The sequence below is a fragment of the Castellaniella hirudinis genome, assembly GCF_042651965.1.
Lineage (GTDB): Bacteria > Pseudomonadota > Gammaproteobacteria > Burkholderiales > Burkholderiaceae_B > Castellaniella > Castellaniella hirudinis.
Genome location: NZ_JBHSDY010000005.1, coordinates 225720 through 442017, shown reverse-complemented (window position 1 = coordinate 442017; position 216298 = coordinate 225720). Strand labels below are relative to the sequence as shown.

Annotated in this window: 205 protein-coding genes, 1 other RNA gene and 2 pseudogenes (1 of these 208 running past the window's edge); 92 read left to right on the top strand and 116 right to left on the bottom strand. The window is 64.4% G+C overall.

Annotated elements, in window-relative coordinates:
- Positions 1–78 precede the first annotated feature (78 nt).
- The 3 genes from ACFO0J_RS10310 (at position 79) to ACFO0J_RS10300 (ending at position 2263) form a co-directional block, all read left to right on the top strand.
- Entirely contained in the window at positions 79–705 is a 627-nt protein-coding gene (locus ACFO0J_RS10310) for a LysE family translocator (protein ID WP_376812978.1), read from the top strand.
- A gap of 132 nt (positions 706–837) precedes the next feature.
- Positions 838–1617: a MipA/OmpV family protein gene (locus tag ACFO0J_RS10305; protein ID WP_376812977.1), complete on the top strand. Its 780-nt coding sequence runs from the start codon at positions 838–840 to the stop codon at positions 1615–1617.
- Positions 1618–1648: 31 nt separating this feature from the next.
- Positions 1649–2263, top strand: coding sequence for a hypothetical protein (locus tag ACFO0J_RS10300; RefSeq protein ID WP_376812976.1), 615 nt, complete (start codon positions 1649–1651; stop codon positions 2261–2263).
- A gap of 21 nt (positions 2264–2284) precedes the next feature.
- Here ACFO0J_RS10300 and ACFO0J_RS10295 read toward each other — a convergent pair whose 3' ends face one another.
- Complete coding sequence (locus tag ACFO0J_RS10295) at positions 2285–3091, bottom strand: sulfite exporter TauE/SafE family protein (RefSeq protein ID WP_376812975.1); 807 nt, start codon at positions 3089–3091, stop codon at positions 2285–2287.
- A 120-nt stretch (positions 3092–3211) separates the two neighbouring features.
- Between ACFO0J_RS10295 and ACFO0J_RS10290 the strand changes: the two genes are divergently transcribed.
- Positions 3212–3997 carry an AraC family transcriptional regulator gene (locus ACFO0J_RS10290; RefSeq protein ID WP_376812974.1) on the top strand — a complete coding sequence of 262 codons (786 nt, stop codon included), beginning with the start codon at positions 3212–3214 and terminating at the stop codon, positions 3995–3997.
- A gap of 277 nt (positions 3998–4274) precedes the next feature.
- Here ACFO0J_RS10290 and ACFO0J_RS10285 read toward each other — a convergent pair whose 3' ends face one another.
- From ACFO0J_RS10285 to ACFO0J_RS10275, 3 genes are read right to left on the bottom strand one after another with little or no spacing between them, the layout of a single operon-like run.
- Positions 4275–4889: an ABC transporter ATP-binding protein gene (locus tag ACFO0J_RS10285; RefSeq protein WP_376812973.1), complete on the bottom strand. Its 615-nt coding sequence runs from the start codon at positions 4887–4889 to the stop codon at positions 4275–4277.
- A gap of 44 nt (positions 4890–4933) precedes the next feature.
- On the bottom strand, positions 4934–5803 hold the full coding sequence (gene bla, locus ACFO0J_RS10280; protein ID WP_376812972.1) for a class A beta-lactamase: 870 nt from the start codon (positions 5801–5803) through the stop codon (positions 4934–4936).
- Between the two features lie 32 nt (positions 5804–5835).
- Positions 5836–6789: a LysR family transcriptional regulator gene (locus tag ACFO0J_RS10275; protein ID WP_376812971.1), complete on the bottom strand. Its 954-nt coding sequence runs from the start codon at positions 6787–6789 to the stop codon at positions 5836–5838.
- 154 nt (positions 6790–6943) lie between these two features.
- Here ACFO0J_RS10275 and ACFO0J_RS10270 point away from each other — a divergent pair, with 154 nt between their 5' ends.
- The 4 genes from ACFO0J_RS10270 (at position 6944) to ACFO0J_RS10255 (ending at position 12278) form a co-directional block, all read left to right on the top strand.
- On the top strand, positions 6944–8224 hold the full coding sequence (locus ACFO0J_RS10270; RefSeq protein WP_376812970.1) for a gallate dioxygenase: 1281 nt from the start codon (positions 6944–6946) through the stop codon (positions 8222–8224).
- 104 nt (positions 8225–8328) lie between these two features.
- The gene (locus ACFO0J_RS10265; protein WP_376812969.1) at positions 8329–9483 is read left to right on the top strand and encodes a GGDEF domain-containing protein; all 1155 of its coding nucleotides are present in this window, start codon (positions 8329–8331) and stop codon (positions 9481–9483) included.
- A gap of 216 nt (positions 9484–9699) precedes the next feature.
- Positions 9700–9921: a YgdI/YgdR family lipoprotein gene (locus ACFO0J_RS10260; protein WP_376812968.1), complete on the top strand. Its 222-nt coding sequence runs from the start codon at positions 9700–9702 to the stop codon at positions 9919–9921.
- A gap of 74 nt (positions 9922–9995) precedes the next feature.
- Positions 9996–12278, top strand: a complete 2283-nt coding sequence (locus ACFO0J_RS10255) for an FdhF/YdeP family oxidoreductase (protein WP_376812967.1) — start codon at positions 9996–9998, stop codon at positions 12276–12278.
- Here the strand turns inward: ACFO0J_RS10255 and ACFO0J_RS10250 are convergent.
- From ACFO0J_RS10250 to ACFO0J_RS10235, 4 genes are all read right to left on the bottom strand, one after another.
- Positions 12271–12546 (bottom strand): chaperone modulator CbpM, encoded by a 276-nt coding sequence (locus ACFO0J_RS10250; RefSeq protein WP_376812966.1) that lies wholly within the window; start codon positions 12544–12546, stop codon positions 12271–12273. The two genes, ACFO0J_RS10255 and ACFO0J_RS10250, sit on opposite strands and share 8 nt — an antisense overlap.
- Positions 12543–13445 carry a DnaJ C-terminal domain-containing protein gene (locus tag ACFO0J_RS10245; RefSeq protein ID WP_376812965.1) on the bottom strand — a complete coding sequence of 301 codons (903 nt, stop codon included), beginning with the start codon at positions 13443–13445 and terminating at the stop codon, positions 12543–12545. The genes ACFO0J_RS10250 and ACFO0J_RS10245 overlap by 4 nt, the downstream gene beginning before the upstream one ends.
- Positions 13446–13552: 107 nt before the next feature.
- Positions 13553–14362, bottom strand: coding sequence for a family 1 encapsulin nanocompartment shell protein (locus ACFO0J_RS10240; RefSeq protein WP_376812964.1), 810 nt, complete (start codon positions 14360–14362; stop codon positions 13553–13555).
- Positions 14355–15383, bottom strand: coding sequence for a Dyp-type peroxidase (locus ACFO0J_RS10235; protein WP_376812963.1), 1029 nt, complete (start codon positions 15381–15383; stop codon positions 14355–14357). Before ACFO0J_RS10235 ends, ACFO0J_RS10240 begins: the two co-directional genes overlap by 8 nt.
- A 180-nt stretch (positions 15384–15563) precedes the next feature.
- Here ACFO0J_RS10235 and ACFO0J_RS10230 point away from each other — a divergent pair, with 180 nt between their 5' ends.
- Both ACFO0J_RS10230 and ACFO0J_RS10225 read left to right on the top strand, forming a co-directional pair.
- Positions 15564–16232 carry a 7-cyano-7-deazaguanine/7-aminomethyl-7-deazaguanine transporter gene (locus tag ACFO0J_RS10230; RefSeq protein WP_376812962.1) on the top strand — a complete coding sequence of 223 codons (669 nt, stop codon included), beginning with the start codon at positions 15564–15566 and terminating at the stop codon, positions 16230–16232.
- Between the two features lie 89 nt (positions 16233–16321).
- Positions 16322–17230, top strand: coding sequence for a LysR family transcriptional regulator (locus ACFO0J_RS10225; protein ID WP_376812961.1), 909 nt, complete (start codon positions 16322–16324; stop codon positions 17228–17230).
- A 6-nt stretch (positions 17231–17236) separates the two neighbouring features.
- On the opposite strand, the gene cuyB is transcribed toward ACFO0J_RS10225, so the two are convergent.
- From cuyB to ACFO0J_RS10150, 15 genes are all read right to left on the bottom strand, one after another.
- Positions 17237–17983, bottom strand: coding sequence for a cysteate racemase (gene cuyB, locus ACFO0J_RS10220; protein ID WP_376812960.1), 747 nt, complete (start codon positions 17981–17983; stop codon positions 17237–17239).
- Between the two features lie 12 nt (positions 17984–17995).
- Positions 17996–18913, bottom strand: a complete 918-nt coding sequence (locus ACFO0J_RS10215) for a polysaccharide deacetylase family protein (protein WP_376812959.1) — start codon at positions 18911–18913, stop codon at positions 17996–17998.
- Positions 18914–18975: 62 nt separating this feature from the next.
- Complete coding sequence (locus ACFO0J_RS10210) at positions 18976–19938, bottom strand: asparaginase (protein WP_376812958.1); 963 nt, start codon at positions 19936–19938, stop codon at positions 18976–18978.
- Positions 19928–21262 (bottom strand): MmgE/PrpD family protein, encoded by a 1335-nt coding sequence (locus ACFO0J_RS10205; protein ID WP_376812957.1) that lies wholly within the window; start codon positions 21260–21262, stop codon positions 19928–19930. The genes ACFO0J_RS10210 and ACFO0J_RS10205 overlap by 11 nt, the downstream gene beginning before the upstream one ends.
- An 11-nt stretch (positions 21263–21273) precedes the next feature.
- Positions 21274–21981, bottom strand: a complete 708-nt coding sequence (locus ACFO0J_RS10200; protein WP_376812956.1) for an ABC transporter ATP-binding protein — start codon at positions 21979–21981, stop codon at positions 21274–21276.
- Positions 21981–22703, bottom strand: a complete 723-nt coding sequence (locus tag ACFO0J_RS10195) for an ABC transporter ATP-binding protein (RefSeq protein ID WP_376812955.1) — start codon at positions 22701–22703, stop codon at positions 21981–21983. The genes ACFO0J_RS10200 and ACFO0J_RS10195 overlap by 1 nt, the downstream gene beginning before the upstream one ends.
- Positions 22700–23665: a branched-chain amino acid ABC transporter permease gene (locus tag ACFO0J_RS10190; protein WP_376812954.1), complete on the bottom strand. Its 966-nt coding sequence runs from the start codon at positions 23663–23665 to the stop codon at positions 22700–22702. The genes ACFO0J_RS10195 and ACFO0J_RS10190 overlap by 4 nt, the downstream gene beginning before the upstream one ends.
- A 38-nt stretch (positions 23666–23703) precedes the next feature.
- Positions 23704–24585, bottom strand: a complete 882-nt coding sequence (locus tag ACFO0J_RS10185) for a branched-chain amino acid ABC transporter permease (protein WP_376812953.1) — start codon at positions 24583–24585, stop codon at positions 23704–23706.
- Between the two features lie 130 nt (positions 24586–24715).
- On the bottom strand, positions 24716–25960 hold the full coding sequence (locus ACFO0J_RS10180) for an ABC transporter substrate-binding protein (RefSeq protein WP_376812952.1): 1245 nt from the start codon (positions 25958–25960) through the stop codon (positions 24716–24718).
- A gap of 117 nt (positions 25961–26077) precedes the next feature.
- Complete coding sequence (locus ACFO0J_RS10175; protein WP_376812951.1) at positions 26078–27031, bottom strand: ornithine cyclodeaminase family protein; 954 nt, start codon at positions 27029–27031, stop codon at positions 26078–26080.
- Positions 27016–27162 (bottom strand): hypothetical protein, encoded by a 147-nt coding sequence (locus ACFO0J_RS10170; RefSeq protein ID WP_376812950.1) that lies wholly within the window; start codon positions 27160–27162, stop codon positions 27016–27018. The genes ACFO0J_RS10175 and ACFO0J_RS10170 overlap by 16 nt, the downstream gene beginning before the upstream one ends.
- Before the next feature lie 34 nt (positions 27163–27196).
- Positions 27197–27397 (bottom strand): hypothetical protein, encoded by a 201-nt coding sequence (locus tag ACFO0J_RS10165; protein ID WP_376812949.1) that lies wholly within the window; start codon positions 27395–27397, stop codon positions 27197–27199.
- 67 nt (positions 27398–27464) lie between these two features.
- Positions 27465–28970 (bottom strand): dihydropyrimidinase, encoded by a 1506-nt coding sequence (gene hydA / locus ACFO0J_RS10160; protein WP_376812948.1) that lies wholly within the window; start codon positions 28968–28970, stop codon positions 27465–27467.
- A complete protein-coding gene (locus ACFO0J_RS10155; protein WP_376812947.1) occupies positions 28967–29902 on the bottom strand; it encodes an N-carbamoyl-D-amino-acid hydrolase in 936 nt (311 codons plus the stop codon). Before ACFO0J_RS10155 ends, hydA begins: the two co-directional genes overlap by 4 nt.
- A 415-nt stretch (positions 29903–30317) precedes the next feature.
- Positions 30318–31160, bottom strand: coding sequence for a PhzF family phenazine biosynthesis protein (locus ACFO0J_RS10150; protein WP_376812946.1), 843 nt, complete (start codon positions 31158–31160; stop codon positions 30318–30320).
- A gap of 98 nt (positions 31161–31258) precedes the next feature.
- Between ACFO0J_RS10150 and ACFO0J_RS10145 the strand changes: the two genes are divergently transcribed.
- The 5 genes from ACFO0J_RS10145 (at position 31259) to ACFO0J_RS10125 (ending at position 36785) form a co-directional block, all read left to right on the top strand.
- Positions 31259–31696 (top strand): LexA family protein, encoded by a 438-nt coding sequence (locus ACFO0J_RS10145; RefSeq protein ID WP_376812945.1) that lies wholly within the window; start codon positions 31259–31261, stop codon positions 31694–31696.
- Positions 31654–32961, top strand: a complete 1308-nt coding sequence (locus ACFO0J_RS10140; RefSeq protein WP_376812944.1) for a Y-family DNA polymerase — start codon at positions 31654–31656, stop codon at positions 32959–32961. The genes ACFO0J_RS10145 and ACFO0J_RS10140 overlap by 43 nt, the downstream gene beginning before the upstream one ends.
- 326 nt (positions 32962–33287) lie before the next feature.
- Complete coding sequence (locus ACFO0J_RS10135; RefSeq protein ID WP_376812943.1) at positions 33288–34496, top strand: hypothetical protein; 1209 nt, start codon at positions 33288–33290, stop codon at positions 34494–34496.
- 184 nt (positions 34497–34680) lie between these two features.
- A complete protein-coding gene (locus ACFO0J_RS10130; protein ID WP_376812942.1) occupies positions 34681–35460 on the top strand; it encodes a DUF5677 domain-containing protein in 780 nt (259 codons plus the stop codon).
- Between the two features lie 221 nt (positions 35461–35681).
- A complete protein-coding gene (locus tag ACFO0J_RS10125; RefSeq protein WP_376812941.1) occupies positions 35682–36785 on the top strand; it encodes a hypothetical protein in 1104 nt (367 codons plus the stop codon).
- 218 nt (positions 36786–37003) lie between these two features.
- On the opposite strand, the gene ACFO0J_RS10120 is transcribed toward ACFO0J_RS10125, so the two are convergent.
- The 3 genes and pseudogenes from ACFO0J_RS10120 to ACFO0J_RS10110 all read right to left on the bottom strand — a co-directional run bounded on the left by ACFO0J_RS10120 (position 37004) and on the right by ACFO0J_RS10110 (position 39662).
- On the bottom strand, positions 37004–37483 hold the full coding sequence (locus ACFO0J_RS10120; protein ID WP_376812940.1) for a VOC family protein: 480 nt from the start codon (positions 37481–37483) through the stop codon (positions 37004–37006).
- Positions 37480–39057: pseudogene (locus tag ACFO0J_RS10115) on the bottom strand (S10 family peptidase); the annotation flags it as partial. The gene ACFO0J_RS10120 and the pseudogene ACFO0J_RS10115, both read right to left, overlap by 4 nt.
- Positions 39058–39152: 95 nt before the next feature.
- Complete coding sequence (locus ACFO0J_RS10110) at positions 39153–39662, bottom strand: winged helix-turn-helix transcriptional regulator (protein ID WP_376812938.1); 510 nt, start codon at positions 39660–39662, stop codon at positions 39153–39155.
- Positions 39663–39837: 175 nt separating this feature from the next.
- Between ACFO0J_RS10110 and ACFO0J_RS10105 the strand changes: the two genes are divergently transcribed.
- Positions 39838–41001 carry an MFS transporter gene (locus ACFO0J_RS10105; protein WP_376812937.1) on the top strand — a complete coding sequence of 388 codons (1164 nt, stop codon included), beginning with the start codon at positions 39838–39840 and terminating at the stop codon, positions 40999–41001.
- Between the two features lie 25 nt (positions 41002–41026).
- Here ACFO0J_RS10105 and ACFO0J_RS10100 read toward each other — a convergent pair whose 3' ends face one another.
- Positions 41027–41854: a transporter substrate-binding domain-containing protein gene (locus ACFO0J_RS10100; RefSeq protein WP_376812936.1), complete on the bottom strand. Its 828-nt coding sequence runs from the start codon at positions 41852–41854 to the stop codon at positions 41027–41029.
- A gap of 165 nt (positions 41855–42019) precedes the next feature.
- Here ACFO0J_RS10100 and ACFO0J_RS10095 point away from each other — a divergent pair, with 165 nt between their 5' ends.
- Positions 42020–42871: a HalD/BesD family halogenase gene (locus ACFO0J_RS10095; protein ID WP_376812935.1), complete on the top strand. Its 852-nt coding sequence runs from the start codon at positions 42020–42022 to the stop codon at positions 42869–42871.
- Here ACFO0J_RS10095 and ACFO0J_RS10090 read toward each other — a convergent pair.
- From ACFO0J_RS10090 to ACFO0J_RS10080, 3 genes are read right to left on the bottom strand one after another with little or no spacing between them, the layout of a single operon-like run.
- On the bottom strand, positions 42841–43407 hold the full coding sequence (locus ACFO0J_RS10090; protein WP_376812934.1) for a chemotaxis protein CheW: 567 nt from the start codon (positions 43405–43407) through the stop codon (positions 42841–42843). The genes ACFO0J_RS10095 and ACFO0J_RS10090 overlap by 31 nt on opposite strands.
- On the bottom strand, positions 43404–44759 hold the full coding sequence (locus tag ACFO0J_RS10085; RefSeq protein ID WP_376812933.1) for a putative bifunctional diguanylate cyclase/phosphodiesterase: 1356 nt from the start codon (positions 44757–44759) through the stop codon (positions 43404–43406). The genes ACFO0J_RS10090 and ACFO0J_RS10085 overlap by 4 nt, the downstream gene beginning before the upstream one ends.
- Positions 44760–44771: 12 nt before the next feature.
- Positions 44772–46478: a methyl-accepting chemotaxis protein gene (locus ACFO0J_RS10080; RefSeq protein ID WP_465251284.1), complete on the bottom strand. Its 1707-nt coding sequence runs from the start codon at positions 46476–46478 to the stop codon at positions 44772–44774.
- A gap of 254 nt (positions 46479–46732) precedes the next feature.
- Between ACFO0J_RS10080 and ACFO0J_RS10075 the strand changes: the two genes are divergently transcribed.
- Positions 46733–47350 carry a recombinase family protein gene (locus tag ACFO0J_RS10075; RefSeq protein WP_376812932.1) on the top strand — a complete coding sequence of 206 codons (618 nt, stop codon included), beginning with the start codon at positions 46733–46735 and terminating at the stop codon, positions 47348–47350.
- Positions 47351–47420: 70 nt separating this feature from the next.
- Here ACFO0J_RS10075 and ACFO0J_RS10070 read toward each other — a convergent pair whose 3' ends face one another.
- A complete protein-coding gene (locus tag ACFO0J_RS10070) occupies positions 47421–47807 on the bottom strand; it encodes a hypothetical protein (protein ID WP_376812931.1) in 387 nt (128 codons plus the stop codon).
- 657 nt (positions 47808–48464) lie between these two features.
- Between ACFO0J_RS10070 and ACFO0J_RS10065 the strand changes: the two genes are divergently transcribed.
- The 3 genes from ACFO0J_RS10065 (at position 48465) to ACFO0J_RS10055 (ending at position 52045) form a co-directional block, all read left to right on the top strand.
- Positions 48465–48797, top strand: a complete 333-nt coding sequence (locus tag ACFO0J_RS10065) for a hypothetical protein (protein WP_376812930.1) — start codon at positions 48465–48467, stop codon at positions 48795–48797.
- A gap of 555 nt (positions 48798–49352) precedes the next feature.
- Positions 49353–50291, top strand: coding sequence for a hypothetical protein (locus ACFO0J_RS10060; RefSeq protein ID WP_376812929.1), 939 nt, complete (start codon positions 49353–49355; stop codon positions 50289–50291).
- 317 nt (positions 50292–50608) lie between these two features.
- Positions 50609–52045, top strand: a complete 1437-nt coding sequence (locus tag ACFO0J_RS10055; protein WP_376812928.1) for a hypothetical protein — start codon at positions 50609–50611, stop codon at positions 52043–52045.
- 68 nt (positions 52046–52113) lie between these two features.
- Here the strand turns inward: ACFO0J_RS10055 and ACFO0J_RS10050 are convergent, their stop codons facing one another.
- Positions 52114–55950 (bottom strand): SIR2 family protein, encoded by a 3837-nt coding sequence (locus ACFO0J_RS10050; protein WP_376812927.1) that lies wholly within the window; start codon positions 55948–55950, stop codon positions 52114–52116.
- A gap of 292 nt (positions 55951–56242) precedes the next feature.
- Between ACFO0J_RS10050 and ACFO0J_RS10045 the strand changes: the two genes are divergently transcribed.
- Together ACFO0J_RS10045 and ACFO0J_RS10040 are read left to right on the top strand one after the other, a co-directional pair.
- Entirely contained in the window at positions 56243–56560 is a 318-nt protein-coding gene (locus tag ACFO0J_RS10045) for a hypothetical protein (protein ID WP_376812926.1), read from the top strand.
- Positions 56561–56625: 65 nt separating this feature from the next.
- Positions 56626–57207: an Ig-like domain-containing protein gene (locus ACFO0J_RS10040; RefSeq protein WP_376812996.1), complete on the top strand. Its 582-nt coding sequence runs from the start codon at positions 56626–56628 to the stop codon at positions 57205–57207.
- A 679-nt stretch (positions 57208–57886) separates the two neighbouring features.
- Here the strand turns inward: ACFO0J_RS10040 and ssrA are convergent.
- Positions 57887–58251, bottom strand: a transfer-messenger RNA (tmRNA) gene (ssrA, locus tag ACFO0J_RS10035).
- A gap of 125 nt (positions 58252–58376) precedes the next feature.
- On the opposite strand from ssrA, the gene ACFO0J_RS10030 reads away from it, so the two are divergent.
- The 3 genes from ACFO0J_RS10030 (at position 58377) to ACFO0J_RS10020 (ending at position 60473) form a co-directional block, all read left to right on the top strand.
- Positions 58377–59243: a M90 family metallopeptidase gene (locus ACFO0J_RS10030; protein ID WP_376812925.1), complete on the top strand. Its 867-nt coding sequence runs from the start codon at positions 58377–58379 to the stop codon at positions 59241–59243.
- 17 nt (positions 59244–59260) lie between these two features.
- On the top strand, positions 59261–59932 hold the full coding sequence (locus ACFO0J_RS10025; protein ID WP_376812924.1) for a dienelactone hydrolase family protein: 672 nt from the start codon (positions 59261–59263) through the stop codon (positions 59930–59932).
- Between the two features lie 226 nt (positions 59933–60158).
- Positions 60159–60473 (top strand): hypothetical protein, encoded by a 315-nt coding sequence (locus ACFO0J_RS10020; protein ID WP_376812923.1) that lies wholly within the window; start codon positions 60159–60161, stop codon positions 60471–60473.
- A 70-nt stretch (positions 60474–60543) separates the two neighbouring features.
- On the opposite strand, the gene ACFO0J_RS10015 is transcribed toward ACFO0J_RS10020, so the two are convergent.
- Together ACFO0J_RS10015 and lipA are read right to left on the bottom strand one after the other, a co-directional pair.
- On the bottom strand, positions 60544–61407 hold the full coding sequence (locus ACFO0J_RS10015) for a pirin family protein (RefSeq protein ID WP_376812922.1): 864 nt from the start codon (positions 61405–61407) through the stop codon (positions 60544–60546).
- A gap of 53 nt (positions 61408–61460) precedes the next feature.
- The gene (gene lipA, locus ACFO0J_RS10010) at positions 61461–62447 is read right to left on the bottom strand and encodes a lipoyl synthase (RefSeq protein WP_376812921.1); all 987 of its coding nucleotides are present in this window, start codon (positions 62445–62447) and stop codon (positions 61461–61463) included.
- 182 nt (positions 62448–62629) lie between these two features.
- Between lipA and ACFO0J_RS10005 the strand changes: the two genes are divergently transcribed.
- Positions 62630–64210 (top strand): glycosyltransferase family 39 protein, encoded by a 1581-nt coding sequence (locus ACFO0J_RS10005; RefSeq protein WP_376812920.1) that lies wholly within the window; start codon positions 62630–62632, stop codon positions 64208–64210.
- A 25-nt stretch (positions 64211–64235) separates the two neighbouring features.
- Here the strand turns inward: ACFO0J_RS10005 and ACFO0J_RS10000 are convergent, their stop codons facing one another.
- Positions 64236–66398, bottom strand: a complete 2163-nt coding sequence (locus tag ACFO0J_RS10000; RefSeq protein ID WP_376812919.1) for a putative bifunctional diguanylate cyclase/phosphodiesterase — start codon at positions 66396–66398, stop codon at positions 64236–64238.
- A gap of 80 nt (positions 66399–66478) precedes the next feature.
- On the opposite strand from ACFO0J_RS10000, the gene ACFO0J_RS09995 reads away from it, so the two are divergent.
- Positions 66479–66640: a hypothetical protein gene (locus ACFO0J_RS09995; protein WP_376812918.1), complete on the top strand. Its 162-nt coding sequence runs from the start codon at positions 66479–66481 to the stop codon at positions 66638–66640.
- A 157-nt stretch (positions 66641–66797) separates the two neighbouring features.
- Here the strand turns inward: ACFO0J_RS09995 and ribA are convergent, their stop codons facing one another.
- On the bottom strand, positions 66798–67445 hold the full coding sequence (gene ribA / locus ACFO0J_RS09990; protein ID WP_376812917.1) for a GTP cyclohydrolase II: 648 nt from the start codon (positions 67443–67445) through the stop codon (positions 66798–66800).
- A gap of 56 nt (positions 67446–67501) precedes the next feature.
- A complete protein-coding gene (locus ACFO0J_RS09985) occupies positions 67502–67996 on the bottom strand; it encodes a DUF2938 domain-containing protein (protein WP_376812916.1) in 495 nt (164 codons plus the stop codon).
- Positions 67997–68077: 81 nt separating this feature from the next.
- On the opposite strand from ACFO0J_RS09985, the gene ACFO0J_RS09980 reads away from it, so the two are divergent.
- The gene (locus tag ACFO0J_RS09980; RefSeq protein WP_376812915.1) at positions 68078–68503 is read left to right on the top strand and encodes a helix-turn-helix domain-containing protein; all 426 of its coding nucleotides are present in this window, start codon (positions 68078–68080) and stop codon (positions 68501–68503) included.
- On the opposite strand, the gene ACFO0J_RS09975 is transcribed toward ACFO0J_RS09980, so the two are convergent.
- A complete protein-coding gene (locus ACFO0J_RS09975) occupies positions 68463–69362 on the bottom strand; it encodes an AraC family transcriptional regulator (RefSeq protein WP_376812914.1) in 900 nt (299 codons plus the stop codon). The two genes, ACFO0J_RS09980 and ACFO0J_RS09975, sit on opposite strands and share 41 nt — an antisense overlap.
- Before the next feature lie 166 nt (positions 69363–69528).
- Between ACFO0J_RS09975 and ACFO0J_RS09970 the strand changes: the two genes are divergently transcribed.
- Both ACFO0J_RS09970 and ACFO0J_RS09965 read left to right on the top strand, forming a co-directional pair.
- Positions 69529–70407, top strand: coding sequence for a DMT family transporter (locus tag ACFO0J_RS09970; RefSeq protein WP_376812913.1), 879 nt, complete (start codon positions 69529–69531; stop codon positions 70405–70407).
- On the top strand, positions 70404–70937 hold the full coding sequence (locus tag ACFO0J_RS09965; RefSeq protein WP_376812912.1) for an AAA family ATPase: 534 nt from the start codon (positions 70404–70406) through the stop codon (positions 70935–70937). The genes ACFO0J_RS09970 and ACFO0J_RS09965 overlap by 4 nt, the downstream gene beginning before the upstream one ends.
- Positions 70938–71087: 150 nt before the next feature.
- On the opposite strand, the gene ACFO0J_RS09960 is transcribed toward ACFO0J_RS09965, so the two are convergent.
- The 13 genes from ACFO0J_RS09960 to ACFO0J_RS09900 form a co-directional block, all read right to left on the bottom strand.
- Positions 71088–71792, bottom strand: a complete 705-nt coding sequence (locus tag ACFO0J_RS09960) for an ABC transporter ATP-binding protein (protein WP_376812911.1) — start codon at positions 71790–71792, stop codon at positions 71088–71090.
- Positions 71779–73590, bottom strand: coding sequence for a branched-chain amino acid ABC transporter ATP-binding protein/permease (locus ACFO0J_RS09955; RefSeq protein ID WP_376812910.1), 1812 nt, complete (start codon positions 73588–73590; stop codon positions 71779–71781). The genes ACFO0J_RS09960 and ACFO0J_RS09955 overlap by 14 nt, the downstream gene beginning before the upstream one ends.
- Positions 73591–73658: 68 nt before the next feature.
- Positions 73659–74525, bottom strand: coding sequence for a branched-chain amino acid ABC transporter permease (locus ACFO0J_RS09950; protein ID WP_376812909.1), 867 nt, complete (start codon positions 74523–74525; stop codon positions 73659–73661).
- A gap of 73 nt (positions 74526–74598) precedes the next feature.
- Positions 74599–75960, bottom strand: a complete 1362-nt coding sequence (locus ACFO0J_RS09945) for a substrate-binding protein (RefSeq protein ID WP_376812908.1) — start codon at positions 75958–75960, stop codon at positions 74599–74601.
- A 469-nt stretch (positions 75961–76429) separates the two neighbouring features.
- A complete protein-coding gene (locus ACFO0J_RS09940; RefSeq protein ID WP_376812907.1) occupies positions 76430–76840 on the bottom strand; it encodes an HIT family protein in 411 nt (136 codons plus the stop codon).
- Entirely contained in the window at positions 76837–77859 is a 1023-nt protein-coding gene (locus tag ACFO0J_RS09935; RefSeq protein ID WP_376812906.1) for a peptide ABC transporter ATP-binding protein, read from the bottom strand. Before ACFO0J_RS09935 ends, ACFO0J_RS09940 begins: the two co-directional genes overlap by 4 nt.
- Complete coding sequence (dppD, locus tag ACFO0J_RS09930; protein ID WP_376812905.1) at positions 77856–78851, bottom strand: dipeptide ABC transporter ATP-binding protein; 996 nt, start codon at positions 78849–78851, stop codon at positions 77856–77858. The genes ACFO0J_RS09935 and dppD overlap by 4 nt, the downstream gene beginning before the upstream one ends.
- Before the next feature lie 11 nt (positions 78852–78862).
- Positions 78863–79756, bottom strand: a complete 894-nt coding sequence (dppC, locus tag ACFO0J_RS09925) for a dipeptide ABC transporter permease DppC (protein ID WP_376812904.1) — start codon at positions 79754–79756, stop codon at positions 78863–78865.
- 1 nt (position 79757) lies between these two features.
- Entirely contained in the window at positions 79758–80786 is a 1029-nt protein-coding gene (gene dppB / locus ACFO0J_RS09920) for a dipeptide ABC transporter permease DppB (protein ID WP_376812903.1), read from the bottom strand.
- 112 nt (positions 80787–80898) lie between these two features.
- A complete protein-coding gene (locus ACFO0J_RS09915; protein ID WP_376812902.1) occupies positions 80899–82500 on the bottom strand; it encodes an ABC transporter substrate-binding protein in 1602 nt (533 codons plus the stop codon).
- Positions 82501–82774: 274 nt separating this feature from the next.
- Positions 82775–84217 carry a YdgA family protein gene (locus tag ACFO0J_RS09910; RefSeq protein WP_376812901.1) on the bottom strand — a complete coding sequence of 481 codons (1443 nt, stop codon included), beginning with the start codon at positions 84215–84217 and terminating at the stop codon, positions 82775–82777.
- Between the two features lie 129 nt (positions 84218–84346).
- A complete protein-coding gene (gene ispH, locus ACFO0J_RS09905) occupies positions 84347–85336 on the bottom strand; it encodes a 4-hydroxy-3-methylbut-2-enyl diphosphate reductase (RefSeq protein ID WP_376812995.1) in 990 nt (329 codons plus the stop codon).
- A gap of 23 nt (positions 85337–85359) precedes the next feature.
- Positions 85360–85830: an FKBP-type peptidyl-prolyl cis-trans isomerase gene (locus ACFO0J_RS09900; RefSeq protein WP_376812900.1), complete on the bottom strand. Its 471-nt coding sequence runs from the start codon at positions 85828–85830 to the stop codon at positions 85360–85362.
- A gap of 81 nt (positions 85831–85911) precedes the next feature.
- Between ACFO0J_RS09900 and radC the strand changes: the two genes are divergently transcribed.
- The 4 genes from radC to ACFO0J_RS09880 all read left to right on the top strand — a co-directional run bounded on the left by radC (position 85912) and on the right by ACFO0J_RS09880 (position 90417).
- A complete protein-coding gene (radC, locus tag ACFO0J_RS09895; RefSeq protein WP_376812899.1) occupies positions 85912–86589 on the top strand; it encodes a RadC family protein in 678 nt (225 codons plus the stop codon).
- Positions 86590–86735: 146 nt separating this feature from the next.
- A complete protein-coding gene (locus ACFO0J_RS09890; RefSeq protein ID WP_376812898.1) occupies positions 86736–86996 on the top strand; it encodes a type B 50S ribosomal protein L31 in 261 nt (86 codons plus the stop codon).
- 205 nt (positions 86997–87201) lie between these two features.
- Positions 87202–88947 (top strand): ArnT family glycosyltransferase, encoded by a 1746-nt coding sequence (locus ACFO0J_RS09885; RefSeq protein ID WP_376812994.1) that lies wholly within the window; start codon positions 87202–87204, stop codon positions 88945–88947.
- A gap of 66 nt (positions 88948–89013) precedes the next feature.
- Positions 89014–90417 (top strand): MATE family efflux transporter, encoded by a 1404-nt coding sequence (locus tag ACFO0J_RS09880; protein WP_376812897.1) that lies wholly within the window; start codon positions 89014–89016, stop codon positions 90415–90417.
- Between the two features lie 39 nt (positions 90418–90456).
- On the opposite strand, the gene ACFO0J_RS09875 is transcribed toward ACFO0J_RS09880, so the two are convergent.
- From ACFO0J_RS09875 to ACFO0J_RS09860, 4 genes are all read right to left on the bottom strand, one after another.
- Entirely contained in the window at positions 90457–91683 is a 1227-nt protein-coding gene (locus ACFO0J_RS09875; protein WP_376812896.1) for a quaternary amine ABC transporter ATP-binding protein, read from the bottom strand.
- A gap of 1 nt (position 91684) precedes the next feature.
- Complete coding sequence (locus tag ACFO0J_RS09870; protein WP_376812895.1) at positions 91685–92539, bottom strand: ABC transporter permease; 855 nt, start codon at positions 92537–92539, stop codon at positions 91685–91687.
- A 9-nt stretch (positions 92540–92548) separates the two neighbouring features.
- Positions 92549–93604 carry an ABC transporter substrate-binding protein gene (locus ACFO0J_RS09865; protein WP_376812894.1) on the bottom strand — a complete coding sequence of 352 codons (1056 nt, stop codon included), beginning with the start codon at positions 93602–93604 and terminating at the stop codon, positions 92549–92551.
- Positions 93605–93950: 346 nt separating this feature from the next.
- On the bottom strand, positions 93951–95162 hold the full coding sequence (locus ACFO0J_RS09860) for a class I SAM-dependent methyltransferase (protein WP_376812993.1): 1212 nt from the start codon (positions 95160–95162) through the stop codon (positions 93951–93953).
- Positions 95163–95317: 155 nt separating this feature from the next.
- Here ACFO0J_RS09860 and ACFO0J_RS09855 point away from each other — a divergent pair, with 155 nt between their 5' ends.
- The 9 genes from ACFO0J_RS09855 (at position 95318) to ACFO0J_RS09815 (ending at position 104875) form a co-directional block, all read left to right on the top strand.
- Positions 95318–96523, top strand: a complete 1206-nt coding sequence (locus ACFO0J_RS09855; protein WP_376812893.1) for a Bcr/CflA family multidrug efflux MFS transporter — start codon at positions 95318–95320, stop codon at positions 96521–96523.
- A gap of 64 nt (positions 96524–96587) precedes the next feature.
- A complete protein-coding gene (rpmB, locus tag ACFO0J_RS09850) occupies positions 96588–96824 on the top strand; it encodes a 50S ribosomal protein L28 (protein WP_376812892.1) in 237 nt (78 codons plus the stop codon).
- Positions 96825–96847: 23 nt separating this feature from the next.
- Positions 96848–97015: a 50S ribosomal protein L33 gene (gene rpmG / locus ACFO0J_RS09845; protein ID WP_301115899.1), complete on the top strand. Its 168-nt coding sequence runs from the start codon at positions 96848–96850 to the stop codon at positions 97013–97015.
- Positions 97016–97189: 174 nt separating this feature from the next.
- Complete coding sequence (leuS, locus tag ACFO0J_RS09840) at positions 97190–99841, top strand: leucine--tRNA ligase (RefSeq protein WP_376812891.1); 2652 nt, start codon at positions 97190–97192, stop codon at positions 99839–99841.
- A 6-nt stretch (positions 99842–99847) separates the two neighbouring features.
- Entirely contained in the window at positions 99848–100468 is a 621-nt protein-coding gene (locus ACFO0J_RS09835) for an LPS-assembly lipoprotein LptE (protein WP_376812890.1), read from the top strand.
- 19 nt (positions 100469–100487) lie between these two features.
- Positions 100488–101537, top strand: coding sequence for a DNA polymerase III subunit delta (gene holA, locus ACFO0J_RS09830; RefSeq protein WP_376812889.1), 1050 nt, complete (start codon positions 100488–100490; stop codon positions 101535–101537).
- Between the two features lie 22 nt (positions 101538–101559).
- Positions 101560–102825 carry a glutamate-5-semialdehyde dehydrogenase gene (locus ACFO0J_RS09825; RefSeq protein ID WP_376812888.1) on the top strand — a complete coding sequence of 422 codons (1266 nt, stop codon included), beginning with the start codon at positions 101560–101562 and terminating at the stop codon, positions 102823–102825.
- Between the two features lie 7 nt (positions 102826–102832).
- Entirely contained in the window at positions 102833–103249 is a 417-nt protein-coding gene (locus ACFO0J_RS09820) for a CopD family protein (protein WP_376812887.1), read from the top strand.
- A 6-nt stretch (positions 103250–103255) separates the two neighbouring features.
- Positions 103256–104875, top strand: a complete 1620-nt coding sequence (locus tag ACFO0J_RS09815) for a THUMP domain-containing protein (RefSeq protein ID WP_376812886.1) — start codon at positions 103256–103258, stop codon at positions 104873–104875.
- Here the strand turns inward: ACFO0J_RS09815 and ACFO0J_RS09810 are convergent.
- Positions 104872–105870, bottom strand: coding sequence for a LysR family transcriptional regulator (locus tag ACFO0J_RS09810; protein ID WP_376812885.1), 999 nt, complete (start codon positions 105868–105870; stop codon positions 104872–104874). The two genes, ACFO0J_RS09815 and ACFO0J_RS09810, sit on opposite strands and share 4 nt — an antisense overlap.
- A 107-nt stretch (positions 105871–105977) precedes the next feature.
- Here ACFO0J_RS09810 and ACFO0J_RS09805 point away from each other — a divergent pair, with 107 nt between their 5' ends.
- The 9 genes from ACFO0J_RS09805 to ACFO0J_RS09765 all read left to right on the top strand — a co-directional run bounded on the left by ACFO0J_RS09805 (position 105978) and on the right by ACFO0J_RS09765 (position 116410).
- Positions 105978–106751, top strand: a complete 774-nt coding sequence (locus ACFO0J_RS09805) for an enoyl-CoA hydratase/isomerase family protein (protein WP_376812884.1) — start codon at positions 105978–105980, stop codon at positions 106749–106751.
- Between the two features lie 10 nt (positions 106752–106761).
- The gene (locus ACFO0J_RS09800; RefSeq protein ID WP_376812883.1) at positions 106762–108906 is read left to right on the top strand and encodes an acetate--CoA ligase family protein; all 2145 of its coding nucleotides are present in this window, start codon (positions 106762–106764) and stop codon (positions 108904–108906) included.
- Positions 108907–108985: 79 nt separating this feature from the next.
- On the top strand, positions 108986–110002 hold the full coding sequence (locus tag ACFO0J_RS09795) for a TAXI family TRAP transporter solute-binding subunit (protein WP_376812882.1): 1017 nt from the start codon (positions 108986–108988) through the stop codon (positions 110000–110002).
- A 9-nt stretch (positions 110003–110011) separates the two neighbouring features.
- Complete coding sequence (locus ACFO0J_RS09790) at positions 110012–111976, top strand: TRAP transporter permease (protein WP_376812881.1); 1965 nt, start codon at positions 110012–110014, stop codon at positions 111974–111976.
- A 195-nt stretch (positions 111977–112171) separates the two neighbouring features.
- Positions 112172–112360, top strand: coding sequence for a hypothetical protein (locus ACFO0J_RS09785; RefSeq protein ID WP_376812880.1), 189 nt, complete (start codon positions 112172–112174; stop codon positions 112358–112360).
- A gap of 127 nt (positions 112361–112487) precedes the next feature.
- Positions 112488–113006, top strand: coding sequence for an RDD family protein (locus ACFO0J_RS09780; RefSeq protein ID WP_376812879.1), 519 nt, complete (start codon positions 112488–112490; stop codon positions 113004–113006).
- 37 nt (positions 113007–113043) lie between these two features.
- On the top strand, positions 113044–113976 hold the full coding sequence (gene hslO / locus ACFO0J_RS09775; RefSeq protein ID WP_376812878.1) for an Hsp33 family molecular chaperone HslO: 933 nt from the start codon (positions 113044–113046) through the stop codon (positions 113974–113976).
- A 117-nt stretch (positions 113977–114093) separates the two neighbouring features.
- Positions 114094–115278 carry a diguanylate cyclase domain-containing protein gene (locus ACFO0J_RS09770; protein ID WP_376812877.1) on the top strand — a complete coding sequence of 395 codons (1185 nt, stop codon included), beginning with the start codon at positions 114094–114096 and terminating at the stop codon, positions 115276–115278.
- 229 nt (positions 115279–115507) lie between these two features.
- Positions 115508–116410, top strand: a complete 903-nt coding sequence (locus tag ACFO0J_RS09765) for a TadE/TadG family type IV pilus assembly protein (protein WP_376812876.1) — start codon at positions 115508–115510, stop codon at positions 116408–116410.
- Positions 116411–116428: 18 nt separating this feature from the next.
- Here the strand turns inward: ACFO0J_RS09765 and ftsB are convergent, their stop codons facing one another.
- The 5 genes from ftsB to ACFO0J_RS09740 form a co-directional block, all read right to left on the bottom strand.
- Positions 116429–116704, bottom strand: coding sequence for a cell division protein FtsB (gene ftsB, locus ACFO0J_RS09760; RefSeq protein WP_376812875.1), 276 nt, complete (start codon positions 116702–116704; stop codon positions 116429–116431).
- A gap of 6 nt (positions 116705–116710) precedes the next feature.
- Positions 116711–117997, bottom strand: coding sequence for a phosphopyruvate hydratase (gene eno, locus ACFO0J_RS09755; RefSeq protein WP_376812874.1), 1287 nt, complete (start codon positions 117995–117997; stop codon positions 116711–116713).
- A 138-nt stretch (positions 117998–118135) separates the two neighbouring features.
- Complete coding sequence (gene kdsA / locus ACFO0J_RS09750; RefSeq protein ID WP_376812873.1) at positions 118136–118990, bottom strand: 3-deoxy-8-phosphooctulonate synthase; 855 nt, start codon at positions 118988–118990, stop codon at positions 118136–118138.
- A 24-nt stretch (positions 118991–119014) separates the two neighbouring features.
- Positions 119015–120682 carry a CTP synthase gene (locus tag ACFO0J_RS09745; protein ID WP_376812872.1) on the bottom strand — a complete coding sequence of 556 codons (1668 nt, stop codon included), beginning with the start codon at positions 120680–120682 and terminating at the stop codon, positions 119015–119017.
- A 66-nt stretch (positions 120683–120748) separates the two neighbouring features.
- Positions 120749–121978 carry an MFS transporter gene (locus tag ACFO0J_RS09740; RefSeq protein ID WP_376812871.1) on the bottom strand — a complete coding sequence of 410 codons (1230 nt, stop codon included), beginning with the start codon at positions 121976–121978 and terminating at the stop codon, positions 120749–120751.
- A 161-nt stretch (positions 121979–122139) separates the two neighbouring features.
- On the opposite strand from ACFO0J_RS09740, the gene yghX reads away from it, so the two are divergent.
- From yghX to ACFO0J_RS09725, 3 genes are all read left to right on the top strand, one after another.
- Positions 122140–123027, top strand: coding sequence for a YghX family hydrolase (gene yghX / locus ACFO0J_RS09735; protein WP_376812870.1), 888 nt, complete (start codon positions 122140–122142; stop codon positions 123025–123027).
- A gap of 182 nt (positions 123028–123209) precedes the next feature.
- On the top strand, positions 123210–123563 hold the full coding sequence (locus ACFO0J_RS09730; RefSeq protein WP_376812869.1) for a type II toxin-antitoxin system RelE/ParE family toxin: 354 nt from the start codon (positions 123210–123212) through the stop codon (positions 123561–123563).
- A complete protein-coding gene (locus ACFO0J_RS09725; protein ID WP_376812868.1) occupies positions 123556–123891 on the top strand; it encodes a helix-turn-helix domain-containing protein in 336 nt (111 codons plus the stop codon). The genes ACFO0J_RS09730 and ACFO0J_RS09725 overlap by 8 nt, the downstream gene beginning before the upstream one ends.
- An 8-nt stretch (positions 123892–123899) precedes the next feature.
- Here the strand turns inward: ACFO0J_RS09725 and ACFO0J_RS09720 are convergent, their stop codons facing one another.
- From ACFO0J_RS09720 to ACFO0J_RS09705, 4 genes are read right to left on the bottom strand one after another with little or no spacing between them, the layout of a single operon-like run.
- Positions 123900–125708 (bottom strand): aminopeptidase P family protein, encoded by a 1809-nt coding sequence (locus tag ACFO0J_RS09720; RefSeq protein ID WP_376812867.1) that lies wholly within the window; start codon positions 125706–125708, stop codon positions 123900–123902.
- Positions 125709–125739: 31 nt separating this feature from the next.
- Positions 125740–126393: a CoA transferase subunit B gene (locus ACFO0J_RS09715; protein WP_376812866.1), complete on the bottom strand. Its 654-nt coding sequence runs from the start codon at positions 126391–126393 to the stop codon at positions 125740–125742.
- Between the two features lie 11 nt (positions 126394–126404).
- Positions 126405–127100: a CoA transferase subunit A gene (locus ACFO0J_RS09710; RefSeq protein WP_376812865.1), complete on the bottom strand. Its 696-nt coding sequence runs from the start codon at positions 127098–127100 to the stop codon at positions 126405–126407.
- Positions 127101–127141: 41 nt separating this feature from the next.
- Positions 127142–127579 carry an acyl-CoA thioesterase gene (locus tag ACFO0J_RS09705; protein ID WP_376812864.1) on the bottom strand — a complete coding sequence of 146 codons (438 nt, stop codon included), beginning with the start codon at positions 127577–127579 and terminating at the stop codon, positions 127142–127144.
- Positions 127580–127711: 132 nt separating this feature from the next.
- On the opposite strand from ACFO0J_RS09705, the gene ACFO0J_RS09700 reads away from it, so the two are divergent.
- On the top strand, positions 127712–129358 hold the full coding sequence (locus ACFO0J_RS09700; RefSeq protein ID WP_376812863.1) for an electron transfer flavoprotein-ubiquinone oxidoreductase: 1647 nt from the start codon (positions 127712–127714) through the stop codon (positions 129356–129358).
- A 72-nt stretch (positions 129359–129430) separates the two neighbouring features.
- Positions 129431–130102 (top strand): MarC family protein, encoded by a 672-nt coding sequence (locus tag ACFO0J_RS09695; RefSeq protein WP_376812862.1) that lies wholly within the window; start codon positions 129431–129433, stop codon positions 130100–130102.
- Between the two features lie 61 nt (positions 130103–130163).
- Here ACFO0J_RS09695 and ACFO0J_RS09690 read toward each other — a convergent pair whose 3' ends face one another.
- Positions 130164–131582 carry an MFS transporter gene (locus tag ACFO0J_RS09690; protein WP_376812861.1) on the bottom strand — a complete coding sequence of 473 codons (1419 nt, stop codon included), beginning with the start codon at positions 131580–131582 and terminating at the stop codon, positions 130164–130166.
- 127 nt (positions 131583–131709) lie between these two features.
- Between ACFO0J_RS09690 and ACFO0J_RS09685 the strand changes: the two genes are divergently transcribed.
- Positions 131710–132060, top strand: a complete 351-nt coding sequence (locus ACFO0J_RS09685) for an ArsR/SmtB family transcription factor (protein WP_376812860.1) — start codon at positions 131710–131712, stop codon at positions 132058–132060.
- 13 nt (positions 132061–132073) lie between these two features.
- On the opposite strand, the gene ACFO0J_RS09680 is transcribed toward ACFO0J_RS09685, so the two are convergent.
- Positions 132074–133720 (bottom strand): methyl-accepting chemotaxis protein, encoded by a 1647-nt coding sequence (locus tag ACFO0J_RS09680; protein ID WP_376812859.1) that lies wholly within the window; start codon positions 133718–133720, stop codon positions 132074–132076.
- A gap of 311 nt (positions 133721–134031) precedes the next feature.
- Here ACFO0J_RS09680 and ACFO0J_RS09675 point away from each other — a divergent pair, with 311 nt between their 5' ends.
- Positions 134032–134970, top strand: coding sequence for a pyridoxal-phosphate dependent enzyme (locus ACFO0J_RS09675; protein ID WP_376812858.1), 939 nt, complete (start codon positions 134032–134034; stop codon positions 134968–134970).
- A gap of 18 nt (positions 134971–134988) precedes the next feature.
- Here ACFO0J_RS09675 and ACFO0J_RS09670 read toward each other — a convergent pair whose 3' ends face one another.
- Positions 134989–135426, bottom strand: a complete 438-nt coding sequence (locus tag ACFO0J_RS09670; protein ID WP_376812857.1) for an Lrp/AsnC family transcriptional regulator — start codon at positions 135424–135426, stop codon at positions 134989–134991.
- A gap of 128 nt (positions 135427–135554) precedes the next feature.
- On the opposite strand from ACFO0J_RS09670, the gene ACFO0J_RS09665 reads away from it, so the two are divergent.
- A complete protein-coding gene (locus ACFO0J_RS09665) occupies positions 135555–136445 on the top strand; it encodes a DMT family transporter (protein ID WP_376812856.1) in 891 nt (296 codons plus the stop codon).
- Between the two features lie 38 nt (positions 136446–136483).
- On the opposite strand, the gene ACFO0J_RS09660 is transcribed toward ACFO0J_RS09665, so the two are convergent.
- From ACFO0J_RS09660 to ACFO0J_RS09640, 5 genes are all read right to left on the bottom strand, one after another.
- Positions 136484–136756, bottom strand: coding sequence for a hypothetical protein (locus ACFO0J_RS09660; RefSeq protein WP_376812855.1), 273 nt, complete (start codon positions 136754–136756; stop codon positions 136484–136486).
- The gene (locus ACFO0J_RS09655; RefSeq protein WP_376812854.1) at positions 136743–138278 is read right to left on the bottom strand and encodes a Fic family protein; all 1536 of its coding nucleotides are present in this window, start codon (positions 138276–138278) and stop codon (positions 136743–136745) included. Before ACFO0J_RS09655 ends, ACFO0J_RS09660 begins: the two co-directional genes overlap by 14 nt.
- 288 nt (positions 138279–138566) lie before the next feature.
- Positions 138567–140546 carry an acetate--CoA ligase gene (acs, locus tag ACFO0J_RS09650; RefSeq protein ID WP_376812853.1) on the bottom strand — a complete coding sequence of 660 codons (1980 nt, stop codon included), beginning with the start codon at positions 140544–140546 and terminating at the stop codon, positions 138567–138569.
- A 111-nt stretch (positions 140547–140657) separates the two neighbouring features.
- On the bottom strand, positions 140658–141986 hold the full coding sequence (locus ACFO0J_RS09645; protein WP_376812852.1) for an MFS transporter: 1329 nt from the start codon (positions 141984–141986) through the stop codon (positions 140658–140660).
- Positions 141983–143869 (bottom strand): propionate--CoA ligase, encoded by a 1887-nt coding sequence (locus tag ACFO0J_RS09640; protein ID WP_376812851.1) that lies wholly within the window; start codon positions 143867–143869, stop codon positions 141983–141985. The genes ACFO0J_RS09645 and ACFO0J_RS09640 overlap by 4 nt, the downstream gene beginning before the upstream one ends.
- A gap of 487 nt (positions 143870–144356) precedes the next feature.
- Between ACFO0J_RS09640 and ACFO0J_RS09635 the strand changes: the two are divergent.
- Positions 144357–144995, top strand: a pseudogene (locus ACFO0J_RS09635) (C40 family peptidase); the annotation flags it as partial.
- A 470-nt stretch (positions 144996–145465) separates the two neighbouring features.
- Here the strand turns inward: ACFO0J_RS09635 and ACFO0J_RS09630 are convergent.
- Positions 145466–145855, bottom strand: a complete 390-nt coding sequence (locus ACFO0J_RS09630; RefSeq protein WP_376812850.1) for a DUF2325 domain-containing protein — start codon at positions 145853–145855, stop codon at positions 145466–145468.
- Positions 145856–146107: 252 nt separating this feature from the next.
- On the opposite strand from ACFO0J_RS09630, the gene ACFO0J_RS09625 reads away from it, so the two are divergent.
- Genes ACFO0J_RS09625 through ACFO0J_RS09605 form a run of 5 tightly spaced genes read left to right on the top strand, consistent with a single transcriptional unit; the run spans position 146108 to position 150692 of the window.
- Positions 146108–147325 (top strand): amino acid ABC transporter substrate-binding protein, encoded by a 1218-nt coding sequence (locus ACFO0J_RS09625; RefSeq protein WP_376812849.1) that lies wholly within the window; start codon positions 146108–146110, stop codon positions 147323–147325.
- A 31-nt stretch (positions 147326–147356) separates the two neighbouring features.
- Positions 147357–148220 (top strand): branched-chain amino acid ABC transporter permease, encoded by an 864-nt coding sequence (locus ACFO0J_RS09620; RefSeq protein WP_376812848.1) that lies wholly within the window; start codon positions 147357–147359, stop codon positions 148218–148220.
- A complete protein-coding gene (locus ACFO0J_RS09615) occupies positions 148217–149164 on the top strand; it encodes a branched-chain amino acid ABC transporter permease (RefSeq protein ID WP_376812847.1) in 948 nt (315 codons plus the stop codon). The genes ACFO0J_RS09620 and ACFO0J_RS09615 overlap by 4 nt, the downstream gene beginning before the upstream one ends.
- Positions 149161–149949, top strand: coding sequence for an ABC transporter ATP-binding protein (locus ACFO0J_RS09610; protein ID WP_376812846.1), 789 nt, complete (start codon positions 149161–149163; stop codon positions 149947–149949). Before ACFO0J_RS09615 ends, ACFO0J_RS09610 begins: the two co-directional genes overlap by 4 nt.
- Positions 149946–150692, top strand: coding sequence for an ABC transporter ATP-binding protein (locus ACFO0J_RS09605; RefSeq protein WP_376812845.1), 747 nt, complete (start codon positions 149946–149948; stop codon positions 150690–150692). The genes ACFO0J_RS09610 and ACFO0J_RS09605 overlap by 4 nt, the downstream gene beginning before the upstream one ends.
- A 102-nt stretch (positions 150693–150794) precedes the next feature.
- Here ACFO0J_RS09605 and ACFO0J_RS09600 read toward each other — a convergent pair whose 3' ends face one another.
- The 4 genes from ACFO0J_RS09600 to ACFO0J_RS09585 form a co-directional block, all read right to left on the bottom strand.
- On the bottom strand, positions 150795–151757 hold the full coding sequence (locus tag ACFO0J_RS09600) for a CysB family HTH-type transcriptional regulator (protein ID WP_376812844.1): 963 nt from the start codon (positions 151755–151757) through the stop codon (positions 150795–150797).
- Positions 151758–151849: 92 nt separating this feature from the next.
- The gene (locus tag ACFO0J_RS09595; RefSeq protein WP_376812843.1) at positions 151850–152155 is read right to left on the bottom strand and encodes a hypothetical protein; all 306 of its coding nucleotides are present in this window, start codon (positions 152153–152155) and stop codon (positions 151850–151852) included.
- Positions 152156–152360: 205 nt separating this feature from the next.
- Positions 152361–153854: a CoA-acylating methylmalonate-semialdehyde dehydrogenase gene (locus ACFO0J_RS09590; RefSeq protein ID WP_376812842.1), complete on the bottom strand. Its 1494-nt coding sequence runs from the start codon at positions 153852–153854 to the stop codon at positions 152361–152363.
- Positions 153855–153895: 41 nt separating this feature from the next.
- Positions 153896–155110, bottom strand: coding sequence for an ABC transporter substrate-binding protein (locus tag ACFO0J_RS09585; protein WP_376812841.1), 1215 nt, complete (start codon positions 155108–155110; stop codon positions 153896–153898).
- A 138-nt stretch (positions 155111–155248) separates the two neighbouring features.
- On the opposite strand from ACFO0J_RS09585, the gene ACFO0J_RS09580 reads away from it, so the two are divergent.
- Positions 155249–156226, top strand: coding sequence for a LysR family transcriptional regulator (locus ACFO0J_RS09580; RefSeq protein WP_376812840.1), 978 nt, complete (start codon positions 155249–155251; stop codon positions 156224–156226).
- Here the strand turns inward: ACFO0J_RS09580 and ACFO0J_RS09575 are convergent.
- Entirely contained in the window at positions 156184–157002 is an 819-nt protein-coding gene (locus ACFO0J_RS09575) for a nucleotidyltransferase domain-containing protein (RefSeq protein ID WP_376812839.1), read from the bottom strand. The two genes, ACFO0J_RS09580 and ACFO0J_RS09575, sit on opposite strands and share 43 nt — an antisense overlap.
- Before the next feature lie 42 nt (positions 157003–157044).
- Entirely contained in the window at positions 157045–158163 is a 1119-nt protein-coding gene (gene lptF / locus ACFO0J_RS09570; protein ID WP_376812838.1) for an LPS export ABC transporter permease LptF, read from the bottom strand.
- 73 nt (positions 158164–158236) lie between these two features.
- Between lptF and ACFO0J_RS09565 the strand changes: the two genes are divergently transcribed.
- The 3 genes from ACFO0J_RS09565 to ACFO0J_RS09555 all read left to right on the top strand — a co-directional run bounded on the left by ACFO0J_RS09565 (position 158237) and on the right by ACFO0J_RS09555 (position 161076).
- Positions 158237–159739, top strand: a complete 1503-nt coding sequence (locus tag ACFO0J_RS09565) for a leucyl aminopeptidase (protein ID WP_376812837.1) — start codon at positions 158237–158239, stop codon at positions 159737–159739.
- Positions 159740–159746: 7 nt separating this feature from the next.
- On the top strand, positions 159747–160208 hold the full coding sequence (locus tag ACFO0J_RS09560; RefSeq protein ID WP_376812836.1) for a DNA polymerase III subunit chi: 462 nt from the start codon (positions 159747–159749) through the stop codon (positions 160206–160208).
- A 166-nt stretch (positions 160209–160374) separates the two neighbouring features.
- Positions 160375–161076 (top strand): Bax inhibitor-1/YccA family protein, encoded by a 702-nt coding sequence (locus tag ACFO0J_RS09555; protein ID WP_376812835.1) that lies wholly within the window; start codon positions 160375–160377, stop codon positions 161074–161076.
- 72 nt (positions 161077–161148) lie between these two features.
- On the opposite strand, the gene ACFO0J_RS09550 is transcribed toward ACFO0J_RS09555, so the two are convergent.
- From ACFO0J_RS09550 to ACFO0J_RS09515, 8 genes are read right to left on the bottom strand one after another with little or no spacing between them, the layout of a single operon-like run.
- Positions 161149–161919, bottom strand: a complete 771-nt coding sequence (locus tag ACFO0J_RS09550) for an alpha/beta fold hydrolase (protein ID WP_376812834.1) — start codon at positions 161917–161919, stop codon at positions 161149–161151.
- Between the two features lie 38 nt (positions 161920–161957).
- Positions 161958–163493, bottom strand: a complete 1536-nt coding sequence (locus tag ACFO0J_RS09545) for a GMC oxidoreductase (protein ID WP_376812833.1) — start codon at positions 163491–163493, stop codon at positions 161958–161960.
- A 23-nt stretch (positions 163494–163516) separates the two neighbouring features.
- Positions 163517–164224: an ABC transporter ATP-binding protein gene (locus ACFO0J_RS09540; protein ID WP_376812832.1), complete on the bottom strand. Its 708-nt coding sequence runs from the start codon at positions 164222–164224 to the stop codon at positions 163517–163519.
- Complete coding sequence (locus tag ACFO0J_RS09535; protein WP_376812831.1) at positions 164211–164987, bottom strand: ABC transporter ATP-binding protein; 777 nt, start codon at positions 164985–164987, stop codon at positions 164211–164213. Before ACFO0J_RS09535 ends, ACFO0J_RS09540 begins: the two co-directional genes overlap by 14 nt.
- The gene (locus ACFO0J_RS09530) at positions 164980–165939 is read right to left on the bottom strand and encodes a branched-chain amino acid ABC transporter permease (protein WP_376812830.1); all 960 of its coding nucleotides are present in this window, start codon (positions 165937–165939) and stop codon (positions 164980–164982) included. The genes ACFO0J_RS09535 and ACFO0J_RS09530 overlap by 8 nt, the downstream gene beginning before the upstream one ends.
- A gap of 5 nt (positions 165940–165944) precedes the next feature.
- Positions 165945–166811 (bottom strand): branched-chain amino acid ABC transporter permease, encoded by an 867-nt coding sequence (locus ACFO0J_RS09525; protein WP_376812829.1) that lies wholly within the window; start codon positions 166809–166811, stop codon positions 165945–165947.
- A gap of 8 nt (positions 166812–166819) precedes the next feature.
- Entirely contained in the window at positions 166820–167995 is a 1176-nt protein-coding gene (locus ACFO0J_RS09520; RefSeq protein WP_376812828.1) for an ABC transporter substrate-binding protein, read from the bottom strand.
- A 26-nt stretch (positions 167996–168021) separates the two neighbouring features.
- On the bottom strand, positions 168022–168345 hold the full coding sequence (locus tag ACFO0J_RS09515; RefSeq protein ID WP_376812827.1) for a hypothetical protein: 324 nt from the start codon (positions 168343–168345) through the stop codon (positions 168022–168024).
- A gap of 182 nt (positions 168346–168527) precedes the next feature.
- Here ACFO0J_RS09515 and ACFO0J_RS09510 point away from each other — a divergent pair, with 182 nt between their 5' ends.
- A complete protein-coding gene (locus ACFO0J_RS09510; protein WP_376812826.1) occupies positions 168528–169487 on the top strand; it encodes a LysR family transcriptional regulator in 960 nt (319 codons plus the stop codon).
- Here ACFO0J_RS09510 and rarD read toward each other — a convergent pair.
- From rarD to ACFO0J_RS09420, 18 genes are all read right to left on the bottom strand, one after another.
- Positions 169473–170366, bottom strand: a complete 894-nt coding sequence (rarD, locus tag ACFO0J_RS09505; RefSeq protein WP_376812825.1) for an EamA family transporter RarD — start codon at positions 170364–170366, stop codon at positions 169473–169475. The genes ACFO0J_RS09510 and rarD overlap by 15 nt on opposite strands.
- A 15-nt stretch (positions 170367–170381) precedes the next feature.
- A complete protein-coding gene (gene recO, locus ACFO0J_RS09500; RefSeq protein ID WP_376812824.1) occupies positions 170382–170972 on the bottom strand; it encodes a DNA repair protein RecO in 591 nt (196 codons plus the stop codon).
- Positions 170965–171858 carry a GTPase Era gene (era, locus tag ACFO0J_RS09495; RefSeq protein WP_376812823.1) on the bottom strand — a complete coding sequence of 298 codons (894 nt, stop codon included), beginning with the start codon at positions 171856–171858 and terminating at the stop codon, positions 170965–170967. Before era ends, recO begins: the two co-directional genes overlap by 8 nt.
- Positions 171855–172631 carry a ribonuclease III gene (gene rnc / locus ACFO0J_RS09490; protein ID WP_376812822.1) on the bottom strand — a complete coding sequence of 259 codons (777 nt, stop codon included), beginning with the start codon at positions 172629–172631 and terminating at the stop codon, positions 171855–171857. Before rnc ends, era begins: the two co-directional genes overlap by 4 nt.
- Complete coding sequence (lepB, locus tag ACFO0J_RS09485) at positions 172631–173518, bottom strand: signal peptidase I (protein WP_376812821.1); 888 nt, start codon at positions 173516–173518, stop codon at positions 172631–172633. The genes rnc and lepB overlap by 1 nt, the downstream gene beginning before the upstream one ends.
- 13 nt (positions 173519–173531) lie before the next feature.
- The gene (lepA, locus tag ACFO0J_RS09480; RefSeq protein ID WP_376812820.1) at positions 173532–175325 is read right to left on the bottom strand and encodes a translation elongation factor 4; all 1794 of its coding nucleotides are present in this window, start codon (positions 175323–175325) and stop codon (positions 173532–173534) included.
- A gap of 97 nt (positions 175326–175422) precedes the next feature.
- Positions 175423–176910 (bottom strand): Do family serine endopeptidase, encoded by a 1488-nt coding sequence (locus ACFO0J_RS09475; protein ID WP_376812819.1) that lies wholly within the window; start codon positions 176908–176910, stop codon positions 175423–175425.
- Positions 176911–176936: 26 nt separating this feature from the next.
- A complete protein-coding gene (locus tag ACFO0J_RS09470; protein ID WP_376812818.1) occupies positions 176937–177884 on the bottom strand; it encodes a MucB/RseB C-terminal domain-containing protein in 948 nt (315 codons plus the stop codon).
- 35 nt (positions 177885–177919) lie between these two features.
- Positions 177920–178426, bottom strand: a complete 507-nt coding sequence (locus tag ACFO0J_RS09465) for a sigma-E factor negative regulatory protein (RefSeq protein WP_376812817.1) — start codon at positions 178424–178426, stop codon at positions 177920–177922.
- A gap of 9 nt (positions 178427–178435) precedes the next feature.
- Positions 178436–179035 carry an RNA polymerase sigma factor RpoE gene (gene rpoE / locus ACFO0J_RS09460; RefSeq protein ID WP_376812816.1) on the bottom strand — a complete coding sequence of 200 codons (600 nt, stop codon included), beginning with the start codon at positions 179033–179035 and terminating at the stop codon, positions 178436–178438.
- A gap of 15 nt (positions 179036–179050) precedes the next feature.
- On the bottom strand, positions 179051–180280 hold the full coding sequence (gene fabF / locus ACFO0J_RS09455; protein ID WP_376812815.1) for a beta-ketoacyl-ACP synthase II: 1230 nt from the start codon (positions 180278–180280) through the stop codon (positions 179051–179053).
- A gap of 178 nt (positions 180281–180458) precedes the next feature.
- Entirely contained in the window at positions 180459–180698 is a 240-nt protein-coding gene (gene acpP / locus ACFO0J_RS09450; protein WP_043680887.1) for an acyl carrier protein, read from the bottom strand.
- Between the two features lie 187 nt (positions 180699–180885).
- Positions 180886–181626 carry a 3-oxoacyl-ACP reductase FabG gene (gene fabG, locus ACFO0J_RS09445; RefSeq protein WP_376812814.1) on the bottom strand — a complete coding sequence of 247 codons (741 nt, stop codon included), beginning with the start codon at positions 181624–181626 and terminating at the stop codon, positions 180886–180888.
- A gap of 1 nt (position 181627) precedes the next feature.
- Complete coding sequence (fabD, locus tag ACFO0J_RS09440) at positions 181628–182560, bottom strand: ACP S-malonyltransferase (protein WP_376812813.1); 933 nt, start codon at positions 182558–182560, stop codon at positions 181628–181630.
- Between the two features lie 10 nt (positions 182561–182570).
- Complete coding sequence (locus tag ACFO0J_RS09435) at positions 182571–183545, bottom strand: beta-ketoacyl-ACP synthase III (protein ID WP_376812812.1); 975 nt, start codon at positions 183543–183545, stop codon at positions 182571–182573.
- 22 nt (positions 183546–183567) lie between these two features.
- The gene (plsX, locus tag ACFO0J_RS09430) at positions 183568–184605 is read right to left on the bottom strand and encodes a phosphate acyltransferase PlsX (protein ID WP_376812811.1); all 1038 of its coding nucleotides are present in this window, start codon (positions 184603–184605) and stop codon (positions 183568–183570) included.
- Between the two features lie 31 nt (positions 184606–184636).
- Positions 184637–184819: a 50S ribosomal protein L32 gene (gene rpmF, locus ACFO0J_RS09425; RefSeq protein WP_376812810.1), complete on the bottom strand. Its 183-nt coding sequence runs from the start codon at positions 184817–184819 to the stop codon at positions 184637–184639.
- Positions 184820–184885: 66 nt separating this feature from the next.
- Entirely contained in the window at positions 184886–185386 is a 501-nt protein-coding gene (locus ACFO0J_RS09420) for a YceD family protein (protein ID WP_376812809.1), read from the bottom strand.
- Between the two features lie 112 nt (positions 185387–185498).
- On the opposite strand from ACFO0J_RS09420, the gene ACFO0J_RS09415 reads away from it, so the two are divergent.
- On the top strand, positions 185499–186101 hold the full coding sequence (locus ACFO0J_RS09415) for a Maf family nucleotide pyrophosphatase (RefSeq protein WP_376812808.1): 603 nt from the start codon (positions 185499–185501) through the stop codon (positions 186099–186101).
- On the top strand, positions 186098–186808 hold the full coding sequence (locus ACFO0J_RS09410; protein ID WP_376812807.1) for an SAM-dependent methyltransferase: 711 nt from the start codon (positions 186098–186100) through the stop codon (positions 186806–186808). Before ACFO0J_RS09415 ends, ACFO0J_RS09410 begins: the two co-directional genes overlap by 4 nt.
- On the opposite strand, the gene ACFO0J_RS09405 is transcribed toward ACFO0J_RS09410, so the two are convergent.
- The 4 genes from ACFO0J_RS09405 to ACFO0J_RS09390 form a co-directional block, all read right to left on the bottom strand.
- Positions 186805–187437: a protein-methionine-sulfoxide reductase heme-binding subunit MsrQ gene (locus ACFO0J_RS09405; RefSeq protein ID WP_376812806.1), complete on the bottom strand. Its 633-nt coding sequence runs from the start codon at positions 187435–187437 to the stop codon at positions 186805–186807. The two genes, ACFO0J_RS09410 and ACFO0J_RS09405, sit on opposite strands and share 4 nt — an antisense overlap.
- A gap of 20 nt (positions 187438–187457) precedes the next feature.
- Positions 187458–188420 carry a protein-methionine-sulfoxide reductase catalytic subunit MsrP gene (gene msrP / locus ACFO0J_RS09400; RefSeq protein WP_376812805.1) on the bottom strand — a complete coding sequence of 321 codons (963 nt, stop codon included), beginning with the start codon at positions 188418–188420 and terminating at the stop codon, positions 187458–187460.
- A 72-nt stretch (positions 188421–188492) separates the two neighbouring features.
- Positions 188493–189218 carry an HAD-IA family hydrolase gene (locus ACFO0J_RS09395; RefSeq protein WP_376812804.1) on the bottom strand — a complete coding sequence of 242 codons (726 nt, stop codon included), beginning with the start codon at positions 189216–189218 and terminating at the stop codon, positions 188493–188495.
- Positions 189215–190174 (bottom strand): RluA family pseudouridine synthase, encoded by a 960-nt coding sequence (locus tag ACFO0J_RS09390; protein WP_376812803.1) that lies wholly within the window; start codon positions 190172–190174, stop codon positions 189215–189217. The genes ACFO0J_RS09395 and ACFO0J_RS09390 overlap by 4 nt, the downstream gene beginning before the upstream one ends.
- A 483-nt stretch (positions 190175–190657) precedes the next feature.
- Between ACFO0J_RS09390 and ACFO0J_RS09385 the strand changes: the two genes are divergently transcribed.
- Positions 190658–193618, top strand: a complete 2961-nt coding sequence (locus ACFO0J_RS09385) for an Rne/Rng family ribonuclease (RefSeq protein WP_376812802.1) — start codon at positions 190658–190660, stop codon at positions 193616–193618.
- Between the two features lie 125 nt (positions 193619–193743).
- On the top strand, positions 193744–195141 hold the full coding sequence (locus ACFO0J_RS09380; protein ID WP_376812801.1) for an MFS transporter: 1398 nt from the start codon (positions 193744–193746) through the stop codon (positions 195139–195141).
- 157 nt (positions 195142–195298) lie between these two features.
- Here ACFO0J_RS09380 and ACFO0J_RS09375 read toward each other — a convergent pair whose 3' ends face one another.
- On the bottom strand, positions 195299–196252 hold the full coding sequence (locus tag ACFO0J_RS09375) for a LysR family transcriptional regulator (protein ID WP_376812800.1): 954 nt from the start codon (positions 196250–196252) through the stop codon (positions 195299–195301).
- Positions 196253–196393: 141 nt separating this feature from the next.
- Between ACFO0J_RS09375 and ACFO0J_RS09370 the strand changes: the two genes are divergently transcribed.
- Genes ACFO0J_RS09370 through ACFO0J_RS09350 form a run of 5 tightly spaced genes read left to right on the top strand, consistent with a single transcriptional unit; the run spans position 196394 to position 201552 of the window.
- Positions 196394–197458: an extracellular solute-binding protein gene (locus tag ACFO0J_RS09370; protein WP_376812799.1), complete on the top strand. Its 1065-nt coding sequence runs from the start codon at positions 196394–196396 to the stop codon at positions 197456–197458.
- 34 nt (positions 197459–197492) lie between these two features.
- Positions 197493–198728: a metal-dependent hydrolase family protein gene (locus tag ACFO0J_RS09365; RefSeq protein ID WP_376812798.1), complete on the top strand. Its 1236-nt coding sequence runs from the start codon at positions 197493–197495 to the stop codon at positions 198726–198728.
- Between the two features lie 13 nt (positions 198729–198741).
- Entirely contained in the window at positions 198742–199605 is an 864-nt protein-coding gene (locus tag ACFO0J_RS09360) for an ABC transporter permease (protein ID WP_376812797.1), read from the top strand.
- A 3-nt stretch (positions 199606–199608) separates the two neighbouring features.
- Positions 199609–200658, top strand: a complete 1050-nt coding sequence (locus tag ACFO0J_RS09355; protein WP_376812796.1) for an ABC transporter ATP-binding protein — start codon at positions 199609–199611, stop codon at positions 200656–200658.
- A gap of 15 nt (positions 200659–200673) precedes the next feature.
- A complete protein-coding gene (locus ACFO0J_RS09350) occupies positions 200674–201552 on the top strand; it encodes an ABC transporter permease (protein ID WP_376812795.1) in 879 nt (292 codons plus the stop codon).
- Positions 201553–201644: 92 nt separating this feature from the next.
- Here ACFO0J_RS09350 and accD read toward each other — a convergent pair whose 3' ends face one another.
- The 4 genes from accD to ACFO0J_RS09330 form a co-directional block, all read right to left on the bottom strand.
- Entirely contained in the window at positions 201645–202523 is an 879-nt protein-coding gene (accD, locus tag ACFO0J_RS09345; protein ID WP_376812794.1) for an acetyl-CoA carboxylase, carboxyltransferase subunit beta, read from the bottom strand.
- A gap of 2 nt (positions 202524–202525) precedes the next feature.
- Positions 202526–203356 carry a tryptophan synthase subunit alpha gene (gene trpA, locus ACFO0J_RS09340; RefSeq protein ID WP_376812793.1) on the bottom strand — a complete coding sequence of 277 codons (831 nt, stop codon included), beginning with the start codon at positions 203354–203356 and terminating at the stop codon, positions 202526–202528.
- A 19-nt stretch (positions 203357–203375) separates the two neighbouring features.
- Positions 203376–204575, bottom strand: coding sequence for a tryptophan synthase subunit beta (gene trpB, locus ACFO0J_RS09335; protein ID WP_376812792.1), 1200 nt, complete (start codon positions 204573–204575; stop codon positions 203376–203378).
- Positions 204576–204741: 166 nt separating this feature from the next.
- The gene (locus ACFO0J_RS09330; RefSeq protein ID WP_376812791.1) at positions 204742–206937 is read right to left on the bottom strand and encodes a RelA/SpoT family protein; all 2196 of its coding nucleotides are present in this window, start codon (positions 206935–206937) and stop codon (positions 204742–204744) included.
- Positions 206938–207049: 112 nt separating this feature from the next.
- Here ACFO0J_RS09330 and ACFO0J_RS09325 point away from each other — a divergent pair, with 112 nt between their 5' ends.
- From ACFO0J_RS09325 to ACFO0J_RS09275, 11 genes are all read left to right on the top strand, one after another.
- Positions 207050–207553: a flavodoxin family protein gene (locus ACFO0J_RS09325; RefSeq protein WP_376812790.1), complete on the top strand. Its 504-nt coding sequence runs from the start codon at positions 207050–207052 to the stop codon at positions 207551–207553.
- 281 nt (positions 207554–207834) lie between these two features.
- Complete coding sequence (gene fdxA / locus ACFO0J_RS09320) at positions 207835–208161, top strand: ferredoxin FdxA (RefSeq protein WP_376812789.1); 327 nt, start codon at positions 207835–207837, stop codon at positions 208159–208161.
- A 283-nt stretch (positions 208162–208444) separates the two neighbouring features.
- Complete coding sequence (locus tag ACFO0J_RS09315; RefSeq protein WP_376812788.1) at positions 208445–209662, top strand: polyhydroxyalkanoate depolymerase; 1218 nt, start codon at positions 208445–208447, stop codon at positions 209660–209662.
- 145 nt (positions 209663–209807) lie between these two features.
- The gene (locus tag ACFO0J_RS09310; protein WP_376812787.1) at positions 209808–210416 is read left to right on the top strand and encodes an RnfABCDGE type electron transport complex subunit B; all 609 of its coding nucleotides are present in this window, start codon (positions 209808–209810) and stop codon (positions 210414–210416) included.
- A complete protein-coding gene (gene nth, locus ACFO0J_RS09305) occupies positions 210413–211051 on the top strand; it encodes an endonuclease III (protein ID WP_376812786.1) in 639 nt (212 codons plus the stop codon). The genes ACFO0J_RS09310 and nth overlap by 4 nt, the downstream gene beginning before the upstream one ends.
- Positions 211052–211215: 164 nt before the next feature.
- Entirely contained in the window at positions 211216–211998 is a 783-nt protein-coding gene (locus ACFO0J_RS09300; protein WP_376812785.1) for an ABC transporter ATP-binding protein, read from the top strand.
- Positions 211995–212708 (top strand): ABC transporter ATP-binding protein, encoded by a 714-nt coding sequence (locus ACFO0J_RS09295; protein WP_376812784.1) that lies wholly within the window; start codon positions 211995–211997, stop codon positions 212706–212708. Before ACFO0J_RS09300 ends, ACFO0J_RS09295 begins: the two co-directional genes overlap by 4 nt.
- A gap of 65 nt (positions 212709–212773) precedes the next feature.
- Positions 212774–213979, top strand: coding sequence for an ABC transporter substrate-binding protein (locus ACFO0J_RS09290; RefSeq protein ID WP_376812783.1), 1206 nt, complete (start codon positions 212774–212776; stop codon positions 213977–213979).
- A gap of 84 nt (positions 213980–214063) precedes the next feature.
- Positions 214064–214951 carry a branched-chain amino acid ABC transporter permease gene (locus tag ACFO0J_RS09285; RefSeq protein WP_376812782.1) on the top strand — a complete coding sequence of 296 codons (888 nt, stop codon included), beginning with the start codon at positions 214064–214066 and terminating at the stop codon, positions 214949–214951.
- Positions 214948–215919 carry a branched-chain amino acid ABC transporter permease gene (locus ACFO0J_RS09280; RefSeq protein WP_376812781.1) on the top strand — a complete coding sequence of 324 codons (972 nt, stop codon included), beginning with the start codon at positions 214948–214950 and terminating at the stop codon, positions 215917–215919. Before ACFO0J_RS09285 ends, ACFO0J_RS09280 begins: the two co-directional genes overlap by 4 nt.
- Positions 215920–215951: 32 nt before the next feature.
- Positions 215952–216298, top strand: the 5' portion of a protein-coding gene (locus ACFO0J_RS09275; protein ID WP_376812780.1) for a hypothetical protein. It continues 439 nt past the right edge of the window; the window shows 347 of its 786 coding nt (coding positions 1–347); the start codon lies at positions 215952–215954; the stop codon falls past the right edge of the window.

Sequence of the window (216298 nt, the reverse complement as noted above, 5' to 3'; positions counted from 1 at the left end):
GTGCTCATGACAACTCCTCATCGCCTCATTATGAGGCACGTGGGTGTCTAGAGGTTCCGGGGCGATTCACTCAAAACCATGGATTACATCCCCCAGCTCCTCGCCCTCTCAGGCATCGTGCTTCTGGCTTGCGCCAGCCCCGGTCCGGACTTCGTGGCGGTGACTTCGCATGCCTTGAGCGAACGTCGCAGCGGCGTCTTCGTCGGCCTGGGAATCACGTGCGCCGTGGCCCTCTGGGCCAGCCTGGCCGTGTTCGGCTTCGGGCTGCTGATTCAACAGTTTTTCTGGCTCTACGAAAGCATCCGTCTTGCCGGAGCGGCTTACTTGATCTACCTGGGCGCGCGCATGCTGATGGCGGCCCTGCGCACGCAGGCCAAGGGCCAGGATGATGTTGCCCAGGCCCCGTGCGTGAGCGCGAAACAGGCGTGGTCGCGGGGATTCATCGTGGGCATCACCAACCCCAAGACGGCCACCTTCTTTGCCACCCTGTTCGTCACCTTGCTGCCCGTGGGGGCGCCGCTGTGGGTGTACGCGGCCGTGGTGGCCGTGGTGGTCTGCATCACCGCCACCTGGATGTGCCTGCTGGCCTCGTTCTTTTCGGTGGCCATCGTGCGCACCGCCTATGCACGCATCCGCCGGCCCGTCGATGCGCTGATGGGCGCTGCGCTGGTGGGATTGGGAATCCGCATGGCGACCAGCCGGTAAACCCGCGCCAGAGGCCCCCTCCCCCCGCGGGATGCAGCAAGCAGAAATGGTACATTGTGGTCCCATGAGTCATGACGCAGTGCCCTGCAGTGAGCTGATGTGCCCGCTTCCGGTCCTGCCCAAGGATAGGTAATGAAGTTTCTTTCCACACGGGCTTCCCGATCATTGATTTTTGCACCGCTCATTCCGCTGGCGCTGTCCCTCTTCCCGACGGGAGCCCAGGCCAAAAATGCAATCGGCCTGGGTGTCGGCATCATCCCCAAATATGAAGGCTCGGAAGATTACCGGGCGCTCCCCGTCCCGCTGATCAATTACACCAACGGGCATTTCTTCATTTCCCCGCGTGCGGGCCTGCCGAGCATGGGCCTGAAAACCGACCTCACCACGGATTGGAGCGCCGGTGTTTTCCTGGGCATGGCGTTAGGCAGAAAAGCAAGCTGGTCTTCGCGGCTGGACGGCACCGACGACATTGATTTCCATGGCGTGGCGGGCGTCTATACGGAATGGCGTCCGGGGCCGTTTTCCATCGGCGCCGCGTACTATCAAGCGCTGCACAGCGGCTACGGCGCCACGGCGGAACTGCGCGCCAGCTATCTCGCCTGGAAGTCGGGATACGACGCGTTGAGAGTGGGCGTCAGCACCCAGTGGGCGAACAGCGACTCCATGCAAACGTATTTCGGCGTCACCGAGCGCGAGGCGAAAGCCAGCCAAGGCAGACTGCATCCCTACTCCCCCTCCGCCGGTTTCAAATCAGCCTCCGTCTTCGGCACCTGGAACCATCAACTCAGTGACAGTTGGAGCATGAACGCCACGCTGGGCGTCAGGACATTGCTGAACCACGCCGGCGACAGCCCCATCGTCGAGGATAAAACCGGCGTCTTCGGCAGCGCCGGCCTCATGTACTCGTTCTAGAAACGATGAGGTAAATCCCTCGACACGCACCATGAACATCGCGCTCACCCTGCTGGCCCTCATCGTGGCCTGGCGACTGCTGTGCCTGCGCTATCAGCGCGCCCACATCGCATTGCTGGGGCGTCACCTGGCCGACTTGCAGCTCGAACGTCACATGGAAACCCTCACCGAGGGCTACACCCGCGCCATCCACGAGAAAGAAGCCAGCCGCCAGCTTCAGGTGCTGGACACGTTCGCCCAGACCGAACGCAGCGTGGCGGCGCAAAGCCGCACGCTGGCGGACACGCTGCAAAAAGAAGACGCGCTGGCGACCCGCATGGGCACGCTGCCGTTCTGCGTGCCGTACATCGAACGCTGGCTGCCCGCCTCGACGCGGGATTTCCGCGCGCTGCTGCACGTCCACGCCGCCGGACTGCGCTACGTCGTCGACAATGAGGGTCGCTGGAATCCGAAAGACCGCGCCTACCACCTGTCCGCAGAACTCTATCTGTTCCAGCACAGTTGCCACTGGTTCTGCAAATCCCGCGCCGTGGCCGACGCGCGGCTGGCGCTGCGCCACCAGGTCCAGCACCAGAAAGTGCTGGAATCCGTCTCCTCGGTGACCCGCGCCGCCTACCAGAAATGGCTGCAGGGCGACGAACGCTAAGCCCGGCAACGCACCGCAGGCCTAGACCGCCAGCATCACGACCAGGACGGCGCACAGCAGGACCAGGTACGTCTTGGCATGCACGCTGTCGGGGATCTTGCCGATCCACCGCGACGTGATCCGGATCCCCAGCCACGAGCCGGCCGCCAGCGCCAGGCAGGCGCGCAAGTCGATGAAGCCGGCGTGCCAGTCCCCCAAGGGCGCGGCGTCCCACGCCAGCAGCGCGTAGGTTGCCGAGCCGGCCACCGCCATCGGCAAGGACAAGGGATTGGCCGCCGCCGTCGCGGCGGTCATGCTGGCGCCACGGCGCCGCATCAGCGGCACCGTCATCACACTGCCGCCCACGCCCAGGAACGCGGCGATCGCGCCGATCACCACACCGATGCCGACTGTCGCTCGTTTTCCCAGCGGACGGATTCCGCTGGCCGTGTGCCGGGTAAAGCCGGGCCGCAGCAGACCGTCGAGTATCGTCACCCCCAGATAGACGATGAACGCCCAGCGCACCCAGCCACCGCTCAAGGCCATCGCTGCAGCAGCGCCCGGGACGGCGCCCACGGCGATGGACGCCAGCAACGGGCGCACCTGAGCCCACGGCACGGTCCCGGCCTTGTGATGGCGCAATGTCGCCAGGCCGGCGCCGAAGATCATCACGGCCGTCGAGGTGGCGACGGCGATGTGCATGGCGGCCTGGCCCATCCCGCTATCCGCGCCGTAGGTCGCCAGCAGCACCGAATACAGCACGGGGACGACGACGAAGCCGCCCCCAAAACCGAACAACACCGTGGTCACACCGGCCAAGGCGCCAAAGCACAGCAGCAGCACATACATACGCAATCCATCATCACATCAGAGCAAAGTCCCACCATAAAGAAGGCAGCCCTGGCCTGCTTTCGATAAACAGTCAATAATCCTTTCATTCAGGCCAAATTGCAGGCCCTCTCAATCTTCATGCACAACATCCCGCTCGATTCCGTGGATGCCGTGGCGCGGCCCCTGCTGGCCATCGGCACCGATTACCCGCCCGGCACGCTGCTGGATTCGCACACGCATCGGCGCGCGCAGATGCTCTACGGGATGACGGGACTGATGGAGGTTGAAACAGAGGACGGCGCCTGGGTCATTCCGCCCTACAGCGGCGTATGGATTCCCGCCGGCAAGCGCCATCGGGTGCGCATGCAGGGCGTCAGCACCCGCAGCCTGTATATCGAGCCGGACGCGGCGCCGCGCCCGGGCACGCAGTGCGAGGCGCTGGTCGTCACCCCGCTGCTGCATCAACTGCTGCTGGCCTCGCTGGCCCTGCCCGCGCACTACGACGAGCAGGGGCGCGACGGCGCCCTGGCGCGCCTGCTGCTGCACGAAGTCGGCCTGGCGCGAACCATGCCGCTGTGCGCGCCCATGCCGCAGGACCCGCAGTTGGCGGCACTGTGCAAGGCGTTCCTGGAAACGCCCCACATCCGGGCCACCCCGCAGGCATGGGCGCGGCAGTCGCACAAAAGCCTGCGCACCTTCACCCGCTTGTTCCGGCAGCAGACCGGCATGAGCTTCGGCGCCTGGCGGCAGCAGGCCTGCCTGCTGGCCGCGCTGCCTCGATTATTGGCAGGGCGGTCGATCACGCAGGTCGCGTTGGATCTCGGCTACGACAGCCCCAGCGCCTTTTCGACCATGTTCCGCAAGCGGCTCGGACGCGCTCCCAGCGACTTCATCCGCGCCTCGCTGACCGGCGACGAGCGATAAACGCCGGTGCGCAGCCCGGCCGGCCTGCGATGCGCCGGAGCCAACGGCCTGCCTGCCTTACTTCACGAACACCACCTCGACCTGCCGCGTGGCGCTGCGGCCTGCAGGCTGAGAGACGCGTCCGGCTCCTGGGCGCGGAAGGTATAGGCCGCGGATCGTCCGGCTATCTGGGCGTGCAGGGCCTGTCGCAGCGCGGCAGCAAACTGTACTGGAGCCAGGGCAACTGGTACAGCAACGACGAACCCGTGCAACGGCACTACGATCTGGCGCAATAAGATCAGCGCAGCGCGGCCACCTGGATCTGCCTCGCTCCGCAGGCCTGTACCAGCGCATCGTCATAGCTGGCGAACAGCACCACACGGTCCCGCCCCCACCGCCTGAACTGCTCGGCCAGCGCGATGCGGGCCTGCGTGTCCAGGCCATTGCTGGGGCCGTCCGCCACGATGACGGCCGGATCGCCCAGCATGGCGGCGGTCAGATAGACCTTGCGGCGCGTGCCCGTGGACATCTGCTCGAAGCGCTTGTCCAGGTGCGGACTCAAGCCCAGACGCTCGGCCAGATCGAACACGGCCTCATCCAGAGACGCCTGTTTTTCCGCCGCAGCCTGCTCCAGCAGTCCCCGCCCCGTCAGGGTCGGAAATGCCAGGCAGTCGTCGGGCACATACGCCAGGCGGGCCTTGGCCTGCAGCGGCTCACGGGCCATCGAATGCCCGTCGATCCAGACCTCGCCCTCATCCGGCGCGAACACGCCCGCGATGAGACTCAGCAGGCTGGATTTGCCGGTGCTCTCTTCCTCGCACAGCGCCACGCAGCCAGGCCCGAAGGTCTGGCTCAGCCCCTGGAAGACGAGGTAATCGCCGTAGCGCTTGGTGAGTTTGTCGAGTCGCAGCATGGCGGGAAGTGTAGCAGCGGGGCTGCGGCCAGGGATTCCCGGCGTCATCGGGTGATCGCCTCGGCCAGCGCCGCGCCCAGCTCAGCGATGGCCGCATTGCGTTCATCCATCGAGGCCTCGGTGTCAGTGATGTAGATCGCCGCCACGATCGGCGCATGCGCGGGCGGCCACATCACCGCGATCACACCACGCGAGCCATGCCCGCCCGCCCCCGTCCGGTCGCCGATACGCCATGCCCTGGGAATGCCCGCGCGCAGAAGCGGACCACCGACCTCGTTGCCGATCAGCCACTCGGTCAGTTGCGCTTTCGAAGCGGCTGACAACACGCGATCGAGCACAAGCGCACGCAGGGTATTTGCCATCGTCGCAGGCGAGGTCGTATCCCTGGCGTCACCCGGCGTTCCTTCATTCAGATCGGGCTCATATCGATCGAGACGCGTCACCCGATCACCGACGCCGCGCACGAATGCCGTCACGGCCTGAGGGCCGCCGATGTGCTCCAACACTTTATTGGCGGCTACATTGTCGCTGGTGCGCATCGTGGCCGCGCAGAGATCGCGCAGGCCGACCCGCTGGCCGACCCAGGCTTTCGAGACGGGCGCATAAGGCACCAAGTCGGCTTGCGTGACCTGCACCGCCGTTTCCAGATCGATCCTGCCTTCGTCCGCCTGGTGAAGCAGCGCACCGCAGGCGAGCGTCTTGAAGGTGCTCATCATGGGGAACCTTTCGTCGGCCCGATAGCGCCAACTGCGGCCGTTCCCCGTGTCCTGAATGGCCAGGCCGACACGCGCATCCAGTCGAGTTTCTATCTCGCGGGCCTTGGCGAGAATACCGTCGTCGGCCGCCGAAGCCGCGTGGCTGCAGCCCCCCGCCCCCAGCGCGGCGATGCACAGCAGAATGGCTGGAAATTTCATGCATACCCTCTCTTTTCATCAATGCCTGTGCATCACACGTCCGTCCGCCGCCGCTCCGCCTGCTTTCTAGACCGAACCCGGTCCGGCGGCGCCAGCGGCGCGCACACCTCCAGCAGGAAATCCAGGAGCGCCCGGATTCGGGGCGAGAGCAGGCGGCGGCTGGGGTAGACGGCGGTCAGGCGCGCGCTGGCCCGGCTGAGGCGGACATGCGGCAAGACCTGGGCGAGCCGACCGTCGGCCAGAGGCTCGGCGCAATATTGGTGCGGCAGCATCGACAGGCCGCCGCCGGCCATGACCATGCGGCGTACGACCAGCGGATCGTTGACCCGGGTGATGCCCCGGGACAGGTCCAGGTGCGCCGCCTCGCCCTGGATGTCGACCGGCATGCGCCGCAACGCATAGCGCGTCTCGCAGACCTGGATCTGCGCGCGCACGACGTCCAGCGTCTCGCCCGGCCGATGATCGGCCAGCCAGCGCGGGCTGGCCACCCAGATCAGGTCGCCCTCGATCAGGGTGCGGGAAACGAGTTCGCTGTCTTCCAGCGGCCCCACCACCACGGCCAGATCGACCCGGTCACGCACCAGGGCCGCGCCCTGGCTGGTGACCAGGATGTCCAGTTCAAGGCCGGGATGGCGGGTGCGAAATTCAGGCAGGCGCGGCGCCACGATGTCCAGGCTGAACGCCGGCGGCAGCGCCACCGACACCCGGCCCGCCGGAGCCGATCCAAGGCCCGCCATCAAATCATCCGCCTCCCGGGCCTGTTCCAGGATCAGCAGCGCCTGGCGATGAAAGGCCTCGCCTTCGGCGGTGACGCGCAGGCTGCGCGAGGACCGGTCGATCAGGCGCAGACCCAGCGCCCGCTCCAGCCGGGCCAGGGCCGAGCTGACCGTCGATTTCGGCATGCCGAGCTCTCGCGCGGCGGCCGAGATCCCATCCTGCTGGATGACGGCCACGAACACAGGCAGGTCGTCGAGGCTCCATTTCATGATCGTTCAATACACCAGTACCATCAGCATCATCTTCGTTCAGCAATCTGAACGAACCATTCGAATTTACATGATTGTTCAAAAAATATCATATCTCTAATATGTCCAACTGAAATATGACCACCTGAAATCTTTATCCGACAAGGACACGCACATGGCTCGCATCGTCGGCGGCATCGGCGCCTCGCACTCCCCCACCATCGGCTACGCCAAGGACACCGGCAAGCAGGACAGTCCGGCGTGGAAACCGATCTTCGAGGGCTTCGACCGCATCCGCGCCTGGGTCAAGGATCAGCGGGTCGACGTGCTGTTCATGATCTACAACGACCACGTCACCTCTTTCTTCTTCGACCATTACTCGGCCTTCGCCCTGGGCATCGACGATCATTACGCGGCTGCCGACGAAGGCGGCGGCCCCCGTGACGTAGCGCCCGCACGCGGCCACCTGGGCCTGTCGCAGCACATCGCCCAGTCGCTGGTGGCCGACGAGTTCGATCTGTCGGTCTTCCAGGGCAAACCCGTCGATCACGGCATCCTGTCGCCGCTGTCCATGCTGGGCGACGCGCAGGGCCCCTGGCCCGGCCAGGTGGTGCCGCTGCAGGTGGGCGTATTGCAATTTCCCATCCCCAGCGCCAAACGCATGTGGAAGCTCGGCAAGTCGCTGCGCCAGGCGATCGAAAGCTATACCGAAGACCTCAACGTCGCCGTCATGGCCACCGGCGGCCTGTCCCACCAGGTGCACGGCGAACGCGCCGGCTTCATCAACGAGGCCTGGGACGACGAATTCCTGGAACTGCTGGAAAAGACGCCCGAACAACTGGTGAACATGCGCATCGCGGAATTCGCGGCCAAGGGCGGCATGGAAGGCGCCGAGGTCGTCATGTGGCTGATCATGCGCGGCGCCCTGTCCGACCAGGTTCGGCTGGTGCACAAGCAAACCTACGCCCCCTCGGTCACCAACATCGCCACGCTGATCTTCGAGGACCTGGGCGGCGCGCCCGACCCCGCCGCCGTCGAGGCCCACCGCCGGCACATCGGCCATGAACTCGAGGGCGTGGGCGACATTCCCGGCTCCTACCCCTTCACCCACGCGCGCAGCCAGGCCAATCTGCGCATCAACCGCTTCCTGCACGACCTCGTCGAGCCCGGCCACCGCGCGCGCTTCGCGGCCGATTTCGAGACCCTGGCGGATGAATACGGACTGTCCAACGAGGAAAAACACCTGATCCGCGACCGGAAATGGATCGAGATGATACGCCGGGGCGTGAGCTTCTTCGTGCTGGAAAAAACGGCTGCCGTGCTGGGCGTGTCCAATCCCGAGGTCTACGCCGCCTTTCGCGGCGAGACGCTGGAGCAGTTCCTGGCGACGCGCAAGGTGCCGATCACGTATTCAGTGGCCGGGGGCGAGCAGGCACGGAAAATGGACGGAAGCTGAGCGCGGCGCGCCCAGCCTCCCCGGGGTATCGCCTGGGGTCGAGAAACGAGGCATTACAATCCGGCAAGCAGGGCACAGCCGCCCCCAAGCTCGGAGAGCGTCTCATGCATGCAATCGATCCGGCCACGCTGGTGGTGGTCATCACGCTTCTGGCCGTCCTCCTGGCTGCCATCATGCTGACCATGCGCACCAGCTTCCCGCGCACCATCGGCGGCATCGATCAATGGTCGGCGGCGACGGTGCTGGTCATCGTCGCCGCGGCGCTGTTCACCCTGCGCAAGACGCCGCCCTTCTTCCACGTCACCCTGGCCAACGGCTTCATGCTGCTGGCCATGATCTACATGGCCTCCGGCATGCTGCGCATGTTCCGCCTCCGGCTGCCCCCGCGGCGGCCGGTGTTGGCTGCAGCCGCCGGCATCACCCTGGCCATGGCGTGGTACACCTACGTCCAGCCTTCATTCCAGGCCCGGCTGTTCATCATGGCGCTTCTGGGCGTTTGCGCATTCGGGTACATGAGCTGGCTTCCCCTGCGCCACGGCCGGCGCGGCATCGGCAGCCTCGTCACCGCATTCGCCTTCGGCCTGACCGCGCTCAGTTGCCTCGTGCGCCTCTCGACCCTCATGATCCGGGTGGACGACCCCGGCGGCCTGTTCGACCCGGGGACGCTCCAAGTCATCTATCTGGCCACATTCAACGTCACCCTGCTCATCGCCACCGTGGGCTTCATCCTCATGGCCAACGAGCAACTGCGAGACACCCTGGAATTCAGCGCCACGCACGACGCGCTGACCGGCGTCCTGAACCGGGGCGCGTTCTTCGAACGGGCAAACACCGAGTTCGAACGAAGCCGCCGCGATGCCAGGCCGCTCGCGATCGCGCTGATGGACCTGGACCACTTCAAGCAAATCAACGACAAGCACGGCCACCAGGCAGGCGACCGGGTGCTCATGGACTTCTGCACGACCGTGCGCGCCGCGCTGCGCCCCGGCGACTTCCTGGGCCGCTACGGCGGCGAGGAATTCATCGTGCTGCTGCCCGACGCCACGCATGCGGAAGCCGCCGCCGCGATGCAGCGGCTGCTCGACACCGTCCGGCCGGGGCTGGATCTGCCGCTCTATACCTTCAGCATCGGTTACGCTGCCCTGGAACCCGGCACGGCCGGGATCGATGACCTGCTGATCGCCGCGGACAAGGCCCTGTACCAGGCCAAGGAGAACGGTCGCGGCCGCGCGGAAGCGGGAGGCGCACCCGGGGCCTGACGGCGCCAGGCGCGTCGTTCCGGACCGCTCCGTCCGGACACATGTCCGAACCTCCGTTACATACCGCCCGCAAGCGTCGCCGCTTCCGTATGATTTTGTCAGCAGCGCCTACAGCCGTGTCCGCGGCCACGGCCGGCCGCTGTCGGACCCGCTTACAGTGCCGCCCGGAAGACCTTGATAAGGTGCCCTTGAGACCATTCTTTTCAGGAGGCGCTCATGTTCAAGACCCTATCCGCATTCCTTGCCATCCTCGCGAGCGGCAGCATCCTGGCCGCCTGCTCGACGCCGTCCACCGTGAGCACGCGTGACGGCCAGGTCGACTACACCGCTGATGCGCCGGTCACGGACACGGACGACGGCTTCGTCACCTACCAAAAGGGCGGCCGCGACGTGAAGGTCAACAAATCCGAGATCAAGCGGATCGAGGAAGTGGACTAGGCCTGTTCACATCCGGGGAAGGCCGGTGATCCACGGCCCTATATCGAGGCGTAAACTGTCCATGGAGGTGGTTTATGTCTCAACGAAACAAGGTGCCCGGAGTCCGCCCCTATGACGGCCCGGCGGGCGGCTGGGGCGCCCTGAAGGCCACCGCCCAGGCCGTGCGCCGGCAGATGGACGTCGTCGAGGCTCCGGGCCTGCTGTTGCGCACCAACCAGCCCGCGGGCTTCGATTGCCCGGGTTGCGCCTGGCCCGACAAGGAACATCGCTCGACTTTCCAGTTCTGCGAGAACGGCGCCAAGGCCGTGACCTGGGAGGCCACGAGCAAGCGCGTGACGCCCGAGTTCTTCCAGCAGCACACGGTGTCCTCGCTGCTGGAGCTGCCCGATTTCGATCTCGAGAACTTCGGCCGCCTGACGCACCCGATGGCCTACGACGCCGCGACGGACACGTTCCAGCCGATCGCCTGGGAGACGGCCTTCGCGCGCATCGGCGAAACGCTGCGCGGCCTGGAGTCCCCCGACGAGGTCGAGTTCTACACCTCGGGACGCGCCTCGAACGAGGCGGCCTACCTGTTCCAGCTCTTCGCGCGGGAACTGGGGACGAACAACTTTCCCGACTGCTCGAACATGTGCCACGAGGCGACCAGCGTCGGCCTGCCGCAATCGATCGGCATCGGCAAGGGCACGGTTTCCCTGGACGACTTCGATCTCACCGATTTCGTGATCTCGATCGGGCACAACCCGGGCACCAACCACCCGCGCATGATGGGCACGCTGCACGAGGTGGCGCGCCGCAAGGTGCCGATCATCGTCTTCAACCCCCTGCGCGAGCGGGCGCTGGAGCGCTTCGCCGATCCGCAGAACGTCGCGGAGATGGCCACCTACGGCTCCACCGACATCGCCTCGTCCTACTACCAGGTCAAGGCCGGCGGCGACGTGGCGGCGCTCAAGGGCATCATGAAGGCGCTCCTGGCGCTGGACGCCCGGGACGGCGATGCGCTGGACCATGCGTTCATCGCGGAACACACGCTCGGCTTCGGCGCGCTGGCCGCCGACCTGGCCGCGACCGGCTGGCCGGACATCGAACGGGAAAGCGGCCTGAAGCGCGTGGACCTGGAACAGGTCGCCCGGGCCTATGCGAAATCGACGGCGGCCATCGTGACCTACGGCATGGGGATCACGCAGCACAACACGGGCACCGCCAACGTCAAGCTGATCGCCGACCTGCTGCTCCTGCGGGGCAACATCGGCAAGCCCGGCGCCGGCATCTGCCCGCTGCGCGGCCATTCGAACGTGCAGGGCAACCGCACGGTCGGCATCACGGAGAAACCCGGTGCGGACTTCCTGCGCCGCCTAGAGGAAGTCTTCGGCTTCACGCCGCCCCGGGAACGCGGCCACGACGCGGTCCAGGCGATGCAGGCCATGGTTCGGGGCACGACCAAGGCGCTGATCTGCCTGGGCGGCAACCTGGCGGTGGCGATGCCCGATCCCGAACAGTGCTTCACGGCGATGAAGCGCCTGCGGCTGAGCGTGCACCTGGGCACGAAACTGAACCGCTCGCACCTGCTGGTGGGCGAGGAAACCTACCTGCTGCCGGTGCTGGGCCGCACCGAGATCGACCTGCAGGCCGGCGGCCCGCAATCGGTCACGGTCGAGGACTCCATGTCCATGGTCCACGCCTCGGCCGGCAAGCTCAAGCCGGCATCGGAGTTCCTGCGTTCGGAAGCGGCCATCGTCGCCGGCATGGCCCGCGCGACGCTGCCGGCCAGCAAGGTGAACTGGCTGGAACTGATCGACGACTACGACCGCATCCGCGACCTGATCGAACGCACGATTCCGGGCTTCGACGACTACAACCGGCGCATCCGCGTGCCCGGCGGTTTCCGCATGCCGCTGCCGGCGACCGAGCGCACCTGGAACACCCCCAGCGGAAAAGCCATGTTCTCCGTCTTTCCGGGCGTGCGCGAACGCTACGAGCCCTGGCCGGACGACGTGCTGCGGCTCGTGACGATCCGCAGCCACGACCAATACAACACCACGATCTACGGCATGGACGATCGCTACCGGGGCGTGTTCGGCCGGCGCGACGTGCTGTTCATGAATGCCGGGGACCTGGCCGCCCACGGTCTGGCCCATGGCGATCTGGTGGACATCGAAACGGTTTCGTCGTCTCGCAGGCTGCGTCTGGAGAACATCACCGCGATCGAATACAACATCGCGCGCGGCTCGGTGGCCGCCTACTATCCCGAAGCCAACGTGCTGGTCCCGCTGGACTACATCGACAAGGAATGCGGCACGCCTTCCTACAAGTCCATCCCGGTGCGGATCCACCGGGCCGCGGCACGCGTCACTTGAATCGCGGCGACTCGCGCAGCAGGCTCAGCGCCTGCCGCGTGCCATGGAGCTGGTCCATCAGGTGCAGGATGAGTTCGATGCCTGCGTCGTTGACGCCGAAATCCCGCTGCAGATCCTGGATCAGGCCCGCCCGGGCGATCGCGCATTCCGAGAACCGGACCTCGGGAACGGTTTCGTCCGGAATGAGCCACCGCTGCTCCAGCCAGAACTCCAGGGTCTGCTCCCGAAGATTCGCACTGATCAGGAATTCCTGCTTGGTCATGATCATGATGATTCACCTCCGCGCGGATCGTGGGCCTTGCCCTTTTCCCACTGGGAAACGAACGCGTCGAGATCGGGATCGGGCGACTTCGGCAGCACGATCTTCAGCTTGACGAGTTCGTCCCCGAATCCCCCTTCGCGGCGCGGCGCGCCCTTGCCCTTCAGGCGCAGCGTGGTGCCGCTGTTGGAATGCCCCGGAATCGTCAGCATCACGTCGCCTGTCGGGGTCGGGACCCGAACCTCGCCGCCCAGGACCGCCTCGGACAACGAGACCGGCAATTCCACGATGACGTTGACGCCATCCAGCCTGAAGCGCGGATCGGGCAGCACTTCGATCTGGATCAGCGCATCGCCCGGCCCGCCGGCGCCCCGTCCGGGCGCGCCCTTGCTCTTCAGCCGCAGCATCTGGCCATCGAGCATGCCGGGAGGGATCGTGACGTCCAGCGTGCCGCCGTCGGGCAGCGTGATCCGCTTTTCCGTCCCCGTCACGGACTCGACGAAGCGGATGGACAGGCCGTAGCGCAGGTCCTCGCCGCGCTGGTTGGCGCGGGCCTCGCGCCCGCGGCGCAGGATTTCGGCGAACACGTCGTTGTCCGCGAAATCCGCGTAGCCCGCGTCGCTGGTGTAAGGATTTCCGTGATTGTCCGCGGCGAAGTCGCGGTAGAACCGGCGCTTGGGCTGTTCCACGCCGCCGGCGTCGATCTCGCCCGCATCGAAGCGTTTGCGTTTTTCTGGATCGCCGAGCAGCCCGTAGGCCACGGAGACGTCCTTGAATTTTTCTTCGGCCGCCTTGTCGCCCGGGTTCAGGTCCGGATGCAGTCTCTTGGCCAGGCCTCGATAGGCCTTCTTGATCTCGTCGAGCGACGCGGTTCGCACCACGCCGAGTACCTGGTACGGATCCTGCATGATCAGCCCCGCAAGCGCATCACGACAAAATCCAGATTACCACAGCGCGCGCGGCCGCCAGGCGCCCGGTTTCCGGGCCGGGGCCGGGCCGCGCCGGCCCCCGGTCCTCATTTCGTGGGGGATGGCGTCAGGGCCACGGCGGCCTCGGGCGCCAGCAGCCGGAACGTGAAACTTTCCTGCAGGTACAGGCGCACGACGCTGTCCGTGTGCGACAGATAGCCGATCGAGACATCCTGGCCGAGATGCAGGGAAAAGTCCCCGCCGCGGGTGCTGAGCAGCACGCCGCCCTCGATGCCCGGCGCCCAGACGATGTCGCCGTCCAGCAGCGGCCGGATATGCTTGAGCAGCGGGTAGCCTTCGTCGCTGGCGCCGCTGACGGCGGCGTAGGCCTTTTCGCCGAGGACCAGGACGTACGGGCCGTTGACGCCCGCCAGGCGCAACTGGCTCAGGGCCTGCGCCACGATGGCCGGATAGCGCTTGATGTCGGCCGGCAGCTTCGCCGCCGGGTTGTCGGCGCCCGGGCGGATGCCCTGGATGCCCGCCGCCGCGTAGCCGTCGAACACGGCCCGATCTTCCGCATAGGCAATCTTGCGCGCGGCGTCCTTGAGCGGCTGCAGGTCGGGATCGTCGGAACCGCGCTCGACGCCGTCGAGCGCCTGGCGCGACAGTTCGAACGGCACGCGCAGTTCCACCAGGGACTGGACCTGGTGCTGTCCGGCCAGGACGCCGGCGTCCGGCGCCTCGATGGCCTTGAGATGGCCGGTGCCGACGGCGGCCAGGGCGGCCCCTTGCGGCTCGACGACGTCCACGACGCGACGCGCGGCCAGGTAGCGCTTGAGCGTCCGGGAGGCCTCTTCTTCGATCTGGGCCCACGCCGCATCCGAGATCGGCGCCAATTCACGATGCAGGTTATTCATGCGAGGATTCTCCTTTGAGTGAGCCGATGCCCAGCGAGCCGTCGGGCGCGCCGGCGCCCGGCGAGGATGTGTCAGGAGTTTGCGGCGCCCCGAAATCGGGCGCGTTTTCGAGGAAGCCGGCCGAGGGAACGAAGAACAGCGAACCCGTGACGGCGCGGCTGAAATCCAGCAGCCGGTCGTAGTTGCCCGGCGGACGCCCGATGAACATGTTTTCCAGCATCCGTTCGATGCGGCTCGGGGATCTGGCGTAGCCGATGAAATAGGTGCCGAATTCACCCTTGCCCACGTCGCCGAAAGGCATGTTGCCGCGCACGATGTCCAGTTCCTCGCCGTCTTCCTCGATCACGGTCAGCGCGTTGTGGGCCCAACTGGGCTTGACGTCGTCGGCCAGTTCGATGTTGGTCTGCTTGGTGCGGCCGATGATCCGTTCCTGCATTTCCACCGGCAGCGCGTTCCAGCCGGCCAGGTCATGCAGGTACTTTTGCACGATCACGTAGCTGCCGCCGACGAAATCGCCGTCCTCGTCGCCGATGACCGTGGCGGCGACCGCGTCGGGGCCGTCGGGATTCTCCGTGCCGTCCACGAAACCGATCAGGTCACGGGCGTCGAAATACTTGAAGCCGTGAACCTCGTCCACGACGGCCGCCGCGTCACCCAGCCGCGTCGTCACCTGGGTGGCCAGTTCGAAGCACAGGTCCATGCGCGTGGCGCGGATGTGCAGCAGGATGTCGCCCGGCGTGGAAACCGCATGGTGCACGCCCTGGATTTCCTTGAAGGGATGCAGTTCTTTGGGCCGGGGCGAACCGAACAGACGATCCCAGGCGCTGGAGCCGAAGCCCATGATGCAGGACAGGCGGCCGTCGAGGTCGCGGAATCCGACCGAGCGCAGCAGCCCGGGCAAGTCCGCGCAGAGCGAGCGCACGGCATCCAGGGGCTCGGATCCGGGATTGATGGTCAGGACCAGATACATGGCCGCCTGCGTGAGCGGCGCGTCGACGGGCTGGTGCGTCACGGAAGACAAATCTTTCTCCTTGCGGGCTCGGAAGACCCAGGCAAATAGTTTACCTTGCCATCGACCCTGTTTCAGGACGTTGTCCGGACCGCCTGCCGCCGGACGGGCGGAGCCGGATCAGCGTTATAATGCCCCCCTGCAGCACCGCCATCCATGGGTTCCCTCACCCCATCCAGCAAAAAGGTCCACATGAAATCCATCGCCGTTCCGCCATCGCGGGCATCGTCCTATCTTGCCCTGCTGGTCGCATTCCACATCCTGGTCATCATCGCCAGCAACTATCTGGTGCAGTTGCCCATCGAGCTGCTCGGCTTCCACAGCACCTGGGGCGCCTTCAGCTTCCCCTTCATTTTCCTGGCGACCGACCTGACTGTGCGCCTGATCGGCAAGGCCCCGGCGCGCCGGGTGATCCTGCGCGCCATGGTTCCGGCGCTGATCGTCTCCTACATCGTGTCGGTGCTGTTCCACGAAGGCGGCTTCAACGGCCTGGCCGCGCTGGGCGAATTCAACACCTTCGTATTCCGCATCGCCTTTGCCAGCTTCGCGGCCTACGTCCTGGGCCAGTTGCTGGACGTGCACGTGTTCGACCGCATGCGGCGCGGCTACGTGCAGTGGTGGGTGGCGCCGGCCGCGTCCGCCGTGCTCGGCCAGGCGCTGGATACGATCGCCTTCTTCGGCATCGCCTTCTGGCGCAGCGACAACGCTTTCATGGCCGCCAACTGGATGGAAATCGCCGCCGTGGACTACGCCATCAAGCTGACCGTCAGCCTGCTGCTGTTCGTGCCGATGTACGGCGTCGCCCTGAATGCGATCGTCCGCAGCATGAAGCGGCGCGAGGCGTTGCCCGCTGCGGCCTGACACCCGCCCGCCGGGTCCGAAGCCGGGCAATCGGGCCGCCGCCAAGTCATAATGCTCGTCTTGATCGATACGGCCATGATGGAGAATGGATGAACCTGCGGCAGATCGAAGTTTTCAGAGCCATCATGATCACGGGCTCGGTCAGCGACGCGGCCCGCCTGCTGCACGTCTCGGCGCCCGCCGTCAGCCGGGTGCTGTCCCATACCGAAAGCCGGCTGAGCTTCCCGCTGTTCGAAAGAATCAAGGGCCGCCTGCATCCCACCGAAGAAGCCCGCCGCCTCTATCACGAGATCGAACTGGTCTACCGCGGCGTGCAGCGGATCGACCGCCTGACCCACGAACTGGCGGAACAGCGCCAGGGGATGCTCAGCATCGTCACCAGTCCCAGCATCGGGCAAACGCTGGTGCCGCTGGCCATCGCCCGCTTCTGCGCCAAATACCCGAACGTGCGCGTGCACTTCCACTGCCTGAGCTATCAACTGCTCAAGGAACGCCTGCTGAGCCGCCAGTCGCAGGTGGGCGTGTCGATCCTGCAGGTGGACCACCCCAGCCTGACCGCGACACCGATCGCCCGGGGCCGCCTGCTGTGCATCTGCCCGCGCCAGCATCCGCTGGCGGCCCGGGCGTCCGTCACGCCCCGGGACCTGCAGCCTTATCCGCTGATCACGTACCCGCCCGACACGCCCTTTGGCGCCCGCATCGAGCAACTGTACGCCCAGTCGAACGAAATCCTGAAGATCGCCATGGAGGTGGGATCGCCGCAGAACGCCTGCTCGCTGATCAATGCAGGCGCGGGGATCGCGCTGGTGGACGAATTCTCGCTGCAAGCCTGGCCGACGGCCGATTTTGCCGTCATCCCGGTGGCCGACGCGCCCGACATCGTCGCCGATCTCGTCTACCTGCGCACCGAACCCCTGTCGCCCGCAGCGACCTCCTTCGTCAAGGAGTTCAACAGCGTGCTGGCCGAGCGCGGCCTGGAGCCGCCCGTCACTGACTGAACCGGCTCAGGCGCTGCAGGCTTCGATGCGCCGGCCGACCCACTCGATGGCCTGAAGCGCCAGCGCATCGATGGAATCCGTCAGCACGATGCCCAGGCCGGGCCTGCGATCGTGGGGTACGGCCAGCGGCAATTCCGTGCACCCCAGCACGATCGCCCGCGCGCCGCGCCGTTCGAGCGATTCGATGGCCTGGACGACGAGCGGATAGGCGTCCTCGATCCGGTTGGCCTTGACGGCCGCGATCGCCGGCACGAGCAGCGACTGGATTTCGTCCTGACCCGGGATGAGGGCCTGGTAGCCGGAAGCGGCCAAGCGATCCTGGTACAGACCGAGCCGCAGCGTCGCGGGCGTGCCCAGCACGCCGATCTCGCCGCCCGAAACACCCTGGCGCCGCAGATCGTGGATGACCGAATCGACGATGTGCAGGATCGGCTTCGGGCACGCAGCCTGCAATTGATCGAACCACAGATGCGCCGTATTGCACGGCACGACGACGCAATCCACCCCCGCGCTCACCAGGGTCTCCACGCCGCGCAGCATGGCCGGCAAGGGGCTCTGGCCGCCCTCCGTCCGGGCAGCCGAACGGTCCGGCACATGCGGATCGTTGACCAGGACGACGGCAATATGCTCCTGGTCCCGCGCGGCCCGCGTCAGTTCGACGATACGCAGCGCGAGCGTGGCGCCGGCCAGCGGCCCCATGCCGCCGAGCACCCCCACGGTGGGTTCCATGACACTGCTGGAAGATGCGTTCATGATCCATCCGCCTCAGGCGTCATCCCCGGGCACCGTACCGGCAGGCAAGGTCTTCACATGCGCCGCGATCTGTCCGGGCGTCGCCATCCAGATGTCGTCGCGGTGCCGGACGATGTGGTCCAGGACCCTGCGGAACTGCCTCAGGCGGTAAGGCTGCCCCAGGATGAAGCTGTGCAGCACGATGCACATGACGAGCGGCCGCCTGCGCGACTCGTCGAGCATCTCGTCGAACTGGTCGATGAGGTTGTCGCAAAACGTCTGCGACGGCGTGCGCCGCGACACGCACTCGATGGAATCGTTCAGGTCGTGGGAATACGGGATGGACAGGATGCGGCCATGCCGGGTGGAGAACCAGATCGGCTGATCATCGATCGGCCAGTCCATCATGTACTCGTATCCCTGCGCCTTGAGCAGCTCCAATGACCGGCTCGTCTGGCAGATGTACGGCGCAAGCCAGCCGCGAGGCGGCACCCCCTCGCGCGCGCGCAGGGTCTCGGTCACTTCCCGGATGCACGCGATCTCTTCTTCCTCGGACATGTCGATCTGCCGCTCGGAATTGGTGCGGCCATGGCCGACGATCTCATGCCCTTGCGCGGAAAAACGTTCGACCAGCCCCGGGCAATAGGCATACACGTCCGAATTCACCAGGAGCCCGTAGCGCAGATCGTAAGCATCCGCCAGATCCAGCAATCTCGGGGCGCCGACCCGGTTGCCGTAGTCCCGCCAGCCATAGCTCCGGACATTGAGCCCCGGCTGCGGCACCGCGTAGTCGTTGCCGATGCCGGCCCCGAAACGGAAGTGCTCGATATTCAGGCTGAGGTGCAGCGCAAGCCGCTTGCCGCCGGGCCATTCATAGGTCGGCCGTTCATCGATGGCGGAATAGCGGTAGCGCCGGTGCGTATCCACCCGGATGTCTTGATGCGTGCTCATGATCAGTGGTCCAAAAAGAGTGATGTCCAGCGTCGGCGGGCCCGTGCCGCCCCGCTTGGGTCCTAAGCCTCGGCGGCGAACAACTCGGCCGCAGTGAAACCGGCCGATAAACCAAACAACAGCCTCAGGCGCGCCTTGACGGGAGACAGGGCGCCCGCGGACACCAGGCCCGAAGCGAGCAGGTGCCGCTCGCCGCCCGCGCCGCCATAGGTGTCACGCAACACCTGGGGGCTGGCGCAGCGGCTCGCCAGCACCACGGCAACGCCCGCGCCGGCCGCCCGCACCAGCGCCTCGGCCAAGGGGGCCGGCACGTGTCCGCCTCCCAGGCCCGCCACCACGAGGCCGTCGACCCGGTCGCGGATTGCATCGACCATCAGGCCGTCCGACCCGGCCACGGCCCAGATCAGCTCGACCCGCTTGTCCGGGGCGCAGGCGCGCAACAGGCGTTCCGACGGCGGCGGCCCGAAAAACGACAAGGCCCGGCCTTCCACGACCAGGCCGGCCGGGCCGGCAGCCGGGGACCCGAAGGCGGCCACGCGGGTGCCATGCACCTTCGCGGCCCACCGGGCCAGGTGGATCTCGTCCTGATGGACGACGACCGGACCATAGGCGGCGAAACGCGGCGTCGCGGCCACCGCGATGGCCGCTGCCAGGTTGGCCGGACCGTCCTCGCCCGCCGAACCCGGCACCCGCATGGCGCCCGTCGCGACGACCGGGACGGACGTCCGGACGAGGAGCGCCAGCGCGTAGGCCGTTTCCTCCAGCGTGTCGGTCCCATGCGTGATGACGACGCCCTCGGCGCCGCCCTGGATTTCTTCCTCGACGGCGCACGCCAGATCCCACATGGCCGCCGGCGTGACGTTGCGGCTCGACAGCCGCAACACGTCGCGGGCGGTGACGACGAGGTCTGCGCCCCCCGCCCGCGCGGCCGCGGCCAGGGCCTGCGCGCCGAGGGCCGGCGTCGCACCGTCGGCGCCGCGTTGCGTGGAGATCGTGCCGCCGGTGGCGAGCAGGCTAATCCGCATGATCGCCGGCCCCGAAAAACAGGCGGGAGCAATCCGGCACGTCGAAGAGATTCGTCAGCCGGCCCCACCACGCCTGCGACGCCGCGCCGCCGCCCGCAAGGCCGAGGAATTTCTGCTCGACCTCGTCCTCGGTCAAAGGATCGCGGTAATGGCCGTGGGGATTGTCGACCCGCGCGGAGTACGATTTTCCGTCCGTGGTCCGCACGGTCACCCTGGCCGGGGACGCGCCCGGCCACTGCGCCTGCAGATCCTCGGCCACCCGCGTCTCCACGCGCGCGGCAAGCTGCGCGGTTTCCGGCTCGAACTGAAAACCGTCCGCGTCCAGACTGCGCCCCGACAAGGCGGCCGCGACCACGTAGGGCAGCGAAAACCGCGCGGACAAGGCATTGGGCGCCGCCTGGCGGGCGAGCTTCATGTTGTTTTCGACGGTTTCCACGTCCACCCGCTCGATGTGCGCGGGATCGAAGGCGGGAAGCTGCCGGACCGCATCGACGGCGGCATGGCTCAGGGCGCAGGCGCTGTGGCGCTTGAAGTAGTTCCGGGTCACGCCCAGGCCTTCATAATCCAGCGGCGCCGTCAGCGCTTCCGGGTCGACCAGCGTGCCGGCCAGCGCGCCGAACGAAGACTCCAGGCTGGCCGGCGAGCCGGTGAAGCCCGCCTCGGCGAGCCTGGACGCGCGCACCGCCAGCTCGGCGGCGGAACCCATCCAGGTGTTCCTGGCCGTGGCCCCCTCGAAACACGCATCCCAGACCGAAAGAATGGGACTCGTGGCCGCGATGCGGGCCGCTTCGACAGGGTCCTGGTCCAGGATCATGGCCACGGCGACGGCGCCGCCGACCGCCCCGAAATGTCCATGCGGATGCGCCGGATACGTCAGCCGGTACGCCGTGAACAGCCGCGCCGTGACCTCGTAGCCGGCAATCACGGCGCGCAGCAGGGATTGCCCATGCGCCTTCTCTGTCTCGGCCACTGCGACCGCGGGAATGACGACCTGCATCCCGGGGTGCCCGGTGGGACGCATGCCTTCATCCAGTTCAACGAAGCTGCCCGCCGTCGCATTCAGGAAGGCGGCGCGTTCAGAGTCCGCCCGGAGGGGCGAACCGCCGAACACAGTGGCGCCGTGCGCGCCCTCGCCCAACCGCCCCGACCGGCGTTCGATGCCGGTCAGGGCGACCACCGGCCCCTGGCGCGCGCCCGCGCAGCTCACCCCGATCGTGTCGGCAATGATGTGCCCGGCGCGCTTGAGCGAGGCCGCCGGGACGCGCGCCAGATTGAGGTCCGCCGCCCGGCTGACGGCGAGGTCCAGCAATGAAGCATCCGCCATGTCCGTCTCCTTCAGATGCCGAGATAGGCGCGCCGGATTTCGTCCTGGTCGCGCAATTCTTCGGACAGCCCGCTGAGGATGATCTTGCCGCGCTCCATCACGTAGGCCCGGGTGGAATACTTCAGCGCGGAGGTCGTGTTCTGCTCGACCAGCAGCACGCTGGTGCCCAGGCGGTGGACTTCCTTGAGCTGCTCGTACATCTCATTGACCAGCTTCGGCGCCAGGCCCTGCGAGGGTTCATCGAGCATGATCAGCTTGGGTCCCAGCATCAAGGCGCGGCCCACGGCGACCATCTGCTGCTCGCCGCCGGACAGGGTGCCCGCGAATTGGGTCGCACGCTCTTTGAGCCGCGGAAACAGGTCGTAGACCAGGCGCAGCCGCTGCTCGCGGACCGATTCGTCCTTGACCAGCCAGGCGCCCAGCATGAGGTTGTCGAACACGCTCAGGCGGGGAAAGATCTGCCGGCCTTCGGGCACGTGGGCGATCCTGCACACGGGAACCTGATGGGGCGGCATCCTGGTCAGTTCGCTGCCGTCAAAAGAGATGGCGCCGCTGAACGACCGCACCGTGCCGGAAATCGCCTTCAGCAGCGTCGATTTGCCCGCGCCGTTGGCGCCGACCACGGCGACGTAGTCCCCGTCGGCAACCTCCAGAGAGATGCCGTGCAGGGCCTCGATCTTGCCGTATCCGGCATGCAATTGGTTGATCTCGAGACCCATTACTCAACTCCCAGATAAGCTTCGATCACCTGCTTGTGGCGGCTGACTTCCTCGGGCTTGCCCAGGGTCAGGATCGCGCCGTAGTCGAGCGCGAGGATCTGCGAGGAAATCTTCATCAGCGCGCGCATATTGTGTTCAATCACCATGAGGCTGACGCCACGATCCCGGTTGATGCGCACGAGCTTGTCCAGAATGTCGTCCACCTCAACCTCGTTCAGGCCCGCCATGACCTCGTCGACCAGCAGGACCTGCGGGTGCAGCATCATGGCGCGCGCCAGTTCCAGCAGAGAGCGCTGGGCCAGGGGCAGGTCCTGGGCCAGCGTGTCGGCATGCCCCTCCAGGCCCCAGAACTCCAGTTCTTCGCGGGCCGCCGAGCGCGCCGCCGCCACCGTCGCCGAATTCAGCAACGCGGCCACGGCCACGTTGTCCAGCGCCGTCATCTCATCGAACACCTGCACGGTCTGGGACGTCTTGGCCACTCCCAGTTGGGCGATCTGGTGCGTGGGCATGCCCACGATGTTCCTGCCCTTGAAGTGGATGGCGCCGGAGACCGGCGGCACCGTGCCCACGATCGCGTTGAACAGCGTGGACTTGCCGGCGCCGTTCGGGCCGATGATGCCCAGGATTTCCCCCTCGATCAGCTCGAAATTCACGCGCTTCAAAGCATGCAGGCCCGCGAAACGCTGATCGACGTTTTCTACTTTCAGGATGGCTCGACTCATTTCTTCGACCCTCCTTCAAGCCGATGGAACAGGGTCTGGAGCAGACCGCCCAGGCCGCGCGGTTGAAAGATGATCAGCACCAGCAGGATGACGCCGTAGGCCAGTTGGCCCAGCGCCGACAGATTGCCGCTGAGCTGGAGCGAAGCGTATTCGTTGAGGGGGACCAGGATGGCGGCGCCCAGCAAGGGGCCCCACCAGAACTGCAGCCCGCCCACGATCGCGAACAGCACCAGGTTCAGCGTGGTATCCCAGGAAAACGCCGTGCGCGGGTCCACGTACTGGAGAAAGGCGCCGTACAGCGCACCGGCGACGGCGACGATGGCGGCGCTGATGAGCAGCGTCGTCATTTTCGAGCGGAACTGGTTGACCCCGGCCAGGGTGGCGGCTTCGGGATTCGACCGGATGGCCGACAGGCGCATCCCGAGGGTGGAGAAACGCACCACCCGCGCGATCACCAGCACGACCACCAGAAACACCGCCGACACATAGAAGAACGGCTCGGGCGTGTCGAACTGCAGCGAGGCCAGGCCCGACGGCAGAATCGGCACGGACAGCCCGCGCGCGCCGCCGGTCAGGCTCTCCCAGCCGCTGGCGATCAGCTCGGACACCGGCAGCAGCGCCAGCGTGGCGAGCGCGAAGTAGTGGCCCGACAAGCGGAAGCTGGGCCAGCCGATCAGGGCCGCGATGGCGACCGACAGCAGCACCGCCACCGGAATCGCGAGCCAGGGGCTCAGGTGCAGCGTGGTCTGGAAAATCGCCACGGTGTACATGCCGATCCCGAAGAATGTGATATGGCCGAGTGAAATCTGATTGGCGTAGCCGCCCAGCAGGTTCCAGCCGATCGACGCGCCGCCCAGCAGGCACACGAGGATGGCCAGCCGCAAGTCATACTGGTTGCTCAGGTACATCGGCGCAGCGAACACCGCGACCAGGAAGACGACCCATCCGAGAAGGGCCGGCACGCGCGCATGTCCCGCGCGAGAAGTCATCTGCGTCGCCATCAATTCTGCCTCCGGCGGAAAATACGTTGGAATCCGCCCCCGGGGATCAGCACCAGTGCGAAGAAGAACACGACGAACACCGGCAGGTTCTGGATCTCGATCGGCAGCACCAGGGTGGACATCGACTGCACCACCCCCACCACCAGGCCGGCGATGATGGCGCCCCGGACCGAGCCCAGCCCGCCCAGCACCACGACGGTGAACATGGTGAGGATGAAGTGCTGGCCGATGTACGGATAGGTCAGCGTGTACGGCAGGATCACGGCCCCTGCGACCATGGTCAGGGCCGAGCCGATGCCGAATGCGAGCATGTACATCCAGCGCGGGTTGATGCCCATCAACTGGACCGCGGACCGGTTCTGCGAGGTGGCTTGCATGGCCTTGCCATAGCGGGTCTTGTTCAGGAACAGGCTGAGCAGCACCGCCATGAGCAGCGCGCACGCGGCCGCATACACGAAGCTGGCAGGGAAGGACAGGCCCAGCACATTAAAGGTCAGATCCTGGTAGGGTGTGTTGACGCTCAGGAAGTTGTTCCCGGTCATGACGGCGACGCCGTTGGCCAGGATCAGGCTCAGGCCGACCGTCGCAATGATCTGCGCGGATTGCGGGGCCTTGATGATGGGCTCGATCACCAGGCGCTCGCTGAGCATGCCGAACAGGAAGCCCCCGACGCCGACCAGCGGCGCGATGACGAACGGATCGAGGTCCAGGGTGGTGCTCAGGAAGTAGGCGGCCATCATGCCGATCATCAGGTATTCGCCCTGGGCGAAATTGACGATGTTCATGACGCCGAACATGAGCGTCAGTCCGACCGAGATCAAGCCATAGACACTGCCTATGAGCACCCCGTTCGCGACCGACTGCAGAATCAAATGCAGCATATCGTGTACTTATCCATGATTGCCTCGTCGAGACCCGGCAACGGCAACCGTTGCGGACGATCGAGACAGAGTCGACGGGAACCGGCCGCGCCCGCAGGGCGTGGCGCAGCCGGTCCTGCTTTTTCCAGACTTATTGCTTGGCCGCCGGCCACTCGGGCTTGCCCTTGACCAGATCCTGAGGCCAGACACCGATGAGCTGGCTGTTCTGCCACTGCACCATCAGCGGCGCCGCATGGGTATTCACGCCGTTCGCGTCGAACTCGACCACGCCGCCGGGCATCGACCCGGCAGCGCCGCGCGTGAACTTGCCCTTGTGGATGACCTGGGCCAGTTCGACCGGATCGGTCGTCGGATGCCCTTCCAGGGCCTCGGCGATGATGTACACGGCCGCAGCGTTGTCATGCGCCTCTTGAGGCATGAACTGGCCGTATTTCTTTTGATAGGCCTCGCCGACGGCGCCGTAATCGTCCGGGTTGGACGTGGTGACGCTGAAGACGCCGTTGACCGAAGCGCCCAGGACCTTCAGGAAGTCCGGCGTCACGTATCCGCCGGTGCCGCCGAACATCGGCAGGGTGCTGCCGGCCGATTTGAGGGCCCGCATCAGCAGCACGCCGTCGGTCACGTAGGCGATCGAGAAGGCGCTGTCCGCACCCGAGGCCTTGATCTTGGCGACGATGGGATTGGCGTCGGTGATCTCGGGCGAATAGCCCTCGAACAGCACGACCTGGGTCCCGTTCGCCTCGGCCTGCTTCTTCAGCGACTCGGCCTGGGTCGCGCCATAGGCGTTGTTCGCATAGACGATGGCGACCTTGCTGATCGGGGTGCCGTTGGCCTTCGAGACCTCCGACGCGTACCGGAACTGGGCCGTGCCCATCTTCGAAGCCGCCGCCGGCAGCTGGAAGAAGAATTTATAGCCCTGCTGGGTCAGCGTATCGGCGAACGAGGTGCTGAGCAGCGGAATCCGCGCCCGCTCGGTGACGCGCGCGATCGTTTCGGTCAGGCCGCTGGCATAGGCGCCCACCATGGCCAGGGGCTTCTCGTCCTTGGACAGGAAGTTGATGGCCGCGGACGCCGCCTTGGCCGGGTTGCTCGTGGCGTCGGCGATCGCCAGCTTCAGCTTCGCACCGCCCATCGACTTGATGCCGCCCGATTCGTTGATGTCGTCCACCGCAAGCTGGATGCCGCGCAGCGAGTTCTCGCCATTCTGCGCAGTGGCCCCGGTCAGCGGCAGGATGGTGCCGATGGTGATGGTTTCGGGGTACTTGGCGTCGGCGGCCAGGCTCTGGACGGCGGGGTATGCCAGGCCCACCACCGTCGCGATGCCCGCTGCCGCGAGCTTCATCCCCTTGGGGATGCCAAATAGACTTTTCTTCATGATTCCGTCTCCTGTTATTGAGGTGAAAACCACCCTGATTGAATGCAGCGTCCTGAAATACGGCGCCGCTCTTTCTTCCGGCCCGACCGGCCTGCGTCAATCCACCCCCACGGCGGATCAGCGGGACAGCCGGATGCCCGATCCTTTCTCGTGCGCCCGGGCCACGATGGCCGCGCCGCACACCACATCCTGCACGGCCAGCCCCTGGGACTCGAAAACGGTGATCTCGTCGTCACGCGCGCGCCCCGGCCGTTTGCCGATGAGCAGATCGCCCAGCGACCCGACACGCGCCATGTCCCATTGATTGGCAAGCAGATCGCCGGACTCCTTGCGGGCGACCTCCAGGTCATCCGCAAGAATCAGGCCGGCGCGTTCAAGCACGTCCCGGCCGATCTCTCTTTTTCGCGGATCATTCGACCCGATGGCATTGATGTGCACGCCGGGCTGCAGCCACGCGGCGTCGAACAGCGGCTCCGCCGACTGGGTCGCCGTCACGATGACGTCGGCGCACGCCGCCGCTGTCTTCGCATCGGCCGGCAGGAACCGCGCGCCCGGAAATTCACGCGACAGCCGCTCGATGAACGCGTCGCGCCGTCCCGGATCACGGCCCACGACGCGGACCTCGGCCATCGTCGGCTGGGCGCCCAGCAGGGCCCTAACCTGGTATTCGGCCTGGAACCCCGTCCCGTAGACGGACAGCACCACCGGATGCGGCTTGGCCATGGCCCGGGTCGCAACCGCGGTCGCGGCGCCGGTACGGATCTGGCCCAGGCGATTCGCCTCGACCAGCGCCAGCATCTCTCCGGTCGCCATCGAATAGAGCGTCAGCGTCAAGGTGGTGCCCTGCGTGGTCCCTCCCCCCGTCACGTAGCTCTTGACGCCCATCACCCCCACGGAAGGCGCACAGGCCCACATGACGTTCATGACGGCGGGCGCGACGGCCATGCGCACGCGGACCGCATTCGCGGCCTCGCCGCGCGCCAGGCTCTGGAACGCCGCGTCCACGCAGTCGACCGCCTGCGCCATGGGCAGCAGGTCCGCGACGGCTTCGTCATTCAGGTAAAGCGCCATGCATCATCCTTGCTTGGAAAGAAAAACCCCGCGGACGGGGCCGCCCAGACATTCACCGACCGCGCAACGCGCGCCATCCACGCGGCGCACAAGACGGCATTTCCGCCGCCGATGACCAGGACGTCGAGCATGATCGGCTCTCGAAGAGTTGCACATCCCGAAAGCTTAGGCGGCGCCGGCCAAGCCCGCTAGACGTCCATCCGGCAACCCCCCTTCACGACTCGTGAAGGCTGCGGGCGCCTCGATCCACTGCCCGCTTTCGACCAGCCCGCGCGTCAGGCTCCGGAACGCCGCGTCCACGCAGCCGACCGCCTGTGCCATGGGCAGCAGGTCCGCGACGGCTTCGTCATTCAGGTAAAGCGCCATGCATCATCCTTGCTTGTAGAGGAAAGCCCCGCGGACGGGGCCGCCCGGACGTTCACCGGCCGCGCCGTCAACCTTCTCTGGCCCCGGCCATCGCCTTGGACAGCAGACCGTCCGGCCGCCGCGCAGCGCCGGGCTGACGCACCGGCCATGCGAACTGCGGGGCCTCGCGGCGCAGGTACTGGCCGCTGCCGCGCTCGGCATGCAGCCGGCCGTCCTCGACGACCACCCGCCCGCGTGAAACGACGACTTCGGGCCAGCCCTTGATCACCCGGCCCTCGTACGGCGTATACCCGACCTGATCGTGCAGATCGTCGTAGGCGATACGGGTTTCCCGGTCCGGATTCCAGAGAGCGAGATCGGCATCCGCGCCGATCGCGATCCGCCCCTTGCGGGGAGACAGGCCGTACAGATCCGCGTGATTCGAGGCGGTGAGCTTGACGAACTGGTGGATGTCCATCCGGCCCTTGAGCACGCCCTCGCTGAACAGCAGCGGCAGGCGCAGCTCCAGCCCCGGCACGCCGTTGGCCATTTCCTTGAACGTCGTCTTGTCGCCCTTGGGCAGCTTGCCGGTTTCGTCGAAGCGGTACGGCGCGTGGTCGGAGGAATAGGTCAAGAGCGTGCCGTCCGCGAAGCCCTGCCAGACCGCTTCCTGCGACCCGGCATCGCGCGCCGGCGGCGAGCAGCAGAACTTGGCGCCTTCCAGGCCGGCGCGGTCCATGTCTTCGGCGGTCAGGAACAGATACTGAGGACAGCTTTCCGCCAGCACGTGCACGCCAAGGCTCTGGGCGCCGCGGATGACCTCGACGGTGCTCCCGCCGGCCACGTGGACGATCAGGATCGGCGTATCGACGAGGCGCGCCAGCGCGATGGCGCGGTTCGTGGCTTCCGCCTCGGCCAGCGGATCGTGCGCCACCGCATGGAACTTGGGCGCCGTGTGGCCGCGCTCGATCAGGCGCTTGGCCAGCCACTTGATGATGTCGTTGTTCTCGGCATGCACCATGACCAGCGCGCCGTGCTCGCGGGCCAGTTCGAACACGTCGAGCAACTGATAGTCATCCAGCCGCATCGCGTCATAGGTCATGTAGACCTTCAGCGACGTAATCCCGTCGCGGATGGCCTGCGGCAAATCGCGGGTCATGGTCTGTTCGTCGGGATTCGCGAGAATCAGATGGAAGCCGTAGTCGATCACCGCCTTGGTCCGCGCACGCTCGGCGTAGTCGCTCACCACGTCGGGAACCGACGTCCCCCGGTGCTGCGCCGCGAACGGGATGATCGTGGTGGTGCCGCCAAACGCGGCCGACACGGTGGCCGAATAGAAATCGTCGGCCCCCATGACGCCCATGCCGGACAACTGCTCCACGTGGCAATGACTGTCGATGCCGCCCGGCAGCACCCAGCGGCCGGCGGCATCGACGTCGCGCGCCCCCGGCGCCAGCCCCGGTCCGATGGCGGCGATGCGGCCGTCGCGCACCCCCACATCGCCTTCGATGATCGCATCGTCGGTCACGATGCGCCCATTGCGGATGGTCAGGTCGAAGCCCTGCGTCATGTCCGTGTCTCCCGCGTGCTTCATGCCAGAGGTTCGCCGGCGCCGACGCGCTCGACGATGAGCCGGTAGTGTTCCGGGCTGCGGTGCTTGGCGAAATTGAAGACGTGCTGGCGGAAATTCTCGCCAATCTGCAGGTCGGCCTTGGTCACGATCACCTCGTCTTCTTCCGTGATCGCACGGGCGACGATCTCGCCGGTGGGCGCGACGATGACCGAACTGCCGATCATGTGGAAGCCGTCTTCGGAGCCGCACTTGCCCGCCGCCGCGACCCACACGGCGTTCTGGTAGGCGCTGGCCTGCATGGAGATCAGGTGCGTGGACGTGCGCAGGTGGACGGGTTCGTTCCAGTGGATGTTGACCGACGGCGTGTTGTAGCCCAGGACCACGACCTCGGCGCTCTGCAAGGACAGCACCCGATACGTTTCGGGCCAGCGCCGGTCGTTGCACAGGCACATGCCAAAGAGCGTCTCGTCCAGGTTGAACACGCGGAAGCCGAGATCCCCGACTTCGAAGTATTTTTTCTCGAGATGCTGGAACGGCGCATCGAGCTTGTGATCGGAATGCCCCGGCAGGTGGATCTTGCGGTACTTGCCGGCGATGTTCCCGGCCTTATTCACGAGAATCGAGGTATTGAAGCGGCGGCCTTCCGGCGTGAGTTCGGCGTAACCCAGGTAAAAACTCATCTCGAGCTTGCGCGCCTCGTCGAACAGCGGCTGGACCTGCGGATTGGGCATGGTCTTTTCATAGAACCGGTCCAGTTCCTCCTGGTCCTCGATCCAGTAGCGCGGAAAGAACGTGGTCAGGGCGAGCTCGGGGAACACGACGTGTTCCGCGCCGCGGCTCTTTGCCTCGCGCAGCATTTCGATCAAGCGGCCGACCACGGCCTCGCGAGAATCGGCCAGATTCACGGCCCCCATCTGGGCGACGGCCAGGCCCAGCGTGCGATTGCTACTCATGTCGATACTTGCCTTCATGAAATCGGAAAACTTCCCCCGCGCCGTGCTGTCGGCCCACCCTCGCGCCGAGGGTCGCTTGTGCCTGGAACGGTCCGGAGGCATGAAATGACGGGCCTGTTCCGGCGCCGCATCCTGGTGGATCGCGCCGCCCGGCGGGCCGTGTCGCGTTGTGTTTTTGATTATCAGCCAGGGACTGAATCTTGCCGACTCAGTTTTTGTCGCCCTGCGTTAAGCCTGGGTTAAGACCGCATCGAAGCGGACGGGCCGGCCGGGGAACGCCGCGCGGGGTACGCGGGCTGGTTGAGGTTTGAACTGAAGGCCCGCGACGAAGGCCCGCCAGACTGGGGAGCAGGTGTCGCGGGCGAGTTGAAACGTCTGGCGCCGGGGGCTGAACGGCGCAGCGCAGTCCGTACTGCTACAGCGTCACCGTCCCTGCAATGCAGGTGACGACCTCGCCGCCCACCCAGATGTCCGAACCGGATTTCTGGACGTGCACACGCCCCGCGCGGCCCAGCGCCGTCCCCTGGGACGCCACATAGGATTCGGGCGCCTGGCCGCTGCCGATCAGCCACTGGGCGACACCGGCGTTCAGGCTGCCGGTGACCGGGTCCTCTGGAATGCCCAGGCCGGGTACGAAGGCCCGCACCTCGAACTGCGCGTCCGGGCCATCGACGGCCGGGTCCCAGGGCGCCACCACGCCCACCTTGAGATCGCCCAGCACCGCCATATCAGGCCGCAGATCCAGCACCTGCCGGCGCGACGCCAACCGCACCGCCAGCCAGCCGGGGCCGTTGTCCACCCACTGCGCTTCCAGGATTTCATCCGCGCCGACCCCCAGCCCGTCCGCGAGGCGCGGCAGCAGACCGGATTCGACCGCGCCGGAGCGCACCCGCGGCGGCGCGGCGAACGCCACCCGCGACCCGTCGAGGCGCAAGGTGATCAGGCCCGCCGGACATTCCTGGACGATCATGTCGCCGCGCGCCCGTCCCCCGCTGCCTAGCCACACCGCGCACGCGCCCAGCGTGGGATGCCCGGCAAAAGGCAGCTCTCTGCCCGGCGTGAAGATGCGCACCCGGTAGTCCGCCTGCGGCGTCGTCGGTTGCAGGAGAAAGATCGTCTCGCTCAGGTTCGTCCAGCGGGCGAACGCGGCCATCGTCTCGTCCGTCAACCCGTCGGCGGCGATCACCACCGCCAGGGGATTGCCCTTCAGGGGTTCGCTGGCAAAAACGTCTACTTGCTTGAAATCGAAGGTCGGCATGATATGGGGAGTTAGAGAGAGGATTTTTAATTCTCGCATCAATCCAGGACAGAACGGGATGGATATAATACTGTTTAAATATACAGTCATTTTACGCCATGGACGCCCCCGCCCCACTCTCTCTACAGCCCGCCGTCTGCCGCCACGTCCAGGTCCCGGCGCACTGCGGCTTTCCCAGCCCGGCCGAGGACCACGCGCAGAAGCGGATCGACCTGAACACCGTCCTGATCCAGCACCCCGAAGCCACCTTCTACATGCGCGCCCGGGGCGAATCCATGCGTGACGCCGGCATCAGCGACGGCGATTCCCTGGTCGTGGACCGCGCGCTGGAGGCCCGGCACGGCGACATCGTGGTGGCCGTCGTCGACGGCGATTTCACCATCAAGACCCTGCATCGCCAGGACGGTCAAGTGCGTCTGCAGGCAGCCAATCCCGCCTTCCAGGACATCGTGCCGCGCCACGGCCAGGAACTGCTCATCTGGGGAGTCGTCACATGGGTGCTCAAGCCCGCCGGCCGCCACCCCGCATCGCGCTGATCGACGGCAACAGCTTTTACTGCGCCTGCGAACGGGTCCTGCGCCCCTCGCTAGAGGGCAGGCCCGTCATCGTGCTGTCCAACAACGACGGCTGCGCCATCGCCCGCACGGCGGAAGCCAAAGCCCTGGGCATCGCCATGGGCGCCCCCTGGTTCAAGATCCAGCACCTGGAGGCCCGGGGACTGATCGCCATTTCCGCCAACTTCGCCCTGTACGGCGACATGAGCGACCGCATGATGCGCGTCATCGGCCAGTTCTCTCCCGCCCAGGAAATCTATTCCATCGACGAGTCCTTCCTGGACCTGACCGGCCTGCCCGGCACGGGCCGCGACATCGGCACCCAGATCCGCCACCGCGTGCTGCGCTGGGTCGGCATCCCCACCTGCGTCGGCATCGGCGCCACCAAGACCCTGGCCAAGCTCGCCAACCACCTGGCCAAATCCTTGCCGCGCCTGCAAGGCGTCTGCGACCTGTCCGGCCTGGGCCGGGCGGAACTGATGCGCGCCATCCGCCACGTGCCCATCCAGGACGTCTGGGGCGTAGGCCGCAAACTGGCGCCCAGTCTGGAATCATCCGGCATCCGCACCGCCGCCGATCTGGCCCTGGCCGACCGCCACGTCCTGCGGCGGCGGTACTCCATCATGCTGGCCAAGACCGCCCAGGAACTGTGCGGCGAACCCGCCCTCGACTGGGAAGACGCGCCTGCCCCCAAGCAGCAGATCATGTCCACCCGCAGTTTCGGCCTGCCCGTGCGCGAACTCGCAGAACTGGAACAGGCCGTCAGCCTGTTCACCAGCCGCGCCGCCGAGAAACTGCGGCTGCAACATTCCCACGCGTCCGCCGTGCAGGTCTATATCCGCACCAGCCGTTTCAAGACCGGACCGTGGCATGCCGACAGCGCAGTCGTGCCTTTGGATTCACCCACGGACAGCACGCCCACCCTGCTGCGCGCCGCGCTGAGCGGCTTGCGGTCGGTGTTCCGGCCAGGGTTCGACTACGCCAAGGCAGGGGTGTGCCTGCTGGATGTCAGACCGGCGGTGCCGATTGCCGCGCAGGGGGAGTTGTTTGATTTTGAATCGTCGGGAGACGCGGCTCGGTCTGGACGGGCCATGGCGGTGGTGGATCAGTTGAATCAGCGGTTCGGCAGCCGGATGGTTCAGGTGGCGAGCGCTTTGCACGAAGCGGATGCGCGGTGGCTGATGCGGCAGGCGCACCGGTCGCCGAGCTATACGACGGTGTGGAGGGATGTGGTGGAGGTGGGGTGAGGCTGGGTGTTTCCCCGAGGTTTGATGCTTGGTAGTGTCTGGTAGTGTTAGTGTTTATTACGGGGCGGGGATTGGGTGCTTTCGGCCAGAAGCAGTCTTTCGAGGGAAATCCTGCAAAACTTACTTGCGCCTGCCCGTTCTAGCGGAGCAACTGATTTTGCAGTTGCAGTAGGCTCACCAGCGTAGACCGCTGGTTATTTCGGATCTAACTTTCTTTCCAAGCCACCCTAAGTGCAGATCGGCCAAAACTGAAAGTGTTAGTCACTCCACAGGCAATACGACCCGCATGCGTCTATATTATGTAACACAGATAAAGAGTGAGAAAAATGGAATTTTGGGCCCGCCGTCAACGTGACACTAACCAGTTAGCACGAATCATAGGGCAGTACGTACTCAATAAACGCTCCCCCACGAGCAACCATTTGTACGCACTCTCCAAGCTGTCGTGGATAACCAATAGTTACAGCGGAACGGACGCCGGCTACATAACCAGCACCAAAATTCCAGCACTGGGGGAGCTTCTTGGATGTGATTACGGCCCTAATGCAACGCTTGGGTCCATAGCCGAGCATGCAAGTAAAGAGCTTGGTAGCAATCAGGTCCGGCGACTTATTCTTGGACACACTGGGTTCACAAACTTCTACAAGGCCTATCGAAACAGTGTCCGGGAATGGATCCATCTTCACCATGGAAAGCTACTACCGCTGTACCGCGCCGCGCTCAAAGCCAAAAATGCTAGAGATCGACTTGATCTAATTTCTGCCATTGAAAAGTTACCTGGCATCCCGAAGGCGAACCACCCCACACAGACTATGCGGCCGGAGTACTTCCTTACTCCCGTGTTCTTTATGCTTGACCCTCAGGTGAAGTTTCCCATCATCAACGGGAATGAAGGAGTTCGTAAATTGCTGGAAAAACTGGATGTGGGAAGTAGTGATCTCACCATAAAATACAAGGCTATGGTGGGGTTGTACGGCCAAGGCGGTGTCAAGGATGCAGCAGATTTGGACCAGTTGGGCCGTCACTTGCCTGATTTTTTTGACTCACCTCGGGGAAAAGCCACGAAGCAGTTATTGCGGAGTCGTAGCGACAACCAGCGCGATCTAACTTTGAAAGACGAAGCGGACTACTTAGCAGCCAAAGAGGCAACTACTATCGTTCATCGCAAGATCCACAATCAGCTTACCAATACTCTGCACGAAACCCTAGGACAACGCCTATCCATCTTCGAAGGCATCAACGACTGTATGTTTGACGCTATGGTGAGCGGCTACAACGGCGATGATAACTTGCTGATCGAGGTGAAGAGCTCGATTGAGCTTCCACACCTACGCATGGCGATAGGCCAACTTCTAAACTATTGGTTTCAGCTGTATCCAGAAAAAGACCACCACTTGGCTGTTTTGGTGCCACAGCAACCGTCGGCATCTGCAATCCAATTTTTAGATTGGATGAAAATTGGCACTCTTTGGTTTGAGGAAAAAAAGCTCAAAACTTGCACCCATTGGCTCGATTGTATCGCTGAGATGGATTAGTAAAAAAACAAAAAGAAAAATCCGCACCTCCAACCGATCAATTTTAGCTATCCGATGAGAGTTGCCGGCCAAGGCTGGGCATTGCTTTAACCCATAGTTTTTGGTTGTCCTAAGCATGAATAAAAAACTCTGTTCGACGATGTCGATTATATTTAATTTTTTTTGGCGAGACGAGAAGAGTAAGATGGATGGTTTACTGAAAAAACTAAACGAAATTGCTAAAGAAATTGATATTTTAGGGAAAGAGGTCTACCCTGAGCTACAGGGTGATATGCGGGATGATTTTCATTTTATGTGTAAATCATTCTTAAAAAGACAGCTGACTCAGCTAGGAAGCTTAGTTCTTTTGGAAGATCGAGACGATGTCATCTTGATCGCCAGAAGCATGTTCGAAGGTTCATTGTATTTATCTTATTCTTTAAAGGATAAAGAAATGTGCCGAAGATGGCGACTATTTTCTTGTGTTGTTGATATTAAGCGCATGGATAAATCCGATGACCCAATACCCGAAGATGTGGTTAAAATAATAGACTCACTGAGACCGGAGGTCGATAAACTATTCAAAAAAGAAAATGGAGAATACCAATGGAATTGGTATGGCGATAAATCAATAAAGAAAATCGCCAATCTTGTTGACTCCCATTATCTATATCTGTATGAAACTTATTATAGCCCCATGTCGGAATATCATCATTGGGCAACAGCGGCCTTCGGAAAGCGATATAGGCTGGATGGCAGTGAGGTTGTTGAGATGCATAGTGATGAGGTTAAATTAGAGCGATCTAGTGCTTTGTGCATGGCTTTATCTTCAGTGTTTTCAACATTAAAACTTGGCTCCAAAGTATTAGGCGGAAATAGCTGCCACCAGGAGAAAATTAATGCCCTTGCTAAAAAACTAGAGAACCTAGAAGGCACCATCACCCGTAAAATTAATATAAAAAGTTCGATCCATGGTAACCGCTAAAGCGTACCGCTGATTTCTAGCGCTAGATTTTTAGCTCTCTTGTCGAGCAGATCGCTCACTGACTGCAACGGGTCGGAAGCGGTCAGCCGCAACCGGCGGTTTCCGACCCTTTGCTGTCAGTCAGCCGAATTTCGTGAAGATCTGCTGTGCAGCAAGTGCAGACAACCGGATATCATCTTTGTTTTGCCCTAAGCGGAAGCTTAACTTCCCATGCAAGCTCCATGACACATACAGAAAGATTAAAGGGTGAACTGTCGATCGAATTCACACCCGATCTCAATCGAATGACTGAAGAGCAAATCTTGATCTTCTATAGGAGTCTGCACCATCTCCTTCATTCATATATAGCTGGATATGAACTAAGCCGGAAGATATTTCTAGTGCTGGACAACAGCATCGTGCAGGATTTTAAGCATCTTGAAGACCAGAGGCGCCGCCCCAGAGCAATGGCTTACGCTGCATTCTGCCGATTTGTAGCACAGTGGAGCGATTTGCCAAGCTATCTGGCAGTATCGCCAGTCGCTCTCTATGAGCACGGTGGCCGTAAGCCGGCGAGTTCTCCAGAGAATGCCATCGGCCGATTTATCCAGGTGCAAACGATACTGCGCTATTGTGGACTCCCTGTCGCAATGATTGGCTTCGACGACGGGAATACACTTTACAGGCGGATGCTGGACGTTCACGCGGACGCGGACTATCTGGAGGTCTTTGCTAATCAAATCGAGCAGTCCGAGTGGGAACGTGATCTGCGTGCCTGGCACGGTGGTGAGATTCTGGCAGCAGCCTGGGCCGACAAGGCGATCCCAGAAGACATGCCGCTTAGGTACTTCGACCCGTTCTACATCCGAAGGGTTTTCGGAAGTCGAATCGAAGGACATATAGCAGACCAGTCTGAGGGGGTTTTCAACCATCAGCCAATAAGAACGGGAAAAATTACGGCTTCGTTAGCTAAACTGAACACCATTACGAAAAAGGGGATACTACAAGGCTTGGGGGACATTGATCTGCTTCAGATTTGCGATATCAGTCGGCAGTACAAGCAGCCGCTGGACTACCTTCTTCTCGGTCAAACATTCGACGCTGATTTAGCAGAGACTCTCCGGTTTCATCATTGTCTAATTGAAGGCAGGAGCGTTGTCGGCGGAACTCCTGACGTGAACCGCCAGATTGAGAACATGGTCAGTTTCATGTTTTCCAGCCCATTTTCTGAACATAAGAAAAGGCTCGAACGAATCATTCCGTTGGCAGATGAATTTGCCGACCATGTCGCGCTGCTGTGTCGAAACGCAGTGAAAGAGAAAAAAATCTCTGATGTAACGCATTGAACCGTTGATTGATAGAAGTCTTTCCCGACGCAGGACAGTCATTGGAAGTACCGAGATTCGCGTTGAGGCATTGATGCTACATTCGCAAGTGAATCAACAGATGGTACGCGGCTTGCGTTCTGCATATGGCCAGTGAGTTGGCAATGGCCACTACCACAGTCTGAAGCTGCCTGTGAGGTAGTGTGACTTAACGACCGCTTCTGGCCGACACCAGCCCCCTACCCCCTCAACGCCCGCTCCACCCCCGCCACATCGATCTTCCCCATCTCCATCATCGCCTCGAACGCCCGTTTCGCCGCCGCGCGGTCCGGGTGCTTCAGCGCCTCCGACAACACCCGGGGCGTGATCTGCCAAGAAATCCCCCACTTGTCCTTGCACCAGCCGCAGACGCTTTCCCGGCCACCGTTGTCGACGATGGCATTCCATAAGCGGTCGGTCTCGGCCTGGTCATCGGTCGCGACCTGGAACGAAAACGATTCGTTGTGGCTGAACACCGGGCCGCCGTTCAAGCCCAGGCAGGGGATGCCCAGGACGGTGAACTCGACGGTCAGGACATCACCTTCCTTGCCCGAGGGATAGTTGCCGGGCGCATGGACGATGTCGCCCACGGCGCTGTCGGGGAAGGTCTGGGCATAGAACCGGGCCGCCTCCAGGGCGGCGCCGTCGTACCAGAGGCAAATCGTGTTTTTACGGATCATTGATCGCTCCTGTGAAACGACGCATGCTGCGCCTGCAACGTCCGAATCCGGGCCACCGCCTGACGGTCGGCCACGGCGGCATCCATCATGGCGGCCACGTCGGCCTTCAAAGCCGTGCGCGATCCGTCATCCAGGTAAATCATGTGCCCGGAGGGATAGCAGCGCGTGGTCAGGTTCTTGCGCAAGGCCGGCTCGACCAGCGGCATGTCCTGCAGATCCCGTTCGGTCTGGAAGAACGGCGTGACGAAATCATAGTAGCCGTTGGCGGACAGCACTTTCAGGTCCACGTTCAGGCTCATCGTCGCCGCCAGATCGCCTGCGGTGTACAGCACCACGTTCCCCTGGGCGTCCATGCCCTTCTGCGCCCCGGTGGGGTCCACATGATGGAAATCCCAATACTGAAACGCCTGGTCATTGAGATCCGTAAAGGATGAAGCCGAGGTGAACTTCAGTTCGCCGTTCAGGTAGTGATGCCACATGGCCGTGTACACGCCCGACACGGCCGTCATGGCCGGATCGTTGCCGCCCGAGTTGGGCGAGATGTGGCGGGCGATCCCCGTGTCGACGCCGGTTACGCGGCCGTCATACGCGCCGATCGCGCGGCCCTGGTCATGCAGCAGCCGCAGCAGAAACAGGGTGTGGCCCTCGCCATCTCCGGCGGCGATGTCCAGGCGCCAGGACATCAGCGTCGGCGGGTCGATGCCGGTGTACTGGCTCAGCCGTTCCAGCGTCTCCGCGGCCATATGCGGATAGGCCCGCAGCGCCTGGTCGAAGTCGCCTCGCGCAAAAGCGCACACGGTGTCCATCAAGGCCGGCAGTGTGTCGGGCACGGGATGCAGGCCCAGCTTGTGGTGATACCAGGCATCCGCCGACGCAGTGGGCAGCGCGCCCACAGGGTCACCGGCGCGCGCATAGTCCAGGATCGAGGACTGCAGGGTCACGCCATTCAGATCCACGCCGTCCTCGTGCAAGGCATAGGACAGGGCGGCGCTGCGGGCCGTGCCATAGGATTCGCCGAACAGGAATTTGGGCGAGTTCCAGCGGTCGTAGACGGTCAGGTAGCGCTTGATGAACTGCTTGAGCGAAGCGACGTCCTGGTCCACGCCCCAGAAATCGCGGTTCTTCCACGGCGCGACGGCCGCCGAATAGCCCGTCCCGACGGGGTTGATGAACACCAGGTCGCTGCGGTCGAGCAGGCTGTCGGGATTGTCTTCCAGCGTGTAGGGCGCGGGCGGCGTGAAATCGGGCATGGACGTCCGGATGCGCCGGGGCGCGAACGAGCCCAGCAGGACGAAGACCGACGACGAACCGGGCCCGCCGTTGTAGAAGAAGGTGACCGGCCGCTCGTGCGCCGCATCGCCATCCAGGGTGAAGGCCACATAGAAGATCTTCGCGCTGGGGCGCGAACTGCCGGCATCCACGGCGGCCAGATGGCCGACTCGGGCGGTGTAGCCCAACGTCCGGCCGCCCAGGCGCAAGGCGTGATGCGTCACCGCGGCGCGTTCCGTCGTATCCGTCACGGCATCATCCGGACCATTGCCGTACGCCGTTGGATCGGAATAGGGTTGGTCTTTCATGTCGCCCTCCCGGGAAACGTCTGACTGGCCCCCTGCCCTCGGCTTCATTTAACCGCCCGCGCCCCGGCCGGGGCAAGCGTGGTAATGGGTGCTTACCGATCCTCTCGCAACACGTCGTGATTGCGCTGCTCGATGACTTCCCGGGTGCGATCACTGGTGCATGCGGTCGGTTCCAGCCGGATATCGCGGTAACCCAGCACCGGACCCTCCGCAGCGCGCGGTCCCATCCACTCGATGGGGCGGCCGCTGCGCTTGTCCACCATCTGGATGGGTCCGCCGCCCGGTTCGCTCCCGGCCCACTGATCTCCCCACTGCATCAAGGCGACCAGGATCGGGTACAGAGCCTCGCCCTTCGGGGTCAGGCGGTATTCGAAGAAACGCTCGCCCTCCAGGGGCTGCTTGCTCAGGATGCCGTGCTCGACCAGATGGTTCAGGCGGTTGGTCAGCACATTGCGGGCGATGCCCAGGCGGCGCTGGAAGACATCGAACCGGGTGGTGCCCAGGGTGCATTCGCGCACGATCATCAGGCTCCACCACTCTCCGACGATGTCGAGAGAGCGGGCGATGGAGCAATCGATGGCGGACAGGTCTTTGCGGTACATGCGGCCATCTTATCACCCGCAAGTTTCGTGACGAAACTTATTGAACAAATAGGAGTATAGTTGCGTCACGAAACTATACGCCGACCACCACACCATCAAGCCCTGATCGGCGGTCTCGACCTGTCTTCAATCCGCCCTACCCGCAGAGCCTCACAAGGGCTCAGGAGTCTCCCCCATGGATCGCCATCTGCTCACACTCGCCCTGGGAATGTTCGCCATCGGAACCGACAGTTTCGTGGTGGCCGGCATCCTCCCCCTCATCGCCGATTCGATGCACGCCCCCATCCCCACGGTCGGCCAGATGGTGACGCTGTATGCCATCTCCTACGCCGTGCTCTCGCCGGTCATCGCCGCCCTCGCCGCCCACTGGTCCCGCAAGGGGCTGCTGATGGGCGGCATGGCGGTCTTCATCCTCGGCAATGTGATGACGGCGCTGGCCCCCACACTTTCCGTGCTGCTGGGCAGCCGCCTCATCACGGGACTCGGCGCCGCGATGTTCGGCCCGACCGCCACGGCGGTAGGCGCCTCGCTGGTTCCGCCGGCACAGAGAGGGCGGGCGCTGGCCATCGTGATCGCTGGACTGACCAGCGCCACAGCGCTCGGCTCCCCGATCGGCACATTCCTGGGGGGCCTGGGCGACTGGCGGATCACCTTGTGGTTCGTCACGGCGCTCGGCATCCTGGCCGCCGTCGGCGTCGGGCTGCTGCTGCCCAGCCTGCCCATTCCTCCGGCCATCAGCCTGCGCCAACGGCTGGCCCCGCTGACCGACAGCCGCGTGACGCTCACCTTGCTGACCACCCTGCTGGCCTACGGCGGCTTTTTCACCGTCTACACCTACATCGGCGTGTCATTCGACCGCGCCACCCTGGGCAACGGCGACCGGCTGGCGCTGCTGCTGCTGATCTGGGGTTGCGCGGCGACCGCGGGCAATCTGGTCGCGGGCAAGCTGACGGATCGACTGGGCAGCCGTCGCCTCATCAATGGCGCGCTGTGCCTGACCGTGATCGACTTCGCCTTGCTGCCCTGGAGCAGCAGCAGCCTGGCGAGTGCGATCCCGGCGTTGATCGTCTGGGCGTTCTGCGGCTGGGGACTGCTGGTGCCGCAACAGCATCGCCTGCTGGCGATCTTCCCTGCCCTGGGCGCATTGCTGATGGGGCTGAATTCCGCCGCGATCTATCTGGGCGTCTCTGCCTCGGGCATTCTGGGCGGCCTGGGGATTCAATTCGCCGATGCGCACCACCTGGGCTGGATCAGCGCGGTGCTGATCGCCCTGGCGTTTTTGTGTGCCGAGGGAGCGCATCGGCGGATGGCCCGATCGGAAGGCGCCGCCCCACGCTGACAGCCAAGGGGCGGCCGGCTGTCCATCAGGAGGCAGGCAGTGCGCACGCGTCCGGGTTGGAACTGTCCCGGCCAAACCACTTCATGCTGGAGGCCTTGAGGGTGCCGTCCTTGCTGATCTGGCACATCGCCTGATTGACGCGCTTGGCCAGTTCATCGTTTCCCTTGCGCATACCGACTGCAATCCCGAAGCCCAGCGTATCGGTATCCGCCGAGCTCTTGATCACCAGGCTGGAGACCGCATACGCCGAACTCTTGGTTTTCGACACGAACTCTTCCTGCGAAGACAGGTCCGCGAACGTGCCATACAGGCGCCCGCTGCCCAGGTCGATCTGCATCTGGTCCAGGGAGTCGTACTCCTTCAACTGGATCTCCGGGTTCCGCTTGCGCAGGAACGCGCCCTGGGTGGTGCCAGATTGCACTCCGATGGCCTTGCCCGACAGGCCCTTGATGACCGCATCCGTGTCTTCGTTGCGCAACCACGGGCTATCGGCCGGCAGCACGAAAGTCGATTCCTCCAGCGCATAGGGCACGCTAAAAAGCACGCGTTCGCCGCGCTCGGGATTCGCGGTCATGCCGGAGATGACCATGTCGAAGCGGTTGGCCTCCAGCGAAGGAATCAGGCTGTCAAAGGCCTGCACGACAAAACGGCACTTCACTTTCATTTGCTCGCACAGCGCATGGCCGACGTCGGCGTCGAAGCCGGTCACCTGGCCCTTGGCATCGACCATGCTCCAGGGCGGATAGCCCCCTTCGGTGCCAATCTTCAGAGTGGTCGCGGCGCCGGCGGTGGATACGCCCAAGGCGGCCAGGCCGATGCACAGCAGCGTCTTTCGGATAGAGTCGGTCAACACGGCGTCTCCTTTATGGTTGAACTGATTTCGCGGACAGACCGTTATACACGAAGATGACCGGGCCGGAATGCGGCGCCGCCCAATCACGGCCGCTCATGGGCCGCACAACTTGCCGTAAGATGAAGGTTTGTCCACAGAAACAACGCCCCTCTCCGGAAAACAGACATGCCATCGAATACTGCCCACCGCGCCCCTGTTGATCTCTCCGAGCCGGCCTACCGCGGTATCGTCGACCTGGACCGCTACCCGATCCACGATCTGCACAGCGAGCAGGGTCGCGCGTTGATCCGGCAATGCCGGCAAACCCTGGCGCAGGAAGGCGCCTGTGCGCTCGAAGGGTTCATCACGCCGGAGGCGGTTGCCGGGATGGTCGCCATCGCCGACCGCCTGGAGGAAAAAGCCTGGGTCACCGACCGTCCGCACACGGTGTATTTCGAGGAAGTCGATGCCACCGTCCCCGCCGCCCACCCGCGGGCGCGCACCGTGCGTTCCGCCAAGCACGGCATCGCCTACGACTACATTCCGGCCGACGCGCCCATGCGCACGCTGTACGAATCGGACGATCTCACCCGTTTCATTGCCGCCGTGCTGGAAAAACCCGTGCTGTATCGCAGCGCCGACCCGCTCGATGCGCTGCAGATCACGAAATTCTTCCCCACTGAAGAACTGGGCTGGCACTTCGACCGCAGCGAATTTTCCATCACCGTCATGTACGAGCCTGCCGAACAAGGCGGCCTGTTCGAATATGTGCCGGCCTTGCGCACGGAAACCGACGAGTGCTACGCCGAGGTCCAGAAAGTGCTTGAAGGCGACCCGTCCAGGGTCAAGCTGCTGTCCAGCGCCCCGGGCACCCTGGCCTTCTTCCATGGCCGCCATGCCATGCACCGCGTCACCCCGGTCGGCGGCGCGCGGCCTCGCATCAACTCGGTGCTGACCTACGGCACCCAGCCGGACATGCGGCTCAATGATCTGACGTCCAAGATCTTCTACGGACGCACGTCGGCGCGGCCGGCCTGACCCTGCATGGCCCCCTGACCCTGCCGATCCCGTGTCTGGACGCCCGCGTCCAGGGACGGATCGTCTTCCAGCAGCGCCTCGATATCCACCAGGATCAGCATCCGCTGATCGACCGTGCCGATCCCCGTGACGAACCGCGAGGACGCGTCCGTGCCGAACCGGGGCGGATCCTTGATCTGCGAGGGCGGCAGTTCCGTCACGTCCGATACGCCGTTGACGACGATCCCGACCCTGCGCGCTCCCAGGCCCAGGACCACCACAACCGTCCTTTCGTCATAGACGGCGCGTTCGATACCCAGTTTCGCGCACAGATCGACAATCGGCACGATGGCGCCCCGCAGATTCATGACGCCCCGCACATGGGCGGGCGCATCGGCGATCGGCGCCACCATCTTGGCGTCATAGCCGCGAATCTCCTGCACCTTCAGGATATCGATGCCGTACTCCTGCCCGACAAGCTCGAAGACCAGATATTCCCGGGTCTTCGGCCCCTGTCGGTCCTGGTTGTTCTCATGGTTGCCCTCATAACCCTTCATGGTCGCCCCTGAAATCCGAATGACCTGGCCTGCGCCGCCACCCATGCCTCGACGGGCATGGGACGCGCCTTCCAGAAACCCTGCACGGCATCGCAGCCATGCGCGAAAAGAAAACCGGCCTGCGCCCCTGTTTCAATCCCCTCGGCGACGACGCGCAGGCCGAGCTGCCTGGCCATGCCCAGGATCATCCGGATGATCGCCTGGCTGTCCGCATCCTCGGGCAAGCCCTGGATCAAACTCTTGTCGATCTTCAGTTCGTCCAGGGGCAGCCGCCTGAGATAGGTCAGGTTCGTGAAGCCCGAGCCGAAATCGTCGATGGAGAAGCGGATACCCAGCCGATTCAGCGCTTTCATGCGCCGGGCGGCAAGCTCCAGGTCTTCCAGCCAGGCTTCCTCGGTGATCTCGAATATCAGGCGGTCCGCCAAGGCGCCTGTCCGCTCCAGGGTTTCCTGGACGGAAGACACGAAATCGGGCCTGAGCAGGCTACGCGGATTGATGTTGACCGAAATCGGGCAGTCGACCCCATGCCCTTGCAGGCGCGCCAGGGTTTCGCAAGCCGCCCGGAGCGACCAGCGCGTCAGCCGGGGCATCAGGCCCGCCTCCATGGCGACGGGAATGAATTGGGCCGGAGAAATGACCCCGCGCTCGGGATGCGTCCAGCGCGCCAGGAGCTCGGCGCCCACGACCCGACCGCCCTCGTCGTGCTGCGGCTGCAGGTCCATCCGCAACTGCGAGGCCTTCAGCGCGGCGGACAGATCCCGCTCCAGGGACAGCCGTTCCTCGATCCTCGCCTGAATGCATGAACTGAAGAAGACAATGCAATCCCCGCCTTTTTCCTCTGCCCGGTGCAGCGCCATGCCCGCTTCCTGAAGCACCTGGCTGATTTTCGTGCTCCGCTGGTCGAGCAGCGTCAGTCCGATGCTTACCTGGATCGAGATGGAGGCGCCCCCCGCCTGGAACGGCTGGCCGATCAGGACCTCATGCAGTTTCCCGGCCACTTTCAAGGCATCCCGGGCCGCGACCGCGCGGTCGGCGCCCAGCAAGGTCAGCAGGACCATGAACTCGTCGCCCGTGGTGCGCGATGCGCTGTCGTGCGGCCGGATCGCCGCGCTCAGCCGCCGCCCGATCTCGCGCAAGATCTGGTCTCCCACATCCAGCCCGTACGTCTCGTTGACCTTGCGGAAGTCGTCGATGTCCAGCATCAGGACGGCGCCCAGCCGCTCTTCGCCATGCGCGAGAGCCGCCAGGACCTGCTCCATGCACCCGATGAACACCTGGCGTTGCGGCAGGCCGGTCAAGGGATCGTAGAAAGCCATCGGATGGGCCTGGCCATGGGCTGCTGTCCCCCGCATGACGGCCTCTCTTTAAAATTCGGCCCACTCGCCGGCCGATTCATGCGTCCTGCCCGACTGCGGAGCCGGCAGCGCCGCAGTCCTGGCGGGCCGCGCAACGCCCGGCGCGCCCTCATCCTGCCGCGCCTGCAAGGGCAGCCGGCGCATGCCCGGATCGGCCGGGCCGGCCGAGGCGGCGGCCAACCGGAAGGTGGACACCAGCCGCGCCAGCGTATCGGCCTGCTCGCGCAGGCTGGCCGCCGCCGCGGCCGACTCTTCGACCAGGCTGGCATTCTGGCGGGTGACATCGTCCATCTGGCTGACCGCCGTATTGATTTCCTCGATGCCCGTCGTCTGTTCGCGGCTGGCGGCGCTGATTTCGCTGATGACCCCGGTCACATGGCCGATGGCCTCGACGATCTTCTGCATCGAGTTCCCCGCGCGGGCGGCCTGTTCGTTGCCTTTCGCCGTGGCCTGGGCGGAACCGTCGATGAGCACCTTGATTTCCTTGGCCGAGGCGGCGCTGCGCTGCGCGAGCGCCCGCACCTCGCTCGCCACCACGGCGAAGCCCCGGCCCTGCTCGCCCGCCCGCGCCGCTTCCACGGCGGCATTGAGCGCCAGGATGTTGGTCTGGAAGGCGATCGAATCGATGACGTTGATGATCTCCGCGACCTGCCTGGACTTGTCGTGGATTTCGCCCATGGTGCCGACGAGTTCATCGACGATGGCGCCCCCCTCGGTGGCCGTCCTGGCGGCGGTGCCCGCCAGGGTATCCGCCTGCTGGGCATTGTCCGCGCTCTGGCGCACCGCCGCCGTGATCTCCTCCATGGTGGCTGCGGTTTCCGCGAGCGAACTCGCCTGCTCTTCGGTGCGCGAGGACAGGTCGACGTTGCCCGCGGCGATCTGCCCCGCCGCCGAAGCAATGGTGTCCGCCCCGGTCTGGACTTCCCCAACGGTATGCCGCAGCCCCGAGACCATGTCATGCAGGGCCTGCTCCAGGCGGGCGACTTCGTCCCGGCCATGAGGCTGGATATCGTGCGTCAAGTCGCGCCGGGCGACGCTCGCCCCAAGATCGACCGCATCCCGCAGCGGCTGCGTGATCGAGCGGGTCACCCTCCAGGCGAACAAGGGGCCGAGGATCAAAGCCAGAATCGCACCGGCGGCCAGCAGGAAGAAGCTCTCCCGGGAAGCCCGCTGGTTCTGCTCGTTCAGGCCGTCGATGTGGTTCTGCTGGAATTGCGAGACCTTCTCGATGGCCTGCAGGTATTGGTTCGAGGCCTGGGGAAATTCCTGGGTGAAATAGGACTGGGCCCGGTCCGGCCTGCCCTCTTCCATATCCTTGAACGCCAGGCTCCGCCCCTTGACGTAGTCGTCCCGCGCAGCCAGCGCCTGCCGGTACAGGGCGGCGACCTCGGGGTTACGGATGGCGCCCTCCACCCGGGGCCGGATTTCCGCGGTGCGCCGGGATGCCTGATCGAAGGCCTGCCGGGCATTCTCGATCGCGCCGCGATCTCCGGACTGGATGTGCGCCGCCACGACCCGGAGCATCCCGGCGGACTCGATCTCCGCCTTGGCCCATTGTTCGACCAGAAAGCCCACGCTGCTGCGCAACTCCATCTCGGCCGAACGCTCCTGGCTCGTATGCAGCCCCCAGGCGCCATAACCCGCTATCACCAGCAGCAACAAGGTGAACAGGCCAAAACCCAGTGCAAGCCGGGTACTTATCTTGATGTTGCGCATCCGCTTCTCCTAGACGAGCCCGCCTCCCCTCTCCAGGCAATGCGAGTGGCTCGGTTGCGACATTCCGATGAAACCCCGACCGAAGTACAAGAAACGGTGGTTTGATGCATTTGCCCCACGGACCCGCTGCGGCATCGCACAGAATGTTTGAATTGAATTGTTTTCTCTATGCAACAATTGATTCGCCATGTTAGATTTCCGGGACCTCGACTGGTGTATAGAAAACCACCGTTTGATGTACATTTCGGCCCATAATGAAGACAGAAGCACCCGCCGGACGGCGACTCGGATACGCTCGGGTTTCTACAGACGAACAGCACCTGGATCTGCAACTCGACGCGCTTCTTCGCACAAGGGTCAAGAAGGGCGACATCTACACCGACGTGGCGAGCGGCAAGAACGCGGAGCGCGAACGGCTCGATGCCTGCTTCCGGGCGTTACGCCAGGGAGATACGCTGGTGGTCTGGCGCCTCGACCGGCTGGGCCGCAGCCTGCACGATCTGGTCCGCATCGTCGGCGACCTGGAGGCGAAAGGCGTCTGTTTCGAAAGCCTGACCGAAAGGATCGAAACCGGCAGCGCATCCGGCCGGCTGATCTTCCATGTCTTTGCGGCCCTGGCCGAATTCGAACGCAACCTGATCCGCGAGCGCACGCAGGCCGGCCTCGCGGCGGCCCGGGCCAGAGGGCGGCATGGCGGCAGGCGACCCAAGCTGAACCGTCGCCAGACAGAAGAAATCATCGCCATGATCAAGGCGCGCAGCATGCCGATCACCCAGATCGCCGCACGCTATCAGGTATCCCGGACGACCATCTACAACGTGGCGCAACGCGCACGGACGACGAGCGCTCCTGCTTCAGGCAACGTCTCCTGAGCGTCCCTGCCTCGCCGCATCGCCTGTCCGCGAAAAATACCCATCGCGACGACGCTCTCACGCCGAGCAGTCAAGCTCTCTTGGGCTCGACGCCTATACGCGAATCACGGGCCAGCACCCATTCGACCAACCGCGCCGCTGATTCCTCGAACGCCGGGTCGTTCTGTGAAATGTAAAGCCATTTCCCCAGGACTTTGTGCGGCCGCAGCGCGGGCATTTCTGCCATCAGGCCGGCTTGACGCTCGCGCGAGGTACAGACCAGCAGCCCATTCCATGGCTCGTCGCCGCGATCGATGACCCCCAGGCAAAGCATGCCGTCCATATACGCCGTCTCGCATCCGAACATGCGCGAACGAAGATAGCCCGGATCGAATTCGAAGCGGTCGAAAACCCAGAGGAGAGAGCTCTGGCGCCGAACGCGGGTTTTGGGCTCGAAGATGGGAGGTGGCTTAGGCATGGGTGTTTCCGAAACCGAACCTGGAAAAAGAAAACCCTCTGGATTGTGGAGTTAAGCATAAAGTGGTGCGAAATAAAGCATAAGTTGGCACAAGATGCCGCTTTTTCAGACTTTTCCCGTTTCACAATAAAGCATAAGTTGGCACTTCGTCCAGAAATAAAGCAAAAGATGGTACTACTTACAAGCCATTGATTTTACTAGCCATTCCAGCAAGCCACCGGATGGAATTGAACCCGCGTCCGCCCGCCAAGATGGGAATCTAACCGCCAGCCAGCCGCGTCTCAGCCGCAGCACGCCACAACTGGGGGCCGTTACTCGCGAACCAGCCAACCAGGCAGAACTGCACCAATGACCTCGTCGCCTTGGCCCTGAACGTTGACGCACAGGCTATTGAAGCACTGCCCTATGCAGGACCCGCCTAGCAAACATCACAACAGCTACCGTCAAGGCCTGAGAGGCCCTCATCAGCAACCGGTCATCGCTTTGCCCGGCTCCAGCGCATCGCTCGTAACGCAGCAAGCCACCACTTACGGCCAAAAAATGTTACAAATTTCCCTGCTTGAGTGAAGTCCCGCTTACAATCAGAACAGTAAGTACGCAGACGATAGTCACGATTCGTCTATCAATTCAGTCTATCTGTTATGCAGGGTAAGCATCATGGCAGACACATACGATCTCACGACTACAGATGGCTGGAAAGCCGCCGTCGCTTATCTCCGTAAAGTCCCAGTTGTAGGTGCGCTTTATGCCCCCCATTTCTGGATAGCAGATAAGATCATCGATACCGTAAGTCCTGGGAAAGGGGTTGAGAAGCAATCCAAGGCTGCTTCTGATCTCATCAAGGCCGGTAAAGATAATGGTGTAAAAAAGATGAAGATCATCATGGATGAGCAAGCGGGGGCTCACTTGGATATCCCTACTGAAGGAGTCAAGGTGAGTGCAGGCCTCGGCTCTAAGGGCAAGACAACCATTGAGGTCGAGTATGCCTAACAAGCCTGCCAAAGCCAATACTCAGCAGCGGCTTGTTTCCGCTCGGTGAACACACCTTGAACTGTCGGAGCATCCGATAGATGCATACGTGTCCGCTTAAAATTGCGTGGACACGTATACACCAAGAACTTACTAGCAAGCCACGCCGTCGGAGTCGCACCTATACCGCACAGTTCAAGACCAATCTGGACGGCCAGGGCATGTCTCCATACCGTCGCGCTGGCAGCGGTGGCCATTGAACATCACATCAACCCCAACGTCTTGCCCCGCCGGGACACTTCAGCACGCTAACCGTGTCATTGGTGACGGGATCTGTTTCTATAACATCTGGCGTCCACACCAAGCGCTGAAGATGAAAACCTCGGCTGAAGTATTTTCATTAGCTGCCTGATCTGAGCAGGTTCTGCTGGGTGCTTACATCGTAGCGGCCACATACGACCGACTCGAATCCAGCATCAGGCATTTCTTACAGAATGCTGCCTTGCGAGTCCAAGGTATGAAGACAGTTGGCATAATTCCTGTTTAATACCATACGTAGGGAGGGGATATTTGGCTATGGAAGATACGATGGCTTCGACTGGAGATGAGTCCGATAACAGGGGTACCTTTCAGGCCCTAGTTAATGCCGTATCCGTCGTTGCCAATGAATCCATCGTACTCTCTCAATACGAGACCGCAATGGCCGGTGCTTTTGCGACTCTCTGGCCACCGGGCGGCAACCATAATGCCTTCGAGGAGCGAATCAACCGAGCCATCGAGCATTTGGGCTCGCCACCGAAGTCCTATATCGTGCGCGAAGGGTCCGAACCGCCACCCGCAGACAACTACCCGGAAGCGGCTATGCGCGAGGTCATCTCCGTATTCTCGCGAGCTCGCAAATCGGTGATTCGTGCGCACATGTTTCGTTCGGGATCGTCCCTCCTCACAGCACAACCTGACTTGTTCGAGTTCTCCTCCGATAGGCCCGAGACACAAACCTTTCTCGCAGGGCAATCGAAGCTAGCTTTCTGGGAGCACGCAGAAGCAGCCTACATTAGACTGTATTCATTCTGGGACCGGGTCGGGCAAGTCCTCGACTTCGCTTTCTTCAACATCCGGAAGTTCGATCAGAACGGTTTCACCGCAGTCATGGACCGTATTCATGCTAACGCCGTCCCTATGAACGAGCAACTGAGGAAGAGCGGAAGCTGGAAAAAGCTACGTACCTTCCAGACATCGGAGAAAGACAACGGATTGAAGTGGCTTCTCCAGCGTCGTAACCTAGTTGTTCACACTCTTCACCTTCACCCGCTTCCAGACAATGACGAGAGCGTATTCAAGTCCCAATTCAACCACCTAGAGGTGACACACCGGGAGAAATTGCGACCTAGGGACCCATGTGATGAGGTAGCAGTGCTATTGGGCCAACTAAACAAGGCGGCAGAGTTGTTCGGCGATTTACTTACCATCTTGGAGATGTCCCCTTCACGAAAGCAGAGCACCTGGGTGAGGTAATCGCCAATAAAAGTGAGTATCTGGTTGGTTGTGCGTTAGGGTTCCAGCGAACACACCTTGACGGCCGCCGGCAAGCGGCAGCTTTTCTGGTATCCGCGTACAAGCAATGATGATGGTCAGATCTCAACCGACGATGAGCAACAGCGTCGTACAAGTGCGGCTTCAGCGCGCCATCGCATAGCGTGCATCCCGTGTCTTTGCAACGAGCATGATTCCGATCCAAAACAGCCCTCTTCGTTCCATAGAGTTTCCCAGAAAACAAACAAAACAACTGTGGTAGCCATACCCGTTTTCAAGAACCTTTTTGAGACTCAGCTATGAAACATTGGGATTGGGAAATTTTCAATACTGTAGTCACCGCAGATATGTATACCGTAAGTGATTGCGGGCCAGTTTTTGGACCAGTAATGGACTTTAAGATTGAACGCGACACAGATCTTAACTTAATATTAACCACGACATCTTCTACCAATAGCACCTCAACTGCCATTAAAAGGATGGCTGGCGAGGTATACCAAGCAGACGCCAAAGTGGAGTTGATCAGCCACACAGGCAACCACGCAGTTGCTCTTGGCGTTGATCCCTACAAACATATCAAAACATGGGGAGACCGACGGGAGCAAGGTTCCACAGTCGAACAATCCTCCATAAACTCCCTCGAATGGACTAGCCATAACGCTGTTGCGCCAGCCTACATCATCGATTGGGTAGGCAATATGGCATCTTTCATTTGGCCTGATTCTGACAACATATTTAAGGAAGGCGAAGAACGCCGAACATTAAAGAGCGCCAGAAAAGAAATAATATTTTCCACTCCAATAGATTCCGATCAATACAGCCGTTCCTGCACCCATCTAATTATTGACGACATAGAAATCTTCGTAGGCGCATCAAGGACAAAACCAGATCATGTCAAAAATCCCGGATTCATCCTGTACATCGGAACACCAAATGAAGAAACGAGAGGAAAGATCAGAAATTGCCTTTCATTCTTCCTAGGAAACTACCTATTGTATTTGGGCAACACCAAGTTCGATTCAGAGTGGCGGCCCGTGAAATTCCTTGCCAAGAGCGGGCCTGCCCTTGCCAAGGAAGTCGATAACTTAAGAGGTTATCCACCAGCACCTCTCCACCTAAAAGCCGAGAATGCGATATCGGCTAATCTATTGGAGGAAATGGTTTCCTCGCTATACAAAATATATGACACATATGAGCTTCAAAGTGCATTTTGGGGCTACTGGCATGCTATGGCCGCACCTTTGCACATGAAGGCGGTCCATTTCGGAGCAGCCATAGAGTCATTGCAGAGTAAATTTCTGAAAAACACCCCCGCGGTACGACGCAGTATTATAGACAACGCCAACATTTGGACTACGCTACAAAAAAAAATATCCGCAACGATCACTGCTACTGATTTACACGAAGACGCAAAGAAAATCCTAATAAATAAGGTAATAAATCTGAATTCTGCCCCACAGTCAGTAATGACAGAACGATTCTTTTCAGCACTAGATTTAGAAATTGGCACACTGGAAAAATCCGTATGGAAAAATAGGAATCGGGCCGCCCATGGCGGCACAACAACCGGAAATGATGTCATATCAACGATCAGAGAGAATAAGGTGCTCCGCATCATGATGTGCCGCATTCTGCTTGCTCTTGGAGGTGCAACTGATCTGTATTACGATTATTACACCCTAGGCCGACCGAGAAGATTACTCGCTAAGTCAATACCTGACGACAACAGGGCTTGAAGCGCATTTTCGTCTCGGGGAGATGGTGATGAGTCTACGCTTGGACAGCGAAGTTTGGCGTATATACACTACCTCGAATCCCAGCGACGCTTCAAAGCAATTAGCCTGTCATCTCTATCTAATGAACTATTAGCTGTGCTGATCTGCTCCAACATACCTTCTATCTCATACGGCCAAGATAGCGAGTTATCAGGTAGGATGGCATATAGGAGTGCTAAAGCCTGTTCAGGATGCTTTTCTACGGCACTACTGCCTGACCGATGAAGTTCAGGCAGCATGAGATGCTCCTTTTCAATTTTACTTAAGAGAGGCAAAACCAATGCAACTATGGTCGGAAATTTATCTCCACTGGAGAAAGCTAACTCACACAGGCGCGCTGAGGTATTAGGTGTGCGGGCAGACAGTTGGCGGGGCCAAATTCCGAGTAGTTCAGAAACCTTTCCTCTCCATCTCCCTTGCGAGCCTTCTGTATCCTCTCCAGACCATCGTTGGGCTAACCACAGGATCCTTGATCGGAAATCATCACCAGCTGACAAAAGCAATTCGTGCATTTCCTCATCGGATATGCAGCGCTCACCGGTAGCTTCATCCACAGTCCCCCACCCAGCCAAGAGAATGCTTGCAATAACTTCACCATGCGAACGCCGCACGGGAAGTGGCTTTAAGGCAAATTCGACCATGTCGTTCTTAAGCCTCATATAGAGCTCTCTATTTGGAACCTTTGAACCCCACAAGAAACCAGACCAAGCTGCATTTCTGGTATCTTCATCACCCTCTTCAAAAACCGATAGTAAAAATCTTTCTGTCCATTCCTTATCAATGGAGAAAAACCAGTTAAGGTTATGAAAGAAAATTACCAGCGCATACCTGGAAAGATCTCCGGGAAGCGCGAGCAACAACTCTGCGAGAACAATCCACTCAGGTGGAAATCCTTGATTTCGGTTCAAATCACCCATCCGCGGATCATTAAAAAGAGCTTCTGCCATTCTGCCCGTAGGTGAGTTAATCGCTTCCATCGTCCAATCTGGACCATCGGATCCACGCACAATTCCAGAGCCCCCTTCGCTCGGTGATTCACGAAGCACGTCAATCAATTTTGTAAAGATACGATCGAAAACAGAAGGGCACTCCGTACTTAAAGCTTTACTGACATCTCGAAGCCAGTCAGCAGCAGGACGAATAACTATCGAAACCTTTTTATTCGAATAGCTAGCCAATCGTTCAGCAATCAATACAATCAGCTTCCTTTTATCGTTTTTTCTCGCCTCAGAACTAAGAAAGCGCTGCCACGCCCACTCGGGAAAATCCCCACGTTTCGCAGAATACGTCAGTGCGGAAAAGGCACGTATAGGGCGCTGAGCAGCAAGACCAGCAAAAGGATCTTTCTCCACGAGAAAGTCCTCCGATCGACCGCTTAAGTCTTGTGCTCTCTGCAACAGGCAGGAAAGCGATGTGTTGGCCAACTCATCATGGGTGGTATCTTTCCTAACCCAGCCCCCCCGACTTTCCAGAGACTCAGCAGCTTTTAAGCCATACTCCTCTTTCCAATCAGGGACTATCGCACGTAGAAGCTTAATTTTTTTTCGTGCTGAAGCAGAAATGCGACAACCTGAATTCTGGAGCCAATACATACGACCCAAAGCAACCCAAGCTCGCCTCTTTTTGAATTCGGCAACCTTTTCTCGCAACCATCTATCTGGCCCAGCTAATATTTTTTCTTCTATTGAAACTCGATATTCCATTTTTAGATTATTCCATCTTTGCGAGATAACTAAAAGCAAATCTCTCTGATGATGGCCATCCCAAAATGAAACCTTACTTAAAGATACTATAAACTCCGAAAAATCATCATCAGACACAATACTTCTATTGCCAGATGCCCATATTCTTAGCCGTGCAAAAACAGTATCGTCATCCTGAGGCCAGGCCAGAAACTCCCTCCTTGCAGCAATCTTGTTTATTTTAGTTAGCTGAGAAAAAAGCTCTGTAAACCTCATAACCACACCAGACAAACCGTGACTTTGGCCATAGCTGGAATCTTCAACATCATCCTGATTTATCGGACTTATATTTCTAAGGCCATAGCCGCCAATCTCATGCTCCAGTGCTACTGCAACCTCAAGGCTCCTTCGGAACTCTTTAACGACAGCCAAGCACCATTCGGCAGGAACTGTAATTTTCCTATTAATTTCCGGATACTTGACATCCAAGCGCATCAAACAACTATCATGCACATCTTCAGCCACTAAATCAGGCGGTTTTTGGCCACTCCAGAAATCAGGCTTCGCATAAAACCTTGGCCGGATAATCTCTCCAAAAAATCGAGCAACGGTACTACTCCAACCATCCTTCTTGACGATAGCCTGCAGCGTATGCCAATCCCTATGGAAATCACCCACATACGACCAAGACTCGAAAAGAGATCGCCAAGCTTTGCGAATCTCGTAAGAAATTGGTTGATTGCTGTGTTCTAACTCCCATGAAATACGATCTTTGATAATCTGATGCAGTGATGACTGGTGAGCCGCCCACCACACAGCGGCAGGCTGGTCACAGACCTTTGCAAGCCATACTCCAAGCTGAGCTATTCGAGGAAGAAGTAGCGGTGACCGACTTGCCCAGTACCCGCGAAATGCAGCAAGATTATCATCCTGAACTGGCGATTTATCCAGGCGATTAATCTCAAAAGCATCCCATGCATCAGAGGGCACTTCGCGTTTTGCATAATGATCCTCGGGATCATTTTTAGCTGGCGGGGTATCGAAATCTAGACCATACAAATCAAATGGATCAACATAGAATCCTTTCCGGCCAAACCTACCTGTATTACCTGGCTTCGCAAATCGACGATTTTTATCGAAAACACAAAGCCATTCTGCTGGCGGCATAGTCTCTCCCGAGGAGAATTTCTTTACCCCCTCATAGGTTGAGATGATATGTGCTACCTGACCTCGCTCATGAGGCTGTAGATCAGCCGGCCCCTTTTTTGAAGCCTCAATAACCTTTGCATACCAAGCATCAGGATCACGTGCACGCACAGCCCATGCGGCAAGAGATTCCCATAACACTGCATGATCATTCTCCGGACTATATGAGATGGCCCTGACTCCCTTATGTCGCCATCTCGCATCAGCATCGTCATGATCACCAGATTGAAAGGCATAGATATTCCCAATGCCCCTTGATGATTTCTGCAAAGCCTCCAGGAGATACTGAACTGGTGGATCGTCTGCCGTATAGCCGACAAAAACGACGATGTATTTTTCAAGTATTTCACGGATGAAGGTTGTTCCCCATCCATCCGCTAGATATGCACGACCGAATGCTGAACTCGACAGAATAAAGCCATCACCATCGGAGCCTGTGTAGTCTGAATTTGATCGCCCGTGGAGATACACCACCCCATTTATCTCATTTGATCGCACGGGATCCGGCAGCATCGGAGGCTGCCACGCTCGCAATTGAGGCTGGCAATCATCAAACAATCGGTCGAAGTTTGTAGTAACCAACTGAACCGTCCCCTCCGGGGTGGTTGCCAAGTCAAGCAAAATCCTATGGGCAGTGAGATCACACTTCGCAGGAGGCTTCAATGCGGATGCAACCGCCTCTTCAATGTCTCTAGAGGAAAAGTCTCTTTCCAAAAAGCCGAACACTCGGTCGGCGGATATCACACCAGGCACACCAATACGCCGATCAAGCTCTTGAGACTCTTGAATAAGTTTGTTGGCTGGACTGTCTTTTCCAACACCTAGTTTAGAAACTACAGAACGAGCTAAACCAAAGAAATCGGGTAGTTTTGCTCGTGCTCGAGATACACCAGCCCCACAGAAGAAAATCACACGGCCCTGATCTCGAGCGAGGAGAAGGTCATCTGGAATCGATGGTCCGTCGGCTAGGAATCTCAAATTTCATTCTCCGCTCGATGCTCATTCTGGTGCCACGGAATCGGTATACCAGAGAGCTACTATTATTTTTTACACGAAGCAATATCGCTCAGAAATCACCAAATCTTCTCAATACCTAACGCGTCTTGGAAACCTTACCCATGAGCCTCTGCTCTCCATCTCAACCACTCAGCAGAAACGGGCTGATCGGCACACCATCGCCAACACGCGGGCACTCACACATACACACTACCTATGTTCGGTTTGACATGGGGAAACGGGGATGATAACCAAACGCTGTATGCACTGCGGCATGACCTTCATCTTGCGCCCTCAGAACCCAAATCAAACATACTGTAACGCGCAATCCTGCCAACAGGCCAGAAAACGCCAGTGGCAGAAGGACAAGCTGCACTATGACCTCGACTACCGCATCAATCAGCAAGCAGCCCAACAGACCTGGGCAATGCATAATCCGGACTATTGGCGCCATTACCGCGAAGGCTTTCAAACGTCACGACATGCTATACGAGAAATAGATCTTTTTTTGGAGCCCTTTCTCGTCATGCGCACCCCCCCTCAGTTTCCCTCCGCCTTGCCGCTACAACCCTCGCTTGTGCGGCTGCGCTGACCACCGGCGTCTCGCACGCAGATACCTACTTCGCAGTGCTGCTGGTGGCGAAGGCGCATGCAGAGATGCCAAGCCAAGTGTATCAGGTCGACCTATCTGCGTCGGTTGACTCCATCGTGGCGGATGGCTCTTCAACGACCATAATCACCTCGACGGTCACGGGCCGGGATGGACATCCTGTCGGAGTTGGGATTCCGGCGGCATGGACTACTAGCTTGGGGGTACTAGTTTCTCAGGATGGAGTGACAAATGAGGAAGGGAAAGCGAACGCGGTGTTGCAAGCGGGCGCCGTTGCGGGAACTGCGACTATTCGCAGTATAGGTGGTGGACGGAGTAGAGCAATTGATGTGAGTTTTTCCGCACTGCTGCCTGGGGAGTGTCGATATAGCTTTGTCTCTGGCGTACCAACAGCCTATCTTGTTTGGGATATGTATTCTCCCAATCAATCTGGTTCTATAACCGGTACATCCGGTTGGTTGGGACCTAACCAAGGCGGTGTTGCGATCGCTGGTTATACCTATTCCAACCCCGTGCCGGAGGGAAGCACTGATGGACTGCCGCCAGGATTCCGGCGCGGAAAGCTTATAGCGTCAAATACGGGGACTTTCTACTTCGAACGTAAGTATGAAATTTGCAAAATCTCCTGAAGCTGCTGAGCTGGATCAATACTAAAGGCACTAGACCAAGGATCTGAGCAGCTTATCGTTCTGACATGCGCCGTGGTGGAGACTCAAGCTTGATGGGGCCTACCACCTTGTTAATGCGAGGGAAGACAATATAGCCAGTCCACCGCTCCCCATCTCGGGTACAAGCAACAAGATACTCATCACCTCCTCGGGCTCTCCTGTGCTCGAACTGCCCACAGCCAGTTATTTTGTTGTGCGCTAGGGCAATGCTCAAGTCAGGCGCAACTGCATCTTTCCAGTCTCCGGGATACATTTCGGCTTCGGTCTCAGGAGGAGGTGGTCTCTCCTTTTTGCCGCACGCAGACAGGGATAGGTTGAGTGAAACCGCCAAGACGCCTCCGAAAATCAGACGTGTGATGCAGACGCATCTAGCCACTCTCTTCAGACTGTTATCCATCACACCCGTTTCTCTTGGTTACATGAAGGCATAGCATACTTGAAGCAAGCCTTTAATTGAAGCCGCCGACTAAAGAAAAAAAGGCACTCCCAAACGGAAGTGCCTTTTGAAAAACCCCTAGATTTCCTACCACATTTTTTTGATAAAGCATAATGTGGCACTTCGTGAAATAAAGCATAAGGTGGCAATAGTGCCAACTTATGCTTAACTCCACACTGGATAAACCAGAGGGTTTCAGGTGACTGGTGGAGTCGGGGGGAATTGAACCCCCGTCCGCAAGCCCTCCGCAAGTAGCTCTACATACTTAGTCGGCCTACTTTAAGTTTTAACCTCGGATCATGCCGGACGACAGGCCCTTCCTTGGCGATTCACACTGATTTAAGAGCCGACCCAGTGACCTGGTCGAATCCGATTCCCTGTAGATGACGCTGCTGTGGGTTTGACCCCACCCGACCCAGGGACCAGTCGGTGCAGCGGCTCACCGCTTAAGCGGCCAGAGCGAAACGCTCGTCGTTGGCGTTTGTAGTTTTCCAGTGGATTTACGAGCGTACTGGTGCTCGGTATGCACTATCCTGTTTTGTGACCCACGTCGAAGCCAAATCGACCCCAGGACCCTCTATTGTACCGGCATTTTTCAGATAATGAAATTACAATCGGGGGCCATGAGGACGCTACGCCACACTCGCAACCACATGCGCGCCGCACCGCCGGCTGCGCCATCCAGGATCCTGCCATGCTGCGCTGGCTGACGGGCCGCGACGCCCGGGACCGGGAACTGGACCAGGCGCTGGACGCGCTGGATGCGCGGGTCTGGCCGCCTCTATTGGCGCAGCACCCCTTCCTGCTGGGGCTGGACGCGCAGGAAACCGAAACCCTGCGCCGGCACACGGCCTGGATTCTGGCCAACAAATCCTTCCACGGCGCCCACGGCCTGCGGGTGACGCCGGACATGCGCCGCGCGATCGCGGTGCAGGCGGCGCTGCCGGTCCTGGGGCTGGACACGTCGCTGTACCGGGGCTGGACGCAGATCGTGGTCTACCCGGGCGGTTTCCTGGTGCAGCGCGCCGAGACCGACGAGGCGGGCGTGGTCCACGAATACGAGCAGGAAACGTCCGGCGAGTCCTGGGAAGGCGGCCCGGTGATCCTGTCCTGGGAAGACGCGCGCGCCGGGGCGGGCGCGCAGGCCAACGTGGTGATCCACGAATTCGCCCACAAGCTCGATCAGCGCGACGGCGGTGCGGACGGCATCCCGGGGCTGCGCGCGCACCGGGACCTGAGCCCGCGCCACTGGCGCGAGGTGCTGGACCGGACCTTTGACGATTTCAGTGCTTGGGTGGACGAGGTCGATGCGCTCATCCCGCCCGACGTGGACCCGGAATCCGACGAAGCCGCCGGGTGGTACGCGGAACTGCCGCTGGATCCCTACGCGGCGCAGGATCCGGCGGAATTCTTCGCCGTCAGTTCGGAAAGCTTCTTCATCGAGCCCTGGGCGATGGCGGCGGCCTGGCCGGACTGGTACCAGTTGCTTGTGCAGTACTATCGACAGGATCCTCTGCGCCGCCTGGAAGCCGCCGGCCTCCAGCAACCCGTCCGCCCCTGATGATAAGGAGCCCGAACATGGACATTACCCTCACCGCCTCCGACGGCCATCCGTTCACCGCCTATCTGTGCGGCCCCGAAGACGCCCGGACCGGCATCGTCGTGCTGCCGGAAATCTTCGGCATCAATGCCCACATCCGCCAGATGGCGGACCGCTTCGCGGCACAAGGCTACCGGGTGATCTGCCCGTCCCTGTTCGACCGTGCGGATGACGGCGAACCCGGCCTGCAACTGGGCTACGACCCCATGGGCCGCGACCAGGGCCTGGCCCTGCGCAAGGCGATCAGCGACGAGGGCGCCCTGCTGGACATCGAGGCGGCCGCCGCCGCGCTCAACGGCCAGACCGCTCGTCTGGTGACTGGCTACTGCTGGGGCGGCTATCTGTCCTGGCGCGCCGCCTGCCTGAGCGACACCTTCGCCGCCGCGTCCTGCTGGTACGGCGGGGGTATTGCGCGCCATTGTCACGACACGCCCCGCATCCCGGTGCAGATGCACTTCGGCGGGCAGGACAGTTCGATCCCGATGGCGGACATTCAGATCATCCAGGCCGCGCAACCCGGCCTGCCGATCCACGTCTATCCGGAAGCGGGCCACGCATTCGGACGCGAAGGCACGGCCGCCCATCACCCGGCCTCGGCGGCGCTGGCCTGGGAGCGGACGCTGGCGTTTTTCGCCGACGCGCGCGCGTAGGCGCGTGTAGGGAAGCGCCGGCCGATAACGTGGTCTTTTCGACACATCCGGCCCGGCGCACCCGTACCTATCTCGCACGAGTTGGGCAACAAACGTGTGTAGTTGTTCCTACCGTGCAATAAAACCCGCTTGCTCGTAGCTTTTTGAAGCGTCTGTCCCCGGAGTATTCACAATCCGGCCGCCCGCACGGGCCACAATGGGGTCCCTCGATCCACAGGACAGTCATATGAAAAAAAGCATCGTTGCGGCAGGCCTGCTCGCCGGCGTATTGATGGCGGGACCGGCTGCCCATGCGGGCGACGTGGACGTCGGCATTTCCATCGGCATTCCCGGCGTCGTCTGGGGCGGGCCTGCCTACTATCCTCCTCCGCCGCCCCCCTACTACCGCCCGCGCGTCGTCGTGGTACCTGAACCCGTTTATGGCCCCGGTCCCGGCTATTACCGCCAAGGCTGGAAGGACCGGGAACGCTACGAGCGTCACCAGCGCAAACAGTGGAAGAAATACATGAAGCACCGCAGAGGCCACGGCTGGGACGATTAAGCCCTAACCCCGATCCGCTTCCGGACGACGCGGCACGCGCACACCCTGCGCTGCCGCGTTTTTTTATGGGTTACTGCGCCAGCACCCCGTCCCGGTAATCGCGCATGGCCTGCTCGATTTCTTCGGTCGTGTTCATGACGAAAGGACCATACTGGACGACAGGCTCGTTCAGGGGCTTGCCGGCCAGCAGCAGCACCCGCACACCATCGGCGCCGTCCGGCGTCGGCGCCAGATGCAGGGTGTCGCCCTGCGCGCCGAACCAGACCGTATGCCCGGCCTCGACGGCCTGCCCTTCGGCGTCCAGCCGGCCCTCGAACACGTACACCAGCACCTGGTGCGTAGCCGGGACCGGAATGTCCACGGCTTGCCCCGCCATGACGCGAATGTCGGCGATCAAGGGTTGGGTGGCGGGATTCGCCTGCCCCGGCCCCTGCAGCGGACAGGTCGCCCAGGGGATGGTGCCGGCGATCAGCTTGATGAAACCGCCCTCGGGCAATCCGGCCACGGCCAGCGAGCCGGCCGGGATGTCGCGGTAATGCGCGGGCTGCATCTTGTCGGCCGCCGGCAGGTTCAGCCAGATCTGGAAGCCGCGCAGCAGGCCGTTTTCCTGCTGCGGCATTTCTTCGTGGATGATGCCGCGCCCGGCGGTCATCCACTGCACGCCGCCGGCCTTCAGGTCGCCTTCGTTACCCAAATGGTCGCGGTGGCGCATGTGGCCGTCGACGATGTAGGTCACGGTCTCGAAGCCGCGGTGCGGATGCGGCGGAAAGCCGGCGATGTAATCGTCGGGATTGTCGGACGAGAACGCGTCCAGCATCAGAAAGGGGTCCATGCGGAACTGCCGCTGGTGCCCCAGGGCGCGCAGCAGGCGCACGCCCGCGCCGTCTTCGGCAGGCTGGGCGGGCAGAATGCGGGTGACGGCGCGATGCGTCATGATCGGCTCCTTGGGGGATCGGCCGGGGGCCGACGCCCCCGCGGGCCTGCGGGTCAGAGCCCGACGTTGTCCTTTTCCAGGACCTGTTCGGCGCGGTAGCTGGACCGCACCAGCGCGCCGGACACGACTTCGCGGAAGCCCTTGGACAGGCCCAGGTCGCGGTAGGCGCGGAATTCGTCGGGCGTGACGAAACGGCGCACCGGCAGGTGGTTGGCCGTGGGCCGCATGTACTGGCCGAAGGTCAGGATATCGACGTTGGCGGCGCGGATGTCGTCCATCGCCTGCTCGATTTCCTCGTCGGTCTCGCCCAGGCCCAGCATGATGCTGGTCTTGGTCAGGGTATGCGGCGCATAGGCCTTGGCGTGGGCCAGCACGTCCAGCGTCTGGTGATAGCCGGCGCGGGCGTCGCGCACGACGTGGGTCAGGCGTTCGACCGTTTCGACGTTCTGGGCAAAGGTCGTCAGGCCGGCGTCCAGGATCTTTTCGATACAGCCGTGATCACCCTTGAAATCAGGGGTCAGGGCCTCGACCGCCGTCTGCGGCGAACGTTCGTGGATGGCGCGGATGCAGGCGGCGTAGTGACCCGCCCCGCCGTCGACCAGGTCGTCGCGGTCGACCGAGGTCAGCACCACGTACTTGAGCTGCATCAGCGCCACGGCGTCGGCCACGCTGGCGGGTTCGTCGTGGTCCAGCCAGCCGTGGGGATTGCCGGTGCTGACGGCGCAGAATTTGCACGCCCGCGTACAGACCGAACCCATCAGCATCAGGGTCGCCGTGCCCCGCCCCCAGCATTCGGCGATGTTGGGGCACTTGGATTCAGCGCAGACCGTGTTCAGCTTGTGCGTCTGGACGATCTCGCGGACTTCCTGGTAGCGCGCGCCGGCCGGGATCCGCACCCGCAGCCAGGACGGCTTGGGCTCGGAATTGGGGATCTCGGTGAGCTCGCTGGGACGCATGCCGTCTTTGACGGCTTTGGTGCCTTGCGGGCTGATGAATTTGGCTCCGGAGCGGGCGCGGATGATGGGGACTTCGGTCGTCATGGAAAACCTGCGGGAAGTGGTCGAAAACGGGCGCTCGTCACCCCCGGCGAGCACCTGTGCGGATAGTACCACGCGCCCCCCAGCGCACCGCCGCGTCCGACCCGGCAACGGGGTCATCGGCCGCCATGAAGCCGATATAAAGACTATTTCGCGACACCGCACCGCCCGGTATACTCCCCGCCATGCTGCCGGCCGCTCTCCCCAAGATTCCCCTGCTCGCCCGACCGCCGGGCGCCGCCCTGGCGCTGCTGTGCCTGCTGGGCATGGTCACGCTCTGGACGGTGCTGTGCGCCCTCAGCCATACGGCCCCCGACCTGGACGGCATGGAAGAGCTCGTCTGGGCGGCCAGCCTGGAACTGGGCTATACCAAGCATCCGCCCCTGCCCTCCTGGTTCATGCATCTGGCCACGGAACTGCTGGGCCGGCCGGTCTGGCTGCCTTTCCTGATGGGGCAGCTGTTTTCGGCCCTGGGATTGTGGTTCGTCTGGAAACTGGGCCGCGAGATCACCACGCCGCATCGGGCGCTGATCGCCATGCTGCTGGTCTCGGTGACCGCTTATTTCTCGCTGCGCGGCACGATCTACAACCACAACACGGCGCAGCTCTGGTCGATCACCGCCTCGATCTGGCTGTACCACCGTGCGCTGCGCGGCGGCCGGATGCGCGACTGGGCGCTGCTGGGCGCAGTCGGCGGCCTGGCGATGCTGACCAAATACAGCGCCCTGATCCAGTTCGCCGCCTTCTTCCTGTACGCGTTGCGCTGCGGCGCGCTGCGCCGCCCGGACGTCTGGCGCGGCATCGCCGTCGCGACCGCGGCGTTTCTGATCGTGCTCAGCCCGCACCTGTGGTGGCTGGACCAGCACGACTTCGAACCGCTGCGCTACGCCGACGCCTCATTGGCTGCGGGCGGTCGGGCGGCCGCCCTGAAAGACTTGCTGGACTTCACCCTGGATCAGGCCGGACGGCTGGCGCCCATGGCGCTGGCGTTGGCCGCCTGGACGCTGTGGCGCAAGCGCCGGGGCGACCGTGCTCCCGGCCATGCGGCCAACGATGAACAGTTCGCAGGCGCCGCCGCCGCGCCGCGCTACTGGTTCGATCTGGCCGCCGAGGACCGGCGCTTCCTGCTGTGGGTCGGCCTGGCGCCCTTTTTCAGCACGGTGCTGATCTCGGTGGTGCTGGGCTCGCGGCTGGAAGCGTCCTGGGGCAGCACCTTCTTCGTGTTGTTCGGCTTCTACGGACTGGGCTGGCTGCGCGGCCCCGAGACGGTGCAACTGCGCCGCGTCCTGATCCTGACGATCGCCCTGCACGTCGTGATGGCCGTCGGCTACGCCGCCGCCCGGGGTCCGATCGCGCAGATGACGGGCCACGCCTCCCGCTCCACCTACCCCGGGCCGGCGCTGGCCGCGCAGGCGCTGCGGCACTGGCAAGACCACCAGCCCGGGCGGCCTCTGCGCGTCGTGGTCTCGAACACCTGGCTGGGCGGCAACATCGCCGTGCACATCAGTCCCGACACCCGGGTCTGGATCGACGCCAGCGACGAGCAATCCCCCTGGTTCGCCCCGGGCGCGGCCCTGCGCTGCGGCGCGCTGCTCGCCTACAGCGAACAGGGACGCGCCGCACCGGCGCCCGCCGTGCAGGCCTTATATGACGCAGCGCCCTGGAAAGGGGTGGATGAGGTGCCCTGGTCCGGCCCCAAGGGCAAAGTGATCGATCTGCATTGGGCCGTGCTGCCCGCGACGTCCGACTGCCTGAAAGCTGATTGAACCTGGCTTGGCAGGTTCTGGGCGCCTAGTGGATCAGTCGCTTGGCGGGCTGGGCGCCCGGGCGCAGATCCGTGCCGTTGGCCAGCAAGGGCTCGAAATCGATGGGCGCCAGCGGCCGGGCGAACAGATAACCCTGGCCGTAGTCGCAGCCTGCGGCGGCCAATAGCGCGTATTGCTCGCGCGACTCGATGCCCTCGGCCACCACGCGCAGGCCCAGTTTGTGCGCCAGCAGAATGACCGCCTCGCACAGGGCCAGGTCGGGACCCTCCGAACTGAGATTGGCCACGAAAGACTGGTCGATCTTGAGAAAATCGATGTTGAACTTGCGCAGATAGGACAGCGAAGAATAGCCGGTCCCGAAGTCGTCCAGCGCGACCTGCATGCCGGCGTCGCGGAAGGCGTCCAATTGGCGCTGGATGCGCTCGTCGCCCGAATCGATCAACAGGCCTTCGGTGATTTCGATGATGACCTGGCGCGGCGACAGGCCCAGGGTGTCCAGATGGCTGCGCCAGAAGGCGTGATCCAGGCCCTCGTGGCGCAACTGCGCCGGGGAAATATTGACGCTGACCTGCATGTCCAGCCCATACTGGCGGCGCCATTCCGCGACCTGGCGGGTGGCCTCGCAAAAGACCCAGTCGCCGATGGAGCGGATGATGCCGGTTTCCTCGGCCAGGGGAATGAATTCGCTGGGCGACACCAGCCCCCGCACCGGGTGATGCCAGCGCAGCAGGGTCTCGGCCTTGATGATGCGGCCGTTGGTCAGATCGACGATGGGCTGGTAGTCCAGCGAGAACTGGTTCTGGTCCAGCGCCAGATGCAGGTCGTTGACCAGCCGCATGCGGGTCTGGGCCTGTTCCTGCATCGACAGCGTGAAATAGCAGCTGCGGTTGCGGCCCTCGGCCTTGGCGGCGTACATGGCCTGGTCGGCGTTGTTCAGCAGGGCCTCGGCGTCGGCCGCGTCGTCCGGGTAAAAGGTGATGCCGATGCTGGTGGAGATGAAGACGGTCTCGACCCCCAGGCGGAAAGGCTCGGCCAGCCGGCGCAGGATGTTGCGGGTCAGGCGCTCGACGTCGCGCGGTTCGCGGATGTCATCCAGCAGGACCGTGAATTCGTCGCCGCCCAGCCGGGCCACGGTATCGCTCTGGCGCACGCAGCCGCTCAGCCGCCGGGCGGCTTCTTTCAGCAGTTCGTCGCCCATGGCGTGGCCCAGGGTGTCGTTGATTTCCTTGAAGCGATCCAGATCCAGGAACAGCAGCCCAGTACGGCTGCCGGTGCGCCGGGATTTGCGGATGCTCTGCTCCAGGCGATCATGGAACATCTGCCGGTTGGGCAGGTCGGTCAGGCGGTCGAAATTGGCCTGCTTCCAGATGATGGCCTCGGCCTGCTTGATCTCGGCGATATTGGAAAAGATCATCACCCGGCGATGGACTTCGTCGTCCGCGCCGTAGGATGTGTTGATGCTGAGCCATTCAGGGTACAGTTCGCCGTTGGCGTGCTGCCCCCAGTGTTCGCCCTGCCAACTGCCGGTCTCCATCACCGCGCGCCACATGACCCGGTAGAACTCGCGGTCGTGGCAGGGGGAATTCAGGCAGCGGACGTGCCGGCCGATGACTTCGGATTCGGGACGCCCCCGCAGCTTCACGAACGCCGGGTTGACGTCCAGGATGAAGCCTTTGGGGTCCAGCACCAGCATGCCTTCGCTGGTGCTGCGGTAGACCAGCGAAGCCAGTTCGGCCTGGCGGTCGGTGTCGTGCAGGCCCGGCCGGCGCACGCGCATGACGTACAGGTGGCTGTGGCCGGTGGGCGACGGAATGTGCGTGGCGGCCCCCACCAGCATCAGGGGCTGGCGCTGCTGGTCCAGGCCCTGGCCGCGCCACGGCAGCGTATCGCGCGAGCCAGGCTGCTGCAGCCGCTGATTGATGTCGCCCACGTCGGGCAGCAAGGTTGCGACGCCGAGCCCGATGGCGGTGCCCCGGCGATAGCCGAACAGGCGCTCGGCGCTGCGGTTCATGTAGACGATGATGCCGTGCGTATCCGTCGCCAGGAAGGCGTCCTGCGAATAGTCCCCCAGCCGGATCAGGGCCAGGATGTGGGAGCGGTCGGTATGTTCGGACGACAGCAACGTACCCACGTCCGGACCGGGTTCCTGGACATAAAGGGGGATGAGGGGCTTGAGCAGGGGGAACATCACACGAGCGTGGGTGGATGTAGGTCAGTCGTCACGATAAAGTCCGCTGAAAAGAAGCCTGCAACTCTTCGAGTTTTAACATGTCGGCAATCCTGGTCACCATCGGTATTATCCATGAGGCCTGTCGTGCGCGCGGCTCTCCCGACCCTGCGGCATGGTTTTCAGGGCCGATCGGACTGGTGAGCACGACGCGCACGAGCCGCGAAACGGCCCGTCTGGATACGCCGCCCGGCCTGCGCTAGTGTCCTGTCTGGTTAGTTTGGTCATTTAAATTCGGATGCATGGGCTTGTCAGGCAAGGCGCAAACCGCAGCGATAGCGGTGCTATCGCGAGGATTTGCAACGCAGCATGGCGAGGCCAGGCGCCGAAGGTAAAGATCGGAACTAGCCAGACAGGACACTAGGGGGCTTCGCCGAAGTATTCCTTGAACTGGTGGCCCAGCTTGCGCGCCTTGGTGCGCAGGTATTGCTCGTTGTAGGGATTGCGGTTGACCTGCAGCGGGATGTGCTCGGCGACCGTGATGCCCAGGTCCGTCAACACGCGCTCCTTGCGCGGGTTGTTGGTCATCAGGCGCACGCTGCGGATGCCGAAATGATCCAGCATGGGGCGGCACAGATCGTAGCGGCGCATGTCGGCCGGGAACCCCAGGCGTTCGTTGGCCTCGACCGTGTCGGCGCCCTCGTCCTGCAACTGATAGGCGCGGATCTTGTTCAGCAGACCGATACCCCGGCCTTCCTGGCGCAAGTACATGATGATGCCCCGGCCCTCCTCTGCAATGCGCTGCAGGGCGGCCTCCAGTTGGGCGCCGCAATCGCAGCGCTGGCTGAACAGGGCGTCGCCCGTCAGGCACTCGGAATGGATGCGCGCCAGCACGGGCTCATCCCCGAACGGGTCGCCCAGCGTCAGGGCCACGTGTTCCTTGCCCGTGGCGGGCTCGGCAAAAGCGTGGATCCGGAAGACGGCCCAGGGCATAGGCAACTGGCTGGAAGCGACATACTGCAGAATGCCGCCATCCGCGGCGGGCGCGGAACCGGGGGGGGTGGACATGGAGACGCGTCGTGGAGGGAATGAAACGGGCTATAGATTAACACCCTGGCCGCCGTTCACACCCACACCTGTTTGAGCGCGACGGCAGACAGATAAAGCCCGCAGCCAAAGACGGCATGCGCAAGCAGACTGCGCAGGCAGTTTTTCAGCGGCGCCGGCGTGCGCGACGAGGCAATCCCCGCGCCCATGGCGGGCTGCATGACGAACAGAGGCATGGCAGCCGTCGCCAGACCGACCGCCAGGGCGGGCGGCCAGGTGGGGGCATGCAGCCACGCCGTACCGCACACGCCCGCCAGCACGGCGGAGAACACGATCCCCACGGCGTAATGCACCATCCACCCCAGCGCCGATTCGCCCGGCACCGGCGCAGCCCGGGCGATGCCGGCGTGCACGACCCTGCCCTTCCAGGCGTGGCCGGCCCATCGGCCCACCATCGCCAAATTCAGCGTGGGCATGCCCAAGCCCTTCAGGATGAGCGACCACACATCCATCACGACGGTCGCGCCCACCCCGACCAGAATCACCCTGACGCCTTCGCTCATCGAGATCATGTCCTTTCCTTTTCCATCCATCGGATCCTCATTCACCGGTATGCTAGAAGTTAAAGTCAACTTCAAGTCAAGAGGCGCGTCATGGACATTGCAGAAGTCGCCCGGCGCACGGGCGTACCATCCTCCACACTGAGGTTCTATGAAAAGAAAGGTTTGATCTCCTCGACCCGCCCGGCCGGCGAACGGCGGCGCTTCGCGCCCGGCGTGCTGGATCAGTTGGCGCTCATCGCGCTCGGGCAGGCCGGCGGCCTTTCACTGGACGAAATCCTCGCCATGCTCACGCCTGCGGGCGCCCCGCAGGTGGATCGCGCAGTGCTGTCGGCCAAAGCTGACGAAATCGATGCGACCATCAAACGGCTGCGGGCCATGAGCCAGGGTTTGCGCCATGCCGCGCAATGCCCCGCCGTCAGCCATGCGCACTGCCCGACCTTTCAGCGCCTGCTCAAGGCGGCTGCAGCCGGCCGGTTCAAGCAAAGCCCACGGCAGCGCGGTACCGGCCCGGCGTGATGCCGGTGGCCTGCAGGAACACGCGGCTGAAGTGGCTGGCACTGCCGAATCCGCAGGCCCGGGCCACGCCGGCCAGGTCATCCCGGGAACGGGCCAGCAGCTCACGCGCGCGCGCCAAACGGCGCCCCAGCACCCAGGCGTGGGGCGGTTCGCCGAACGACACATGGAACATGCGCGCGAAATGGTAGGTGGACAGGACCGCCACGCCCGCCAGTTCGTCCAGCGTCAGGGCCTCGTCCAGGTGGGCGTCGACGTAGTCCCGCACCCGGCGCCGCACGGCCGGCGCCAGTCCGCCCAGATCGTCGGCCCGGGCGCGGCGCCCGGTGCTCTGCGTCAACAGGTGGTGCAGCACCCCCTCGGCGGCGGCGCTGGCGGCCAACCGCCCGGCCGGCACGCTCCAGTCCACGTTCAGCAGCGCGCGGCATGCCCGCTCCAGAGACGGGTCGCGGATGTACGTCCGATCACGCAGCTCCAGTGCGCGGGGCTCGCAGTCCAGCCGCATGACGGCCTCGCGCGCCAGACGCCGGGGCGTGATGTACAGATGCAGAAAGCGCACGTCATCGTTCATGCTCCAACGCGAATGATGCTGATCCGGCAGTACGCAGAACTTGCCCGCGCCGCCGCGCAGGTCGCCGTGATCCAGGCGAAAGCAGGTTTCGCCGCCTTGCAGGTAGAGCGACAGGGTATGGTGGCCGGGCATGTCGTAGTCCACCAGGCCAGGGCCGGTGCGCAGGTCGCGGTTCCATTGGGCTGCGGCCAGGCCTTCGCCCAGCGTGGTCGCCCGATCCAACTGGACGCGGGCGCTGCGCAGCATAGGGAACAGGGCAAAATCGGACGGATCCGAGGCGAGTGCGTTCATAAGCTGCTCATCGTACGCCAGGCGGCAGGCCCGGATACGATCCGCCTGCCGCCTGAAGCGAAAAATCCGCAAGAAAAGGCAATTCATCGGCCGGCGGCGCGCCTAGACTGACACGGATCCACTTTGACACGGGCGCGCGTCCCGTTCCGGCGAACCGACCCTCACCATGAACGCCTTCCTGTATTTGCTGACCGTATTGATCTGGGGCACCACCTGGATCGCCATCAAACTGCAACTGGGCATCGTCGCCATCCCGGTGTCGATCTTCTACCGCTTCGGACTCGCCTCGGCGATCCTGCTGGGCGCCCTGATCGCGCTGGGCCGCCTGCAGCGGCTGGACCGGCGCGGCCACGTACTGTGCCTGGGCCAGGGTCTGTGCCTGTTCTGCCTGAACTTCCTGTGCTTCTACAACGCCACGCAGTGGATCTCCAGCGGCCTGGTGTCGGTGGTGTTTTCCGCCGCCACCCTGTGGAATGCGCTGAACGCGCGCCTGTGGTTCGGCACCCGCATCACGCCGCGCGTCATGCTGGGCGGCGCCTTTGGCCTCGCGGGCCTGGCGCTGCTGTTCTGGCCTGAACTGGCCGGCCAGACCGCCACCCTGGAAACCCTGCTGGGCCTGGGCCTGGCGCTGCTGGGCACGCTGTGCTTTTCGACCGGCAACATGCTGTCGTCGGCCCAGCAGCGCGCCGGCATCGGCCCCCTGACAGGCAATGCCTACAGCATGCTGTACGGCTCGCTGATCCTGCTGGCGGGCTGCGTGCTGACGGGCCAGCCCTTTGATTTCGACCCCTCGCCGGCCTATGTCGGGGCGCTGCTGTACCTGGCGGTCTTCGGTTCCGTCGTCGGTTTCACCGCCTATCTGACCTTGGTGGGCCGCATCGGTCCGGTGCGCACGGCTTACTGCACGGTGCTGTTCCCGGTGGTGGCCCTGAGCATTTCCTCGGTGGCCGAAGGGTATCAATGGACGCCCTATGCCGTGGCGGGATTGGCGCTCGTCATCCTGGGCAATGTGCTGGTGTTCGCGAGGCGGGCGGCCAAACCGTGAATCGTTTCGTCATCCTCTCCGGCTGCTCGGGCGGCGGAAAATCCACGCTGCTGGCCGAACTTCAACGGCGCGGCCATACCGTGATCGAAGAAGCCGGACGGCGGGTCGTCCAGGCAGAAACGCGCGCAGGCGGCCACGCCCTGCCATGGGTCGACATGATGGCATTCCTGCGGCGCGCCCTGGAGATGGCCCGGCACGACCATGCCCACGCGCCGCGCGACAGCCGGCAGTGGGTCTTTTTCGATCGAAGCCTGATCGATATCGCCGCCGCCCTGCAGGCGCTGAGCGGAGACCCGGTCTTACCCCAGGTCCAGTCCTGCCGGTATCACCCCCGCGTCTTCCTGGCCCCACCCTGGCCGGAAATCTACCGGCAAGACACCGAACGCCGTCATGATCTGGAGGCGGCCTTGACTGAATTCGAACGGCTGCAGCACGCCTATCCGTCCTCGGGCTACACGGTCTCGCTCCTGCCGAAAGTCAGCGTCGCGGAACGCGCCGATTTTGTTTTGAGTGCTTTGGCGGAAGACTGAATCCGAACAAGGCCCCCACGCTGCGCCCCCGGCTTGCCGCCGCCCCCGAGGGGGCGCTTTTCGCCTTGGGGCGGCCCGGCGCATAAAAAAACCCGGGTCCGCGCAAGCGCGGAACCCGGGAATCGCCCGGCGGACCGGACACGAAAAAGGTCAGGCTTTGACGCCGAGATAGCGTTCGATGATCTCACCGTTTTCGTGCAGGTCCTTGGGCGTACCCTCGTACACCACATGGCCGTTGTTGACGATATAGGCGCGGTCGGCCAGCGACAGCGCAGCACGTACGTTCTGTTCCACGATCACGATCGTCTGGCCCGCGTCCGCCAACTGGCGGCACACGGACATCAGATCGCGCACGATCAGCGGGGCCAGCCCTTCGAAAGGCTCGTCCAGCAGAATGATGTCGGCGTTGCGTATCATGGCCCGCGCGATCGCCAGCATCTGCTGCTCGCCCCCGGACAACTGCTTGCCCCGGTTGCGCTTGCGTTCGGCCAGGCGCGGGAAGGTCGCGTAGATCTCGTCCAGGGTGCGCGGCTTGGGCGCCGTCATGGCCGCCAGTTGCAGGTTTTCCTGCACCGAGATCGAACCGAATACGCGGCGCTCCTCGGGCACCAGCTGGATGCCCAGCCCTGCGCGGCCGTAAGGCGGCAGATGCTGGATTTCCACGCCCCGGTGGCGGATGGTGCCGGACTTGACCTCGACCATGCCCATCAGGGATTTCATCGTGGTGCTCTTGCCGGCCCCGTTGCGCCCCAGCAGCGCCACGACCTCGTGCTCCTCGATCCGCATCGAGACGTCGAACAGGATGTGCGAGTCACCGTAATAGCTGTTGATCTTGTCGATTTCAAGCAGACTCATCGTCCATCCCTCCAAGGTAGGCCGCCTGGACCGACGGATCGCGGCGGATATCGTCGGGCGTGCCTTCGGCCAGTTTGCGGCCTTCGTACAGGACCGTGATGCGTTCGGCCAGTTCAAACATGGCATCCATGTCGTGCTCGACGATCACCATGCTGCGGCCCTGGCGGATCGACTTGAGCAGCGCCACCACCAGCACCCGCTCCTCGGGTCCGAGGCCCGCCAGCGGTTCGTCGAACAGCAGCACGTTGGCGCCCGTGGCCAGCGCCAGGCCGATTTCCAGGCGACGCTTTTCGCCGTAGGACATCTCCGAGACCTGCGTATCGGCATGGTGGCTGAGGTCCACCAGGGCGATGGCCGCATTGACCTGGGAATCCAGGTGATCGGAATGCAGGCTGCTCAGCAGGTCGCTGCGATAGCGCCCGCGCAACCGCGCCAGCACCGGAATCATCATGTTCTGGCGCACGGTCAGGTGTTCGAAGAGCTGGTTGATCTGGTAGCTCTTGCTCATGCCCAACTGGCAGACCGAGGTCACGCCGATGCCGGTGATTTCCTGGCCACGGAAGAAGACCTTGCCCGTGGTCGTCGGCAATTCACCCGCCAGCATCGCGAAGAAGGTGGATTTGCCGGCGCCGTTGGGGCCGATCACGCCGTGCAGTTCGCCTTCGCGCAGGGTGAAGTCGATGTCCGAGTTGGCCTTCAGGCCGCCGTAGTGCTTGCTGACGCCGCGCGCTTCCAGCACCGGCGCGCCGGGCTTGGTCGTCGCCAGGGGCGGCACGATATCCAGCGCGCTGGCCACTTTGCTGCTGGCGTCGACATCGATGCCGGCAGGCAGCTTGCGCGTCCGTTGCCAGAGCTGGATGATGGCGCCGGCCACCCCACGGCGGAACACCGTCACCAGCACGACGAAGACCACGCCGAGGATCAGCTTCCAGTAGGGTCCGAGGCTGCCCACCTGCTGCAGGCCGTCGTACAGGTAGAGCCAGATGGTCGCGCCCAGCAACGGCCCCAGCAGCGTGCCGGCCCCGCCCATCACGGTCTGGATCACCAGTTGCGCCGAGGTATCCAGCGAGAAGGCATCGGGCGGCATATAGGACTGGAACAAGCCCAGCAAGCCGCCCGCCAGACCGCCGTATGCAGCCGCCACGACGAAGACCATGAGCTTGTACGACTGGATCGAATGGCCCAGCGCAGTCGCGCGCTTGGGATTGCCCTGGATGGCTTTGAGCACGGCGCCGAACGGCGAGCGCACGATGCGGCGGGCGATGAGATAGCCGACGAAGAACACCAGCGCCACGAACCAGTACATGGGCCAGCCGCTGCCGATCTTGATATTGATGAAGCCCAGCGCGATTTCAGGCGACGGCACGCCCGCGATCCCGTTTTCGCCCCCGGTGTACTCCTTGAAGACCGAGTTTTCCATGAAGAAGAACATCTCGCCGAAGGCCAGTGTGCTCATGGCAAAGTAAATGCCCGTGCGCCGCAAGGTGAGATAACCGATGAGCAGGCCCATGACGGCGGCCGCGACCGTGCCGATGACCAGCGCCAGCAGCATATTGGGCACGACCCCGTCGGTCAGCAGATAGGCCGTGACGAATCCGCCCGTACCGAAAAAAGCCGCCTGGCCGAAGGACAACAGTCCGGTGTAGCCGAACAGCAGATCGAAGCCCAGGCCGAACAGGCCGAGGATCAGGATCCGGGTCAGCAAATCGGGGCTCATGCCGATGGCCGGCAAGATGAAAGGCGCCAGGATCAGGCCGAGTCCCACCCACATTTCGGGCAGCCGTCCACGCATGATCATGCCTCCCCCTCCCTGTTTGACAGACCGGGCCGAACCCGCGACTTCGGCCGTCGTTGATTGCGATGAACTCATTCCCGACCCTCCTGACCCATGAGACCTTGCGGACGGAACACCAGCACCAGCGCCATGGCGACGAACAGCATCACATCGGAATACTGGGGATTCACCATGGCCGTGAGGCTGAGGATTTCTCCGGCGATGATGCCGCCCACGATGGCCCCCGGGAAAGATCCCACGCCGCCGATCACCACCACCACGAAGGATTCGACCAGGTAGCGAAAGCCCATGTCCGGCGTCAGCGCCACGATGGGCGAATTGACCACCCCGGCAAACCCGGCCGCCATGGCGCCCAGGCCGAACACCACCAGGAAAGCCCGCTTGATGTTGATGCCCAGGGCATCGACCATCTGCGCGTCCTCGATGCCCGCGCGCACCACCAGGCCCAGGCTGGTGCGATACAGGATGAAATACAGCACCAGCAGGGTCACCGCCGCAATGGCGAGCGTTTCCAGCCGGTACATCGGATAGATGAGCGAACCGATTTTGGCGATCCCCATGCCCCATTCCGGCGGCGAGACCGACAGGCTGACGCCGCCGTAAATGCCGCGGATGATTTCAATGAGGATGATGCTCAGGCCGAACGTGACCAGGATCTGGTCTTCGGGCGGACGGCTGTAGAACTTGCGCATCAGGCCGCGCTCTATGACCAGGCCGCAGGCCAGCGCCACGGCGGCCCCGCCGGCCAGGGCCAGCACGAACGACTCCGTCAGGCCATAGACCGTATAGCCCGCATACCCCCCCACGACGAACAGGGCGCCGTGTGCGAAATTGATGACACCGAGCGTGCCGTAAATAATGGTCAGGCCGGTACTGATCAACGCCAACAACAAACCGGTCGTCAGCCCATTGAATAATTGTGAGAGAAACAATGACATGCTCGGGTACCTCCTTCAAGTCCCGGACAGTGGCTGCTCCCGGGGCCGCAAGGCCCCGGGAGACACGGATTGCTCAGATGTAATCACCCAATTTGCAGCCCAGCACACCCAGATCCGGCACCACGTCCTTGCCCTCGACGACCTGGACGATTTCGTAGTAATCGTCCGGATTCTTCATGTCGGCTTTTTTCTTGCCGCGCATGACCGGGAAGTTGACGACGCCCTGGTGATCCTCGGGACGGATCGAGAACGGCCCCGTGGCGAGATTCAGGACCGCGCCCGATTCCAGCGCCTTGACGACGTCGGGCGGATACAGCCCCCCTGCGCGCTCGACGGCGGCCGCCCAGACCATCACGGCCAGATAGGCATAGAAAGACGAGTCGCGCGGCTTGCCCTTGAACTTCTTCTCATAGGCATCGACGAAGTGCTTGGCTTGGGGGTATTTGTCCTGCAGGGTCCACCAGAACCCCTGGGCCACGATGACGCCTTCCATCAGATCGGCGCCGACTTCCTCTTCGATGTAGGCCGAGCTGTAAGGCACGACGACTTTCATCTTGTCGAGCAGACCGAATTGTTTGGCCTGCTTGATGGCATTGGCGGCATCCGCGCCATAGGCCACGCACACCAGCACGTCGGCATCGGTATTGGCGATGTTGATCAGGTAGGAGCTGTAGTCCTTGGCGCCCAGCGGGTGGACCTGGTTGGTGACCGTCGTCCAGCCTTCTTTTTCGGTGAATTCCTTCATCGACTGCGTGGTGGTGTGGCCGTACGTATAGTCGGGCGTCAGGTACGCGGCCTTGCGGTTCTTGCCGAGTTCCTTGGCGGCCACGGGCGCAACCGCCTTGCAGGCCATGTAGGCGAAGTAGCAGGGGCGGAAGCCATAGCGCTGGCAATCGACGCCGGTGGTTTCATTGGACCCGGAAATGGCCGTGAAATACGGCGTATGTTCGCGGTTGCAGACCTTTTCCAGGGCGATGGCCACCGCGCTGCTGGTGCTGCCGGAGATCATCATCGCCTTGTTGTCGTGGATGAAACGCGTGGCCGACTGCACGCCGGTGTTGGGTTTCGTTTCGGCATCGGCCGAGACGATTTTCAGCGGCTTGCCCAGCACCCCTTTCTTGAGGTCGGCAGAAATTTCCTTGAGGACGGGATCGCCATTGTTGATGTGCTCGACGGCCAGCTCGTAGCCGCGCTGCTGCGCGGCGCCTTGCGCCGAATACGGTCCGGTCAGATCGACAGTCAGGCCCAGGACGATGGAGTCGCCCTCCGAGCCTGCGGGCCAGGCCCCCAGGGGTTTCTTGTCGTCGGCCAGCGCGACCCGGGCGGCGCCGGGCATCAGCATGCCGCCGGCAACCCCGGCGGCGCCGGCCTTCAGCACCGAACGGCGCTTGACCTGCGTCTGCATGGCTTGTCCCAAAGTCTTGTTGTCTTTCATTGTCTCGTCTCCTGGTAAGTGGCCCCGGGCACCGGATGCGCCCGGCTGAAACACATTCATTCCAGCTAAAACCCGCGATTTATTTTTGTGTGAAACAGCTTTGTTTTTATCCCTGCAGTCAATCGCGGACCGGATTTTCAAAGGGCCGGATTTCTGCGTGATGCTATTAGTAAAATTTGAAACTTACGCAAAACTTACGCTAATCAGACAGGGACTGATTCGAACCGGACAGGGGCTTTCGGACACGTGTCTCCCTCGCACGGAATGGCGACGTATCTCTTTGATTCAGAAAAATAATTTATTTGAATCTTGAATGATGCAGCGCAAAATAATCAGGGTTATCACTTAAGGGAAAACCGCAGTTATGAATAACCCCTAAATCACCCTTGATATTGCACTGCATCATGAAAAACAGGACCCGCAGGTCCCGTTCATTCAAGCTCAAACGATCAGTTTCAGCCGGCTGGATTCAACCCAATCGGATGCGTGCGGCATATTCGCGCAACACTTCCATGCCCGGGTCCTTGCGCGGCCAGACCAGGCCCACGCCGTCATTCTCGTAGCGCGGCAGCACGTGGATATGAGCGTGCGGCACCGTCTGCCAGCCGGCCGGACGGTTGGCCTGCAGCAGGGTCAGCCCCTCGGGCTGAAAGGCGTCCTGGACGGCGCGGGCCACGCGGTAGGCCAGACGCATCAGTTCAGCCGCCAGGTCCTCGTCCATGTCGAGCAAGGTGGCATAAGGCTCGCAGGTCGCCACCAGCACATGGCCCGGGTTCAACTGACCGGCATCCATGAAGGCGAACACACGGGCGTCGCGATGGACGATGGCGGCCGGAATCTCGCCGGCCAGAATGCGGGTGAAGACGGTTTCCATGCTCATTTCTCCAGATCCTGCTCCACGGCAAAGCACGCCACCTGCCGCCCGCCTTGCGGCAGCAGGGCCGGCAGGCGCTCGCGGCACACCGGCATGACCCGGTGGCAGCGCGAACTGAAGGGACAGCCGGGCGGCGGATTCAGCGGGCTGGGCAGTTCGCCCGACAGCTTGATGCGTTCGCGCCGCGCGGCGTCGTTCAGGCGCGGCGTCGCCGACAGCAGCGCCTGGGTGTAGGGGTGCAGCGGCCGGCCGAAGATCGCCTCTTTGGCGCCCTGCTCCACCACCCGTCCCAGATACATGACCATGACTTCGTCGGCCAGATGCTCGATCACCGACAGGTCGTGGGAAATGAATACGTAGGCCAGGCCCAGGTCGCGCTGCAGATCCTGCATCAGGTTCAGCACCTGGGCGCGCACCGAGACGTCCAGCGCCGAGACGGCCTCGTCGGCCACCAGAATCTCGGGCTCCAGCATCAGCCCCCGGGCGATGGCGATGCGCTGGCGCTGGCCGCCGGAGAACATGTGCGGATAGCGGCCATAGTGTTCCGGCCGCAGGCCCACGCGTTCCATCATGGCCTGGCCTTTGGCGCGGCGTTCGCGCGCATCCAGCGGGGAGTTGATGAGCAGCGGTTCTTCCAGGATGTCGCCGATGCGCTTGCGCGGGTTCAGCGAGGCATAGGGATTCTGGAAGATGATCTGGATCTTGCTGCGGCGCAGTTTCGCCAGCGCCGGATCGGCGCGGGACACGTCCTGGCCCCGATACAGCAGTTGCCCGGCGGTGGGCGGCTCGATCATGGTCAGCACGCGCGCCAGCGTGGATTTGCCGCAGCCCGACTCGCCGACCACCGCCAGGGTGCGGCCTGCCTGCAGGCTGAAGGACACGCCGTCCAGGGCCTTGACGGACTTGGCCGGTTTCAGGAAACCGCCGTCCACGGCGTAATGGCGCTTGAGGTCGATGGCCTGCAGGACGTATTCGACGGGAGCCGCCTGCGTGGCCTGCCGCACAGGTTCTTGAAGCGTTGTCATGCTTGGATCTCCAGCGCCGCCTGCTTGGGCAGGCCGGCATCGTCCAGCGGGGTATGGCATTTGACCTGCCGGCCTGCCGGACCGGCCAGGTCCGGTTCGCGGACGCGGCACTGCTCGGTGGCATAGGGACAGCGCGGGCTGAGCAGGCAGCCCTGGGGCCGGTCGTAGCGCCCCGGGACCACGCCCGGCAGCGACACCAGGCGCTCGGCGCCCTGGGAAAATTCCGGCAGCGCCCGCAGCAGCGCCTGGGTGTAAGGATGGCGCGGGCGGCGGAAGATGTCCGACGCGGGGCCGGATTCCACCAGTTGCCCGGCGTACATCACCAGGATGCGGTCGGCGGCCTCGGCGACCAGCGCCAGGTCGTGGGTGATCAGCACCAGCCCCAGGCCCTCTCTGCGCTGCAAGGACAGCAGCAGGTCCATGATCTGGGCCTGAATGGTCACGTCCAGCGCCGTAGTGGGCTCGTCGGCGATCAGCAGGCGCGGCTTGCAGGCGATGGCCATGGCGATCATGACGCGCTGGCTCATGCCGCCCGACAACTGGTGCGGGTAGGCCCGCAGGCGCGATTCAGGGTCGGGGATGCCGACCTGCTCCAGCAATTCGATCACCCGGGTCCGCAGCGCACGCCGCGAACCGCCGCCGTGGGCGCGCAAGGCCTCGGTGATCTGGTATTCGACCGTATAACAGGGGTTCAGGCTGGTCATCGGATCCTGGAAGATCATCGAGACCTCGGACCCGACCAGCGAACGGCGCTGCTTTTCCGGCATGCGCAGCAGGTCCTGGCCGTCAAAGCGCAGGGCGTCGGCATGCACCCGGCCGGGGAAGTCGATCAGGCCCATCAGCGCCAGGGAACTGACGGATTTCCCCGAACCGGATTCCCCCACCAGGCCCACGACTTCGCCCGCCTGGACGCTGTAGCTGATGCGGTCCACGGCCTTGAAGGGCGCGGCTTCCTCGCCAAAATGCACGGACAGATTCTGGATTTCCAACATGGTCCGTCCTCCTACACTTTCAGACGCGGATCGAGGGCGTCGCGCAGCCCGTCGCCCATCAGATTGAACGCCAGCACAGCCAGCAGAATCGCCAGGCCCGGAAAGGTCACGACCCACCAGGCGCTCTGTGCGAATTGCAGCACATTGGCCAGCATGGTGCCCCATTCCGGGGTGGGCGGCTGGGCGCCCATGCCCAGGAAACCCAGCGCCGCCATGTCCAGAATGGCGTTGGAAAAGCCCAGGGACGCCTGCACGATGAGCGGCGCCAGGCAGTTGGGCAGGATGTTGACGAACATCTGCCGCCAGGCCCCCGCCCCCACCACGCGCGAGGCGATCACGTAGTCGCAGGTCATTTCGCGCAGCACCGCCGCGCGCGTCAGACGCACGTAGTGCGGCAGCGCCACGAAACTGAGCGCCAGGGACGCATTGACGATCGACGGCCCGAAGATCGCCACCAGCACCAGCGCCATCAGCAGGCTGGGCAGGGCCAGCATGATGTCGACCAATCGCATGATGCCGATGTCGACGATGCCGCCCATATAGCCGGCGATGACGCCCAGGAAGATCCCCAGCACCAGCGAGACGCTGACCACCAGAAAGCCGACCAGCAGCGACAGGCGCGCGCCGTGCATCAGGCGCGACAGGATGTCGCGGCCCACGTCGTCGGTGCCCAGGATGAAACGCCAGGAACCGCCGTCCATCCAGACGGGCGGATGCAGCAAGGCGTCGCGGTACTGCGTGGACGGATCGTGCGGCGCGATCCACCCCGCAAAGATCGCAATCAGCAGCATGGCCGCGATGTAATACAGGCCGATCAGCGCCCCGCGGTTGCGGCGGAAATCCTGCCAGAAGGATTTGAACGGTCCCGGCGGCGCCGGCATCGTCACGCTTGTGGTCGTGGACATGTCAGTTCCTCCCCCGGCGATGGCGGATGCGCGGATCGGCCAGTCCATACAGGATATCGACGCACATATTGACGATGATGATGAGGGTGGCGACCATCAGCACGCCGCCCTGCACGACCGGGTAGTCGCGCTGTTCCAGGCCATGGATCAACCAGCGCCCGACGCCCGGCCAGGAAAAAATGGTTTCGGTCAGGATCGCCCCGACCATCAGCACGCCCACCTGCAGCCCGACCACCGTCAGCACCGGCAGCAGCGCATTGCGCAGGGCATGCACCACGACCACCCGCATCCGTGACAAGCCCTTGGCGCGCGCGGTGCGGATGTAGTCTTCGTTCAGGACTTCCAGCATCGAGGACCGCGTCATGCGCACGATCACCGCCAGCGGAATCGTCGCCAGCACGAAGGCCGGCAGCAGAATGTGATGCAAGGCATCCAGGAAATTGCCTTCCTCGCCGAACAGCAGCGTGTCGATCAGCATGAAGCCGGTCAAGGGATCGTCGGGGTCCAGGAACACCGCCGCGCTGACGCGCCCGGACACGGGCATCAGGTCCAGTTGCACGGACACCAGCATGATCAGCATCAGGCCCCACCAGAACACCGGCATGGAATAACCGGTCAGGGCTGCGGTGATGGCGGCGTGGTCGAAGAACGAGCCGCGCTTGACGGCGGCCAGCACGCCCACCGGGATGCCGATCGCCAGGGCGAACGTCAGCGCGACGATGCTGAGTTCCAGCGTCGCCTGGAAACGCGGCACGAATTCGGACCAGATCGGTTCGCGGGTGGTCAGCGAGGCGCCCAGGTCGCCGTGCAGCACGCCCCAGACGTAATGGCCGTACTGCGTCCACAGCGGCTGATCCAGGCCCAACTGGGCCATCATGGCCGCGTGGCGCTCGGGTGACAGGCCGCGTTCGCCCGCCATGATCATCACCGGGTCGCCGGGAATCAGATGGATGAAGGCAAAGGTCAGCAGCGTGATGCCGATGAACGTCGGGATGGCCAGTCCGACGCGTTTAAGGATGAAGGCAAGCATGGCGTGGAATCACCCTCCGAAAATGGAAGGATCAAATGAAGAATGTGACGAGCCGCGCCCCGGCGGGCCTGCGAGGCAGGGGCCGGGGCGCGGATCGTGGGTCGGCGGCGACTTACTTGCCGAGGCTGACGTGGTCGAAGATGTGGCGGCCCACGGGCGAGATCTTGAAGCCCTGGACGTCCTTGCGCAGGGGTTCGAACACCGTGGAGTGCGCGATCATGACGGCCGGGGCCTGCTCATGCATCACGACCTGGGCCTGCTTGTAGAGCTCGACGCGCTTGGCGTGGTCGGCCGTGGCGCGGGCCGGCTGGATCAGGTCCTCGAAGGGCTGGTAGCACCAGCGGGAATAGTTGGAACCGTCCTTGGCCGCCGCGCAGCTGAACAGCGTCGCCAGGAAGTTGTCCGGGTCGCCGTTGTCGCCCGTCCAGCCGATCAGCATGGCCTGGTGCTCGCCGGACTTGGTGCGCTTCAGGTATTCGCCCCATTCGTAGGTGACGATCTTGGCCTTGACGCCGATCTTGGCCCAATCGGCCTGGATCATCTCGGCCATGCGCCGCGCGTTGGGGTTGTAGGGGCGCTGCACCGGCATGGCCCACAGGTCGGTCTCGAAACCGTCCGGGTAGCCCGCCTCGGCCAGCAAGGCCTTGGCCTTGGCCGCGTCGTACGGCCAGTCCTGGACGGCGTCGTTATAGCCCCACATCGTCGGCGGCAGGAGGTTCTTGGCCGGCTGGCCCGCGCCCTGGAAGACGGCGGCGATGATGGCGGGCTTGTCGATGGCCATGGACAGGGCCTGGCGCACGCGCACGTCGGTGTAGGGCTTCTTTTCGGTGTTGAAGGACAGGTAACCGACGTTCAGGCCGGCCTGCTCCAGCAACTGGATGTCCTTGTTCTTGCGCATCGATTCCAGATCGGCCGGATTCGGGTACGGCATGGACTGGCATTCGTTCTTCTGCAGCTTGGCGTAGCGCACCGAGGCATCGGGCGTGATGGCGAACACCAAACGGTCGACCTTGGCCTTGTCGCCCCAGTAGGCGCCGAACGCCTTGTACAGGATGCGCGCGTCCTTCTGGTAGGTGCTGAACTCGAACGGACCGGTGCCGATCGGATCGGTGTCGACCTTGGTCGGGGTGTTGGCCTTCATCATGGCATCGGCGTATTCGGCCGACTGGATGGACGCGAAATCCATGGCCAGATTGGCGATGAACGGGGCTTCGGGGCGGTTCAGGACGAAGCGCACGGTATGGTCGTCGACCTTCTCGATGCGGTCGATGAGCTTGCCCATGCCCATGTCGTTGAAGTACTGGTAGGAACCGTTCGAGACCTTGTGGTAGGGGTGGTCGGCGTTCTTCTGGCGCAGAAACGAAAACAGCACGTCATCGGCGTTGAAGTCGCGACTGGGCTTGAACAGTTTGCTGGAGTGGAATTTCACACCCTTGCGCAGGTGGAAGGTATAGGTCTTGCCGTCTTCGCTGACGTCCCAGGATTCGGCCAGGCCCGGCTCGGTTTCCGTGGTGCCGGCCTTGAACGAAACCAGGCGGTCGAAGATCGGATGGGTCGCGTCGTTGGTCGTGCCCGCCGTGAAGAACGCCGCGTTGAAGCCCTCGGGCGAACCTTCTGAACAGTAAACGTAGGTCGTGGTGGCGGCCTGCGCGGTCGCCATGGCCATGGACACCAGGGCCAGGCCCAGCGTCCGCGTGAAGATCTTGTTCATCATTACCTCTTTGGATGTGACCACGAGTGGCGGAAAACCTGAGGTCAGCAGCGGATCACGCTGCTGCCGCAAATTTTTCGAAACATAGCATGAAAGGCTACGCGCACTCCACCATCCGGGCATCCTGAATTACCCGGATGGCGATTCACGCAATTAATGGACCACCCCCACGCTGCGCAGCCTTCGGCCGCTTGCTGCCCCCCGAGGGGGCGCTTTTCGCCTTGGGGCGGCCCGGCGGCGAAAAGGCCTTCTTGCAGGCCGCTTGTCTATGAAAGACTTATTCTCCAATCCCCGCCAGATCGCCGAATTGCGCGATGAACTCGGCCGGCGACATGGTCTGGCCGTTGACCGAGACCTGCCCGTCAGCATAGCGGTAGTCGGCGGTGACGGCGTCGCCCTGGCGCTTGATCAGACCCTGGCGCTCGTACTGGCCGAGGTACTGGTCGAACAGCATGCTGACCAGCGCGACGGCCATGTCGGGATTCTCCGTGCCGGCGTCCACGCCCTTCACCTGCGACAGTTGGCGCACGACCTGCAACACCATGGGCTTGGACACGCTCATCTGCAGGGACAACTGGCGGATGGCGCTTTCGATCAGCCCGCCCACGTCCAGGTCTTCACCCTCGGCCGCCGCCTTGAATTCGGCCAGGGCCTTGAATTCGCTGGCGCCCTGCGGGGTTTCCCAACGCAGGCCGTCGAGCCCCAGGCGCGGACCGGCCGCCAGCACGGGCTTGACCAGCTTGATCAAGCGATCCTGGTCCTGTTCGGACAGGTCCTCGTCAGTCTCACCCATCTGTTCCAGCGCGGCGGCCAGGGCCTGGAAGGCCGGCACGTCGAGGTGCTCGGCCGACAGCGCCAGCGTGATCCGGCCCAGATCCTGGCTGTCGACCTTCACCTGGCCCAGGTCGTAGTGCTGGCGGTTGTCCATCAGACTGCCGGTGCGCGCGGTATCCGAGCGCAGCGACGGCCCGACGAACGCCACGGGCGGCACATCGGGCACTTCGATCAGAATCTGCCCGAACGTCGCCTGCTGGCTCGATTGCAGATCGGACTCGCCGCTCTGGGTGGTGGTGCCGCCGAAGTCCAGGCCCTCGAAGCGCACGCGGACGCCGGAATCCTCACTGGAGATCGCCAGTTGGTCGATACGCCCGGACACGGTCGTCGCGCGCGTCGCGGCAGCGTAGTCGATCTTCACCAGGCCGCCACTGAAGTCCATCTGGCCATCGGCCAGCTTGACCGGCGCCAGACGCCAATTCGAGGCGACCCCGCCGTCGAAGCCGATCCGGGACTCCAGGGTCCAGGGCGCCGTGCCGGCCGGCAGCGCGTCGAACCAGGGCTGCCACACGCCGCCCGGCAGGGGTTCGATCAGGCTCAGCGCCGCCACGGGCCGCCATTCGCCCTGCTGCACGGCCGTCCAGGGCCAGGGGCCGTGCTGCAGCACGTCATGCAGACCCAGCGTCTGCTCCTTGCCTTCGTCGTCGCGAAATTCCAGGCCGTAGCGGATGTCCGAATTGAACACGCCCCGCTGGTACGCCTGAATCTTCAGCACGGGCCGCGGGTCGGCGGAGGTCCATTGGGCCGCGATTTCTTTGTTGGCCTGGTCCACCCAGGTTTCGATGCGGTCCTGGGCCGTGCGTCCGGCGTACCAGGAGGCGCCGGTATAGGCGAGGGCCAGGGCGGCCACCAGGCCGGCAGCGGTCTTCATGGAGCGTGAGCTCATCGGGGATTGTCTCCATCAGTGCGCCCGGAGGCGCTGTTACATAGTTGAATCGATTCGACGGTGCGCGACAGCAAACAGCGCGCCCTGGGCACGCGCATGCGACCCGATCCGCTGAATCCGGTTTTCAGGTCATTCTGCGCGTTTGCGGGACAGCTCGCGGGGCAAGGGGAAGGAAACCTGCTCGCGCACCCCATCCAGTGGCCGCACGGAGCGTACGCCCAGTGTCTTCAGACGATCAATCACCTGCTGCACCAGGATTTCAGGCGCAGAGGCCCCGGCGGTCACACCGACGCGACGGGCCCCCTGCAGCCAGGCCGGGTCGATCATGTCGGGATGGTCCAGCAGGTAGGCGGTCACGCCTTTGCGCTCGGCAACCTCGCGCAGGCGGTTGGAATTGGAGCTGTTCGGGCTGCCCACCACCAGCACCAGATCGCATTGCGGCGCCATGACGCGCACGGCATCCTGGCGGTTCTGCGTGGCGTAGCAGATATCGCTTTTCTTGGGTTCGGCGATCCCGGGAAAGCGCACGCGCAGGGCATCGGCCACCTGGGCGGCGTCATCGATGGACAGCGTGGTCTGGGTCACGAACGCCAGATGTCCGGGATCGCGCACCTGCAGCGCCTGGACGTCTTCGACCGATTCGACCAGATACATGCCGTCGTCGGCCTGACCCAGCGTGCCTTCGACCTCCGGGTGGCCCCGGTGGCCGATCATGATGACCTCGCGGCCTTCTTTGCGCATGCGAGCGACCTCGACGTGGACCTTGGTCACCAGCGGGCAGGTGGCGTCGAAGATGCGCTGGCTGCGCTGATCGGCCTCGTTGCGCACCGCGCGCGAGACGCCGTGCGCGGAGAAGATCACGATCGCGTCCGCCGGGGCGTCTTCGAGCTCGTCGATGAAGATGGCGCCCTTGGCGCGCAGGTCCTCGACCACGTAGCGGTTGTGCACGATCTCGTGGCGCACGTAGATCGGCGCGCCGTGGATCTCCAGGGCGCGTTCGACGATTTCGATGGCCCGGTCCACGCCGGCGCAAAAGCCGCGCGGCTGGGCCAGGACGATTTCGGCGCCCGAGGCTGCGTCACCGCCGGTCGGTGCGCTCGGCTGATCGGTGTCGTTCACAGGGAGATCGCTCACAGTATTGCTCATAGCACCCCCAGAATCTTGATTTCGACCTGCAGGTCGATGCCTGCCAGGGGATGGTTGAAGTCGAACAGGGCCGCGTCGTCCCGCAGGGTCTTGAGCACGCCGGAATAGCGGCCGCCGTTGGGGGCCACGAATTCGACCATGTCGCCCGCCTCGAATTCGGTGTCCGGCGGGGCGTTGCGCGTCATCTCGTCGCGCCCGACCCAACGCAGCAGGTCCGGATTGCGCTCGCCATAGGCCTGGGCAGCAGGCAGGTCCGCCGTGAACTGCTCGCCCTCGGGACGATCGAGCAGCAGGGACTCGATCCCCGGCGCCCACTGGCCGATGCCCATCTGCAGGGTCGCGGGCCGATCCAGGAAGGTATCGACAAAGACGGTCCCGGCTCCGGGACCCGTCAACAGTTCGATGCGGTAGTGCAGCGTGACATAAGAGTCCGGTCGGACGTGCTGCGCGGCGTGAGTTGAAGTCAAAATGCCACCGTGAAGAATTTGAATGCAAACCAGGGAACCACTTGAATAAATAGCGGTTTCCCAACCATTTTAAGGCCTATCATGCCGCAAGACATCCGATCTCCCGGTTTCGAACGTCCCCGCGAACGCCTGCTGCGGCACGGCGCCCAGGCGCTGACCTCCGCCGAGCTGCTGGCCGTGCTGCTGCGCACCGGGACGCGCGGCTGTTCCGCCGTCGACATGGGCCACCGGATGATCGAGCATTTCGGCGGACTGCGCCGCCTGCTGACGGCAGACCCTCCGGCCCTGCTGGCCTTTCCGGGCATGGGCGCGGCCAAGACCTGCGAACTGCTGGCGGTGCAGGAACTGAGCCGCCGCGCACTCGAAGAACCGCTGCGCAACGGCCGCGCCCTGAGCCAGCCCGACCGGGTCAAGCAATTCTGCGCGATGCGCCTGGCGCATCTGCGGGTGGAGCACTGCATCGCCCTGTTCCTGGACAGCCAGCTGCAACTGATCGAATGCAGCGAGGTTGCACGCGGCACGCTGTCGCACGCCTCGGTCTACCCTCGCGAAGTCGTCAAGGCCGCCCTGGGTCACCACGCCGCCGCCCTGATCCTGGCCCACAACCACCCTTCGGGCCTGGCCGAACCCAGCCCGGCCGACATCACCCTGACGCGCCAGTTGAAACAGGCCCTGGCCCTGGTGGACATACGCCTGCTGGACCACCTGATCGTCGGCGCGACCGAGGTTACGTCTTTGGCGGAGCGGGGGCAGGTATAACTGGACCATCCCCCGTCTCTCGTAGTAGAATGGTGGGCTTATCTTGGATACGTTGCCAGGATTCTGATGCAGACCGGCTTTTTTAAAAGCGACTGCTTGCATCCATCCGGCTGGCGACCCCTAATCACCCACCCACGGACTTCATCATGAAAGAAGGCATCCACCCCGAATACCGCGAGGTCGTGTTCCTCGACCTGCAGACCGGCAACAAGTTCATCTCGCGTTCCTCGCTGAATTCGCGCGAAACGACTGAGATCGACGGCAAGACCTACCCGCTGTTCAAGTGCGACGTGACTTCGGAATCGCATCCCTTCTACACCGGCGCCCAGACCCGCATCGTCGAAACCGGCCGCGTGGAAAAGTTCCGCGCCCGCTTCGCCCGCACTGCTGGCACCGTCAAGAAGTAAGGACCCCCACGCTGCGCAAGCTGGCGCTTGCTTGCTGCCCCCCAAGGGGGCGCTTTTTGCCTTGGGGCGGCCCGGCGGCAAAAAACATGCTAAGTGACGCCATCTTTCCGTAGCAGGAGTCGCTCTAAAAGGCAGCCGTCAGGCTGCCTTTTTCATTTAACATGGGCGCATCTCCCCGCCCCCTTTTCCTGGTGCTTCCCCGGTGCTGTCTCAAGACCTGCGATCGACGCCCGCCCGCCTGACAGCCACGGCGGCCGCCAAACTGCCCCGGCTGTTCCTGCTGTGCGTCGGCCTGGTCTACATCCTGGCCGGCCTGTTCTATCGCGACCCCTGGAAGACAGACGACGTCACCGGTCTGGCGACCATGCTCACGGCCCTGTCGGGGCAAGAGCACGCCTGGCTGCTGCCCCAGGTGGGGCATCTGGCCCAGGCCCAGGACGGGCCGCTGGCCACCTGGGTCGGCGCCGCCTGCATCTGGGCGCTGCGCCCCGTGTTCGAACTGTTCTACAGCCCCCTGAACGCGGCCATCATCGCCTCGCGCGTGCCCAATCTGCTGTGGTTCGCCCTGCTCACGGGCTCGGTCTGGTACGGCACCTATCTGCTGGGCCGGCGCCCGGAATCCCAGCCGCTGGCGCTGCCCTTTGGCGGCGAGCCCAAGCCCCAGGACTACGGCCGCATGCTGGCCGACGCCGCCCTGCTGCTGATCGTGGCCACGGTCGGCATCGTCTGGCGCATGCACGAGACATCCGAGGTCCCGGCCCTGATCGCCTGCCAGGCCCTGGCCTTCTACGCCGTGGCCCGCATGCTGGACCACCCGGTGTCGGGCGCCGTCACCCTGGGCATCGCCGTCGGGCTGGCCTTTCTGGCGCGCGGCTGGCTGGGTTGCCTGCCGCTGATCCTGGCCGCGCCCGTCGCCTTCCTGCCGGGCGGCGCCCTGGCGGGCGAGCGCAAATGGCTGGCCGTCAGCGCGCTGATCGCGGCCGCGATGATCCTGCTCTGGTGGATACCCGCCCGGACCTTCGGCCCGTACTGGACCGAAAGCTGGCTGATCTGGACGAGCCGCGTCTTCGCCTGGCCCGGCGCCCGCGCCTGGGGCAGCATTCTGCGTGACCTGCCCTGGTTCCTGTGGCCGACCTGGCCTCTGGCGTTGCTGGCGCTGTGGCGCTGGCGCGGCTGGTTCAGCGCGCCCCACATCGGCATTCCGCTGGGCTTCGCCGCCGGAGCGCTGCTGACGCTGCTGGCCAGCGCCGATCCCTTCGAGCCCGAATACGCCACCCTGGCCGTGCCCAGCGCGATCCTGGCGGCCTTCGCCCTGCCGACGCTGCGGCGCGGCGTGGTCAACACCCTGGACTGGTTCGCGGTGATGTGCTTTTCGCTGACGGCCGCCACGGTGTGGCTGGGCTGGGTGGCCCTGCAAGCCGGCTGGCCCGCCCAGATCGCCGCCAACATCACCCGCCAGACCGGCGGCTTCGAGCCCCACGTCGCCTGGCCCGCCACGACCTTTGCCGTGCTGGGCACGCTGGCCTGGATCGCGCTGGTGCGCTGGCGCCTGCGCAGCCATCCGGCCGGCCTGTGGCGCGGCACGGCGCTGTCGGCCGGCGGCCTGATCACCACCTGGCTGCTGCTGGCGACGCTGTGGATGCCCGCGCTCGATTACGTGCGCAGCTACCGCGACGTCTCGGCTTCGCTGGCCGCCGCGCTGGATCGCTACCGCCAGCCGGGCGAATGCGTCCGCACCCAGGGTCTGGGCAGCGGCCAGCGCGCGTCCTTCCTGGTGTTCAACGGCATCGAATTCAGCTTTGACGGCAACTGCCCCCTGCTGCTGCAACAGATCAGTCCCCGCAGCCTGGCATCGGGCGAGGCCTGGCTGGCCGACCATCCCGCGCTCTGGGAAGGCCGCCGCGAGCCCGACCGCCACGAAATGTTCCGCCTGCTGCGCCTGAAGCCCTGATCGGCGCCTGAAACGCCCGCCGGCGGCTGAATCCCCTGTTTCTCCTTTGACCCGTCTACGCACTCCATGACCGCCGCATCACACGCCGGCCGGCCCGCCGCCCCCTGGCGCACCATCCTGCAACAGGCCTGGCCGATTCTGGTCAGTTCCTGGGCCGGCATCATCTTCGCCGTCCTGGACACGGCCATGGTGGGCCACACCAGCGCCGCCGACCTGCAAGCCATGTCGCTAGGCGCCTCGGTCTACATCACGATCTTCGTCGGCCTGATGGGCGTGGTGCATGCCCTGATCCCGATCATCGCCCAGCACTTCGGCGCCGGCCGCCTGCACGAGGCCGGCCGGATCTGGGGCCAGGGCATCTGGCTGGCGCTGATCCTGTCGGCCCTGGGCGGCGCCAGCCTGCTGTTTCCCGACGCCTGGCTCAGCCTGTCCGGCGACGTCGAGCCCGAAGTCCGCCGGCGGGTGGCGGGATACCTGATCGCCCTGGCCCTGGCCCTGCCCTCGGCCCTGCTGTTTCGCACGATCTACGCCACCTCGACGGCCATTTCCCACACCCGCGAAGTCATGGCGATCAACGTCGGCAGCGTCGCCTTCAAGCTGCTGTTCAACGTCTGGTTCATCTTCGGCGGCCTGGGCCTGCCGGCGATGGGCGCCGTGGGCGCGGGGATTTCCACCCTGGTGGTGGACTGGATGATGCTCGCCGCCGGCTGGTGGATGATCCGCCGCCGCCCGGCTTTTCGCGCCCTGTCCCTGCGGCTGGGCCGCCCGCGCTGGGCCGACCAGAAGGAACTGCTGCGCCTGGGGCTTCCCATGGGCGGGTCCTACCTGATCGAGGTCTGCGCCTTCAGCTTCATGGCGCTGCTGATCGCCCGCGACGGCTTGTACGTCAGCGGCGCCCAGCAGATCCTGGCCAATCTGATCGCCTTGTCCTACATGCTGCCGATGTCGCTCAGTCTGGCCACCGCCTCGCTCACGGCGCAGGCCGTGGGCGCGCGCGATCCGGCTTTGGCCAAGCGCACGGGGATGAGCGGGATCGGGCTGGTGGCGCTGGGCGCGCTGCTGACCGGCGTGATCCTGATCACGGGCCGGGACGCCATCGTGCGCGCCTACACGGACGAAATCCAGGTGGCGGTGATTGCGCTGACGCTGCTGCAGATCGCGCCCTGGTTTCACTTCTGGGATGCCATGCATTGCATCGGCGCCTACATCCTGCGCGCCTACAAGATCGCCGTGGTGCCGCTGATCCTGCAGATCTCCGCGCTGACCGGGCTGGGCCTGGTGGGCGGCTGGTGGGCGGGCTACGGCCCGGCGGCGGGAATGCTGGCGCCGGTGGCGCACCGGCTGATGCCGGGCGCCCCGGTCGGCGCCGCCACCATGTGGATCATGGCCATGGCCGGGCTGTTGCTCTCCGCCCTGCTGCTGTTCGCCTGGTACGGTCACGTGCTGCGGCGGCAGGCGCGCAGCGCCTGAGCGCCTGCCCGTCGGGCCACAACGGCCCGCCCTCCTGTCTCAGGCGGCGTGCCCGGCCGGCTCAGGCTCCGGGCTTGCTTCGTCCGGCCCGGCGGCCGTCGTCGTGACCAGCTCCACCACCTTGCTGCGCGACAACAGGCCGATGAACTCGCCCTGCTCGCCCGTCACCGCCAGCGGCTCGGGGGTGCGCAGCAGCCGCGCCAGGACTTCGTCCAGCCCGGCCGAGGCCGGCACGGACGCCATGTCGCTGAGATGACGGGAAATATCGCGGGCGCCTTCCTGGACGGCGCGCTGCGCGTCGTCCCGCATCAGCACCCCGGCCAGGCGCTTGCCGTCCAGCACGGCGACGTAGTCGTAGTCCCGCGAGGCCAGGCGCTCCAGCGCATGCGCCGGCAGCGTGCGCATGGTCAGCGTCAGCGGCCGTTCGTTGACGGCATGGGACGCGTTCAGGACCTTGCCCCGGTTCACATCCTGCAGGAAGGACTCGATGTAGTCGTTGGCCGGCGAGAGCAGGATGTCCTCGGGCGTGCCTTCCTGGATCAGCTCGCCGTCCTTGAGGATGGCGATCCGGTTGCCCAGGCGCAGGGCCTCGTCCAGATCGTGGGTGATGAAGACGATGGTCTTGTTCAGCTTGGCCTGCAGGGCCAGCAACTGGTCCTGCATCTCGTGGCGGATGAGCGGATCCAGGGCGGAAAACGCCTCGTCCATCAGCAGGATCTCGGCATCCGTGGCCAGCGCCCGGGCCAGGCCCACGCGCTGCTGCATGCCGCCCGACAACTGGTGGGGATACTGGGCCTCGAAGCCGGACAGGCCGACCTGATCCAGCCAGTGGCGCGCACGCTCGTTGCGCTCGTCGCGGCGCACGCCCTGCACCGCCAGCCCGTAGGCGGCGTTGTCCAGCACCGTGCGGTGCGGCAGCAGGCCGAAACGCTGGAACACCATGCTCATCTTGTTCTGGCGGAAGTGTTCCAGTTCGCGCGGCTTGAGGCTGACCACGTCCACCCCGTCGACCAGGATCTGCCCGGCGCTGGGCTCGATCAGGCGGTTGAAGTGCCGGATCAGCGTCGATTTGCCGGACCCGGACAGGCCCATGATGACGTGGATGTGGCCTTCTTCGATGGACAGGCTGATGTCGCGCAGGCCCAGGGTGTGGCCGCTGCGTTCCAGCAGGGCTTCCTTGGACAGGCCCTCGCGGGCGGCGGTCAGCCAGCGGTCCGGGTGCGGACCGAAGATCTTGTAGATGTTGCGGACTTCGATCTTGCTCATCTCAATTCCCCCTGACCTGCCAGCGGCGGCCGAAACGCTGGGTGATACGGTCGAAGATGATCGCCAGGATCACGATCCCCAGGCCGGCCATCAGGCCGCGCCCGACCTGCAGGCGGTTGATGCCCTGCAGGACCTCGTAACCCAGGCCGCGCACACCGATCATGGAGGCGATCACCACCATGGCCAGCGCCATCATGGTGGTCTGGTTGATGCCCGCCATGATGTTGGGCAGCGCCAGCGGCAACTGCACGCCGAAGAGCTGGCGGCTGCGGCTGGCGCCAAAGGCGCGCGAGGCCTCCAGCACTTCCGTGTCCACCAGGCGGATGCCCAGGTCGGTCAGCCGGATGACGGGCGGTACGGCATAGATCACCGTGGCGAACAGCGCCGCCAGCTTGCCCAGGTTGAACAGCATGACCACCGGAATCAGGTAGACGAAGCTGGGCATGGTCTGCATCACGTCCAGGATCGGCAACATCACGGCGCGCACCCAGCGGAAGCTGGCCATGGCAATCCCCACGGGAATCCCGATGACCACCGAAAACGCCACCGCCACGATCATCAGCGACAGCGTCTGCATGGCGGCTTCCCAGAGGCCGATGGCCCCGATCAGGCAGACCAGCGCGCCCATGGCGACACTGAAGCGCCAGGTGCGGCTGCTCAGCCAGGCCAGCCCCATGATGACGGCCACGACCGCCCACCACGGCGAATGCCGCAGCAGGTTGTCGGACCAGACCAGCAGATCCAGCAAAGGCTGGGTCAGCGCCCGCAGCACGTCGGCATACTCGTTGATCAGCCCATTGACGAAGGCGTCAATGGGCCGCTGCAGATCCCGGGCTGCAATCAGTTCAGGAAACATGGGGCCTCCTTACAGGGCGGCCTTGACACGCTCCGTCACGTCGGCCGGCAGCCATCCGCTCCAGATGGCTTCCTGATTCTTCAGGAACCACATCGCCGTGGGCTGGGGCTCGGCTTCGTTTTTCTCCATATAGGCCATGGTCTGGTTCATGACCTCCAGGGGCACCTTGACCTTGGAGAGAAATTCGGTCAGCTTCGGGGCGTCCTGGGTGAACTTCGTGGCGACCGCCGTGAACACCGGGTTTTCAGGATAGTCGGACGCCTGGGGATTGTCGCAGTTCGGGTCGGTCAGGCATTTTTGCTTGGCCGCGTCGTAGGGCGGCAGTTCCAGCTTGACCAGATCCATGGAACCCACCAGCGGGGTCGGATACCAGTAGTAGAAGACCACGTTTTCCTTGCGCTGATAGGCCGCCGTCAAAGCCGCCTTCTGGGTCGCGCCGGTGCCGGGCGAGAACAGCGTGAAGGTATCGCCCAGGCCCAAGGCCTTGAACAGGTTGGTGCTGACGACTTCGCAGCCCCAGCCCGCCGGGCAGCCGTAGAAGCGGCCCTTGGACGGTTCTTCCGGGTCCTTGAAATCGTCCTTGAATTTCGGCAGATCGGCGGCCTTCTTCAGTTCGGGCAGGCGCTCGGCCGTGTATTTGGGGATGAACCAGGCTTCGCCGCCCATGTAGATGTCGCCGATGCGCTTGACCTTGCCGGTGGCTTCGGCCTTGGTCCAGGGTTCCAGGGTGCTGTTCAGCCAGATCTCGCTGTTGACGTCCAGGTCGCCGCGTTCGAGCGCAGCCAGGGCCGGCAGGGTTTCCGTCGGCAGGACTTCGGATTCGCAGCCGTAGCCGTGCTGGGCGATGAAGCGTTCGACTTCGACCAGAACCAGGTTGGATTCCCAGTTCATGCCGCCAAAGCGCACGGTGCGATCGAGTTCGCATTTCGGCGCATCGGCCGCCTGGGAGACGGACGGAGCCAGCGACAGGCCCGCCAGCGCCGCCGACAGGGCGAGGCCCAGCACGGTACGGGACAGACGGGGGGAACGGGTCGCGACGTGCGACGGAGAAACGGAGATAGACATAGATGCCTCCTTTGGGTTACGGAGACGCCGGACACACACGACGAGGCCGACGCCATAGCTTAGGGGAGGGTGTGCGGAAGACGACCGCGGGCCGCCAATACATACCAGCACTGCAGGCGCGAAGCGCCCTGGACAGACAGGGCCGTGAAAAACCAGTAACGGGCGCTGTCAGAATTGATAAAAATACTACCGAAGATCGACTAGTTTACACGCAAGATGCATGAAAATAAAGCATATTGGTGAAAACCCGGCTGTGCGGACAGGAAAATCGCATGCTTCGGCGACCCGCAAAAAGACCCCGGAAGCCCGCATGCAAGGGGCTCCCGGAGTCCGGCGGAAAGCCGGTTCAGCGGTCGCGATAAATATAATCCCGCCGCCAGGGATAGGCCTGCCCGGCCGGGTAGTCCAGTTCGTCGGAGCGCCCCGTCGGCTGGGGCTGGGCGACGATCTGATGCAAGGCGATCCAACCGTGCTCGAAGCCCATCGCGCAGCCCGCCAGATACATGCGGTAGGCCCGCAGAGACCGCTCGCCCTGGGGCGTGTTCAGGATGGCGCGGGCCTCGTCCAGGCGGGATTCCAGGGCATCGCTCCAGGCCCAGAGCGTGCGCGCATAGTGCGGCCGCAGATTTTCGACGTCCAGGTCTTCCAGCCCGGCCTCGGCCAGGGTCTGCTGCACATAATGAATGTGGGACAGCTCACCGCCGGGAAAGATGAATTTCTCGATGAAATCCCCCATGCCGGCGCCCAGTTCGCTATTGTCCAGCCCGCCCGCCGTGATGCCGTGATTCAGGATCAGCCCGCCGGGCCGAACCAGCCGGCGCAGCTTGGAAAAATAGCCGGTCAACTGGGCTCGGCCGACGTGCTCGAACATGCCGACCGAGGCGATCTTGTCGTAGGGCCGGGACTCGTCCAGCTTGCGATAATCCAGCAATTCCATGCGCACGCGCCCGGACAGCCCCTTTTCCTGGATCAGGCGGTTGACGTAGGCGTGCTGATTGTTCGACAGGGTGATGCCGGTGACATCGGCGTCATAGTGTTCCGCCGCCCACAGCATCAGGCCGCCCCAGCCGCCGCCGACATCCAGGAAACGCTCGCCCGGCTTCAGGGCCAGCTTGCGGCAGATGTGGTCGAGCTTGGCTTCCTGGGCCTGGGCGATGGTGAAATCCGGTTCGCGGTAGTAGGCGCAGGAATACACCCGGCGCGGGTCCAGCCACAGGGCGTAGAAGTCGTCCGACAGGTCGTAGTGGAATTCGATCTGCCGCGCATCGCGCTCGATCGAATGGCGCCAGACCGACACCAGCCGCTTCACCAGGCTGGTCAGCCAGCCCGAGCGGGCCAGATCGACCGGCGATCCGGGCAGGATGCCCGCCGCCAGCCGCATCAGGTCCTGCATGGAGCCGTCGAATTCGAACTTGCCCTCGACATAGTCCTCGCCCAGGACGCCGACCTCGCCCGCCGCGAAATGCGCCAGGACGGCGGCATCGCGCACCCGCAGGCAAATCGCGGCGTCGGCGGCGCCGACCTTCTGCCCGTCCGGCAGTTCCATGGAAACCGGCATCGGCAGTGCGCCAAGCTTGTTCTCGATGATGGATGCGATCGCAGTCAACTAGAGCCTCCCTCAGTCATGTACAAGACCTTGTTATAGTAGAGCGCCAATCCCCCCGGCTTCAAGCACCCCGCGCCGGCGCCTCGCCTGCCCCGCCCTCCGCACCCATGGTTTCCCGTTCCTCCTCGCTGTCGCTGCCCCCCTGGCTGATCCTGATGGGCGCGCTCGCCGCCATCGGCCCCCTGGCCATCGATATGTACCTGCCCGCCTTCGGCGCCATGGCGCGCGACCTGGGCGTGCATCAGGGACAAGTCGAACGCACCCTGGCCAGCTACCTGCTGGGCCTGGCCCTGGCCCAACTGGCCTACGGCCCGCTGGCCGACCGCTACGGCCGCAAGCCGCCGCTGCTGCTCGGCCTGGCGCTGTTCTCGATCGCCTCCATCGCCTGCGCGCTGAGCCGGGACATCGACCACCTGATCCTGTGGCGCGTGGTCCAGGCCTTCGGCGGCGCCGCCGGCATGGTGATCCCCCGCGCCGTGATTCGCGACCATCTGGACACCCGCGAAGCCGCCCAGGCCCTGTCCCTGCTGATGCTGGTGATGGGCGTGATGCCCATTCTGGCGCCCCTGCTGGGCGGCCAGGCGGTGACGCTGGGCTCCTGGCGCACCGTGTTCTATCTGATGAGCCTGGCGGGCGTCGGCCTGTGGCTGGCCGTGGCCCTGCGCATGCGCGAATCCCTGGACCCGGCGCGGCGCTCGCCGCTGGCCGTCGGCGCCATCGCCGGCCAGTTCCGCCGGCTGCTGACCCACCGGGGATTCATGCGCTACACCCTGGCGGGCGGCTTCGGCTCGGCCGGCCTGTTCGCCTATATCTCCGGCTCGCCCCAGGTCTTCATCACGATCTACGGCATCGACCCGCGCTGGTTCGGCCTGCTGTTCGGCCTGAACGCCGCCTCGCTGATCTTCGCCTCGCAGGTCAGCGCGCGCCTGCTGAACCGCCACCCGCCGATCCGCCTGCTGGCCCGCGCCCAGGGCACGCTGGTGCTGATGACGCTGTGCGCCCTGGCGCTGACCCTGCTGGACTGGATCACCCTGCCCCTGCTGATGCTGTGCCTGATGGGTTTCATGGCCAGCCAGGGCTTCGTCGGCCCCAACGCCGCCGCCCTGGCCCTGGCGGAACAGGGCGGACGCCTGGGCGTGGCCTCGGCGCTGATGGGCGCGCTGCAGATGCTCTGCGGCGCTCTGGCCGGCTTCGCCGTCAGCGCCTGGCACACCGATACCCCCCTGCCGCTGACCGCCGTGCTGGCGTTCTGCGCGACCCTGTCGTGGTTTTTCGGCCGCACTGCCCAGGGCCCCAAACAAACACCCGCTTGATTTACTGGGCGATTTCAGTATAGAATCCAAGGCTTTCCCGATATACATACACAGAGGTGAGACCATGGCACGCGTATGCCAAGTAACCGGCAAAGGCCCGATGGTGGGCAACAACGTCTCGCACGCGAACAATAAAACCAAGCGTCGTTTCCTGCCCAACCTGCAATCGCGCCGGTTCTGGGTCGAATCTGAAAACCGTTGGGTGCGCCTGCGCGTATCCACCCAGGCCCTGCGCACCATCGACAAGAACGGCATCGACGCCGTTCTGGCCGATCTGCGTGCCCGTGGCGAACTGGCCTGATCGGCCGCGCATAGGAGCACATCATGGCTAAAGGCATCCGCGAGAAAATCAAGCTCGAATCCACGGCTGGCACCGGTCACTTCTACACGACCACGAAAAACAAGCGCAACATGCCGGAAAAAATGCTGATCAAGAAATTTGATCCGGTCGCGCGCAAGCACGTCGAGTACAAGGAAACCAAGCTGCGTTGATCCGGGATCGCCTCTCCCGGACCGTCTCACCGGTTTCCAGAAAATCCCCGCCTTCGAGCGGGGATTTTTCTTTGCGCAGTCCCATGACCCACGACCCTCTATAATGTTGGGCTTGGCTGGCCGGCTCTGTCGGCCCAGCCACCCCGACATCATTCTCATTTCCCAGACAGATCCATGCAGGAACGCTACCTCCCGAACCAGGTCGAAACCGAAGCCCAGGCCCACTGGCGCGCGGGCGACGTCTACCGCGTCACTGAACACGCCGTCGGCGCCGACGGTTCGCCCAAGCCCAAGTTCTACGCCTGCTCGATGCTGCCCTACCCCAGCGGCAAGCTGCACATGGGTCACGTGCGCAACTACACCATCAACGACATGATGACCCGCCAGTTGCGCATGCGCGGATACAACGTCCTGATGCCCATGGGTTGGGACGCCTTCGGCATGCCGGCGGAAAACGCCGCCATGAAGTCCGGCGTGCCCCCGGCCAAGTGGACCTACGACAACATCGCCTACATGAAAAAGCAGATGCAGGCGATGGGGCTGGCGATCGACTGGTCGCGCGAAATGTGCGCCTGCGATCCGTCCTACTACAAATGGAACCAGTGGCTGTTCCTGAAGATGCTGGAAAAAGGCATCGCCTACCGCAAGACCCAGACCGTCAACTGGGACCCGGTCGACCAGACCGTGCTGGCCAATGAACAGGTCATCGACGGCCGCGGCTGGCGCTCCGGCGCACCGGTGGAAAAACGCGAGATCCCCGGCTACTACCTGCGCATCACCGATTACGCGGGCGAACTGCTCGACACCCTGGAAGACGGCCTGCCCGGCTGGCCCGAACGCGTGCGCCTGATGCAGGAAAACTGGATCGGCAAGAGCGAGGGCGTGCGCTTCGCCTTCCGCCACGACATCCGCGACGCGAGCGGCGCCCTGATCCAGGACGGCCTGATGCACGTCTTCACGACGCGCGCCGACACCATCATGGGCGTCACCTTCTGCGCCGTGGCGCCGGAACACCCGCTGGCCGCGCACGCCGCGCAAGGCAATCCCGAACTGGCCGCTTTCATCGAAGCCTGCAAACAGGGCGGCACCACCGAGGCCGAACTGGCCACGCGCGAAAAAGAAGGCCTGCCCACCGGCCTGTCCGTCACCCACCCCCTGACGGGCGAAGCGGTCCCCGTCTGGGTCGGCAACTACGTCCTCATGAGCTACGGCGACGGCGCCGTCATGGGCGTGCCTGCGCACGACGAACGCGACTTCGCCTTTGCGCGCAAATACGGCCTGGCCATCCGCCAGGTCGTCGCCGCCGAAGGCAAGACCTATTCCACCGAAGCCTGGCAGGACTGGTACGGCGACAAGCAGATCGGCCGCACGATCCAGTCCGGCAAGTACGACGGCCTGACCACCCCCGAGGCCGTCCAGGCCGTCGCCGCCGACCTCGCGGCCCAGGGCCTGGGCGAGCTGCGCACCACCTGGCGCCTGCGCGACTGGGGCATTTCCCGCCAGCGCTACTGGGGCACCCCGATCCCCATCATCCACTGCGCCGACTGCGGCCCGGTGCCGGTCCCCGAACAAGACCTGCCCGTGGTGCTGCCCGACGACCTGGTGCCCGACGGCACCGGCAACCCCCTGGCCAAGCACGAAGGCTTTCTGTCCTGCCGCTGCCCGTCCTGCGGCAAGCCGGCGCGGCGCGAAACCGACACCATGGACACCTTCATCGATTCGTCCTGGTATTTCATGCGCTACACCTCGCCGGGCAACGACCAGGCCATGGTGGATGCCCGCAACGATTACTGGATGCCGATGGACCAGTACATCGGCGGCATCGAGCACGCCGTGCTGCACTTGCTGTACGCGCGCTTCTGGACGCGGGTGATGCGCGACCTGGGCATGCTGAAGTTTTCCGAGCCCTTCACGAAACTGCTGTGCCAGGGCATGGTGCTCAACCACATCTATTCGCGCAAGAACGAACGCGGCGGCATCGAATACTTCTGGCCCGATCAGGTCGAAAACCTGACCGACGACAAGGGCGGCATCACCGGCGCCCGCCTGAAATCGGACGGCTCGATGATCGACTACGGCGGCATCGGCACCATGTCCAAGTCCAAGAACAACGGCGTCGATCCGCAATCGCTGATCGACGGCATGGGCGCGGACACCGCCCGCCTGTTCGTGATGTTCGCCAGTCCCCCGGAACAGACCCTGGAATGGTCGGACTCCGGCGTGGACGGCGCGCACCGCTTCCTGCGCCGCCTGTGGGCTTTCTGCCACGGCCACCACGACGCCATCCGCGCCGACGCCGCAACCCCCGTTGACGGAGCCGCGCTGGACGAGGCCGCCGCCGGCCTGCGCCGCCAGATCCACGGACTGCTGCGCCAGGCGGACTACGACTACCAGCGCATCCAGTACAACACCGTGGTCTCCACGGCCATGAAGATGCTCAACACGCTGGAATCGGCCGTCCAGGCGGGCGTGTCCGGCCCGGCCCTGGCCGAGTCCGCCTCCATCCTGCTGCGCGTCCTGTACCCGGTGGTGCCGCACGTCACCTGGCAGTTGTGGCGCGAGCTGGGCCTGGCCGACGCGCTGGGCGATCTGCTGGACGCGCCCTGGCCCCAGGTGGACGAAGCCGCCCTGCGGGCCGACACGGTCGAACTGGTGCTGCAGATCAACGGCAAGGTCCGCGGACAGTTGAGCGTGCCCCAGGAAGCCGACAAGTCCGCCATCGAGGCCCTGGCCCGCGTGCACGAAGCCGTCGGCCGTTTCCTCGAAGGCCGCGACCCCAAGCGGGTCGTGGTCGTGCCGGGCCGGCTGGTCAACGTCGTCGGATAAGGTCACATGATGCCTCTGGCTCCCTTCGCCTCCCTGCGCCGCTTGCGCTTCGTCCTGGCGGGCCTCGCCCTGCTGGCGCTGGGCGCCTGCGGCTTCCACCTGAAGGGGGCCACCCCGCTGCCCTTCCAGACGATCTACACCAACATCAACCTGGACTCCGAGTTCGGCGCCCGGCTGCGCCGCACCGTCACGGCCAACTCGCCGAACACGCGCTTCACCGAGCGCCGCCTGGACGCCGACGTCTTCCTGCACCAGATCACCGAGTCCCAGAACCTGCGCCAGCTTTCCCTGGACGCCGATGGCCGGGTCGAGGAATACGAGCTGAACCTGGACTTCCAGTTCGAACTGCTGGACCGCGAAGGACACGTGCTGCTGCCGCCCACGACGCTGCTCAGCGTGCGCGAACTGCCCTACAACGACCGTATCGTCCAGGCCAAGGAAGGCGAAATCGAGCGCACGTTCAAGGACATGCGCAACGGCCTGATCGACCAGATCATGCGCCGCATGAGCTCGCCCGAGGTCCAGGCCGCCTACGCCAACGCCGCCGATCGCCCCATCGTGCCCATCCCGAATGACGCGGTGCTCAGCACCACGCCCTCGGCCGGCCCGGCTCCGATCCGGCCCTGATATGGACGGGCGCTAGACCATGGCGCGGGCGTCGGCCGCGGACCGCCTGACCGAGCACTACGCCGGCGCGCAGGACCTGCCCGCCTGCACGGTCCTGAGCGGCGACGAGATCCTGCTGCTGACCGAGGCGGCCGACGCCTACCGCGCCGCCGCCATCCGCCTGGGCTGCGCCGAGCGCACCCATCTGGTGATGGACGCCCGCAGCGACTGGGGCACGGCGCTGGCGGCCGCGCAGAACACCTCCTTGTTCGGCGATCTGCGCCTGCTGGAAATCAGCCTGCCCACCGGCAAACCGGGCAAGACCGGGGCCGACACCCTGCAAAAGCTGGCCACGATGGCCGGCGACGGCCATCTGCCGGACCTGCGGCTCCTGATCCGCCTGCCGCAACTGGACCGCGCCACCCAGCAGAGCAAATGGGTCCTGGCCCTGAAGGCCGGCGCCGATTGGACCGACATCGCCTCCATCCCGCGCACGGCGCTGCCGGACTGGATCGACGCCCGCCTGCGACGCCAGGGGTACACGGCCGACGCCGAGACCCTGGCCTGGCTGGCCGACAAGGTCGAGGGCAACCTGCTGGCCGCGCACCAGGAATTGCAGAAACTCGCCCTGCTGCACCCCGCCGGGGCGCTCAGCCTGGAGCAGGTCCAGGCTGCCGTGCTGAACGTGGCCCGCTACAATCTCTATGATCTGCGCGACGCCATGCTGCTGGGCCAGGCCGACCGGGCGCTGACCGTGCTGCGCGGCCTGCAGGCCGAAGGCGAGGCCCTGCCGCTGGTGCTCTGGGCCGTCGGCGAAGAAATCCGCATCCTGACGCGCCTGGCGCCCCATGTCCACGGCGGCCTGGAGGCGGCGATCCGGTCCCAGCGCCTGTTCGGCGCGCGCGAAAAACTGGCCCGCCAGGCCCTGGCCCGCGTCCCGGCCGCCGCCTGGCCCCCGGCCTTGCGCCACACCCACGAAATCGACCGTATCATCAAGGGAATTCCGGTGGACGGCCTGCTGCGGGACCCCTGGGACGAGCTGGAGCGGCTGGTGATGCGCATCGCCACTGCGGGATCGCGCCGCCGTTGAACGCTTTTTGACGCACACACATATGAACGACACCACCACCGTTTTCTCCATGCAGACCCTGGGCCGCCAGGCCCGCCAGGCGGCGCGCATCCTGCGCTCGGCCTCCGGCGCCGCCAAGGCCGCGGCCCTGCGCGCCATGGCCGACGGCCTGCGCACCCGCCGCGCCTGGCTGCAGGCGGAAAACGAACTCGACCTGCACACCGCCGCCGAACGCGGGCTGGACGCCCCCATGATGGACCGCCTGCGCCTGTCCGACCGGGCGCTGGACCTGATGATCGAGGGCCTGCTGCAGATCGCCGCCATGCCCGATCCCATCGGCAGCCTCAGCGAAACCACCACGCGCCCCAACGGCATGCGCGTGGCCCGCATGCGCGTGCCGCTGGGCGTGATCGGCATCATCTACGAATCCCGCCCCAACGTCACCATCGACGCCGCCGCCCTGTGCCTGAAATCCGGCAACGCCACCATCCTGCGCGGCGGCAGCGAAGCCTTCCATTCCAACCGCGCCCTGGGCACGATCATCCAGGCCGGCCTGGAAGCCGCCGGCCTGCCCCCGCATGCGGTGCAGGTCGTGGACACCACCGACCGCGCCGCCGTGGGCGAGATGATCACCCACCCCGAATGGATCGACGTCATCATCCCGCGCGGCGGCAAGGGCCTGATCGCCCGCCTGGCCGACGAATCGCGCGTGCCCCTGATCAAGCACCTGGAAGGCAACTGCCACGTCTATGTCGACAAGGCGGCCGACCTGGACCGCGCCCTGGACATCGCCGTCAACGCCAAGACCTACCGGACCGGCATCTGCGGCGCCATGGAGACCCTGCTGGTACACGCCGACGTGGCCGCCGCCTGGCTGCCGCGCGCGGGCGCCCGCTTTGCCGAACTGGGCGTCGAACTGCGCGCCTGCCCGCGCGCGACGGCGCTGCTGCCCGGCTCGGTCCCGGCCACCGAGGCCGACTGGGCCACGGAATTCCACGACGCCATCCTGGCCGTGCGCGTGGTGGATTCCCTGGACGACGCCATGGACCACATCGCCCGCTACAGTTCCGAGCACACCGAGTCCATCGTCACCGAAGACCTGTCCGCCGCCCAGCGCTTCCAGCGCGAAGTCGATTCCAGTTCGGTCTACGTCAATCTGCCCACCTGCTTCGCCGACGGCTACGAATACGGCCTGGGCGCAGAAATCGGCATTTCCACCAACCGCCTGCACGCCCGCGGCCCGGTCGGGCTCGAAGGCCTGACCATCCAGAAATGGGTGCTGACGGGCGAAGGCCAGTTGCGAGGTTAGGCGCCTCATGCTCTGGGTCAAAGCCTTCCACATCCTGTTCGTCACATCCTGGTTCGCCGGGCTGTTCTATCTGCCACGCATCTACGTCAATCTGGCCCAGACGGACGATCCGGCCGTGCGCACGGCCCTGCTGGGCATGGCGCGGCGCCTGTACCGCTTCATGACGCCGCTGGGCGTCCTGGCGCTGGCGCTGGGCCTGTGGCTCTGGCTGGGCTACGGCATCGGCCAGGGCCAGGGCTGGATGCACGCCAAACTGCTGGCCGTGGCCGGCCTGCTGGTCTTCCACCTGGCCTGCCGCCGCCACCTGCTGGCCCTGAGCGCCGGCGTCAACCGGCACTCTCACCGCTACTTCCGCTGGTTCAACGAAATTCCGGTCCTGCTGCTGTTGCTGGTCCTGATCCTGGTGGTCGTCAAACCCTTCTGATCGCCGATGAACGATTCCACGACACGCAAGACACTGAGCCTGAAGAAAAAGGCCCCCTCCGCTCCAACCCGCACCGGGCCGGACGAGGAACCCCGCAAGCGCTCGGGCGCCCGCGCGCGCCAGGCCGCCCTGCAGGAGCACGCGCGCCAGGGACGGCCGGGCGCTGAACCCGAGGCCCCCGCCGAAGCCCCTGCGGCCCGACGGCCGGCCCGTACCGGCGCGCCGGATCGCGGGCCCCGGACCGAGCGCGGCGACCGGCCGGCGCGTGCAAAGTCCGGGGCGCCGGCGCGGGACCGCGGGGACCGGGCGGACCGGCCCTACGCCGACCGGCCGCGCCCGCAACGCGCCGAAGGCGCAGCGGACCGCCCCTGGAGCCGCGCGGACAAACCGCGCACCGACCGGCCGCCTCGCGCCGAAGGCGGCACCGACACCCCGCGCATCCAGCGCCTGCCGCGCACCCCGCGCCAACCGCGCCGATCCGAGATTTTCGCCGTCTTCGCGCCCTGCCCGCACGGGCTGGAAGAAGCCCTGGCGCTGGAACTGCAGGCCCTGGGCTACGAGGCCGTGCAGGCCGGACGCGCCGGCTGCCATTTCCAGGCGGACTGGTCCGGCGTGCTGCGCGCCAACCTGTATTCCCGCCTGGCGACCCGGGTCCTGGTCCAGGTCGCCCAGGCCGACGTCCACACCGAAGACGACATCCTGGCCCTGGCACGCGACACCGAATGGGAGCGCTGGTTCGGCCCGGAACATTCCCTGCGCGTGGACACCTCGGCCATCCGCAGTCCCATGCACAGCCTGCAGTACTGCAATCTGCGGGCCAAGGACGGCATCTGCGACCGCCTGCGCGACCGTGAAGGCGACCGGCCCAGCATCGACACCGTCCGCCCGGACGCGCGCGTCCATCTGTTCCTGGACGAACGGCGCGCCACGCTGTACCTGGACGTCTCCGGCGAATCCCTGTTCAAGCGCGGCTGGCGGCTGGACAAGGGCGAGGCGCCGCTGCGCGAAAACCTGGCCGCCGGCCTGCTGGCCCTGTCCGGCTGGCCGCCCGATACCCCGCTGCTGGACCCTTTCTGCGGCAGCGGCACGCTGTTGATCGAGGCCGCCTGGATCGCCCTGGGCGTGCCGCCGGGCATCTGGCGCCCGTTCGGCTTCGAGCGGCTGCGCGCCCACGACGCCCGCCTGTGGCGCGACCTGAAGGAAGACGCCCGTGCGCGGATCGCCCCGCGTCTGGAACAACCCCTGGTCGGCTGCGACATCAACCCAAGCGCCATAGAATCCGCACGCGCCAACGCCGAGCGCGCCCACCTGAGCCCGGACACGATCCGCTTCGAGGTCTGCGACGCGCGCCGGATGCCGCCCCCCGAATCCGCCGGCTGGATCGTCACCAACCCGCCCTACGGCGAACGGCTGGCGGACGAAGACACGGAACTGTGGCCGGAATGGGCCAGCTGGCTGAAGCGCCACTACGGCGGCTGGCAGCTCAACGTCATCACCAGCGACCTCGACCTGCCCGGCCGGATGCGGCTGAAAGCCCGCCGGCGCCACCCGCTGCACAACGGCGCCCTGGACTGCCGCCTGTTCCAGTTCGAGCTGGTGGCGGCCGGCTATCGGGACCGGGCTTAGGCGCGAGTCCCGGCGCGGCCCGATGCGCCCGCTCCGGGCGTTGCGACGGCCCGCCTGCCCTGCCGCTTGCTCCAGCGCGCCTCGGGGGGCAGCCGCATGTGGTGATCCCGGGCGTCACGCAGGGCGTCCATCAAGTCCAGGGCGGGCCGCGCCAGCGGCCGGAGCGCGTCGTAGACGAGACAGATTTTCCGCTCGAGCACCGGACTCCGGACGACCTTGTAGTCCAGGCTGACGAACTGGACCGTCGGCAGCAGCAGCGACGGAAGGATGGTGACGCCTATTCCGGCAGACACCAGGCCGCCGATCGCATTGACTTCCCTGACATGCAGCAAGGCTTTGGGCGAAATCCCGAGCTTTTGCGCCAGCTCATGGAGCTGCAGGTGGATGCTGCTCTTCTGGTCGAAGGCGATGATGGGTTCGTCCTGCAGATCGGCCCATGTCACTTGCGCCATGGCGGCGAAGCGATGGTCCGGACGGAAAATACAAACGAAACGATCCGTCGCCAGAGTTTCCGACTGCAGGTCCGGCGGCGTCCTGTGCAAGGCGGTGACGGCGAAATCGACGTCTCCGCCCGATACCTGCGCCAATATTTCCTCCGAGAAACCGTCCTGTATGGATACTTCGACCTCGGGGCGTTGCTGGCAGAAACGCGACAGGATGTCCGGCAACAGGGTGCTGGCCACCGAACTGACCGTGGCCAGCCGGACGGAACCGCTCCGTCCCGCCAGATAACCGGAAAAATGATTCAGCCCCTTCTCGAACTGGGCCACGATGGTGCGCGCAACAGCCACGAAACGCTCGCCCTCCGGCGTCAGGCCGACGCTGCGCGTCGTGCGGCGAAACAAGGCCACGCCCAGGCTCGACTCGACTTCCTGGATGGTTCTGCTGATCGATGATTGCGAGACATAGAGTTTGCCGGCCGCGGCGGTATAGCCGCCGTTGTCCAGCACCGCCAGGACCACCCGCATATGGCGAATGTCTATATTAATGCCCATATTGCATCAATCCATCCAATATTTATATTGGACTGTAATTAGTTCGCGGCATACAGTCAATCAATCCCCGGGCATGCCAATCAACCACACCTCATCGAGAAGACAGAATGCCAGAAGTCGTCACGCACCGTGAAGGCCATTGCCTCCACATCGTTTTCAACCGGCCCGAGCGCCTCAACGCGGTCAACGAACCGCTCTACCAACAGACGCTTGCCGCCTTGAGGGAAGCGGAAACGGACGGCCAGACCCGCTGCGTCGTGCTGTCCGGCCAGGGCAGGGCCTTCTGCGCGGGCGCCGATCTGAAGGCCCACGGCTCCGGACAGCGCTCCGAACGGGAACGAACCGAATACGTCATGCTGGGGCAGGAGGTCTGCGCCCAGATCCAGCGCATGCGCATTCCCGTGGTGGCCCAGGTGCATGGCTACGCGATCGGCGGCGGCGCCGAAATCGCCACCTCCGCCGACTTCCTGGTCATCGCCGAAGATGCCATGATCGGCTTTCCGGAATCCGCCATCGGGACCTATGTCGGCGGCGGCGTGACGACCCGCCTGCCCCGGCTGGTGGGTCTGCGCAAGGCGGCCGAACTGCTCCTGTTCGGCCGGCGCATCAGCGGTGCGGAAGCGGTGCGCTGCGGGCTGGCGAATGCCGCAGTCCCGCAGGAAGGCCTGGCGGCGGCGACCGCCAACATCACAAGCATCCTATGCGCCAATGCGCCGGTCTCCATGGCCGTGATCAAAGCGGCCATCAATACCTCAACGCCCCCGGACGACGTGTTCAGGACCGAGGCGCGCGCCTTGCTGGATATCATGCGGACCGATGATTGGCTTGAAGGCGTGCGCGCCTTCGCCGAAAAGCGAACGCCCCGGTTCTCCGGCAAGTAGGGAGCGGACCATGGACTTGTGCAGCATGGACATGGAACAGGACAGCGCCGTCGACCGCATGATGGAGCCACGCTCGATCGCGATCGTGGGAGCGTCCTCCGACGCCAGGAAGCGGGGCTACCAGATCGTCGAATCCCTGGTTCGCAACGGCTACCCGCATCCGATCTATCCAATCAACCCCAAAGGCGGCGCCATCCTCGGGATACCGGTCCTGTCCAGTATCGATGAACTGCCCCTGGAGCTGGATCTCGCCGTCATCGCCAGGCCGGCGGACCAGGTCATCCCGATACTGGAGGCGTGCTGCCGCCGGCGGGTCGCCGGCGCGGTCATCCTCGCCAGTGGATTCAAGGAGTCGGGTCCGGACGGGGCCCGGCGCCAAGAGGCCTTGCAATCCTTTCTCGCAACCCACGACATCAGGGTCATCGGCCCCAATACATCCGGCATCATCAATTTCAACCATGGCGCCGACCTGGTAGGCCTGAAGCAGCAGTGCCGCATCGGCCCCATCAGCGCGGTGACGCAAAGCGGCAACATGCTGCTGTCCTTGCTGGCCGATATCGAGCACCACCGCACTCCGGGCCTGGACGCGTACGCCGGCCTGGGCAATCAGGCCGATGTCGATGTCGCGGAACTGATCCTGGCATTCAGCCGGCGGGCCAGCACGAAGGCCATCGCCGTGCACGCGGAGGGGCTGCATGACGGCCGCGCCTTGATCGCAACCGCCGCCGAGGTCAGCCGCGGGTGCCCCATCGTGCTCGTACGCGGCGGCCGTTCGGAAGCAGGCCGCCACACGGCGCTGTCGCACACCGGCTCGGTGTCGGGCTCCGACCGGGTCGCCACGGGGCTGCTCGGGCAGGCCGGCATCATCCAGGTAGAGCGCGTGGACGAACTGGCAGTCGTGGCCGGGGCCCTGTCCAGCCTGCCCCTGCCCAAAGCCGGCAAGGGCGTCGCAATCGTGAGCGACGGCGGCGGGCACGCGACCTTGGCCGCCGACAGCCTGACAGCCGCCGGCCTGCGTCTGGCGACGCTGTCCGAACAGGCCCGCCAGGCCCTGCACCGGTATCTTGGCGCAACGGCTGCGGTCAGCAATCCGATCGACGTGGCCAGCGCCGGCGACGCATCGCCGCGCCTGTTCGCGCAATGCATCGAACTGCTGCAATCGGAGCCCGACGTGGGGGTGATCCTGGTCGTAGGCCTGCTGGGCGGATATCACCTGCGATTCGATCCCGAGGACGAGGTGCAGGAAAACGCGGCCTGCCTGGACATCGGCCGGACCGCGGCCGCCGGCAAATTCCCGGTCGTGGTGCATAGCTGCTATGAGCATCGGCGGCCCGCCGCCCACCAGCACTTGCGCGAACATGGCATTCCCGTGCTCGGCTCCATCGAGCATGCCGTATCCTGCGTGCAGGCGCTGGTGCGGCGCAGCCATTGGCTGGCAACCGCGGCGCAACGCACCGATGCGCAGGCGCTGGGCCGGTACGCCCGACCGACCGGCCAACGCACGGCATCCGTGCTCTCCGAGCCCGAGGCGCGCGCGTCGCTGGCCGCAGCCGGCGTTGATACGGGCCCCTGGCTGTTCGCGGAAAATGCGGCGCAAGCCCGCGCCCACGTCGCGGCGCTGGGCCGCCCGTGCGCGTTCAAGATCGTCGCCGACGGCATATCCCACAAATCCGATGTAGGCGGAGTGCGCTTGAACGTCGGCGAGGATCTGGCGGAGACGGCCTGGACCGGTATGGTCGAAGCCGTGCGCCGCGCGCATCCGGACAGCGCCATCCGCGGCGTGATCGTGACGCCCATGATCGATGCCGGCACGGAGCTGCTGATCGGCGTCACGGTGGACCCCGGTTTCGGCCCCATGATCGCCTTCGGAGCCGGCGGAGTGACCATCGAGGCCCTGCAGGACATCGCCTTTCGCGCCTTGCCGCTGACCGAGCTCGAAGCGAAGGAAATGATTCTTGAAACCCGTATTGCGAAGATCCTCGCCGGTTATCGCCGCCTGCCCTCGATAGACATGGACACGCTCGCCCGCTTCATCGTGGACATCGGCGCATCCTCCTTGCGGATGGAGAACCTGGCGGATCTGGAATTCAACCCTGTCATCCTGAACCAATCGGGACTGCATATCGCCGACGTCAGATTGATATCCGCCCCGTAAGCCCCGGCCCGTCGCCGATTCCTTCCAATCGGCGGCGGACTCTTTACCATACCAAGATGCAATAGGAGGAGACTTCAGCATGCACACCAAAACATTCAGCCACCGGAAAAAAATGTGCCTGGCCGCGGCCGCCTGGTCGCTGTGCGCCACGGTCCTGACGGCCACGGCCATCGCCGCGGACGGCCCCGACCGGGGGAGCGCATACACAAGCAAACTGCAGCTCGGGACCGCCAACCCCGGCGGCGGGTACTACACCATGGGGTCGGAGTACGCGAATATCTTCGAAAAGCGTATCGACATCCCTGATCTGCGCGTATCGGCCATCCAAACCAGCGGCTCGGTGGACAATCTCGCCAAGATCAGCCGCGGCGAGATCGAACTCGGCCTGGCGCAAGCCACCACCGCCAAGCTCGTCCTCAGCGGCGAAGGGAAATACAAGAACGTCAATACCGAGCCTGTCGGCCTGCTCGGCTGCCTTGAGCCGTATGCGCTGCATGCGTTCACACTGGCGGATACCGGAATCCGGTCCATCGGCGACCTGAAGGGCAAGCGGGTGGCCATCGGCGCGCCCGGTTCGGCAAACCAGCTTGCCTCCAAGGCGCTGATGAGCGCCTATGGCTTGTCCGACGGCGACTACCAGGCTTTCTCCGAAGCCTCCGACAGCGCGCGCCAGCGCCTGCGCGACGGGAATCTGGATGCCATCTTCGACGTCCAGCCGGTGCCCTTCCCCGGCTTGCAGGAGCTGGAGTCGGCCAAGGGCGGCGTGCGCCTGCTGTCCATCGAACCGCAGCAGCTCCAATCGCTGTTGGCCCATAGCGACTTTTCACCCTATACCATCGCAGCCGGCAGCTACGGCTTCGCCAAGGAGCCGGTGCAGACCGTTTCCGATTGGTCCTGCCTGTTCGCCTCGAAGGCCAAGGTCAGCCCAAAGCTGGCGTACGAATTGACGCGAACGCTCTATGAACATGCCGGCGACCTGACGCTGCCGGCCAAACAGGCCATCGACGTCAATACCGCGATTCCGCCGAATCTGAACCTGCGGCTCCATCCCGGGGCCGAACAATATTTCAAGGACAAAGGCATCATCAAGGACTAAACCCGCCCCATGGCCCCGCGATTCATGAAGGACGACGTGAAGATGACCCGGACAACAGACGAAAGCCAAGCGCTCAATATCCCGATCGAGGGTGAACAGCAGCAGAGCACCACGCGATGGCGCAAGTCCGCATTTCTCCTGGGCACACTGCTGACCCTGTTCCAACTCTATACGGCGTTTTTCGGGTCCTACGTCTCGATCGTCCAGGGGGCCGTCCACCTGGGCCTGGCCTGCGCACTGATCTTCCTGGTGTACCCGGCCAGCGCGCGGGCCGTAGACTCCAGGCCGCGCAGAATCATCGACTTGCTGCTGGCCTCGCTGGCCGCCGCCAGTTGCCTGTACATCCTGTTCAACTACGAACGGCTGGTCGACGATGCGATCCTGTTCGGCTACAGCGGCCTGGATATCGCGGCGGCTACGGTGGGAATCGCCCTGGTGCTGGAGGCCACACGGCGCAGCGTCGGTCTGCCGATCGTCCTCATCGCCCTGGGTGCGCTCGCCTATAGCCTGTTCGGCAACCATAGCCCGGTCTTCACCCATCCGGGCCTCAGTTGGAACCGGCTGGCAACCGAGGCGTTCTTCACCACCTCCTCGGTATTCGGCACGCCGATCCAGGTCTCGGCGACATTCATCTACCTGTTCCTGTTCTTCGGGGTGGTGCTGATCCATACCAACGTCGGCAAGTTTTTCACCGACATCGCCTTCCTGGCAGTGGGCCGGCTGACCGGCGGCCCTGCCAAGGCCGCCGTGATCGCCAGCGGCTTGCAAGGCATGGTCTCCGGCAGTTCGGTATCCAATACCGTAGCTTCCGGGTCCTTCACCATTCCCATGATGAAACAGGCCGGATTCCGCCCGGAGTTCGCGGGCGCCACCGAAGCGGCCGCCTCCACCGGCGGGCAACTGGCCCCCCCTGTCATGGGGGCGGCCGCCTTCATCATGGCCGCCATGACCGGCGTACCCTACAACGAGATCATCGTCCTGGCCGCCGGACCCGCCATCCTGTACTTTCTCGGCATTTTCCTCTCGGTACACTTCGAAGCGAAGAGAATGGGCATCACGGGGCTGCGCCGGGATCAGTTGCCCCCGCGCAGCCTGATCCTCAGGAAAGGCTACCTGTTCGCCCCCCTGCTCACGATCGTCGTGGCCCTGCTGATCGGCAGGACGCCGACTTTCGCCGCCCTGCTGGCAATCGGCGTGACCTTGATCGTCAGCGGGTTCTCCGCCGAGGACCGGATGGGCCTGGCCCGCCTGGCGGGCCTGCTGGCGGCCGGCGCACGCGCTGCGCTGCCCGTCATCGCCGCTTGCGCCACGGCCGGGATCATCGCGGGCACCGTCACGATCACGGGCCTGGGAGGCAAACTGGCTGCCGGCGTCATTGAAATCGCATCGGGCTATTTCTCGCTGACCCTGATCATGACCATGCTGGCCTGCCTGGTGCTGGGCATGGGCCTGCCCACCACGGCGAATTACGTGGTGACGGCGACGGTCGCCGCGCCCATCCTGGCCGCACACTTCAGCGTGCCCGTGATCGCCGCGCATATGTTCGTGTTCTATTTCGGCATTCTGGCGGACATCACCCCTCCAGTGTGCCTGGCCGCTTACGCGGGCGCCGGTATCGCGGGCGCAAATCCCATGCGCACCGGCGTCATCGCCTTCAAGCTCGCAGTGGGCGCCGTGATCGTGCCGTACGCGTTCATGCTGAACCCGATCCTGCTGCTGGAGGACGCGAGCCTCGGCCACTACCTGTTTTCGATCACCATGACATTGCTGGCGATCACCTGCGTCAGCGCCGCCATGTCGGGCTATCTTCTGAACCATGCCCGTCCATTCGAGCGGCTGGGCCTGTTCGTGGCCGGCATCCTCCTGATCTCCCCCGCCCCCATGCTGCTGGGTGCAGGCTTGCTTCTGCTCTCAACGATCGCTGTCTCGCAACTGGTGTGCGGCCGGCGGCAAAGCCGCGGATCGACCCAGTGACACAACGGCGCTTGTTCCAGTTCGAGCTGGTGGCGGCCGGCTATCGGGACCGGGCGTAGGGTTTTGGCCACACTTCCAGGGTCCGGCAACCGGCCGGACCCGGTCAGCCATCCAGGGACTTGCATAACACCTAGGGTTTTCCCTATAATAGGGTTAACCCGAGCGAAACGCTCTTTTCAAGTGAAGAGACTTGCTATGAAAAACCTGCAAACCACCGACATCCGCCTGACCGACGCCCTGGAACGCCAACTGCTGCAAGAAGCCATCGAAGCCCAGCATGAATTTGCGCTGGACCACGCCGTCAAGCACCTGTTCCAGAAGATCGCCGGCTTCTTCAAGACGCCCGAAGGCCGCGTGCACCACACGGTCCGCACCGCCCACTAAGCCGCTCCGGCTGAGTCGCAGGGCCGCCCCATCGGGCGGCCTTTGTTTTGCCGCCGGGACGCCCCAAGGCGTGGGGCGCTTTTTTTCAGCGATAATGGATGGTTTTCAAAAGCCCATCCGCCGCGCCATGTCCGTTTCCGCACCGGCCGTCCCGACCGCTCCGCCGCGCCTGCGCCGCTTTGCCTGCATGATGTACGAGGGCGTGCTGCTCTTTGGTGTGGTGTTTCTGGCGGGGTATCTGTTCGACACCCTGACCCAGAGCCGCAGCGGCCTGATGCTGCGCCACGGCCGCCAGGTGTTTCTGTTTCTGGCCATCGGCGTCTATTTCCTGGCCTGCTGGCGGCGCGGCGGCCAGACCCTGCCGATGAAGACCTGGAACATCCGCCTGACGGATCGCGGCGGCCGCCCCCTGCGGGGCATCCGCATGCTGCTGCGCTACCTGCTGCTGTGGCCGTTGCCGCTGCTGGCCGCCCTGGCGATCGCCGGGCTGTCGCACGCGACGGGCTGGGCCTCGTTCGATCTGCTGATCGTCGGCGCCCCGTTCACCCTCTTCCTCTGGACCTGGATCGATCCCCAGGGCCAGTTCCTGCACGACCGGCTGCTGGGCACCGAACTGCACGACCTGCGCCCCGCCCCCTCCGCCTGAATTCACGCACCCGGCCGCGCCACCCCGGAATCCCCGCATGAGCGACACTCTGAAGAAATACCTGACCGCCGACCGCGGCACCCGCATCCAAGCCCTGCGCCTGACCCAGGCCTGGCAGACCGGACTGGCCCACCAGAACCTCCCCCCCGTGCTGGTCGGCCTGCTCGGCGAACTGGCCGCCGCCAGCGTGTTGCTGGCGGGCAATATCAAGTTCGACGGGTCGGTCGTCCTGCAGCTCCAGGGCAACGGCCCGGTGCGCCTCATCATGGTCGAATGCACCTCGGCCCTGGACCTGCGGGCCACGGCCCACCTGCGCGAAGACGCCGAACCGCCCGCCGACGCCGGGTTGCAGGATCTGCTCAATGCCGACGGCCAGGGCCGCTTCATGGTGATGCTGGACCCCTCGGGGCGCCAGGCCGGCGCCACGCCCTACCAGGGCATCGTGCCCCTGGAAGGCGACACGGTCGCCGCCGTCCTGGAACACTATATGAAGCACTCGGAGCAACTGGACACCCGGCTCTGGCTGGCTGCCGACACCCAGGCCTGCGCCGGACTGCTGCTGCAACGCATGCCCGGCGCATCGACGCCGGCTGGCGCGGCGGAACCCGACGCCGACGTGGACACGGCCTGGACGCACTGCACGACCCTGGCCGAGACGCTGGAACGCGAGGAACTGCGCACGGCCGACTCCGACACCCTGATCCATCGTCTGTTCTGGGAAGACGATCTGCTGGCCTTTCCCGAACAGACGGTGCGCTGGCACTGCCCCTGCAGCCGCGATCGGGTCGCCGGCATGCTGCGCACGCTGGGCCGCCAGGAGGTCGAGGACATCCTGGCTGAACAGGGCCACGTCCACATCGCCTGCAACTTCTGCGGCCAGCCTTACGATTTCGATGCGGTGGACTGCGCCGCCCTGTTCGTCGACAGCCCCGACGCCCTGCAGGCTCCCGGCTCGGATACGCTACACTGAGCCGCGCCATCGGGAAAATCCCATCAGGGTTTGCACGGTCGCGCCCGCCGCGCCCGTAGAGCGCGGCGGCGCGACCGTGCACAATAAGAGGATCGAGTCCAGGGCAGGGGATTCACGATGTTTTTCCAGATCGTCCATATCAGTGGCACGACGGTTTATTGCATCTGCGCCATCCTGCTGTGGTGGATCAACCGCGTGCCCAGGACCAATCCGGGCGCCGGATGGTGGGCCGGCGCCATCCTGGCCGCCGCCGTGTCCCGCGCGCTGCTGTTCGCTCTGGATGGCGCCGGTGATCCCCGCACGGTCCTGTTCGCTTACGGCCTCTTCTCGGGACTGGAAAAAACCCTGCTGGCCCTCGGCATCGTCCGCTTCTTGAAACTGCCCGCAGGCGAACGCTGGGTCCGTACCGCCGCCGGCCTGTTCGGCGGCGGACTCGTGCTGGCCTGGCTGTCCCCGGCCCTGCCTCTCTGGACCCTGCGCGCCGCCCTGGCCGGATTCAATCTCGGCATGCTCGCTTTCGTGGCCATCGCCTGCCTGCGCCACTGCCCGGCAGACACCGGTCCCTGGCTGCGGGTCGCGGCCTTCTTCTCCGGACTGCTGGCCCTGCACTGGGCGACCGCCTTTCCCCTGATCGAAGCCTTCCCGGGCTGGCGGGTCACCGGACTGGCCCTGGGCACCGTTCTGGTGCTGGTCCAGTACCTGGCGCTGCTGGCCTGCGTGCTGCGGCAATTCCAGCAGCGGCTGATGGACGCCGAAAGCAAGGCGCTCGATCTTGCCTACTTCGATCCGCTGACCGGCCTGAACAACAAGAACTATCTCAGCAAGCTGTTCGAGCAGGCCCTGGTGCTGGCGACGCGTCCCCACCATCTGGTCGCCGTCTGCTATATCGATCTGGACAATTTCAAACCCATCAACGACAGCGCCGGACACAAAGCCGGGGACATGGTGCTGCAGGAAGTCGCGCAGCGGCTGAAATCCTGCATCCGCAGCACCGATATCAGCGCGCGCATCGGCGGCGACGAATTCGTCGTCGTCGCCACACAACTGGAACAGCCGGATCAGGTCGAGCGGATCGCGTCCAAACTGCTGGAGCGGCTGAGCGCGGACATCCACATCGGCGGCGCCACCTATCCCCTGGGCGCCAGCATCGGCATCAGCCTGTACCCCCAGCACGGCGACACCCTGTCCTCGCTGATCGACGCGGCCGACACGGCCATGTACCAGGTCAAATCCACCCATAAGAACGGCTACGCCCTGTACGACCAGTCCGAACCGCCGGAACGCGCCGCCGCAGCCGGATGAGGCATGATGGTCCGTCTGCGTCCCCGCACGAGGCGCGACATCCCGGTCATAGAGGAATCGCCCCACTATTCCGCCCGGCAGGCGGGCCTGCATACTGGCCCGCATGTCGTACCCCCGCCATCTCCTCCCCGAAACGTCTTCCGGCCCGCCCCGCCTCGCGCCGTGGCCGCAGCGTGACAGCGGCCTTGCCCGCCGTACCGCCGCGCGGCGCCGCCAGCGCGGCGCAGGCATGGCCGGTTTCCTGCTGGCAGCCGTCCCGATCCTGACGCTGGGGCTGGGCGGCGTGGAAGCCGCGCACTGGTCCGGCCTGCGCCAGACGCTCAGCCTGGCCCTGATGGAAGCCGCCCGCGCAGGCGCCACACAGCAGGCCCGGCCGCAGGCCATCGCCCAGGCCTTCGAACACGGTCTGCGCATGGCTTATCCTGCCCCCCGCGCCGCCGCCCGGGCGCTGCAGGAACGCCGGGCCGCCCTGGGCGGCGCCCCCTGGCGCATCCGCATCGCACGGCCGACCCCCGAGGTCTTCCTGGATCACGCCGACCCGGACGTGCGCGGGCCGCGCGCCTACCCCGGCCAGCCCCTGATCCGCAACGACTACCAGGCGCGGCAGCAGACGCGCCGACAGGCCCAGGGCTGGCCGCAAGGCCGAGGTCCCCGCTCCGGCCTCAACATCCACGAAGCCAACACCCTGGTCCTGGAACTCTGGTGGCCGCACCGTCCTCTGGTGCCGGGCGTCGGGGCCATCGTGCGGTCCCTGGCCCCTCTGGCGGATGACCCTGCCCAGGCACGTCTGATGGCCGCGGGTTATCTGCCGTTTCGCCGCCGGGTCACCGTCGCCATGCAGTCGCACCCGGCCGCCTGGCCGGATCTGGCGGACGGACGCGTGACGCATGGCGTATCCGCGCCGCCGGGGTGGGCTGCGGGACAAACGGGGCGGGATGGTGCGACAAGCACAAACGCGGCCTGGGCAGAAGCAGCCATGCCGGACGCAGGCGCAACGGAAGGCCCGACGTTACAGGCCGATGATCTGGATAGCGGAGAAAGCCCGGACGACAACGCCACGGACATGGCTCAAGAAACAGGAGCAATGACGCCCCCTGGACCGGAGGCCGCTGCCTGCGAGCCGGCGCCCTGAGACGCGAGACCCGGCGCGTTACTGCCGGGGCAGCACCTGGACGAAGTATTCGCCCTCGCGGATCATGTTCAACTCGCCGCGGGCGCGTTCCTCGACCGCCGAAATCCCGGTCTTGAGATCCTGGACTTCGGCCTGCAAGGCGTTGTTGCGTGCGGTCAGGGCCTCGTTGGCCTCGGCTTCCGTCTGCACCTGCGCCTGCAGGCCGCGCAGGCTGAGCCAGCCGCCCTTCCCCCACCACAGCGGATACTGTGTCGCCAGGGTCAGGGCCAGCAGGGCGAGGCTCAGCAGGCGCATAAGGCCTTAGCGCAGGTTGTAGAACGCCGACGTGCCGGGGTAGGAGGCGACTTCGGCCAGTTCTTCCTCGATGCGCAGCAACTGGTTGTACTTCGCCATGCGGTCGGAACGCGACAGCGAGCCGGTCTTGATCTGCATGGCGTTGGTGGCCACCGCGATGTCGGCAATGGTGGAGTCCTCGGTCTCGCCGGAACGGTGCGAAATCACCGCCGTGTAGCCCGCGCGCTTGGCCATTTCGATGGCCGCGAAGGTTTCCGTCAGCGTCCCGATCTGGTTGATCTTGATGAGGATCGAATTGGCGATGCCCTGGTCGATCCCCTTTTTCAGGATCCTGGTGTTGGTGACGAACAGGTCGTCGCCCACCAGTTGGACCTTGCGGCCCAGTTGTTCGGTCAGCAGCTTCCAGCCTTCCCAGTCGTCCTCGGCCATGCCGTCCTCGATGGAGACGATAGGGTACTTATCGCACCAGGAGGCCAGCAGATTGGCGAAGTCCTGGGAGCTGAGGGCAATGCCGCCTTCGCCGGCCAGATGGTATTTGCCGTCGCGGTAGAACTCGGAACTGGCGCAATCCAGGCCCAGCACGACTTGGGAACCGGCCTCGTAGCCGGCTTCGCCGATGGCCTTGAGGATCAGTTCGATCGCGGCCTCGTGGTTGGCCACGTTGGGGGCGAAACCGCCCTCGTCGCCGACCGCCGTGGACATGCCGGCCGCGCCGATGATTTTCTTCAGCGCGTGGAAGACTTCGGCGCCCATGCGCAGGGCCTCGCGGAAGCTGGAGGCGCCCACCGGCAGGATCATGAATTCCTGCAGGTCCAGGGTGTTGTTGGCGTGCGCGCCGCCGTTGATGACGTTCATCATCGGCACCGGCATCTGCATCGGGCCGCTGCCGCCGAAATAGCGGTACAGCGACAGGCCGGCGTCGTCGGCGGCTGCGCGGGCCACGGCCATGCTGGCCGCCAGGATCGCGTTGGCGCCCAGGCGGCTCTTGTCTTCGGTGCCGTCCAGGTCGATCAGGGTGCGGTCGATGAAGGTCTGTTCCTGGGCGTCCAGGCCCATCAGCGCCTCGGAGATTTCGGTGTTGACGTGCTCGACGGCGCGCAGCACGCCCTTGCCCAGGTAGCGGGACTTGTCGCCGTCGCGCAGTTCGATGGCCTCGCGCGAACCGGTGGATGCGCCCGACGGCACCGCCGCCCGCCCCATCGCGCCCGATTCGAGCAACACGTCGCATTCCACGGTGGGGTTGCCGCGCGAGTCGAGGATTTCGCGTCCGATGATGTCTACGATTGCACTCATGGTCTGACAGTCCTGCCTGTGTAGAGGGTGGGTGAAAAGGGGAACCCCGCCATTTTAACGGGATGCCGACAGAGCCAGTCTACCCCGGGATTCCAGCCGGCCGCACACGGCGACATTTATAGTGACTATTCGACGGCCTTAGAGACCGCCCTCGTTCAACATGCCGGACTGCTTGACGCAGCGGTCCAGCTCGGCCAGGCATTCCAGCAGGCCGCGCATGCGGTCCAGCGGCACCGCGTTGGGGCCGTCGGACAGGGCCTGGGCGGGGTTCGGATGGGTTTCCATGAACACTCCCGCCACGCCGGCCGCCACGGCGGCGCGCGCCAGCACCGGCACGAATTCGCGCTGGCCGCCGGAATGCGTGCCCTGCCCGCCCGGCAGTTGCACCGAATGGGTGGCGTCGAACACCACCGGGCAGCCCGTGCCGCGCATGATCGCCAGCGAACGCATGTCCGACACCAGGTTGTGATAGCCAAAGGACGCGCCGCGTTCGCAGACCAGGATATTGCTGCCGTCGCCGCCGGCCTCCAGGGCTGCGGCGCGCGCCTTGGTCACGACCTGGACCATGTCTTCCGGCGCCAGGAACTGGCCCTTTTTGATGTTGACCGGCTTCAGCGTGGCCGCGCAGGCCTGGATGAAATCCGTCTGGCGGCACAGAAAAGCCGGCGTCTGCAGCACGTCGACCACGGCGGCGACCTCGCGGGCCTGGCCCGTTTCATGCACGTCGGTCAGCACCGGCACGCCCAGTTGGCGGCGCACGTCGTCCAGGATCTTCAGGCCCTCGTCCATGCCCGGCCCCCGGAACGAGGCGCCGGAACTGCGGTTGGCCTTGTCGAAAGAACTTTTATAGATGAAAGGGATCCCCAGCGCCCGGGTCATTTCCTGCAGCACCCCCGCCGTCTCGAAAGCCAGTTCGCGCGATTCGATGACGCAGGGGCCGGCGATCAGAAACAGGGGATGCTCGATACCGGCCTGAAAATGACACAGTTGCATGGGGACTCCTTGAATAGGCCGAAATCAGGCCTGCTTCGCCTTGGGCTGTTCCGACTGGCGACGCTGGTACGCCAGCGCAGCCTGGACGTAGCTGGTGAACAGCGGATGCCCGTCGCGCGGCGTGGACGTGAATTCCGGGTGGAACTGCACGCCCATGAACCACGGGTGCGCGGGGATCTCCATGATTTCCGGCAGGTTTTCCGTGGGCGTGCGGGCGCTGATCACCAGGCCGGCTTCTTCCAGGCGGTGGACGTAGACGTTGTTGACTTCGTAGCGGTGACGGTGGCGTTCGTTGACCTCGGCGCCATAGATGTCAAAGGCGCGCGTGCCCGGCTTGACGGGGCAGCGCTGGGCGCCCTTGCGCATCGTGCCGCCCAGGTCCGACCCTGAATCGCGCTTTTCGACCTTGCCTTCGCGGTCCTGCCATTCGGTGATCAGCGCCACCACCGGGTGGGCCGCCGCAGGATCGAATTCGGTGCTGTTGGCCCCGCCCAGACCGGCGACGTGGCGGGCGAATTCCACCACCGCCAGTTGCATGCCCAGGCAGATGCCCAGGTAGGGGATGCCGTTCTCACGGGCGTAGCGGATCGCCTTGATCTTGCCCTCGGTGCCGCGCTTGCCGAAACCGCCCGGCACCAGAATGGCGTCCAGGCCGGCCAGGCAGGCCGTGCCCTGGCTCTCGATTTCCTCGGAATCCAGATATTCGATGTGGACCCGCGCATGCGTATGGATGCCCGCGTGGACCAGGGCCTCGGACAGAGACTTGTAGGATTCGGTCAGGTCGACGTATTTGCCCACCATGCCGATGGTGATGGATTCACGCGGGTTTTCCAGATCGTGCACCAGGCGGTCCCAGACCGTCAGGTCGGCCGGCGGCGGGGTCAGGGCCAGCGCGTCGCAGACCAGGCTGTCCAGGCCTTGCTGATGCAGCATGGCGGGAATCTTGTAGATCGAATCCGCGTCCCAGACCGAGATCACGGCGTCCAGCGGCACGTTGGAGAACAGCGAGATCTTGGCGCGTTCGTCGTCGGGCACGGGCCGGTCGGCGCGGCACAGCAGCGCGTTCGGGTAGATGCCGATTTCGCGCAGTTTTTGCACCGAGTGCTGGGTCGGCTTGGTTTTCAGTTCGCCCGCCGAAGCGATGAAGGGCACCAGCGTCAGGTGCACGAAGGCGCACTGGTTGCGGCCCAGGCGCAGGCTCATCTGGCGCGCGGCTTCCAGGAAAGGCAGCGATTCGATGTCGCCCACCGTGCCGCCGATTTCCACGATCGCCACGTCGGCCTGGCCGTCGAAGGCCGCCTTGGCGCCCCGGGCGACGAAGTCCTGGATTTCGTTGGTGATGTGCGGGATCACCTGGACGGTCTTGCCCAGATAATCGCCCCGGCGTTCCTTGCGCAGCACCGATTCGTAGATCTGGCCGGTGGTGAAGTTGTTGACCTTCCGCATCCGGGCGGACACGAAACGCTCGTAGTGGCCCAGGTCCAGGTCGGTTTCCGCGCCGTCCTCGGTGACGAAGACCTCGCCGTGCTGGAAGGGGCTCATGGTGCCCGGATCCACGTTGATGTAGGGATCCAGCTTCAGCATCGTGACCCGCAACCCGCGGGATTCCAGAATCGCAGCCAGGGAGGCTGCAGCAATGCCCTTGCCCAGGGAGGAGACCACTCCCCCTGTGACGAATACGTATTTGGTCATTTTGGATGGATGCCCGGTGTGCGGGCGCAGCAGGAAAGCAGAATTATAACCGCTCCACTCAGGCCGTCAGGCGGCCGGCCTGGCGGGGTACGTCTCCCTGACCCCAAGCGCCGCGGCAAACCCCGCCAGGCTCAGGCCCGCCGGAAGCCAGAGCGCCATCCTGTACGCGGCGGCAAGATCGGACGCGCCCAGGGCGACCATCCAGCCATACGTCGTCTGGACGACGGCCGTGGCCAGGAATACCCCCATGTTGACGAAGGCAATGGCGGACCCGGTGAGATCCTCGTGGACGCTTTCCTTCACGGCCGCGAACGACACGACGACCTGGGCGCCGCTGGACAGGCCCAATGCCAGGAAGCACATGAGACCGCCGGCGAAACCCCCGCCGGGGACGAGCAGCAGCCAGAACCAGGCCGCCGCATTGAGCAGGGAAGACAGCCAGATGAGCTGCTTGCGCGCCTGCATCCAATCGGACAGGTGGCCGAAGATGAGCGATCCGAATCCATAGGGCAGCCATGCCAGCGTCAATATCCATGACGCCGAAGCGCCGGAAAGGCCATAGCCATCGCTCAGCAGCGAGGTCCCCCACAAACCCGCGAACGCGTAGAACGTCCCATTCGTTCCGGAAATCGCCAGCAGGACCAGCCAGAGCTGGCGGCTTCCCGCAACGTCCCGCCACACGCTCCGATGCGGCGTTCCCCGCACCGGCCGCCGGCCCCCCTCGGCACATGCCGGCGGGCGCCAGAAGAGCAGTATCAGGCACGCCATGGCGATGGTTCCCAGCCCAAGCGCCACAAAGACGGTCCGCCAATCGGTCAGCGCAAGGAGGAGGCGCGCAGGGGCTTCCGACATGATCGAACCGAAGGTCCCGATCAACAGCGTCACCCCGGTCACGACTCCGAACCGGCGGCCGTCGAACCAGATGGCGTTGTTCTTCATCATGGCGACGAAAACCAGCGACATGCCCAGCCCCACCAGGCAAGGTCCCGACAAGGCGACTGCGTAACTGCCGGTCATGCCCAGGACCAACGCCCCGATGCCCGTCAAGAGCGTGCCGATCGCCGCGGGCCCCCGGATGCCAAAGCGATCGACGATCAGGCCGGCAGGCACCTGCATCAAGGTATATACCCAGAAGTGCATGGCGGCGAGCCCCCCCAGCGCCGCCGCGCCCAATCCCAGGGTCTCGCCGATCGGCGCGGCGAACGTCGCCGGCGCGAACCGATTGAAAAATCCGATGAAAAACGCCGTGACCAGGAGCGTATAGCTGACACATCTAGAGAACGCGGCGGTGCGCATGCAGAGGGCCTCCTTGTCCACTTCTCCATGAAAGCATATCAGCAGCCCCCGACCGCGCTTGGGCGCCCGGGGATTGCGGACGCGCGACGCCGACGCTTTACCGCGCAGCCCGTCTCGCCTACCATGGTTCCCGCATCATCCATGAAAGCCGGGAGGACATCATGTCCAGGTTGACCGCCAAAGACTTCGCGCCGGAACTGCTGGAACTCTATGATTTCTACGCGCACGGGCTGATCGACCGGCGCGAATTCCTGAACCGGGCGGCGCGCTACGCCGCCGGGGGATTGGGCGCCGCCGCCCTGCTGACCGCCCTGTCGCCCGATTACGCGCTGGCCGAACAAGTATCCTTCACCGATCCGGACATCCTGGCCGAATACATCCGCTACCCGTCCCCCAAGGGCAACGGCACGGTGCGCGCCTATCTGGTGCGGCCCGCCAAGGCGGCGGGCAAAGTGCCCGGCGTCGTGGTGGTCCACGAAAACCGCGGCCTGAATCCCTACATCGAAGACGTCGCCCGACGGCTGGCGAAGGCCGGTTTCCTGGCGCTGGCCCCGGACGGCCTCAGCGCCAAGGGCGGCTACCCCGGCAACGACGAGCTGGGCCGCGCGCTGCAGCAACAGATCGACCCCGTCAAGCTGATGAACGATTTCTTCGCCGCCGTCGAATTCCTGCCGACCGTGGCCGGATCGACGGGCAAGACCGGGATCATCGGCTTTTGCTACGGCGGCGGGGTCGCCAACGCGGCCGCCGTCGCCTATCCCGAATTGGCGGCGGCCGTGCCGTTCTATGGCATGCAGCCCCGCCCCGAGGACGTGCCCCGCATCCAGGCGCCTCTGCTGCTGCATTACGCCGGACTGGACACCCGCGTCAACGCAGGCTGGCCGGCCTACGAGGCCGCGCTGAAGGCCGGCGGAAAGACCTACGAGGCCTACGTCTACCCGGGCGTGAACCACGGCTTCCACAACGACTCGACCCCGCGCTACGACAAGGACGCCGCCGAACTGGCCTGGAGCCGAAGCATCGCCTGGTTCAGGCGGTATCTGATGTAGCCTGCCGGCGCAGCATTCGCAGCACGGACTTTTTCAGCCGTCCGGATTTTCCAGTCTGGCGGGGTTTTACGGGCCTGAACAGAATGGTGTCTCCTGAGTCAGGGGGAGCTTGCCATGTCAGCCCGGAATACGCCTTCTTTTGAATATCCCATAAATGGTATAGTCACTGAAGGCCTTTTTGCATGAAGCCGCTCATCTGGTTAGGCGGCAGCAAGAAAGACCTCTTGACTCTGCCAGTCGCCGTGCGGAAATTCTTTGGACACGCGCTCGATGCAGCGCAGCGCGGCGAGCGCCACCAGGCAACGAAAGTCATGCAAGGCTTGGGCGACGCAGGCGTACTGGAGATTATCGAAAGTGATGCTAGAGGAACGTACCGCGCCGTCTATACGGTGCGCTTCGCCGGCGCAGTTTTCGTCCTGCACATTTTTCAAAAAAAGAGCAAACACGGCATTGCGACGCCAGCGCTGGATAGGGCAATCATCCACCAGCGCCTGAAGGTCGCGGCCCTGATTTCACAGGAGCAAGGTCATGGATAAGCGCATGATAGCGGGCGTCGAGGTCGAGGTCGGTTCCGGCAATGTATTTGCCGATCTGGGACTGCCCGATGCCGACAAACTGCTGATCAAATCAGAGTTGACGATCGAGATCACCAAGGCGATTCGTGCGCATGGACTCACCCAGGCTGAAGCCGCCCGCCGCATGGGACTGACCCAGCCCAAGGTCTCAAGCCTGCTGCGCGGCGAGTTTTCGAATTTCTCAGAACGCAAACTGATGGACTGCCTGAACCGCCTGGGCTACGACATTGAAATCCGGGTCAAGAAAGCCTCTGGGGCAGCAGGCCATCTGATGCTGACGCATGCCTAGGTCCTGATCTAAATCACTTCGGTGCGCGCCAGCAGCCAGTCCCGCGCCGCGCCGTCGACCAGCGGCAACAGGCGCTCGCGCACCTGGGCGTGGTAGGCGTTCAGCCAGTCCCGCTCGTCGGCGGACAACTGGGCACGCACGATGCAGCGCGTGTCGATGGGGCACAGGGTGACGGTCTCGAACGCCAGGAAGACGCCGAATTCCGTCTGCTGCGCAGGCACGGCCAGCACCAGGTTTTCGATGCGGATGCCCCACTGCCCGTCGCGGTACAGTCCGGGCTCATTGGAGGTCAGCATGCCGGCCTTCATGCCCTGGTGGGGCCGCGCATGGCCGCGCACGGAGATCGACTGCGGGCCTTCGTGGACATTCAGGAAGTAGCCCACGCCATGGCCGGTGCCGTGGCCGTAGTCCAGGCCCCGGCGCCACAAGGGCAGACGCGCCAGGGTGTCCAGCACGGACGATGGCGTGTCCTCTGGAAAGCAGGCCCGCGCCAGGGCGATGTGAGCCTGCAAGACCGTCGTGTAATCGGCGCATTGCCCGGCGGAGGGCGTGCCGATGGGCACGACCCGGGTGATGTCGGTGGTGCCGCCCAGATACTGTCCGCCGGAATCGATCAGCAGCAGGCCGTCGCCCTGGATCGTCGCATGGGACGCGTCGGTGGCGCGGTAGTGCGGCATGGCGCCGTTGGCGTTGAAGCCGGCGATGGTGGCAAAGCTGAGGCTGACGAAGTCCGGACGCCGGGCGCGCGCCGCCGACAGGCGGATGTCGACGTCGATCTCGGTGATCCGCTCACCCGCCGCCAGGGCGGCCTCGAACCAGGCAAAGAATTCGCACAGGGCGGCGCCGTCCTGGGCCATCGCGGCGCGGATGTGGTCGGCCTCGGCCGCGTGCTTGACGGACTTCAGCAACTGGGACGGATTCAGAGCTTCGATGCGCCGCGCCTGGGGCGCATGCGACAGCGTGCCCGCCGTGACACGCGCCGGATCCACCAGCAAGGCGGCGCCGGCCGGCAAAGCCGCCAAGTCGGCGGCCAGCGCCGCGTAATCGCGCAGCGCCACGCCATCGGCCGCCAGGCGGTCGGCCAGCGCGGCATCGATCTTGCCGGGCGCCGCATACAGGCGCACGCCCTCGGCGTCCAGCAGCGCATGCGACAGGAACACCGGGTTGTAGTCCACGTCGGCGCCGCGCAGGTTCAGCAGCCAGGCGATGTCGTCCAGCGAGGACAGCAGATGCCAGGCCGCGCCGTGCGCGCGCATTGCGGCCCGCACGGCCGCCAGATTGGCGGCCCGCGTCCGGCAGGCATGCGGCGGCAGGTGTTCAAACACGGGGGCCTCGGGCAAGGCCGGCCGGTCGGTCCAGACGGCGCCGACCGGGTCCTGATCCAGCACCAGCGCCATGCCGGCCTCTTCCAGGCCGGACCGCCAGCGGCGTTCCGCCGCCAGGTCCAGCACCCGACCGTCGACCGCGACCCGATCGCCGCGCGCCAGATGCGTCAGGACCCAGTCCAGCATGTCCAGGACATCCGGCGCACCGGCCCGCATCAGGACGATGCCGGAGCCCCGCAACTGCGCCTCGGCCTGGACCCAATAGCGGCTGTCGGTCCACAGACCGGCGAAATCCGCCGTGACCAGCAGGCTGCCCGCCGAACCGTCGAAACCCGACAGCCAGGCGCGCGCCGCCCAATGATCCGGCAGGTATTCCGACAGGTGCGGATCGGCCGTCGGCACCAGGCAGGCGGCCAGGCCGGACTGCGCCAATCGCCCGCGCAAGGCGGCGACGCGTTCGGCGGGCGTCACGGAAGGATGTTGCAGGGTCACGGCGGGTTCCTTGGGGAAGTTCAGACCATGCCTAAGCGACGGCGGACACGTTCAGCTTGGCGGAGGTCTTGGCGCGGATTTCGTCCACCGTCACACCCGGGGCCAGTTCGGTCAGGCGCAGGCCGTCGTCGGTGACTTCCATCACGCCCAGGTCGGTGATGATGAGGTTCACCACCCCCACCCCGGTCAGCGGCAGCGTGCACGCGGGCAGCAGCTTTTGCGATTCGGTGCCGTCCTTGGCGCGGGCGACGTGTTCCATCAGCACCACGACCTTGCCCACGCCGGCCACCAGGTCCATGGCGCCGCCCATGCCCTTGATCATCTTGCCGGGAATCATCCAGTTGGCCAGGTCGCCCTTTTCGGACACCTGCATGGCCCCCAGGATGGCCAGATTGATCTTGCCGCCCCGGATCATGGCGAACGAATCCGCCGAAGCAAAAATCGAGGAGCCCGGCAGCGTCGTCACGGTCTGCTTGCCGGCGTTGATCAGGTCGGCGTCGACCTCGTCCTCTTTGGGGAAGGGGCCGATGCCCAAGAGGCCGTTTTCCGATTGCAGCCAGACTTCCATGCCTTGCGGCACATAGTTGGCGACCATCGTGGGCAGGCCGATGCCCAGGTTGACGTAAAAGCCGTCCTGCAGTTCCTGCGCGGCACGCGCCGCCATCTGTTCGCGATCCCAAGCCATGATCTGCCTCCTTATTGACGGGTGGTGCGTTGTTCGATGCGCTTTTCGGGCTGCGCGTTCAGGACGATGCGGTGCACGTAGATGCCCGGCAGGTGGACCTCATCGGGATCGAAGCTGCCGGTGGGCACGATTTCCTCGACTTCGACGATGGTGATGCGGCCCGCCATGGCGACGTTGGGGTTGAAGTTGCGCGCCGTGCGGCGGAACTGCAGATTGCCGCTGCGGTCGGCCTTCCAGGCCTTGACCAGGGACACGTCCGGCACCAGCGAGCGTTCCATGATGTAGGTGCGGCCGTCGAATTCACGGGTGTCCTTGCCTTCGGCCACCACGGTGCCCACGCCGGTGGCGGTGTAGAAGGCAGGGATGCCGGCGCCGCCCGCGCGCAGCTTTTCGGCCAGCGTGCCCTGCGGCGTGAATTCCAGTTCCAGTTCGCCCGCCAGGAACTGGCGTTCGAATTCCTTGTTCTCGCCCACGTAGGACGCGATCATCTTGGTGATCTGGCGCGTGGACAGCAACTGCCCCAGGCCGAAACCATCGACCCCGGCGTTGTTGCTGATGCAGGTCAGGTTACGCACGCCCGAATCCCGCAGCGCTGCAATCAGGGCTTCGGGGATGCCGCACAGCCCGAAACCGCCGACGGCGATCATCTGGTTGTCGGCCACGACACCGCGCAAGGCGGCCTCGGCACTTTCGTAGACTTTATCCATACAACGGTTCCTTCGTGAAATGAGCGGAAATCGGTGGTGTGTCAGGCGGCGAAGCAGCGATGCATCGCCCGCCGATCGTCATCGGTCCATGGTACAGGCCGGCCGGTGACGCCGTCCGCGCACACCAGCACATTGCGGCCGCGCGCATGCAGCGTCTCCGGATCCCCGGCATCCGCGATCCAGCAGTCCAGTTCCAGGCTGGTCCGGCCGATGCGCACGCACTTCATGCCGACGGCGACACGGGCAGGATACATCAGCGGTTTGAGAAAATCACACGAGGCATGGGCGAGCACGCCATAGCGGCCCACGGCCCCGTCCAGGCCCATCGCAAAAAACAAACGTACCCGGGCTTCTTCGAAATAACGGAAGTAGGCGGTGTTGTTGACGTGGCGCAGCGCGTCCATCTCGCCCCAGAGGACGTCGATCCGGGTTTCAAACGTCCCTGAAGGTGTTTGAATATCAAGGGGTTCCGAAGACACGCATAGGCTCCTTGCGCCCGGCTGACAAGGGCCGGCGGCATAGGTGCAGTATAACGATCTGCAATACAATGGCCCGCATTATGGCGGGGTCCTACCTCGCCCAACGCTCATCAAGTAACGGGAATTGGACCCATGACTGAACGTGAATCGATGGAATACGACGTAGTCGTCGTCGGCGGCGGGCCCGCCGGGCTTGCGGCCGCGATCCGCCTGAAACAACTGGCCGCCGAACGCGGCCAGGACGTCAGCGTCTGCGTGCTGGAAAAAGCCGCCGAGATCGGTGCTCACATCCTGTCGGGCGCCGTGATGGACCCCCAGGCCCTGAACGAGCTGATCCCCGACTGGAAGGAACGCGGCGCCCCGCTGGACGTGGCGGTCACCGAAGACCGCTTCCTGTTCCTGACCGAATCGAGCGCGCGCGCCACCCCGGCCTGGCTGCTGCCGGACTGTTTCAAGAACCACGGCAACTACATCGTGCGCCTGGGCCACGTGACCCGCTGGCTGGGCGAACAGGCCGAAGCCCTGGGCGTGGACGTGTTCCCCGGCTTTGCCGCCGCGCAGATCCTCTATACCGACTCCGGCGCCGTGCGCGGCGTGCTGACCGGCGACATGGGCGTGGCGCGCGATGGCAGCCACACCGACGCCTACCAGCCCGGCATGGAACTGCTGGCGCGCTACACGATCTTTGCCGAAGGCTCGCGCGGCCACCTGGGCCGCCAGTTGATCGAAAAATACCGCCTGGACGCCGGCCGCGACCCGCAAAGCTACGCCATCGGCATCAAGGAACTCTGGGAAGTCGATCCCGCGCAATCGCGCCCCGGCATGGTCATGCACACGGCCGGCTGGCCGCTGGATTCCGATACCTACGGCGGCTCCTTTCTATATCACCTGAACGACAATCTGGTGGCCGTGGGCCTGGTCGTGGGCCTGGACTACGCCAATCCCTGGCTCTCGCCCTTCGAGGAATTCCAGCGCTACAAGACCCACCCGGCGATCCGCACGACGCTTGAAGGCGGCAAGCGCATCGCCTACGGCGCGCGTTCGCTGACGGCGGGCGGCCTGCTGTCCCTGCCCAAGCTCTGTTTCCCCGGCGGCGCAATGGTGGGCTGCGAGGCCGGCATGCTGAACGCCTCGCGCATCAAGGGCAGCCATTCGGCCCTCAAGTCCGGCGCCCTGGCCGCCGAGGCCGCCTTCGACGCCCTGGCCGCAGGCCGCAGCCACGACGAGCTGACCGCCTACCCGGCCGCTTTCGAGCGTTCCTGGCTGCACGCGGAACTGAACAAATCGCGCAACTTCAAGCAGTGGTTCAAGAAGGGCCGCACCGTCGGCACGCTGATGACCGGCATCGAGCAATGGCTGTTCAAGGGCAAGATGCCCTGGACCATCCACCGCACCAAGCCCGATCACGCCTGTCTGCAGCCGGCGGCCGAATGCGCGCGCATCGACTACCCCAAGCCCGACGGCAAGCTGACCTTCGATCGTCTCAGTTCGGTGTTCATCTCCAACACCAACCACGACGAGAACGAACCCGTCCACCTGACGCTGAAGGACGAATCCGTCCCGGTCGCCGTCAATCTGGCCAAGTTCGGCGGACCGGAAGCACGCTTCTGTCCAGCCGGGGTCTATGAATTCGTCAAGACCGAAACCGGAGAGGACCGCCTGCAGATCAACGCCCAGAACTGCGTCCACTGCAAGACCTGCGACATCAAGGATCCGACACAGAACATCGTCTGGGTCACGCCCCAGGGCGGCGAAGGGCCGGTCTACAACGGCATGTAAAATGCGCTTCCAGGGCGCCATGCACCACGGCGCCCGATTCCGATCATTTCCGATCCTGCAGGCCTGCCGGGCGTGAGCCCATCACCGATGGACATCGTCTTCGCCACCAAGTTCCTGGGCGCCCTGTTCGCCATCATGAACCCGTTCATCACCCTGCCTCTGTTCCTGGCGGTCACGGCCCACAAGACCGTCGCCGAGCAGCGCAGCCAGGCAGCGGCGATCCTGATCTACACCCTGGCGATGTGCGTCGTCATCTCGCTGGCCGGCAGCCACATCATCCGCTTCTTCGGCGTCAGCCTGGATTCGTTCCGCGTCGCCGGCGGCCTGGTGCTGAGCGGCATTGCGCTGTCCATGCTCAACGGCCAGCCGATCACCTCGCACGAGCGCGCCACCCAGGAAAAGAACGTCGGCGGCCTGGCCGCCCGCACCGAGGTCGAAGACAACCCCGCGTTCTATCCCCTGACCTTTCCCATGATCGTCGGCCCCGGCACCATCGCCACGCTGATCATCTACGGCGCCCAGGCGCATCAGGCCAAGCAATATCTGGCCTTCAGCGTGGTGCTGCTGGTGGTCCTGGCGGCGCTGTTCGTGGTGCTGTATTTCGCCGCGTCCATCGGCAAGCTGCTCTCGACCAAGATGCGCGTCATCATGGCCCGCGTCATGGGCATGATCCTGGCGGCCATCGCCGTGGAAATGATTTTCGCCGGCATCCGGGCGCTGCTGCCGGGACTGGCGGGACACTGAACCGCGCCGTCCAGGCCGGCGGCGCCGTTCCGACGCCGGCCTGGACGATGAGGCCGGATGCTCATGCAGCACCGCGGCCCCGCGACGAAAACAGCGACACCAGCAGACCCAGCACCAGCCCCGCGGCCGCCAGATAGAAGGCATGCTGCGTCCCGACCGCCAATCCCTCGCGCAGCGCCTCGCCCTGCAGGCCGCCGATGCCGCGATTGGCAAAGGCCACCAGCATCGCAATCCCGATGGCATTGCCGACATTGAGCGTGGTCGAGGCCATGCCGGAGGCGATACCCTGCTCGTGATGCGCGATCCCCGAGGCGGCCGCGACCCACATGGCGGTCCAGACGATCCCCTGGCCGATCCCGGACACCACCAGTCCAGGCACGATGGCCGCGTAAGGCGCGCCGACGAAGGCGGCCGGCGCCAGGGCCAGCGTGCCGGCGATGCCGATCACGAACCCGGCCACCAGCGTCGTACTCGCGGGCCAGCGGCCGACGAGCCTGGCGCCAAGCTGCGTGCCCGCGAAGATCGCCAGTGACGGCACGATGAAGGCCAGCCCGGTCTGCAAGGCGCCATAGCCCTGCACGTTCTGGAACAGCATCGTCAGAAAATACGGCAGCGCGCCAAAGGTGCCCATGAACAGGAACGTCGTCACCATGCCCAGGACCAGGTTGCGGTTCCTGAACAGTTGCACCGGCATCAACGGATCATGGCTGCGGGACTCAATCAGCGCAAAGGCCAGCAGGCACACGGCCGCCAGGATGGACGCGCTCAGGACCAGCGGCTCACCCCAGCCGTCTTCCGGTCCCTGCACCAGCGCATAGACCAGCAGCGTGGCGCCGGCCGTCACCGTCAGCGCGCCCGGCAGATCGAAACTGCGGCGCTCGGTGCGGGGCGCGTCCTTCGGAATCACGATGAACGCCGCCACGATGGCGATCCCGGCCAGCAGCACATTGACGAAAAACACGGACGGCCAGCCATAGGCGCTGGTCAGCGCGCCCCCGGCCAGCGACCCCAGCGTCAGCCCGCTGGCCCCCGTGCCGCCCCAGATCGCCAGCGCCCGATTGCGCGGCGGCCCCTCCTCGAACAATCGATTGATCAGCGAAAGCGTGGAGGGAAACAACAGCGCGGCGCCGATCCCCTGCACCGCGCGGGCGATCACGATCACCGCCGGACTCCAGGCCAGCCCGCCGGCCAGCGAAGACAGCGCGTACAGCCACAGGGCGAAGATGAACATGCGCCGCTGACCCAGCAGATCCGCCGCGCGGCCGCCCAGCAACAGGAATCCGCCGCAGAACACGGTGTAGGCGCTGACGACCCATTGCAGGGTCTGCTCCGAAAAGCCCAGGCCCGCGCCGATCTCCGGCAGGGCCACGAATACGATATTGATGTCCAGTGAATAAATGAGTTGCGCGAAGGCCAGCAGCGCCAGGCTCCAGGCCAGGGAGCGATGTCCGCGAACGGACGATAAAGGGATCGATGACATGAACAGTTCTCCAGTTCGATAGTACGAAAACATGCGTACTATATCAGTACGCATTTTCTAGTACAATAGAACCGTACAGACCATCCGATTATTTACATATGCCCATCGTCAGGACTCAGGTGCGACCATGATCATGAACCACCCCGACCGGGACCAGATTCATCTGGAAAACGTATTGACGGCGCTGGGCAATCCCTTGCGCCTGACGGTCGTGCGGGTGCTGGCCGACGACGGCGAGCACCCCTGCAGCGCCGTACTCGACGGCATCCCCAAATCGACCCTGACCCACCACTGGCGGGTGCTGCGCAACAGCGGGGTGATCTGGCAGCGCCCCTATGGCCGCGAATACCTGCTGTCGCTGCGCCGGGAAGACCTGGATGCGCGCTTTCCCGGGCTGCTGGATTCTCTGCTGGGCGCCGTCCGGCACGACGGTCTGACCCGGGACACCACAGCCAAGAACCTGCCGCAACGCGGGTAGTGCAGCGGCGGGTTCAGGGCCGCTCGTCCGCCAACTGCAGTTCGGCGCCGATTGCCTGATTTTGCTTGCGCAGTGCCACGGCATCGGTCTGCGCGTGCGTTTGATCTTCCGGCTCGACCCGGAACACCATGATGTTGCTCCCGGCCTGCTCGGCCTGACCGCTCATCTGCGTCGACGCGGTCCGCAGCACATCGACCATCGCCGCGTTTTCCTGGGTGATGAGGTCCAGTTGTTCGAGTGCTGCACCCACTTCGACCACGCCCTGCGCCTGCCCGCCAGCCGCGCTGCTGATTTCTTCCAGCATGTGCTTGACGCGCTCGACGCTGGTCACCACATCGGCCATCCGCGACTGCGCCTGGGCCACGCTTTGATTGCCCTGCTGCGCCCGCGCCCGAGACTCCTGGATCAGGTGGCCGATGTCCTTGGCCGCAGCCGCAGTCCGCTGGGACAGCGCCCGCACCTCGGCCGCGACGACGGCAAACCCCCGGCCATGTTCACCGGCCCGGGCGGCCTCGACTGCTGCGTTGAGCGCAAGAATGTTGGTCTGGAACGCGACGTCCTCGATCACCTTGGCGAAATCGCCGACGTTCTGGGATGATGCGGTGATTTCCTTCATGACGTCCGACACGTCCCGCGTGGTTTCCTGGCTGGCCTCTACGGCCTTGACCGCATCCTGGGCAGCGTCCAGGCCGGACTGGGTCATCTGTGAAGTCTGTCCGACAGTGCGGCTGATCTCGCTCATCGTGCCAGTCGTCCGGACCAGGCTCGCGGCCTGGGTTTCCGTGCGCGAAGCAAGCTCGATGCTGCGGGAGGCGACGGCCTGCGCCATAGCGGACAAAGTGCGCAAATCATGGCGCACGTCCACCATGACGGTGCGGGTTGCCAGGGCCAACTGTCCAATGGGCAGCAGCAGCCTTCGTGCGGTGCCCTCTTCGGCCATCCGCACGAAGGCCGACAGATCACAGCTTGCCAAGCGTTCGGCCACCCGGACGACCTCGGCCTCCGGTTTGAGCCACGCGAACCGGATACCGGCCAGCGCCAACCCCGCCAGCAGCAGAGCGGCCAGCCCCTGAGCCCAAAGCGGCGCGCCAAACACCGCAGCGACAGGCGCACCTGCGGCAGCCAGGACGATGAACAAGCCCAGCCTCACGTCTCGCCGAGGATGCAGGACACGGCTAAGCAGACCCGCCGGACCACGGCGCCTGAGCATCCCGTTGCTCAGGACATGCTTCAGGCGCCGGCCGCCAGCGGCCTCGGCGTTCATCGTGTCGAACAGGCGTTCTGTCCGGGCAATCTCCTCCACCGTGGGCAAGGTGCGCACGGACAGGTAACCGACCGTCTGGTCCCCATTGCGCATAGGCGTCGCATTGGCCCGGACCCAGTAGGCATCGCCGTTCTTGCGCCGGTTCTTGATGACCGCGCTCCAGATTTTCCCGGCCTGAATCGTCTGCCAGAAATCACGGAAGGCTTCTTCCGGCACGTCTGGATGCCGCAGCAGATTGTGCGGCTGCCCCAGCAGTTCCTCGCGCCGATACCCGCTGACGCTGACGAAATCATCGTTGCAGTAGGTGATCCGGCCCTTGATATCCGTGATCGAAATCAGAGTCTGATTTTCCGGATAGGCATAAACACGGTGCGTGACGGGCAGGTTCTTGCGCATGATTCCACGGTTTTCGACCAGGCTCTTCACATTTGTCTATTTTTTCAATCAATTACAAAAGTGATAAAACAGCCTATTTCCCTACAAGCTACATAGGTATTGTATCAAAATATTTTTGACTCTTTAGTGTACGGAATATTCATAAAGTAATAAATAGTGAAAATAATACTTAACTATCCAGATTTCACTACCAATCCATGTCCGCAGCCAGGCGACAGCCTGAACCCGCACAGCGCGCGGCCCATGCGGCCCATGCGGCCGACCCGGATGCTGATACGATCTCCCATCCTCTATACACTGCGGCCTGTCCCATGCCCCTGCATATCCAAACCCCGCTGATCGAATCCGACCCCTTGAGCCAGGCCGCAGGCCGGCGTGTCCGGCTCAAGCTGGATGCCTTGCAGCCGCCGGGCTCCTTCAAGATCCGCGGCATCGGCCTGGCCTGCGAGACCCACGCCCGCAACGGCAAGCGCCGCTTCATCTCATCGTCCGGCGGCAATGCCGGGATTGCCGTGGCCTACGCGGGCCGACGCCTGGGCGTCCCCGTCGTGGTGGTCGTGCCTGAAAGCACGACCGAACGGGCGCGCGGATTGATCCGCCGGCAAGGCGCGGAACTCATCGTGCATGGCGCGGCCTGGCACGAGGCGAACGCGCTGGCACAATCGATGCTGGGCGACGAAGACGCCTTCGTGCATCCCTTCGACGACCCGATGCTCTGGCAAGGCCATGCCACGCTGATCGACGAGGCGGCCGAGGCCGGACCCAAGCCCGGCGCCGTGGTGCTGTCCGTGGGCGGCGGCGGCTTGTTGTGCGGCGTCATGGAGGGCCTGCACCGCAATGGCTGGAGCGACGTGCCGGTCATCACGGCCGAAACCCACGGCGCCGACGCCTTCGCCCGCTCGATCGCGGCGGGCGAGCGTATCGCACTGGACGCCATCACCAGCATCGCCACCTCGCTGGGCGCCAAGCAGGTCTGCGAGCAAGCGCTGAACTGGGCCGCACGGCATCCGGTGCGCCCGGTGGTCATCGATGACCTGGCCGCCGTACGCGCCTGCGAACGCTTCCTGGACGATCACCGCATCCTGGTCGAACCCGCTTGCGGCGCCAGCCTGGCGCTGGCCTATGACCAGGCTGAAGCCCTGCAAGGCTTTGACGATGTGCTGGTGGTCGTCTGCGGCGGCACCACGGCCGGCGTGGATGCGCTGCGGCAATGGCGGGACGATCTTGCGCTGATGCAAGGGGCTGCGTAGGCCAGGCGCGCATGCGCTTCAGTATGCGGGCAAGCGCCGCACCACCGGCTGCGACTTGACGATCGCGGTACTGGTTTCGGCCTTGTCCGTGATGCGCTCCAGGATGAAGTCCAGATGCTCGATGGAGCGCAAATGCAGGCGGGCGATGAAGCAGTCGTCCCCCGTGACCTTGTCGCATTCGGACAGCTCAGGGATGGCTTCGAGCAGCTTCTGGACAGCGTGCAGCTTGCCCGGCAAGGGCTTGACCCGCACGATGGCCTGCAAGGAATAGCCCAGGGCACGGGGGTCGACCTCGACGGTAAAGGCCCGAATGACGCCCCGATCTTCCAGGCGGCGCAAACGCTCTGAAGCACCCGGAGCGGAAAGTCCGATGTGTTCGGCAATGGCTTTGATCGGCATGCGGGCGTTGGCCTGAAGAAGTTCGACCAGGCGGCGATCCGTATCATCCAGGGCCATGGTTTTTCTCCGTCTTTACCTTTTTAAAAAAGGTATTTTTAAGCAAACCCATTTTTTATGGCAAGTGCTGATGCGAGAAATCCGGATAAATTAGCAAGTCATCGTTTCTATTCTGTGAGCAGGCTTTCATGACGGACAATACGCGCGGCACCCTGGAGATGACAGCGGCGATGGTGATTTCCGGCACGATCGGCTGGCTGGTCGTGCTGTCAGGCCGTCCGGTGACCGAGGTGGTGTTCTGGCGCTGCCTGTTCGGCGCCCTGACGCTGCTGCCCGTCTGCATGGCCATGGGATTTGTGCGGCGCGGCCAGGCCACCCGTCGCCAGCTCATGCTGGCAGCGCTCGGCGGGGTCGCCATCGTGTGCAATTGGCTGCTGCTGTTCGCGGCGTACTCACGTGCGTCGATTTCCATTGCCACGGCCGTCTACAACACGCAGCCATTCATGCTGGTGGGCCTGGGCGTCCTGTTCCTGCAGGAACGACTGACGCGGGCGAAGCTGGGCTGGCTGCTGCTGTCGTTTGTCGGCGTGCTGCTGATCGTACAGGCGCAGCCTGATGCCGACACCGGTGGCGGGGACTACCTGCTGGGCATCGGCATGGCGCTGGGCGCGGCATTCTTCTACGCCTTGGCCGCGCTGATCACCAAAATGCTCAAGGGGGTGCCTGCGCACCTGATCGCCCTGGTGCAGGTGTGCGTGGGGACCGTCCTGCTGCTGCCCATGGCCCTGCACAGCAGCGAGGCCATGGCGCCCTCAAGCTGGGCTCTCCTGGTGACCTTGGGTATCGTGCATACCGGGTTCATGTACATCCTGCTCTACAGCGCCATCCAGCGCCTGCCCACCCCGATGACGGGCACGCTGTCCTTCATTTATCCGGTGGTCGCGTTTCTGGTGGATGCCTTCGCCTTCGGGCACCGCCTGCATCCGATCCAGATGGTCGGCGCCGCGGCGATTCTGCTGGCGGCCGCCGGCATGATGCTGGGGCTGAAGTGGCGGCCACGACACCTGATCGAGCAATAGCGCAGCGCATCGGGAAATCAGTCAGAGCAGATTCTTGTTCAGCGCAGGCGCTCCTGCGCTTGGCGTACGTTGGGCCGCCAGGCTTCGGTCGCCACCATGTGAGGTGGGAAACAGCCAGCCTCGGCCAGCACCTCGCCGCCGCCCGTGTCCAGATCCAGCGCCGATTCCACGCCGGCCAGCCGCTGCGCGAGCAGGCGCGCGTAGCCCCACGGCGGGCGCTCCTCGCTGGCCCGCCCTTCCAGCCAATCAAAGCCCCAGCCACTCACGTCGGCTGCTTCGGCTTCGGCCAGCAGGTCGTCAAAGGGTTTCATTGGGTTCTTCGAAAGCGGAGCGCACAGCCTTGACCATCCGCTCCGCCAGGTGAGCGTCTTCCAACTGCGGGTAGGTTTTCCTCAATTTCCCGGAGATCTGCCAGCCGTTTTCCTTAAGCGAACGGATGATGCGGTTCGCGTCCTGATCCGGCATTTCCAACACCTCTTTAAGCTGCTCCTGGGCGCGCTGAAAGATAAGCAGCACACGGGCTTCGTCCGCCATTTCGGTGCGAACTGTATGCGCCACGACCTGTGCCGTGTACAGCACATGTTCCGTCAAATCGGGATAGCGCCACGCGAACTGCGCATCATCATCGTCATCAAAAACCAGATTGCTCGGGGTGCCATCTTTGTAAACAGCAAGCGCTCCAAAGCGATAGGACGCTGCATAGCGTTGCATGAACGGCCGCGAAAAGACCTCCAGCGTCCGATCGTAGCGCGCCCGGAAATCAATCGAGCTCGTGATGGTGGCGGATACCGGCAAGATCACCCCGCCCGGCACTGCCTGGTCACGAATCAGGGTGTCGTTGATCAGGAAGCGATGAATCCGGCCATTGCCATCCCGCATGGGGTGGATGTACACAAAGGCAAAGGCAATGACAGCCGCCCGGATCAGCGATTCGGCGCCCCGTGTGGCCCGCTCGAAGCCTTTCAGGCCATCGAGCAATTGCGGCAAGATCTCGAATGACGGGGCGATGTAATGCACGATGTCCTGGTGCAAGGTCGCCTGCCCCACAAAGACCGGTGAATGCCGCAAGCCCAGCCCAACGGCCTCACGCCCCAGGATTCCGGCTTGCAAGGTCTGCAAGCTGCGGGGACTCAAGGGATCGTCGATATGGCCGCAGTGCTGGGCGATCACGTGGGCAAACCGCTGGATCCTGTCAGCTTGATCCGCCTCCTTTTCGATCAGAAAACTGGCACGCGATTCCTTGAATGTCAGCCAACTGGCCGTACGCATCAGAATATCGGCACCAAAGGTCTGGTTCAGTTCGCGCAGCGCCGCATTCAGGTCAAACCGCAGCGCCTCCTGCACAGCCCCGGTACGACGCACCAAGGGGCAGAAGTCAGGTACGCCGGGCAGGTTATCGAAAATGCGCCAACGCGGTACCCGCAGCGGCTTGCAGCGGGTCAGGTACTGCTGCGTCGACACTGCATCAACATAGCCCCCATTGCTCACGTCCGGCACATCCAGACGCTGCCCCGTCAGCCATTCATAAAGAAACCCGGTGCGTCGGGCATACTGGCCAAAGGGCGTCCGGCGGCACCAAGCCTCGATGGGTTCTGGACCAACACTGGCAAATAGCCGGGCGAAGAATTCGAGATGAATTTCTTCGTACTTCAGACCAAACTCGAAATGCCCGGCGAAGTCGTCCGCTGGCGTGTAGCTAGTAGGAAACTTGTTCTCAAGCCGTCCGGCGTTTTCACGGCTCACCCGCGTTGTACCGATGATCGATTCGACGCGGAGAGGCTGTGCAAGCGCGATGCCATAGCGGTCGGCCAGCGCTGTGAAACCGACTTGCATGCTTGAATTTCCTAACGAGAGCTCAAAAACGATAATTTACAAGATATAGAACGCGAAAACACTAATTACATGCGCACGAAAACACTACAAACAACTCTAATTTTATAACAAATAGGCTATTCCAGACGAAAGCGTTAACGAAAACGCTCACATAATACGTCGGTCACGCGCATCCAGGACATTGAGAATCAATCGACTATGACGGCTCCAAATGAAAGGGGCGGGATGTACTCCCGCCCCTTAGGCTGTGTCCGACGCGCTGGATCACAGAGCGCCGTTCAACACTCGTTACCGCACCTGGGCCAGTTGATCCAGGATACCGGGGTTTTCCAGCGTGGAGACGTCCTGGGTGATGGGCTCACCCTTGGCGACCACGCGCAGCAGGCGGCGCATGATCTTGCCCGAACGCGTCTTGGGCAGGTTTTCACCGAAACGGATCTCGCGCGGCTTGGCGATGGGGCCGATTTCCTTGGCCACCCAGTCGCGCAATTGCTTGGCCACGACGGCGGCCTGATCGCCTTCGGGCATGGCGCCGTTGAGCACCACGAAGGCCACCACGGCCTCGCCGGTCGTGTCGTCCGGGCGGCCGACCACGGCGGCTTCGGCCACCATTTCGTGCGCCACCAGGGCCGACTCGACTTCCATCGTGCCCAGGCGGTGGCCCGAGACGTTCAGCACGTCGTCGATGCGGCCCATGATCCAGAAATAGCCGTCCTTGTCGCGCTGCGCACCGTCGCCCGCCAGGTAGTAGCCCTTGAGTTCTTCGGGGAAGTAGGTCTTCTTGAAACGTTCCGGATCGCCCCAGACCGTGCGGATCATCGAAGGCCACGGGCGGCGGATCACCAGGAAGCCGCCCTTGCCGCGCTCGACTTCTTCGCCGGTCTCATCCACGATGGCGGCGTCGATGCCGGGCAGCGGCAGCGTGCAGGAACCCGGCTTGAGCGGGGTCACGCCCGGCAGCGGCGTGATCATGTGCGCGCCGGTTTCCGTCTGCCACCAAGTGTCGATCACCGGGCAGCGCTGGCCGCCGACGTTGTTGTAGTACCAGACCCAGGCTTCGGGGTTGATGGGCTCGCCCACCGAGCCGATGATGCGCAGGCTGCTGAGATCAAAGGATTTCGGGTGGACCTTGGCATCGGCCTCGGCCGCCTTGGTCAGCGAACGAATGGCCGTCGGCGCCGTGTAGAAGGTCGTGACCTTGTGTTCCTGGATCATCTTCCAGAAACGCCCGGCGTCCGGATAGGTCGGCACGCCTTCGAAGACCACCTGGGTCACGCCGGCAGCCAGCGGACCGTAGGTGACGTAGGAGTGGCCCGTGACCCAGCCCACGTCGGCCGTGCACCAGAACACGTCGGTCGGCTTGGCGTCGAAGGTCCATTTCATGGTCATCAAGGACCACAGCAGGAAACCGGCGCTGGAATGCTGCACGCCCTTGGGCTTGCCGGTGGAACCGGACGTATACAAAATGAACAGCGGGTGGTCGGCGTCGACCGGCACCGGCGGGCAGTCGGTGGACTGGCCCTGGATGGCATCGTGCCACCACAGGTCGCGGTCGGCGTGCCACTGGACGTCGGTCCCGGCGCGCTTGTAGGTGATGACCTTGCGCACGGCTTCGCAGCCGCCCATGGCGATGGCCTCGTCCACGGCGTTCTTCAGGGGGATGGCCTTGCCGCCGCGGAACTGCGCGTCGGCCGTGATCACCAGCGAGGCGCCGACGTCCACCGTGCGTTCGTGGATGCTCTTGGACGAGAAGCCGCCGAACACCACGGAATGGATCAGCCCCAAGCGGGCGCAGGCCTGCATGGCGACCACGGCCTCGATCGACATGGGCAGGTAGATGATGGCGCGCTCGCCGGCCTGATAGCCCAGGGATTTGATCACATTGGCGAACTGCGACACGCGCGCGTGCAGTTCTTTGTAGGTGACCTTGGTCACCTGGCCGTCATCGGCCTCGAAAATGATGGCGGTGCGGTTTTCGGCGGGGGTGCCCAGGTGCTTGTCCAGGCAGTTGGCCGAGACGTTCATCTGGCCGTCGGGATAGAACTTGTAGAACGGCTTGTTCGACTCGTCCAGCACTTGAGTGAACGGTTTGGACCAGACCAGGTTTTCATTGGCCAGGCGGGCCCAAAAGGCGTCGGGGTCGCGCTTGGCTTCGTCGCACAAGGCCTGGTAGCCCTCCATCCCCGATACATTGGCCTGCTTGACGAGGTCCGCCGGCGGCGGAAACACTCGGTTTTCCACCAAGATGGATTCAATTCCCGTGGTCATGGCTCGCTCCTGAGTTTAGTGATGTTTAGTAATGCGTTCACTTTATGTTTGAATATTGCAACCGTACTGCACGATGCTTACTCGATACTGACAAATGCTACCCGCCTTCGCTCAGGCCGCGTCACGCGCCCGCATGCCGCGTTCGAAATCCAGACGCCCCAGCAGCGCCAGCCCCGCCAGAAAGAACAGGCCGGTCGCCAGCAAGGCGACGCGATGGTTGCCCTCCGTCACCCAGACCAGCACACCGTAGGACAGCGGCCCGACGACGGCCGCCAGTTGCACGGCGAACGTCCACAAGGCAAAGAATTCCGCGGGACGGCCGGTCGGCGCCAACACCCCGACCATGGCCCGGCCTGCGCTCTGGCTGGTGCCCATGCACAGCCCCGCCAAGGCGGCGGCCGACCAGAACACCGGCAGCGACTGGGCCGAGACGGCCAGCAGCACCATGACGATCCAGCCCGACAGGGTCAGGGCCAGCGCCTTGCGATGGCCGATGCGGTCCTGCAAGTAGCCAAAGCCAAAGGCGCCGACAGCCGCGCCTATGTTCACCAGGAACACCAGCAGCATGGTCTGCTGCATGCCGAAGCCCATGACCTCGGTGGCGTAGACGGCCGACAGCGTGATCACCACCGCGATCCCCGCCTGGTAGCAGGCAATGCACAGCAGCAGACGGCGAAAATCGGGGAAGTCACGGCGGGTTTCGCGCCACGCCGCCCGCAACTGGACCAGCATCGCCACCGGCTGGCGATCCGTCCCGGCGCCGGGTTCGCGCAGCCACAGAAAAGCCGGCAACGCCGCCGCCGCGAACAGGACGGCCGTCAGCCCCATGATCCAGGGGACGTAGGCCTGGGCCGCCAAGCCGTCGGCTTCCGCCGTGGAGGCCACCCACAAAGCCAGGCCCAGGGCCAGCATGCCGCCGAAATAGCCGAAGCTCCAGCCCCAGCCGGACACCCGCCCCATGGCTTCTGGCCGGGCCAGCCCCGGCAGAAACGACGCCACAGCGGATTCGCCGATGCAGTAACAGATATTGGACAGCGCCAGCCACAGCAGCCCCCACGCGATGTCGCCCGGCCCCACGCTGGCCAGCGTCGCCGTGGCCAGCACGCACCCGGCGGTACTGAGGAACAATAGCCGGCGATGGCCGGCGCGGGCATCCGCACGCGCGCCCAGTCCCGGCATCCACAGCATCACCACCAGATAGGACAGCGACAGCGCCATCGTCAGCGCCAAAGTACCCCAGCTTTTCCCGGCCGCCACCACGCCGACGAAATAGGCGTTGAACACCGTCGTCAGCACCACTGTGGTGTAGCCGGAATTGGCGAAGTCGTACATCGCCCAGGACCAGACCTCGCGCCGCCCCACGCCTGGCCGCAGCGGTGAATCGGCGCGCGCGGCGGCCCGGTCTCCGTCCTCCGGACGCACGCCCCGGCCTGCGCTCACAGCGCCTCGCGGATCTGGTCGAGCGCGGTCGGGTCCTCGATCGTCGTCAGATCACCCGGGTCGCGGCCTTCGCACAGCGCCACGATGGCCCGGCGCAGGACCTTGCCCGAACGCGTCTTGGGCAGACTGTTGACGAACAGGATGCGCGCCGGGCGGGCCACCGCACCGTTGCGCTGCTCGATGACGCGCTTGATTTCGGCCTCCAGGCGGTCCCGGGCGCCGGACGCGTCCAGCGCGGCCGGGTCGCGCAGCACGGCGAACGCCATGGCTTCCTGGCCCTTGAGCTGATCGGCCACCCCCACCACGGCCGATTCCGCCACGGCCGGGTGCGTATTGACCGATTCCTCGATCTCGCGCGTGCCCAGGCGGTGCCCGGCCACGTTGATCACGTCGTCGGTGCGGCCCAGGATGTACCAGTAGCCGCTTTCGTCCACCAGGCCCCAATCGGAGGTCGAATAGCAGAGGCGCCCGGGGAAGGACTGAAAATACGTGCGCACGAAGCGCTCGTCATTGCCCCAGATCGTGCTCATCGCGCCCGGGGGCAGCGGCGGCTCGATCGCCACCACACCCTTCTGGTTCGGACCGCTGTCCTGGCCGGTAGATTCACTGACCACCCGCACGTCGTAGCCGTAGACCGGGAAGGACGGGCTGCCGAAACGCGTCGGGACTTCTTCGACCCCGGGCTGGGCCGACAGGATCGGCCAGCCGGTTTCGGTCTGCCAGTAATTGTCGATCACCGGTTTGCCCAGGGCCTCGGACAGCCACTGGCCGGTCAGTTCGTCCAGCGGTTCGCCCGCCAGGTAGATGCGATCCAGGCTGGACAGGTCGTGGCGGCTGAGCAGCGCCGGATCGTGTTTTTTCAGGACGCGGATCGCCGTCGGCGCGGAGAACAGCACGTTGACGCGGTAGGTTTCCACGATGCGCCAGAGGATGGCGGCGTCGGGGCGCACCGGCGTGCCCTCGTACATGACGGTGGCCTGGCCGTTGAGCAGCGGCCCGTAGACCACATAAGAGTGCCCCACCACCCAGCCCACGTCGCTGCTGGAAAAATACACGTCGCCCGGCTTGCCGCCGTAGACGTATTCCATGGACGCGCACAGCGCCACCGCGTAACCGCCGACGTCGCGCTGGACGCCCTTGGGATTGCCGGTCGTGCCCGAGGTATACAGGATATAGCTGGGTTCATTGGATTCCAGCCAGACCACCGGCACCTGGACGTCCAGATGACGCGCGCGCAACGGCGCGTAGTCCAGATCGCGGTCCGCCGTCAGGTCCATGGGCGCCAGGCCCCGGTTCACCAGCACGACGTGTTCCGGCGCATGGGACGCCTGGGCGATCGCCTGGTCGAGCAGCGGCTTGTAGGCGATCGGCCGCCCGCCGCGCGAGCCGGCGTCCGTGGAGACGATCACGCGCGGCTGCGCATCATCGATGCGCTGCGCCAGGTTGTGCGCGGCAAAGCCGCCGAACACCACGGAATGGATGGCCCCGAGCCGGGCGCAGGCCAGCATGAAAAAGGCCGCCTGGGGAATCATGGGCAGGTAGATCAGCACGCGGTCGCCCTTGACGACCCCGAGTTCCTGCAGGGTCGCGGCGGCGGCGTTGACCTCGCGCGCAAGGTCGGCGCGGGTGTAGACGATTTCCTGGTCGACTTCCGTGGACACCCAGATCAGGGCGGGCTGGTCGCCCTGGGTATCGAGCCAGCGATCGACGGCGTTGTAGCACAGGTTGGTGCGTCCGCCGACGAACCAGCGCGCGAACGGCGGCCGGGAATAATCCAGCACCTGGGTGAAGGGGGTTTCCCAGTGGATGCGCTGGGCTTCGCGCGCCCAGAAGGCCTCCCGATTCTGGATCGACTGGCGATGGAACTCGCGGACTTTCTGCATGGGTTCGTCTCCGGTGCCACCCTGCGGCCCGGACCGGGCGCGGGTGTTTCTATAGGAAATGGATGGGTGACATGCTACACCCTGGGTTGAAGTTACAAGGTCATCCTGACGCGAGGCTGACAAGTGGACGCCCCCACGCTGCGCAGCCTTACGGCCGCTTGCATCCACCTCGCGGCCTGCATGCCGCTCGGATGCGTCAGGCGCAGGTCAGTCCACAAGGACTGCCCCGCGTCCAGACTTATCCCCCCGAGGGGGCGCTTTTCGCCTTGGGGCGGCCCGGCGGCGAAAAGATCATTTTTTCGAAAGTGTTACGGGCACTTTACTCGACCCGGTCGATCTACTAAACTCGGTGAGTTGTCCGCAGGGCGGGCAACCCCCCAGATCAACCCGACGTCCGGTATCCGGCCAGTCTGCGACCCGTGTTGCGCCTTGAGCGCCATGGCTACGCGAGACGGTTGCGGGCGACGATATCCGCAGCCATCCGCCCATGCCACCGCCTCATTCCGCCTCAGCTCAGCCGAATCACCCCCGCCCCCTGGCGGCCCGTTCCCTGAAACTGCTGCTGTGCGCGGGCCTCGTGGCGCTGGCCGGTTGCGCGACCCAGCCCCGCAAGACGGCCGACGCCGGCCTCAATTCCAATCACCTGCTGCGCGACAGCTACCTGCTCAGCACCCAGTCCGACCCGCTGGGCGCCTGGCTCGACAACAAGCGCAGCCTGGCCATCGACTACCCCGACGCGGAAAGCTACGGCGCCAGCCAGGCGCCCAAGACCCTGGTGTCCACCGCCATGAAGTTCCTGGGGGTCAAGTACCGCTACGGCGGCGACGCACCCGGCGAGGGCTTTGATTGCAGCGGCCTGGTCGCCTATGCGGCCGAGCGCTCTCTGGGCCTGAAACTGCCCCGCCGGGCGCGTGATCAGGCCGAACAAGGCATCTCCGTGGACCGCGAAGAACTGCGGCGCGGCGATCTGGTGTTCTTCAACACCCTGGGCCACCGTTTCTCGCACGTCGGCATCTACCTGGGCGACCACAAATTCGTGCATGCGCCGCGCTCCGGCGCCAATGTCCGCGTCGAAAGCATGGACATCGCCTACTGGCGCAAGCGCTACAACGGCGCCCGGCGCCTGCAAGCCAAGGCCGACACCCGCAGCCTGCCCGATACCCTCGATCCCACGGCCGTCGAGCCCTCGACCGCCAAACCGTCGAACAGCAAACCTGCGACCACCCGGCGCGCCGACAACAAACACGCAAGCGCCAAACACACCGCCGCCAAGCGCACGGTCGCCGCCAAACCGGCAAAACCTGCGGCAGCCAAGCCTGCCAAGCCCCGGCACGTCGCCAAACGCTAATAAGGCCGCTTGCTCAAAAAAGCCCGAAACCGTCAAGTTCCGGGCTTTTTTCATCGCCGGGCCGCCCCAAGATGAAAAGCGCCCCCTCGGGGGGATAAGTCTGGACGCGGGGCAGTCCTTGTGGACTGACCTGCGCCTGACGCATCCGAGCGGCATGCAGGCCGCGAGGTGGATGCAAGCGGCCGTAAGGCTGCGCAGCGTGGGGGCTTTTTCCATGAGTCGCAGAGGCGGTGCAGCCTCTCGACGCCTCACTGCAAGACCAGGCCGCCTCGCCCCTTGAACGGCGCGCGCGCCGTAGACCGGGCCGCATTTTCTTCACGCAGCGGACACGCCTTGCAATAACCGCACTGGTCCAGCGCCTGCTGCATGCTGCACACCGATCGCCGGCACGCCAGCACGCGGATGCCGGCGCGCTGCGCCGCCAGGCGAAAGGTCTTCATCACGTTGTGCCCCAGGAAATCCGTCAGCAGGATGACCAGCTCCGTGCCGGAAGGCAGCGAGGGCGTCTTCTTCTGGTGCGCGGGTTCGCGGCCGCTGATGTGGTGGCGGATGGCAATATTGTGGTCACGCAGCAGATCCGGGATATTGCCCAGCCGGTCCGCGCCGACGATCAATGCACTGACTTGGGATTGCGCCATGGTGTGGACTCCTGGAGGTGGCCGGTGCGCGAGGGCACGGGCTTGTACACGTTGTTTTGATAGTTAATGATAATCATTACTATTAACAAACGCAATTAGCACGTGTGTAAAAAAATGTGCAGCCGTCCGCCCGACGGCCTCTGGCGCCCCGACCGCCCCGAACCGATTCAGTCTTTCGTCAACTTCCGTTCAGAAAGTTGTTACCGAACCCGGCGCACAATTCCCTCAAACAACCATCAACGGAGACACACCATGCACACTCTGCTGCGTGACGGGTTGCCCTGTGCGGCCTTGGCCCTGGCCCTGAGCCTGGGCAGCCCCGCCAGCCAGGCGGCCGACAATCAGATCGTCCTGGGCGCTTCGGTCCAGCTGACCGGCCCCGTGGCCAACACCGGCCGGTATTACCAGGACGCCTACCGCCTGGCGGTCGACCAGATCAATCGCAAGGGCGGCGTCCAGGTCGGCGGCAAGAAATACACGCTGGCGCTGAAGATCTACGACAACCAATCCGACGTGAACCTGAGCGTGCGCCAGTACACGCAACTGGTCTCCAAGGACAAGGTGAACTTCCTGCTGGGACCCTTTGCCAGCAACTTCGCCCTGGCCGATTCCGCCGTGTCGGAAAAATATCAGGTCCCGATGGTCCAGGGCGGCGGCGCATCGGATCAGATCTTCTCGCGCGGCTTCAAGTACGTGTTCGGCACCCTGGCGCCGGCCAGCAACTACTTCGGCAGCACGATTGCCATGCTCAAGCAGCTCAAGCCGATGCCCGCCCAGGTCGCCCTGCTCTATGCGGATGACGCCTTCGACGTGTCCGTGGCCAAGGGCACCCGTCCCCTGCTGGAACAGGCCGGCCTGAAGACGACGATCGACGAGCGCTACAGCAGCAACGCCAGCGACTTCAACACCCTGCTGTCGCAGATCAAGGCCAAGCAGGCCGACGCCGTGCTGGTCGCGGGGCATGAGACCGAGATCCTGAACTTCATCCGCCAGGCCAAGAGCCTGGACGTCTCGCCCAAGCTCTACTCCTTTACCGTGGGCGTACCCAGCGAGGACTTCCGCAAGGCGCTGGGCGCGGACGCTGAATACGCCTTCGGCATGTCCGCCTGGCTGCCCAACGACACGCTGAAGGACGACTGGTTCGGCGATGCGGCTCAGTTCGCCCAGGCCTGGAATACCCAGTATCACTACGAACCCGACTATCACGCCGCCTCGGGCGTGGCCGATGTCGAGGCCATCGTGAAGGCCATCGAAAAAGCCGGCACGCTCGACCCCAAGGCCGTGCGCGACGCCTTGGCCGCCAGCGACTTCGACAGCCTGTACGGGCGCATCGCCTTCGCCGACAACGGCCAGATCAACCTCGACCAGATGGTGATCCAGGTGCAGGATGGCCAGCCGGCGGCCGTGTTCGACGGCCACAAATTCCTGCGCGACGCGAAATACCCGATGCCCGACTGGGCCAAGCGCTGATCCCTCCGTCTCGGTCCCCAGGGAGCCTATCTTGGACCTCCTGCTGCAAGTCCTCGTCAACGGCATCCTGCAGGGCGGGCTGTACGCCATCATGGCGCTCGGCCTGGCCCTGGTCTGGGGGGTGCTGAACATCGTCAACCTGGCCCACGGCGCCTTCATCATGCTGGGCGCCTACCTTTCCTGGTACAGCTTTACCTGGCTGGGCCTGGATCCCTTCCTCGGGCTGCCCCTCACGGCGGTCCTGATGTTCGGCATCGGTTACGCCGTCCAGCGCGGCATCCTGAATCTGGTCGCCCGGGCGCCCATGTTCAACACGCTGCTGATCACCTTCGGCCTGGAAGTCGTCCTGACCTATCTGGCGCAACTGGTGTTCTCGGCCGATTTCCGCACCATCAACCCGTCCTACTCCGGCCGGAACATCAGCGTCCTGGGCCTGACCATCCCGCTGGTCCGCCTGGCGGCCTCGGGCGTGGCCATCCTGCTGACGCTGGCCATGTGGCGCTTTCTGCTGCACACCCGGCTGGGCCGGGCGATCCGTGCGACCGCCCAGAACCTGTCGGCTGCGCGCCTGCACGGCGTCGAGCCGCGCCACCTGTACGCCGTGACCTTCGGCCTGGGCCTGGCCCTGGCCGGCGCGGCCGGCGGCCTGTACGGCACCGTCTCGCAGATCAATCCCTACATCGGCGCGACCCTGACCGCCAAGTCCTTCGCCATCGCCATCATCGGCGGCCTGGACACGCCCCTGGGCGTGATCGCCGGCGGTCTCGTGCTGGGCCTGATCGAGGCCCTGACCACGCTGTACGTGGGGCCGACCTTTGCCGACGTGGCCAGCTTCGGCGTGCTGGTGCTGGTGCTGATCGTGCGGCCCAGCGGCCTGCTCGGGAGGACCGCATGAACGCCCCGCGCATCCTCCTGGCCCTGCTCGTCCTGGCGGCGCTCGCGCTGCTGCCGCTGTACGGCTCGGACACGCTCATCCAGTTCGGCATCAGCACGCTGCTGCTGGCCGTGCTGGCCCAGGGCTGGAACATCATCGGCGGCTACGCCGGCTACCCGTCCTTCGGCAATTCCGTGTTCTACGGGCTGGGCGCCTACGGCGTGGGCATCGCCATGGTGCAATGGCAACTGCCCTTCGCCGCCGGACTGGCCTTCGGCGTGGTGCTGGCCATGGTCTTCGCCATCTGCCTGGGCATCCCGGTGCTGCGCCTGAAGGGTCATTATTTCGCCATCGCCACCCTGGCCCTGGCCCAGGTCATGGCCGCCATCGTCTCCAATGTGGAACTGGCCGGCCAGAACATCGGCCTGGTGCTGCCGCCGCTGAACGACGACGCCCTGTTCTACGAACTGTCCCTGGGCCTGCTCGTCATCGCCACCCTGACGGTCTGGTGGCTGACCCGCAGCCGCTTCGGCTTCGGCCTGATCGCCATCCGCGAGAACGAGGAAGGCGCGGTCGTGATGGGGGTGGATACGACGCGCTACAAAGTCCTGGCCTTCGCCCTGGCCGGCGTGTTCAGCGCCCTGGCCGGCGGCATCCACGCCTACTGGATCACCTTCCTGGACCCGGAAAGCGCCTTCGACATCACGCTGAACGTGAAGATGATCATCATGGCGGTCTTCGGCGGCCCGGGCACGATCCTGGGGCCGCTGGTGGGCTCGCTCATCCTGTCGGCGATCTCCGAGTTCCTGTCCAGCGAAGTCACCAGCATCGCCGGCCTGTTCTTCGGCGCCGTCATCGTCATCGCCGTGGTGCTGATGCCGCGCGGCCTGGCCGACGTGGCGCGGCGCTACCGCCAGGCGGGCTGGCGCTATTTCATCGAAAACATCCGGATGCATCGGCTATGAGCACGCAGGACAGCCCCACACGCACACCGCCCACCGGACACGCAAGCGGTGCGCGCCCGATCCTTGAGGCACGAGGGCTGACGCGCCGCTTTGCCGGGCTGGTGGCCGTGCACGACGTCAGCTTCGCGCTCGCGCCGGGCGAGATCCTGGGCTTCATCGGCCCCAACGGCGCGGGCAAGACCACGCTGATCAGTCTGCTGAGCGGCACCCTGGAGCCCACCGAGGGCGAGGTCTGGTTCGACGGCCGGCGCATCGACCGCATGGCGGCCTTTCGCCGGGCGCGCCTGGGCATCGGCCGCACCTTCCAGATCATGCAGCCCTTCCCCGGCCTGCCGGTGCTGGACAATGTGGCGGTCGGCGCCCTGTTCGGCCGCGGACAGGGTCAGGCCAATCTGGCGCTGGCGCGCGAAAGCGCCCGGGAATGCCTGCGCTTCGTCGGCCTGGACAAGCACGTCGATCACCGCGCCGAGGACCTGGGCGGCCCCGACCGCAAACGCCTGGAACTGGCCAAGGCCCTGGCCATGCAGCCGCGCGTGCTGCTGTGCGACGAGGTCATGGCCGGCCTGAACCTGGTGGAAATCGACGAGGTCATCGCCATCATCCGCAAAGTGCGCGACACCGGCATCAGCATCATCGTCATCGAGCACGTCATCAAGGCGATCCGCACCCTGTCGGACCGCATCATGGTGCTGCACCACGGCGAGAAGATCGCCGACGGCGCGCCCGACAGCGTGCTGACCGACAGCCGCGTCGTCGAAGCCTATCTCGGGAAGAAACGCGCATGAACACCCCCACGCCCCCGCACGCGGCACCGGACGTGCTGCTGCGCATCCGCGACCTGTCGGCCGGCTACGGCCTGGTTCAGGTGCTGCACTCGGTCTCCCTGGACGTCCGGCCGGCCGAATTCCTGGCGCTGGTGGGCAGCAACGGCGCAGGCAAGACGACCCTGCTGCGCACGCTCTCGGGCCTGCTGCCGATCCAGGCGGGCACGATCGAATGGCACGGCAGCCAGTCCATCGGCGGGCGCACGCCCGACGCGATCTTCCGCCTGGGCATCGTGCAGGTGCCCGAGGGCCGCCAACTGTTCCCCCGCATGTCGGTCCAGGACAATCTGCTGATGGGCGCCTACCGGCGCGACGACCGGGCCGGCGTGCGGGCCGACCTGGACAGGATCTACGGCCTGTTTCCCCGCATGGCCGAGCGGCGGTGTCAATTGGCCGGCAGCATGTCCGGCGGCGAGCAGCAGATGTGCGCCATGGCGCGCGCCCTGATGGCCCGGCCGCGCCTGCTGCTGGTCGACGAGATGAGCCTGGGCCTGGCGCCGATCATCGTCGATCAGTTGATGGAAAACCTGACGGCCATCCGCGACCAGGGCGTCACCATCCTGCTGGTCGAACAGGACATCCACCTGGCGCTGGCGGCCGCCGACCGGGCCTATGTGCTGGAGACCGGCCGCATCGTGCGCGAAGGGCCGGCCCGCGACCTGATCGAAGATCCGGAGTTGAAGCGGGCCTATCTAGGTGTATAACCTGGCCCGAATTCGGCCGGAGCACGAGGCGGGAAGCCGAAGACAGTGCTCTTGCACGGCGAGGCGAACCAACGAAGTGATACGGTCGAATCCGGGCCAGGTTCAGGCGGCGTCGCGGACGACCGGCGCAGGCTGCGCCACCGCCTCGGCCACCACGTCGCGCGACAGTTCGGGCGCCAGCATCTCCATCAACACGTAGACGAAATCGCGCAGGAACACCCCGCGCTTGATCGCCACGCTGGTGGTGTGCCGGCCGAACAAGTGACCGGCGGGCAGGCCGACCAGGCCCTTGTCGCGGCGCGGATCAAAAGCCATGCCGGCGATGATGCCGATTCCCAGGCCGATGTCGGCATAGGTCTTGATCACGTCGGCGTCGATGGCCTCCAGCACGATGTCGGGCTCGATCCCGGCCTGCTCGAAGGCCGCGTCAATGGCGCACCGGCCCGAGAACGCCCGGTCGTAGGTCACGATGGGATAGCGGGCCAGATGCTCCAGCGACAGATTGCGGGCGGCGCTGGAGGTCAATTCCGTCAGGGGATGATCGGGCGGCACCACCAGGGTATGTTCCCAGGCGTACACCGGCAGGGCCACCAGGCCCGGGGTCCGGGCCAGGGTCTCGGTGGCGATGGCCAGATCCGCCTGTTCATGCAGGACCAGCTTGGCCAGATGCTCGGGATTGCCTTCGGCCAGCGACACGTGGACCTTGGGGAAGCGCGCGCGAAACGCCGGGATCACGCGCGGCAGCAGGTAGCGGGCCTGGGTGTGGGTGCAGGCGATGACGAGCGCGCCTTCGTCGCGCTGGGCGAATTCGTCGCTGACCTTCTTCAGGTTGTCGACCTCGCGCATGATGCGGTCGATGACCACGGACACGGCCTGGCCCGGCTTGGTCAGGCCCTTGAGACGCTTGCCGTGGCGCTCGAAGATCCGCACGCCCAATTCGTCCTCGAATTCGATGATGGCCTTGGACACCCCGGGCTGGGACGTGTACAGCGAACGCGCCGCCTCGGTCAGGTTGAAATTGCGCCGGATCGTTTCGCGGACAAATCGGAATTGCTGCAGGTTCATATCTAAGACCCTATAGGAAGAGCCATTATATGGAATATAGAACCTAGTTGATATGACTTTTTGTTATTTGTTTACGCGAAACGACGGCGGCGTCAATGCAGGCAGGAACCCGAAGGCTGCGGGGGCGCTGCCTTCCAGACCATGACCTCGAATTTCGACTTCAGGACGATTTCTTTGCCGCCATGGCCGATGCGGCAGTCGCCCCGCAGCAGCTTGCCGGGATGCGTGCCATTGACGTAATAGCCCCGGCAGATATACAGAATATCCGTGCCGTGGAAATCGGTCCCGCCCTGGACGATGTTTTTGGGCAGCTTGCCCGTCCAGGCCACCCATTCGGGAGCACCGCTTGCCGCGAACGCCGGTTGACCGAACGCCATCCCCATCAGCAGTACCGCCATCAATCGCCGCATATCGCCTCCGTCCCTTGAAGTGGCCATCTCGTGTTTGCCGCCCCATTTTGACAAAGATTCATGGATTTTGAAACACTCGGAAAAACGGCTCGGCGCAATGAGCGGTCCCTGACAAACACACAGGCGGCGCCCGCCCTGAACGGGCGAGCGCCGCCTGCGGTCCGCCGCCTCCGTAAGGAGCGCGGCGTATCGATCACTGCATCGAGATCGTCGTATTGATCTCGCGCGGGTGCGCCTGCCAGCGGGCGGTCACGGTCTTGGTCTGGGTCCAGAAGTAGATCGACTGGCGGCCGTTGGGGCCCAGATCACCCAGTTTCGAGGCCCTCGACCCTGTGAAGCTGAACCAGGCCACCGGCACCGGGATGGGGATGTTGATCCCTACCTGGCCGACGTCGATGTTGTTCTGGAAGTAGCGGGCATGACCGCCGTCCTGCGTGAAGATCGAGGTGCCATTGCCGTTGGGGTTGGCATTGATGAATTCCACCGCTTCCTCCAGCGTATCCACCATCACCACGGACAGCACCGGCCCGAAGATTTCCTCGCGGTAGATGCTCATGCCGGCCTTGACGCCGCTGAACACCGTCGGGCCGACGAAATTGCCCTTTTCGTAACCGGAAACCTGAACACCACGGCCATCGAGCAGCAGTTCAGCGCCCTCGTCCACGCCCTTCTGGATGAAGCCCTCGACGCGCTGTTTGGCGGCGGGCGAGATCAGCGGGCCCAGGTCCGCCTTGCGGTCGGTGCCGACGTTGATCTTCAGCTTGCGTGCGCGTTCGACGAAGTCCGGCAGCCATTTCTGCGCCTCGCCCACCAGCACCAGCACGGAAATCGCCATGCAGCGCTCGCCGGCCGCGCCGAAGGCCGCGCCCAGCATCGAGTTCAGGGCGGCCTCGCGGTCGGCGTCGGGCATGATGACACTGTGGTTCTTGGCGCCCATCATGGCCTGGCAGCGCTTGCCGGCGTTCGAGGAACGGCGGTAGATCTCCGTGCCGACGCGGGTCGAGCCGATAAAGGACACGGCCTTGATGTCGGGGTGATCGCACAGGGCGCCGGCCACGTCCGGGCCGCCGTGCACCACGTTCAGCACGCCCGGCGGCAGGCCGGCCTCCAGGGCCAGCTGCGCCACCATCAGCGAGGCCGTGGGGTCCTGCTCGGACGGCTTGTAGACAAAGGTGTTGCCGCAGGTCACGGCAATGGGGAACATCCAGCACGGCAGCATCACGGGGAAGTTGAAGGCCGTGATCCCGGCGCACACGCCCAGGGGCTGGATGACCGAATAGACGTCGATGCCGGTGGCGGCGTTTTCGGAATAGTCGCCCAGTTGCAGGGTATTGGCCGACACGGCGTGATCGACGCCTTCGAGGCCGCGCGCGACCTCGCCTTCGGCGTCGGGCAGGGTCTTGCCGTGCTCACGGGAAATGGCCTCGGCGATCTTCGGCGTGTGTTCGCGCAAGAGCTGGGCGAAATCCACCATGATCTGGCGGCGCTTGGCCTGGCTGACGTTGCGCCAGGTCTTGAAGGCCTCTTTGGCATCGGCCACCGCCCGCTCGACTTCGGCCGGCGTGGCAAAGGGCACCCGGGCGACCACTTCCTGGGTGGCCGGATTGATGATGTCGCGCCATTCCTTGGTTTCGGACTGGACGAGTTTCCCGCCGATCAGCAGCGGGACGCGTGGGATGTCGCTCATTCAAATCTCCTGAGTAAATTCAGTGAAAGCGGGAGCCGGAATCATTTCTTGACCAGCGGGCAGGTCGAGGCCGACAGGGGCTGGAAGGCGTCCTTGGCCGGGATCGTGGCGACCAGCTTGGACAGGTCCCATTCGCCCTTGGATTCGGCCGGCGTCTTGACCTCGTACAGATACATGTCGTGGATCACCCGGCCATCGGGACGGATGGAGGCGTTGTGCATGATGGGATCCTGGATCGGGATCTCGCGCATCTTCGCCGCCACCACGTCGCCCTGGGTGGAACCCGTGGCCGCCACGGCCTTCAGGTAGTGCCGCACGCTGGAATACACGCCGGCCTGCGTCATGGTGGGCTTCTTGCCCTGGAAGGCCTCGGCGAAACGGGCGGACCAGGCGCGCGAGGCGTCATCGAAGTCCCAGTAGAAGCCGTCCACGTAGCTCAGGCCCTGGGCGTTTTCCAGGCCCAGCGCGCGCAGGTCGGACAGGAACACCAGCAGGGACGCCAGGCGCTGGCCGCCCTTGACGATGCCGAATTCGCGCGCCTGCTTGACCGCGTTGACCGTATCCTGCCCCCCATTGGCCAGGGCCACGACCTGGGCGCCGGAACTTTGCGCCTGCAGCAGATACGAGGCGAAGTCGGGCGCGTTCAGCGGATGCAGGACGGAGCCCTTGACCGTGCCGCCCAGGGCCTTGACCATGTCGGATGCGCCCTTTTCCAGGGAATGGCCGAAGGCGTAGTCCACCGTGATGAAGAACCAGGACTTGCCGCCCTTGCCGAACATGGCCATGACGCCGCCGATCGACTGCGAATAGACGTCGAACATCCAGTGGAAGCCCACCGGCGAGCAGTTCTTGTTGGTCAGGTCCGTGGTGGCCGGGCCGGAGAACATCACCACCTTGTTCTTTTCGCGGGCGATGTTCTGCACCGCCAGGGCCACGGCGGAATTGGTCAGGTCGGCGATCGCCGTCACCTCGTCGCGGTCGAACCATTCGCGGGCGCGCGCCGCGCCCACGTCCGCCTTGTTCTGGTTGTCGGCCGACACCAGCTCGATCTTCATGCCCTTGCACTCGGCTTTCAGGCAGTCGTCGATGGCCAGTTGCGCCGCCGACACCGACCCCATGCCGCCCATGGACGCGTAGGTGCCCGACATGTCGGTCAGCACCCCGATCTTGACAGGCGGGGTCGCCGCCTGCGAAACGGACATGGACAGGGCGGTGGCGCACAGCGCGGCCGCCAGAGTCAGCGAGAATTTCTGCATAGTCTTGTCTCCGTTGTCGTTGTCTGGCTTGCCCTCTGCGGGGCGCCGGGGAATTCTGATCCCCGGCTCAGTTTAGTTGTGTAAAAAACTTATTACCATGAAAATGTTTGCACATTCGTTGACGATATTTGCACAACCATGACCGACTGGGACGCGATCCGCTATTTTCTTGAAGTCGCCCGCACGCAGCGAGCCAGCGCCGCCGCCCAACGCCTGGGGGTGCGGCACAGCACCGTGACGCGGCGCATCCGCGCGCTGGAACAGGACCTGGGTGTGACGCTATTCGAAAAGTCCCGCGCCAGCGGCTACACCCCGACCGAAGAGGGCCTGCGCTTCTTCGCCCACGCCGAACAGGTGGAAAGCACCCTGCTGGCGGCCCACGAATCCCTGTCCGGCGCCGCCCAGACGCCCTCCGGCCACCTGCGGATCGGCTCCACCGAAGGCTTTGGCAGCACGGTCCTGACGCCGCTGATGGTGGATTTCCAGCGCCGCCACCCGGCGATGACGCTGGACATCATGCCGGTGCCGCGCTTCATCAGCCTGTCCAAGCGCGAGGCCGACATCGCCATCGCACTGAAACGCCCCCAACGCGGCCCCTATCTGTGCACCAAGCTGACCGACTACCGCCTGGGGCTGTACGGCACCCGCGACTATCTGGCCCGCCACGCGCCGATCCGGCGCCAGACCGACCTCAGCAAGCACACCTTCATCGGCTATGTTGACGAACTGCTGTTCAGCGACCGGCTGCGCTACCTGGACGGCCTCGTGCCGCCCTCGCGGGTGGTGTTCCGCAGCACCAGCGTGCTGGCCCAGTACCAGGCGGCCCTGGGGGGCCAGGCGCTGGTGGTCCTGCCCTGCTTTCTGGCGGCCCAGGACGAACGCCTGGAGCCCGTGCTGGCCGATACGATCCTGATCACGCGCAGTTTCTGGATGTATTGCCACGAAGACCTACGCCGCACGCGCCGGGTCATGGCCCTGTGGGACTATCTGAAACAGGCCGTGACGCTGAACCATGATCTGCTGCACGGCCACGCCCGGGCCCTGCACACCCCGGCCGGGGACTGGGCGCCGTCCTATGCGCCCGGACGCCGCGCCGCGTCCGCGGCCCGAGCCTGACCGACGCAATCGAGCAGCAGCCCCGGCATGCCCGCGCGCGGCGCGTCGGGGGGATCGTCGGCGCGCAAATCGAGATACGCCTCAACGCAGGCGACGATCGCCGCGCGCACCGAGGCGAATGCGTGGCACGCCACGGTGTCCGCCAACCGGCCCTCCGGATCCAGCCGCAACGCCTCCAGACGCCGGACGCCCCGCTGGTCCAGGCCGGCGCGGCGATAGAGCATCGGCCCGAGGACCTGCTCGCGAAAGAAACCCAGCATGCCGATCGCCTCGTAGAGCTCGCCCCGGCCCAGCTTGGCGGCCGCGTAGTGCAGCCAGATCCAGGCGCGGGCCTCGAACCATTCCGGCGGGTGGTTCGGCCACTCGACGGCGGCGGCGCACGCGCGCGCTTCGAAGCCGACGGGATCCCGGGCGAACAGGATCGCCCGTCGCTCGATCCCGTGATCGAGGTCGGACGCCACGACGAACTTCAGGTCGATGTGCACCAGGGGCGGGCCGTAAAGGCAGATGAGGAGGCGCGGTTCTCCTACATGCTCGCCCGTAAACGCCGACACCAGACCGCCCAGCGACTCAGCGAACGCCAGGCGGTCCGCCATGACCTCCGCGTAGCACGCCTGAGCGACGACAAGCACGAAGTCGAGATCAGAGTACGCGTCGAGCCCACCATGCACATAGGAGCCGCCGATCAGCAACGCCTCGAACCGCTCGTCCGCGGCGACCGCGTCGCGAACGCGACCGAGCAGTTCTGAATGCGCCGAAGACAGTGTGCCGGACATAGGGTTTTCCTGGCGGGCCGGCCGGAGCGGACGCCGATGCGCTCAGGCCTCCGTCTGCCGGGGACGTCGCTTGGGCTTGGGCATGCGCACCCGCCGCCACATCAGCCCCAGGCCCAGGACCAGGAACACGGCGTGCACCAGCGTCAGGCCGACGCCGAAGGACAGCACGTTGCTGGCGATCCAACCGCGCGACAGATTGATCAGGTTCATGTACAGCAGCGCCAGCAGGCCGGCGATCAGCAGATCACCCGAACGGCCCAGACGCGGATTCACCGCCCCCAGCGGCAGGGCGATCAGCGCCAGATTCAGGACCGCCAGCGGCAGCGACAGCCGCCACATCAATTGCGACATGGATTCGGAGTCGCCCTGGGCAATCAGATCCAGCGTCGGACGCGCCTTGATCTGCTGCAGGGCCTGCTGACGCCTGGCCTCTTGCGCCCCGGAATCGCTGCGGCTTTCGATGCGCACGCCATAGTGGTCGAAATCCAGCAGGCGCATTTCGGGCGTGCCCGGCTTCAAGTCATAGCGGTGCCCCGGCCCCAGCACCAGAAAGCGGTCGCCATTGGCCTCGGTGCGAATCGCCGCGCTTTCGGCCGTGACCACGCTGAGCCAGTCGGGCTCGATGATGCGGGCCACCACCCGGCCCAGTTCGTCGTCCGGCCGGGTAGGCGATTCGGCGAAGAAGACCCGCCGCCCATCGTCGGTCTCGATGAACTGGCCGGCCGAGACCTTGGACAAGTCGGAACGCTGCTCGAAGCGCTGACGGTATTCTTCGATCTGGCCGTAGGCCCAGGGCGAGGCCGACAGAGTCAGCACCGCCACCACGGCCGCCATCGGCAGGGCGAAACGCATCACCGGCCGCAGCCACTGGCCCAGCGACAGGCCGCTGGCGAACCAGACGGACATCTCGGATTCACGGTAGCTGCGCGTGACCGTGGTCAGCACCGCCACGAACAAGGTCACGGACAGGATCACCGGCAGTGCGGTGATGCTGGAAAAAGCCGCCAGGCCCAGCACGACGTTCGCGCCGATATCACCATTGGCGGCCTCGCCCAGCAGGCGCACGATCAGCACGCTCAGCCACACCACCAGCAGCGTGGAAAACACGATGCCCGCATGGCTGGTGATCTCGGAAAAGACGGCGCGCTTGAACAATGACATGGGAAAATGCGGAATAATGGATCGTTTAGAGGTGTACGACCTCTCTGGAATTCACCGGACCCAAGGAAAACGAATGGAATTTAGCACAACGACATCGGCCTCTCTGCACACGCTGAAAACCCAGGCCCTGGCCGTGGGCGTGTTCCAGGACGGAGTCCTGAGCCCTGCCACCGACGCCCTGGACCAGGCGACCAAAGGCGCGATCCGGACCGTCGTCAAGGCGGAATTCGACGCGGCCCCCGGCGCAATCCTGACGCTGCATGCACCCGCCGGCATCACCGCCGAACGCGTCATTTTACTCGGCCTGGGCGCCCAGGACAGCCTGAAAGCGGCGACGCTGGCGCGCGCCCACGAAGCCCTGGCGGCTTATTGCGTCCGCGCCGGGGTGGGCCATGCGGTTTCGACCCTGTGCGCCCTGCCCTGCGCGGACGCCGACGTCGCGGACAACGCCCGCTCGGCAGCCCGACTGGTCAGCGCGGCCACCTACCGCTACGACGCCACGTTCAGCAAATCCAAGCCCGCCGCCAAGCTGCGCGCCTTCGTCCTGCACCTGGGCCGGGCCCAGGTCGCACGCGCCCGCACCGGACTGGATCAGGGTGCGGCCATCGGCGCCGGCATGAACCTGACCCGCCTGCTGGGCGACCTGCCCCCCAACGTCTGCACGCCCACCTACCTGGGCAAGACGGCGCGCGACCTGGCCAAGCAGTTCAAGACCCTGAAAGCCGAAGTCCTGGATCAGAAAAAGATCGAGGCCCTGAAGATGGGCTCGTTCCTGTCGGTGGCGCGCGGCTCGGCCGAACCGCCGGCCTTCATCGTCCTGCGCCACACCCCGGCCGGGGCTGCCGCCCGCAAAGCGGCCCCCATCGTGCTGGTCGGCAAGGGCATCACCTTCGACGCCGGCGGCATCTCGCTCAAGCCCGGTCCCGGCATGGACGAAATGAAGTTCGACATGTGCGGCGCCGCCAGCGTGCTGGGCACGATGCGCGCCGTGGCCGAACTGAATCTGCCGCGCGAGATCATCGGCATCATCCCCAGTTGTGAAAACCTGCCCAGCGGCACCGCCATCAAGCCGGGCGACATCGTCACCAGCATGTCGGGCCGCACCATCGAAATCCTCAACACCGACGCCGAGGGCCGCCTGATCCTGTGCGACGCCCTGACCTACGCCGAACGCTTCAAGCCCGCCGCCGTGATCGACGTCGCCACCCTGACCGGCGCCTGCGTGATCGCCCTGGGCCACGTCAACAGCGGGCTGTTCACCCAGGACGAGACCCTGGCGGCGGACCTGCTGGCCGCCAGCCGCCAGGCGCTGGACCCGGCGTGGCGCCTGCCCCTGGAGGACGCCTACCAGGACCAGCTCAAGTCCAATTTCGCCGACATGGCCAACATCGGCGGGCGGCCCGCCGGATCGACCACCGCCGCCTGCTTCCTGTCGCGCTTCACCGGCAAATACCCCTGGGCGCACCTGGACATCGCCGGCACGGCCTGGCTCGAAGGCAAGCAGAAAGGCGCCACCGGCCGCCCCGTGCCCCTGCTGATGAGCTATCTGCTGGGGCAATGCGGCGCCAAGGCCTGATCCGGGCATGACACGGGTTGATTTCGCCTACGGCGCGGCCCACCGGCTGCGCATGGCCTGCGGCACGGCGGCGCGCCACGTCGGTGCGGGCCGCCGGCTGCTGGTGTACTGCACCGACGAACGCCGCCTGAGGCGCTTCGACGCCCTGCTGTGGGAATTCGATCCGGCCAGCTTCATCCCGCACGCCCTGGCCGACGATCCCCTGGCGGATCAGGCCGACGTGGTGCTGGTGGCCGACGCCGCGACGTTGGCCGGCCAGCCGCCCGGCGGCTGGCTGCTGAACCTGGACCTGGACTGCCCCCCGGGGGCCAAACGCTTCGAGCGCATCCTGGAAATCGTCTCCGGCCACGAGGCCGACATCCAGGCCGCCCGCCAGCGCTGGGCCCAGTACCAGCAGGCCGGCCACGAAGTCCGGGGGCATCGCCTGCCGGCCGACCACCCCGCCGGCGGGAACCATCGCGGCGCCTGAGTGTCCAAGATAAGGACCGTTGTCGCGCACGCGACGGCGCCGGCCCGGGATCCTCCCGGGTACGCCGTTTTACCGCCTGCATAGACGACATTATTCAGCTTGTTGTAAGATTAACCTCATTCTGGCCGATGCCATGCACCGGCCCCACGCACCACAGGAAACCGCCATGTCCGACTTCCGCCACACACTGCCCGACACCAGCGCCTATGCCGCGCCGGCTGCCGCCCGCAACCGCGTCTTGCGCAACACCTATTGGCTGCTCGCGCTGTCGCTGATTCCCACGGTCCTGGGGGCCGCCGTCGGCCTGTCCTTCGGCATGAACCAGGCCATGGCCACCAGCCCCGGCGTCAGCACGATCGTGTTCCTGGTGGGCGCCATCGGCCTGATGTTCCTGATCGAACGCAACAAGAATTCCTCCCTGGGCGTCGCCTTGCTGCTGGGCTTCACCTTCTTCATGGGCGTGATGCTGTCGCGGCTGCTGGGCCACGTCCTGGGCATGGGCAACGGCGCTCAGCTCATCATGCTGGCCTTCGGCGGCACGGCGGCGGTCTTCGGCGTCATGGCCACCGTCGCCACGACGACCAAGCGCGATTTCACCCACCTGCAGAAATTCCTGTTCGTGGGCGTCGTCCTGCTGCTGGTCGCCATGGTGGCCAATATGTTCCTGCAGATCCCGGCCCTGATGCTGACCTTGTCGGTGCTGGCCATCGGCATCTTCTCGGCCTTCCTGCTGGTCGACCTGCAGCGCGTCGTCCAGGGCGGCGAAACCAACTACGTGTCCGCCACCCTGGCGGTCTACCTGGACCTGTACAACATCTTCTCCAACCTGCTGATGCTGCTGGGCATCTTCGGCGGAAATCGCGACTGATTAACGATCCAGATCTCAATTTGTCTAGCGGGCTTCGGCCCGCTATTTTTTTGTCCAGTCGATCGAGTGCGATCAGGAGATGAATCTTTTCAAAATCCCGGCGTATTTCTCCGGATTATCCATGTAAGGAATGTGTCCATAGGGCAGCTCGATCATTGTTGATCCTTTGATCGACGCATGCAGATATTGCCCCATGTGCGCAGGCGTCGCCTTGTCATGCTGACCGGTGATGACCAGTGTCTCTGCCTTGATCTCGTGAAGCTGATCTCTGTAATCCATCGCCACGATGGCGTTACACCAATTAATGTAATTGGCACCATCACAACTCAGAAAATCCCTAAGCGCCACCATATACCGTCTATTGCTCGACACGGTTGACTGATCGACGAAAAAACGCCCAACAACTTTGTCAGCGACAAAAGCCAGGCCAAAATGATCAATCATCACACATCTTTCCATCAGATTTTCCGGGCTGACGTAAGACGAAGAATTGGAAATGATGATCTTGTCGAGCCTGTCGGGGTAATGGATCGCCATGTCAATGATCGTCATACCCCCAATGGATACTCCACAGACACTTGCCTTGTCCCACTGCACGGCATCCATGACGGCCAGCACATCGGCCGTATTATCCGCTATGCGCGCTGTCCCAGGATGGGGATCCGATTGACCGTGCCCGGACTTGTCAATCCGCAGGACATGGTACTGATCCCCTAGCAAGCCAACCACCTCATCCCAGGACCTCAGGGAAGTACCCAGCGAATTCAGGAGCATCAGCTTACGGCCAGCCGGATTTCCGTTGATCTCAAAATGGATTTTTCGACCATTATCAATAGCAAGCATGGTGATCTACTATAAAAACTCTGATTGAGCGGATGATTTCAATGATTCGGATCAGGCGAAAGAATATCTTGTCTTTTAAGGAATCTGGACACGACGTTTTCAGCCCAGGCGCCGATCGTCATGGAAGGGCCGGTTCCCACCGGCGCAGGCAAGGCCGCAGCATCCACCACAAATAACCCAGGCGTGCCATAAACCTCGCCATTGCAATCCACGACCGCACCACTTTCCTCTGTACCCACGCAGGCGCCTCCCAAAGGATGCACAGTGGACGGACGCTTTGTCGCATAGATCTTGCGGCCTGACAACCTGCCTATTTCTTTCATCGTGCCCTTTATTTTTTCGTAGATAGGGCTATTGGAAGGATCGAACGCTATTCTAAACCTACCCGTCTTGACACTTGCCACACCATCCATGGCATCGACACCCATGCCACTCACCACCATCCCGTGCCTGAGACGATCAAGGACAAAAGACGGAAAGGGGTAGCGGCTGAGGCTGGGAAGACCATTGCGCCCAATAACGAGATCCCCGTAAGGATTGTTTCTCAGCTTGATTCCGCCCTTGCTTGGAAGACCTTTTGTAAAATCACGGGTTTTATCGTTCAAATCCCAGAATCCTCGTATATCCCCGTTTCCGCTAAATCTCTTTCCCAGGCCCGGCATCCCCTTGAGGGTCTTGTGTTTGTCTCTGCTGTCCAGCAGCAAACGCAACGTGTTCATGGTGCCCGCACCAACAAAAACGTATCGAGCGTTTATAGTGATGACGGTATCATCGCGCAGATTTTTATATGTCACTTTAAATCCATCATTGCGCTGCACATCATGTTTGATGCACTGCACTTCGCACATATCCAATACATTCAGTCCCTTTTTGAGCGCAGGCAAAATATACACGATATCCATTGATGATTTTGCTCCGGAAGGCGCACCCAGAAATCCGTGGTCATCACTTCCATAGTCCGCTTGCCATCTTTTGATATGGCCTTCTCCCTCAAGCAGGCGGTGCTCATGAGATTTTTCCGGCAACAGGAAACCCACCTTGGTTTCCGCACTGGGAACGGCAGGCAGAAAATGCGGATCATCGACGAAAACCTCGGCGGCGGTGTGAGGCGGTCTATTGCCGGCATCCGGTTTCTGCGAGCCGACTCTATGGATAAACCGGTCATAACAGGGTTTCATGGAAAGTTCATCCAGACCCGGGCAATGACCATCCCAGTAATGTTCATCCGGCGGCCTGCGATGCACGGCGGAGTACACATGACTGCCCCCTCCCACGCCGGACGCGCAAACCACCTCCATATTCTTGGAAAAATACAGGTCGAACAAACCCTTTTTATTCACAACCAGCCTGTCCACAGGCAGCCAGGGCAAGGAAATGGATCGGACTGCACGAGAGAACAGCTCAACTCCTCTTGGAAACTTGACTCTGTTTTCGATGCCGGCCGATTGGGTCGGTACGGTATCCCACCAAGGCCCCCGCTCCAGCAAGGTAACCTTCAGGCCGGCCTCTGCAAGACGCCCTGCTGTCACCGATCCGCCGATCCCGCTACCAATGACGACTACTTCCGTATCCATATCTGACTCGCCCGCTCTTGATTTTATATGCCAAGGTAAATTTTCTTTATTTCTTCATCCCCGGAAAGATCCTTTGCCAATCCTTCCTTGATGATTGCCCCTTTTTCGAGCACATAACCGTAATCCGACATCTGCAAAGCCAGGTTCGCGTTTTGCTCGACCAGCAGGACAGAAATTCCCTTCAGCTCGACTATTTTTTTAACCGCCTGCTCGATTTCCTTGACGATCTTGGGAGCCAGGCCCAAAGAGGGCTCGTCCAGCATGAGCACTTTAGGGCTGGACATCAGGGCCCGCCCGATGGCAACCATCTGTTGTTCGCCACCCGACAATGACCCCGCAACCTGTTTTCTTCTGTCAGCCACCCTTGGAAAGAGCTCATACACATCATTCAGGTTTTTCTTTATGAGCCGAGAGCCACGATTCAAATGAGCCCCGGTCAGAAGATTCTCATATACGGTCATTCGCGGAAACAGCCTCCTGCCCTCAGGGCAAAGCACAATACCTTTGGCCACCCTATCATGCGATTTCGTGTGGGTCAGATCCACATCGTCATAAAATATCTTGCCCCGAGATAATGACAAGATACCAATGATGGATTTCAGCGTCGTGGATTTCCCAGCACCATTTGCCCCGATCAAGCTGACGATCTGCCCCTGCTTGATATCGATCGAAACGGAAGAAACCGCCTCCAGAAGATCATACCGAACAGAAATACTTTCAACCCTCAGCATGCCACCCTCCACCGCCTAGATATGATTCCACGACTCTTCGGTCATTCAGCACCTCATTTGGAACGCCTTCGGCGATGACACTGCCCTGAGAGATCACAATGATTTTTGATGATATTTCACGCACCAGGGCAATATGATGCTCGACAAGCACGACAGTCAGTCCATAATGTTGTTTTATCTTGCTGATCAACCGGCCAAATTCTCGTGACTCCTTGCTGTTCAAGCCTGCAGCAGGCTCGTCCATCAGCAGAATCTCCGGCGATGTCGCCAAGCCAATCGCCACGCCCACTTTCTTTTGAATGCCGTAAGGAAGCTCCCTGGCGATCACATTCCGGTATTCCTCGAGCTCCAGCGTGGCGATGATCTCGTCAACCAACTGCATCTTTTCAGCAAGCTTGTCCAGGTACTGCCGTGTTGGCGGCAGCATGTTCAGCAGCGTATTACGCTGAAGTTTCCACAAGGTTCCCCGGAAGATATTTTCAGCGACATTCACATCCGGGTATAACGTGGCGTTCTGAAACGTTCTGGCCAGACCGAGCTTCACCACATCACTTGGCCTCAAGCCGGTGATATCTCTGCCATTCAACAACACCCGCCCCTTGCTGGGCGAGAGCGTACCTGTAATGATATTGAAGGCAGTCGTTTTACCCGCCCCATTCGGGCCGATGATACCGACGGTCTCTCCCTTCGCCACACTGATATTGATGTCCGACAGGGCAGCCAGGCCGCCAAAATTCTTGGATACATGTTCTACTTCAAGCATTTTTCTTCTCTTTCTTGTTGAAGACGAACGGAGCGGACGACAGGCTTGAAAAGACCGACACCAGGCCTTTCGGCCTCATCATCAAGATGACCACCAGCACAATGCCATAAGACAGATGCTGATATTCTTGAGCTCCCCGCAGAATCTCCGGCAAGGGGGTCAGAAAAATAGCTCCGACGAGAGGTCCCCATGAGGAATTGACGCCACCAATCACCAGCATGGTGACCAGGGTGATGGACAAATGGATGTTGAACGATTCCGGGGAGATGAATTCGATATACGTACTCATCAGGATTCCGCCAAATCCAGTGATTGCCCCGCCAGCCACAAACGAAGCCAGTTGAACAGAGGCGACATTGATGCCGGTGGATTCGGCAAGATCCGGGTTGTCATTGACAGACAGGTATTCTTTCCCGGAAGCCGTCTTGAAAAACCGATTGATCAGAAATGTCAAGACGCCACAAAACAGTACAGAGAAAATCAACCACTGATTCACGCCTTCCAGTGTGAACACGCCGATTGAAAGCGGTGCAATTCCGGACAAGCCGCTCGCCCCGCCGGTCACCGAGGGGAACTCCAGCAACGCCAGACGAATGAATTCGGCGAACGCGAACGTCACTAAAACAAAATACACCCCTCTGCATTTGACGATGACGCTTCCAAGAAGATAGGCAACAATGGCCGCCGCAGAAATCCCTGCAATAGCCGCCAGCGTCCAGCTCACGCCATACGTCGTGGTCAATATCGCACAGACATAGGCGCTGATTGCCGCGAATGCCGCATGCCCAAAAGACAACCTGCCGGTCCTCGCCACCAAAGAAATCCCACTGATCAATACGGCATTGATAGCCGCCATCACCAGGATATGGGCATAGAACACATTGCCGGCAGCGAATTGATAAATAAAAAACAGCAACAGGGCAACCGCCGGCACCAATATGTTTCTTTTCATTTATTTCAACTCTTTTCGCCAAAAAGCCCTTGCGGACGCAGAACCAGAAGGCCGATCACAAATACAAACAACGACATTTCGGCATAGCTTGATTTCATGAATGTTCCGGACAGGCTCTCACTGATTCCCAGAATCATCGCAGCGATAGCGGCGCCTGGAATGGAACCCAGACCACCGACGATCACCACGATGAACGACTTGACCATGGGGCCAAAGCCGACTGTGGGATAAACGGAAAAAATAGGCGCCATCAAAGCCCCCGCCAATGCGGCCAACCCTACTCCAATGCCAAAGCCCAATGGATAATAGATACCTGTATTGATCCCTTGTATCTGAGCAGCTTCCCTGTCTTGCACGACGGCCCTCAATGCCCTGCCATATCTGGTGTGATGGAAAAACACATACATCGTCAGCAGGACGAGCAGAGAAAAAAGCCCTGCATAGACTCGTGCTTTAGGCAACACCGCACCGCCTATGCGCACAATTCCCTTTGCGACGCTGGGGACAGCCAATGGATCCGGACCAAAAATGATCAGTGCCACGCTTTGCAGGATCATGCCGATACCGATGGTCGTGATCATGCCGCTGAGCTCATCCCCTCGCATCCGCTTCAAGATCGACAGTTCCGTCAAACTACCAAAAACCAATGCAAGAAGGAAGGCCGCCACCGCCACCACAACGAACGGCAATTTAAAATATGCAATGCCTACAAAGCACAAGAATGCGCCGAGCATGTAAAACTCGGCATGCGAAAAATTGACGATCCGCATCAAGCCGAATACCACGGTAAACCCGATCGCCATCAGCAGGTATAAACTGCCGATGACGATCCCGTTTACAATAGCCTGGATAACTATTGTCTCACTAAACATAGTCTTCTCTAATTATCCAGGCAGCCACCGCTGATCGTGCATTTCGCACGAATGACTTCCTGGCCGTTCACAACCTCGGCCACATAGAATGGCGTACTGATCTGATGGTCGATTCCATAGGTGCTCTTTCCTGTCCAGGATAGTTTCCCGGCCGCACCATCAAAATCCTTGATATTTTCCAATTTCCCAACGACCGCCTGGGTATCCTCAATTGTTTGCGCCTGGCGGATCGCCTCGAAAATCATGCGGGTCGTGTCATAGAACGAAGGACTGAATCCGTTCATCGCCTGCGCATAGTTCGCTTTATGCAGTTCGATATAGGCTTTCGTCAGTGCATAATCCGGATCAACCAATGTATGGACTAAAATCCCTTCGGCTGATTCCTTCCCGGCGACATTGACGATTTCCTGCGTGGCAGGGCCGCCTGTTCTGATGAACAAGCCTTCAAAGCCCAAATCCCTGGCCTGCTTGACGATCAAACCCGCAGAAGAAGGGGCGTTGATGTTCAGCTCGATGGCATCCACATCCAGACCCATCAGTCTTGTCAACAGCGGCACGAAGTCGACCCGATCGCGTTCATAAAACTCCTTGCCAACCAGTTCCACACCGGCATTGCCGTAGGCTTTTTCCACGTCCTTCGACACTTGCAGCCCGGTTTCATCATTGGGGAAAAAAGAGCCGATCTTCTTGATCCCATGCTTCTTGGCCACCCAGTTTATCTGGGCCTGGGCAAATTCCACAGTCGTGACATTGGCCCTGAACGTATACGGAGACTGCGCGTTCAATATCTTTTCACTGAACGCCATCGTGGACATTACAACCCCATTCTTCTCCGTCACCGGTTTGATGGCGACTGCTGCCGCCGACCCCACGGGTCCGACAATAAATTTCACCTTATCCTGGTGAACCAGGCGATTCACGGCAGTCACTGCCTCTCCCGCCTGGTACTTGTCATCATACGTAATGACATTGACCTTGTATTTTTTTCCGCTGACATCCAGGCCCCCCGCCTCATTTACTTCTTTGGCTGCCAGTTCTGCGCCATGCTGGACGGCTTGCCCCCAGCCCGCACCTGCCCCGGAGATGGTCGCAATGACACCGATATTGAGCGTGTCATCTGCGGCATAAACAACTCCGCTTGCGCAGAGAGACATGACGGCGACCGTCGTTTTTTTGAACATCATTTGTAACCTCCACTGATTATTTATTATTAAGCAATATCTTGAACCAAGCCGTCAAAACTCACTTTTCCGTTCTGATTATCCAAGAACACATAATTATCGTAGCAAGTCAGGACAGGTTTCACCCCAAACCGCTTGACATTCGCCTCCTCCCAGGCTTTCGTATACCACTTGTCGGCGGCTTCCTTCGACTCCCAGATATAGACTCCACCGCCGCCCGCGTCACCATTGAGGAAGTATTTTTTCAACAGCCCATCGACTTTGGAGAATTTCTCTATTGTGGTCCCGGCGTCCGCCATGGCCTTTTCCTTGGTCCTGCTGATTCCAGGTATCTGCACGATCGCGATATACATAATTCCTCCATTGCCAGCAAATAAAATTTATTGGTAGCCAAACGATTAATGCCTGAATCAGATTGGCGGATACGGGAGCCCTGCCCCTCAAACGCGCATAACCCAACGACATCAGCGAATACTAGCAATGTGCTCTGATAATCGTCTAATATTTTTCTTTCATCGTTTGATAGTGGAATGTTATGACTGTGACACTGAGGCAACTTCAGCAGCTGATCGTTCTGGCCGAGGAACGCAACTTCCGGCGTGCCGCCAACAGGTTGTTCATGGCACAACCTGCCTTATCGGTGTCCATCAAGAAGATGGAGGAGCAGATTGGCGTCACACTGCTTCAGCGAGGCGCCCGAGGTGCCGCGCTGACGCCGGCGGGAGAGGCCATGCTCCAGGAGGCCCGCTCAGCAATCTTTCATGCCGAAAACGCCTGCCGCTTGGCCAAGGGGGTGATCTCAGGTGACGTGGGCTCTCTACGACTCGGATTCGTCAACTCTGCAATCCATGAGCTTTTACCGGCTACCCTGAACACATTTCGCCTCCAGTACCCCCAGATACAGTTCGAACTCAGTGAGGACAGCACGTGGGAGATCATCAGGCGCATCGAAGCCCACGAGCTCGACGCGGGTATCGTGCGAGGCCCCATTGCGCAATCCGCCAATCTCAAAACATGGGTGATCGAACGCGACGACCTGATTCTTGCCGTCCCGGAGCATCATCGCTACGCCGATCTGGAATCCATCGAACTGAGGGATTGCGAATCGGAAGAGTTCGTACTTTTCGGCTCCTTCAGAACCCCAGGTCTGCATAGCGTCGCACTAGGGCTATGCCATTCGGCTGGATTCACACCCCGGATCAGCCAGGAGGCCATCCAGGTTCAGACACTCGTTGGCCTGGTCGCCAGCGGCATGGGTATCGCCCTCGTACCTGCGATTACGCGCAAGCATACGCGAGCCCACGTCCGATTCATTCCTTTGAAAGATGAGGGGGCGCGTCAATGCCTATCGTTATCACTGACCGCGCGGCGCGACATGCTCTCTGCCACGGTTCAACGCTTGCATGAGGTGATGAGCGCCCTGCCCTCACACGAGGACGCAGCCGGCCCGGCTCCCGGTGCACAGAAGTCCCGGCAGCCCTCAGCCGCCCGTTGACGCAGCCTTCACCGTCAACTTCCTCGCCCCTTCCGCCGCCACCAGCCCCACCGCGATCCAGATCGGGATGTAGGTCAGCCACTGCGCCGGCGCCACGGGCTCGCCCATCAACAGGAACGCCACCCAGAACAGCAGCACGGGCTCCACATAGCTCAGCAGCCCGAACAGGGTCAGGGGCAGGAGCCGGCTGGCCGCCAGGTACATCGACAACGACACCGCGCTCAGCAGACCCAGCACGGGGACTTGCAGGATCAGGCGCGGATGGGCGGCGAACAGGCGCACGGCCTCGGCCGCCTGGGCCTGCAGGATCACGATGGCCGCCGGCAGCAGGAAGAACATGTCGAACCACAAGCTGGTCAGCGCATCGACCCGCAAACGGCGGCGCAGCATGAAGTACGGCGGATAGCCCAAGGCGACCAGCAGCGTGGTCCAGGACACCGTCCCCAGCCGCCACCACTCATGCCCGACGCCCAGCGCGGCAAAGGCGACCGCCCAGGTCTGCCAGGTGCTGAGCTGTTCGCGATAGAACAGCCGCCCCACCAGCACCATCACCAGCGGCAGCAGGAAATAACCCATGGACACGTTCAGCGCATGGCCGTGCAGCGGCGCCCACACGAACACCCACAACTGCAGTCCCAGCAGAAGCGAACACACAATCATGGCCGCCAGGAACTTCCCCCGGGAAAAGTCCCGGGCGGCCTGGCGCACCGCCCCCCAGCCGCGCGCCCGCTGCACCACCAGCGCCAGCATCGGCAGTCCCATCAGGACCCGCCAAGCGAACACAATGTCGCCGTCGAAAGGCTGCATCAGCGTCGCGTAGTAATACATCGCTGCGAACAGCACCGAAGACGCCACCGACAGGAGGATGCCTTTTTTCATTTTTTCAAGCTGATTTCAATAACGCTGCAAATCCATCAACACCTGGCGGGTGCGCAGGGGTGCGTCCAGCAGCTCGTCCAGACGCTCCCGCAGCGCCTGGCGCAGTCCCGGCTCGGCGCCCGCCTGGTCGAAATCCGGCATCGGGGCATCCAGGCCGTAGCCGGCCTGCTCCAGCAGCAGCCACTCGAAGCGGCGCAGCACGGCGGCGTGGGGGCGGCCGCGCGCCCCGGCCAGCACGTCCAGCGCGGTCTCGTAGGCGTCGAACACGCCCGGGTGCGGGTCTTCGCGCGCCAGCAGGCGCAGGATCAGCTCGTTCATGTACCAGCCCGACATCATGGCCCGGCCGTCGAGCAGGCGTACCGGGCCGGACTCGGCGCGGGTCAAGGTATGGACTTCGGCCGAGCCGGTCCAGGACAGCCACAGCGGCTGGAAACCGACCAACACCGGGCGCAGCGCCGAATACGGGCGCTTGGCGCCCTTGGCCACCAGGGCGACGCAGCCGTGGTCGCGGGTAAAGGCCTGGATGATGAGAGAAGTTTCACGCCAGGGGTTGGCGTGCAGCACGTAACCACGCGCATCCTGGATGCGCTGGCTGCGTTTACTCATAGCCCAGGTCTCGCAGGGCCGCCTCGCGGTCCGACCAGCCCTTGCGGACCTTGATGTAGACGTCGAGGAAGACCGGCTTTTCGAGCAGCTTGACGATGTCCTGGCGGGCCTCGGTGGCGATGCGCTTCATGTGCTGGCCGCCCGCCCCCAGCAGGATGGGCCGGTGGCTGTCGCGTTCGATCACGACGCAGGCGGCGATGCGCGCGCCCTCGTCGTTTTCTTCCCACTGCTCGATGACCACGGTGCAGCCGTAGGGCAGCTCGTCGCCCACCAGGCGGAAGATCTTTTCCCGGATCAGTTCAGCCGCCAGAAAGCGCATCGGCCGGTCCGTCAGGGTGTCGGCCTCGAACAGGTGTTCACCTTCGGGCAGGTAGCGGCCGATCTCCTGCAGCAGCGTATCCAGCTGCACGTCGCGCAACGCACTGACCGGCACGACGGCCGCGTAGGGGAATTCTTCCATCAGGCGCGACACGTAGGCGAACATCGCGTTCTTGTCCTTGATCGCATCGACCTTGTTGACCGCCAGGATGACCGGACGATTCCTGGGCAGCAGCGGCACCACGCCGGCGTCGCCCGCCGACCATTTCCCGGCCTCGACCACGTGGACCACGACGTCGACCTCAGCCAGGGCCTGGGTCACCACCCGGTTCATCATGCGGTTCATGGCGCCGCCATGCCGCGTCTGGAAGCCGGGCGTATCGACGAAGACGAACTGGTCCTGGTCGCGCGTCAGCACGCCATGGATGCGGTGGCGGGTGGTCTGAGCCTTGCGCGAGACGATGGACAGCTTGGCCCCGACCAGGGCATTGCCCAGGGTGGACTTGCCCACATTGGGACGACCCACGATGGCGACGAAACCGCAACGGCTGGGGCTGGGAGCGTTCATTTCTTGTCCTGAGTCGGGTCCTGGGGCGTGTCCTGCGCCACGGCCACGGGCAGGGAGAGCTGGGCCGACTTGCGGCGGCGCGCCGACCGGCGCGCCGGCCCCAGCGATTCGATGGCCATGATCGCCTGACCGGCAGCGGCCTGCTCGGCCGCCCGCCGGCTGCTGCCGGAAGCCTGCACCCGGATGCCGAGCGGCGCGATTTCGCAGACCACGTCGAACATCTGGTCGTGCGCCGCCCCCCGGGTGGCCAGGACTTCGTAGTGCGGCAGGGGATGGCCGCGGCCCTGGACGAGCTCCTGCAGCAGCGTCTTGGGGTCCTTGCCGAAGGTCCGCAGATCGATATGCGACAGAATCGGCCGGTACTGGCGTTCGATGACGCGGCTGATCTCGGGAAATCCGCCGTCCAGGTAGATGGCGCCGAAGATGGCTTCGAGCGCATCGGCCAGGATCGAGGGCCGGCGGAAACCGCCGCTTTTCAATTCACCCTCGCCCAGGCGCAGATGGGTCGACAAGGACAGCGTCTGGGCGATGTCGGCCAGGGCGGACTGCTTGACCAGGTTCGAGCGCACCCGCGACAGATCGCCTTCGTCCATTTCGGCGTGTTCGGCGAACAGCAGCGTGGAGACGACGAAATTCAGCACCGAATCCCCCAGGAACTCCAGGCGCTCGTTGTGCGGCATGCCGTGGCTGCGGTGGGTCAGGGCCTGTTCCAGCAGGCCCCGATCCCGAAACCGGTAGTCCAGGGCGGACTGCAGGGAATCCAGGGAAGCCATTACTTGAACCCGCCGATCCGGCTGGGCGAACCGAAGTTCATCCAGATGAAGAAGGCGCGCCCGACGATGTTGCGATCCGGCACGAAACCCCAGTAGCGGCTGTCCAGGCTGTTGTCGCGGTTGTCGCCCATCATGAAGTAATGCCCGGCCGGCACCGTGCAGCGCACGCCGTCAGGCAGATAGGTGCAGGCCTGGAAATCCGGAAAGCGCGTGATCGGCATCAGGCTCTGCGGCATCTGGGCGTTCAGCAGGATACGGTGCGCCACGTCGCCTAATTGCTCCTGGTACTGCCCCACATAGGACGCGCGGTCGGGTTCGTAGTAATCGCCTTCGCGGCTGCGCGGCACCGGCGTGCCGTTGATCGACAGGACCTTGTCCCGGTATTCGATCACGTCACCCGGCTCGCCGACCACCCGCTTGATGTAGTCCACCGAAGGATCGACCGGATAACGGAAGACCACCACGTCGCCGCGCTTGGGCGAGCCCAGGTCCAGAATCTTGCGATCGACCACCGGCAGGCGGATGCCGTATTCGTACTTGTTCACCAGGATCAGGTCGCCGTTTTCCAGCGTCGGCAGCATGGAGCCCGACGGAATCCGGAAAGGCTCGACCACGAAGGAGCGCAGCACGAACACGAACAGGATCACCGGGAAGAAGCTGACGCAGTATTCCACCCACCAGGACGGGTGGTTGGCCCGCTCGTAGGCCTGATCGCATTCGACCTGCAGGGCGGCCGGATCCAGTCCGGCGGCGTTGTTGCGGCAGGCCTGCGCGGCCGCCTCGGCGCGGGCGCGGCGCCGGCCGCGCAGCACGCAGACGTCCAGCAGCCAGACCAGGCCCGTCACGACCAGCGCAACGAACAGCAACAAGGCGAAATCCCAGCTCATGCGGTGTCCTTTCTTATTTGTCTTCGACCTGCAGCACGGCCAGGAAGGCTTCTTGCGGAATTTCCACGTTGCCGACCTGCTTCATGCGTTTCTTGCCGGCCTTCTGCTTTTCAAGCAGCTTCTTTTTACGCGAAATGTCGCCGCCATAGCACTTGGCCAGCACATTCTTGCGCAGGGCCTTGACGTTTTCGCGGGCGACGACCTCGGCGCCGATGGCGGCCTGGATGGCGATGTCGAACATCTGGCGCGGGATCAGGCCGCGCATGCGCGTGACCACGTCCCGCCCCCGGGGCCGGGCGTTGGCACGGTGCACGATCATGGACAGGGCATCGACCCGGTCGCCGTTGATCAGCAGATCCACACGCACCACGTCGGCCACACGGTATTCTTTGAACTCATAGTCCATGGACGCATAGCCGCGCGACACGGATTTCAGGCGGTCGAAGAAGTCCAGCACGATTTCCGCCAGCGGGATCTCGTAGCGCAGATGCACCTGGCGGCCGTGATAGCTCATGTCCAGTTGCACGCCGCGCTTGGTCGTGCACAGCGACATGACCGGCCCCACGTATTCCTGGGGCATGAACAGCGTCACGGTCATGATGGGTTCGCGGATTTCCTGGATATGGCCGACTTCGGGCATGCGCGAAGGGCTGTCCACCCTCAGTAGTTCGCCGTCGCGGTTCAGGACCTCGTAGACCACCGACGGCGCGGTGGTGATGATGTCCATGTCGAATTCGCGTTCCAGGCGCTCCTGGACGATGTCCATGTGCAGCAGTCCCAGGAACCCGCAGCGGAAACCGAAGCCCAGGGCCTGCGAGACCTCGGGTTCGAACATCAGCGAGGAATCGTTGAGTTTCAGCTTTTCCAGGGAGTCGCGCAATTGGTCGTATTCGCTGGATTCGACCGGATAGACCCCGGCGAACACCTGCGGTTTGACCTCTTTGAAGCCCGGCAGGGGCGTGGCGGCGGGCTTGCCGGCCAGCGTCAGGGTGTCGCCGACCTTGGCGTGCTCCAGTTCCTTGATGCCGGCGATGATGAAACCGACCTCGCCGGCCGACAACTGATCGCGCGGCTGGGACTTGGGCGTGAACACGCCCAGTTGTTCGCACAAATGGGTGGCGCCGGTCGCCATCAGCAGGATCTTGTCCTTGGGCCGCAGGCTGCCGTTGACGATGCGCACCAGCATCACCACGCCGACGTAGTTGTCGAACCAGGAATCGATGATCAGGGCCTGCAGCGGCGCGGCCGGATCGCCCTTGGGGGGCGGCACCCGGGCCACGACGGCCTCGAGGATTTCGTCGATGCCCAGGCCGGTCTTGGCGCTGGCCTGAATGGCGTCGGTGGCGTCGATGCCGATCACGTCCTCGATCTCGGTGGCGGCGGCGTCCGGGTCGGCCGAGGGCAGGTCCATCTTGTTCAGGACCGGCACGACCTCGACGCCCAGTTCGATCGCGGTGTAGCAGTTGGCCACGGTCTGGGCCTCGACGCCCTGGGTGGAATCGACCACCAGCAGCGCGCCCTCGCAGGCCGACAGCGAACGGCTGACCTCGTAGGAGAAGTCCACGTGGCCCGGGGTGTCGATCAGGTTCAGCGCGTAGACGCGGCCGTCGGCCGCCTTGTAGCTGAGCGCCGCCGTCTGGGCCTTGATGGTGATGCCGCGTTCGCGCTCGATGTCCATCGAATCCAGGACCTGCGCTTCCATTTCGCGGTCCTGCAGACCCCCGCAACGCTGGATCAAGCGGTCGGCCAGCGTCGATTTACCGTGGTCGATGTGCGCGATGATGGAAAAATTACGGATATGGTCCATAGGATCAGAAAGAAAAATTGAAAAGGGAACGCCGCAGGGCGTCCCCTTCTCGTTCAGGCCGTATTTTAGCTTTTTCCCGGGGAGACGGGCTGCGGCATTATTGCGGCTTGATGATCACCCACTGGGACTGCTGATCGCGGCTGACCAGCAGCACGGCCGGACGGGACTTGTCCAGGCCCTTGACGATCTGGGCGTACTGCTTCGGGCTGGTGATGTCGGTGTCGTTGATCCGCAGGATCACGTCACCCGGCTCGATCCCGGCTTCCGCTGCCGCGCCTTCGGCCTGATCGACCACCACCCCCTGGTCACCGGCGTCGGCCGGCAGGGCCTTGACCTTCAGCCCCAGGCGGTCGGCCGTGTCATTGGGAGACGGGGTCTCGGGGCTCTGGGCCGTGGCGGCCTTGTCGTCGAGTTCGGCCACCGTGGTCTTCAGTTCCAGCGACTTGCCCTTGCGCCAGACCTGAATCGTGGCGCTGGCGCCCGGGTTGGTCGATCCCACCAGACGCGGCAGGTCGGTCATGTGCTTGATGGTCTGGCCGTTGAAGGCCGTGATCACGTCGCCCGGATGCACGCCCGCCTTGGCGGCCGGGCCGCCGGCCTCGACGCTGCTGACCAGAGCCCCCTGGCCCTTGTCCAGCCCCAGGGCCTTGGCGACCTCGTCCTGGACCTCGGTGATCTGCACCCCGATGCGTCCGCGCGTGACCTTGCCGTGCGCCTTGAGCTGCTCGACCACACGCATCACCTCGTCGATGGGGATGGCCAGGGAAATACCCATGAAGCCGCCGCTGCGCGAGACGATCTGGGAATTGATGCCGACCACCTGGCCCTGCAGATTGATCAGCGGACCGCCGGAATTGCCGGGATTGACGGCCACGTCGGTCTGGATGAACGGCAGGTAGTCGCCCGTGTCGCGGTTGATCGCGCTGACGATGCCGGCCGTGACGGTCGAATCCAGCCCGAAGGGCGAACCGATCGCCAGCACCCACTGGCCCTTGCGCAGCTTGTCCGAATCGCCGATTTCCAGCGGCTTCAGGTCGGTGGCCTCGATCTTGATCAGGGCGATGTCGGTGCGCGCATCCGTGCCGATGACCTTGGCCTTGTATTCCTTGCCGTTGGTCATGGTGACGAAGATGCCGTTGGAATTATCCACGACGTGGTTGTTCGTCAGGATGTAGCCGTCGGCGGAGATCACGAAGCCCGAACCGATGCCGCGCGGCACCGTGCGCTCGCTCTGGGACGGCGCGGGCGACTGCTTGGGCCGGGCGTGCGGATTCTGCGGATTCTGCTGGCCAAAGCCGGGCGGCATGAAGTCCGGGCCGAAGAACCAGCGGAACAGGTCAGAGGGATCACCATCGCCCGGCCCCATGGGCGAACGGCGCACCGGCACGGCCTCGGTGGTGCGGATGTTGACCACCGAGCCCTCGGTGGCCTCGACCACCTGGGTGAAGTCGGGCAGCGCGGCGCTGGGGGCGGCCACCGCCTGCGCCTGGGCGGCGCTGATGGGCAGGGTGGTCGCCAGCGCCAGGCTGACGGCGGCGCCCGCCGCCGCGCGCGCCACGGCGGTATACGGCAGATGAAAAGCCATGGAGTTCTCCTTGGAGGATATGAGGATCAGTGGGCGGCCTGAGGCAGGTATTGCACCGCGTGAGCCAAGTCATGCACGGTCTGCGCCGGCACCTCGCCGACCGCGGTCAGCCAGAAAGAAGCCAGCCGCATGCGGTAGACGCTGATCGCGCCCTGTCGCAGGCCGCCCTGTCTGATGCTTTGATCGCGTTTCGGATCAAAGGTTTCAATGAAGATCGAAATTGCTGCCAATCCGTCGGACAGCACCAGTTGATCGACCGTATGGCCGGGCCCCATCTGGCGCGTCAATTCGGCGATGGGCTGGAATCCGGCGGGCAAGGTGAACCGCCAGCCCTGCGCGGCCAGATTGGCCGGCTGGCTGGATTCGGTCTGCAGCCGCCAGTCGCGCGTGTTCCAGCGCGAGGCCAGCGATCCCGGCGGCACGTCGGCGCCGACGTGGACGCGGCTGAAGGCCACCTGGTCCACCAGACGGCCCTGGGCGTCCAGGGTCTGGCTCTTGAGCAGCAGATGGTTCTTCGGGTCTGTGCAGATCCGGTAGCTGTAGCGCAGGGCGTCGCGCGCCCGCAATTCGGACACGGTGCATTCACGGCCGGCCACACGATACGTGCGGTCCAGCGGCTTCCAGTCATAGTGCTGGGCGATCGTCGCGCCCTCGCCCAGCAGCAGCGCCGGGAAATGGTCGCTGTGCGCGGGCCGCGTGATCACCAGCCGGTGTTCCGGCAGCAGGCACTGTTCCAGGCCGTTCTGCCGCAGGCATTCCTGGGGCGTGCCGTCCAGGACTTCCTGGCGTTCCCGTTCGCCGGTGCCGTCAACCTGGTGCACCAGGTGCGTGGCCTGCAGCGTGCGGCCCTGCTGGTAGACGGTGACGCCGGCATAGTCCAGGGTGCGCGCGGCCTCCTGGACCTGGCGCAGAAAGGCCGTCAGATCGGTTTCGGCCGCACCTGCGGCAGCAGTCCACACAAGGGCGAGGCACAAGCCCGCCCGGCATCCGGCCCGCGCCCAGGTCGGCATCAGCGCGCCCCCATCCCGTCAAAGGAAGCCTGGCGCACCGCGCCGGCGCCCGCCATCGACTGGTGCGCGGCCATGTAGTCGGCCAGCCCCGGATCGGCGGCGTCGGATTCGTCGGCCTGGGCCATGACCGGCGTGGCGGCGGGCGGTGCGTCCGGCGCCAGGAAGAACGGACGGGCCATCCAGACGACAGATGCCACGGCCGCGGCGACGGCCAGCCCCGACAGGCTGTTACGCACCAGGTGGCGTCGCGCCAGCGGCGACGGCGCGACGATGGCCGGCTCGGCGTCGAGCGCAGCCGACACACGCGCATAAAAGCGTTCGGACGGGCGGATCGCCAGGTCCGGACTGCGCATGACGTCGCCGATCAGGTGGTAGGTGTCCCAGAGCTGGCGCCCGTAGGGGGTGTCGAGTTCTTCGGAGCGCAGATCGGCCTCGCCGTCCACCCAGGAGGACACCGAGGCCTCCCAGGCACGCTCTGTCACGGCGGAATCAGGTTTGGCGTTCATGACGGCTCCTTACCAGCGGCGATCCGTGTCCCGTTCCATGACCGGCCGCAGGCGGGCCGCGATGGCTTCGCGGGCGCGGTAGATGCGCGAACGGACGGTTCCGATGGGACATTGCATGGTGCTGGCGATTTCTTCATAACTCATCCCTTCGATTTCCCGCAGCACGATCGCGGCGCGCAAATCGTCCGGCAGTTCGTCGATGGCCTCGTTGACGGCCTGGGCGACCTGCCGGCTGGCCATCAACGATTCAGGGGTGCTCTGATCGCTTAGGCCGTCAATCTGGTCAAAAGTTTCACCGTCCTCGTTTTCCAGCGGCGTCACGGTAGAAGGCCGGCGGAAACTGGCCGCCTGCCAATTGCGGGCGGTGTTCAGGGCAATGCGGTAAAGCCAGGTGTAGAAGGCGCTCTCGCCCCGGAACTGGGGCAAGGCGCGGTAGGCCTTGATGAAGGCCTCCTGGGCAACGTCCTCGATCTCGGCCGGATCGTGGATCATGCGCGACAGCAGCCGCATGATCTTGCGCTGGTATTTGATCACCAGCAGGTCAAAGGCGTGACGCTCGCCACGCCTGACGCGCTCGACCAGCGCGAGATCGACCTCGCGCTCACTCATGATTCGGCCGGGGGGTCAGAGGCGCCCCACCAGCATCGAGCCGTTGGTGCCGCCAAAACCGAAGGAATTGGACAGCGCCACGTCGATCTTCATGTCGCGCGCCTGGTTGGCGCAATAGTCCAGGTCGCATTCGGGATCCTGGTTGAAGATATTGATGGTCGGGGGCGAGACCTGGTGATGCACCGCCAGGGTCGTGAAGACCGCCTCGATACCGCCCGCCGCGCCCAGCAAGTGCCCGGTCATGGACTTGGTGGAATTGACCACCAGTTTGTACGCATGATCGCCGAACGCCAGCTTGAGCGCCGCGGTTTCGTTCTTGTCGCCCAGGGGAGTGGACGTGCCGTGCGCGTTGACGTAGCTGATCTGGTCCGGATTCACACCGCTGTTGCGCAGCGCGTGCAGGATGCCCCGGCGCGGGCCGTCCTGGTCCGGGCTGGTGATGTGGTGCGCGTCGGAGCTCATGCCGAAGCCCAGGAATTCGCCGTAGATGCGCGCGCCACGGCGGCGGGCATGTTCGTACTCTTCCAGGACCAGCACGCCGGCGCCTTCGCCCAGGACGAAGCCGTCGCGGTCACGGTCCCAGGGACGCGAGGCGGTCTCGGGATCGTCGTTGCGGGTGGACAAGGCGCGCATGGCGGCAAAGCCGCCCATGCCCAAGGGAGAGACGGAGCTTTCGGCCCCGCCGGCCACCATGATGTCGGCGTCGCCGTATTCGATCAGGCGCGCGGCGTCGCCGATGCAGTGCAAACCGGTCGTGCAGGCCGAGACCACGGCGTAGCTGGGGCCTTTCAGGCCCAGCATGATGGACAACTGGCCCGAGATCAGATTGATCAGCGAGGCCGGCACGAAGAACGGCGAAATGCGCCGGGCGCCGCGCTCCAGGTATTCGATCTGGGTTTCTTCGATGCGCGGCAGGCCGCCGATGCCCGAGCCGATGATGGTGCCGATGCGGTCGGCGTCCTCGGCGGAAATATCCAGCCCCGAATCACGCCAGGCCTGGATGCCGGCGGCCACGCCGTAATGGATGAAGGAGTCCATCTGCTTGGCTTCTTTGGACCCCATGTAGTCGGTCACATTGAAGCCCTTGACCTCGCCCGCGATCTGGCTGTTGAGCACCGAGGCGTCGAAACGCGTCACCCGGCCGATACCCGAACGACCGTGAATGAGGTTGTCCCAGGCGGTTTGGACATCGTTGCCCACGGGCGAAACGATGCCCAATCCGGTTATGACGACACGTCGTTTCACTGACTCGGCTCCTGAAGCTAAAGAAAGAAATGAAAAGGGCGGCCCGTGACGGGCCAAATACGGCAGGCTGTTTCAGCCTGCCGATGGTGCCCGCCACGAACCGCCCCGGCGCCTGTCCGGCTTGGTGCGACAGGCCGTCCAGCCCTGGCGCGGCAAGCCGCAACAGGGTTGGTGAAGATTACTGCTTGCTGTGCGAGGTGATGTAGTCGACCGCTTGTTGGACCGTCGTGATCTTCTCGGCTTCCTCGTCAGGGATTTCGGTTTCGAATTCGTCTTCGAGGGCCATCACGAGCTCGACCATATCGAGCGAGTCGGCACCGAGGTCGTCAAGGAAGGAAGATTCGTTCTTGATCTCGGCTTCGTTGACGCCGAGTTGCTCAGCGACGATCTTCTTGACGCGCTGTTCGATGCTTTCCATGCATATCTCCAGTAAGGAAAAATCCCGCGAATTATAGCCAATGTGACCAACGGAGCTGCGGGTTTATGTCAAAAAAAACAGTCCCGGCCATCGGACGGCTTCCGTGAAGGAAACACGATCACGACCGGGCCTGCCTGCTGAGGTTGAACGGATTTTACCTTAGACGGGCCGGCTCCGTTCTTGATCCCTACATGTACATACCACCATTGACGTGCAACGTCGTCCCTGTTACGTAGCCGGCCTGGGGGCTGGCCAGGTAGGCGACCGCGTGGGCGATCTCTGCCGCCGAACCCAATCGGCCCAGGGGAATCTGCTCCAGGATGGCGGCCGTCTGGGTTTCGTTCAGGGCACGGGTCATGTCGGTATCGATGAAGCCCGGGGCCACGCAATTGACGGTGATGCCCCGGCTGCCCAGTTCGGCCGCCAGGGACCGCGACAGGCCGGCCACGCCGGCCTTGGCGGCCGCGTAGTTGGCCTGGCCGGGATTGCCGCTGTAGCCCACCACGGACGTGATATTGATGATGCGGCCCCAGCGGGCCTTCATCATGATCTTGGCCACACCGCGCGACAGACGAAACACGGACGACAGATTGGTGCCCAGCACAGCGGCCCAGTCTTCGTCCTTCATGCGCAGAATCAGGCCGTCGCGGGTGATCCCGGCGTTATTGACCAGGATGTGCGGCCCGCCCTGGCCGGCCAGTTCGGCCAGCAGGGCGTCGCAGGACGCCGCGTCATTGACTTCCAGTACCGCGCCGCGTCCGCCTTGCGGCGCCAGGGCTTCGGTGATGGCCTGGGCGCCGGCCTCGGACGTGGCCGTCCCGACGACCGTGGCGCCCGCAGCCGCCAATTCCAGGGCGATGGCGCGGCCGATGCCGCGCGAAGCGCCCGTCACAAGGGCGATCTTGCCCGCCAGCAGAGCTTCCGACATGTCAGCCTCCCAGAGCTTCCAGCGTCGCTTGCAGGGACGCCGGATCGGTGATGTTGAACGTGTTGATTTCGCGGTCGATGCGCTTGACCAGGCCGGTCAGGACCTTGCCCGGCCCGCATTCGACGAGGTGGGTGACGCCGTCCTGCTTCATGGCCTGGACGATCTCCACCCAGCGGACCGGGTGCCAGGCCTGGCGCACCAGCGCGTCGCGGATGGCGGCCGGGTCGGCCGGACGGGCGACATCGACGTTATTGATCAGGGGCATGGCCGGAGCCGTCAGGGCCACGTCCGCCAGCGCGCCGGCCAGCACGACCGCGGCCGGCTCCAGCAGGCGCGAATGGAAAGGCGCCGACACCGGCAGCGACACGGCGCGCTTGGCGCCGGCGGCGCGCGCCCGTTCGCAGGCGCGCTCGACCGCCGCCGTATGGCCGGCGATCACGACCTGGGCCGGGGCGTTGTAGTTGACGGCCTCGACGATCTGGCCTTCGGCGGCCTGGGCGCAGGCCTGGCGCACGGCCTCGTCGTCCAGCCCCAGGATGGCGGCCATGCCGCCCTCACCCACCGGCACGGCGGACTGCATGGCCTGGGCGCGCACGCGCACGGTGCGCACCGCGTCAGCCAGGTCCAGCGCACCGGCCGCCACCAGGGCGGAATATTCGCCCAGGCTGTGGCCCGCCACCAGGGCGGGGGCCGCGCCGCCGGCCTGCCGCCAGGCGCGATACATCGCGACGGAGCACAGCAGCATGGCAGGCTGGGTATGGGTGGTCAGGTTCAGGGTTTCGGCGGGACCCCGGGCGATCAGACCGGACAGGTCTTCGCCCAGCGCCGCGTCGCCCTCGCGCAACGTGGCCTGGACGCCGGTGTCGTCCGCCCAGGCGTCCATCATGCCCACGGTCTGCGAGCCCTGGCCCGGAAATACAAATGCAATCTTCATGTCGTAGTCTTCAGATTTTCACGAGGACGGAGCCCCAGGTGAAGCCGCCGCCCACCCCTTGCAGCAGCACGGTCTGGCCGGCGCGGATGCGGCCGTCGCGCCAGGCGACGTCCAGCGCCAGCGGCACGCTGGCCGCCGAGGTATTGGCGTGCTGATCCAGGGTGACGACGAGTTTTTCCTCGGGCAGGTTGAGCTTGCGGCCGATGAAATTCAGGATGCGGATATTGGCCTGGTGCGGCACCATCCAGTCCAAATCGGACACCTGGATGCCGGCCTCGTCGCAGACTTCGTGCGCCGAGCGCGTCAGGGAATTGACGGCCAGCTTGAACACGGCCTGACCGTCCATGCGCAGGAAAGGATCGCCCGTGACCTGGCCGTCCACGACGTTGCCGGCGGCGCACAGAATATGCTGCTGACGCCCGTCGGCGTTCAATCGCGCGGCCAGGATCCCGGGTTCGTCGGAAGCGCTGACCACCACGGCGCCGGCGCCGTCGCCGAACAGCACGCAGGTCCGGCGGTCGTTCCAGTCGAGGATGCCGGAGAAGACCTCGGCGCCGATGACCAGGGCGTGACGCGCGCGACCGGCGCGCACGAAGGCGTCCGCCGTCGCCAGGGCGTAGACAAAGCCGCTGCACACGGCCTGGACGTCAAAGGCGGCAGCGCCGCCCACGCCCAGATTGGCCTGTACCAGACAGGCGGTGCTGGGGAAGATGAAGTCCGGCGTGGAAGTGGCGACGATGATCAGATCGAGCTGGTCGGCCGTCAGGCCGGCGCTGTCCAGAGCCGCGCGCGCGGCCGCCGTGGCCAGCGTGCTGGTCTTGGTGCCCGGGTCGGCGATGTGGCGCTGGCGGATGCCGGTGCGCTCGGTGATCCAGGCATCGGACGTCTCGATGCCGCGCGTGGCCAGATCGGCGGCCAGATCATCGTTGCTGACGACGCGTGGAGGCAGATAACTGCCCGTTCCTGTGATCCTGGCGTAAGGCATATCAATTCCGGAAAGAGAGGGACTAGGCTGCCGGAGCGGGCGGCCGACCGCGCAAATCGTCGAGACGCTGGATGGTGCCTTCGAGGAGCCCGTTGAGCACGGCCTCGCGGGCCCGTTGCAGCGCCTGGCCATAGGCATAGGCATCGGCGGAGCCATGGCTTTTGATGACGATGCCGCGCAGGCCCAGCAGGGCCGCCCCATTGTAGCGGCGATTATCCACGCGGGCGCGGAATCGCTGCAGGACGGGCGTGGCGACCAGCCCCGCCGTCATGGTGAAGGCGTTGCGGCGGAATTCCTCGCGCATCATGGAGCCGATCATGCGCGCCAGGCCCTCGACGGACTTCAGGACCACGTTGCCGACGAAGCCGTCGCAGACGACCACGTCCACCGTGCCCTTGAAGATGTCATCGCCTTCGACGTTGCCGTAGAAGTTCAGGCCGCTGCCGCGCAGCAGGTCGGACGCCTGCTTGACGACTTCGTTGCCCTTGATGAGCTCTTCGCCGATGTTCAGCAGGCCGACCGAGGGCTGGGCGCGCTGGTCCATGGCGGACACCAGCGCAGCCCCCATGAGGCCGAATTGCAGCAGGTGTTCAGCGGTGCAATCCACGTTGGCGCCCAGGTCCAGGACCGTGGTCGCCCCGCCCTTTTGATTGGGCAGCGCCGTGGCGATGGCCGGACGATCGATGCCGTCCAGCGTCTTCAGCACGTAGCGGGAAATTGCCATCCAGGCGCCGGTATTGCCGGCCGACACCGCAGCGTCGGCACGGCCGTCCTTGACGGCCTGGGCGGCCACCCGCATCGAAGAATCTTTCTTGCGACGCAGGGCGATTTCCACCGAGTCGTGCATGGTGACGACTTCGGAGGCGTGCAGGATCTCGAACTGGCCGGCGGACGCCGCGTTCTGCTGCAGAGCCTGTCGAATCAGGGCCTCGTCGCCGACCAGCAGACACCGGGTATCCGGGTGCGCCTGGGCGAACGCCATCGCTGCCGGTACGGTGACCGGCAGGCCATGGTCACCGCCCATGCAATCGATGGCGATGGTCGGATTGGAATGGGTCATCGGCGCGTGGAAAAACCGTGGCGCAGATGGCTTATTCGTCGTTCTTGGTCTTCAGGACCTTGCGACCGCGATAGGTGCCGTTCGGGCTGATGTGGTGGCGCAGGTGCAGTTCGCCGGTGGTCGGCTCGATGGCCGTGGCGGGCGCCGTGAGGAAATCGTGCGAACGATGCATGCCGCGCTTGGACGGGCTCTTTTTGTTTTGCTGGACAGCCATGATGACTCCTGTGAATCGGGGCCGCTCATTTTAAGGTAAGCACGAGCCCGTGTGTTGAATGAAAATTCAGTCTTTCCCGAACCGTTCCAGGACTGCGAACGGCGAGGGCCGCCGAGGCGGTTCCGGCACATCCCCGTCACCCGGACACACTTCGTGGCGGGGCGCGTAGGGCAGCACCAAAATCAGTTCGTCCTCGACCAGGCCCAGAACGTCCAGTCGCGGGTCGGCGACGAGGTATTCGATATCAGGGCCCTGGCCTTCGGCTTCGAGCGCATCCATGGCTTCCAGTTGCGCCTGGGTTTCCACCAGGCCCAGCGTGCTGGACACGCGCAGCGTCAGGCTGAAGGCCTCCAGGCAGCGCTGGCACATGACCCGCACCGGCCCGTCGGCCTCGACATCCAGCCAGGACTGTCCAGACGGCGCATCGAACCGGCCACGCACCTGCCAGCGGATTTCTCCGTCCTGGGGTTCGGGCAGATCCTGGCATAGGCGCGCCAAATGCTTTGTGCCGATCTTGCCATCCAGGGCGCTGCCGGCCCGCGCGAACCCGGTCGCATCGATGACCATGAAATTTGTTGCTCGGGAAAACTCTAGATGATACTTGATTGAAGGGCATAGGGTCAACGCGCCTGTGGCTTCCCCGCACGTTAAACTGACGCACGTTCATCAGGATCCCCCCATGCCGCTCATCCTGGCTTCCAGTTCGCCCTACCGCCGCACCCTGCTGCAGCGGCTGAATCTGCCCTTTTCCGTCGAATCCCCGGACATCGACGAAAGCCCGCGACCCGGCGAAACGCCGCTGGACCTGTCCCTGCGCCTGGCGCAGGAAAAAGCCGCCGTGATCGCCGCGCGCCACCCCGGCGCCCTGGTGATCGGCTCGGACCAGGTCGCCGTATTCGAGGGCGATCCCATCGGCAAGCCGGGTTCCTTTGAAGCCGCCCGCGACCAGCTGCGCCGCTTCGGCGGCCGCGAAGTCTTGTTCCACACCGCCCTGTGCGTCACCGACGGCCGGCGCCATCTGCTGGAGCAAGTGCCGACCGAATGCCGTTTCCTGGCCCTGGACGACGCCCGGATCGAACATTATCTGCGCGTCGAACAACCCTTTGACACGGCCGGCAGCGCCAAGGCCGAGCAACTGGGCGTCGCGCTGATGGAACGGATGCGCAGCGACGACCCCACCGCCCTGATCGGCCTGCCCCTGATCGCCCTGTGCCGCATGCTGCGGGCCTTTGGCCTGGAACCCCTGGCGGCCCATTCCGGATATCCCGAGATTCAATCATGACCACCACCCTGCACCTGATCCCCGTCGGCCTGGGCCAGGCCGACCCTGAACGCTGGCTGCCCCGGGCCGCCCGCGAAATCACCGCCAGGCTTCGCTATTTCATCGCCGAAAACGCGAAAACGGCACGCGCCTTTCTGAAGCAGATCGAAACCGCGATCCCGCTGCAGGACATCACGATCCATACCCTGAAGCCGGACACGCAGGCGGGTGAAATCCGCGCCTGGCTGAACGCCGTGCCCGCCGGCCAGGACATCGGCCTGGTCTCGGAGGCCGGCTGCCCGGCCGTTGCGGACCCCGGCGCCCTGGTCGTGGCCCAGGCGCACGCCGCCGGGATCCGGGTCGTGCCCTGGACGGGACCGTCATCCATCATGCTGGGCCTGATGGCCAGCGGCCTGCAAGGCCAGCGCTTTGCCTTCCATGGCTACGCGCCGGTCAAGGCGCACGAGCGCGACGCCCAGTTGCGCGCCTGGGAATCGGCATCCCATAAACAGCAGCAGACCCAGATCCTGATCGAGACCCCCTACCGCAACGCCGCGCTGTTCGAGGCGCTGCTGCGCACCCTGCGCGACACGACGCGGTTGTGCATCGCCAGCGCCTTGACCTGCGACGACGAGACCATCGCCACGCGCAGCGTCGCTCAATGGCGCAAGGCCGGCCCGCCGGATTTCGAGCGCAAGCCGACCCTGTTCCTGTACCTGGCGGACTAGCGCCGCCAACCGCGCCACCACCCCGGCAGGCGGGCGGCCAGCAGCAGCACCAGGATCACGGCGTACAGGCGCGGCTCCAGGAAGTCGTTCTTGCCCGCCCGCATCCAGTCGAAGTGCAAGACCGACAGGAGGGCGGCCGGGTAGACCAGCGTGTGCAGGCGCTTCCAGTTTCGTCCCAGGCGCCGCATCCAGCCCTGGGTCGAGGTCGCCGCCAGCGGCGCCAGGCACAGCACGGCCAAGGCGCCCACGCCGATGAAATCGCGCTGCCACAGATCCGCCCACATCGAGGCCGGCACCCAGCCCCGGTCCCAGAGCGCCCAGGCCAGGACGTGCAGCACGGTATAGAAAAAGGCATACAGCCCCAGCTTGCGCCGGTGGCGCAGCAGGCCGGACCAGCCCAGCCGGCGCACCGGCGTCACGGCCAGGGTGGCCCACAACAGGACCAGCGCCCAGATGCCGCTGGAGCGCGTCAGGAATTCCTGTGAATTGACGCCCAGGCCCCCGGTCGCGCCCAGCGCAATCCAGCGCAGCAGGGGAAACAGGCCGCAGGCGTGGATGCAGACACCCAAAACCCAGCCGCCGCCCGGACGCGGGCGGCCCGCCCCGGAGCCCGAAACCGGGGGGTGCATCCTCTCCGCACGCGCGCCCATCAGAAATTGCGCGCCAGATCCATGCCCTGATACAAGCCGGCCACGGCGTCGCCGTAGCCATTGAAGGGCTGGGTGGGCAGCCGGGGCGAGAACCACCCCGTGCCGATGCGGTGTTCGGTTTCCTGGCTCCAGCGGGGATGCGGCACCGCCGGGTTCACATTGGCATAGAAGCCGTATTCCCGGGGTGCGGCGCGCATCCAGCTGGTGACCGGCGGCTCCGCCTGCAAACGGATGCCGACCAGCGACTTGGCGGATTTGAAACCGTATTTCCAGGGTACGATCACCCGCAGCGGCGCGCCGTTCTGCGGCGGCAGGGCGCGGCCGTAGACACCAAAGGTCAGCAAGGCCAGCGGGTGCATGGCCTCGTCCAGACGCAGGCCCTCGACATAGGGCCAGTCCAGCACGCCCTGCGCCACGCCCGGCATGGCCTCGGGCTGCAGCGCCGTCGTGAATACCACATAGCGCGCATCCGCCGTCGGCTCGACCTGCTTCAATAAATGAGACAGGGAATAACCGGTCCAGGGCACCACCATGGACCAGGCCTCGACGCAACGCAGCCGGTAGACGCGTTCTTCCAGGGGCGCCAGACGCCGCAGCGCATCCAGGTCCAGCGTCAGGGGCTTGCGCACCGCGCCATCGATCCGCACCGTCCAGGGTTCCAGCCGCATCCGCCCCGCATATTTGGCCGGATCGCCCTTGTCGGTGCCGAACTCGTAGAAATTGTTGTAGGTGGTGATGTCGCGCCAGGTGTTGGGCGGCTCGTCGGTCGACCAATGCGCATCACGCGGGGCTTCCAGCGCGGGACCTGCGGGTCCGTCGGCATCCGCCGCCCGGGCCAGGCCCGTCGCGCCCAGCGCCAGAGAGCCCAGCGCCGCCTGCTGCAGCCAGCGTCGCCGCGACCGCCAGATGGGTTCGGGGGTGATTTCAGAGGGCCGGATGCCGATGTCCCAGGGTGTGCGCATGATGAATCCGCCTGGAGGAAGACAATCCAGTTTAGACCTTCATCAGGCGAAAAAGTTCTTGACCCGGGGCGATCAGCCTCCCGCGCGCGCCCGGATCCAGGCCTGCATCTCGGGCACCGTGGCCGCCAGCGCCGTCGGCCGGGCGGATTCCAGCAGGGACGGCTTGTGCGCCCCGTAGGCGACCGCCAGACTGTCCACCCCCGCCGCCTGCGCCATCAGCACGTCGTGGGTGGTGTCGCCCACCATCAGCACCGTGCCCGGGTCCAGATCCAGTTCGTCCAGCAACTGCAGCAGCATGTCCGGGTCCGGCTTGCCGCGCGCCTCGTCCACCGTGCGCGTGGCGCGGAACAGGCCCCGCAGGTCCAGGCGCTCGATCGAGTCATCCAGGCCGCGCCGGCTCTTGCCCGTGGCCACGCCCAGAATCGCGCCGCCCGCGTGCAGATCACGCAAGAGCTGCGTCTGGCCTTCGAAAAAATGCATTTCGTGCTGCAAGGCCATGAAATGCGCGCGGTAACGGTCCACGAACGCATCCTGGCGGTCGGCGCCCAGTTCCGGCACCAGGCGGTACAAGGCCGCCTGCAGCGACAGCCCGATCACCCAGCCGGCTTCTTCGCGGGACGGTTCGCGCAGCCCCAGGTCACGGCAGGCGCCCAGCAGCGCCTCGACGATGTGATAGGTGGAATCCAGCAGGGTGCCGTCCCAGTCGAAGATCACGGCGCGGTACCGTGCGGCCGGCGCAGCCGCGAGACTCGATGCGGAGGAAGTCGCAATCGGAGCGACAGGGTCAGGGGCGTTCATGAACGGGCATGCTCCAGTTGATCCAGCAGCGCCCGGCAGGCGGGCGGCAGCGGCGCTTCAAAGACCAGGGGGGCGCCGGACACCGGATGGGGGATTTCCAGCCGGTGCGCATGCAGGAACATGCGTCGGAAGCCCTGGGCGGCCAGGGCGGCGCGCACGGCGTCCGGCCCGTATTTTTCGTCCCCGGCGATCGGATGGCCCTGCGATGCCAAGTGCACCCGGATCTGGTGGGTGCGCCCGGTGCGCAATTCGGCCCCCACCAGGGAATAACGTCCGGCATAACGGCGCTGCAAAGTCATGATGGTGTGAGCCGGTTTGCCCAAGGCATCGACGCGCACCCGGCGCTCGCCGTCCGGGGTCAGGTATTTCAGCAGGGGCAGGCGGATATGCTGGCGGTCGTTGACCCAATCGCCCACGACCAGCGCCAGATAGTGCTTGCGCCCCAGGCTTTCGCGCATCATGTCGTGCAGGGCCACCAGGGCCTTGCGGCTGCGCGCCACCATCAGCACGCCCGAGGTCTCCCGATCCAGGCGATGGGCCAGTTCCAACAGGCGTTCGTCCGGACGCGCCGCACGCAACTGCTCGATCACGCCAAAGGACACCCCGCTGCCGCCGTGCACCGCCACCCCGGCGGGCTTGTCGATCACCAGCAGGTGTTCGTCTTCGTACAGCACGGGAAAGGCGGCCGGCGGCGCCGGCGGCGTGGCGCCGGGCGCGGGCAGGCGCAGCGGCGGCACACGCACCGTATCGCCGGATGCCAGACGGGTCTCCGCCCGGCAGCGGCCCTTGTTCACCCGGACCTGACCGTCGCGGATGGCCTTGTAGATGTGACTTTTAGGGACGCCTTTGCAGATCCGCAGCAGGAAATTGTCCAGCCGCTGCCCCTCGTGCTCGGTCCCCACGACCACCTGGCGGACGGCGGGTGGAGGAACCGGAGAATCAACTATTTTGCGCATAGGGAAAAGCGGCATATAATCGCAACAGCCCATAGAGGCTGGAAACCGCCGGACGTAGAGACGCAATGGATGCATCTCCGTCGGGCAAGCAGGGACTCCATTGTACTGCCTCACTTCCAGCCTCCAGGTCCTTGGTCGCCGGCTCCGTCCCGCTTCCCTCCCCCGCGCGCTACCGCCGGGCGCTGGAATCGACGTCAGGCCGCGTGCGACGCCGCAGATTCTGCTCGCTCTTCCGCACCGGACGCGGCCCACCGCTCGCGTTCGCCGTTCCCAGCAATCATTTCGTCAACCACACATCGTGCCCTTGACCTCCCTGCTGACCGAACCCCGCGCCTACCGGCGCACCGTGCCCCCTCCCCAGGAGATCGGCGCGGTCTGACTTCGTCAGCGCACCGACCCCCTCGCAGACTGTCGCATCGCACACCGAGTGACCCGTGGCCGTGCGCCGAATCCGGCGCGCCCTGACTACGGAGAAACCCACTCATGAAACGCATGCTGTTCAATGCGACGCACCAAGAAGAATTACGCGTCGCGATTGTCGATGGCCAGAAGCTGATCGATCTGGACATCGAAACCGCCGGGCGCGAACAGCGCAAAGGCAATATCTACAAGGGTGTCATCACCCGGATCGAACCCGGCCTGGAAGCCTGCTTCGTCAACTACGGGGAAGACCGCCACGGCTTCCTGCCCTTCAAGGAAGTCGCCCGCACGTACTTCAAAGAAGGCGTGGACGTGCGCAGCGCCCGCATCCAGGACGCCCTGAGCGAAGGCCAGGAACTCATCATCCAGGTCGAAAAGGAAGAGCGCGGCAACAAGGGCGCAGCCCTGACCACCTTCATCTCCCTGGCCGGCCGCTACCTGGTGCTGATGCCCAACAATCCGCGCGGCGGCGGCGTGTCGCGCCGGGTCGAAGGCGAAGACCGCCAGGAACTGCGCGACACCATGGACCAGCTGGAAATCCCGGCCGGCATGAGCATGATCGCCCGCACCGCCGGCATCGGCCGCGGCGTCGAAGAACTGCAATGGGACCTGAACTACCTGCTGCAGCTCTGGACCGCCATTGACGGCGCCGCGCGTGAAAACAAGGCGCCGATCCTGATCTATCTGGAATCCAGCCTGGTCATCCGCGCCATCCGCGACTATTTCTCGCCGGAAATCGGCGAAATCCTGATCGACACGGACGACATCCACGATCAGGCGACCGCCTTCATGAGCGTGGTCATGCCGGACAACGTCAATCGCGTGAAGCGCTACCGCGACGACGTGCCCCTGTTCTCCCGCTTCCAGATCGAACACCAGATCGAAACCGCCTACTCGCGCACGGTCACCCTGCCCTCGGGCGGCGCCATCGTGATCGATCACACCGAGGCTCTGGTCGCGGTCGACGTCAACTCCGCACGCTCGACGCGCGGCGCCGACATCGAAGAAACCGCCCTGCGCACCAACCAGGAGGCCGCCGACGAAGTCGCCCGCCAACTGCGCCTGCGCGACCTGGGCGGACTGATCGTGATCGACTTCATCGACATGGAGGACAGCAAGAACCAGCGCGCCGTCGAACAGCGCCTGCGTGATGCCCTGCATTTCGACCGAGCCCGCGTCCAGATGGGCAAGATCTCCCGCTTCGGCCTGATGGAACTGTCCCGCCAGCGCCTGCGCCCGGCCCTGAACGAAGGCTCGCACGTCACCTGCCCGCGCTGCACCGGCACCGGCGTGATCCGCGACGCCGAATCCAGCGCCCTGCACGTGCTGCGCCTGCTCCAGGAAGAAGCCATGAAGGAAGGCACGGCCGCCCTGCACGCTCAGGTGCCGGTCGACGTCGCCACCTTCCTGCTGAACGAAAAGCGCCGCGACATCGGCCAGATCGAATCCCGCCTGAAGGTCAATCTGGTCCTGATCCCGAACAAGTCCCTGGAAACGCCGCATCACCACATCGAGCGCCTGCGCCACGATGATCCGCGCCTGGACGAGAACAAGACCAGCTTCGAACTCACGCAAGAACCCGAAGACAAGCTCGTCTGGCAGCCGAACAAGGCCCAGGAAGCCAAGACCCGCCCCGAAGCCCTGGTCAAGGGCATCCAGCCCTCCCAGCCGGCCCCGGCCCACGTCGAACGCGCCCCCCGCGCCACCGAGGCCGCCGCACCCGCGGCGGCGCCGGCCGCGCCCCAAGGCGGCCTGCTCAAGCGCCTGTTTGGCTGGCTCACCGGCTCGACGGCTGAAACCGCCGCCCCCGCTGCGGCCGCACCGGCCGCACCCGCCCCGTCCCGTGAATCCGGTGACGGCCGCCGCCGCGGCGGCGCTTCCAACCGCAATGGCGGCCGACGCGGCGAACGCCGTCAGGACGCCCCGCGCGGCGAACGCAGCGGCCGTGGCGACCGCGCCGAGCGTGGCGAACGCACGGAACGGTCGGAACGCGCTGATCGTCCCGAACGCAGCGAGGGCCGTCCGGCCTCGCGCCGCGAACGCCCGGCCGCCGAAACCGTCCAACCGGTCCAGGCCGACAACGCCGCCCTGACCGAAGTCCTGGACGACACCGCCGAACCGCGCCGCGGCCGTAACCGCCGCGGCCGTGGCCGCAGCCGCCCGGAAGAAACCGCAGTCCAGACGGGCGAAGCGATCGCCCTGCAGGCCGACGAACTGAACGCGGCTCCGGCCCCCGAAACCGCGCCGGCCCAGGCCGAGGCCAACCCTTACGGCCTGCCCGACGCGCCGCAAAGCCCGTCCGCCGACGAAGCACAGGACGACGACGCGCTCGTCGCCGGCCCGGCCGTGGACGCAGATGCGGACACCGACACGGATCCGGACAATCCGGAACGCAAGCGCCGCCGCCGTCGCGGCCGCCGCGGTCGTCGCAATGGTGACGCCGCCGATACGACGTCCACCGAGGACATCTCGGCCGACAGCGACACGACGCCGACCATCGAAACGCACGAAACCCCGCGCTTCGATCCCGAAGTCCTGGTCAGCGAAACGCCGGCCGCATCGGTCGCAGCCGAAGCCGTGACCACGACGGCTGACGAAGCCCGTGCCGAAGCGCCCGCCGCCGAAGCCGCGGCCCCGGCGCCCGTGATCACCGAAGCGCCCGCCGCTCCGGTCGAAACCGCGCCTGTCGCCCCTGTGGCCGAAGAAGCGCCGGTGGCGGTGGAAACGGCCCCGGTCGCCCCGGTCCAGGCCGAACCTGCTCCGGTCCAGGCTGAACCCGCTCCGGTCCAGGCCGAGCCCGCTCCGGCTCAGGCTGAACCCGCTCCGGCTCCCGTACCGGACGCGTCCAGCCCGATCGCCCTGCCCTCGGACGAATCCCTGCAAGCCGTCGGCATGCAGATGATCGAGACCCGCTCCAGCACGCCTTACGTGCCGCCCGCGCCGCCCAAGCCCCTGGGCCGCGCCCGCAAGCCGGCCGCCGTGGTGCAAAGCGAACCGCTGCAGCAGGTGGAAACCTCGGATTGAGGCAGCAGCCTCAGGCAAAATGCCCGAAACTCTGTTTCGGGCATTTTTTTCGACTGCATTTCCAAAGAAACAGACCAGACCATGCGAAACGACCGAGGCATCACGCCACACCCCGGGCGCACCCCATGAGCGTACTCCAGGACACACGCCTGCGGCTGGTGACCTTTCTCGTCACCGGCGCCATGTTCATGGAGACGCTGGACGGCAACATCATCGCCACCGCCCTGCCGGACATGGGCCGTTCGTTCGGCGTCGACGCAGTGCAACTGAACATCGCCATCAGCGCCTACCTGCTGGCGCTGGGGGCCTTCATCCCGGTCAGCGGCTGGGTGACCGACCGCTACGGCCCACGCCGTGTGTTCGCCGCCGCCATCGCCGGCTTCACCCTGACCTCATTGGGCTGCGGTCTGGTTGAAAGCCTGGATGCCTTCATCGCCCTGCGAGTGCTGCAAGGCGCCAGCGGCGCGCTGATGGTGCCCGTCGGCCGGCTGCTGGTGCTGCGCTATACGCCGCCCTCGCAGCGCATGGTGGCAATGTCCAACCTGGTCTGGCCGGCCCTGGTGGCGCCGGTGATCGCGCCGCCGCTGGGCGGCTTCATCGCCAGCCATCTGCACTGGCACTGGATCTTCTTTCTCAATGTGCCCCTGGGCATTCTGGGCCTGGGTCTGGCGCTGTGGCTGATCCCGACGATAGAGCCGCCGCCGCGCCAGCCCTTCGACTGGACCGGCTTCATCCTGTGCGGCCTGGGCATCTTCGGCCTGCTGGGCGCGCTGGAATGGCTGGCCGCCTCGGTCAATGCCGCCGGGTTTGCCCTGCTGGCCTGCGGCATGGCCCTGATCCTGGCCGCGCTGCGGCACCTGCGCCGCGCAGCAGCCCCGATGCTGAGCCTGACGCCCATGCGCATCGCCACCTTTCGCGTCGTGATGCTGGGCGGCTCGGCCACGCGGATGGCAATCAGCAGCCTGCCCTTCCTGCTGCCGCTGATGCTGCAGCTGGGCTTCGGCCTGGACGCCTTTCAGGCGGGTTTGCTGTTGCTGGTGGTGTTTGCCGGCAACCTGGGCATGAAGGCGGTGACCACGCCCATTCTGCGCCGTTTCGGCTATCGGCAGGTGATGCTGTGGAACGGACTGCTGGCGGCGGCCAGCCTGGCCGCCTGTGCGCTGCTGACCCCGACGCTGCCGCTGGCCGTGCTGCTGCCCATCCTGTTCATCCACGGCATGGCCCGCTCGATGCAGTTCACCTGCCTGGGCACGCTCGCCTTCGCCGACGTAACCGAGACCCGCATGGCCGACGCCAACGGGCTGTTCAACGTTGTCACGCGGCTTGCCATGGCGGCCGGCATCACGCTGGGGGCCCTGGCGATCCGCGTGGGCGACGCACTGGCCGGCGCGCTGGACATCACCGGACCGGTGTTTCCCTATCGCGCCGCCTTCATGATCGCCGCCGTGATCGCCCTGATCGGGTTGATCGACACGGTGCGGCTGCCCAAGGATGCGGGCGATCACTTCGTGGCGCGGGGCTAGTGTCCTGTTTGGCTAATTCAAATACTCATCTTCGGCGCCTGGGCTCGCCATACTGCGTTGCAAATTCTCGCGATAGCCTGGCTATCGCTGCGGTTTGCGCCTTGCCTGACAAGCCCATGCATCCGAATCTGAATGCACGAACTAACCAAACAGGACACTAGGCAGGCCGTGCCGGCGATCGAACCTGATCCGCCTGAGCGCTTTCCCTGAAGGCCACGGCGCGCAGGTGCTCGATCAGCGTCTGAGTGGCGATGCTCTGCGCCCCCGTGCTCGAAGTGACCAGGCACACGGGTAGAAGCAGCCGGGGCCAGATAGGCACGCTCACGTAATGCTCATCGGTATAGTAGTCCGCCGCCAGGCTGTCCACGACCGCGATGCAATCAGATTGCTTGGCCATCTGGCAGGCCGTGACGGACATTTCGACCCGGCAGCGCACATTGCGCGACAGCGGCCCCCGCTGAAAATGCGGACCGATGATCTGTTCGATCTCCAGACCCGTCCCCAGGATGAACGGATACCCCACCAGGTCATCGAGCATCAGGCGCTGGCGGCGGCCCAGGGCATGATGCCTCGGGACCAGGCAAGACACATACATGGTGAAAAGCTCGGTCTGGACAGCCGATGGGCGGTCCATGAGCTTGACGCCGATACCCAGGTCAACCTGGCCGGTCTCGGCGAAATCCATGACGGCCACGCTGTTGGCAATGTTCAGCCGGACGTCGAGCTGGCTGATATCCCAGAACGGAGCCAAGGCCCGGGACAGCCAATGGGTGGCGATTGAAGGGCTGGCGCAGATTGAAAGCTCGCCATGCTGGAGATTGCGGATGTTGGCTGCGAGCCGGTTGAGCACTTCGACCGAAGCGTGGGCGCGCCCGACCTGCTCCGCCAACAGCAATGACTCCGCCGTAGGAACCAGGCGATTGCCCTGTCGATGGAACAGCTTGATGCCCAGAGACTGCTGCAGGGTCTGGAGCTGCTTGCTGACCGCCGGCTGGGAGATATGCATGGCCGCCGCCGCATCGGTCAGCGTGCGGGAATTGATCACGCGGTAGAGCAGATCCGCCTGATGAAGGCTGAGCTTTCTGAAGGAATTCTTCTCTTTTTTTTCCATATATTTTAATTATGCTCCGATCATATATATTCATTTTACTATATGTACTGGTTCTCCTACACTTTGTCGAAGCCCCACCCCTCGGCGGCCTCAGACGTCGCAACCAATAGCGGCGCAGCTCACAAATGACAGGAGACGGACATGAATGGAATGGATCGCAGGCGCTTTCTCGCGCTGACCTCAAGCATGGGGGCGCTCGCCACAGCGCCCTGGATTCCAGGCCTGAGCCTGGCTGCCGGAAAAGGCGTGTCCTGCAAGGATCTGGTCGTAGGCACCTGGGGCGGGGACAATCAGACCCTGTTCGACAAGTACATCACCGAGCCCTACGTCAAACCCGCAGGCGGCTCCATCATCTATGACGTCGGCGACTATACGAGCCGCATGACCAAGATGCGCGCATCGCGCAATGCGCACCGCGCCGCAATGGATATTTCCACACTCGGCGACATCGACATGCTCGAAATGTCTGAAGCGGGCACCCTGGCGCCCGTCGACGAGGCGCACGTGCCCAACTTGGCGAACGTGTACGAAGATTTCCGCGTGTCGTACGCCGTGCCCCACTTCTACAGCGCCATGGCGCTGGTTTACAACCCGGAGCGCATGGATCGCCCCGCCTCCCTGCGCGATGCGTTGAATCCCAAGTATCGCGGGCGCTTCGCCTTCTCCAACACCCCTGATCTGCATAATGTGCTGTTTTCAACCCTGGCGGGCGGCGGAGACGGCTCGAGCTTCGACCCGGCCTACAAATTCCTGCGGGAATTACGCAAGAACGAACCCAAGGTCTTCCCGTCCAACGAGGCGCTTGCCGTGGCCTTGAAGTCGGGCGATGTCTGGATGAGCTGCATCTGGAAGGCGCGCGGCCTGCAATGGAAGAAAGCCGGCCTGCCGCTGGAGCTCGTCTTTCCCGAAGAAGGATCCGTCACGACGACTTTCATGGTCGCAGCGACCAGGAACAGCAAATCGCTCGACTGCGCCTATGCCTATCTGAACGCCGCATTGGAACCCGCCGCACAGCGAGGGTTCGCCGAATCGTTCGGCTACGCGCCTACCGTCCGAAACGCCGACCTGCCCGCAGAGCTGGCCGCGAACGTCTCTTTCACGGACGAAGAGCGCAAGCGCTTCATGAAGCTGGACTACCACAAGGTCATCGCCGAAAAACAGGCCTTGCTGGATTTCTGGGCAAAGGAATTCAAATTTGGCCTTTGAGCCCCTTCCGACTGTCTGATCTCACAACTGACCCATGGACGCCCTCATCCTGAAAAACGCGACCCTGCTCGACCTGCCCGCACGGGACAGGTTGGAGGGCCGCGACATCGTCATCGAAGCAGGCCGGATCAAGGAGGTGTCCGATCGCCCGGCCTCCTCTGCCGCAGCGCGCAGCATCGACCTCAAAGGCCGGACTGTCCTGCCCGGCCTGATCGACCTGCACGTACACGTCATGGCGACCCAACTCAACCTCGGAGCACAGCCCCTGGTGCCGAACATCCGGGTCGCACTCAAGGCCGTCCCGATCCTCAAAGGCATGCTGCACAGGGGTTTCACCACGGTGCGTGATGCTGGCGGTGCGGGCTTTGCGCTGAAGAGCGCCGTCGAAGAAGGGATCGTCGACGGACCGCGTCTGTTCGTGGCCGGCAAATCGCTGAGCCAAACGGCCGGCAACGGCGACACGCGCATGCGCCTCGACTACCTTGACCCAGGCTGCCCGTGCTGCAGCCGCCTGGGCGCGCTCAGCCGGGTTTGCGACGGCGTGGACAATGTGCTGCGCGCGGCCCGCGAAGAGTTCAAGATGGGGGCCGACCACATCAAGGTCATGGCCAGCGGCGGCGTTTCCTCGCCCACGGACAGCATCGGCACCCTGGGGTTTTCCGCCCCCGAGCTGCTGGCGATCGTCGGCGAGGCGACCGCGCGCGGCTCCTACGTCATGGCGCATGCCTACTCCGCGGCTTCGATCCGGCACGCCGTCACCTGCGGCGTACGCACCATCGAACACGGCAATCTCATCGATGACGAGACGGCCGCGCTCATGGCCGAGAAGCGCGTCTATGCCGTGCCTACCCTGGCCACCTTCGCGATCCTCACCCGCTATAGCGACAGCTACGACCTGTCGCCTTCGGCAATCGCCAAGCTCACCAGCGTACGCGATGCCGGGTTTGAATCTCTGGAAATTTTCCGGCGCCACGGCGTCAAGATGGGGTATGGAACGGACCTGCTGGGCGAGTCCCACCTCCACCAGAACGAGGAGTTCAACCTGCGGGCGCGCGTCCTTTCTCCTTGGGAAATCATCGAAAGCGCCACGACCATCGGCGCGGAGGTACTGGGCATGCAAGGACAGATCGGCGTCATCGCGCCCGGCGCCCTGGCGGACCTGGTCATCGTGAACGGCTCGCCCATCGATGACATCGGGCTCCTTGCAAAGCCCGATGCCGGTCTGTCAGCAGTCATGAAAGGCGGCTCATTCGTGCGCAACAGCCTGTAAACCAGGAGGAAAGATGATGAGCCCCAAGGCCACACATGCAGCTCCGGCACGCCACACGCCCGCCAGGCGTCGACGCATTGCCTGGGGCCGCGTCATCCACCGGGCCTTCGTAGCCCTGATGTTCTTCTACATCCTGTGCCCCTTGATCTTCGTGGTCTGGCTGAGCTTCTTCCGCGATCCGATCATGTACTTCCCCCCTTCGGGCTATACCCTGTCCTGGTACGTCAAAGCATGGGAAAACGAGGCCTTCACGTCCGGTTTCCTGCTGAGCATCCAGGTTGCAATCTACGCCGCCGTATGCGGGGTCATCCTGGGCGTCCTGGCGGCGGTGGGCATCGTCCGGTTCCGGGTGCCCGGGGCCAAATGGATCAATACACTGCTGCTCTCTCCCATCCTCATGCCGGGCATCGTGGCCGGTATCGCGATCTACCTGTTCTACCTGAATGCAGAAGAATGGCTCGACGCCCAGGTCGTCGGCACCTACAGCGGCCTGGTCCTGGCGCATGTCTGCCTGACCATTCCCTGGACGGTCCGGCTGGTCTCCGCCAGCCTGGTGGGCCTGGACCCCTCGATTGAGGAAGCCGCCCGAAATCTGGGCGCCAACGGCCGGGTCGCCTTTCTGCGGGTCACCTTGCCCATGATGCGACCCGCCGTCGTGGCCGCCACCCTGTTCAGCTTCGTGGTGTCCTTCGAAAACCTCGAGCTGTCCCTGTCGCTGGCCGGACCGGGCCGCACGACGCTGCCGGTCGTGGTGATGCAGTATCTGCAATTCAATCTGGACCCGGCCATCGCCGCAGTCGCTGCAATCCAGATCGTGCTGCTCGGTCTGATCATGCTGGTGACCGACCGCTTCGTCAAATTAAGTCAGGTAGTGTAAAAAATGGCGCACGTATCCATACAAGATCTACGCAAGCAGTTCGGCGACTCGGTGGCCGTGGAAGCGGTCACGCTCGACATCGCTGACGGCGAACTCATCGCCTTTCTCGGCCCCAGCGGATGCGGCAAGACGACCACGCTGCGCATGATCGCCGGCTTCATAGAGCCCACGGCCGGCGCCATCCACATCGGCGGGACCGAAGTGACCCATGTGCCGGTGCACAAGAGAAATACCGGCATGGTGTTCCAGCGATATGCCTTGTTTCCCCATATGACGGTGACGCAGAACGTCGCGTTCGGTCTGGAAATGCACAAGGTGCCCATGTCCGAACGAGACGGGCGCATCCGGCAGGTGCTGGACATGCTGCACATGACGCGCCTGAAAGACCGCTATCCGCGCCAACTGTCCGGCGGACAGCAGCAGCGCGTGGCGATCGCGCGCGCCCTGGCAATCCAGCCGAAGGTATTCCTGCTGGACGAGCCCCTGTCCAATCTGGATGCCAGCCTGCGCGTGGAAGTGCGGGAAGAAATCCGCACGCTGCAACAGCGCCTTGGTCTGACCACGATCTTCGTGACCCATGACCAGGACGAGGCCATGGCCATATCCGATCGCATGGCCATCATGAACAATGGCGTGGTGCAGCAGATCGGCGCGCCCGAGGACGTGTACGAGCGCCCGGCAAATCTCTTCGTCGCGGATTTCCTGGGCAAAATGAACTTCTTCGAAGGACAGACCGTAAGCCACGATCTGTTCCAGAGCGCCCACGGCGCGCAGGTGCGGGCCGCCCGGCTGACTCAGGACATCAGGCATGTCGGCATCCGGCCGGAACGGGTGCGCCTGGTCGCCGGCGCGCAGGTCGACAATGCGCTGCCAGGCGTCATCGAATCCGTGACCTACCTGGGCTCGGTGCTCTCCATCCACATGCGCCTCGACAGCGGCGAGCGGATCTCCAGCCTGGTCAGCAATTCCGCAGAATTCAGTACGGTCCCGCGTCGCGCGGGGGACCGCGCCCATGCCTGCTTTCAGGCAGGCGACTGCATCCTGTTTTCCTGACCGGGAGAGCGCATCATGTCCCGATCAGCACCCACATCCCAGGCACGCCTGCTGGGCCCCGGCCTCGCCTTCCCCGCATCGCTCGTAGTGCTCGTCATCATCATTCTCCCCGTCCTGCTGGTCTTCCGGTACAGCTTCAATCACTTTGATCCGGTCGACATGATGGCCAGCGCCTGGACGATCGACAACTACCTGAAATTCTGGACTGACCCCTATTACCGGCATGTCCTGTTCACGACACTCTGGATATCCGCGCTCTGTACAGCCCTGGCTGCGACGCTCGGATTTCCAGTCGCCTATTTTCTTGCCAGGACGCAAAGCCGCTACAAGAGTCTGTGGATCATCCTCCTGGTGTTCCCGCTGATGGTTGGAGGCGTCGTACGGGCGGCTGGGTGGATGGTGGTGTTGAGCAATGCCGGCGTCGCCAACGCATTGCTGTCCATGCTGGGGCTGATCGACCAGCCGCTGCGGCTGCTCTACACGCCGTTTGCCGTGGTCTTGAGCACGACGGCCGTCGTGATGCCCTATATGATCCTGACCCTGCAAAGCATCCTGGAAGGGGTCGACTTTTCCGTCGAGGAAGCCGCCCGGAACCTGGGTGCAGATTTTCGCACCACCTTCTTCAGGATTCTGCTGCCGATCGTGGCGCCGGGCGTTGCCGCCGGCACGATGCTGGTCTTCATCCTCTGCATGAATGCCTACGCAACGCCTGTGCTGCTCGGCGGCACGGGGGTCACCATGATGGCGCCCGCGCTATACGATCAGATCACGCGCTCGTCGAACTGGCCCTTCGGTTCGGCCATGGCCTTGGTCCTCGTCTGCGCCACCCTGGTCATGGCGCTCCTGTCGAACTGGCTCATTCACCGCCGGTATGTGCAGACCATGGAATCCTGACCGCAGTTTCAGGCCTTTCCATGAAAAACACCTCAAAAACCAGGCCGATGCCCAATTTTTGAGGTGTTTTTAATTCTTACTGCAGAGATGGATCACGCCGCCCGGACGACCTCGATCGGCTGGCGCGTGAACAGCGCCAGCAAGTGGGCCAGTTCGGCTTGCATTTCGCGGCGGTCGATCACGCGGTCGATGGCGCCCTTTTCCAGCAGGAATTCGGCGCGCTGGAAGCCTTCCGGCAGTTTTTCGCGTACGGTCTGCTCGATCACGCGCGGACCGGCGAAGCCGATCAAGGCATTGGGTTCAGCCAGCACCACGTCGCCCATGAAGGCGAAAGAGGCGGACACCCCGCCCATCGTCGGGTCGGTCAGGACGCTGATGAAGGGCAGCCCGGCTTCGGACAACTGATGCAGCATGGCGGTGGTCTTGGCCATCTGCATCAGCGAGAACAGGGACTCCTGCATGCGCGCGCCGCCCGAGGACGACACGCAGATGAAGGGCAGACGCCGGTCGATGGCTTCCTGGACGCCGCGGGCGAAGCGTTCGCCCACCACCGAGCCCATCGAACCGCCCATGAAGGCGAACTCGAAGCACGCCAGCACCGCCGGCACCGACAGCACCGTGCCGCTCATCACCACCATCGCCTCGGTCTCGCCGGTCTGCTTGACGGCTTCGGCGACGCGTTCCGGGTATTTGCGCGAGTCCTTGAACTTCAGCGGGTCCATGGGGCGCGTCTGGGCGCCGATTTCCACCCGGCCGTCCGCGTCCAGCAGCGCGTCGATGCGCGCCCGGGCGCCGAGGCGCATGTGGTGGCTGCACTTGGGGCAGACGTTCAGGGTCGCCTGCAGGTCTTCCTTGTACAGGACGGACTCGCAGGACGGGCATTTCACCCACAAGCCTTCGGGCACACGCTTGGAGGCCGAATCGCTGTTGCGGTTGATGCGCGGGGGGAGGATCTTTTCAAACCAGCTCATGGTCAGCCTTGTTTTCGGATGGGTTCGATGGCCTGGCGCACCTGGGCCAGCCACTGGGCCGCCGCGCCGATGGCGGCCTGGGGGCCGTCGCGCAGGGATGCTTCCTCGATGATCTGGATGAGTTTGCTGCCGATCACCACGGCGTCGGCATGCTGCGCCACGCGCGCGGCGCTTTCGGCGTCGCGGATGCCGAAACCCACCCCCACGGGGATGCTGACGTGGCGGCGGATGTCCGCCAGGCGGCGCGCCACGTCGTCCGTGTTCAGGTGGCCGGCGCCGGTCACGCCCTTGAGCGAAACATAATAGACGTAGCCCCGCGCCAGGCGGGCGACCTCGCGAATGCGGGCATCGACGGAGGTCGGCGCCAGCAGATAGATGGGGTCCAGGCCGGACTGCCCCAGCAAGGCGGCGAATTCGACGGATTCCTCGGGCGTGTAGTCCACGGTCAGCACGCCGTCCACGCCGGCCCGGGCGGCCCGCTGCGCAAAGGCCTCCTGGCCCATGCATTCGACGGGGTTGGCGTAGCCCATCAGCACGACCGGCGTGGTGTCGTCCTGGCGGCGGAATTCGGCCACGATGTCCAGCACCGCGCTCAGGCTGACGCCCGCTGCAATGGCGCGTTCACCCGCCTGCTGGATCACCGGGCCGTCGGCCATCGGATCGGAGAACGGCACGCCGAGTTCGATCACGTCGGCGCCGGCCGCCGCCAGAGCGTGCATCAGCGCGGGGGTGGATGTCACCAGGGGATCGCCCGCCGTCACGTACGGGATCAAGGCCGCCCGTCCCTCCAGGGAGGCGAAGCGAGCCGCCAGACGGGCATTCGATGAAGTCATGGCTTGTGTTCCTAAACCTTTAGAGCGTGATGCCGCTGTATTCGGCCACGGTATGCATGTCCTTGTCGCCCCGGCCGGACAGATTGACCAGAATGATCCGGTCGCGCGGCAGGGTCGGGGCGAGCTTCACCGCGTGCGCGATGGCGTGCGAGGACTCCAGGGCGGGCATGATGCCTTCGATGCGGCAGCAGTCGTGGAACGCGGCCAGGGCTTCCTGGTCGGTGATGCCCACGTACTGAGCACGCCCGCTGTCGTGCAGCCAGGCGTGTTCCGGACCGACGCCGGGATAATCCAGGCCGGCGGACACGGAGTGGGTTTCGGTGATCTGGCCGTGCTCGTCCTGCAGCAGATAGGTGCGGTTGCCGTGCAGCACCCCGACCACGCCGCGGTTCAGCGACGCCGCATGGCGGCCCGTCTCCAGGCCCTCGCCGGCGGCTTCGACGCCGATCAGTTGCACGGCTTCGTCCTCGATGTAGGGATGGAAGATGCCGATGGCATTGGACCCGCCGCCCACGGCGGCGATCACGTAGTCCGGCTGGCGGCCCGCGTCGCGCGGCATCTGTTCGCGGCATTCGCGGCCGATGATGGTCTGGAAGTCGCGCACCATGCGGGGGTAGGGCTCGGGACCGGCGACGGTGCCGATGATGTAGAAGGTGTCTTCCACATTGGTGACCCAGTCGCGCATGGCTTCGTTCAGGGCGTCCTTCAGGGTGCGCGAGCCCGATTCGACGGGCACCACCGTGGCGCCCAGCAGCTTCATGCGGTAGACGTTGGACGCCTGACGGCGCACGTCCTCGCTGCCCATGTAGACCACGCATTCCATGCCGTAGCGGGCGGCCACGGTGGCCGTGGCCACGCCGTGCTGGCCTGCCCCGGTTTCAGCGATCACGCGCGGCTTGCCCATGCGCTTGGCGAGCAGGGCCTGGCCGATGCAGTTGTTGACCTTGTGGGCGCCGGTGTGGTTCAGGTCTTCGCGCTTGAACCAGATCTGCGCGCCGCCCAGTTGCTCGGACCAGCGCCGGGCATGGTAGACCGGGCTGGGCCGGCCGACGAAGTGTTCCAGTTCATAGGCGAATTCGCGCTGGAATTCGGGGTCGTCGCGATAGCGCTCGTAGGCGTCACGCAGAGCGTCCAGAGCATGCACCAGCGTTTCGGCGACGAATGAACCGCCGAACTTCCCGAAATGCCCCCGGGCATCCGGCAGATGATAGGGTTTCAAGTCCAGTCTCGCATCAAAGGCGCCGCCGGATTCTGGGGCGGACGCACGGGCCAAACAAGCATTTTAGCAGTCCTGCCCCGCCTGGCGCCCCCTTGGCGCTGCGCGCCGTCCCCCCAAGGGGGAATTCACGCTGGGGGCTGCCCGTCGCGCGCATGACCAGGCCTGTTTACTGCCGCCCGGCCTGGACCCCGGGCAGTTCATTGACGGCGGCCAGCGCCTGGCGGATCTGCTCGCCGTCACGCACCTCGACGGTGAACACCATATGCGCCAGAGAGCGGCGGCTGTGGGTCGTGACGCGCACCACCCGCAGCCGCAGGCGCGCGAAGACTTCGGACAGGTCGCGCAGCAGATTGGGACGGTCCTGGGCGTGGATGCTCAGGTCCACGGGATACATGGTCTGGCCGGTCTGGCCCCAGTCGACTTCGATGCAGCGTTCCGGGTGGCGCTGCGCCAGGGCCGCCCAGGATGCGCAATCGCGGCGGTGGATCGACACCCCCCGGCCCCGCGTGACGAAACCCTCGATGGCATCGGGCGGCACGGGCCGGCAGCAGCGCGCCAGTTGCGTCATCAGGGAATCGACCCCGACCACCAGCACCCCGCTCTTGCCCGTGCGGGCGACGCTGCCGGCATCGCTGGCGTAGACACGCGCCTCGTCGGGCTGCTCGCGCGCCGGTTCGGGGTCGCGCAGGACATGGTCGATCTGCCGCAGGCTGAATTCTTCCTTGGCCGCCGCGACGTACAGGTCGTCGGCGCGGGCGAAACCCAGTTGCTGGGCCAGGTGCTCCTGGTTGACGGCGGTGCGGCCCAGGCGCTGCAGTTCTTTTTCGACCAGGGTCTGGCCCTGGGCGATGCGCTGCTGCAGTTCGACCGCGTTGAACCAGGCCCGGACCTTGGCCCGCGCACGCGGGCTGGCCAGATAGCCCAACTGGGTATTGAGCCAGTCGCGCGAGGGGCCGCCGGACTTGGCGGCGGTGATCTCCACGGTCTGGCCCGTGCGCAGAGGCGTAGACAGCGGCACGATCTGACCGTCCACCCGGGCGCCCCGGCAGCGGTGGCCCAGATCGGTGTGCAGCAGGTAGGCGAAATCCACTGGCGTAGCGCCGGCGGGCAACTCCAGCACGCGCGCCTGGGGCGTCATCACGTAGATGCGCGCATCCGGCTGCGCCTCGGGCGCGGGCGCCGCGCCGCCTTCGTCCTTCCAGGACAGCAGTTGGCGCATCCAGGCGATCTTCTGATCGTATTCCCCGGCGGCCGACACCTGGCCGCCCCGGGCGCCGGCTTCTTTGTAGCGCCAGTGGGCCGCCATCCCGTATTCGGCGAAATGATGCATGTCGCGGGTGCGGATCTGGACCTCGAAGGCCCGGCCTTCGGCGTCGGCCACCACGGTGTGCAGAGAACGGTAGCCGTTGGGCTTGGGCCGGGCGATGTAGTCGTCGAATTCCTCGGGCACCGGCGTCCACATCGCATGCACCAGGGCCAGCGCGGCGTAGCAGGCCCGCTCGTCCTCGACGATCACCCGCAAGGCGCGCAGGTCGAACAACTGGCGGAATTCCAGGTGCTTGATGCGCATCTTGTTCCAGATGCTGTAGATGTGCTTGGGCCGGCCGCTGAGTTCGGCCCGGATGCCGGCCTCGGCCAGCGCCGCCTGCAAGCGCGCCATCACGTCCTCGATGAAGGTCTCGCGTTCGGTGCGTTTTTCCTCCAGTTGCCTGGCGATGGTCTTGTAGGTATCCGGTTCGAGGAAACGGAAAGACAGATCCTCCATTTCCCATTTCAGCTGCCAGATCCCCAGGCGGTTGGCCAGCGGCGTGTACAGCGCCATGGTTTCCCGGGCGAATTCCGGCGGGCAGGGCGTGCGGCTGGCGGCATGCCAGCGCAGCGACTGCAGGCGGGACGCCAGCCGCATCAGCACGATGCGCAGGTCTGCCGCCATGGCCAGCAGCATCTTGCGCTGCATTTCCTTCTGGTCGGCGCCGGAACCGTCACCCGCCCGGCCTGCGACGGCGCCCAGACGCAGCAGGGCGCGCACGCCCTGGACCAGGGTGGTGATTTCGGCGCCAAAGGCCTTGCGCAGCGGGTCGGTGCGCGACACCTCGCCCGCCGGCACCGGCTGCACGGCCAGCAGGGCTGCCGCGCGGGTGGCCGCGTCCGTATCCAGGTCGCGCAGGATCAGGACCACGGCGGCGGCATGCGCATCCAGCGCCTCGCCCGTGCTGGCCCGCGCATCGCGCAGGGGCTCGCGCACCCAGTCGGCCGCCTGTTGCAGGATGGCCGCGTCGGCGTCGTCCAGCCCGCCGCGTGCGGTCTGGAACCACTCGGGGCCGAAGGGATCTGCGGAAACGGGCTGCGGGGGGACACTCATGATGCCGGATCGGGAAAAACGGGGCCTGGGGAACCGAGTTCAAGCCTTCAGACTTGGAGCCTCTATACTACTTGATTGAGTGAGTGAGCCTGGCTCCGCGCAAACAATCTTCATGACGACCCAACTGCTGATCATCTGGCATTCCCGCACCGGCGCCGCACTGCACATGGCCCGGGCCGCCGCCATCGGCGCCCAGGCCGTGGCCGACGAACTCGGGGCGACCGACCGCTTCGACCTGCAGATCCGCCCCGCCGACACCGTGCGGACCGAGAACCTGCTCGCCGCCGACGGCTACCTGTTTGCGGCACCGGAAAACCTGGCGGCGCTCAGCGGCGCCATGAAGGAATGCCTGGACCGCACCTACTACCACGTGCTGGACCAGATCAATGGCCGGCCTTACGGCGCCATCATCACCGCCGGTTCCGACGGCGAAGGCGCCCGCAGGCAACTGGAACGCATCTGTACCGGCTGGCGCCTCAAGGCCGTCGCCCCGACCCTGATCGTGCCCATGCACGCCCAGACGCCCGAGACCATTCTGGCCCCCAAGACCGTGCCCGACGACTGGCTGGCGCGCGGCACCGAACTGGGCGGCACGCTGGCGGCGTTGCTGCTGTAGCGGTATGGGGCCATTGTCAATTGCGACATCTCTCCACGTCGCGCCTTGCAAGGCGCTCCGATTCGTCAGGCATAGGACCAGTGTCAATTGCGACATCTCTCCACCTCCCGGCCTGCAGGCCGGTCGGATTCGTCAGGCATAGGACAGTCCGCAGGGACTGTCCTATGTCCGGACTCATCCACGTCGTGCACACGGGCTCTCCGGGTTCTCCCGGATAAATTCGGTAAAATCCTGATTGGCCCGTTTTCAAGGGTCTTTGTCTGCAAGCCCGGAGCACCCTCATGACCCACGTCGTCACCGAAAACTGTATCAAGTGCAAGTACACCGACTGTGTCGATGTCTGTCCCGTAGACTGTTTCCGCGAGGGGCCGAATTTCCTGGTGATCGACCCCGAAGAATGCATCGACTGCGCCGTCTGTGTGCCCGAATGCCCGGCCAACGCCATCTTCGCCGAAGAAGACGTGCCCCAGGACCAGATTGATTACATCGCCCTGAACGCCGAACTGACCCCCTCATTCGGCCCCATCAACCGCTCCAGCAGCCCGCTGGACGGCGCCGACGACTGGAACGGCGTGGCCGACAAACTCAAATACCTGGAACGCCCCTGACCGGTGCGGGCGACCCCGCCCGCCACCGGACGCGCGATCCCGTCCCGGCCGGCGCGGGCCGGTCGATCATGAGACCTTCGCAATCCGTCTGTAACGGTCTGTTCCTGACGATTCATGACGGTTCTTAATGATCCGTCTGCAAAAACCCACATTCGAACGGTATATGTTCGATATACGGGAAATTACGGTAGCGCCCTGTCACGATTACCAGTACTTTAGGTCCAGATGACCGATACTTCGGCGTGCGACGTGCGCCGGACCAGACCGACGGGAACGCCTACCCATGCTGTATGACTTGCACGAGCTTCAACGCTCAATCCTGGCCCCTTTCACGGCTTTCACTGAAACCGGTTCACAACTGTTCTCCAATCCCTACAGCCCCCTGGCCTACACTCCGTTGTCGCGGCAGTTCGCCGCCGCCTACGAGCTGGCCCACCGCGTGGGCAAGGACTACGAAAAGCCGGACTGGAACCTGCCCACCACCCAGATCGGCGGACGCGAAGTCGCCGTGACCGAGGACATCGCCCTGGCCCAGCCCTTCTGCCGCCTGGTGCATTTCCGCCGCGACACCCGCCGCCAGGATCCACAGGTGCTGCTGGTGGCGCCTCTGTCCGGACACCACGCCACTCTGCTGCGCGACACGGTGCGCGCCCTGCTGCCCGACCACGAGGTCTACGTCACCGACTGGATCGACGCGCGCATGGTGCCGGCTTCCGAAGGCACCTTCGGCCTGGACGACTACGTCCGCTACGTCCAGACCTTCCTGCGCCACCTGGGCCCCGACACCCATGTGATCTCGGTCTGCCAGCCCACGGTGCCGGTCCTGGCCGCAATCTCTCTGCTGGCCGCCGCCAATGACCCCTGTCAGCCGCGCAGCATGACCATGATGGGCGGCCCCATCGACACGCGCAAATCGCCCACCCAGGTCAATCGCCTGGCCATGACCAAACCCTACGAATGGTTCGAGAACACCGTGATCCATCGGGTGCCGCCCCGCTACCCGGGCGCCGGCCGTCTGGTCTACCCCGGATTCCTGCAGCATGCCGGCTTCGTCGCCATGAACCCGGACCGGCACGTGAAATCCCACTACGATTTCTATCTGCATCTGCTGCGCGGTGACGACAGCGACGCCGAAGCACACCGCCGCTTCTACGACGAATACAACGCCGTGCTGGACATGCCGGCGCAGTTCTACCTGGACACCATCCGCACCGTCTTCCAGGAATTCCGCCTGCCGCGCGGCACCTGGACGGTCGACGGCGAACTGGTCACTCCCTCTGCCATCCGCAAGACCGCCCTGCTGACCATCGAAGGCGAACTGGACGACATTTCCGGCCAGGGCCAGACGCACGCCGCCCACGAGCTGTGCGCCAACCTGTCCCCGTCCATGCGTGAAATCCACACCGCCGCCAACTGCGGCCACTACGGCATTTTCTCCGGACGACGCTGGCGCCAGCAGATCTGTCCTAAAATTTCTTCTTTTATCCGCGCTCATGCTTAACGGGCCTGCATTCAGCTGGAGCACGAGGCGGGAAGCCGAAGACAGTGCTCTTGCACGGCGAGGCGAACCAACGACGTGATCTGGTTGAATGCAAGCCCGTTTCCGGGGGACGGTTTGCAACCGTCCCCTGTGCATTTCCACTGCCGTGCCCACACTGACCGACACCCTCGACGCCCTGCTGCCGCAGACCCAATGCACGCAATGCGGCTATGACGGCTGCCGCCCCTACGCCCAGGCCATGGCCGAAGGCGCAGCCGACGTCAACCGCTGTCCGCCCGGCGGGCCGCGCGTCATCCAGGCCCTGGCAGAGACGCTGGACCGCCCGATCCGCCCCCTGGACCCGGCCTGCGGCACGCATCAGCCCTTTCACGTGGCGATCATCGACGAGGCCCACTGCATCGGCTGCACCCTGTGCATCCAGGCCTGTCCGGTGGACGCCATCCTCGGGGCCAACCAGTGCATGCACACCGTCATCGAGGCCGACTGCACCGGCTGCGAACGCTGCGTGGCGCCCTGTCCGGTGGACTGCATCGCCATGATCCCCGCCGGCCGCGACTGGACGGCCGACGACGCGGACGCCGCCCGCGCACGCTACCAGGCCCGCAACGCACGGCTGCAGGCGCGCCATGACGAGGCCGCCGGCCCCGCCGCGCGCACCCTGGCCAACAAGCCCGTTCTGGCCGCCCCCGCCCCCCACGACAAACAGGATCGCATCGCCCAGGCCCTGGCCCGGGCACGCGCCCGACGCCCATGAAACGCGCCGCCATCGAAGAATGCTTCCGCCGCCTGCGCGAAGCCAACCCCGCGCCCCGGACCGAACTGGAATACGGCAGCGTCTTCCAGTTGCTGGTGGCCGTCATGCTCTCGGCCCAGGCGACCGACCGTTCCGTCAATCTGGCCACAGCCCGCTTCTTTCCCGAACACGGCACCCCCGAAGGCCTGCTGGCGATGGGCGTCGAAGGACTGACCGAAGCGATCCGCACCATCGGCTTGTACAAGACCAAGGCGCGCAACGTCATCCGCACCTGCGAACTGCTGCTGGAGCGGCACGGCGGCCAGGTGCCCGACCGCCGGGAAGACCTGGAAGCCCTGCCCGGCGTCGGCCGCAAGACCGCCAACGTGGTGCTGAACACGGCCTTTCGCCAGCCCGCCATGGCCGTGGACACGCACATCTTCCGCGTCTCCAACCGGACCGGCATCGCCCCGGGCAAGACCGTGCTGGCCGTCGAGCAGGCGCTGCTGCGCCGGGTGCCGAAGGAATACCTGCTGGACGCCCACCACTGGCTGATCCTGCACGGCCGCTACGTCTGCGTGGCCCGCAAACCGAAATGCCCCCAGTGTCCGATCGCCGATCTGTGCGACTACCCGGACAAGACCCGGCTCGATTGAGCCCGGGCCGCCCGGCCCTCGATCCCGCCGACCTATTGCGCCGCAACATTCCAGCGACGCAGCGGCAACTCTGTAAAACCCCTATGGAGCAGCGGCCGGGATCACTCCATACTTGAAGTATTCCGCCATCAGGCACCGCACTGCGACATTGGACACTGGGCATTATGGGCACAGACCCCACCATCATTCTCGAAACCCGCCAACTTTCAAAGACTTTCCTCGGCTTCACCGCCGTGGATTCCGTCGATCTGAAGATCCAGCGCGGCCACATCCACGCGCTGATCGGCCCCAACGGCGCAGGTAAAACCACCTGCTTCAACCTGCTCACCAAATTTCTCGTGCCCAGCCAGGGCCAGATCTTCTTCGAAGGCAAGGAAATCACCGGCGACAAACCGGCTGAAATCGCCCGCAAAGGCATCATCCGCTCCTTCCAGATCTCGGCCGTCTTCCCGCAGCTCACGGTGCTGGACAACGTACGCATCGCCTTGCAGCGCGCCACCGGCGCCTCCTTCCATTTCTGGCGCAGCGAATCCAGCCTGGATCGCCTCAATGACCGGGCCATGGAACTGCTGGCCGAAGTCGATCTGGCGGAATTCGCCTCGCAAATGACGGTGAACCTGCCCTACGGCCGCAAGCGCGCCCTGGAAATCGCCACCACCCTGGCCATGGAACCCCGCCTGATGCTGCTGGACGAACCCACCCAGGGCATGGGCCACGAAGACGTCGATCGCGTCACGCGCCTGATCAAGCAGGTCAGCGTCGGGCGCACCATCCTGATGGTCGAACACAATATGAAGGTCATCTCCTCCATCGCCGACCGCATCACCGTGCTGGCGCGCGGCGCGGTGCTGGCCGAAGGCGATTACGCCGCCGTCTCGAACAACCCCGCCGTGATGGAAGCCTACATGGGCACCACCCAGGGCGAACTCGAAGGGGCCCATGCATGAGCACCGCCGCACTCGAAATCTCCGACTTGCACGCCTGGTACGGCGAGTCGCACGTCCTGCACGGCGTGGACATGCGCGTCGAGCCCGGCCAGGTCGTGACCCTGCTGGGGCGCAACGGCGCCGGGCGCACCACCACGCTGCGCGCGCTGCTGGGCCTGACCAGCCGGCGCACGGGCTCCATCCGCATCCAGGGCACCGAATCGATCCACCTGCCCACCTACCGCATCGCCCACCTGGGCATCGGCTACTGCCCGGAAGAGCGCGGCATCTTCGCCTCGCTGTCCTGCGAAGAAAACCTGCTGCTGCCGCCCACCGTGGGCGACACGCTGGGCGGGGGCATGTCGCTGGCCGAAATCTACGACATGTTCCCCAATCTGCTCGAACGGCGCCACTCGCCGGGCACGCGCCTGTCCGGGGGCGAGCAGCAGATGCTGGCCGTCGCCCGCATCCTGCGCACCGGCGCCAATCTGCTGCTGCTCGACGAAATCTCCGAAGGCCTGGCCCCGGTCATCGTGCAGGCGCTGGACCGCATGATCCGCACCCTGAAGGCCAAGGGCTACACCATCGTCATGGTCGAGCAGAACTTCCGCTTCGCGGCGCCCCTGGCCGATCACTTCTACGTCATGGAACACGGCCAGATCGTGGAGCAATTCCCCGCCGGCCAGCTCCAGGAAAAACAGTCCACCCTCGACAGCCTGCTGGGCGTCTGACCGACGTCCGCTGCCCTCTTTTTTACTGATTCGCCGGCACAACCGGCACATACAGGAGACTTCCCATGAAACTGCGTACTCTATCCGCCGCGCTGGCCGTTGCCGGCCTGGGCTTCGGCCTCTCAGCCCAAGCCGCGGGGATTTCGGACGACGTGATCCGCATCGGCTTCATCGCCGACATGTCCGGCGTGTACGCCGACATCGACGGCAATGCCGGCGCCGACGCCATCCGCATGGCGATCGCCGACATGGGCGGCGAGATCAACGGGAAGAAGATCGAACTGCTGACCGCCGACCACCAGAACAAGGCCGACATCGCCTCGGCCCGCGCCCGCGAATGGTTCGACAAGCAGAACCTGGACATGCTGATCGGCGGCACCAACTCCTCCACCGCGCTGGCCATGGCCGCCGTCGCGGCCGAAAAGAAGAAACCCTTCCTGGTGGTGGGGGCCGGCTCCTCGGCGCTGACCAATGCGCAATGCACGCCCTACACCGTCCACTACGCCTACAACACCATCGCCCTGGCCAACGGCACGGGCTCGGCCGTGGTGCGCGAAGGCGGCAAGACCTGGTTCTACCTGACCGCCGACTACGCCTTCGGCCATTCGCTGGAACAGGACACGATGAAGGTCGTGGAAAAATCCGGCGGTAAAAACCTGGGCGCCGTGCGCGCGCCGCTGGCCACGACGGACTTCTCCTCCTTCCTGCTGCAGGCGCAAAGCTCCGGCGCCCAGGTCCTGGGCCTGGCCAACGCGGGCGGCGACTTCATCAACTCCGTCAAGGCCGCCAAGGAATTCGGCATCACCCAGACCATGAAGCTGGCCGGCCTGCTGGTGTTCATCAACGACGTCCACGCCCTGGGCCTGGACAACACCGCCGGCCTGTACCTGACGACCGCCTGGTACTGGAACCAGGACGACGCCTCGCGCGCCTGGTCCAAGAAGTTCTTCGAACAGCACAAGCGCGCGCCGTCCTTCCTGCAGGCGGGCGACTACTCGGCCGCCAAGACCTACCTGGAAGCCGTCAAGGCCACCGGCACGGATGACGGCGACGCCATCATGGCGCACCTCAAGAGCACCAAGATCAACGACATGTTCATCAAGGACGGCTACGTCCGCAAGGACGGCCTGCTGATGCACGACATGTACCTGGCCCAGGTCAAGAAGCCCGACCAGTCCAAGGAGCCCTGGGACTACTACAACATCGTGCGCACCCTGCCGGCCGAATCGGTCTACGGCGACGAGTCGACCTCGACCTGCGCTCTCAAGTAAGCGGCACATGACCCCCGGCTCCCCGCCGCAAGACGGGGAGCCGCGATCCGCGTTATCCTTTCCGCCCGCTTTCGCCGCAGCCCTATGACACAACTTTTCGGTGTACCCCTCCAGGCCCTGCTCGGCCAGCTTCTGCTGGGCCTGGTCAACGGCTCGTTCTACGCCGTGCTCTCGCTGGGGCTGGCCGTCATCTTCGGCCTGCTCAACATCATCAATTTCGCCCACGGCGCGCTCTACATGCTGGGCGCCTTCGTCGCCTGGATGGGCCTGCAGTACCTGGGCCTGAACTACTGGGTCATGCTGATCCTCGCCCCCATCGTCGTGGGCCTGTTCGGCATCCTCCTCGAACGCCTGCTGCTGCGCCACCTCTACAAGCTCGATCACCTCTACGGCCTGCTGCTCACCTTCGGCCTGACCCTGCTCATCGAAGGCCTGTTCCGCAGCTTCTACGGCGTCTCCGGCCAACCCTACAGCACCCCCGCCCTGCTGCAGGGCGGCGTGAACCTGGGCTTCATGTTCATGCCCATCTATCGCGCCTGGGTCGTCGTCGCCTCCATCCTGGCCTGCCTGCTGACCTGGTTCGTCATCGAAAAAACCCGCCTCGGCGCCCTGCTGCGCGCCGGCACCGAAAACCCCAAGCTGGTCGAGGCCTTCGGCGTGAACGTGCCGCTGATGATCTCGCTGACCTTCGGCTTCGGCGTCGGGCTGGCGGGCTTTGCCGGCGTGCTCGCCGCCCCCATCCTGCAGGTCTCCCCGCTGATGGGTTCGAACCTGATCATCGTCGTCTTCGCCGTGGTCGTCATCGGCGGCATGGGCTCGATCCTGGGGTCGATCGTCACCGGCCTGGGCCTGGGCATCATCGAGGGCTTCACCAAGGTCTTCTGGCCCGAGGCCTCCAGCACCGTGGTGTTCATCATCATGGTCATCGTGCTGCTCATCCGCCCGGCCGGGCTGTTCGGGAAGGAATCATGAATCGTCAACTGATCGCCTATCTGGCCATCTTCGTCCTGCTCGCGGTCCTGCCCGCGCTGGGCGGCTATCCGATCTTCATCATGAAGGTCATGTGCTATGCCCTGTTCGCCTGCGCCTTCAACCTGCTGCTGGGCTACACCGGGCTGCTGTCCTTCGGCCACGCCGCCTTTCTGGGCCTGGCCGCCTATGCCTGCGGCCAGGCGCTGACCGCCTGGGGCTGGCCCACGATCGGCGGACTGCTGTTCGGCACGGCCGCCGCCGGCGTGCTGGGACTGGTCTTCGGCCTGCTCTCCATCCGGCGCAGCGGCATCTACTTCGCCATGATCACCCTGGCGCTGGCGCAAATGCAGTTCTTCTACTTCCTGCAGGCGCCGTTCACCGGCGGCGAGGACGGGCTGCAAGGCATCCCGCGCGGCAGCATCCTGGGCCTCGACCTGACCCGGGACATCAACCTGTACTACGTGGTGCTGGTGATCTTCGTGCTGGGCTATGCGCTGATCTGGCGCACCGTGCACTCGCCCTTCGGCCAGGTGCTCAAGGCCATCCGCGAAAACGAACCGCGCATGATCTCGCTGGGCTACGACGTGGACCGCTTCAAGCTGCTGGCTTTCGTGCTCTCGGCCACCCTGGCCGGGCTGGCCGGCGCCACCAAGTCGCTGGTGTTCGTCTCGGCCACGCTGTCGGACGCCACCTGGCAGATGTCGGGCATGGTGATCCTGATGACGCTGATCGGCGGCATGGGCACGCTCACCGGCCCGGTGCTCGGTGCGATCATCGTCGTCGCCCTGGAAAACAAGGTCGGCGAGTTCGGCCGCTTCCTGATGCAACAGACCGGCATCGAATGGTTCCGGGTCCTGGGTGAATCCGTCACCATCGTCATCGGCCTGATCTTCATCCTCTGCGTGATGGCCTTCCGCCGCGGCATCGTCGGCGAATGGCTCAACTGGCGGCAAAAGACGCAAGGCTGAACCGCGCCGCCGCACATTCGACAGGTCCCCCCATGACATCCCGCCCGCGCGCCCTGATCCTCACCCTCCTGATCGCTTCGGGACTGAGCGCCGGGATCGCCCGGGCGGATGAGCCGGCCTGCGGACCGATCGACGCGGTCACGGGCCAGCCCGTCACCGACCCTCCGGCGGTCGCCTTCACCGGAGGGCTGGACGCTGCGCTCGCGCAGACCTGCCGCGAATTGGCAACGCTCGCCGACGACGCCAACCCGCCTGCCTGCCGTGTCACCGAATCCGGGGCCGTCGACGCGGCCGGCGCGACAGGGGCCTCCCAGACGCACTACGCCCTCTACTGTGTCGGCCCCGAGGCCGCCTCCGGCGCTTGCGAATTAAAGGGCGC

Excerpts from the sequence above, each read along its gene's own strand:
- ACFO0J_RS09660 (WP_376812855.1), bottom strand. The coding sequence starts at position 136,756 with ATGAAACCCTTTGACGACCTGCTGGCCGAAGCCGAAGCAGCCGACGTG.
- ACFO0J_RS09290 (WP_376812783.1), top strand. The coding sequence starts at position 212,774 with ATGAAACTGCGTACTCTATCCGCCGCGCTGGCCGTTGCCGGCCTGGGC.
- ACFO0J_RS10020 (WP_376812923.1), top strand. The coding sequence starts at position 60,159 with ATGAAAAAAAGCATCGTTGCGGCAGGCCTGCTCGCCGGCGTATTGATG.
- ACFO0J_RS10255 (WP_376812967.1), top strand. The coding sequence starts at position 9,996 with ATGTCTCAACGAAACAAGGTGCCCGGAGTCCGCCCCTATGACGGCCCG.
- ACFO0J_RS09910 (WP_376812901.1), bottom strand. The coding sequence starts at position 84,217 with ATGAGCTCACGCTCCATGAAGACCGCTGCCGGCCTGGTGGCCGCCCTG.
- ACFO0J_RS10170 (WP_376812950.1), bottom strand. The coding sequence starts at position 27,162 with ATGCTCGACGTCCTGGTCATCGGCGGCGGAAATGCCGTCTTGTGCGCC.
- ACFO0J_RS10075 (WP_376812932.1), top strand. The coding sequence starts at position 46,733 with ATGAAGACAGAAGCACCCGCCGGACGGCGACTCGGATACGCTCGGGTT.
- ACFO0J_RS10245 (WP_376812965.1), bottom strand. The coding sequence starts at position 13,445 with ATGCAGGATCCGTACCAGGTACTCGGCGTGGTGCGAACCGCGTCGCTC.
- ACFO0J_RS10025 (WP_376812924.1), top strand. The coding sequence starts at position 59,261 with ATGGACATTACCCTCACCGCCTCCGACGGCCATCCGTTCACCGCCTAT.
- ACFO0J_RS09655 (WP_376812854.1), bottom strand. The coding sequence starts at position 138,278 with ATGCAAGTCGGTTTCACAGCGCTGGCCGACCGCTATGGCATCGCGCTT.
- ACFO0J_RS09955 (WP_376812910.1), bottom strand. The coding sequence starts at position 73,590 with ATGATCATGCGTGGACGGCTGCCCGAAATGTGGGTGGGACTCGGCCTG.
- ACFO0J_RS09795 (WP_376812882.1), top strand. The coding sequence starts at position 108,986 with ATGCACACCAAAACATTCAGCCACCGGAAAAAAATGTGCCTGGCCGCG.
- ACFO0J_RS10085 (WP_376812933.1), bottom strand. The coding sequence starts at position 44,759 with ATGCGGGGGACAGCAGCCCATGGCCAGGCCCATCCGATGGCTTTCTAC.
- ACFO0J_RS10285 (WP_376812973.1), bottom strand. The coding sequence starts at position 4,889 with ATGCTGCGACTCGACAAACTCACCAAGCGCTACGGCGATTACCTCGTC.
- rpmB (WP_376812892.1), top strand. The coding sequence starts at position 96,588 with ATGGCACGCGTATGCCAAGTAACCGGCAAAGGCCCGATGGTGGGCAAC.
- trpA (WP_376812793.1), bottom strand. The coding sequence starts at position 203,356 with ATGACTTCATCGAATGCCCGTCTGGCGGCTCGCTTCGCCTCCCTGGAG.
- ACFO0J_RS09670 (WP_376812857.1), bottom strand. The coding sequence starts at position 135,426 with ATGGCCCTGGATGATACGGATCGCCGCCTGGTCGAACTTCTTCAGGCC.
- rpoE (WP_376812816.1), bottom strand. The coding sequence starts at position 179,035 with ATGAGTGAGCGCGAGGTCGATCTCGCGCTGGTCGAGCGCGTCAGGCGT.
- eno (WP_376812874.1), bottom strand. The coding sequence starts at position 117,997 with ATGAGTGCAATCGTAGACATCATCGGACGCGAAATCCTCGACTCGCGC.
- ACFO0J_RS09515 (WP_376812827.1), bottom strand. The coding sequence starts at position 168,345 with ATGTATATCGCGATCGTGCAGATACCTGGAATCAGCAGGACCAAGGAA.
- ACFO0J_RS09940 (WP_376812907.1), bottom strand. The coding sequence starts at position 76,840 with ATGAGCATGGAAACCGTCTTCACCCGCATTCTGGCCGGCGAGATTCCG.
- ACFO0J_RS09715 (WP_376812866.1), bottom strand. The coding sequence starts at position 126,393 with ATGGCTTGGGATCGCGAACAGATGGCGGCGCGTGCCGCGCAGGAACTG.
- ACFO0J_RS10200 (WP_376812956.1), bottom strand. The coding sequence starts at position 21,981 with ATGGGTCTCGAGATCAACCAATTGCATGCCGGATACGGCAAGATCGAG.
- ACFO0J_RS09995 (WP_376812918.1), top strand. The coding sequence starts at position 66,479 with ATGTCGGCAATCCTGGTCACCATCGGTATTATCCATGAGGCCTGTCGT.
- ACFO0J_RS09730 (WP_376812869.1), top strand. The coding sequence starts at position 123,210 with ATGAAGCCGCTCATCTGGTTAGGCGGCAGCAAGAAAGACCTCTTGACT.
- ACFO0J_RS10175 (WP_376812951.1), bottom strand. The coding sequence starts at position 27,031 with ATGGCGCTTTACCTGAATGACGAAGCCGTCGCGGACCTGCTGCCCATG.
- ACFO0J_RS09365 (WP_376812798.1), top strand. The coding sequence starts at position 197,493 with ATGGACGCCCTCATCCTGAAAAACGCGACCCTGCTCGACCTGCCCGCA.
- ACFO0J_RS09800 (WP_376812883.1), top strand. The coding sequence starts at position 106,762 with ATGGACTTGTGCAGCATGGACATGGAACAGGACAGCGCCGTCGACCGC.
- ACFO0J_RS10005 (WP_376812920.1), top strand. The coding sequence starts at position 62,630 with ATGCTGCCGGCCGCTCTCCCCAAGATTCCCCTGCTCGCCCGACCGCCG.
- ACFO0J_RS10300 (WP_376812976.1), top strand. The coding sequence starts at position 1,649 with ATGAACATCGCGCTCACCCTGCTGGCCCTCATCGTGGCCTGGCGACTG.
- fabD (WP_376812813.1), bottom strand. The coding sequence starts at position 182,560 with ATGAAGATTGCATTTGTATTTCCGGGCCAGGGCTCGCAGACCGTGGGC.
- ACFO0J_RS10070 (WP_376812931.1), bottom strand. The coding sequence starts at position 47,807 with ATGCCTAAGCCACCTCCCATCTTCGAGCCCAAAACCCGCGTTCGGCGC.
- ACFO0J_RS09700 (WP_376812863.1), top strand. The coding sequence starts at position 127,712 with ATGACTGAACGTGAATCGATGGAATACGACGTAGTCGTCGTCGGCGGC.
- ACFO0J_RS09520 (WP_376812828.1), bottom strand. The coding sequence starts at position 167,995 with ATGATGTTCAAAAAAACGACGGTCGCCGTCATGTCTCTCTGCGCAAGC.
- ACFO0J_RS09545 (WP_376812833.1), bottom strand. The coding sequence starts at position 163,493 with ATGGATACGGAAGTAGTCGTCATTGGTAGCGGGATCGGCGGATCGGTG.
- ACFO0J_RS10290 (WP_376812974.1), top strand. The coding sequence starts at position 3,212 with ATGCACAACATCCCGCTCGATTCCGTGGATGCCGTGGCGCGGCCCCTG.
- ACFO0J_RS09950 (WP_376812909.1), bottom strand. The coding sequence starts at position 74,525 with ATGTCATTGTTTCTCTCACAATTATTCAATGGGCTGACGACCGGTTTG.
- rpmG (WP_301115899.1), top strand. The coding sequence starts at position 96,848 with ATGGCTAAAGGCATCCGCGAGAAAATCAAGCTCGAATCCACGGCTGGC.
- ACFO0J_RS10145 (WP_376812945.1), top strand. The coding sequence starts at position 31,259 with ATGGACGCCCCCGCCCCACTCTCTCTACAGCCCGCCGTCTGCCGCCAC.
- ribA (WP_376812917.1), bottom strand. The coding sequence starts at position 67,445 with ATGTCCACCCCCCCCGGTTCCGCGCCCGCCGCGGATGGCGGCATTCTG.
- ACFO0J_RS09665 (WP_376812856.1), top strand. The coding sequence starts at position 135,555 with ATGACGGACAATACGCGCGGCACCCTGGAGATGACAGCGGCGATGGTG.
- ACFO0J_RS09565 (WP_376812837.1), top strand. The coding sequence starts at position 158,237 with ATGGAATTTAGCACAACGACATCGGCCTCTCTGCACACGCTGAAAACC.
- ACFO0J_RS10120 (WP_376812940.1), bottom strand. The coding sequence starts at position 37,483 with ATGATCCGTAAAAACACGATTTGCCTCTGGTACGACGGCGCCGCCCTG.
- ACFO0J_RS10015 (WP_376812922.1), bottom strand. The coding sequence starts at position 61,407 with ATGACGCATCGCGCCGTCACCCGCATTCTGCCCGCCCAGCCTGCCGAA.
- ACFO0J_RS09765 (WP_376812876.1), top strand. The coding sequence starts at position 115,508 with ATGGCCGGTTTCCTGCTGGCAGCCGTCCCGATCCTGACGCTGGGGCTG.
- ACFO0J_RS09790 (WP_376812881.1), top strand. The coding sequence starts at position 110,012 with ATGGCCCCGCGATTCATGAAGGACGACGTGAAGATGACCCGGACAACA.
- ACFO0J_RS09970 (WP_376812913.1), top strand. The coding sequence starts at position 69,529 with ATGAACGCCTTCCTGTATTTGCTGACCGTATTGATCTGGGGCACCACC.
- ACFO0J_RS10215 (WP_376812959.1), bottom strand. The coding sequence starts at position 18,913 with ATGAGCACGCATCAAGACATCCGGGTGGATACGCACCGGCGCTACCGC.
- nth (WP_376812786.1), top strand. The coding sequence starts at position 210,413 with ATGAAACGCGCCGCCATCGAAGAATGCTTCCGCCGCCTGCGCGAAGCC.
- ACFO0J_RS10270 (WP_376812970.1), top strand. The coding sequence starts at position 6,944 with ATGGCTCGCATCGTCGGCGGCATCGGCGCCTCGCACTCCCCCACCATC.
- rnc (WP_376812822.1), bottom strand. The coding sequence starts at position 172,631 with ATGGCTTCCCTGGATTCCCTGCAGTCCGCCCTGGACTACCGGTTTCGG.
- ACFO0J_RS09580 (WP_376812840.1), top strand. The coding sequence starts at position 155,249 with ATGACCGACTGGGACGCGATCCGCTATTTTCTTGAAGTCGCCCGCACG.
- ACFO0J_RS09690 (WP_376812861.1), bottom strand. The coding sequence starts at position 131,582 with ATGTCATCGATCCCTTTATCGTCCGTTCGCGGACATCGCTCCCTGGCC.
- ACFO0J_RS10030 (WP_376812925.1), top strand. The coding sequence starts at position 58,377 with ATGCTGCGCTGGCTGACGGGCCGCGACGCCCGGGACCGGGAACTGGAC.
- ACFO0J_RS09610 (WP_376812846.1), top strand. The coding sequence starts at position 149,161 with ATGAGCACGCAGGACAGCCCCACACGCACACCGCCCACCGGACACGCA.
- ACFO0J_RS09640 (WP_376812851.1), bottom strand. The coding sequence starts at position 143,869 with ATGCAGAAAGTCCGCGAGTTCCATCGCCAGTCGATCCAGAATCGGGAG.
- ftsB (WP_376812875.1), bottom strand. The coding sequence starts at position 116,704 with ATGCGCCTGCTGAGCCTCGCCCTGCTGGCCCTGACCCTGGCGACACAG.
- ACFO0J_RS10040 (WP_376812996.1), top strand. The coding sequence starts at position 56,626 with ATGCCAAGCCAAGTGTATCAGGTCGACCTATCTGCGTCGGTTGACTCC.
- ACFO0J_RS09600 (WP_376812844.1), bottom strand. The coding sequence starts at position 151,757 with ATGAACCTGCAGCAATTCCGATTTGTCCGCGAAACGATCCGGCGCAAT.
- ACFO0J_RS10305 (WP_376812977.1), top strand. The coding sequence starts at position 838 with ATGAAGTTTCTTTCCACACGGGCTTCCCGATCATTGATTTTTGCACCG.
- ACFO0J_RS09530 (WP_376812830.1), bottom strand. The coding sequence starts at position 165,939 with ATGAAAAGAAACATATTGGTGCCGGCGGTTGCCCTGTTGCTGTTTTTT.
- ACFO0J_RS09815 (WP_376812886.1), top strand. The coding sequence starts at position 103,256 with ATGAACGATTCCACGACACGCAAGACACTGAGCCTGAAGAAAAAGGCC.
- ACFO0J_RS09835 (WP_376812890.1), top strand. The coding sequence starts at position 99,848 with ATGATGCCTCTGGCTCCCTTCGCCTCCCTGCGCCGCTTGCGCTTCGTC.
- ACFO0J_RS10095 (WP_376812935.1), top strand. The coding sequence starts at position 42,020 with ATGCCATCGAATACTGCCCACCGCGCCCCTGTTGATCTCTCCGAGCCG.
- ACFO0J_RS10275 (WP_376812971.1), bottom strand. The coding sequence starts at position 6,789 with ATGAAATGGAGCCTCGACGACCTGCCTGTGTTCGTGGCCGTCATCCAG.
- plsX (WP_376812811.1), bottom strand. The coding sequence starts at position 184,605 with ATGACCCATTCCAATCCGACCATCGCCATCGATTGCATGGGCGGTGAC.
- ACFO0J_RS09805 (WP_376812884.1), top strand. The coding sequence starts at position 105,978 with ATGCCAGAAGTCGTCACGCACCGTGAAGGCCATTGCCTCCACATCGTT.
- ACFO0J_RS09890 (WP_376812898.1), top strand. The coding sequence starts at position 86,736 with ATGAAAGAAGGCATCCACCCCGAATACCGCGAGGTCGTGTTCCTCGAC.
- ACFO0J_RS09675 (WP_376812858.1), top strand. The coding sequence starts at position 134,032 with ATGCCCCTGCATATCCAAACCCCGCTGATCGAATCCGACCCCTTGAGC.
- ACFO0J_RS09435 (WP_376812812.1), bottom strand. The coding sequence starts at position 183,545 with ATGCCTTACGCCAGGATCACAGGAACGGGCAGTTATCTGCCTCCACGC.
- lptF (WP_376812838.1), bottom strand. The coding sequence starts at position 158,163 with ATGTCATTGTTCAAGCGCGCCGTCTTTTCCGAGATCACCAGCCATGCG.
- ACFO0J_RS10105 (WP_376812937.1), top strand. The coding sequence starts at position 39,838 with ATGGATCGCCATCTGCTCACACTCGCCCTGGGAATGTTCGCCATCGGA.
- accD (WP_376812794.1), bottom strand. The coding sequence starts at position 202,523 with ATGAGCTGGTTTGAAAAGATCCTCCCCCCGCGCATCAACCGCAACAGC.
- dppD (WP_376812905.1), bottom strand. The coding sequence starts at position 78,851 with ATGTTGGAAATCCAGAATCTGTCCGTGCATTTTGGCGAGGAAGCCGCG.
- radC (WP_376812899.1), top strand. The coding sequence starts at position 85,912 with ATGCCGCAAGACATCCGATCTCCCGGTTTCGAACGTCCCCGCGAACGC.
- ACFO0J_RS10210 (WP_376812958.1), bottom strand. The coding sequence starts at position 19,938 with ATGCGGATTAGCCTGCTCGCCACCGGCGGCACGATCTCCACGCAACGC.
- ACFO0J_RS09535 (WP_376812831.1), bottom strand. The coding sequence starts at position 164,987 with ATGCTTGAAGTAGAACATGTATCCAAGAATTTTGGCGGCCTGGCTGCC.
- yghX (WP_376812870.1), top strand. The coding sequence starts at position 122,140 with ATGTCCAGGTTGACCGCCAAAGACTTCGCGCCGGAACTGCTGGAACTC.
- lipA (WP_376812921.1), bottom strand. The coding sequence starts at position 62,447 with ATGACGACCGAAGTCCCCATCATCCGCGCCCGCTCCGGAGCCAAATTC.
- ACFO0J_RS09685 (WP_376812860.1), top strand. The coding sequence starts at position 131,710 with ATGATCATGAACCACCCCGACCGGGACCAGATTCATCTGGAAAACGTA.
- ACFO0J_RS10135 (WP_376812943.1), top strand. The coding sequence starts at position 33,288 with ATGGAATTTTGGGCCCGCCGTCAACGTGACACTAACCAGTTAGCACGA.
- leuS (WP_376812891.1), top strand. The coding sequence starts at position 97,190 with ATGCAGGAACGCTACCTCCCGAACCAGGTCGAAACCGAAGCCCAGGCC.
- ACFO0J_RS10240 (WP_376812964.1), bottom strand. The coding sequence starts at position 14,362 with ATGAATAACCTGCATCGTGAATTGGCGCCGATCTCGGATGCGGCGTGG.
- hslO (WP_376812878.1), top strand. The coding sequence starts at position 113,044 with ATGAGCGACACTCTGAAGAAATACCTGACCGCCGACCGCGGCACCCGC.
- cuyB (WP_376812960.1), bottom strand. The coding sequence starts at position 17,983 with ATGAACGCATCTTCCAGCAGTGTCATGGAACCCACCGTGGGGGTGCTC.
- ACFO0J_RS10150 (WP_376812946.1), bottom strand. The coding sequence starts at position 31,160 with ATGCCGACCTTCGATTTCAAGCAAGTAGACGTTTTTGCCAGCGAACCC.
- ACFO0J_RS09405 (WP_376812806.1), bottom strand. The coding sequence starts at position 187,437 with ATGCACCCCCCGGTTTCGGGCTCCGGGGCGGGCCGCCCGCGTCCGGGC.
- ACFO0J_RS09330 (WP_376812791.1), bottom strand. The coding sequence starts at position 206,937 with ATGAGTGTCCCCCCGCAGCCCGTTTCCGCAGATCCCTTCGGCCCCGAG.
- rpmF (WP_376812810.1), bottom strand. The coding sequence starts at position 184,819 with ATGGCTGTCCAGCAAAACAAAAAGAGCCCGTCCAAGCGCGGCATGCAT.
- ACFO0J_RS10250 (WP_376812966.1), bottom strand. The coding sequence starts at position 12,546 with ATGATCATGACCAAGCAGGAATTCCTGATCAGTGCGAATCTTCGGGAG.
- ACFO0J_RS09510 (WP_376812826.1), top strand. The coding sequence starts at position 168,528 with ATGACTGTGACACTGAGGCAACTTCAGCAGCTGATCGTTCTGGCCGAG.
- ACFO0J_RS09865 (WP_376812894.1), bottom strand. The coding sequence starts at position 93,604 with ATGTCTATCTCCGTTTCTCCGTCGCACGTCGCGACCCGTTCCCCCCGT.
- dppC (WP_376812904.1), bottom strand. The coding sequence starts at position 79,756 with ATGTCCACGACCACAAGCGTGACGATGCCGGCGCCGCCGGGACCGTTC.
- ACFO0J_RS09725 (WP_376812868.1), top strand. The coding sequence starts at position 123,556 with ATGGATAAGCGCATGATAGCGGGCGTCGAGGTCGAGGTCGGTTCCGGC.
- ACFO0J_RS09585 (WP_376812841.1), bottom strand. The coding sequence starts at position 155,110 with ATGCAGAAATTCTCGCTGACTCTGGCGGCCGCGCTGTGCGCCACCGCC.
- ACFO0J_RS10310 (WP_376812978.1), top strand. The coding sequence starts at position 79 with ATGGATTACATCCCCCAGCTCCTCGCCCTCTCAGGCATCGTGCTTCTG.
- acpP (WP_043680887.1), bottom strand. The coding sequence starts at position 180,698 with ATGGAAAGCATCGAACAGCGCGTCAAGAAGATCGTCGCTGAGCAACTC.
- lepB (WP_376812821.1), bottom strand. The coding sequence starts at position 173,518 with ATGAGCTGGGATTTCGCCTTGTTGCTGTTCGTTGCGCTGGTCGTGACG.
- ACFO0J_RS09935 (WP_376812906.1), bottom strand. The coding sequence starts at position 77,859 with ATGACAACGCTTCAAGAACCTGTGCGGCAGGCCACGCAGGCGGCTCCC.
- ACFO0J_RS09605 (WP_376812845.1), top strand. The coding sequence starts at position 149,946 with ATGAACACCCCCACGCCCCCGCACGCGGCACCGGACGTGCTGCTGCGC.
- ACFO0J_RS09875 (WP_376812896.1), bottom strand. The coding sequence starts at position 91,683 with ATGAGCAAGATCGAAGTCCGCAACATCTACAAGATCTTCGGTCCGCAC.
- ACFO0J_RS10260 (WP_376812968.1), top strand. The coding sequence starts at position 9,700 with ATGTTCAAGACCCTATCCGCATTCCTTGCCATCCTCGCGAGCGGCAGC.
- ACFO0J_RS10090 (WP_376812934.1), bottom strand. The coding sequence starts at position 43,407 with ATGAAGGGTTATGAGGGCAACCATGAGAACAACCAGGACCGACAGGGG.
- ACFO0J_RS09295 (WP_376812784.1), top strand. The coding sequence starts at position 211,995 with ATGAGCACCGCCGCACTCGAAATCTCCGACTTGCACGCCTGGTACGGC.
- ACFO0J_RS09615 (WP_376812847.1), top strand. The coding sequence starts at position 148,217 with ATGAACGCCCCGCGCATCCTCCTGGCCCTGCTCGTCCTGGCGGCGCTC.
- ACFO0J_RS09280 (WP_376812781.1), top strand. The coding sequence starts at position 214,948 with ATGAATCGTCAACTGATCGCCTATCTGGCCATCTTCGTCCTGCTCGCG.
- dppB (WP_376812903.1), bottom strand. The coding sequence starts at position 80,786 with ATGCTTGCCTTCATCCTTAAACGCGTCGGACTGGCCATCCCGACGTTC.
- ACFO0J_RS09985 (WP_376812916.1), bottom strand. The coding sequence starts at position 67,996 with ATGATCTCGATGAGCGAAGGCGTCAGGGTGATTCTGGTCGGGGTGGGC.
- holA (WP_376812889.1), top strand. The coding sequence starts at position 100,488 with ATGGCGCGGGCGTCGGCCGCGGACCGCCTGACCGAGCACTACGCCGGC.
- ACFO0J_RS09315 (WP_376812788.1), top strand. The coding sequence starts at position 208,445 with ATGCTGTATGACTTGCACGAGCTTCAACGCTCAATCCTGGCCCCTTTC.
- ACFO0J_RS09960 (WP_376812911.1), bottom strand. The coding sequence starts at position 71,792 with ATGAGTCTGCTTGAAATCGACAAGATCAACAGCTATTACGGTGACTCG.
- ACFO0J_RS09370 (WP_376812799.1), top strand. The coding sequence starts at position 196,394 with ATGAATGGAATGGATCGCAGGCGCTTTCTCGCGCTGACCTCAAGCATG.
- ACFO0J_RS10230 (WP_376812962.1), top strand. The coding sequence starts at position 15,564 with ATGAAATCCATCGCCGTTCCGCCATCGCGGGCATCGTCCTATCTTGCC.
- ACFO0J_RS09415 (WP_376812808.1), top strand. The coding sequence starts at position 185,499 with ATGCCGCTCATCCTGGCTTCCAGTTCGCCCTACCGCCGCACCCTGCTG.
- ACFO0J_RS10060 (WP_376812929.1), top strand. The coding sequence starts at position 49,353 with ATGGAAGATACGATGGCTTCGACTGGAGATGAGTCCGATAACAGGGGT.
- ACFO0J_RS10295 (WP_376812975.1), bottom strand. The coding sequence starts at position 3,091 with ATGTATGTGCTGCTGCTGTGCTTTGGCGCCTTGGCCGGTGTGACCACG.
- ACFO0J_RS09540 (WP_376812832.1), bottom strand. The coding sequence starts at position 164,224 with ATGCTGAGGGTTGAAAGTATTTCTGTTCGGTATGATCTTCTGGAGGCG.
- ACFO0J_RS10180 (WP_376812952.1), bottom strand. The coding sequence starts at position 25,960 with ATGAAGAAAAGTCTATTTGGCATCCCCAAGGGGATGAAGCTCGCGGCA.
- ACFO0J_RS09820 (WP_376812887.1), top strand. The coding sequence starts at position 102,833 with ATGCTCTGGGTCAAAGCCTTCCACATCCTGTTCGTCACATCCTGGTTC.
- ACFO0J_RS09825 (WP_376812888.1), top strand. The coding sequence starts at position 101,560 with ATGAACGACACCACCACCGTTTTCTCCATGCAGACCCTGGGCCGCCAG.
- ACFO0J_RS09625 (WP_376812849.1), top strand. The coding sequence starts at position 146,108 with ATGCACACTCTGCTGCGTGACGGGTTGCCCTGTGCGGCCTTGGCCCTG.
- ACFO0J_RS09355 (WP_376812796.1), top strand. The coding sequence starts at position 199,609 with ATGGCGCACGTATCCATACAAGATCTACGCAAGCAGTTCGGCGACTCG.
- ACFO0J_RS09385 (WP_376812802.1), top strand. The coding sequence starts at position 190,658 with ATGAAACGCATGCTGTTCAATGCGACGCACCAAGAAGAATTACGCGTC.
- hydA (WP_376812948.1), bottom strand. The coding sequence starts at position 28,970 with ATGAAGCACGCGGGAGACACGGACATGACGCAGGGCTTCGACCTGACC.
- ACFO0J_RS09325 (WP_376812790.1), top strand. The coding sequence starts at position 207,050 with ATGACGACCCAACTGCTGATCATCTGGCATTCCCGCACCGGCGCCGCA.
- bla (WP_376812972.1), bottom strand. The coding sequence starts at position 5,803 with ATGAAATTTCCAGCCATTCTGCTGTGCATCGCCGCGCTGGGGGCGGGG.
- msrP (WP_376812805.1), bottom strand. The coding sequence starts at position 188,420 with ATGCGCACACCCTGGGACATCGGCATCCGGCCCTCTGAAATCACCCCC.
- fabG (WP_376812814.1), bottom strand. The coding sequence starts at position 181,626 with ATGTCGGAAGCTCTGCTGGCGGGCAAGATCGCCCTTGTGACGGGCGCT.
- ACFO0J_RS09285 (WP_376812782.1), top strand. The coding sequence starts at position 214,064 with ATGACACAACTTTTCGGTGTACCCCTCCAGGCCCTGCTCGGCCAGCTT.
- ACFO0J_RS09680 (WP_376812859.1), bottom strand. The coding sequence starts at position 133,720 with ATGCGCAAGAACCTGCCCGTCACGCACCGTGTTTATGCCTATCCGGAA.
- ACFO0J_RS10265 (WP_376812969.1), top strand. The coding sequence starts at position 8,329 with ATGCATGCAATCGATCCGGCCACGCTGGTGGTGGTCATCACGCTTCTG.
- ACFO0J_RS10165 (WP_376812949.1), bottom strand. The coding sequence starts at position 27,397 with ATGGCGCTTTACCTGAATGACGAAGCCGTCGCGGACCTGCTGCCCATG.
- lepA (WP_376812820.1), bottom strand. The coding sequence starts at position 175,325 with ATGGACCATATCCGTAATTTTTCCATCATCGCGCACATCGACCACGGT.
- ACFO0J_RS09555 (WP_376812835.1), top strand. The coding sequence starts at position 160,375 with ATGTCCGACTTCCGCCACACACTGCCCGACACCAGCGCCTATGCCGCG.
- ACFO0J_RS09590 (WP_376812842.1), bottom strand. The coding sequence starts at position 153,854 with ATGAGCGACATCCCACGCGTCCCGCTGCTGATCGGCGGGAAACTCGTC.
- ACFO0J_RS10000 (WP_376812919.1), bottom strand. The coding sequence starts at position 66,398 with ATGTTCCCCCTGCTCAAGCCCCTCATCCCCCTTTATGTCCAGGAACCC.
- ACFO0J_RS09360 (WP_376812797.1), top strand. The coding sequence starts at position 198,742 with ATGATGAGCCCCAAGGCCACACATGCAGCTCCGGCACGCCACACGCCC.
- ACFO0J_RS09810 (WP_376812885.1), bottom strand. The coding sequence starts at position 105,870 with ATGGGCATTAATATAGACATTCGCCATATGCGGGTGGTCCTGGCGGTG.
- ACFO0J_RS10155 (WP_376812947.1), bottom strand. The coding sequence starts at position 29,902 with ATGAGTAGCAATCGCACGCTGGGCCTGGCCGTCGCCCAGATGGGGGCC.
- ACFO0J_RS09595 (WP_376812843.1), bottom strand. The coding sequence starts at position 152,155 with ATGGCGGTACTGCTGATGGGGATGGCGTTCGGTCAACCGGCGTTCGCG.
- ACFO0J_RS09780 (WP_376812879.1), top strand. The coding sequence starts at position 112,488 with ATGTCCGTTTCCGCACCGGCCGTCCCGACCGCTCCGCCGCGCCTGCGC.
- ACFO0J_RS10055 (WP_376812928.1), top strand. The coding sequence starts at position 50,609 with ATGAAACATTGGGATTGGGAAATTTTCAATACTGTAGTCACCGCAGAT.
- ACFO0J_RS10045 (WP_376812926.1), top strand. The coding sequence starts at position 56,243 with ATGACCTTCATCTTGCGCCCTCAGAACCCAAATCAAACATACTGTAAC.
- ACFO0J_RS09785 (WP_376812880.1), top strand. The coding sequence starts at position 112,172 with ATGAAAAACCTGCAAACCACCGACATCCGCCTGACCGACGCCCTGGAA.
- ACFO0J_RS10225 (WP_376812961.1), top strand. The coding sequence starts at position 16,322 with ATGAACCTGCGGCAGATCGAAGTTTTCAGAGCCATCATGATCACGGGC.
- ACFO0J_RS09870 (WP_376812895.1), bottom strand. The coding sequence starts at position 92,539 with ATGTTTCCTGAACTGATTGCAGCCCGGGATCTGCAGCGGCCCATTGAC.
- ACFO0J_RS10065 (WP_376812930.1), top strand. The coding sequence starts at position 48,465 with ATGGCAGACACATACGATCTCACGACTACAGATGGCTGGAAAGCCGCC.
- ACFO0J_RS10185 (WP_376812953.1), bottom strand. The coding sequence starts at position 24,585 with ATGCTGCATTTGATTCTGCAGTCGGTCGCGAACGGGGTGCTCATAGGC.
- ACFO0J_RS09630 (WP_376812850.1), bottom strand. The coding sequence starts at position 145,855 with ATGGCGCAATCCCAAGTCAGTGCATTGATCGTCGGCGCGGACCGGCTG.
- kdsA (WP_376812873.1), bottom strand. The coding sequence starts at position 118,990 with ATGCAACTGTGTCATTTTCAGGCCGGTATCGAGCATCCCCTGTTTCTG.
- ACFO0J_RS09475 (WP_376812819.1), bottom strand. The coding sequence starts at position 176,910 with ATGGCTTTTCATCTGCCGTATACCGCCGTGGCGCGCGCGGCGGCGGGC.
- ACFO0J_RS09915 (WP_376812902.1), bottom strand. The coding sequence starts at position 82,500 with ATGATGAACAAGATCTTCACGCGGACGCTGGGCCTGGCCCTGGTGTCC.
- fdxA (WP_376812789.1), top strand. The coding sequence starts at position 207,835 with ATGACCCACGTCGTCACCGAAAACTGTATCAAGTGCAAGTACACCGAC.
- ACFO0J_RS10205 (WP_376812957.1), bottom strand. The coding sequence starts at position 21,262 with ATGGCGGATGCTTCATTGCTGGACCTCGCCGTCAGCCGGGCGGCGGAC.
- ACFO0J_RS09395 (WP_376812804.1), bottom strand. The coding sequence starts at position 189,218 with ATGAACGCCCCTGACCCTGTCGCTCCGATTGCGACTTCCTCCGCATCG.
- ACFO0J_RS09945 (WP_376812908.1), bottom strand. The coding sequence starts at position 75,960 with ATGAAAGACAACAAGACTTTGGGACAAGCCATGCAGACGCAGGTCAAG.
- ACFO0J_RS09525 (WP_376812829.1), bottom strand. The coding sequence starts at position 166,811 with ATGTTTAGTGAGACAATAGTTATCCAGGCTATTGTAAACGGGATCGTC.
- ACFO0J_RS09975 (WP_376812914.1), bottom strand. The coding sequence starts at position 69,362 with ATGAACGCACTCGCCTCGGATCCGTCCGATTTTGCCCTGTTCCCTATG.
- ACFO0J_RS09375 (WP_376812800.1), bottom strand. The coding sequence starts at position 196,252 with ATGGAAAAAAAAGAGAAGAATTCCTTCAGAAAGCTCAGCCTTCATCAG.
- ACFO0J_RS09350 (WP_376812795.1), top strand. The coding sequence starts at position 200,674 with ATGTCCCGATCAGCACCCACATCCCAGGCACGCCTGCTGGGCCCCGGC.
- ACFO0J_RS09380 (WP_376812801.1), top strand. The coding sequence starts at position 193,744 with ATGAGCGTACTCCAGGACACACGCCTGCGGCTGGTGACCTTTCTCGTC.
- ACFO0J_RS10130 (WP_376812942.1), top strand. The coding sequence starts at position 34,681 with ATGGATGGTTTACTGAAAAAACTAAACGAAATTGCTAAAGAAATTGAT.
- acs (WP_376812853.1), bottom strand. The coding sequence starts at position 140,546 with ATGACCACGGGAATTGAATCCATCTTGGTGGAAAACCGAGTGTTTCCG.
- ACFO0J_RS09560 (WP_376812836.1), top strand. The coding sequence starts at position 159,747 with ATGACACGGGTTGATTTCGCCTACGGCGCGGCCCACCGGCTGCGCATG.
- ACFO0J_RS09880 (WP_376812897.1), top strand. The coding sequence starts at position 89,014 with ATGACCGCCGCATCACACGCCGGCCGGCCCGCCGCCCCCTGGCGCACC.
- ACFO0J_RS09860 (WP_376812993.1), bottom strand. The coding sequence starts at position 95,162 with ATGCCGGTTTCCATGGAACTGCCGGACGGGCAGAAGGTCGGCGCCGCC.
- ACFO0J_RS09745 (WP_376812872.1), bottom strand. The coding sequence starts at position 120,682 with ATGACCAAATACGTATTCGTCACAGGGGGAGTGGTCTCCTCCCTGGGC.
- ACFO0J_RS09410 (WP_376812807.1), top strand. The coding sequence starts at position 186,098 with ATGACCACCACCCTGCACCTGATCCCCGTCGGCCTGGGCCAGGCCGAC.
- rarD (WP_376812825.1), bottom strand. The coding sequence starts at position 170,366 with ATGAAAAAAGGCATCCTCCTGTCGGTGGCGTCTTCGGTGCTGTTCGCA.
- ACFO0J_RS09550 (WP_376812834.1), bottom strand. The coding sequence starts at position 161,919 with ATGCTTGCTATTGATAATGGTCGAAAAATCCATTTTGAGATCAACGGA.
- ACFO0J_RS09980 (WP_376812915.1), top strand. The coding sequence starts at position 68,078 with ATGGACATTGCAGAAGTCGCCCGGCGCACGGGCGTACCATCCTCCACA.
- ACFO0J_RS10080 (WP_465251284.1), bottom strand. The coding sequence starts at position 46,478 with ATGCGCAACATCAAGATAAGTACCCGGCTTGCACTGGGTTTTGGCCTG.
- ACFO0J_RS09465 (WP_376812817.1), bottom strand. The coding sequence starts at position 178,426 with ATGAACGCCAAACCTGATTCCGCCGTGACAGAGCGTGCCTGGGAGGCC.
- ACFO0J_RS09420 (WP_376812809.1), bottom strand. The coding sequence starts at position 185,386 with ATGGTCATCGATGCGACCGGGTTCGCGCGGGCCGGCAGCGCCCTGGAT.
- ACFO0J_RS10140 (WP_376812944.1), top strand. The coding sequence starts at position 31,654 with ATGGGTGCTCAAGCCCGCCGGCCGCCACCCCGCATCGCGCTGATCGAC.
- ACFO0J_RS10125 (WP_376812941.1), top strand. The coding sequence starts at position 35,682 with ATGACACATACAGAAAGATTAAAGGGTGAACTGTCGATCGAATTCACA.
- recO (WP_376812824.1), bottom strand. The coding sequence starts at position 170,972 with ATGAGTAAACGCAGCCAGCGCATCCAGGATGCGCGTGGTTACGTGCTG.
- ACFO0J_RS10195 (WP_376812955.1), bottom strand. The coding sequence starts at position 22,703 with ATGAGTCGAGCCATCCTGAAAGTAGAAAACGTCGATCAGCGTTTCGCG.
- ACFO0J_RS09390 (WP_376812803.1), bottom strand. The coding sequence starts at position 190,174 with ATGCGCAAAATAGTTGATTCTCCGGTTCCTCCACCCGCCGTCCGCCAG.
- ACFO0J_RS09855 (WP_376812893.1), top strand. The coding sequence starts at position 95,318 with ATGGTTTCCCGTTCCTCCTCGCTGTCGCTGCCCCCCTGGCTGATCCTG.
- ACFO0J_RS09575 (WP_376812839.1), bottom strand. The coding sequence starts at position 157,002 with ATGTCCGGCACACTGTCTTCGGCGCATTCAGAACTGCTCGGTCGCGTT.
- ACFO0J_RS09770 (WP_376812877.1), top strand. The coding sequence starts at position 114,094 with ATGTTTTTCCAGATCGTCCATATCAGTGGCACGACGGTTTATTGCATC.
- ACFO0J_RS09710 (WP_376812865.1), bottom strand. The coding sequence starts at position 127,100 with ATGGATAAAGTCTACGAAAGTGCCGAGGCCGCCTTGCGCGGTGTCGTG.
- ACFO0J_RS09300 (WP_376812785.1), top strand. The coding sequence starts at position 211,216 with ATGGGCACAGACCCCACCATCATTCTCGAAACCCGCCAACTTTCAAAG.
- ACFO0J_RS09740 (WP_376812871.1), bottom strand. The coding sequence starts at position 121,978 with ATGCGCACCGCCGCGTTCTCTAGATGTGTCAGCTATACGCTCCTGGTC.
- era (WP_376812823.1), bottom strand. The coding sequence starts at position 171,858 with ATGAACGCTCCCAGCCCCAGCCGTTGCGGTTTCGTCGCCATCGTGGGT.
- ACFO0J_RS10110 (WP_376812938.1), bottom strand. The coding sequence starts at position 39,662 with ATGTACCGCAAAGACCTGTCCGCCATCGATTGCTCCATCGCCCGCTCT.